The 162,489-nt window shown below is 65.0% G+C and carries 173 protein-coding genes, 2 tRNA genes and 2 pseudogenes; 104 read left to right on the top strand and 73 right to left on the bottom strand.

Annotated features, from left to right (window positions below; genetic code table 11):
- Positions 1–51: 51 nt before the first annotated feature.
- The 6 genes from JQC81_RS04675 to ygfZ form a co-directional block, all read right to left on the bottom strand.
- Positions 52–645, bottom strand: coding sequence for a YfbR-like 5'-deoxynucleotidase (locus JQC81_RS04675; RefSeq protein ID WP_203270552.1), 594 nt, complete (start codon positions 643–645; stop codon positions 52–54).
- Positions 645–1,253: a DNA-3-methyladenine glycosylase I gene (locus JQC81_RS04670; RefSeq protein ID WP_203270551.1), complete on the bottom strand. Its 609-nt coding sequence runs from the start codon at positions 1,251–1,253 to the stop codon at positions 645–647. Before JQC81_RS04670 ends, JQC81_RS04675 begins: the two co-directional genes overlap by 1 nt.
- Positions 1,254–1,310: 57 nt before the next feature.
- Positions 1,311–1,802, bottom strand: a complete 492-nt coding sequence (gene aac(6'), locus JQC81_RS04665) for an aminoglycoside 6'-N-acetyltransferase (RefSeq protein ID WP_203270550.1) — start codon at positions 1,800–1,802, stop codon at positions 1,311–1,313.
- Positions 1,765–2,421 carry an FMN-binding negative transcriptional regulator gene (locus JQC81_RS04660; RefSeq protein ID WP_203270549.1) on the bottom strand — a complete coding sequence of 219 codons (657 nt, stop codon included), beginning with the start codon at positions 2,419–2,421 and terminating at the stop codon, positions 1,765–1,767. Before JQC81_RS04660 ends, aac(6') begins: the two co-directional genes overlap by 38 nt.
- A 100-nt stretch (positions 2,422–2,521) precedes the next feature.
- Positions 2,522–4,462: a hybrid sensor histidine kinase/response regulator gene (locus JQC81_RS04655; RefSeq protein WP_203270548.1), complete on the bottom strand. Its 1,941-nt coding sequence runs from the start codon at positions 4,460–4,462 to the stop codon at positions 2,522–2,524.
- Positions 4,463–4,575: 113 nt separating this feature from the next.
- Positions 4,576–5,454, bottom strand: a complete 879-nt coding sequence (gene ygfZ / locus JQC81_RS04650; RefSeq protein ID WP_203270547.1) for a CAF17-like 4Fe-4S cluster assembly/insertion protein YgfZ — start codon at positions 5,452–5,454, stop codon at positions 4,576–4,578.
- Between the two features lie 188 nt (positions 5,455–5,642).
- On the opposite strand from ygfZ, the gene JQC81_RS04645 reads away from it, so the two are divergent.
- Positions 5,643–6,983 carry a dihydroorotase gene (locus tag JQC81_RS04645; protein ID WP_203270546.1) on the top strand — a complete coding sequence of 447 codons (1,341 nt, stop codon included), beginning with the start codon at positions 5,643–5,645 and terminating at the stop codon, positions 6,981–6,983.
- A 165-nt stretch (positions 6,984–7,148) separates the two neighbouring features.
- On the opposite strand, the gene JQC81_RS04640 is transcribed toward JQC81_RS04645, so the two are convergent.
- From JQC81_RS04640 to JQC81_RS04620, 5 genes are all read right to left on the bottom strand, one after another.
- Positions 7,149–7,472, bottom strand: coding sequence for a GIY-YIG nuclease family protein (locus JQC81_RS04640; RefSeq protein ID WP_203270545.1), 324 nt, complete (start codon positions 7,470–7,472; stop codon positions 7,149–7,151).
- 166 nt (positions 7,473–7,638) lie between these two features.
- Positions 7,639–7,902 carry a hypothetical protein gene (locus JQC81_RS04635; RefSeq protein WP_199046320.1) on the bottom strand — a complete coding sequence of 88 codons (264 nt, stop codon included), beginning with the start codon at positions 7,900–7,902 and terminating at the stop codon, positions 7,639–7,641.
- A gap of 173 nt (positions 7,903–8,075) precedes the next feature.
- Positions 8,076–8,669, bottom strand: coding sequence for a TIGR02301 family protein (locus tag JQC81_RS04630; protein ID WP_312887473.1), 594 nt, complete (start codon positions 8,667–8,669; stop codon positions 8,076–8,078).
- Positions 8,666–9,115 carry an NUDIX hydrolase gene (locus JQC81_RS04625; protein ID WP_203270544.1) on the bottom strand — a complete coding sequence of 150 codons (450 nt, stop codon included), beginning with the start codon at positions 9,113–9,115 and terminating at the stop codon, positions 8,666–8,668. The genes JQC81_RS04630 and JQC81_RS04625 overlap by 4 nt, the downstream gene beginning before the upstream one ends.
- A complete protein-coding gene (locus JQC81_RS04620; RefSeq protein ID WP_312887472.1) occupies positions 9,112–9,363 on the bottom strand; it encodes a citrate/2-methylcitrate synthase in 252 nt (83 codons plus the stop codon). Before JQC81_RS04620 ends, JQC81_RS04625 begins: the two co-directional genes overlap by 4 nt.
- Before the next feature lie 304 nt (positions 9,364–9,667).
- On the opposite strand from JQC81_RS04620, the gene JQC81_RS04615 reads away from it, so the two are divergent.
- On the top strand, positions 9,668–9,979 hold the full coding sequence (locus JQC81_RS04615) for a hypothetical protein (protein ID WP_203270542.1): 312 nt from the start codon (positions 9,668–9,670) through the stop codon (positions 9,977–9,979).
- Between the two features lie 20 nt (positions 9,980–9,999).
- Here the strand turns inward: JQC81_RS04615 and JQC81_RS04610 are convergent, their stop codons facing one another.
- Positions 10,000–10,470 (bottom strand): cupin domain-containing protein, encoded by a 471-nt coding sequence (locus tag JQC81_RS04610; RefSeq protein WP_210347064.1) that lies wholly within the window; start codon positions 10,468–10,470, stop codon positions 10,000–10,002.
- 1,037 nt (positions 10,471–11,507) lie between these two features.
- Here JQC81_RS04610 and JQC81_RS04605 point away from each other — a divergent pair.
- On the top strand, positions 11,508–12,515 hold the full coding sequence (locus tag JQC81_RS04605) for a GNAT family N-acetyltransferase (protein ID WP_203270540.1): 1,008 nt from the start codon (positions 11,508–11,510) through the stop codon (positions 12,513–12,515).
- Between the two features lie 90 nt (positions 12,516–12,605).
- Here the strand turns inward: JQC81_RS04605 and JQC81_RS04600 are convergent, their stop codons facing one another.
- The 3 genes from JQC81_RS04600 to pdxH form a co-directional block, all read right to left on the bottom strand.
- Positions 12,606–13,025, bottom strand: a complete 420-nt coding sequence (locus JQC81_RS04600) for a hypothetical protein (RefSeq protein ID WP_203270539.1) — start codon at positions 13,023–13,025, stop codon at positions 12,606–12,608.
- Positions 13,026–13,034: 9 nt separating this feature from the next.
- The gene (locus JQC81_RS04595; protein WP_203270564.1) at positions 13,035–13,757 is read right to left on the bottom strand and encodes an SDR family NAD(P)-dependent oxidoreductase; all 723 of its coding nucleotides are present in this window, start codon (positions 13,755–13,757) and stop codon (positions 13,035–13,037) included.
- Positions 13,758–13,851: 94 nt separating this feature from the next.
- The gene (gene pdxH / locus JQC81_RS04590; protein ID WP_312887471.1) at positions 13,852–14,460 is read right to left on the bottom strand and encodes a pyridoxamine 5'-phosphate oxidase; all 609 of its coding nucleotides are present in this window, start codon (positions 14,458–14,460) and stop codon (positions 13,852–13,854) included.
- Between the two features lie 99 nt (positions 14,461–14,559).
- Here pdxH and JQC81_RS04585 point away from each other — a divergent pair, with 99 nt between their 5' ends.
- From JQC81_RS04585 to ribB, 9 genes and pseudogenes are all read left to right on the top strand, one after another.
- Positions 14,560–14,985 carry an RT0821/Lpp0805 family surface protein gene (locus JQC81_RS04585; protein WP_203270537.1) on the top strand — a complete coding sequence of 142 codons (426 nt, stop codon included), beginning with the start codon at positions 14,560–14,562 and terminating at the stop codon, positions 14,983–14,985.
- A gap of 100 nt (positions 14,986–15,085) precedes the next feature.
- Positions 15,086–16,021 carry a DnaJ C-terminal domain-containing protein gene (locus JQC81_RS04580; RefSeq protein WP_203270536.1) on the top strand — a complete coding sequence of 312 codons (936 nt, stop codon included), beginning with the start codon at positions 15,086–15,088 and terminating at the stop codon, positions 16,019–16,021.
- Positions 16,022–16,377: 356 nt separating this feature from the next.
- On the top strand, positions 16,378–17,202 hold the full coding sequence (gene fabI, locus JQC81_RS04575) for an enoyl-ACP reductase FabI (protein ID WP_203270535.1): 825 nt from the start codon (positions 16,378–16,380) through the stop codon (positions 17,200–17,202).
- A 31-nt stretch (positions 17,203–17,233) separates the two neighbouring features.
- On the top strand, positions 17,234–17,827 hold the full coding sequence (locus JQC81_RS04570; RefSeq protein ID WP_203270534.1) for a histidine phosphatase family protein: 594 nt from the start codon (positions 17,234–17,236) through the stop codon (positions 17,825–17,827).
- A gap of 37 nt (positions 17,828–17,864) precedes the next feature.
- Positions 17,865–18,818: pseudogene (gene pip / locus JQC81_RS04565) on the top strand (prolyl aminopeptidase).
- Positions 18,819–18,879: 61 nt separating this feature from the next.
- On the top strand, positions 18,880–19,299 hold the full coding sequence (locus JQC81_RS04560; protein ID WP_203270563.1) for a hypothetical protein: 420 nt from the start codon (positions 18,880–18,882) through the stop codon (positions 19,297–19,299).
- A 123-nt stretch (positions 19,300–19,422) separates the two neighbouring features.
- Entirely contained in the window at positions 19,423–19,827 is a 405-nt protein-coding gene (locus tag JQC81_RS04555) for a VOC family protein (protein ID WP_203270533.1), read from the top strand.
- A 712-nt stretch (positions 19,828–20,539) separates the two neighbouring features.
- The gene (gene aroC / locus JQC81_RS04550; protein ID WP_203270532.1) at positions 20,540–21,655 is read left to right on the top strand and encodes a chorismate synthase; all 1,116 of its coding nucleotides are present in this window, start codon (positions 20,540–20,542) and stop codon (positions 21,653–21,655) included.
- 216 nt (positions 21,656–21,871) lie between these two features.
- Positions 21,872–23,161: a 3,4-dihydroxy-2-butanone-4-phosphate synthase gene (gene ribB / locus JQC81_RS04545; protein WP_203270531.1), complete on the top strand. Its 1,290-nt coding sequence runs from the start codon at positions 21,872–21,874 to the stop codon at positions 23,159–23,161.
- A gap of 173 nt (positions 23,162–23,334) precedes the next feature.
- Here ribB and JQC81_RS04540 read toward each other — a convergent pair whose 3' ends face one another.
- Entirely contained in the window at positions 23,335–24,276 is a 942-nt protein-coding gene (locus JQC81_RS04540) for a histone deacetylase family protein (RefSeq protein ID WP_203270530.1), read from the bottom strand.
- A gap of 195 nt (positions 24,277–24,471) precedes the next feature.
- On the opposite strand from JQC81_RS04540, the gene JQC81_RS04535 reads away from it, so the two are divergent.
- A complete protein-coding gene (locus tag JQC81_RS04535) occupies positions 24,472–25,059 on the top strand; it encodes a L,D-transpeptidase (protein ID WP_203270529.1) in 588 nt (195 codons plus the stop codon).
- Between the two features lie 75 nt (positions 25,060–25,134).
- On the opposite strand, the gene JQC81_RS04530 is transcribed toward JQC81_RS04535, so the two are convergent.
- The 3 genes from JQC81_RS04530 to JQC81_RS04520 all read right to left on the bottom strand — a co-directional run bounded on the left by JQC81_RS04530 (position 25,135) and on the right by JQC81_RS04520 (position 26,891).
- Entirely contained in the window at positions 25,135–25,326 is a 192-nt protein-coding gene (locus tag JQC81_RS04530) for a hypothetical protein (protein WP_203270528.1), read from the bottom strand.
- A 222-nt stretch (positions 25,327–25,548) separates the two neighbouring features.
- The gene (locus JQC81_RS04525; protein WP_203270527.1) at positions 25,549–26,394 is read right to left on the bottom strand and encodes a patatin-like phospholipase family protein; all 846 of its coding nucleotides are present in this window, start codon (positions 26,392–26,394) and stop codon (positions 25,549–25,551) included.
- Positions 26,395–26,402: 8 nt separating this feature from the next.
- Positions 26,403–26,891 (bottom strand): MarR family winged helix-turn-helix transcriptional regulator, encoded by a 489-nt coding sequence (locus JQC81_RS04520; RefSeq protein ID WP_246520227.1) that lies wholly within the window; start codon positions 26,889–26,891, stop codon positions 26,403–26,405.
- Between the two features lie 192 nt (positions 26,892–27,083).
- Here JQC81_RS04520 and JQC81_RS04515 point away from each other — a divergent pair, with 192 nt between their 5' ends.
- The 3 genes from JQC81_RS04515 to JQC81_RS04505 are packed head-to-tail and all read left to right on the top strand — an operon-like array spanning position 27,084 to position 30,168.
- A complete protein-coding gene (locus JQC81_RS04515; RefSeq protein WP_246520226.1) occupies positions 27,084–28,301 on the top strand; it encodes a YjgN family protein in 1,218 nt (405 codons plus the stop codon).
- Between the two features lie 8 nt (positions 28,302–28,309).
- The gene (locus tag JQC81_RS04510; protein ID WP_203270526.1) at positions 28,310–29,389 is read left to right on the top strand and encodes a M48 family metallopeptidase; all 1,080 of its coding nucleotides are present in this window, start codon (positions 28,310–28,312) and stop codon (positions 29,387–29,389) included.
- Entirely contained in the window at positions 29,389–30,168 is a 780-nt protein-coding gene (locus tag JQC81_RS04505) for a DUF1499 domain-containing protein (protein WP_203270525.1), read from the top strand. Before JQC81_RS04510 ends, JQC81_RS04505 begins: the two co-directional genes overlap by 1 nt.
- Positions 30,169–30,170: 2 nt before the next feature.
- Here JQC81_RS04505 and JQC81_RS04500 read toward each other — a convergent pair whose 3' ends face one another.
- Complete coding sequence (locus JQC81_RS04500) at positions 30,171–31,112, bottom strand: MBL fold metallo-hydrolase (RefSeq protein ID WP_376772366.1); 942 nt, start codon at positions 31,110–31,112, stop codon at positions 30,171–30,173.
- A gap of 182 nt (positions 31,113–31,294) precedes the next feature.
- Here JQC81_RS04500 and JQC81_RS04495 point away from each other — a divergent pair, with 182 nt between their 5' ends.
- Complete coding sequence (locus JQC81_RS04495; RefSeq protein WP_203270524.1) at positions 31,295–31,912, top strand: biotin transporter BioY; 618 nt, start codon at positions 31,295–31,297, stop codon at positions 31,910–31,912.
- Positions 31,913–31,998: 86 nt separating this feature from the next.
- On the opposite strand, the gene JQC81_RS04490 is transcribed toward JQC81_RS04495, so the two are convergent.
- Entirely contained in the window at positions 31,999–32,289 is a 291-nt protein-coding gene (locus tag JQC81_RS04490) for a hypothetical protein (protein ID WP_203270523.1), read from the bottom strand.
- A 148-nt stretch (positions 32,290–32,437) separates the two neighbouring features.
- Here JQC81_RS04490 and JQC81_RS04485 point away from each other — a divergent pair, with 148 nt between their 5' ends.
- On the top strand, positions 32,438–33,133 hold the full coding sequence (locus JQC81_RS04485) for a DUF1269 domain-containing protein (RefSeq protein ID WP_203270522.1): 696 nt from the start codon (positions 32,438–32,440) through the stop codon (positions 33,131–33,133).
- A gap of 37 nt (positions 33,134–33,170) precedes the next feature.
- Here JQC81_RS04485 and JQC81_RS04480 read toward each other — a convergent pair whose 3' ends face one another.
- Positions 33,171–33,569: a DoxX family protein gene (locus JQC81_RS04480; RefSeq protein ID WP_203270521.1), complete on the bottom strand. Its 399-nt coding sequence runs from the start codon at positions 33,567–33,569 to the stop codon at positions 33,171–33,173.
- A gap of 610 nt (positions 33,570–34,179) precedes the next feature.
- Between JQC81_RS04480 and JQC81_RS04475 the strand changes: the two genes are divergently transcribed.
- Complete coding sequence (locus JQC81_RS04475; protein WP_203270520.1) at positions 34,180–34,503, top strand: hypothetical protein; 324 nt, start codon at positions 34,180–34,182, stop codon at positions 34,501–34,503.
- 365 nt (positions 34,504–34,868) lie between these two features.
- On the opposite strand, the gene JQC81_RS04470 is transcribed toward JQC81_RS04475, so the two are convergent.
- Together JQC81_RS04470 and JQC81_RS04465 are read right to left on the bottom strand one after the other, a co-directional pair.
- Positions 34,869–35,777, bottom strand: coding sequence for a hypothetical protein (locus JQC81_RS04470; RefSeq protein ID WP_203270519.1), 909 nt, complete (start codon positions 35,775–35,777; stop codon positions 34,869–34,871).
- A 42-nt stretch (positions 35,778–35,819) separates the two neighbouring features.
- Positions 35,820–36,815, bottom strand: coding sequence for a DUF4268 domain-containing protein (locus JQC81_RS04465; RefSeq protein WP_203270518.1), 996 nt, complete (start codon positions 36,813–36,815; stop codon positions 35,820–35,822).
- A 278-nt stretch (positions 36,816–37,093) separates the two neighbouring features.
- Here JQC81_RS04465 and JQC81_RS04460 point away from each other — a divergent pair, with 278 nt between their 5' ends.
- The 7 genes from JQC81_RS04460 to JQC81_RS04430 all read left to right on the top strand — a co-directional run bounded on the left by JQC81_RS04460 (position 37,094) and on the right by JQC81_RS04430 (position 55,764).
- The gene (locus tag JQC81_RS04460; protein ID WP_203270517.1) at positions 37,094–40,027 is read left to right on the top strand and encodes a DEAD/DEAH box helicase; all 2,934 of its coding nucleotides are present in this window, start codon (positions 37,094–37,096) and stop codon (positions 40,025–40,027) included.
- Between the two features lie 561 nt (positions 40,028–40,588).
- Positions 40,589–44,854, top strand: a complete 4,266-nt coding sequence (locus JQC81_RS04455) for an N-6 DNA methylase (protein WP_203270516.1) — start codon at positions 40,589–40,591, stop codon at positions 44,852–44,854.
- A 2-nt stretch (positions 44,855–44,856) separates the two neighbouring features.
- Positions 44,857–51,216: a DEAD/DEAH box helicase family protein gene (locus JQC81_RS04450; RefSeq protein ID WP_203270515.1), complete on the top strand. Its 6,360-nt coding sequence runs from the start codon at positions 44,857–44,859 to the stop codon at positions 51,214–51,216.
- The gene (locus JQC81_RS04445) at positions 51,213–53,384 is read left to right on the top strand and encodes a UvrD-helicase domain-containing protein (protein ID WP_203270514.1); all 2,172 of its coding nucleotides are present in this window, start codon (positions 51,213–51,215) and stop codon (positions 53,382–53,384) included. The genes JQC81_RS04450 and JQC81_RS04445 overlap by 4 nt, the downstream gene beginning before the upstream one ends.
- Entirely contained in the window at positions 53,381–54,241 is an 861-nt protein-coding gene (locus JQC81_RS04440) for a hypothetical protein (RefSeq protein WP_203270513.1), read from the top strand. Before JQC81_RS04445 ends, JQC81_RS04440 begins: the two co-directional genes overlap by 4 nt.
- A 12-nt stretch (positions 54,242–54,253) precedes the next feature.
- Positions 54,254–54,646 (top strand): hypothetical protein, encoded by a 393-nt coding sequence (locus tag JQC81_RS04435; protein ID WP_203270512.1) that lies wholly within the window; start codon positions 54,254–54,256, stop codon positions 54,644–54,646.
- A gap of 2 nt (positions 54,647–54,648) precedes the next feature.
- On the top strand, positions 54,649–55,764 hold the full coding sequence (locus JQC81_RS04430) for an ImmA/IrrE family metallo-endopeptidase (RefSeq protein WP_203270511.1): 1,116 nt from the start codon (positions 54,649–54,651) through the stop codon (positions 55,762–55,764).
- A 110-nt stretch (positions 55,765–55,874) separates the two neighbouring features.
- Here the strand turns inward: JQC81_RS04430 and JQC81_RS04425 are convergent, their stop codons facing one another.
- From JQC81_RS04425 to mblB, 3 genes are read right to left on the bottom strand one after another with little or no spacing between them, the layout of a single operon-like run.
- On the bottom strand, positions 55,875–56,609 hold the full coding sequence (locus JQC81_RS04425) for a hypothetical protein (RefSeq protein WP_203270510.1): 735 nt from the start codon (positions 56,607–56,609) through the stop codon (positions 55,875–55,877).
- Complete coding sequence (cap2-3, locus tag JQC81_RS04420; protein ID WP_203270509.1) at positions 56,606–58,918, bottom strand: anti-phage 6A-MBL system cap2_3 protein; 2,313 nt, start codon at positions 58,916–58,918, stop codon at positions 56,606–56,608. The genes JQC81_RS04425 and cap2-3 overlap by 4 nt, the downstream gene beginning before the upstream one ends.
- Positions 58,919–58,928: 10 nt before the next feature.
- Entirely contained in the window at positions 58,929–60,080 is a 1,152-nt protein-coding gene (mblB, locus tag JQC81_RS04415) for an anti-phage 6A-MBL system MBL-fold protein (protein ID WP_203270508.1), read from the bottom strand.
- A 146-nt stretch (positions 60,081–60,226) separates the two neighbouring features.
- Between mblB and JQC81_RS04410 the strand changes: the two genes are divergently transcribed.
- From JQC81_RS04410 to JQC81_RS04400, 3 genes are all read left to right on the top strand, one after another.
- Complete coding sequence (locus tag JQC81_RS04410) at positions 60,227–60,535, top strand: helix-turn-helix domain-containing protein (RefSeq protein ID WP_203270507.1); 309 nt, start codon at positions 60,227–60,229, stop codon at positions 60,533–60,535.
- Positions 60,535–61,422: an ImmA/IrrE family metallo-endopeptidase gene (locus tag JQC81_RS04405; RefSeq protein WP_203270506.1), complete on the top strand. Its 888-nt coding sequence runs from the start codon at positions 60,535–60,537 to the stop codon at positions 61,420–61,422. Before JQC81_RS04410 ends, JQC81_RS04405 begins: the two co-directional genes overlap by 1 nt.
- A 171-nt stretch (positions 61,423–61,593) precedes the next feature.
- The gene (locus JQC81_RS04400) at positions 61,594–62,739 is read left to right on the top strand and encodes a hypothetical protein (protein ID WP_203270505.1); all 1,146 of its coding nucleotides are present in this window, start codon (positions 61,594–61,596) and stop codon (positions 62,737–62,739) included.
- A gap of 227 nt (positions 62,740–62,966) precedes the next feature.
- Here the strand turns inward: JQC81_RS04400 and JQC81_RS04395 are convergent, their stop codons facing one another.
- Both JQC81_RS04395 and JQC81_RS04390 read right to left on the bottom strand, forming a co-directional pair.
- Positions 62,967–63,554, bottom strand: a complete 588-nt coding sequence (locus tag JQC81_RS04395; protein ID WP_203270504.1) for an alpha-ketoglutarate-dependent dioxygenase AlkB — start codon at positions 63,552–63,554, stop codon at positions 62,967–62,969.
- A 423-nt stretch (positions 63,555–63,977) separates the two neighbouring features.
- Positions 63,978–64,253: a hypothetical protein gene (locus JQC81_RS04390; protein WP_203270503.1), complete on the bottom strand. Its 276-nt coding sequence runs from the start codon at positions 64,251–64,253 to the stop codon at positions 63,978–63,980.
- A gap of 456 nt (positions 64,254–64,709) precedes the next feature.
- Between JQC81_RS04390 and JQC81_RS04385 the strand changes: the two genes are divergently transcribed.
- The 14 genes and pseudogenes from JQC81_RS04385 to JQC81_RS32940 form a co-directional block, all read left to right on the top strand.
- A complete protein-coding gene (locus tag JQC81_RS04385) occupies positions 64,710–65,054 on the top strand; it encodes a hypothetical protein (protein ID WP_203270502.1) in 345 nt (114 codons plus the stop codon).
- A gap of 122 nt (positions 65,055–65,176) precedes the next feature.
- A complete protein-coding gene (locus tag JQC81_RS04380; RefSeq protein ID WP_203270501.1) occupies positions 65,177–65,788 on the top strand; it encodes a hypothetical protein in 612 nt (203 codons plus the stop codon).
- Positions 65,789–66,109: 321 nt separating this feature from the next.
- The gene (locus tag JQC81_RS04375; protein ID WP_203270500.1) at positions 66,110–66,961 is read left to right on the top strand and encodes a DNA adenine methylase; all 852 of its coding nucleotides are present in this window, start codon (positions 66,110–66,112) and stop codon (positions 66,959–66,961) included.
- Positions 66,962–67,023: 62 nt separating this feature from the next.
- Positions 67,024–67,392 carry a hypothetical protein gene (locus JQC81_RS04370; protein WP_203270499.1) on the top strand — a complete coding sequence of 123 codons (369 nt, stop codon included), beginning with the start codon at positions 67,024–67,026 and terminating at the stop codon, positions 67,390–67,392.
- A 95-nt stretch (positions 67,393–67,487) separates the two neighbouring features.
- Positions 67,488–69,149 carry an AAA family ATPase gene (locus JQC81_RS04365; RefSeq protein ID WP_203270498.1) on the top strand — a complete coding sequence of 554 codons (1,662 nt, stop codon included), beginning with the start codon at positions 67,488–67,490 and terminating at the stop codon, positions 69,147–69,149.
- A gap of 12 nt (positions 69,150–69,161) precedes the next feature.
- Positions 69,162–69,401: a hypothetical protein gene (locus JQC81_RS04360; protein ID WP_203270497.1), complete on the top strand. Its 240-nt coding sequence runs from the start codon at positions 69,162–69,164 to the stop codon at positions 69,399–69,401.
- On the top strand, positions 69,398–69,769 hold the full coding sequence (locus JQC81_RS04355; RefSeq protein ID WP_203270496.1) for a L5-gp82 domain-containing phage-derived protein: 372 nt from the start codon (positions 69,398–69,400) through the stop codon (positions 69,767–69,769). Before JQC81_RS04360 ends, JQC81_RS04355 begins: the two co-directional genes overlap by 4 nt.
- A gap of 50 nt (positions 69,770–69,819) precedes the next feature.
- Complete coding sequence (locus tag JQC81_RS04350) at positions 69,820–70,041, top strand: hypothetical protein (protein WP_203270495.1); 222 nt, start codon at positions 69,820–69,822, stop codon at positions 70,039–70,041.
- Complete coding sequence (locus tag JQC81_RS04345) at positions 70,038–70,463, top strand: DUF6634 family protein (protein ID WP_203270494.1); 426 nt, start codon at positions 70,038–70,040, stop codon at positions 70,461–70,463. Before JQC81_RS04350 ends, JQC81_RS04345 begins: the two co-directional genes overlap by 4 nt.
- A gap of 256 nt (positions 70,464–70,719) precedes the next feature.
- A complete protein-coding gene (locus JQC81_RS04340; protein ID WP_203270493.1) occupies positions 70,720–71,079 on the top strand; it encodes a hypothetical protein in 360 nt (119 codons plus the stop codon).
- Positions 71,080–71,733: 654 nt separating this feature from the next.
- Positions 71,734–72,147, top strand: a complete 414-nt coding sequence (locus tag JQC81_RS04335; RefSeq protein ID WP_203270492.1) for a hypothetical protein — start codon at positions 71,734–71,736, stop codon at positions 72,145–72,147.
- A 216-nt stretch (positions 72,148–72,363) separates the two neighbouring features.
- Positions 72,364–73,155, top strand: a complete 792-nt coding sequence (locus JQC81_RS04330) for a hypothetical protein (RefSeq protein ID WP_203270491.1) — start codon at positions 72,364–72,366, stop codon at positions 73,153–73,155.
- A 40-nt stretch (positions 73,156–73,195) separates the two neighbouring features.
- Complete coding sequence (locus JQC81_RS04325; RefSeq protein ID WP_203270490.1) at positions 73,196–73,471, top strand: hypothetical protein; 276 nt, start codon at positions 73,196–73,198, stop codon at positions 73,469–73,471.
- A 218-nt stretch (positions 73,472–73,689) separates the two neighbouring features.
- Positions 73,690–73,845, top strand: a pseudogene (locus tag JQC81_RS32940) (IS3 family transposase); the annotation flags it as partial.
- Between the two features lie 8 nt (positions 73,846–73,853).
- Here the strand turns inward: JQC81_RS32940 and JQC81_RS04320 are convergent.
- The gene (locus tag JQC81_RS04320) at positions 73,854–74,273 is read right to left on the bottom strand and encodes a MerR family transcriptional regulator (RefSeq protein WP_446685723.1); all 420 of its coding nucleotides are present in this window, start codon (positions 74,271–74,273) and stop codon (positions 73,854–73,856) included.
- Positions 74,274–74,346: 73 nt separating this feature from the next.
- Between JQC81_RS04320 and JQC81_RS04315 the strand changes: the two genes are divergently transcribed.
- The 8 genes from JQC81_RS04315 to JQC81_RS04280 all read left to right on the top strand — a co-directional run bounded on the left by JQC81_RS04315 (position 74,347) and on the right by JQC81_RS04280 (position 82,338).
- Positions 74,347–76,464: a heavy metal translocating P-type ATPase gene (locus tag JQC81_RS04315; RefSeq protein WP_203270488.1), complete on the top strand. Its 2,118-nt coding sequence runs from the start codon at positions 74,347–74,349 to the stop codon at positions 76,462–76,464.
- Between the two features lie 7 nt (positions 76,465–76,471).
- Positions 76,472–77,146, top strand: a complete 675-nt coding sequence (locus tag JQC81_RS04310) for a class I SAM-dependent methyltransferase (RefSeq protein WP_203270487.1) — start codon at positions 76,472–76,474, stop codon at positions 77,144–77,146.
- The gene (gene lspA, locus JQC81_RS04305; protein WP_203270486.1) at positions 77,143–77,655 is read left to right on the top strand and encodes a signal peptidase II; all 513 of its coding nucleotides are present in this window, start codon (positions 77,143–77,145) and stop codon (positions 77,653–77,655) included. The genes JQC81_RS04310 and lspA overlap by 4 nt, the downstream gene beginning before the upstream one ends.
- The gene (locus JQC81_RS04300) at positions 77,652–78,278 is read left to right on the top strand and encodes a cation diffusion facilitator family transporter (protein WP_203270485.1); all 627 of its coding nucleotides are present in this window, start codon (positions 77,652–77,654) and stop codon (positions 78,276–78,278) included. The genes lspA and JQC81_RS04300 overlap by 4 nt, the downstream gene beginning before the upstream one ends.
- A 235-nt stretch (positions 78,279–78,513) precedes the next feature.
- The gene (locus tag JQC81_RS04295; RefSeq protein WP_203270484.1) at positions 78,514–79,659 is read left to right on the top strand and encodes a L,D-transpeptidase family protein; all 1,146 of its coding nucleotides are present in this window, start codon (positions 78,514–78,516) and stop codon (positions 79,657–79,659) included.
- 592 nt (positions 79,660–80,251) lie between these two features.
- On the top strand, positions 80,252–81,016 hold the full coding sequence (locus JQC81_RS04290; protein WP_203270483.1) for a Crp/Fnr family transcriptional regulator: 765 nt from the start codon (positions 80,252–80,254) through the stop codon (positions 81,014–81,016).
- Positions 81,013–81,258 carry a hypothetical protein gene (locus JQC81_RS04285; RefSeq protein WP_203270482.1) on the top strand — a complete coding sequence of 82 codons (246 nt, stop codon included), beginning with the start codon at positions 81,013–81,015 and terminating at the stop codon, positions 81,256–81,258. Before JQC81_RS04290 ends, JQC81_RS04285 begins: the two co-directional genes overlap by 4 nt.
- A 273-nt stretch (positions 81,259–81,531) precedes the next feature.
- Positions 81,532–82,338, top strand: a complete 807-nt coding sequence (locus tag JQC81_RS04280; protein WP_203270481.1) for a DUF1194 domain-containing protein — start codon at positions 81,532–81,534, stop codon at positions 82,336–82,338.
- A 46-nt stretch (positions 82,339–82,384) separates the two neighbouring features.
- Here the strand turns inward: JQC81_RS04280 and JQC81_RS04275 are convergent, their stop codons facing one another.
- Together JQC81_RS04275 and JQC81_RS04270 are read right to left on the bottom strand one after the other, a co-directional pair.
- Complete coding sequence (locus JQC81_RS04275) at positions 82,385–83,053, bottom strand: transglutaminase-like cysteine peptidase (protein ID WP_203270480.1); 669 nt, start codon at positions 83,051–83,053, stop codon at positions 82,385–82,387.
- A 121-nt stretch (positions 83,054–83,174) separates the two neighbouring features.
- The gene (locus tag JQC81_RS04270) at positions 83,175–83,690 is read right to left on the bottom strand and encodes a hypothetical protein (protein WP_203270479.1); all 516 of its coding nucleotides are present in this window, start codon (positions 83,688–83,690) and stop codon (positions 83,175–83,177) included.
- Between the two features lie 223 nt (positions 83,691–83,913).
- Here JQC81_RS04270 and JQC81_RS04265 point away from each other — a divergent pair, with 223 nt between their 5' ends.
- From JQC81_RS04265 to JQC81_RS04240, 6 genes are all read left to right on the top strand, one after another.
- The gene (locus tag JQC81_RS04265; RefSeq protein ID WP_203270478.1) at positions 83,914–84,294 is read left to right on the top strand and encodes a hypothetical protein; all 381 of its coding nucleotides are present in this window, start codon (positions 83,914–83,916) and stop codon (positions 84,292–84,294) included.
- A gap of 217 nt (positions 84,295–84,511) precedes the next feature.
- Positions 84,512–85,015 (top strand): copper chaperone PCu(A)C, encoded by a 504-nt coding sequence (locus JQC81_RS04260; RefSeq protein ID WP_203270477.1) that lies wholly within the window; start codon positions 84,512–84,514, stop codon positions 85,013–85,015.
- 7 nt (positions 85,016–85,022) lie between these two features.
- Entirely contained in the window at positions 85,023–85,649 is a 627-nt protein-coding gene (locus JQC81_RS04255; RefSeq protein ID WP_203270476.1) for an SCO family protein, read from the top strand.
- A gap of 3 nt (positions 85,650–85,652) precedes the next feature.
- Entirely contained in the window at positions 85,653–86,129 is a 477-nt protein-coding gene (locus tag JQC81_RS04250) for a disulfide bond formation protein B (protein WP_246520225.1), read from the top strand.
- A complete protein-coding gene (locus tag JQC81_RS04245; RefSeq protein ID WP_203270475.1) occupies positions 86,122–86,784 on the top strand; it encodes a DsbA family protein in 663 nt (220 codons plus the stop codon). Before JQC81_RS04250 ends, JQC81_RS04245 begins: the two co-directional genes overlap by 8 nt.
- 78 nt (positions 86,785–86,862) lie before the next feature.
- Positions 86,863–87,588 (top strand): cytochrome c biogenesis CcdA family protein, encoded by a 726-nt coding sequence (locus JQC81_RS04240; RefSeq protein ID WP_203270474.1) that lies wholly within the window; start codon positions 86,863–86,865, stop codon positions 87,586–87,588.
- 67 nt (positions 87,589–87,655) lie between these two features.
- Here JQC81_RS04240 and JQC81_RS04235 read toward each other — a convergent pair whose 3' ends face one another.
- Both JQC81_RS04235 and JQC81_RS04230 read right to left on the bottom strand, forming a co-directional pair.
- Positions 87,656–88,027, bottom strand: coding sequence for a hypothetical protein (locus JQC81_RS04235; RefSeq protein ID WP_203270473.1), 372 nt, complete (start codon positions 88,025–88,027; stop codon positions 87,656–87,658).
- Between the two features lie 82 nt (positions 88,028–88,109).
- Positions 88,110–88,841: a DUF1223 domain-containing protein gene (locus tag JQC81_RS04230; RefSeq protein ID WP_203270472.1), complete on the bottom strand. Its 732-nt coding sequence runs from the start codon at positions 88,839–88,841 to the stop codon at positions 88,110–88,112.
- Between the two features lie 203 nt (positions 88,842–89,044).
- Here JQC81_RS04230 and JQC81_RS04225 point away from each other — a divergent pair, with 203 nt between their 5' ends.
- The gene (locus JQC81_RS04225) at positions 89,045–89,797 is read left to right on the top strand and encodes a DsbA family protein (RefSeq protein WP_203270471.1); all 753 of its coding nucleotides are present in this window, start codon (positions 89,045–89,047) and stop codon (positions 89,795–89,797) included.
- Between the two features lie 120 nt (positions 89,798–89,917).
- On the top strand, positions 89,918–90,391 hold the full coding sequence (locus JQC81_RS04220) for a c-type cytochrome (RefSeq protein WP_203270470.1): 474 nt from the start codon (positions 89,918–89,920) through the stop codon (positions 90,389–90,391).
- 88 nt (positions 90,392–90,479) lie between these two features.
- Here the strand turns inward: JQC81_RS04220 and JQC81_RS04215 are convergent, their stop codons facing one another.
- Genes JQC81_RS04215 through JQC81_RS04205 form a run of 3 tightly spaced genes read right to left on the bottom strand, consistent with a single transcriptional unit; the run spans position 90,480 to position 91,488 of the window.
- On the bottom strand, positions 90,480–90,719 hold the full coding sequence (locus tag JQC81_RS04215) for a hypothetical protein (protein ID WP_203270469.1): 240 nt from the start codon (positions 90,717–90,719) through the stop codon (positions 90,480–90,482).
- Between the two features lie 26 nt (positions 90,720–90,745).
- On the bottom strand, positions 90,746–91,219 hold the full coding sequence (locus JQC81_RS04210) for a DUF411 domain-containing protein (protein WP_203270468.1): 474 nt from the start codon (positions 91,217–91,219) through the stop codon (positions 90,746–90,748).
- 11 nt (positions 91,220–91,230) lie between these two features.
- A complete protein-coding gene (locus JQC81_RS04205) occupies positions 91,231–91,488 on the bottom strand; it encodes a heavy-metal-associated domain-containing protein (protein WP_203270467.1) in 258 nt (85 codons plus the stop codon).
- Between the two features lie 163 nt (positions 91,489–91,651).
- Between JQC81_RS04205 and JQC81_RS04200 the strand changes: the two genes are divergently transcribed.
- The 4 genes from JQC81_RS04200 (at position 91,652) to JQC81_RS04185 (ending at position 95,607) form a co-directional block, all read left to right on the top strand.
- On the top strand, positions 91,652–92,014 hold the full coding sequence (locus tag JQC81_RS04200) for a hypothetical protein (protein WP_203270466.1): 363 nt from the start codon (positions 91,652–91,654) through the stop codon (positions 92,012–92,014).
- A gap of 109 nt (positions 92,015–92,123) precedes the next feature.
- On the top strand, positions 92,124–92,456 hold the full coding sequence (locus JQC81_RS04195; RefSeq protein ID WP_203270465.1) for a four-helix bundle copper-binding protein: 333 nt from the start codon (positions 92,124–92,126) through the stop codon (positions 92,454–92,456).
- Between the two features lie 38 nt (positions 92,457–92,494).
- The gene (locus JQC81_RS04190) at positions 92,495–93,013 is read left to right on the top strand and encodes a DUF305 domain-containing protein (RefSeq protein WP_246520224.1); all 519 of its coding nucleotides are present in this window, start codon (positions 92,495–92,497) and stop codon (positions 93,011–93,013) included.
- A gap of 152 nt (positions 93,014–93,165) precedes the next feature.
- On the top strand, positions 93,166–95,607 hold the full coding sequence (locus JQC81_RS04185; RefSeq protein ID WP_203270464.1) for a heavy metal translocating P-type ATPase: 2,442 nt from the start codon (positions 93,166–93,168) through the stop codon (positions 95,605–95,607).
- 170 nt (positions 95,608–95,777) lie between these two features.
- On the opposite strand, the gene JQC81_RS04180 is transcribed toward JQC81_RS04185, so the two are convergent.
- Entirely contained in the window at positions 95,778–96,947 is a 1,170-nt protein-coding gene (locus tag JQC81_RS04180) for a sensor histidine kinase (protein WP_203270463.1), read from the bottom strand.
- Between the two features lie 185 nt (positions 96,948–97,132).
- On the opposite strand from JQC81_RS04180, the gene JQC81_RS04175 reads away from it, so the two are divergent.
- Positions 97,133–97,525, top strand: a complete 393-nt coding sequence (locus tag JQC81_RS04175) for a response regulator (RefSeq protein ID WP_203270462.1) — start codon at positions 97,133–97,135, stop codon at positions 97,523–97,525.
- Positions 97,526–97,823: 298 nt separating this feature from the next.
- On the opposite strand, the gene JQC81_RS04170 is transcribed toward JQC81_RS04175, so the two are convergent.
- The 14 genes from JQC81_RS04170 to JQC81_RS04105 form a co-directional block, all read right to left on the bottom strand.
- Entirely contained in the window at positions 97,824–98,261 is a 438-nt protein-coding gene (locus JQC81_RS04170; RefSeq protein ID WP_203270461.1) for a YqaA family protein, read from the bottom strand.
- On the bottom strand, positions 98,258–99,598 hold the full coding sequence (locus tag JQC81_RS04165; protein WP_203270460.1) for an adenylate/guanylate cyclase domain-containing protein: 1,341 nt from the start codon (positions 99,596–99,598) through the stop codon (positions 98,258–98,260). Before JQC81_RS04165 ends, JQC81_RS04170 begins: the two co-directional genes overlap by 4 nt.
- The gene (locus JQC81_RS04160; RefSeq protein WP_203270459.1) at positions 99,592–100,137 is read right to left on the bottom strand and encodes a hypothetical protein; all 546 of its coding nucleotides are present in this window, start codon (positions 100,135–100,137) and stop codon (positions 99,592–99,594) included. Before JQC81_RS04160 ends, JQC81_RS04165 begins: the two co-directional genes overlap by 7 nt.
- 117 nt (positions 100,138–100,254) lie before the next feature.
- The gene (locus JQC81_RS04155) at positions 100,255–101,229 is read right to left on the bottom strand and encodes a copper-binding protein (protein ID WP_246520222.1); all 975 of its coding nucleotides are present in this window, start codon (positions 101,227–101,229) and stop codon (positions 100,255–100,257) included.
- A gap of 79 nt (positions 101,230–101,308) precedes the next feature.
- Positions 101,309–101,599, bottom strand: a complete 291-nt coding sequence (locus JQC81_RS04150; protein WP_203270458.1) for a copper-binding protein — start codon at positions 101,597–101,599, stop codon at positions 101,309–101,311.
- 41 nt (positions 101,600–101,640) lie between these two features.
- The gene (locus JQC81_RS04145; RefSeq protein ID WP_203270457.1) at positions 101,641–102,132 is read right to left on the bottom strand and encodes a cupredoxin domain-containing protein; all 492 of its coding nucleotides are present in this window, start codon (positions 102,130–102,132) and stop codon (positions 101,641–101,643) included.
- Between the two features lie 33 nt (positions 102,133–102,165).
- Positions 102,166–103,581, bottom strand: coding sequence for a multicopper oxidase family protein (locus tag JQC81_RS04140; RefSeq protein WP_203270456.1), 1,416 nt, complete (start codon positions 103,579–103,581; stop codon positions 102,166–102,168).
- A 19-nt stretch (positions 103,582–103,600) separates the two neighbouring features.
- Positions 103,601–105,088, bottom strand: coding sequence for a TolC family protein (locus JQC81_RS04135; protein ID WP_203270455.1), 1,488 nt, complete (start codon positions 105,086–105,088; stop codon positions 103,601–103,603).
- Positions 105,089–105,162: 74 nt separating this feature from the next.
- On the bottom strand, positions 105,163–105,420 hold the full coding sequence (locus tag JQC81_RS04130; protein WP_203270454.1) for a hypothetical protein: 258 nt from the start codon (positions 105,418–105,420) through the stop codon (positions 105,163–105,165).
- A 202-nt stretch (positions 105,421–105,622) separates the two neighbouring features.
- Positions 105,623–106,030, bottom strand: coding sequence for a hypothetical protein (locus JQC81_RS04125; protein WP_203270453.1), 408 nt, complete (start codon positions 106,028–106,030; stop codon positions 105,623–105,625).
- A 552-nt stretch (positions 106,031–106,582) separates the two neighbouring features.
- Positions 106,583–106,846, bottom strand: coding sequence for a hypothetical protein (locus JQC81_RS04120; RefSeq protein ID WP_203270452.1), 264 nt, complete (start codon positions 106,844–106,846; stop codon positions 106,583–106,585).
- A 556-nt stretch (positions 106,847–107,402) separates the two neighbouring features.
- On the bottom strand, positions 107,403–108,674 hold the full coding sequence (locus JQC81_RS04115; protein WP_246520221.1) for a family 1 glycosylhydrolase: 1,272 nt from the start codon (positions 108,672–108,674) through the stop codon (positions 107,403–107,405).
- The gene (locus JQC81_RS04110) at positions 108,668–108,841 is read right to left on the bottom strand and encodes a hypothetical protein (protein ID WP_203270451.1); all 174 of its coding nucleotides are present in this window, start codon (positions 108,839–108,841) and stop codon (positions 108,668–108,670) included. Before JQC81_RS04110 ends, JQC81_RS04115 begins: the two co-directional genes overlap by 7 nt.
- 22 nt (positions 108,842–108,863) lie before the next feature.
- A complete protein-coding gene (locus JQC81_RS04105) occupies positions 108,864–111,473 on the bottom strand; it encodes an NAD-dependent epimerase/dehydratase family protein (protein WP_203270450.1) in 2,610 nt (869 codons plus the stop codon).
- 651 nt (positions 111,474–112,124) lie between these two features.
- Between JQC81_RS04105 and JQC81_RS04100 the strand changes: the two genes are divergently transcribed.
- From JQC81_RS04100 to JQC81_RS04090, 3 genes are all read left to right on the top strand, one after another.
- On the top strand, positions 112,125–112,289 hold the full coding sequence (locus JQC81_RS04100; protein WP_203270449.1) for a hypothetical protein: 165 nt from the start codon (positions 112,125–112,127) through the stop codon (positions 112,287–112,289).
- 139 nt (positions 112,290–112,428) lie between these two features.
- Positions 112,429–114,837 (top strand): heavy metal translocating P-type ATPase, encoded by a 2,409-nt coding sequence (locus JQC81_RS04095; RefSeq protein WP_203270448.1) that lies wholly within the window; start codon positions 112,429–112,431, stop codon positions 114,835–114,837.
- Positions 114,838–114,982: 145 nt separating this feature from the next.
- Positions 114,983–115,675 carry an SCO family protein gene (locus tag JQC81_RS04090; RefSeq protein ID WP_312887470.1) on the top strand — a complete coding sequence of 231 codons (693 nt, stop codon included), beginning with the start codon at positions 114,983–114,985 and terminating at the stop codon, positions 115,673–115,675.
- A 678-nt stretch (positions 115,676–116,353) separates the two neighbouring features.
- On the opposite strand, the gene JQC81_RS04085 is transcribed toward JQC81_RS04090, so the two are convergent.
- The 7 genes from JQC81_RS04085 to JQC81_RS04060 are packed head-to-tail and all read right to left on the bottom strand — an operon-like array spanning position 116,354 to position 124,114.
- Positions 116,354–116,935, bottom strand: a complete 582-nt coding sequence (locus JQC81_RS04085) for a copper-binding protein (protein WP_246520220.1) — start codon at positions 116,933–116,935, stop codon at positions 116,354–116,356.
- Positions 116,932–118,212, bottom strand: coding sequence for an adenylate/guanylate cyclase domain-containing protein (locus tag JQC81_RS04080; RefSeq protein WP_203270446.1), 1,281 nt, complete (start codon positions 118,210–118,212; stop codon positions 116,932–116,934). Before JQC81_RS04080 ends, JQC81_RS04085 begins: the two co-directional genes overlap by 4 nt.
- Positions 118,209–118,331, bottom strand: coding sequence for a hypothetical protein (locus JQC81_RS33760; protein WP_281400223.1), 123 nt, complete (start codon positions 118,329–118,331; stop codon positions 118,209–118,211). The genes JQC81_RS04080 and JQC81_RS33760 overlap by 4 nt, the downstream gene beginning before the upstream one ends.
- 5 nt (positions 118,332–118,336) lie before the next feature.
- Positions 118,337–121,534, bottom strand: coding sequence for an efflux RND transporter permease subunit (locus JQC81_RS04075; protein WP_203270445.1), 3,198 nt, complete (start codon positions 121,532–121,534; stop codon positions 118,337–118,339).
- Entirely contained in the window at positions 121,531–123,093 is a 1,563-nt protein-coding gene (locus JQC81_RS04070) for an efflux RND transporter periplasmic adaptor subunit (protein WP_203270444.1), read from the bottom strand. The genes JQC81_RS04075 and JQC81_RS04070 overlap by 4 nt, the downstream gene beginning before the upstream one ends.
- Positions 123,093–123,587, bottom strand: coding sequence for a FixH family protein (locus tag JQC81_RS04065; protein WP_203270443.1), 495 nt, complete (start codon positions 123,585–123,587; stop codon positions 123,093–123,095). The genes JQC81_RS04070 and JQC81_RS04065 overlap by 1 nt, the downstream gene beginning before the upstream one ends.
- 47 nt (positions 123,588–123,634) lie before the next feature.
- Positions 123,635–124,114 carry a FixH family protein gene (locus JQC81_RS04060; RefSeq protein ID WP_312887469.1) on the bottom strand — a complete coding sequence of 160 codons (480 nt, stop codon included), beginning with the start codon at positions 124,112–124,114 and terminating at the stop codon, positions 123,635–123,637.
- Positions 124,115–124,474: 360 nt separating this feature from the next.
- On the opposite strand from JQC81_RS04060, the gene JQC81_RS04055 reads away from it, so the two are divergent.
- The 17 genes from JQC81_RS04055 to JQC81_RS03980 all read left to right on the top strand — a co-directional run bounded on the left by JQC81_RS04055 (position 124,475) and on the right by JQC81_RS03980 (position 135,141).
- Complete coding sequence (locus JQC81_RS04055) at positions 124,475–125,260, top strand: Bax inhibitor-1/YccA family protein (RefSeq protein ID WP_203270442.1); 786 nt, start codon at positions 124,475–124,477, stop codon at positions 125,258–125,260.
- 175 nt (positions 125,261–125,435) lie between these two features.
- Positions 125,436–126,398: a c-type cytochrome gene (locus JQC81_RS04050; protein ID WP_203270441.1), complete on the top strand. Its 963-nt coding sequence runs from the start codon at positions 125,436–125,438 to the stop codon at positions 126,396–126,398.
- 19 nt (positions 126,399–126,417) lie between these two features.
- Positions 126,418–126,591: a hypothetical protein gene (locus JQC81_RS04045; protein WP_203270440.1), complete on the top strand. Its 174-nt coding sequence runs from the start codon at positions 126,418–126,420 to the stop codon at positions 126,589–126,591.
- Positions 126,592–127,135: 544 nt separating this feature from the next.
- The gene (locus JQC81_RS04040; RefSeq protein ID WP_203270439.1) at positions 127,136–127,477 is read left to right on the top strand and encodes a hypothetical protein; all 342 of its coding nucleotides are present in this window, start codon (positions 127,136–127,138) and stop codon (positions 127,475–127,477) included.
- A gap of 99 nt (positions 127,478–127,576) precedes the next feature.
- Positions 127,577–129,013 (top strand): multicopper oxidase family protein, encoded by a 1,437-nt coding sequence (locus tag JQC81_RS04035; protein ID WP_203270438.1) that lies wholly within the window; start codon positions 127,577–127,579, stop codon positions 129,011–129,013.
- Between the two features lie 26 nt (positions 129,014–129,039).
- Entirely contained in the window at positions 129,040–129,477 is a 438-nt protein-coding gene (locus JQC81_RS04030) for a DUF411 domain-containing protein (protein ID WP_203270437.1), read from the top strand.
- An 11-nt stretch (positions 129,478–129,488) separates the two neighbouring features.
- Complete coding sequence (locus JQC81_RS33755; protein ID WP_281400222.1) at positions 129,489–129,623, top strand: hypothetical protein; 135 nt, start codon at positions 129,489–129,491, stop codon at positions 129,621–129,623.
- Positions 129,620–130,156, top strand: a complete 537-nt coding sequence (locus JQC81_RS04025; RefSeq protein ID WP_203270436.1) for a TlpA family protein disulfide reductase — start codon at positions 129,620–129,622, stop codon at positions 130,154–130,156. Before JQC81_RS33755 ends, JQC81_RS04025 begins: the two co-directional genes overlap by 4 nt.
- A gap of 94 nt (positions 130,157–130,250) precedes the next feature.
- Positions 130,251–130,808, top strand: coding sequence for a sigma-70 family RNA polymerase sigma factor (locus JQC81_RS04020; protein WP_203270435.1), 558 nt, complete (start codon positions 130,251–130,253; stop codon positions 130,806–130,808).
- Positions 130,805–131,449, top strand: coding sequence for an NrsF family protein (locus JQC81_RS04015; RefSeq protein ID WP_203270434.1), 645 nt, complete (start codon positions 130,805–130,807; stop codon positions 131,447–131,449). Before JQC81_RS04020 ends, JQC81_RS04015 begins: the two co-directional genes overlap by 4 nt.
- 146 nt (positions 131,450–131,595) lie before the next feature.
- The gene (locus JQC81_RS04010; protein ID WP_203270433.1) at positions 131,596–131,919 is read left to right on the top strand and encodes a hypothetical protein; all 324 of its coding nucleotides are present in this window, start codon (positions 131,596–131,598) and stop codon (positions 131,917–131,919) included.
- 107 nt (positions 131,920–132,026) lie between these two features.
- Positions 132,027–132,338, top strand: a complete 312-nt coding sequence (locus JQC81_RS04005; protein WP_203270432.1) for a hypothetical protein — start codon at positions 132,027–132,029, stop codon at positions 132,336–132,338.
- Positions 132,339–132,391: 53 nt separating this feature from the next.
- A complete protein-coding gene (locus JQC81_RS04000) occupies positions 132,392–132,700 on the top strand; it encodes a hypothetical protein (protein ID WP_161725199.1) in 309 nt (102 codons plus the stop codon).
- A gap of 158 nt (positions 132,701–132,858) precedes the next feature.
- Entirely contained in the window at positions 132,859–133,077 is a 219-nt protein-coding gene (locus tag JQC81_RS03995; RefSeq protein ID WP_203270431.1) for a hypothetical protein, read from the top strand.
- 72 nt (positions 133,078–133,149) lie between these two features.
- Positions 133,150–134,034, top strand: a complete 885-nt coding sequence (locus tag JQC81_RS03990; protein ID WP_203270430.1) for a beta propeller repeat protein — start codon at positions 133,150–133,152, stop codon at positions 134,032–134,034.
- Between the two features lie 122 nt (positions 134,035–134,156).
- On the top strand, positions 134,157–134,678 hold the full coding sequence (locus JQC81_RS03985) for a hypothetical protein (RefSeq protein ID WP_203270429.1): 522 nt from the start codon (positions 134,157–134,159) through the stop codon (positions 134,676–134,678).
- Positions 134,641–135,141: a c-type cytochrome gene (locus JQC81_RS03980; protein ID WP_246520219.1), complete on the top strand. Its 501-nt coding sequence runs from the start codon at positions 134,641–134,643 to the stop codon at positions 135,139–135,141. Before JQC81_RS03985 ends, JQC81_RS03980 begins: the two co-directional genes overlap by 38 nt.
- A 47-nt stretch (positions 135,142–135,188) precedes the next feature.
- On the opposite strand, the gene JQC81_RS03975 is transcribed toward JQC81_RS03980, so the two are convergent.
- Positions 135,189–135,626, bottom strand: coding sequence for a MerR family transcriptional regulator (locus JQC81_RS03975; protein ID WP_203270428.1), 438 nt, complete (start codon positions 135,624–135,626; stop codon positions 135,189–135,191).
- 71 nt (positions 135,627–135,697) lie between these two features.
- Here JQC81_RS03975 and JQC81_RS03970 point away from each other — a divergent pair, with 71 nt between their 5' ends.
- The 7 genes from JQC81_RS03970 (at position 135,698) to JQC81_RS03940 (ending at position 140,944) form a co-directional block, all read left to right on the top strand.
- Positions 135,698–136,114, top strand: a complete 417-nt coding sequence (locus JQC81_RS03970; RefSeq protein WP_203270427.1) for a mercuric transporter MerT family protein — start codon at positions 135,698–135,700, stop codon at positions 136,112–136,114.
- Positions 136,115–136,125: 11 nt separating this feature from the next.
- Positions 136,126–136,422: a cation transporter gene (locus JQC81_RS03965; RefSeq protein ID WP_203270426.1), complete on the top strand. Its 297-nt coding sequence runs from the start codon at positions 136,126–136,128 to the stop codon at positions 136,420–136,422.
- 36 nt (positions 136,423–136,458) lie between these two features.
- Positions 136,459–137,892, top strand: coding sequence for a mercury(II) reductase (merA, locus tag JQC81_RS03960; protein ID WP_203270425.1), 1,434 nt, complete (start codon positions 136,459–136,461; stop codon positions 137,890–137,892).
- Between the two features lie 40 nt (positions 137,893–137,932).
- Positions 137,933–138,709 carry an alkylmercury lyase family protein gene (locus JQC81_RS03955; protein ID WP_203270424.1) on the top strand — a complete coding sequence of 259 codons (777 nt, stop codon included), beginning with the start codon at positions 137,933–137,935 and terminating at the stop codon, positions 138,707–138,709.
- Positions 138,706–139,050 carry a hypothetical protein gene (locus tag JQC81_RS03950; protein ID WP_203270423.1) on the top strand — a complete coding sequence of 115 codons (345 nt, stop codon included), beginning with the start codon at positions 138,706–138,708 and terminating at the stop codon, positions 139,048–139,050. The genes JQC81_RS03955 and JQC81_RS03950 overlap by 4 nt, the downstream gene beginning before the upstream one ends.
- Positions 139,031–139,411 carry a phosphoribosyl-AMP cyclohydrolase gene (gene hisI / locus JQC81_RS03945; protein WP_203270422.1) on the top strand — a complete coding sequence of 127 codons (381 nt, stop codon included), beginning with the start codon at positions 139,031–139,033 and terminating at the stop codon, positions 139,409–139,411. Before JQC81_RS03950 ends, hisI begins: the two co-directional genes overlap by 20 nt.
- 168 nt (positions 139,412–139,579) lie before the next feature.
- Positions 139,580–140,944 (top strand): dihydrolipoyl dehydrogenase family protein, encoded by a 1,365-nt coding sequence (locus tag JQC81_RS03940; RefSeq protein ID WP_203270421.1) that lies wholly within the window; start codon positions 139,580–139,582, stop codon positions 140,942–140,944.
- A 27-nt stretch (positions 140,945–140,971) separates the two neighbouring features.
- Here the strand turns inward: JQC81_RS03940 and arsH are convergent, their stop codons facing one another.
- The 4 genes from arsH to JQC81_RS03920 are packed head-to-tail and all read right to left on the bottom strand — an operon-like array spanning position 140,972 to position 143,668.
- The gene (gene arsH / locus JQC81_RS03935) at positions 140,972–141,706 is read right to left on the bottom strand and encodes an arsenical resistance protein ArsH (RefSeq protein WP_312887468.1); all 735 of its coding nucleotides are present in this window, start codon (positions 141,704–141,706) and stop codon (positions 140,972–140,974) included.
- The gene (arsB, locus tag JQC81_RS03930) at positions 141,699–142,766 is read right to left on the bottom strand and encodes an ACR3 family arsenite efflux transporter (RefSeq protein WP_203270420.1); all 1,068 of its coding nucleotides are present in this window, start codon (positions 142,764–142,766) and stop codon (positions 141,699–141,701) included. The genes arsH and arsB overlap by 8 nt, the downstream gene beginning before the upstream one ends.
- A gap of 10 nt (positions 142,767–142,776) precedes the next feature.
- Complete coding sequence (locus tag JQC81_RS03925; protein ID WP_203270419.1) at positions 142,777–143,319, bottom strand: arsenate reductase ArsC; 543 nt, start codon at positions 143,317–143,319, stop codon at positions 142,777–142,779.
- Positions 143,312–143,668 carry an ArsR/SmtB family transcription factor gene (locus JQC81_RS03920; protein ID WP_203270418.1) on the bottom strand — a complete coding sequence of 119 codons (357 nt, stop codon included), beginning with the start codon at positions 143,666–143,668 and terminating at the stop codon, positions 143,312–143,314. Before JQC81_RS03920 ends, JQC81_RS03925 begins: the two co-directional genes overlap by 8 nt.
- 832 nt (positions 143,669–144,500) lie before the next feature.
- Here JQC81_RS03920 and JQC81_RS03915 point away from each other — a divergent pair.
- From JQC81_RS03915 to JQC81_RS03900, 4 genes are all read left to right on the top strand, one after another.
- Positions 144,501–146,624 (top strand): hypothetical protein, encoded by a 2,124-nt coding sequence (locus JQC81_RS03915; protein WP_203270417.1) that lies wholly within the window; start codon positions 144,501–144,503, stop codon positions 146,622–146,624.
- Between the two features lie 703 nt (positions 146,625–147,327).
- Positions 147,328–147,726: a hypothetical protein gene (locus tag JQC81_RS03910; protein ID WP_203270416.1), complete on the top strand. Its 399-nt coding sequence runs from the start codon at positions 147,328–147,330 to the stop codon at positions 147,724–147,726.
- Between the two features lie 202 nt (positions 147,727–147,928).
- On the top strand, positions 147,929–148,345 hold the full coding sequence (locus JQC81_RS03905) for a hypothetical protein (protein ID WP_203270415.1): 417 nt from the start codon (positions 147,929–147,931) through the stop codon (positions 148,343–148,345).
- Positions 148,346–148,764: 419 nt separating this feature from the next.
- Entirely contained in the window at positions 148,765–149,028 is a 264-nt protein-coding gene (locus tag JQC81_RS03900) for a hypothetical protein (protein WP_203270414.1), read from the top strand.
- A 67-nt stretch (positions 149,029–149,095) separates the two neighbouring features.
- On the opposite strand, the gene JQC81_RS03895 is transcribed toward JQC81_RS03900, so the two are convergent.
- Positions 149,096–149,629 carry a hypothetical protein gene (locus JQC81_RS03895; RefSeq protein ID WP_203270413.1) on the bottom strand — a complete coding sequence of 178 codons (534 nt, stop codon included), beginning with the start codon at positions 149,627–149,629 and terminating at the stop codon, positions 149,096–149,098.
- A gap of 43 nt (positions 149,630–149,672) precedes the next feature.
- Complete coding sequence (locus tag JQC81_RS03890) at positions 149,673–150,185, bottom strand: hypothetical protein (RefSeq protein WP_203270412.1); 513 nt, start codon at positions 150,183–150,185, stop codon at positions 149,673–149,675.
- A 262-nt stretch (positions 150,186–150,447) separates the two neighbouring features.
- On the opposite strand from JQC81_RS03890, the gene JQC81_RS03885 reads away from it, so the two are divergent.
- The 5 genes from JQC81_RS03885 (at position 150,448) to JQC81_RS03865 (ending at position 153,993) form a co-directional block, all read left to right on the top strand.
- On the top strand, positions 150,448–150,918 hold the full coding sequence (locus JQC81_RS03885) for a hypothetical protein (protein ID WP_203270411.1): 471 nt from the start codon (positions 150,448–150,450) through the stop codon (positions 150,916–150,918).
- Positions 150,918–151,739, top strand: coding sequence for a hypothetical protein (locus JQC81_RS03880; protein WP_203270410.1), 822 nt, complete (start codon positions 150,918–150,920; stop codon positions 151,737–151,739). The genes JQC81_RS03885 and JQC81_RS03880 overlap by 1 nt, the downstream gene beginning before the upstream one ends.
- A gap of 67 nt (positions 151,740–151,806) precedes the next feature.
- Positions 151,807–152,577, top strand: a complete 771-nt coding sequence (locus JQC81_RS03875; RefSeq protein WP_203270409.1) for a hypothetical protein — start codon at positions 151,807–151,809, stop codon at positions 152,575–152,577.
- Position 152,578: 1 nt separating this feature from the next.
- A complete protein-coding gene (locus JQC81_RS03870; RefSeq protein WP_203270408.1) occupies positions 152,579–153,379 on the top strand; it encodes a hypothetical protein in 801 nt (266 codons plus the stop codon).
- Positions 153,380–153,420: 41 nt separating this feature from the next.
- The gene (locus tag JQC81_RS03865) at positions 153,421–153,993 is read left to right on the top strand and encodes a hypothetical protein (protein WP_203270407.1); all 573 of its coding nucleotides are present in this window, start codon (positions 153,421–153,423) and stop codon (positions 153,991–153,993) included.
- Between the two features lie 49 nt (positions 153,994–154,042).
- Here the strand turns inward: JQC81_RS03865 and JQC81_RS03860 are convergent, their stop codons facing one another.
- The 6 genes from JQC81_RS03860 to JQC81_RS03835 all read right to left on the bottom strand — a co-directional run bounded on the left by JQC81_RS03860 (position 154,043) and on the right by JQC81_RS03835 (position 158,372).
- Positions 154,043–155,188: a hypothetical protein gene (locus JQC81_RS03860; RefSeq protein WP_203270406.1), complete on the bottom strand. Its 1,146-nt coding sequence runs from the start codon at positions 155,186–155,188 to the stop codon at positions 154,043–154,045.
- A 143-nt stretch (positions 155,189–155,331) separates the two neighbouring features.
- Positions 155,332–156,003 (bottom strand): hypothetical protein, encoded by a 672-nt coding sequence (locus JQC81_RS03855; protein WP_203270405.1) that lies wholly within the window; start codon positions 156,001–156,003, stop codon positions 155,332–155,334.
- Positions 156,004–156,009: 6 nt separating this feature from the next.
- Positions 156,010–156,894 carry a hypothetical protein gene (locus JQC81_RS03850; protein WP_203270404.1) on the bottom strand — a complete coding sequence of 295 codons (885 nt, stop codon included), beginning with the start codon at positions 156,892–156,894 and terminating at the stop codon, positions 156,010–156,012.
- A gap of 12 nt (positions 156,895–156,906) precedes the next feature.
- Entirely contained in the window at positions 156,907–157,275 is a 369-nt protein-coding gene (locus JQC81_RS03845; protein WP_203270403.1) for a hypothetical protein, read from the bottom strand.
- A 156-nt stretch (positions 157,276–157,431) separates the two neighbouring features.
- Positions 157,432–157,989 (bottom strand): metallophosphoesterase family protein, encoded by a 558-nt coding sequence (locus JQC81_RS03840; RefSeq protein WP_203270402.1) that lies wholly within the window; start codon positions 157,987–157,989, stop codon positions 157,432–157,434.
- A 161-nt stretch (positions 157,990–158,150) separates the two neighbouring features.
- A complete protein-coding gene (locus tag JQC81_RS03835; protein ID WP_203270401.1) occupies positions 158,151–158,372 on the bottom strand; it encodes a hypothetical protein in 222 nt (73 codons plus the stop codon).
- Between the two features lie 50 nt (positions 158,373–158,422).
- Between JQC81_RS03835 and JQC81_RS03830 the strand changes: the two genes are divergently transcribed.
- On the top strand, positions 158,423–159,721 hold the full coding sequence (locus JQC81_RS03830; protein ID WP_203270400.1) for a site-specific integrase: 1,299 nt from the start codon (positions 158,423–158,425) through the stop codon (positions 159,719–159,721).
- A 103-nt stretch (positions 159,722–159,824) separates the two neighbouring features.
- Here the strand turns inward: JQC81_RS03830 and JQC81_RS03825 are convergent.
- Positions 159,825–159,901, bottom strand: a tRNA-Pro gene (locus JQC81_RS03825).
- A 149-nt stretch (positions 159,902–160,050) separates the two neighbouring features.
- Here JQC81_RS03825 and JQC81_RS03820 point away from each other — a divergent pair.
- From JQC81_RS03820 to JQC81_RS33750, 3 genes are all read left to right on the top strand, one after another.
- A tRNA-Gln gene (locus JQC81_RS03820) sits at positions 160,051–160,125 on the top strand.
- Positions 160,126–160,221: 96 nt separating this feature from the next.
- The gene (locus JQC81_RS03815) at positions 160,222–160,965 is read left to right on the top strand and encodes a DUF6538 domain-containing protein (protein WP_203270399.1); all 744 of its coding nucleotides are present in this window, start codon (positions 160,222–160,224) and stop codon (positions 160,963–160,965) included.
- 25 nt (positions 160,966–160,990) lie between these two features.
- Complete coding sequence (locus JQC81_RS33750; RefSeq protein WP_203270398.1) at positions 160,991–162,172, top strand: site-specific integrase; 1,182 nt, start codon at positions 160,991–160,993, stop codon at positions 162,170–162,172.
- Positions 162,173–162,489: the final 317 nt, after the last annotated feature.

Raw genomic sequence — 162,489 nt, 5'->3', positions numbered from 1 at the left:
CAGCCTGACGGCTGCTCCTCAGGATGAGGCCCGAGAGTTTGGGGGAGAGGCTCAGTCCGTCAGCGCCGCTGTCACCTTCTCGTGGTAGCGCTCCTCGGCCTGAGCCACGGGCCAGGGCTCCAGAAGGGCCAGCACCGGGCGGGGCAGGGGTTCGGGGCGTCCGAAGAACTTAATCGCCTCCTCGCGGGCAAAGCCGGCAAGATGCGTCGCCTCGAGGAATGCGGCCTGCCGGTCCGCCTGCTTGATGAACCGCTTGAGGGCCGCAGCGGGCTGGGCCGGCAGGCCGAAATGCAGGTGGATGGCCCCGAGCAGTCCGGCCTCGATGGCCTTGTAGGCATCGCCGATCACCGCCTTGAACGGCGAGATGATGTCGCCGATCACGTATTCCGGCGCATCGTGCAAGAGCACCGCCAGGCGCCACTCGCGGGACATGTCCGGATTGATATGAGCGGCAATCGCCTCAACAAGAAGCGAATGCTGCGCCACAGAAAAGATGTGACCGCCCACCGTCTGCCCGTTCCAGCGCGCGACACGGGCAAGCCCATGGGCGATGTCGTCGAGCTCCACATCGAGGGGCGAGGGGTCGAGCAGGTTGAGGCGGCGGCCGGAGAGCATCCGCTGCCAGACGCGGGGTTCCTTGGCCATCAGCGAGCCTTGGCCAGCGCCGCGCATTCCGCATGGCGGTAGCAGCCGGTGAGATGATCGTTCGTCATGCCCACGGCCTGCATGAAGGCATAGACGATGGTGGGGCCGACGAAATTGAAGCCCTCCTTCTTCAGGGCCTTCGAGATCCTGCGCGAGACCTCGGTCTCGGTGGGCACGTCCTTGCGGGTTTTGAGGTTCGGCTGAACCGGCCAGCCGTCGACGAAATCCCAGAGAAATTTCGAGAAGCTGCCGCGCTCCTGAATCACCAGCCAGGCGCGGGCGCCGGCAATGGTCGCCTCGATCTTGGCGCGATTGCGCACGATGCCGGGATCGAGCATCAGCGCCTCCACCTGCGCCTGATCGAATCGGGCGATCACAGCGGGATCAAAGCCCGCGAAGGCGCGGCGGAAGTTCTCGCGCTTGCGCAGGATCGTGATCCACGACAGGCCCGCCTGAAATCCATCGAGAATGAGCTTTTCGAACAGTGCCTGGTCGTCGAACTCGGGCACGCCCCATTCGGTGTCGTGGTATTCCACATAGAAGGGATCCGTGCCGGGCCACCAGCAGCGGGTCTTGTTGTCGGGATGAAGGATCAGTCCGTCGCTCATGCGACCTGTGTAGCGGGCCTCCCCGGAAACGGGAAGATCCGCTCCTGACGAAATGCGTCAGGACGACGACAGCACCTTCCGGAAATACACCACCCGCTCCGTCTCCTCGAAGCCGAGCGCCTTGTGCATGCTCTGGGACGCCGTGTTGTCGAGGAGGACGTCGGAGGCGAACTCGCTGCAGCCGAGGCTTCGCGCCCAGCGCTCGACCGCCCGGCACAGCAGCCGGGCGAGGCCCCTCCCGCGGTGCTCCGGCTGCACGTAGATGCCCTCGAGAAAGGCCACCGGGGAGGTGGCGCAGCCGTTCACATAGTCATGGCGCAAGGCCGCTTCGGCAAAGCCCGCGGGCGTGCCGTCGGGCAAGCGTACGAGAAGCGCGGTAGCTTCCTTCTGGTCCCAGAGGATGGCCTGCGCCTCGGAGCGGTGGTCCTCCTTCGGGCACTCGGGCCAAAGGGCATGCCGCAGGGCAACCCATTCCTCGAGCGTCTGCAGCATGCAGGGCTCGACGCGCGGTTCAAGATTGTCGGCCACCGGGCAAGGCTCCTCGCGCATCCACCAGATCCGCCATGTGCCGCGAGGCATCGTCCTCGGCAAGGCGCAGGCCCTCCGCCACGCCCTGGCGGTCGGCCTCCGACCGGTTCTGGCTCACCTTCCACTTGCCCTCGATCCGGGTGATCTCGATCTCGATGCCGACGATCCCCTTGAGCTGAGCCGCCACGAAAGGTGCCGGCGCATCGCCCACATTCCAGGGCTCGGGTCGAGCGACCTCCTGCACGTCGGTCATGGCGGTGATCTGCCGGAGGAGCCAATCGGGGTCGTCGACGACGCGCATGCGGCCATAGGCCTGCACGATGGCGTAGTTCCAGGTGGGTACCACCTTGCCGTGCTCGCGCTTGGCCGCATACCAGGATGGAGTGATGTAGGTCTCCGGCCCCTGGAACACGACGAGGGCCTCCAGGTCAGAGTCAAAATCCTGCCACTGGGTGTTCGCCCGCGAGAGATGGGCCTTGAGTGTCCCCAGAGGCGATGCGGAGGCGTCGAGCACGAACGGAATGGGATTGGCCACGAGCCCCGCGCTGCCCAGCGTCACCAGAAGCCCAAGCGGATGGGCTCTGATGAGGGCGTGCTGAACCTCGCGATTGTCCTCACGAAAGTGGGGCGGCTGATACATGGCATTCCCGATCCGATTTGGCCGGGATGCTAGCGGGAACCTTTTGCCGGCACCAATCAAAATTGCCGATGCCGTCCATCACGCGCGGCGATGGTCTTGCTCAGGAGCGCAGCATCCGCAGCTTGTCGGCGAGCTCGGTCCAGCGGTAGGGCTTGCTGATGAAGGAGACGCCCGCGCCGAGGCCCTCGGAGGGCAGGGCCGACATGGGGTAGCCCGAGGCCAGCAGGATCTTGAGGCCGGGGCGCATCTCGCGTGCCTTGCGGGAGAGCTCGACGCCGTTCATGCCGTTGGGCATGATCACGTCGCTGAACATCACGTCGATGGCGGCGTCGCTTTCCAGAACGACAATGGCCTTTTGAGCATCTGTCGCGGTCAAGACGTCGTAGCCGAGACTGTCGAAGATGTCGCTCGCCACCTCCAGCACGGCGGGCTCGTCCTCGACGATCAGCACGGTGCCCGCGCTGTCCTGGGCCGGACGCTCCGTTCCGTCCTCGTCTTCCGACGCTTCTTCGCCGTTCTCCTGGGCCGGCAGCAGCATGGTGATCTTGGTTCCCTCACCCAGAGTGCTGTCGACTTTGATATGACCGCCCGATTGCGTCACGAAGCCATAGACCTGGCTTAACCCTAAGCCCGTTCCCTTGCCAATCTCCTTGGTGGTGAAGAAGGGCTCGAAGACGCGGTCGAGAACCTCGGGCGCCATGCCCGAGCCGGTGTCCTCCACAGTGACAGAGACATAGGGGCCGGGCTTCAAATCGCCGAGAGCCGCATCGTTCTCGCTCACTGTCACATTGCCGGTCGTGATCGCCAGGGATCCTCCCTCCGGCATGGCATCGCGGGCGTTGACGATGAGGTTGAGGAGGGCGGCCTCGAATTGCGGCGCGTCGACCGAGATCGACCGGACGCGTGAGGCAAGGGCAAGCTGCAGCTTGATCAGTTCGCCGCACGCCCGGCGCAGGATCGCCTCGAAACCTCCGATCAGGGTGTTCGGATTGTGCAGGGCCGGCTGGAGAGGCTGGCGGCGGGAAAAGGCCAGCAACTGCTGGGTCAGCTTCGCGCCGCGCTCGGCCGCGCGCTGGGCGCTCTCGATCAGCCGCATGTCGCGCGCATCGCGGGCGTTGCGGGTGAGAAGATCCAGGCTGTTGACGATGATCGTCAGCAGGTTGTTGAAGTCATGCGCAACGCCGCCTGTGAGCTGCCCGACGGCCTCCATCTTTTGCGCCTGGAACAGGGCCGCCTGAGCTTGGGCCAAGGCCTCCTGCGCCTGCCGGCGCTCGGTGATGTCGCGGGTGATCTTGGCGAAGCCGATGATCTCGCCCATGTCGTTCCGGATCCGGTCGATGACGACGCTCGCCCAGAACCGCGTGCCATCCTTGCGCAGGCGCCAGCCCTCGGCCTCGAACTTGCCTTCGCGCGCCGCCGTCTCCAGCGCGCGCCGGGGGAGTTCGGTCGCCTTGTCTTCATCGGTGTAGAAGCGAGAGAAGTGCTCTCCGAGAATTTCGTCCGGCGTATAGCCCTTGATGCGCTGGGCACCGGAGTTCCAGTTGGTCACGCGGCCCTGCGGGTCGAGCATGTAGATGGCGTAGTCGGTGACACCCTGGACCAAGAGGCGAAAGCGCTCCTCGCTCTCCTTGAGAGCTTCCTGCGCCCTCTTCCGCTCGGTCAGGTCGCGGGTGATCTTGGCGAAGCCGATCAGATTTCCATGGGTGTCACGGATCGGGTCGATGACCACGTGCGCCCAGAAGCGGGTGCCATCCTTGCGCAGGCGCCAGCCCTCGGCCTCGAACTTGCCCTCGCGGGCGGCGGTCTCCAGGGCGCGCCGGGGCAGCTCGGTTGCCTTGTCCTCGTCCGTGTAGAAGCGTGAGAAATGCTCGCCAAGGATTTCGTCCTGGGTGTAGCCCTTGAAGCGTTGGGCGCCCGCGTTCCAGCTGGACACGATACCCTTCGGATCCAGCATGTAGATCGCGTAATCGGTGACCGCGTCGACCAGAAGCTGGAAGCGTCCCTCCTGGGAGGTTGAGCCGGTCCCTTGCATGGCGTTCATCAGATTTCCCCAGCAGACCCAGGCCGGCTCTTGCGTCAGTCCGTTCTCGGGTCGATTGGACGTAACGGTTTTGTGAGGATTTCGTTCCGCTTGAAGCTTGGCTTTTTCTCGGCTCAGGAAACGGAGCTTGCCTCACCGGGGAAGGCAAACCTCACCCAGGAGGGCTTTTCCAGCCGCACCGGAATGCCCCCGGCCCTGATGGTCTCCCCTGCTTTGAGGGCATCCTCCGCCCGGTCGAGGCGGATCATTACGAGGCCGCGGCCTTCCGCGCCGGTGCCTGTCTTGCCGAGAAGCTTGTCGCCAGCCGTCACTTCAACGCCGAGATCCGCCGCGAAGCCTCCCTCGTAGACGGCCGGCACGATCCGGGTGCGGGCCGTGCCCCGATGCTGCATGCGGGACACCACCTCCTGGCCCACATAGCAGCCCTTGTCGAAATCGACACCCTGAAGCTGATCCATCAGGGCCTCGTGCGGGAAGGCATCCCCGAACAGGAAGTCGCGCCCACCCTCGGGCACGCCGACCGCGATGCGATGGGCGTGATAGGCCTCGGCCGGATCCTTGGCGAATTCGCCTGAATCCTCGTGCGCCACGATGGCGCGCCAGCCGAGCGCCGGCAACCGGGGATCTTCCGCAACGAGCCCCGCCTCGTCGTCCGGTCGCGGCGCATCCCAGCCGGCAATGACGCCAAGCGAATCGGACAGGTCCTCGACAGCCACCTTCGCGCGCAGCTTGTAGAAGCCGAGGCGCTTGGCGAGATCGGGTGCGTAGACCTTCAGGACATCGAGATAATAGGCGCCGCCGATCTCCTCCGGCGCTTGGAACACCAGGAAGTCGAAGAGGATCTTGCCCTGGGGCGTGAGCAGGGCGCCGAAGCGCGCCATGTGCGGTGACACACGGTCAAGGTCACAGGTGATGAGGTTGTCGAGAAAAGTCTTGGCGTCCTCGCCCGAAACCCTTACCACGCCCCGGTCGGCCAGATGGACTGACGGCATATGCCCCGCTCCTTATCCTGCTGAGCATCGGACCCAAAAGTGGACTCGCACTTTTGGGATCCACCCGATGCTCAATCTATAGGTTGCGCATCGTTGAGGGCGGAAAACCGGTTCCCACTTTTCCGCACGATGCGCTAGAAGCAGTGACATATGCCCCTTCCGCAGCGGCCTCAAGGGATGAGATTGCCATGCCCCAGACCTTCGACCTGATCCTCAAAGGCGGCATCGTCGTCAATCACGACGGACGCGTGGAGCGCGACATCGGCGTGCGCGGCGGAAAGATCGCCGCCATCGGCGACCTGTCGCAAGCCTCCGCCGCGCGGGAGATCGAGTGCCGGGGGCTGCATATCCTGCCGGGTGTCATCGACACCCAGGTGCATTTCCGCGAGCCCGGCCTCGACCACAAGGAAGATCTGGAATCGGGCTCCCGCGCGGCCGTCATGGGCGGCGTCACGGCGGTGTTCGAGATGCCCAACACCGACCCGCAGACCACGACGCCGGAGGCTCTCGCCGACAAGGTGCGGCGCGGCCATCACCGCATGCATTGCGACTTCGCCTTCTGGGTTGGCGGCACCCATGAGAACGTGAACGATCTGCCCGAACTGGAGCGCCTGCCGGGCGCTGCCGGCATCAAGGTGTTCATGGGCTCGTCCACCGGTTCGCTGCTCGTCGAGGACGACGAGGGCATCGCCAACATTCTTCGCCGCACGCGCCGGCGCGCCGCGTTCCATTCCGAGGACGAGGCGATGCTGCGTGAGCGCAAAGGCCTGCGCGTCGAGGGTGATCCGCGCTCGCATCCCGTGTGGCGCTCGGCCGAGGTGGCGCTCGCCTGCACGCAGCGCCTCGTGCGCATCGCGCGCGACACCGGCGCACGCATCCACGTGCTCCACATCACCACCGCGGAGGAGATGGCGCTTCTGAAGGAGCACAAGGACCTCGTGTCGGTGGAGGTGACGCCGCATCACCTGACGCTGGCGGGGCCGGAGGATTACGAGCGGCTGGGCACCTACATCCAGATGAACCCGCCCGTGCGCGACGAACTGCACCGCGCGGCACTCTGGCAAGGGCTTGATGAAGGCATCGCCGACATCCTCGGCTCGGACCACGCGCCGCACACGCGCGAGGAGAAGGACAAGACCTATCCCAACACGCCCTCCGGCATGACCGGCGTGCAGACGCTTGTGCCGATCATGCTCGATCACGTGAATGCCAGCCGCCTCACGCTCGAGCGCTTCGTCGACATGACGAGCGCCGGCCCCAAGCGCCTGTTCGGCATCGCCGGCAAGGGTCGCATTGCGGTCGGCTACGATGCGGATTTCACCGTGGTCGATCTCAAGCGCACCGAGACCATCACCAACGATTGGATCGCCTCGAAGGCGCAGTGGACGCCCTACGACGGCAGACGAGTCACCGGCTGGCCCGTCGGCACGGTCGTGCGCGGCAACGTGGTGATGTGGGAGGGATCGCTGGAGACGCCGTCGCAGGGCGAGGTAGTGCGGTTCGAGGAGACGCTTGGGGCAAAGAGCTGATAGCTGTCTTCAGGGAATAACAGGCACTACACTAGCCTCATCCTGAGGAGGATTGTGGAGCAATCCGTCTCGAAGGACGAGGCGTTTCGAGAGACCTCTGGATCCTCCTTCGAGACGCCTGCTCCGCAGGCTCCTCAAAATGAGGTTGAGTATATTATTGAGCGATCAAATCTTGTCCGCTTCAACCGCCTTGAGACCTAGGCGGCGGCTTTTCGACAAACCTTGAAGAGCAACGAAATCTCCTCTTATCAAGGCTTCTTTCTTGGCTCTCGACCACCCTTTGACCTGTCTCTCATAAGCAATAGCGTCAAGGATGCTGTCGAACTGCGCCGAGTAGACAAGGGCAACAGGTCGTCGCTTCGCCGTGTAGCCGTCAAAGATGCCCTGGTTGTGCTGGCTAACGCGTGTTTCCAGATCCTCTGATCGGCTTGTGCCTGTGTAGTAGCTGCCGTCATCACAGTGCAGGATATAGAACCAGCAGCCATTCATTTGTGCACCTCAAAGACAAACGACGGAGCCTCATCCTGAGGAGCCGCGCAGCGGCGTCTCGAAGGAGGATCCAGAGTGTGCTGGAGACGCCTCGTCCTTCGAGACGGTGCTTACGCACCTCCTCAGGATGAGGCTACAGGGATGCAAGCTGATCGGCTGGATGTGCTCAATGCTTCAGCGACATGGCCATGGAGAACGCGCCCGTGCGGATCTTGTCCGGAAGTGTCGCGGCGTATTCCGCAACGGCATCCTCGCCATAGGTGGCGACGAGCTCGGTGAAGGCCGCGAAGAGGGCGGCCTGGGCCATGCAGTCGCCGTCGAGCCCGTCGAGCTCGGCCTCGGCGAAGGCCTCGGTCACATAGCTCAGGGCCGCCTGCTTGAGGGCGCTGAGGTCGGGCGATTCGTCGAGAAGGACGTCGTTGTCGTTCATGATCCAGGCCCCTTCGAGGGGCGGCGCGCGAGTTCGGTTGAATGAGTCTTAGACATCGCGCCGACCCGCCGCCAGCATCACCTTGCAAGGAGGTTAACGCGAGGGGGGATCGGCCGAAAAATGTGGATAAGAGGCGCGGCTGCAACACCTGCAGGCGGGGGCCGGCCTCCCGATCAGCCGCCGTAGCGCCCGGTGATGCTGCGGGCGAGCTGCTCGCCTTCGGCCAGGAAGCGCACCGAGGCCTCCTGGGCCGATGGCGTACAGATCCGGTAGGTGAGGGCATAGGCCTGGTAGCCCTTGTTGTAGGCGCCGGCGAGGCGCTCCTTGCGGCCCGGCGTCGAACCCTCGGCCTCGAGCAGGATCTGCATGCGCCGGCTCCATTCGGCGGCGTCGGGCGCGCTGCAGAGGGGGCGCAGCATGGCGAGCGACCCCATGATTTCGGCAAGCCGCAGCAGCTCCTTCTCGTAGGGCGCGGGCGGCGGCTCGACCGCGGGCGCGGGTTCCGCCTGCTGCTGCGGTGGCTGCTGTTGGGGTTGCTGAGGGGTTGGACGCTGCGATTGCGGCCTTCGCTGCTGCTGAGGGGCAGGCTGCTGGCGGTATTGCGGCGGTGGGCGGTACTGCGGCGGCTGCCGGTATTGCGGCGGAACGCCCGGCTGCTGGCCCGGCGGAGGGCCGAACAGGCGGTCGAAGAAGCCCTGGGCTGCCGCAGGATCCGGGATGGCGAGCAGCATTGCGGGAACGGCGAGGATGAGGCCCAGGCATTTCACGCCACGCCATCCTCGCGCGCGATCCTGAAGGCCTGCTCCAGAATTCCGGCCAGTCCTGCCGTCAGCGGCAGATCGGCGATGTCCCGTTCCGTGATCCAACGGATTTCCTTTGCTTCCGGACCTGTCTGGGGTTCGCCCGAAGCCCAGCGGGCCGCATGGGCGGCGATGACGACATGATGCCTTATATGGCCTTTCTCGTCCCTTTCAATGAATTCGACCGGGGCGATTAGGCCGATAAGCTTGGCCTCAACCCCCACTTCCTCGCGAAGTTCCCGCAAGGCGGCTTCGGCGAGCGTCTCGCCCACCTCCACCATGCCGCCGGGCAGCGAAAACAGCCCCTCGCTCGGCGGCTTGCCCCTCGCGGCGAGCAGGATGCGGCCGTCGCGGATCACCGCCACGGAGGCGGCGAGAACGGGTCGGGCAGGGTAGAAGCGGTCGCTGGTCATGAAGAATGCTTTTGCTCGGCCGCGACATAGCGGGCGCGGGGGCGGATGAGGGTGGCCTGGCTGCGCTGCTCGATGGCGTGGGCGAGCCACCCGGCCGTGCGCCCGATGGCGAAGAGCGTAAACGCGGCGCCCACGGGCAGTCCATAGGCCCGTTCCATCATGACGAGTGCCACGTCGATGCTGGGCGCGCCGCCGGAGGCGTTCGCGATGGCCCGCAGGGTCGTGGCGTCGGAGGCGAGCAGCGGCACGTTCTTGAGGAGCCCGGTCTTCAGTCGCGATCCGCCATTCCTAGGCCGAGTGCCGACGCTGGGTCTGGTTTGCTTAGGTGTACGAAACTCCATGTTCAGGAAGGCCGTCAAGACCACTTTGGCTTTGCGGCAGCGGACGCTTGCGTTCAACTAACGAGGATATGGCCAAGTTTTAAGCGGCCGTGCTAGATGCGTTACAACTTTCCTCCATGGTGAGGGGCAGCGTCAGGACCAGCGGGGGTGGTCCTGGTGAACATCTGTCGTTTGGATACCAAACCCAAATAATCCCGCCCGGGGCAACGCGATGTTCGAGGTACTCGCCCGATTCTTCCTTGATGAGCCGCCACGCGAAAAAGGCGTGCAGGTGGATCTCATCTACAGCGACCCGGATCTCCAAGCCTTCTTTCTGCTGCTCATGATCTTTGGATCGCTGCTTTTGGCTCCGTTCGTCCCATCCTTATGGCGGATGCAGAGACAAGGGGCAGCCTTCGTATTGGCCATTACGGTTTTCTGTGCAGTGAGCTTTGCTGCAACAGGCATCTTCGCCAGTGGCTTTGCCGGTGGCCGCTATCCGCACCTCCAATGGAGCGCGGGCCAACAGCAAGCCCTGAAGTAATCCTACAGACTGTCCCTGCCTCACGCGGGAGGCGGTCCGACGAACTCAACGCCGTAGCGACCTGCAATCTCCACAATCTGAGGCATGTCCCGCGACGGGTGGAGGCCGAGCCGCTCGACCTCGATGAAGAAGCCGTCTCCATCGCCGGGGGTCAAGGTGATCAGCAATTGCCCCTCGCTGGAGCCGATGTTCTTGAAGGTGTGCGGAGTACCCTTCGGGATCAGGACGGTGTCGCCGTCCGTCAGGTCCTGAGCCTCCCCCTTGCACCAGAAGCGGAATTGACCACTCAGGACGCGGAACAACTCCTGCTCCCTGTGATGCACATGCATCGGAGGACCAGCCCCGGCCGGGACCTTCTCAATCCAATGGGAAAAGGCCCCCTTGGATTCATCGGAGCGGACCAGGAAGGTGCGGGGCAGGTCGAAGGCTTGATTGCTGCTGCCCTCGCCAACCCGCCGGACGAGTGCGCTTTCTCCCGAACCCTGATCCATCATCCCGCCTTTTGGTTTTCATGGCAATTGAAGCCGCTCAAGCGACGCTAGCACGCGAGCTTTGCGATTGGAGAGGGAATTCCGGAGGATGGAAGGCCGTTGCACGCGGAAATCGCGGCGGAGTCGCGGGGCTAGGTCATACCTCCCGATGCTACGAACTGTATCAATCTACCGTTCGGGTGGCGGCTTATCGGCGGCTAGCGGCAGCTTGGGAGGATCGGAATGGATCCACATTGGTTGTTCGATCCTCGCTCATGTTTCTCTCCCCGGATGACCTTACGTAAACGAGGATTGCAACACAGAGGGCGAACAAGCTGCCGATGAAAGGCATGCTGATGAGGGCAATCACTGCTCCATAAGGCCAGAGCATCGCACAACCGGTAAGGCCGCCGATCAAAGCCGCCGCAAAATAAATGATCGCCATGCTGCATCTCGCCCTAGGGGGTACCCCCGTCGTACCGTACAACAATCTGCTGCGCATGGAAGTTCAATGACCTGGGCTCACGGAGCAGGTCATGGCGAGGGTTACAGCAAGAAGCGGTGAAGAGAGGGTTTAGAAGCCTATTGAAATGATTCGGGCGTGAGAGCCACGTGATTGCTCCGAAAAAGCGATGTACCTCACAACTCTGGGCGGCGATGGTGTTGCACGGGTTCGCTTCAGATCCGACGTGCCCTGGACTGGTGGAGCGGCGGAAGACGGATTTGGAGTCAAGCGGCAGTCAGTTGGTTAAGCTCCGGACTAATCTCACCAGCACCTTCAACTCTACTCTAACTAGGGTAACTCCCTTAAGATCGCCTATCCCCTAATATTGGCTATGAGGATTTGATGCATGCCTGGCTTTTTGGGCTGCAGCTGTCAAATGGAGAGGGGAGCGCGACAAATTTCGGCCTTAATCATTAGCATAGCTAAGGCATACTTTAGAAAACAACGTACTGATTACTGGATTTTTCTTACATCCTATTCGCATTGGCTTGCGTCTGGACCGGATACATTTAGCAGACTGGCTAAAGGCGTATATGCTATAGGGGTTCAGTTGATGAAAACTGACAACCTAAATAATACCCTGGATAGTACGCGTCCTCATTCCAAGCCCTTCGATCCTCTCACTCCTACCATCTTTCATGAGAGGTGGTGGCTTGAGGCGGCAACGAACGGCGCCTATGAGGAAGTGACAGTCAGCAGCGGCGGACGTCTCGTGGGGCGCTTGGCCTACGCGCGGAAGGAAAGCTTCGGCTTTCGTGCACTCACCTCCTCCGGCATGGCTCAATTCCAAGGTCCGGCCGTTGATGAAGGAACAGGCGGGGTAGTAAGCCGTAATATGCGTCGAGGTGAGATCACCCGGGATCTTCTTGCGAAGTTGCCGCGCTTCGATTTCTTCTACCAACAGTTACATCGGGATTTCTCTGACGGCCTGCCCATCGTTGAAAGCGGTTTTTCCGTGCAGGTTAGGTTCACCTACGAGGTCGCGCCCGCCAATGAAGAGGTGATCTGGCGCAACATGCGCGATAAGACGCGCAATGTGATCCGGCGCGCCGAGGAACAAACGGACCTTTCAGAGATCGAGCCAGCCCATTTCTGCACCCTCTACGACGTCAATCTCAAAAGGCGCGGCGCGTCATCCAACTACATGTTTCAGCCGAACACACGTGCGCTAATCGAGGCGGCGGTCAGCCGCGGACAGGGGCGTGTGCTTGCTGCGATCAACAAGCAGGGCGATCCGGCTGCCTCGATCTTCTACGCCTGGGATGACCGTGTCACCTACTACCTGCTGACAACCCGCGCGCCGGATTCCCATAATGGTGCTGTGAGCCGCCTCATCTGGGACGCAATGCGAGAGGGTGCCACTCAAGGGCGTATCTTTGACTTCGACTCGGTGGGTACTAACGGCAGCGTGCTGTTCTACACCGCTTTCGGCGGCGAGGTTCGTCCTCGATACGTAGCAAAGCGCGTGACACCGGTATACCGGGCCTTGCAGATCTCACTTGCACGCTCGCGAAATATCACCGCAAGGATCAAGACATTCAATCTTAGGGTATTTGCGTGATATTGGATGATCGAGGAAGTGCTGCCTGCTCATCTGGTGACCATGCCCTGGATCTTGCACGAAGTGAGTTGTCGTTGATGAGGATGCTTCCTATTGCGCCGGCTCATCCAGCCGCTGCGCGAGGCACGGATCGAGCACAATGAAATCCGGGTTCGGGCGGCTGTAGCCGCCGGCCACCGTCACCACGTCGCCGACCTTCATGTCGTTGGTCTGATAGGTGACGCAGAGCACCTTCGGGGCGGGCACGGTGCCGCACAGGCCGAGATAGGCCAGCGTCCCGTCGAAATGCACGAGGTCGAGGGGGCCCGTGACGCTGAAATCCACCCGGGTCTCGCCAGTCTCGCGATCCTTGGTCAGGTCCCGCACCTCATGGCATTGCGCCCGATAGGAGGGGTGCATGTCCGGGTCGGCAAAGGGGTTTTTGTCGGGGCCTTCCTGGCTCAACGCTCCCGTCACTGAGCCGATCATCAGCGACGCGATGACAAGGCTCTGCATCGGGCGTTGGGGCATGGGGTCACCTCAGACGTGCTGGCCGCCATTGATGTGCAACTCCGCGCCGTTCACGTAGGAGCTCGCATCCGTGCAGAGGAAGTAGATGGCCTTGGCCACCTCGTCCGGCGTGCCGAGACGGCGCATCGGCAATTGCTCGACGATCTTGTCCGTGCCCGGCGACAGGATCGCGGTGTCGATCTCGCCCGGCGAGATGGCGTTCACGCGCACGCCGAGCGGCCCGAAATCGGCTGCCATCTCGCGGGTCAGCGACGCGAGCGCCGCCTTGGACGTGGCGTACGCCGCGCCCGCGAAGGGGTGGACGCGTGAGCCCGCGATGGAGGTCACGTTCACCACCGAGCCCTTGGCCTTGGTGAGCTCGTCCTGCAGGCCGCGGGCCAGCATGATCGAGGCGAAGAAGTTGACCTGGAACACCCGCAGCCAGTCCTCGTAGCGGGTGTCGAGGGTGCCCATCCGCGAGCCGCCTTCGCCCTTGGGCGAGATGCCCGCGTTGTTGACGAGCGCGTGCAGGCAGCCGCCCTCGGCGGCGAGGCGCTCCTTCACCTCCGCGATGGCGCGGCGGGTGTCCTGCGCATCGGCAAGATCGACCTGCAGGTGGTCCTCCGGTCCCATCTCCCACGGGCAGTTCTCGGGAAAGCCATGACGCGAGCAGGTGATCACCCGCCACCCGGCCGCGGAGAAGCGCTTGACCGTGGCATGCCCGATGCCGCGGCTGGCGCCGGTGAGCAGCATGATGCGGCGGGAATTGCTGGGCGAAGAGGACATCGGGAGATCTCTCGTAAGCGGGGCAGACCTCTATCCCAGTTCAGGATCACGGTCCATGGGATCAGGGATAAAGCCGCACCTTCCGCCAGCCATCGCCCTCGCGGGTGAACACCACCCGGTCGTGCAGGCGGAACGGCTTGTCCTGCCAGAACTCGATGGACACGGGCGCGATCCGGAACCCCGTCCAGTGCGGCGGGCGCGGGATCTCGCCCACGGCGAATTTGGCAGTGTTGAAGGCCACGGCCTTCTCCAGCGCGAAGCGGCTCTCCAGCGGGCGCGACTGCTGGCTCGCCCAGGCGCCGATGCGGCTGTCGCGGGGGCGGCTCTGGAAATAGACGTCGGCCTCCTGGTCGCTCACCAGCGTCACAGGGCCGCGGGCGCGCACCTGCCGGCGCAGGCTTTTCCAATGCAGCACGATGGCGGCCTTCTGCTGCCCCAGGAGCTCGCGGCCCTTGTTGGATTCCGTGTTGGTGTAGAACACGAAGCCGTTCTCATCGAAGCCTTTCAGCAGCACCATGCGGACGTTCGGCAGCCCGGTCTCGTCCACGGTGGCGAGCGCCATGGCGTTGGGGTCGTTCGGCTCGGAGCCTTCCGCCTCCTTCATCCAGGCCTGGAAGAGGGCGAAGGGCTCGTCCGACTCCGTGAAGTCACCAGTTATTAACCCGCTCACTGTTTTATCTCGTTCTGTGGCTTTTGGTTCTGGGGGACCCAACGCGTGACGTGGATCAATCCGCGCCGTTATAGATCAGATGGCTTCACCAGCGAAGCCATGAAAATCCTGGCCGTCGGCCTGCTCGCCCTGTCGACGAGCGCCTGCGGCATGTCCCTTGGATTGTCGGCTCTCGATGAGGACGGACCCAAGGCGACGGGCGCCATCGGCCTCAAGAGCGACATCACCCTCTCGGCCGATCTGGACGAGGAGGACTGGCGGCGGGCCAAGGCAGCGCTGGCTGTCGCCCTCGACCCGCAGGGGCCCGGCACCCAGGTTTCCTGGGACAACCCGGCGACGAGCCGCAAGGGCACCTTCACTCCGGTTGGGGCTCCCTTCGTGAAGAACGACGAGATCTGCCGCAGCTTCTCGGCCCATCTCAGCGGCCCCTCCACCTCGTCCGTCCAAGGCACGGCCTGCCGGCCCTCAGGAAGCGAATGGACCCTCAAGGAGGTCAAGCCGCTGAAGGGCTCGGCCAAGGTCTAGCGTTCACTGCTCGGACGTTGCAAAGGGGCAACACTTTGCCCATATGACCGTCAAACCTTTGAGCCTCCAGGCTCGTATCCCGACGGTTCAGGATTCCACGATGCGAAACCCTTATGACGTTCTCGGCGTGTCCCGCTCTGCGAGCGAAGCGGACATCAAGAAGGCGTTCCGCAAGCTCGCCAAGACCTATCATCCCGACAGCAACACGAACGATCCGAAGGCCAAGGACAAGTTTGCCGAGGCGAACTCGGCTTACGAAATCTTGGGTGACGCCACCAAGCGTGCCCAGTTCGACCGGGGCGAGATCGACGCCGAGGGCAAGCCGCGCTTCACCGGCTTCGAGGGCTTTGGCGGCGGCCGGGGTGGGGCGGAGGGTTTCTCCGGGTTTGGGGGAGGCAACCCGTTCGGCGGTCGGCGCAGCAGGAGCGGTTTCGGCGCCGATCCGGGCGAGGATTTCTTCTCCCAGATCTTCGAGAACGCCTTTCGGGCCGGGGGCGAGAGCCCGCGCCAGGCCCGCAGCCATCCCAAGCAGAAGGGCGAGGACGTCGAGGCTACGTTGACGGTCACGCTTGAAGAGATTGCCGCCGAGGCGAAGAAGCGGGTCAGGCTCCCCACGGGCCGGGACGTGGACGTGGTCATCCCCAAGGGCGTCGCCGACGGCCAGGTGATCCGCTTGCGTGGCTTAGGGCAGGGCGCCCCCGGGATCGATCCGGGCGATGCGCTGCTCACCATCGCGTTCGCGCCCCATGAACGCTTCACGGTTGAAGGATCGGATCTTCGCTTGCGCCTGCCGGTCGAGATCGAGGAGGCTGTCCTCGGCGGGTCGGTGCGCGTGCCGACCCTGACCGGCACAGTGGAGATGAAGATCCCGCCGCTCACCAATTCCGGCCGCACCTTCCGCCTGCGCGGCAAGGGCCTGCCCGGCAAGACCGGCCCTGGCGATCTCCTCGTGACCACGGAGATCAGGCTGCCGGAGATCGTGGACGAGGACCTGATGGACTATGCCCGCAGGCGCCTCTCGGCCAAGGCGAAGTGAAGCAAAACTTCGGCTGGGCTGTTTCTGATCGCTTGCGTAACCCTCCACTGTCATTCCGGGGCGCCGGAGGCGAGCCCGACCCGCAGGGCCGCGCCGCAGGCGTGGAAATCCATAACCACGCCGCTCCCGGAAAGACGATCCGAGTTCCGCCTGTTTCGGCAACGGTAGCGTTTATGGATTCCGGGCTCCGCTGCGCGGCCCCGGAATGACAGTGGGGTATTGTTGCTCTAACCCAGATTGCTGGCCATCTACCGGCGATCCCGCGATGAGAATGCCAAGAGGGCTTCCCCGTGGCTGCCGGGTCGGTTAAAGAGGCCGTTCTTATTTGAACGATCCAGCGACGATCTAGGTGAATCATGGCGGAGACAAAGGCCACCGGCATTCTAGCCGGCAAGCGTGGCTTGGTGATGGGCGTGGCGAACAACCGTTCCATTGCCTGGGGCATTGCGCAGGCAGCCCGCCAGCACGGGGCGGAACTCGCCTTCACCTATCAGGGCGATGCCCTGAAGAAGCGCGTCGAGCCCCTGGCGAAGGAGCTGGATGCCCATGTGGTCGGCCATTGCGACGTGACGGACGGCGCCACCATCGATGCGGTGTTCGAGGAAGTGAAGCGCCTCTGGGGCTCCATCGATTTTGTCATCCACTGCATCGCCTTCTCCGATAAGGACGAGCTGACGGGCCGCTATGTGGAGACCTCCGAGGGCAACTTCACCAAGTCCCTGCTGATCTCCTGCTATTCCTTCACGGCCATCGCGCAGCGCGCCGAGAAGCTGATGAACGAGGGCGGCTCGCTCCTCACGCTCACCTATTACGGCGCCGAGAAGTGGATGCCGCACTACAACGTCATGGGCGTCGCCAAGGCAGCCCTCGAGGCGTCCGTGCGTTATCTGGCGGCCGATCTCGGCCCCAAGAACATCCGCGTCAACGCCATCTCGGCAGGCCCGATCAAGACGCTGGCCGCCTCCGGCATCGGCGACTTCCGCTATATCCTGAAGTGGAACGAGTACAACTCGCCGCTCCGCCGCACAGTCACCATCGAGGAGGTGGGCGAGACGGCCGCCTATCTCGTGTCCGACATGTCCCGCGGCATGACCGGCGAGATCCTGCACGTGGATGCGGGCTACCACGTGGTCGGCATGAAGAACCCGGAAGCCCCGGATCTCTCCCTCGACAAAGACTGACCCTTAAGTCAACGCGTAACCGGACCCTGCCGTGACCCCGTCCCGCCCCACGATCTACTTCATTCGCCATGGCGAGACGGACTGGAACCTTGAGGGACGTCTTCAGGGACAAAAGGACATTCCGCTCAACGATGTCGGCCGCGTCCAGGCCGAGGAGGCGGGCCGCAAGCTCCGGACGCTCGCGCCGCATATCGAAGACCTCGCCTATGTGGCGAGCCCCATGACCCGCACACGCGAAACCATGGAGATCCTGCGCGGGACCCTGGGGCTGCACCCGGAAACCTACAAGCTCGACGAGCGCCTCGTGGAGCTGACCTTCGGCTCCTGGGAGGGCATGACGTGGAAGGAAGTGCGCAAGGCCGAGCCGTCCTTGGCGGCCCTGCGCGAGCAGGACAAGTGGCACTACGCTCCGCCCGGCGGCGGCGAGAGCTACGCCATGCTGGTCGAGCGCATCCGCCCCGTCCTCGACGATCTCACCCGCGACACGGTGGTGGTGGCCCATGGCGGCGTCGCCCGCGCGTTCCTCGCCATCGCCTGCAACATCAACGCCCGCCAGGCCGCCAGCATGGACATCTGGCAGGGGCGGGTGCTCGTGATCGAGGGGCGCCAGCACCGCTGGGTGTAGTTGGCTTCCAACAATGGCCAACGTGACGGAGCATGCGATGGCCGATCTGTACCCACCTCTCGACCCTTATGAAACCGGCATGCTCGAGGCTGGGGATGGGCATCGCCTCTATTGGGAAGCGTGCGGCAATCCTCGCGGCAAGCCTGCGCTCGTCCTTCATGGCGGTCCTGGTTCCGGCTGCATAGCGAATGCGCGCCGATACTTCGATCCGAGGAAGTACCGCATCATCCTATTTGACTAGCGCGGGAGCGGTCGGAGCCAACCTCATGCGAGCACTCCGCGAGCCGACCTTTCCACGAACACAACCACGCACCTGCTCGCCGATACTGAGCGGCTGCGCGAGCATCTCGGGATCGCGCGTTGGCTGATCCTCGGTGGTTCCTGGGGTTCGACCCTGGCGCTTGCTTATGCCGAGCGGCACCCGGAACGCGTAACAGAGATGGTGCTGTTCAGCATCGCCACCACCACACCTCAGGAGATCGAGTGGATCACGCGCGGCGTCGGCGCATTCTTCCCCGAGGCCTGGAGCCGCTTCCGCGACGGCGTTCCTGAGGAGGAGCGGGACGGCAGCCTGGTCGAGGCCTATCACCGCCTGCTCATGCATCCGGATCCGGCCATCCACGGGAAGGCGGCGCGGGACTGGTGCGACTGGGAGATGGCGATCGTCGCGGTCCACCCCGGTCACAAGCCCCATCCGCGCTACCACGATCCGGCGTTCCGTCTGGGCTTCGCCCGTTTGGTGACTCATTACTGGCGCCATGCGGCATGGCTCGAGGACGGAGCGCTGCTGCGCAACGCGGACCGGCTGTCCGGCATTCGGGGTGTCCTGATCCACGGTCGTCTGGATATAGGCGGACCGCTCGTCACTCCTTGGAGGCTTCACCAGAATTGGCCGGGCAGCGAGCTGGTTATCATCAGCGAAGCCGGGCACGATGCGCGCGATCCCGGCATGACGGAAACCATCGTGGCCGCGACGGATCGCTTCGCCTGAGTTGCGGCATCACGGCTGGGTGTGACGCGACAACCTTCATAGCGCTCCCGCGTTGTCAGATATGCAATATATCTGCGACGCTCCGGGCTCGACGACTTGGTTTCTCATCGAAACCGAAGGGGAGGCCGCGCTCGAATCCGATGTCATGAAACATGCGGTCGAGAAGCATTTCCGTCTGGCCTGGGAGGCCGCCGCCCAGAGCTACCGGCCGACGTCGAGTTCCTTTGTCGAGACGAATATCGGCCTCAAGGCCCACATCCAACGCGCCATGCCGCTGTTCCTGACCCTGCGCGATGCGGAGGGGCAGGCGCTTGCCACTGCCATGCTGCCGCCGGGCGGGCGCCCTGATCCGACGTTCCGGATCATCATCGTCGGCCCCGAGAACCGCGATCCTTATCTCGACCACGGGGAAGCCATCCGGACGCTGGGCGAGCATTTCGGCCTCACCCTCGACCGAAGCTGTTGCTATCCTTATCGGTGAGCGGCCCTCAGGCTCATGACCTATACGGATTGGATCCGCGGGGGATAAGGTCGGACGATCATCGCCAAGGGATTGTCCCGAACGCGGGGATATCTGCCCCCTCCGACAACGCAGGAGACCCCCGTGAATCAAGGGATTGCGCATGTCGCCCTTGTGGTCCGGGACTACGATGAGGCCATCGACTTCTATGTGAACAAGCTGCGGTTCGAACTGGTCGAGGACACATACCAGCCGGAGCAGGACAAGCGCTGGGTTGTCGTCAAACCACAGGGCCAGGGGAGCGCATCGCTGCTGCTGGCACGCGCGTCCAATGCTCACCAGGAGAGCTTCATCGGCAACCAGGCCGGCGGCCGTGTGTTCCTGTTCCTGCGGACCGACGATTTCTGGCGTGACCATGCCGCCATGATCGAGGCCGGCATCACATTCGTCCGAGAGCCCAAGCAGGCGGATTACGGCATCGTTGCCGTGTTCAAGGATCTCTACGGCAATCTCTGGGACCTCGTTCAATTCACGGACGGCAGGCCGTGAGCGCCTCGTCATTCCGGACGTGTTCCGGGGATCTGCGTCTTTCGGCGCGTTCCGTTTTACAGACCTCAACCTGAGGAGCAGCCGTCAGGCTGCGTCTCGAAGGAGGGTCCAGTGCTCTCTGGATCCTCCTTCGAGACGGATTGCTCCCGCAATCCTCCTCAGGATGAGGGCAGAGGAATACGAAAGGTTGAAGACGTGGATGGCCGCAACAAGTGCGGCCATGACGAGCAGGGGGCGCGTGCATGTTCTCACTTTGTTCTTGACTGTTGCTGCAAGCTCGGCTATATCGTTGTGTAGACCTGCCTCTGTTGAGGGGCGCGCTCGCGAGGCGTCGCAGTGTGGAGGCAGGCACGGTCCTGTGCATGTGCCGCTACGCAGGTACATGTGACAGGAGGCCCAGGCTGTGGGCCGGTGGTCGGAATCGGTCTCAGGCCCCCGTCGAGGAGACGGATCACGCCTGAGGTGGTCACCGGGCTGGCCTCGCCTGAACGCCTAAAGAAGCCGTGCGCGAAGAGGCACCTCGGCTCTTCCATTCTCACCACCACACATCGAGCCGGGCTGCCCAACGCGCCACCCTCGATCCTACCCACAAGCTCGCAGCCCACCGGCTGCGGGCCACAAGGTGCTGGCTCTTTGACCTCGATCCATGTCATGGCCGGCGTGACACTCGCGCGCTTTGGTCTTATGACGCCGTGAACCCTGAAGAAGCGCCATGTCCCACAACACCTTCGGTCACCTGTTTCGCGTCACCACCTTCGGCGAGAGCCACGGGCCGGCCCTCGGCTGCGTGATCGATGGCTGCCCGCCCATGATCCCCCTGGAAGCCGCCGAGATTCAAGCGGAACTCGACCGGCGCCGGCCGGGCCAGTCGCGGTTCACGACGCAGCGCCAGGAGCCGGATCAGGTGAAGATCCTCTCGGGCGTCTTCACCGACGAGCGCACGGGCCGGCAGGTCACCACCGGCACGCCGATCTCCCTGATGATCGAGAATGTGGACCAGCGCTCCAAGGATTACTCCGAGATCAAGAACTCCTACCGTCCGGGCCATGCCGATTTCACCTATGACGTGAAGTACGGCATCCGCGACTATCGCGGCGGCGGCCGCTCCTCGGCCCGCGAGACGGCGGCCCGCGTGGCGGCTGGCGCCGTCGCCCGCAAGGTGTTGGCCGGCATCACCATCCGCGGTGCCCTTGTGCAGATGGGGCCGCACGCCATCGACCGGGGCAACTGGGACTGGGAGGAGGTCGCCCGCAACCCGTTCTTCTGCCCCGACGCAAAGGCGGCAGCCTTTTACGAGGAGTATCTCGACGGCCTGCGCAAGGCTGGCTCCTCCATCGGGGCCGTGATCGAGATCGTGGCCGAGGGCGTGCCGCCGGGGCTCGGCGCGCCGATTTACGGCAAGCTCGATTCCGACCTCGCCTCCGCGCTCATGTCCATCAATGCCGTCAAGGGCGTGGAGATCGGCGACGGCTTCGCGGCAGCCGCCCTGCGCGGCGAGGAGAACGCCGACGAGATGCGGCCCGGCAACGGTGGGGTGCCGACGTTTCTCTCGAACCATGCCGGCGGTGTGCTCGGCGGCATCTCTACGGGCCAGCCGGTGGTCTGCCGCTTCGCCGTGAAGCCCACCTCCTCGATCCTCACGCCCCGTGCGAGTGTCACCCGCTCCGGCGCCGAGGCCGAGGTAATGACCAAGGGCCGCCACGACCCCTGCGTCGGCATCCGGGCCGTGCCGGTGGGTGAGGCCATGGTCGCCTGCGTGCTCGCCGATCACGTGCTCCGCCACCGGGGGCAGGTGGGGCAGAACGCGGCTTGGCCGTTCGACGTGTGAGACCGCCCCGCGAGGGCGCACACTTGGACGTCCTGGCCGGACTCGTCCCGGCCATCTCGATTTGAGAAGCGCCGCGCCTCTCCAATTGGGATCACCGGCACAAGGCCGGTGATGACGACGGAACTGGTTCTGAAGCCCTCCGCCCATACATTTTTGCAAGGGCAGGCATGCAGATTTTAGTTTTACTAAAATCCCGTCATCCGCTAAGCCATCACCATGAAACTGGCTGAGTGGCTCACCCGCAATGGCGTCTCGCGCGTGGAATTCGCGCGGCGGATCGGCGTTACGCCCGGCGCCATCACCCAGATGTGCAACTCCGAACAGGCTTGGCTCTCGCGGGACACGGCGGATCTGATCGCCCGTGAAACCCGTGGCGCCGTCACGCCCAACGATTTCCTGCCCCCGGCCGCCAAGGAGGCCCTGATGCCCAATTCCGTCACCGATGCCATCGAGGCTTTCGCTCGCGGTGAAATCGTCATCGTCACGGATGATGACGACCGCGAGAACGAGGGCGACCTCATCGTCGCCGCCTCCCTCTGTACGCCGGAGAAGATGGCCTTCATCATCCGCAACACCTGCGGCATCGTCTGCGCGCCTCTGACCGCCGCGGAGGCCCGCCGCCTGCGCCTCGACCCGATGGTGGCCTCGAACGACGCGCCTCTCGGCACTGCCTTCACGGTGACCGTCGACGTGAAGCACGGGCTGACCACCGGCATCTCGGCCGAGCAGCGCTCGAACACGGTGCGGGCGCTCGCCAACAACAACATGGGCGCGGCCGATTTCGTCCGCCCCGGCCACGTCTTCCCGCTGATCGCCAAGGATGGCGGCGTGCTCATGCGCTCGGGCCACACGGAAGCCGCCGTCGACCTGTGCAAGCTCGCCAACCTGCCGCCGGTGGGTGTGATCTGCGAGCTCGCCAACGACGACGGCACGGTGATGAAGGGCCGGCAGATCGACGCCTTCGCCGAGACGCACAACCTGAAGCGCATCTCGGTTGCCGATCTCATCGCCTATCGCCAGGCACGGGAAAAGCTGGTGGAACGCATCGCCACCTTCCCGGTGGAGACCCAGTGGGGCTCGTTCACGGGCTATGCCTATTCGACGCCCTTCGACAGCGTGCAGCACATCGCCCTCGTGCATGGCCGCATCGGCGACGGCACCAACGTCCCCGTGCGCCTGCACCGGGCCAACGCGCTCACCGACGTGTTCGAGGGCGGCAAGGCGGTGAACGCCTCCCTGCAGCGTTTCGTGAAGGAGGGCAGGGGCGTTCTCGTCTACCTGCGCGACGGCACGGCGGGCGTACCGACCACATCCTTTGCCGAGACCGAAGAGACGGAATCGGAGGCCATGCGCTCGAGCCAGTGGCGCGAGATCGGTCTCGGCGCGCAGATCCTGAAAGATCTCGGTGTCGCGTCCATCCGCAACCTCGCCACCTCGAGCCGCTCCTATGTAGGCCTCTCCGGCTTCGGCATCGAGCTTCTGGGCCAGGAGCCGATCGAGGGGTGAGGCGCTCGTCCTCTGCTGTCATTCCGGGGCCGCGCAGCGGAGCCCGGAATCCATAAACGCTAACATTGCAGCAAGAAACGCTATGCTGATCAGTGCTTCCTGAAACGTCGTGTTTATGGATTCCGGGCTCTCGTTTCACTCGCCCCGGAATGACAGAGATTCATCCTTCAAAGTCAGGCACCGATCTCCCGCCCCATCAATGCATCGAGATGGAACGCAGTCGATTTCGCGAGGCCCTCAAGGTCGTAGCCGCCCTCGAGAACCGACACGATCCGCTGTCCGCAATGGCGGTCGGCGAGGTCCATCAGCTTCTGCGTCGCCCAGGCGAAATCCGACTCGGTCAAATTCAGGCTGGCGAGCGGATCGCGCCAATGGGCGTCGAAGCCCGCGGAGATGATGATGATGTCGGGCGCGAAGCTGTCGATGCGCGGCGCGATCACGGTGTCCACCGCCTCGCGGAAGGCTTCGCTCCCGTCGCCGGCGCTCAACGGCGCATTGACGATGGTGCCGTGATCGCCCGTCTCGGACAGCGCGCCTGTGCCAGGATAGAGCGGCGCCTCATGAGTGGAGCAATAGAGCACGGTCTCGTCTGACCAGAAGATGTCCTGGGTGCCGTTGCCGTGATGCACGTCCCAGTCGAAGATCGCCACGCGCTCGGCGCAATATTTCTTCTGCGCATGGCGGGCCGCGATCGCCGCGTTATTGAAGAAGCAGAAACCCATGGCCCTCACGCGCTCGGCATGATGCCCCGGCGGGCGCATGGCCACGAAGGCGTTCCTCACCTTGCCGCCCATCACCTCGTCGACGGCGAGCACCGCGCCGCCGGCGCCCCGCAGGGCGGCCTCGTAGGTACCGGGCGACATGGTGGTGTCCTCGTCGATCCGCACCAGCCCCTCCCGGGGGCTGATGTCGCGCAGGCGCAGGATATGGTCTTCCGGATGGGCCAGCGCGAGACTGTCCATTTCGGCCATCGGCGCCTGCTCCCGGATGAGCGACGTGAACCGCTCCTTCTCGAGGGCGCGCTCGATGGCGCGGATGCGGTCGGGGCGCTCGGGATGGCCGAAGGGTGTCTGATGGTCGAGGCAGGCCGGGTGGGCAATGTACAGCGTGGACATGGATTTTCTTAAGTACGGGAAGCCGCCGAATTTCGCAGCGTCACATGGGTCTGTCTATGTTGTTGCAATGCAACACCTTCTGGAGCGGAGCCGTGCCATGGTGTGTTTCGATTCGCGTTGACGACCGTCCGGTCTATAAACCCGCCCGAAACCACCCTTCGCCTCAGTTCCGCTGAGTCTTCAGAGCTTTGCACGATGCGTCTTTTGAGTCTGCCCCTTCTTTTGGCAATGATGATGGCCCTGGGGGGCTGCAATTACAAAGGCGTTCCCGACCCGCAGGTTTCATCGCGGGATGCCGAATGGATGGCGCAGATCCCGACCGCGGAGGAAGATCCGCGCTTCGGCCGCTATCTCATCGACGATCCGACCGGCGAGGCGCCGGGCACCATCGTGGTCGATACGAAGGAGCGCCAGCTCTATCTCGTTCAGCCTAACAGGAAGGCGATCCGATACGGCGTGGCGGTCGGCGACGAGGCCTATGGCTGGACCGGCACCTCCACCATTGCCCGCAAAGCCGAGTGGCCGGATTGGAACCCGCCGGCCGAAATGAAGGCGCGTTGGCCGCATGTCCAATACACCAAAGGCGGACCGAGCAACCCGCTCGGCGCGCGGGCGCTCTACCTCTATGAGGGCAACAAGGACACCCTCTACCGCATTCACGGCACCAACGAGCCGGAGAAGATCGGCTTTGCCGTCTCGTCTGGCTGCATCCGGATGCGCAATATCGATGTGATCGACCTCTACAACCGCGTGCCGGTGAACACGAAGGTCATCGTCCGCTGACAGCAGCCGGCATCCGACATGAAAAGAGCGCCCATCGGGCGCTCTTCTTGTTTGGGATCGGCTGTTTGCTGTGGATCACTTGCCCAGCACCGCTTCCTTGCGCAGGAAGGCGGGAAGCTCGGAGACCTTCGGGCGGTTCTGCTGCAGCTTGGCGGCCTGAACGGCGGCTGCCAGAGCCGGCAGGGCGACGTCCTTGAAGGCCGGAATGGACTGGGCGGCATTCTGCTGGCCTGAACGGGCGTCTCGGCTTGAAGCGTTCTGGGTCATGGATCCTCTCTGGAAATCACAGGCTGTTTCGACAACCTGCCTTTATGATCTCCAGGGCTGTGACCGCTTTGGGGCAGACCGGTGATCATGTGTTGGCTTGGCTGCAGATGCATGCCTCAAGGTGAATCAACACTTAACGGCGCAGTATTCCCGCGATCTGCGGCGTGAATACTTCCCGTCTTGTCGTTGCATCACCTCAGAGTGTTCTACAGAGGCGCTTCTTCAGAAGCTGTGCGCGGCCACACCTTTTGCAAAGCTCTCGCCGTCCCTCAGGCCCATCTCATAAGCTCTGCGAATCCCGGCCGGGTTGGTGATGTCGAACTGCCCAACCGGGACCGGCTGGGAGGGCTGGATGTAGGTGCGGCCCTTGACCGAAGGAACGGCCCGGTAGAGCCTGGAGAGGATCACCAGGGTCTTGCCGCCCTGCTCCTCGATGGGGATCAGAGGCTCCGCCGGCACGTTGTCCACGAGGCCGCCGTCGAGGGCCGCCATGCCGCCTATGCGGCCGACCGGCATGAAGGGCGGCACACTGGCGCTGGCCATCAGGGCTGCCGAGAGCTCCGCCGGGGAGGCCAGGTCCTGCACGCGCACAAATTCCGGGCGAAAGCCCAAGACGCGGCCGCCTCTCGGGTGAACAGGGGAGCGCCACTTCTTCTCGATCTGGTAGGTGGCGATGCCCAGCGGAACGGCGAGCGACAGGGGCAGGCGGCGCGGCTTGCGGGCAAGGCCGATGAGAACGGTGGGTCCCTGCTTCAGGCTCTCCAGGGCTGTCGCGTCGATGATGCTCTCGATCAGGCTGCGGTACATCAGCGAGACCGGCCAGGGCGAGCCCTCGCTGCGCCAGGCCCGCCACTCGAAATTGCGCCGCCCCAGGCTGCAGCCGTCGGCCACCATCTCGTTGACCTTCCGACCGAGGCCGAGAAGGCTGTAGCAGGCCGACCACGCGCCTGCGCTCACGCCGACCACCATCTCGGGCTTCAATCCGAGCAGCGGCGCCGCGGCCTCCCAGAAGCCTCCCTGCCAGTAGCAGCGGTTGCCGCCGCCCGCGAATGCCACCGCGTCGAACATCGGTGTCTCTACCGTTGTTTGGCGGGCGAAGAATCCTCGTCGGCGCGCGCCCTGTCGCGCCAGGCCAGAACGATCCGTTCCAGTTCGACGAGGTCCTGCCCGGGGAGCGTTCCGAGGGTCCGCATCACGTAGGAGCGCTGGGCCGCAATCCCCTGGTTGGCGAGATCGCGCCCCTTGGCTGTAAGATAAAGGGCATTGGAGCGCCGGTCGCCCGGGATTGCGCGCCGCTCCACGAGGCCGGCCTCGACCATGCGGTCGAGCAGGCCCGAGACGTTGCCCTTCGTCACATAGAGCCGTTCTGCCAGTTCCTGCTGACTCGAGCCCTCGCGCTCCGTGAGAGTGGACAATAGGTCGAACTGAGGGATCGACAGACCGAGTGCCTTCAGTTCCGCCGCCACTGCATTCGTCGCACGCCGGTTTAGGCGGATGATCCGGAACCAGATCCGCAGGGGATCGGCAGCAGCGATCTCGGCAGAGGCGGAAGAGGGGGACGTCAAGGTTTCAAACTCCAGGTACAAGAGGGATAGTTTACAGTGAAACCATTCCTCGCGTCACCCCTTGTGGCAGGTCTGACTGGGCCTCTCCAGCGTCTTTCCAGTGGAGCAAAGGGGTCAGTTCAACCGCATTGCATGTTCTAATATTTCAGATCTGTGGTAGATCTTGGGTGGCCATCAGCGAGCCTTGAAGTCATGACCGCCTCTCTCTCCCATGATCTGCCTCTTACACCGCCCACATCGCACAATGCGTCCATGTCCTTCTCAGGCAGGGGCGGGGACTTTCTCAGGCTTCTGATCACCGGCAGCCTGTTTCAGATCCCGACCTTCGGCTTCTATCGCTTCTGGCTGATCACGAAGCTGCGGCGGCATCTCTGGGCGAACACGCAGATCGACGGAGAGGCTTTCGAATATACCGCCACGGCCAAGGAACTGCTGATCGGTTTCCTAATCGCCCTGGCCGTTCTCGTCCCGCTCTACATTGTATATTTCATCCTCGGTATCATGGCCGAGGAGCAGTACGCCTTTGCCAGCGTGCCGCTCGTGGTCATCACGTATGTGCTGGCTCATTACGGCAGCTACCGGGCCCGGAAATACCGCGCGAGCCGGACGATCTTCCGGGGCGTTCGCTTCTGGATGAAGGGCTCCGGCTGGGCCTATGCCATGCGGGCTATCCTGTGGGATCTCGCAACCCTTTTGACTCTCGGTCTTGCGCTCCCCTGGGCCATGGCCTCCCTCGAGCGCTACCGGATGCGCCACACCTACTTCGGCAGCATCCAGGGTGATTTCGTCGGAACCGGCTGGTCCCTGTTCAAGCGCGGTTGGTGGGTCTGGGCGCTGGGGATTGTTCTTCTGGCCCTCACCTTTTTCCTCTTCGTCGCCTCCGACATTGCCACAGGCAGCGGTAAGCCTGCCTTGCAGGGCCTTGCGGGCGTCGTTGGTCTGCTCATCATGGCGCCTATCCCGCTGGCAATGGCAATCTTCACCCGCTGGCACATTGACGGTTTGCGCTTTGGCGACGTCACCGCAGCCAGCGATTTCCGAGCCGGCACGTATTATGGCCTGTTCTTCAAGCTGATCTTCTCTTCCCTTGGTTTCCTGATGGCGTTAGGCCTTCTGGCTGGCCTGATTGGTTTCCTCTTCGCCTCCTTCGAATTGGTCCCGGACATGGAGGAGCTTTCCTGGACAGCATTCAGCGTTGGTCTCCTGGTTGTCCTCGGATATTTGGTTGCCTTGCTCGGTCTCGGCGTCCTTCAGCGCTACTTCCTCGGACGAGGCTTGTGGGCTGCGATTGTGACCTCCACAACGGTGACCAACCTGCAGGCGGTGGATGCCGCAGTGGCCGCCGGGCAGCCGGCTGGCGTTCTCGGAGAGGGATTGGCTGACGCGCTCGATTTCAACGTCGGCATATGAGGTGAGCGATGGCGGATGCGGTGTTCTATGACGGCGAGAGTGCCCGTCGCAGAACGGTTTCGATCAAGGTCACCCCATCGTCCATCGATCTTCATGAAGGACCTGAATGGGTCGCCTCCTGGCCTTCTGGCGAAGTCAGAAGGCGCGATGCTCCCGAGGGCATCCTGCGGCTGACGCGCGAAGGAGCGCCCTCCCTTGTTCGTCTCGACATCGCCGATGCGGAAACACAGGCAGCGATCAGGCAGCATTGCAGTCATCTCAATGACACGGCCCATCGGGAGAGGACGGGTCGCATCCTGTTCTGGTCCGCCGCGGCGGCTGTCTCGATCCTGCTCTGCGTTTTCTTTCTGCTCCCCATCCTGGCCGACCGGCTGACGCCGCTCATTCCAGCATCGTACGAGCGCCGCCTCGGCACGGCGGTCGACAACCAGATCCGCACGATCTTCAGCGGCAAGATCTGCAAGAATCCGCAGGGGCTTGCGGCGCTCGAAAGGCTCGTCGCACAATTGCGCGGAGCGCAGGGTTCGCAGGTCGATGTCGATGTGCTGGTGCTGGAATCGAAGGTGCCAAATGCCGCTGCCCTGCCGGGAGGGCGGATCTATCTGTTCGAGGCGCTTCTCGACGAGGCGAAATCCGTCGACGAGATCGCCGGTGTGCTGGCCCATGAGATCGGCCATGTGGCCCGCCGGGACGGACTGCGAAAGCTGATCCAGGCAGGCGGCACATCCTATCTCCTCGGCCTGCTGCTGGGCGATGTCACCGGAGGCGGCGCCATCGTGGTCGTCAGCCGTTACCTGGTGGACAGCGCCTATTCCCGGGAGGCGGAGGTGGCCGCCGATGATTTTGCGGGACGCACCATGACGGCACTCGGGCGTCCTGCCCATCCTATGGCTTTGCTGCTCAAGCGCATCGAGGGTGAGGACGATGGAGACGGGAACGATTCCGGGATCCCGGCTTTTCTCTCCACCCACCCCGTCACCGATCAACGGCTGAAAGCTTTGGAAAAACAGGTGCCGTCCCGCCCCGGCGAACCATTGCTATCAGATGAGCAGTGGCGCGCGCTCAAAGAGATTTGTAAGACCACCTGATGCGCCGTCTCATTATCGAAGAACCTTACTCGCGGCCGGCGAAGTGGTCGCCCACGCTGGCCTTGTTCGCGCTCGCCGTGACCATTCTGGCGGTGCTGCTGATCCGCTTCGGCCGGATCGACTATCAATCCGGCTTCATCGCTCTTGGAGCAGGCATCGCGATCGCTCTCGTGGCGGTTCTGTGCGCCGTTGCCGGGTTCGTCCGCATCTGGCAGGAGGGGCGACGGGGACTGGGAAGCGCGATCAAGGGATTGATCGTAGCATTGCTTGTTCTCGCCTATCCCGGCTTCATGGCCCTCAAGGCCATCACCCTGCCGGCGATCACCGACGTGACCACCGACACGGACGACCCGCCGGGCTTCTCCCGCTCCCGGGCTGCGCTTGAGGCACGCGACGGGCGCGTTCCCGCCGACGTGGCGCCGGAGATGCGGGAGATGCAGCGGGCATCTTATGTTCAGATCGCGCCTCTCACCCTCGATATCGGGCCGGACGAGGCTTTTGCCCTTGTGCGCAAGGCAGCCGACAATCTCGGATGGCGCGTGATCGAAGCCGTGCCGCCGGGTGGACGCGCCGGCCTCGGGCGGTTGGAGGCGGTCGACCGATCACTGATTCTCAGGGTGCCCTACGACATCACGGTTCGGGTGCGCCCGCGTGTCGACGGCACACGCATCGATATTCGCTCCGCCTCCCGGTTCGGCAATCACGATCTCGGCGGCAACGCGGATCATATCCGCGATTTTCTCGAAGAAGCGTCCGATTTGGCGATTGCGGTTCGCTGAGCTCAGGCGAGGCGGTACTCGCTGTCGAGAGCGGGAAGCCCCTCAACGGTAGCCTGCCCCCTCGCGACCAGATCCTCCAAATGGGCAAAGACCGAGAGGCCGGCGGCGCCAACCAGCGCCGGGTTTAAACCCTGATAGATAGCGGCCACGATCTCGGGGATCGTCCGGTCGCCGGCCCTCAGCCGGTTGAGGATCGAGGCTTCGCGCTGGCGGCGGTGGTGGATCAGGGCACGCACGAAGCGCTGCGGTTCCTGCACCGGGCCGCCATGGCCGGGCCAGTAGAGGTTCTCCTCCCGTCCCCTGAGCTTGTCGAGGGAGGCCATGAACGCGCTCATGGAGCCGTCGGGCGGGGCAACCACCGTGGTGGACCAGGCCATCACATGATCGCCGGAGAACAGCGCCTTCTCCTCGGGCAGCACGAAGGCGAGGTGGTTGGCCATGTGTCCCGGGGTGGCGAGAGCCTCCAGGGTCCAACCGGGGCCTTCCACGGCATCACCCTCGCTCAACTCCCGGTCGGGCGCGTAATCCTTGTCGGAACTCGCCTCCAGCGTGTTGACCTCGCCGGTAGAGAGGGGGCGGGCGCTGCGATGAGGGGCGCAGCCGACGATGGCGGCGCCCGTGGCGGCCTTGATGGCGGCAGCGGCCGGCGAATGGTCCTTGTGGGTATGGGTGACGAGGATGTGGGTGACCGTCTCGCCCCGCACGGCGTGAAGGATCGCCTCCACATGGTCCGGCATGTCGGGCCCCGGATCGATGATGGCGACATTGCCGGTGCCGACGATGTAGCTGCAGGTGCCCGTGAAGGTGATAGGCCCCGGGTTATTGGCCACGATCCGGCGGACGAGCGGGCTCACGCGCACGCATTCCTCGGCCTTGGCCGGAGGCCGGGTGTCGAAGGTGAGGTCGTCGGCCATAGGAGATCCTTGCCGCTGCAATCGGGACATCTGCCGTTTCCTAGCGCATTGGGCGGAAAAGGGGACCCTGTTTTCCGCATCCCGCCTTGGACTAAAGGGTGTCCACAGCCGCGGCGAATGCTCAAGACGGCGGCTTGAGGCAGGGGCCGGACCCACCTATAAGGCTTCATGAGCCGCCGCGCGCATGGCGGAATGACCTGGAGATTGCCCGTATGACGACCAGCGCCTCTTCGCTGTCCTCTCCCTCGACCCTCGTCGGCCTCCTCTGGCCCTCACGAGATGATGCCCGCTTCGCTGCGCTCCGCGCCATCGTGCTGATGGTCGTCGGCACGGCGCTCCTTACCGTCTCGGCCAAGGTCCAGGTGCCGCTGCCTTACGTTCCGATGACGCTGCAGACCCTGGTGGTGCTGATGATCGGCGCAACCTATGGCTGGCGCCTTGGTGGCGCGACCGTTGCCCTCTACCTCGCCGAGGGCGCCATGGGCATGCCGGTTTTCGCCAACACCCCTCCCTTGGCAGCTGGGATCGGCTACTTCATGAGCCCCACGGGCGGCTTCCTGTTCGGCTTCGTGGCGGCCGCTCTCATGATGGGCTTCATGGCCGAGCGGGGCTGGGATCGTTCGCTCCTGCGCGTTATCGTGATGATGAGCATCGGCCATGCGGTGATCTTCGCCTTCGGCCTCGCTCAGCTGTCCCTGGTGATGCCGTTCGCGAAAGCCTGGACGGTGGGCGCCGCTCCGTTCGTGGCCGCCACCCTGGTCAAGACGGCCCTGGCCGTGGCCCTCATGCAGGCCGCCTGGTCCGTAACCCGTCGCGGCGGCAAGGCCTGACCGGCCCTTCACGCAAGAGACTTCAGAAGCCGCCTCCGGGCGGCTTCTTCGTTTCCAGAATGGAAGAAGCGGATTGCCGGCGGCATTCAGCCGGCCGAGTGCACCAGCTTGAGCTTGGGGCGGGCCTTGACGCTGCTATGCAGGAAGGTCACGTCCACCCATTCCTCGTCGCCGCTGCCTTCCTCGATGCGGTAGCCCATCTGCTTCGCGATGGCTTGAACCTGGCTGAGGTTGGAGCGGGCGATCCAGCGGGAGAACTCAGATGAGCCCTGGTCCATCAGAACGGCAATCATGCCGATCTCGACGCCCTGGTCGAAATCCTCGCTGCGGCCGGGAAAACGCAGCCGCAAGCCATCGTCGAGGTGGATATGTCTCATGACGGGAAGCCCCCAAATCACCCTTTTCGGGCACCTTTTGCTTGAACTTACCAGGGAGTTGAGCCGGCTGAAAGGTGGCATGGCCGCGCAGGGAACCGCTCCTCGGGCCGCTCATTAGCCTCGCAGAGAAAACCACTGGAGGGCTCCCATGGCCGAGCGCAGAATCACCGCCTTCTTCGACACTTATGAGGAGGCCGCACGGGCGGTGCAGCGGCTCGAGGCAGCCCGAATGCCGGATTTCGAGATCAGCCTCGTGTCCAACAACTTCAACGATGCCTACACGCATCATGCGTCCCGATCGTTCGAACCCGACGGGTCGGCGCATCCTTTCACCGGCGCCACGGCGGCAGCCGGAACGGTCGCGGGAGCCGGCGCGGGCCTTCTGGCGGGCCTCGGCACGGTGGCCATTCCGGGCTTCGGACCGGTGATTGCTGCCGGCTGGATCGTTTCGACCTTGGTGGGTGCCGGTGCCGGAGCAGCGGTGGGTGGTCTTGCAGGCGCGCTGGCGGATGCTGGCCTCAGCGATGAGGAGGCGCAAGCCTATGCGGACGGCGTGCGCCGCGGTGGGGCGCTCGTGACCGTGAAGGTCGAAGAAGCCGAGATGGACAGGGTGGTGAGCATTCTGGATGACGAAGGCGAGGTCGAGGCGGGTGAAGAGACGAGGCGCCGCGACGACGCGCCGGCTCCACCCATCGGCGCTGCAGCATCGACGGCGACCGGGCTCATCACGGATCTCATGCCGATCCCCCTCGACGACAGCAACGAGGATGGGAGCGACCATACGCTCCGTGTTGACGTGGAGGACGAGCGTCTGCGTCGCCCCACCGGCACGAAGTCGGAGTAGGTGAGAGGCTTTAGCCTCTCACCTGAACTTGGTGGCATCAAGCCTTGCGCAAAGTGCGATCCAGGCTCCACGCGCCACCTCCGGCGGCAGCGAGGAACAGGAACACGAAGCAGTAGAGGATCGCCGCATCGCCGCCGTTCAGAACAGGGTAGGGGCTGCGCGGCGCATGGGCGAGCCAATAGGCAAAGGCCATCAGGCCGGAGAGGACGAACGCAACGGGCCGCACAAAGAGGCCCGGGATCAGCAGCGCACCGCCGACAAGTTCGAGCACACCAGCGATCCAAGGCAGGGTGAGGGCCGCCGGGGCGGGATTGGGAGAAGCAGGAAAGCCGAGAAGCTTCTGCGTGCCATGCGCCATGAAGATGAGCGCTGCGACGATGCGCAGGATGCTTAGAAGGCGCGGCGCCCAAACGGTTTCGAGATGAGCTGTGTTCATCGGTCAGTCTCCGGATTGTGAGGAAGGGCGATCGGCGCTGCCGATCCGCCGAGGAGGGGATTTCCCGATACAAGCTCATATGGACCGTTCCCAGCCCTTAAGGCAAAGCTTGCAGTAACGAATTGCTTACCACGTTCTCAAAGCGGTTTGATCCGTTCGGGTCTTGCAGCGTTTCTCCTACGCCAACAGAACAGGAGGCCGGCATGACCATCCTCGATCCGAAAACCGGGCAGCTCGTCACCCTCGATCTCACGTCCAAGCCGCGCCGGGGCTGACAAGACCATTCGGAAATCATTCCGATTTCACGGGATCTTTTCAAAGAACCAACTGCTCCTCTTTTTCCCTAATTTTGATCATTCCATCTCCTGAATTCTTGCAAAGCTCAACTAATTACTTCCACAAGCAGCCGCCCGTGCCCTGACGCACATCGTTGATGCGACATTGATGGTTGATGGATGCCTGGGCCGGAACCCTTGGTTCGCAAAGGCATTGGCTAAAGGAATGGATTCAACCGAGCGCCGGAGCCGCGGATTGTCAGGCTTGAAAGCTTAAGCAGCCGCAGCTTTGGCGTTCAGATTTTGAAGTGACCGAAAGAGTTGAGGAGCGTGAAATGGCTCTGACAGGGCGTTTTAATCTACGCAAGACTTGGACCGGGCGCATTGTACTGCAGGTCGAGGAGGAGGTCGCAGGTTTCTGGGGCCGGATGACAGGCAAGGCCAAGCTGCACCGCCGCTGGCGGGATGCCAATGTGCTGGACCTCGCGGCCCCCGAGTTGCGAAGCCTCGTCGACCTGCGCTTCCGCCCCCGCTACATGCCCCAGACCAACGAGGTTCCGCAGGATTGGCCGAGGGCCCCGCGTCAGCTCGAGGCGATCCCGGCTCAGACCCTGCACTACGAGACCTACCAGGAAGACGGGCGCTTCTCGACGCATTGAGCGGTCGCAAGCGAGGCGCGGACGCGAAGGCTATAACAGCCCTCGGGTCGAACTCGCCCGATGCCATATGTTTCGATGGAAATCCCGGGAAGAATGGTCGGAGTGGCAGGATTTGAACCTGCGACCCCCACGTCCCGAACGGGGCATCCTACCAAATCATCCCACAGGGGGATTCTCCAGCACCCTTGTAAAGTAAGGGTTTCTGGTGATCTCTCGTCGCCGCTCGTCACTCCTGATGCGTGCTGATCATCGATCAATCTTTGGTCGATCTTTGGTCGGTGCGCGGTCTGTTCCAACTTGGATGCGTTCTCGTGCGTCCGAGCGCCGGCAGGGATGTGCAGGAGGCGCCATCTGCACCAGGGCGCTTAAGGAGCCGTGTCCGGCCACGCGAACCTAAAGGCTCCAACGTAGAATTTCTCGTAAAGGAAGCGGAGATCCTGCTCCCAATGCTGGATCGCCGTTTCCATCCGGGCGTCACGCCGCCGTTTCGCGTTGCGGGTGAGCGAGGCGATGGTCTCGGCCAGCTTTCGCAGGCGGAGCGCCGTTCCCGGTGCATCCCACTCGTCTAGGTAGCGGCTCGGGAACAACGGTGGAAGGTGGCCCTTGAATATCTCGGTCAGGATCAGTTTGCGCTGACTGGACGCCAGGCCTTCTGCCCTCCCGACCTTATAACCCATGGCTTGTAGCATGCCCTCGGGGAGCCATCCCTTCGTATCAATGCCATGGCGTCCGGCTTTCGCGTCTGTCGATGGCCAGACGAAGTAGGCGTCAGGGTTAATCGGGTCCAGGCGCCGGCGGAGCCACTCCTGTCCAATGGCGTCCAACAATCCCCTGGCGTCCGCGTGACGGAAGGCCCGGTCTGGATCACAAAGCGTGTCGAGGCAGTTGCGCCAGAGCTGGATCGTCTCGGCCAGATCCATTCGCGGCAGGCCGTCCAGCAATCTGGCAATAGTCCGGCTCACCACCGGTCGCGTGGTCTTATCAGTGGGAGGTGCTACGGCTTTCGGCGGAGCCGCGGCGGTGTTCATCTGGGTCCTTGCATTGGCTCGAAGATTGCGCTCGTGAGACCGCAGTTTCCGGAGTGACGCCTGACATTGAGGAGCGACGGGAAGTGCCTCGATCTGGGCGATGATTGCCCGCACACGTTCTGTGGAGGTGGCGTCCAGTCCTTCGATGACGAGCTTGCTGACGGTTTGAAGTGCTTGGTTGACCTCTTTGTTGGTCAGGGGCGCAGGGACCTTCTTGCCTTTCCATCGTGTGTAGGGAGGAGCCATGGACGTCTTACCCTGTTCGGAACCTGTTGCTGAAATCGACCGTCAGAGGTCAGCCTCGGAAGGTTCCGGCTTCCACTCGTCGGCCCGGAGCGCCCTGATCCGCGGTCCCAGGACCCGCCCGAAGGCTTCCGCCGTGTCGGCCAGCCACCGGTGATACTCGGGCCACCTGTCGGCCTGAGTGAAATCCGCCGGCTTGAGCCCCGTGTAGACGTGGCTCTCCTTTTTGCCGGGGAGTTCCTTCCACTGCAGCTCCATTCCGAGCTCGTCCTGGATCGTCGCCTTGTCCCGCGCCAGCAGGTGGAAGTACGCCTTCGCCCGCTCGTCGCCCATGACGAGGTTGACCGCGATGCCCTGATCGCGGACCAGAGCCATGGTGTCGAGGCGGAACCCGGACCGTCCGATGCTGAAGGACACCCAGTGCTGAGGCTGCGGCTTGATCGGTCGGAGCTTGCCGTTCCTGGTGGACAGGAATTTCATGAAGCCAGTCCAGAATTCGAGCTGGGTCTGCTTAGCCTCGGTCAGCTCCCCCGTCTCGATCCTGTGGGCCGCCTGCGAGACCTGACGGCTCCAGTCATTGGGTTTAGAGACGATGTTGAACTTTGGTGCGGGTTCGGACTGCCCGATCCGCCACAGCTCAACCTCCAGGCCGAAGAACTGGAATTCCTCATCGGTGATCGCGTTGAGCCAGTCGAGCGTGGCCCGGTGCTCTTCGGTGAAGCGCTGGGCGACCCAAATGATCGTCGCCGCCTTGAGCCCGGATGCATAGACGAGCAGTTGGCCGAGGTGGGTGTGGTCGGTGCGTTCAAGCTGGTTCTCGATCAGCACCCAGTTCCCGGTGCGCAGGTCCTTGCAAAGGATGTCGGCCCGGAATGGCCCGACGTCCTTCTCCTGCGCCTCCAGCTCAAGGTCCAGCCCGACGGCCTCACCCAAAACCTCCAGGTTCTCAGCCCTGGCGAGCCAGGGCGTGAAGTCGGCAGACTCCGATAACCATACGCTCCGCAGATCGACCTTCTGCAGCCGCCCCAGGCTGATATCCATTCTTGCGCACCCGCTTGCGGTCTTTGGCCGCTGTTAACCATCGCCCCCCGGCAGGCTCGTATCGGCCAGGGGATCAGGTAAAGAATCACTTCTAGGCTCATTCCCAAGTTGGATTCGCGCAAGTCGGCAGGTCAGGCAATGGCCTGAATCAATTGAACGAATCCGGGGATCGTGCAGAATTCGGTAACTTAAGAACGGTCAGGGGCAACCATGGACATGAAATCGACTGCTCAAGCCGCGCGGCTGCGTCGCTTCAACGGCGTAAAGGGGTAGGTCTCGTGTCCCGTGGTTCTCTCGTTGCGGGTGCCCGCATCCGTGTCCGTGACGCCGAGTGGGTTGTCGGCCATGTCGACCGCAACCCGGTGTCGGGCAACGTGATCCATGCCGTTGGCCTCTCCGGCGTGGTCCGTGACAAGGTCGCGATCTTCGTCGACACGGTCGAGAAGGCAAGGGGGCGTGGGATCGAGGTAGTCGATCCCGCCAACGTCACGCTCGTGGCGGATGGCTCGTCCGGCTATACCGACACCCTCCTCCACTTGGAGGCGGCCCTGCGCAAGTCCGCCCCCACGGGCGAGGCGATCCAGGTCGCCGGCAAGGCTGCCATTGATGACCTCGACTTCCAGCTCGACCCCGTCCGTTTGGCCCTGAAGGCGCCCCGCGCTCGTATCCTGATCGGCGACGACGTCGGTCTGGGTAAGACCCTAGAGGCTGGCCTTCTCACCTCCGAGCTGATCCTGCGCCGCCGGGCCAAGCGTGTCCTGGTCGTCGCCACCAAGGCGATGCTGTCCCAGTTCCAGCACGAATTCTGGACCCGGTTCTCGGTCCCGCTGGTACGCATCGACAGCGATAAGATCCGCCAGATCCGGGCGCGCATCCCGCTCAACCACAACCCCTTCGACCAGTTCGACAAGGCCATCATTTCGGTCGACACCCTCAAGAACGACCTCCAGTACCGGACCGCGCTGGAGAAGGCGTGGTGGGATCTGATCATCATCGACGAGGCCCACAACGTCGCGGAGCGCAAGGGCGCCGGCGGCGTGAGCCAGCGCAACCAACTGGCGGAGCGCCTGGCGTCCCGTTCCGACGCGCTGATCCTTATGTCGGCGACGCCGCATGACGGCTCCCGTCGCAGCTTCGCAAGCCTGATGCGGATGCTTGATCCGACCTCCATCGCCAACCCGGACGAGTACGGCCCGGATGACATCAAGGGCCTGTTCCTGCGCCGCTTCCGCACGACCCCGGCCGTCGCGGCCGCCCTCAAGAGCAAGGTCCAGAAGCGCGTCACTGACCGCATCAGCTTCCGGCCATCCCCCGCAGAGGAGGCCGCCTACGAGATCCTTGCCAACCTCGACCTGCAGCAGGACAAGGCCGCCCGGAACCGTGGCCAGCGCCTCTTCAAGACGCTGCTGGAGAAGGCACTGTTTTCCAGCCCGGCGGCCTGCGCCGAGACGTTGGAGAAGCGGATCAAGGCGCTCCTCAAGGACGGCAGCCCGGAGGCAGAATCGGACGCGGCAGCCCTCGGAAAACTGCGCGACGCGGTCAGGGCCATCGATGCCGACGGCTTCGCCAAGTACCAGCGCCTGCGCAAGCTGCTTGCGGACATCAAGTGGTCGCCCAAGAAGAAGAATGACCGCATCGTGGTCTTCTCCGAGCGCATCGCAACCCTGGAATGGCTCGCCGAGCGCCTGCGCGAGGATCTCGGGCTGAACGAGGAGCAGGTGAAGACCCTGCACGCGTCCGGAGGCGACGCCGACCGGAAGGCCCAGGAGATCGTCCGCGACTTCGGCCTGGAGCGCTCGCCCATCCGCATCCTGCTTGCGTCCGACATGGCGTCCGAGGGCCTGAACCTCCACTACCTGTCGCACAAGCTCGTCCACTTCGACATCCCGTGGGCCCTGCTCACGTTCCAGCAGCGCAACGGCCGCATCGACCGCTACGGGCAGGAGCGCCAGCCCCACATCTGGTATCTCGTGGCCGAGCCGGCCCAGCCAAAGATCCGGGGCGACCTGCGTGTCCTCGACCGTCTGATCGAAAAGGACGAGGCGGCGCAGGAAAGCATCCGTGATCCGTCCGCGTTCCTCGGCACCAACGACGAGCAGGAGCAGGAGGACGTCGTCGCGGACGCCATCGAGCAGGGCCTGTCCGCGGAGCAGTTCGAAGCTGAGATGGACGCGAGGGCCGATGGCTCGGACAATGCGGACGACGACGCCTACGCCGCTCTTGAGGCGTTCTTCGAGCAGGCCCAGCCGGAGGCGCCGGCCGTCCCGGACGAACGGGAGGCGGGACGTCCGTCCGTGTTCGAGACGACGTTCGACTTTACCCAGGCTGCCCTCGAACGGGTGCAGGTCTGGAAGCACGACCTAAAGTTCAAGGTCGACAAGGTCGACCGCGTGATCACGCTCGCCATCCCGGATGATTTCCGGGAGCGTTCGGATTTCGGCGGACGGGCCGTCCGCGCCGTCGACGCCCGCTTCATGCCGCCCGAGGCCGAGCCTCAGGACGGCCAGGTCAAGCTCACCGACAACCGCTCGCTCATGAACGACCGCATCATCGCCTCGCGCCAGGGCGCCGGTGGCGGCTGGCCGGAATTCCAGTACCTGTGGGACGTCCATCCGGCCGTCGATTGGCTCGCCGACAAGATCGCGGGCGTGTTCGGACGTCAGAACGCTCCGGTGGCCCGGCTGGTCAACATCCTGGAGCCGAACCAGACGGCGTTCGTGTTCAACGGGATCGTCCCAAACCTCAAAGGACAGCCCCTGGTCGACGAGTGGCCGGTCGTGCTGTTCACCGGCGGCGAGTTCACCAAGGTCGAGACGGTGCGCGAGTTCCTGGCCCGGACGGTCTTGGGCCGCCACGAAATCCCCAACACCGGTGCGACCCGGACCGACGATGTGCAGAAGCTCGTCGTGGAGGCGGTCAACCACGCGCAGACCTATGTGCATGAAGCACGGAAGCGCTTCCAGAACGAACTTGATGGCGAGCTCCTAGAGCTGGGCGAGCGGCTCGAAGATCTGCGGAAACGTCACGAAGAGAGGATCGCGGATCTGTTCGATGGGATGGAGGACAACGCCGTCCAGCGCAGCAAGAAGGCACGGCAGGAGGACAAGGTGAAGCAGATCTTCGCTGAGTGGTGGGACTGGATCAAAAAGACACGCGACACGCCGAATGATCCCAATCCCTACGTCCGCCTTGTAGCTGTGTTCCGGGGGTGAACCATGCCGATTGAACTTGCCGGTATCTCGAACGAGAACGAATTCTACTCTGAGCACTATCTCTCGACGATCTTCGAGGGCGACATCGAGGAGACCTTCCGCACGTGGAAGGATGCCGAGAAGGCCGGAGGGATCCCGCCGAACAAGCTCATGGACAAGGTCGGCGGCCTGTGGCGGCGCCTGTCGACCGCCTACGTCGAGGAGCGCGACGACCGCAAGCGTCTCCTGATCGGGCGGGAATTCGCCCATGAGATGTTGGCCGCCCTGGGCTTCGAGAGGAACTCGGAGCTTGTGCCCGACGCGGAAGGCAAGCTCATCCCCGTCCTGGCGCGCCGCTCGTTCCACGACGGCCGTGATGCCGTATGGGTGGTCGAGGTGCCGTCCCCGCACGGAGCCGACTTCGAGGTCGACCCGCTGCAGATCCGGTTCCGGTGCGAGCAGTTCGAGGGGATGGCGTCCGCCGCGGAGGTCGAGAGCCGCCGCAAGGACAACGCGGAGGCGGCCCTCGCCAAGGGTATCTTCGCACTTGAGGCGCCTCCGCGCTTCGTCGTGTTCCTGAGCATGTCCCAGGCGGTCCTGATCGACCGTAACAAGTGGTCCGACAGCCGCCTCCTGCGTTTCCGCTTTTCGGAGATCTTCGGACGCGGCGACAGCACGACCGTTGGGGTCACGGCGGCCATGCTGCATGCCGAATCTCTAGCCCCCGGAACCGGAACCTCCCTGATCGACCGCATCGACGAGGAGAGCCATCGCCACGCCTTCGGGGTTTCGCAGGACCTCAAATACGCCCTGCGGGAAGCCATCGAACGCTTGGGCAACGAGGCGGCCGATCTGATCGTCGCCAAGCGCCGGGCCAATAAGGAGGGGGTTTTCACAGGTGAAAACGCTCTCGATGCGGAGCAGCTCACAACCGAATGCCTGCGGTACATGTACCGTCTGCTGTTCCTGTTCTTCATCGAGGCTAGGCCGGAGCTCGGCTTCGCTCCCATGAAGGCGAAGGCCTACCGCATGGGCTACAGCCTAGAGAGCCTGCGCGAGCTCGAACTCGTGCCGTTGGAGACGGACGAGGATAGGAACGGGCACTACATCTCGGACACGCTCGACACGCTGTTCAACGTCGTCTTCGAGGGTACGCCCGCTGCCGGCAAGGCCGAAAACGACATGGGGGAGGAATTCACGTTCCATTCCGTCCGCGCCCGGCTGTTCTCCCCTGACGCCATCGGCACTTATCTGCGCGGCTTGCGCTTCCGCAACGAGACGATGCAGAGGATCATCGAGCTCCTGTCGCTGTCCAAGGGCGACCGCACCCGGGGCCGGGGGCGTATCTCGTATGCGCAGCTCGGTATCTCGCAGCTCGGCGCCGTTTATGAGTCGTTGCTGTCCTTCTCTGGCTTCTTCGCGACCGAGGACCTGATCGAGCTCAAGCCTGCCGGAAAGCCCGCACCGGGCCCGTTGGAGGCGGCGTACTTTGCGCCGCAGCGCCTTGCCAGCAACTTCAAGCGGAGTGACAAGCCCCTCGAAGGCGAGATTGTCTATGAGGGCAACAGCGCGAAGGTCTACCCGAAGGGCAGCTTCATCTACCGCCTCGCCGGGCGTAACCGCGAGAACTCGGCCTCCTTCTACACGCCTGAGCCCTTGGCCCGTGTGATGGTGAAGTACGCGCTGAAGGAACTCCTCGCTGGCAAGAAGGCGGACGACATCCTGAAGCTGCGCATTGTCGAACCTGCCATGGGGTCAGCGGCGTTCCTGGTCGAGGTCGTCAACCAACTCGCCGACAAGTATCTCGAACTGAAGCAGGCTGAACTCAAGCGTCGTATTCCGCACGAGCGCTATGCCCTGGAGCGTCAGAAAGTGCGCGCCTATCTGGCCGACCGGAACGTCTTCGGCGTCGACCTCAATCCGGTCGCCGTCGAGCTTGGGCAGGTGTCGTTGTGGCTCGACTGCCTCCACGAGGGCGGGTTCGCTCCCTGGTTTGAGGACCAGGTGCACGCCGGCAATTCGCTGGTCGGAGCCCGGCGGGCGGTTTTCCCGGTCTCCTCTCTCAATGCCCGCCGCGAGGAGGATCGCTGGCACAAGCGCAAGCCGCGCGAGATCGGCTGGTCCGGCGAAGCGCGCAAGAAGGACGAGGTCTGGCATTTCCTGCTGCCCGACCCTGGCATGAGTACCTATGACCAGAAGGTAGTCCGCCCCCTCGCGCCTGACGCCTGGTCCACCTTTGCGGAATGGCGGCGCGAGTTCATGCGTCCCCTGGATAAGGACGAGATCGCAACGGTTCAGCGCCTGTCCAGCGTTGTCGATGCCCTCTTCGAAGATGTCGCGGATCGCCTGCAGGAGGTTCGCAAGGAGGTGAACGATGACATCTCGATCTGGCCGGCCGAGCCCCGTCCCGACGAGCGGCACGTTGATTTCCAGGAAAAGATCCGCCGCCTCATGAGCTTCCAGGGGGAGGGCGTGAAGAATGCCGTCTCGTGGCGGCGCCTGCGCAGCGCCATGGATGCTTGGTGCGCGCTGTGGTTCTGGCCTATCGAGGAGGCTAACCGGCTGCCGTCACGGACCAAGTTCTTCCAGGATCTCGATCTGATCCTGACCCAAGGCATTGATAACCAGAAAGTCGTCACGGGCGTGTTCGCTACGGGGGCGCCTCAAGGACGGCTGTTCGAGACCGTAACCCTGCCGGGGGAGAAGGGATCCGGTTCGCTGTTCAGGACAGAGGAACGGATAGTCGAACTGCGCCGGAACGACCTTTTCGGGGATGTCGATGTCGGCAAGCTGATCGAGGCGTCGCCGTGGTTACCAACGGCAATGGAGGTAGCACGTCAGCACCGCTTCATGCATTTCGAGCTAGAGTTCGCAGACGTCATGCGGGAGAGAGGTGGTTTCGACCTCGTGATCGGCAATCCGCCATGGCTCAAGCCGGCTTGGGTTGATGCTCACATCCTCAGCGAGTACGAGCCAGCATTTGGCATCAGAGACGTGTCTGCAGCTGAGGTTGAACAGGCTAAGCCGCAGCTACTTGATGCGCATCCGGGGCTGAAGGCTTCATACCTAGAAGATTATGTCGGGATTGGAGGGCTGCAAGCCTTTCTATCTTCGCCAACATGCTACCCGTTCTTGGCTGGTGGGCAGATCAACCTCTACAAGTGCTTCATTGATCTGGCTTTCCGCATTACTGCTAAGCAGGGGTTTTCCGCCCTTATCCATCAGGATAGCCATCTATCTGATCCAGAAGGAGGTGCTTTCAGGCGCACATGGTATCGACGTGTGAAGCGTCATTACCATTTCCGAAATGCAATTACCCGGAAGATGTTCGCTGAGGTAAAGGACGGTAAGCGGTTTAGTCTCAACGTGTATTCTGGTCGGGAACATGAGATTGGATTTGAGCATGCTTCAATGCTTCTCCTCCCGAACATGATTGATGATAGCTACGAGCATGATGGTATCGGACCCGTTCCTGGGCTGAAGCGACCGGAGGGTGGTTGGGACACGCGTGGTCATCGTAAGCGTATCGTTCGTATTGATGCTGATGTCCTTCAGACTTTCGCATCGATCATTGAAGACGAAAACACGCCAGCGGATACGACACGTTTCCTTTTCCCGTACTCGACAGAAACGCTTGCCGTCTTCCGGTCGTTCGCAGCAGACCGAATGTCATTTACGGACGGAGTTGCGGCATTCCAGATGAAGCCGCTGTTGCACGAGAGCGCCGCCATCAAGCGCCATGGTCTTATCAAGAGTAGCGTGAGATTTCCAAGCAGTTCTGATGAAATGATCCTTACGGGATCATTGGTCTACATTGGTAACGCCTTCTTCAGATGTCCTGATCAATCCGGACGACGTGAGGCCGAAATTGATCTAGACCTAATTGGGGAACAGTACATCCCCCGTACGTACTATACCCGCGTCGCAGCACCGGAAGTATTTGAGCAATTCATTCCTCCGCTCCCATGGGATGACGAAAGGCGCCACACATCTGAATACAGAATTGCTTTTCGGAATATGCTGAGTCCACAATCGGAGAGAACTTTGATCGGAGCCCTTGTGCCTCCGGGATTCGGTCACGTTCATACGGTCGAAAGTTTGGCGTTCAGCGACGAGAGCAAACTTGTTGCTGCGCTGCCTCTGTGGCTGTCTCTGCCGTTTGACTTTCTAGTTAAAGCGACAGGTCGAACGCATTTCGGGGAGTCGAGCCTGCGCTTCTTCCCTTGGGCGCATGTCTCAGACACTGCAAAACATCGTGCGCTCCGACTTTCGTGCCTTACCAAGGGCTATGCTGGTCTATGGGACACCCATGCCAATAACCTAAGGCCTCTTTCTTGGTCGTCAGACGACGTCCGACTCAAAGTGGAGGCGGAACATACGGGTCAGCATATGCTGACCTGGGTTCGCGAGGTGGCGCTACGTTCGGATTATGCGCGTCGGTGGGCCTTGATTGAAATTGACGTGCTCGTCGCTCAAGCCCTTGGCCTTTCTCTTGATCAGCTTGTTGAAATGTATCGGACCCAATTTCCGGTTCTTGAAGAGAATGAGCGAGGTACGTGGTACGACACAAACGGCCGTATTGTTTGGACCTGCTCGAAAACTTTGACAGGGATCGGGTGGCGCAAACCTGACGGGAAGAAGCCCTCGGCACGCGAGTGGGAGGACACTTACTCCAAGCTGGAAGAAGGCGAACGGCTGGACTGCGAACTCGATGTCGAGTTCCTGCCCGAGGGGCCGACCAAGGTGCGTCGGAGCTATGAGGCACCGTTTATCACCTGCGACCGCGAGGCGGACTACCGTACCGCGTGGGCCTTCTTCGAAGCCCAAAACCAGAAGAAGGCGGCCTGACCATGCTTCCCTCCATCCTTGCGCGCCAGGTTCGGGCTGGCGTTGAAGACCAACTACGCGCCTCGTTTTCGCCGTCGACGAAGGCCTTCGAGAACATCATCGAAGGCTTCCTCAACGAACCGGAGGCTCTGATCAAGGGGCCATGGCTGTCGCTCGACATGCCGTTCAGGCGGAGCGAAAGGGCGGAGGAGTTCTTCCCGGACGTACCGCTAGGGTTCAAGCCGTACAGGCATCAGGAGCGCGCGTTCGAGCGACTCTCCGGTGCGCGCCCGAAGTCGACCCTCGTGGCGACCGGAACCGGTTCGGGCAAGACGGAGTGCTTCCTCCTGCCTGTGCTCGACAGCTGCGCCAAGGCCAGGGGCGAGCCGGGCATTAAGGCGATCATCATCTATCCGATGAACGCGTTGGCATCTGACCAGGCGCGCCGGATCGCGAAGCTCATTGCCAAGAACCCGAAGCTGAAGGGACTGCGGGCCGGCATCTACGCCGACCAGCGTCCCGAACATCCGTCGTCCGTCATGACGGACACCGGGATCATCGACTCCCGAGAGGCGCTGGTGAAGAACCCGCCGGACATTCTTCTGACCAACTACAAGATGCTCGACTACATGCTTGTCCGCCCGGACGAGCGCGAGATCTGGGAGAAGAACCGGCCCGACACCCTGCGCCACCTGATCGTGGACGAGCTCCACACGTTCGACGGCGCCCAGGGTACGGACTTGGCGAGCCTGATCCGGCGCCTGAAGGCCCGCCTGAACATGCGGCATGGCGACCTTTGCTGCGTTGGCACCTCCGCCACCCTCGGTGGGCCGGAGGCCATCGAGGATCTTGTGGCCTACGCGCGGGAGATCTTCGACGAGCCGTTCGATGCCTCCTCGGTGGTCCTGGAGGACCGCCAGTCGGTCAATGAGTATCTGGAGGACATCCAGATCACCGCCCTCGACGTGCCGGCGGAGGATCAATCGACGGCGCTCGTGCGCAAGACGGATGACCTCAGCCCCGAGGAGCTCGTGCGGGTCGCTTTCGCGTTCTGGTTCAAGGCCCAGCCGCCCAAGGACATCTCAACCATGGAATGGCGGGTGACCTTGGGGCAGATGCTGGACGGGCACGTGTTCTTCCAGACGCTGCTCAAGGTCCTCAAGGGCCGGCCAAAAGCCTATGGCGACATCAAGGAGGAGTTCCGCCGGAATAAGCTGTATCGGGGCCTCAACGACGACCACCTTGAAGCCCTGCTCGACACTCTGACCGCCCTGGTGGCGCATGCCAGGCGCATCTATCCAGACGTCGTCAACGACGCTGGACAGCCAATCCCTATGCCCTTCTTTAACGTGCGCCATCAGCTCTGGCTGCGGGAGTTGCGACGCATGGTGGCCAATGTCGACCAGACGCCACGTCTTCAGCATCACGACGACCTTGGCATGGACGAACAGCGGCGGGCCCTGCCGGTCATCCATTGCCGGTCCTGTGGCGGGGCAGGGTGGGCGACCGTCACCCCGAACGACGAGCGCCGCCCTCTCTCGGCGGAACTCCAAGAGGTCTACAGCGCCTACTTCGGTTACTCGGACCGACTCCGGTTCGTGTTCAGGGAGCCGCCGGTTCCGCGGATCAAGCGCAAGGTGGTCGGTCAGACGAGGACCGCCTGGCTGTGCACCGAATGCCTTGTCCCGAACTACGGTGAAAGCTGCCCGGAGGGAGGATGCGAATCCTGCCGCGCTGCGCCGGATAAACTGATCGAAGCCTACGTCCATAAGCCAGGGCGCCTCACCGACGAGAAGTTCCGGGTCGATCACGACTGCACCTTCTGCGGGTCCCCGAACGGTCTCGGCATCCTGGGCGCGCAATCAGTGACCCTGGTGACCGGTATGGTGGCGACCATGTTCGGGTCGGACCACAACGACGACCCCAAGCTCCTGACCTTCTCCGACTCCGTTCAAGACGCCGCCCACCGGGCGGGCGTTCTTCAGGCCCGGAATGCGTCGAATGTGTTCCGAGCCGGCTTGTCGCGCTTTGTCTGCGAGGCCGTGGATCCTGATATGGGCGTCGTGGAGGCGGAAGCCCCCAAAGCGATGCAGAAGGCATTGGGGGAGGAGACACCGGATAGCGAGTTCGTCGCCACGTATCTGCCTGCCGATATGGAATGGCGGAAGGACTACAAGGATCTCCTCGCGACCGACGAACTCCCCATCGAGAGCAAGCTGCCGGAATACCTCCAGCAACGACTGGCCTGGGAGAGCTTTGCGGAGCTGACCTTCCGGTCCCGCCTCGGAGCCACCATCGAGCGAACAGGCCTCGCTGCTCCTCATCCTGATCTATCCCTGATCGAGCCTATTTGCGAAGAGATCGCCGCTCGGATGCAGGACCAGCTTGGGATGGCTTCGGACGTGATTTCCCAGGACGGCCTGCTGCGGTTTCTGGTCGGCCTGCTCGACCACATGCGGGCCCGCGGTGCGGTGGCGACTGACATCACCAAGCTCTACGTCGCCCGCGAGGCGAACTGGTATGCCGTGGTGAAGGCTCACCCGAACGGACGGTCCCTCCCACAATATGCCCCGGCTGCCCCCAAGCCGACGTTTCCCTCCAACCGGATCCTGCGGGGCTTCGAGCCGCTGACCACGGACAGTGTCGGAGGCTGGTACGTCCCTTGGTTCCTCAAGTGGTTCGAGCACAAGCTCGTTCTCACGGGCGAGCTGTACCGCGACTTCTATGAGCTCGTGTTCAAGGTCCTGGAGAACCGCCGCATCGTGGAGCGGCTTCCCATCGGCACTGGGAAGGATCTGGCGGCGATCTGCGCCTGGGGCCTGCGTCCGGAAACGGTGCGGGTCTACGCCAAGACCGCTACGGTCCGCTGCGACACCTGCGGGAACCAGCATCACGTGCCCCAATCCTATACCAATGTTTGGACTGGGATGCGGTGCACCCGCGTCGGTTGTGACGGGGCCATGGAACTGGATGGGGATGCCCGCCGCAACGGGTACCGCACCCGGATCCTCACCAAGGGGCGGATCAAGCGCGTCATCGCGGCCGAGCACACCAGCCTCCTCGACCGTGAGAAGCGCCAGCAGGTCGAGCAGCGCTTCATGACCCAGGACCGCAAGGCCTGGTACCCCAATCTCCTGGCGGCGACACCGACGCTGGAGATGGGTATCAACATCGGCGACCTGTCGACCCTGGTGCTGTGCTCTGTCCCTCCCGAGCAGGCCAACTACGTCCAACGCATCGGGCGGACGGGGCGCCGGGACGGCAACTCCCTCAACGTGACGGTCGCGACCGCCCGTCCCCATGACATGTGGTACTGGACGGACCCCGAGGAGATGATCTCCGGAAAGGTTCGGACGCCAGGCGTCCATCTGAAAGCAGTCGCCATCCTGAAGCGCCAGTTCGCGGCCTACACGCTCGACCGCTGGGTGGCCGAGAAGGGGGCAGGGGTCAAGGGCTACGGAAAGGTCCGTGATGCGCTCAACGCCATCGCGACGAACAATCAGAATGCCTTCCCGCTGTTCTGGTTCGCGTTCGTCGAGGCGAATGCGACGCGCCTGTTCGAGGAGTTCTGCGCTCTGTTCCCGAGGCTCCGGGAGGATACCGAGGCCTTAGAGACACTCCACGCGTTCGCGCACGGCGGGGACAATGAGGGTTTGGCTCACGCCGTTGCGAATGAGTTCGCCGATGTCGCCAATGAGATCGCCGCGATCCAGCAGCGCATCGAGGCGGCGACGGCCATGGTCAAGAAGCTCAAGGCTCAGGAGCCGCCGCCGCTCGATCTGAACGAGCGTCTGACCGCGCTCGACCGTGAGAAGCGAGCCTTGGGGCCGATCAAGCGCGAGATCAACAACGGCGACATCGTCGGCTTCCTGACGGACCGGGGCATTCTCCCAAACTGCCTGTTCCCGGAGCAGGGCGTCACGCTGAAGTCGATCTTGTACCGCTCGGATGCGTCCACGGACGATGAAAAGGCTCCGACCATCACCGAATACACAAGGCCGGCAGCGGCCGCTCTAGGCGAGTTCGCTCCGAGCGCCTTGTTCTACGCCGACAGCCGGAAGCTCAAAATCGACCAGGTCGACCTGTCGGCCTCGCCCATCGAGCACTGGCGCGTCTGCCCGGACTGCACCCACATGGCCCTTGCGCCTGCGGAGACCACGTCGGATGGGTGCCCGTCCTGCGGATCCATGATGTGGGCCGACATGGGGTCACGCCGCCCTATGATCCGCTTGAAGCAGGTCTTTGCCGTCGGGAGCGACCGCAACACGCGGATCGGAGACGATGGGGACGAGCGCGAGACCCGCTACTTCGACCGCGACTATCTGCCTGCGTTCGACCGCAGTCAGATCGGAGACGCCTACGCCGTCGAGGACGGGGTCCTGCCGTTCGCGTTCGAGCACCTGCGGCGATGCACGTTCCGTGAAGTCAACTTCGGCGAGACCGGCGACACGCCGTCCGGCCAGAAGGTGGCCGGTGAGCGCCGCCTCGGGCACGGGTTCTCGCTCTGCCGCTCCTGCGGCCGCGTCCAGGATCCCGAGGAGATCCGCCGCCTACGCCGGGACGGCTCCAAAAAGGGCCTGCATCAGCCCCGGTGCCAGGAGGTGAACTCCGAGAGCGACGACACTTACGTGTCGGTCGTCTATCTTTACCGGGAGTTCACGTCAGAGGCGATCCGGTTCCTGCTGCCGCTCGCCTCCTCGAACGATCAGGACCACAACAAAGTGAAGTCCCTTCGCGCGGCCATGGACCTTGGGCTGCGCCTCCACTTCAAGGGCAAGGTCGACCATCTGCGCACGTCGTTGGTGGAAGCGGCCGACGGCCCGCTCACGCGCCGGTACCTCTATCTTTACGATACCGTCCCCGGTGGGACGGGCTATCTCAAGCAACTCGCCACCCGGCCGGACGAGATGCGAGACGTGTTCGCGCTCGCGCTGGCGCACATGCGCGACTGCGTCTGCAACATGGATCCCCGCAAGGATGGCTGCCCGCGCTGCATCCGTTCGCACGCCTCGACATTCGGGCGAGGGGAGGTGTCCCGCGACACCGCAAGCCGGATCATCGCCGAGATCCTGACTGACTGGGACAAGCTGCGTTCGGTCGACAACGTGGACGGCGTGAAGCTCAACAAGGCTCTGGAGAGTGAGCTTGAAGCGATGTTCCTGAGGCGCTTCAAGCACGACGTCATCGACAACGGGGGCAAGTTTATCAGCACGGTGGTCAACGGGCAGCCGGGCTATTTCGTCAAGCTGAGCGAGGGGGAGTGGCGCCTGGAGCCGCAGGTTGATCTCGACAAGCGGCTTCCCTCTCTGGGCATTCCAAGAACCCGGGCCGACTTCGTCCTGTGGCCCGCGGTGCCGACGCCAGACTCCAAACCCATGGCGATCTACCTCGACGGCTGGCAATGGCACCACGACCGGGTTCCCAAGGACCTGACGATTCGCCAGGAACTCCTCCGGTCAGGACATGCCCTGGTGTGGTCGCTGTCTTGGTCCGACGTCGAGGCGGCCTCGAGCGAGGCCAAGAAGCATCTCTGGGATCCTGTCCCACCGCTGCCGGAGGAGAGGCTCAAGCTCCTCACCGATGGAGCTCAAGTCCTGACCGACCTGAAGGCTGTCCTGGAGGCGGCACCGTTCGACCAGTTCCTGCGCTTCGTTCGGTGCCCGGATCTTGCTGTGTGGAAGAATCGGGCTCGCGCAATTTCGACAGGCGTGTTCCTGGCAGGGATGCAGGCTGGCAAGGATCCCAAGGCCGTCTTGGCGTCAACGGAGGTGTTCACCGGCGATCCCGGCCGGGCAACCTTGGAGGCCATTCCTAAGACGCCGCTGTACGGACAGAGGCTAGATAAGGGTATCGGTTGCTTCACTGTCGTAGTGGAACAGCCATGGAAGCCGCCTGCGTGGCCGGAGGCCCACGCGCTGACCACCGTCGTTGGCTTCGAGCACCGCCTGGAGGCTTCGCCGGAGGCCAAGAAGGCTTGGAACGGGGCGCTGCGCCTCCTCAACCTTCTTCAGTTCGGCGGTCCGCTGTACGTGGGGTGCACGGAGGAGATGGGTCTTTCTCCCGCTCCGCGTCCACTATCCGGGAAAGTCGATGCCAACAGTGAGGCTTGGACGGACGTCGAGCGGTTGGTCCTCTCCGACCTGCTATCACTCGTCCAGAACCTCAGGCAGCAAGTCCCTCCCGTCGCTCCTCCGGAGGTTCTCTACGAGGTGGCCGATGAGGAAGGAAATGCCCTCGGCACCTTGGAGCTGGCGTGGCCCGACAAGAAACGGGGGATTGTGCTTGATGCCAACCTCGCAGGCCTCTTCCCAGGCTGGACGATCATCGTCTACGCCGGGCAGGAAAACATATTCGATGACGATCCAGTAGGAGAGCCGGCATGACCGCGCGCAAGCCTGACGTTCATATCATGATCGACGCCCTGTTGTCGCAGAATCGGCTGCCGCGGGCGGTTCAGGACAAGGCGGCCAAACTCATCCTCAAGCTGAAGAACGACCCGGCTGCGAACGGGGTCAACTTCGAGAGCATCGAAGGGGCCCGCGACCGCCACATGAAGTCGGCCCGGATCGACCAGGGCCACCGCGCTATCGTGTACGACCGCGGCGGCGCCCTAGTCGTGCTGTGGATGGACAAGCACGACGATGCCTATCGTTGGGCGCGTGACCGCATCATTGACATCAACCCGTTGACCGCCTCGGTGCAGGTCACCGACATGAGCCTCGTCGAGGCGCCGCGTACGCCCGCAGTTGTGGCATCCACGTCGAGGGCACGTTTTGCGGATTACAGCGATGCCGATCTAATTGCGGTCGGTGTCCCTGAGGCGCTGCTGCCGGCGATCAGGGTAATCCAGACTGATGAAGAACTCGAAGCCAACAAGCCGGGTATCCCGGCTGACGCATACGACGCGTTAATCTGCTTGGCGGTGGGTTACTCGGTCGAGGAAACGTTGGAGGAGCTGGAGCGCACCTCCGGCCCGAGCATCTCGACGGATGACTTCGCTGCGGCGCTCAAGACGCCGGAAAGCCAGCGCTCCTTCTGGTTCGTGGAGGGCGACCAGGAGCTCCAGAAGGTGCTCGACGAGCCCTTGGAGTTTTGGCGCGTCTTCCTCCATCCATCCCAGCGCAAGCTCGTGAACCGCCAATGGAATGGGCCGGTCCTTGTCAGGGGCGGCGCCGGCACCGGCAAGACAGTAGTCGGGATGCACCGCGCCCGCTACCTGGCCGACCGCTTGATCGCGGCGAAGGATGCGCTCGGCAAGATCCTCTTCACGACCTTCACGTCGAACCTCGCGGCGGACGTGAAGGCGAACCTGGCCAATCTTTGCTCGCAGGAGGAGATGGACCGGATCGAGGTCATCCATCTTGATGGATGGGTGACGGATTTCCTCCGGCGCCAGGGCTACCAGCGGGAGATCCTGTATGGGGAGGCTCCGCGCTTGCAGGACGCATGGGACGCCGCCTTCCGGGCGCACGGCAAGGACATCGGCTTGACCCTGGAGTTTCTGCGCGATGAGTGGCGCCAGGTCGTGCAGGCGAACGGCATCTCGGATCTGCCAGGTTACCTTCGGGTGCAGCGGACCGGGCGTGGCACGTCCATCGACCGGAAGACCAAGGAGAAGGTCTGGGCCGTGTTCGCGGCCTACCGCGCCCGGCTCGACGAGGAGGAACTCTCCGAGGCCGAGGACGCCTACCGGCACGCCCGGGAGATCCTTCGCGCAAAGCCAGCCCTGCTGCCGTACCGTGCCATTGTGGTCGACGAGGCGCAGGACCTCGGTGCCGAGGCCTTCCGTCTGATCGCTGAGATCGCCCCCAAGGCTGATGGTGTGGCCGGCCCCCACAGCATGTTCATCGTCGGCGACGCGCACCAGCGCATCTACGGACGCAGGGCGTCCATGACCAAGTGCGGCATCAATGTTCGGGGTAGGAGCCGCAAGCTCCGCATCTGCTACCGGACCTCCGACGAGATCCGGCGCTTTGCCGAGGCTATCGTCCAGGGCGTCACCGTCGACGATCTTGACGAGTCTACGGATGACCTGACGGGCTATCGCAGCCTCTTCCACGGCCCAAAGCCGGACATCGCCATCTGCTCCTCCTCGGAGGAGGAAATGACGGCCCTGATCGAATGGATCGAGCGCTGCAAGGCCGATGGAATCGAGGAAAGCGAGATCTGTGTCCTCGCGCGCACGAACGATCTCGTCACGGCTGCAGCCAACGGACTGAAGGCGCGCGGCTTCAAGGTGAACCTGCTTGCGCGGAAAAAGGCTGACGACCGGGCCAAGCCTGGATTGCGTCTGGGCACGATGCACCGCGCGAAGGGGCTGGAGTTCGCGGCCATCGCCATCGTCGATGTCAACGACGGTGTGGTGCCACCGCGCCGGATCTTGGATGCCGCGCCCGATGCCGCGATCAGGCGGCAGGTCGTCGAGGCGGACAAGGCGCTTCTGCACGTTTCAGCTACGCGCGCCAAGACGCGTCTGTTCGTGGCGAGTTCGGGAGATCAAAGCGAACTGCTGCCAAAGGTGGCGGCTGGCCAGCAGGCGAAGGCGGCATGATGAGCGCAATTACTTCCGCTGCCTCTGCGGATCCGGCTGTTGATGAGGCTCTGCAGCGTTTCACGCTGCCGGCGTTCTGGTCCGGTTTCAAGGATCAAGCTCCCTTCGTCCATCCACAGGACCGCCCGGTCATCGCCAAGTCACCTCACGGAGGGTGGCTTGCGACCGCCGCCGCCGAGAACTTCGACACCTTCGTTCAGTCGGGAACACTCGGTGTCGGAGACGAACGGTTCTATTTCTCGCTTCTTCCCGTCCCGTATGCCGGCGATCTCGCCCAGGCTGACATCTTCATCCTCCTGTTGAACCCGGGTGGCGGCGGCGTTTTCGACTTTCATGTCGAATATCGCTGCCCCTCTTGGCGGGAACGAGTGCTGGGCAACCTCTCCCAGGCGGTCCACGGGATGGAGTTCCCCAACCTCAATCTGGATCCCGAGTTTTGCTGGACGGGTGGCTATCAGTGGTGGGAGCGCAAGCTGAGGGCCGTCGCCATGGAGCTTGTCCCTCTGTGTGGGAGCTATCGCAAGGCGCTGCGCGAATTGTCTCGACGCGTCGCATGCATCGAGCTCGTGCCCTACCACTCCACTTCGTTTAATGGTCATAAGCTCCTTGAGATCCTTCCCTCGACCCTCCAGGCCCGGCGCTACGTTCGCGATGTGCTCCTGCCGCGGGCGCAGAGGGACGAACTCAGCATCATCGTCACCCGACAGAGCAAGACCTGGGGCCTTCCTGCACAGGAAGGGGTGCCAAGCATAGTGCATTACACGGGCCAACAGGCACGCGGGGTGCATTTCGGGCCGAACACAACCGGCGGCCGGGAGATCCTGCGGCGGATCAGGAAAGCGGGCCCTCTCAGCTAGACCGGGAAAGTCATGACGCGCGAACCAAAGAAGCCCTCCCGCCTCGGGTTGGAAATCGAGGCGGCCGTGGAGCGCGATCCGCGCTTCGAGCGGCATCAGCCAAACCGGCTCTACCAGTGCACTTTCCGCACCGTGGCGGGGCGCAGGGTTTTCGCTTTCGAGCGGGTCACGCTGGATGCGATCAGGTTCTGGCTGCCGGTGACGGAGGTCGTGAAGAAGGCCGTGGCCGCAGAGGGCATCGTGGTGCCGGAGATCAGCATCTCTTATCCGGACAGGAATGATCCCGACCGCTACGGGCGCTTGTCCAATCTCTTGGGTGTTCCCGAACTTAGGAACCGGCCGCTACTGCCTGTGCCCGTCACATCGGCCGGACAGGCGCTCCGTGTTCTCTCGGCGTTGCGCTGACCATGTTGGGCTTCATCAAGGGCCTGCTGGGCATTAGCCGGCCGAACCGGCAGGAGCAGACGGCCATCGTAGCGGCGGTTCAGGCGTCGCTTGAAAGCGCGAAGGTACCCAATTCAAGGAGGCCGACCCATCAGGAGCAGGTCACCATTGTCGCTGCCGTGCGGACGTCCCTTGAACCGGAACCGCAGGATGCCGCCGACGCCCAGGGGCTGCAAGTCCGCCAGCTGATCAAAGAGGCTTTGGAGACAACGACCCCGGACTCTCTGGTCCAGTCGCTGGAATTCGTGACGCGGTTCCGGCGAATGTCCGTCTGGAATGCCAGAATGGTGTACATCCAGCGTCCAGGAGCCCGGGCTGTCGCTTCCGAGTACGAATGGGTGAAGATAGGCCGGCACGTGCTCCCGGATGCCGTCCCGATCATCATCCTCTGGCCATTCGGACCCATTCGATTCGTCTATGAGTTGGCTGATACCGGGCCTCCGCTGGAGCGCGACGATCCCAACGATCCTTTCGCGGTCGCAGGTGAATTTTCCCCTCAGATGCTCGCGACCTTGATCCGGGGGCTTGAAAAACAGAAGCTGTTCCGCGTGAAGACGGAATTCCGTCGGCATGGCTATGACAGCGCTGGAACGGCCGCATACCACGGTGTCGATGGTCGGACAGGGGCCGATGCGCCAGACGCGCTAGGGCCGTCCGCCGTCGACGTGCAGACCGCCGCGTCAGTCGTCGAAGGCATTCGGGTCTATGGGGTCGTGATCAATGATCGGATGACACCTCGTGAGCGTTTTGTCACCTTGGCTCATGAGCTTGGTCATATCTTCTGTGGCCACTTAGGAGGCTGCCAGTCGATCACGACCAAGGCGAATGAGAGCGGTTGGCCGGATCGAACCCATTTGAGCCTTAGCGAGCGCGAGATCGAGGCCGAGGCGGTCGCGTACCTCGTTGCTGCCCGGGCCGGCTTGAAGCCGGCCTCAGCCAACTACCTTCGTCCGCACGCCAAGTCGGCGAACTTGTCGAAAGTCGATATCGACGCCGTGGTCCGCGCGGCGGCCAGGATAGAACGGCTAGCCAATATTTCTTACGGTAAGGTTCTGTTCGAAAAACCGAGAGCAGGCTAGACCCGCACTCCGCATGCCATGGCGGGCGAGGAGTGCGATCTTCAACGGTCCAATTCGTTAAAGCCGCCAAACCCTCTGCGCCCTCACCATATGTGTCCGATTGGGCTTCGTCATGCCTCGGCCTTCGCAGTGGCCTTTGAACGAGAGGTCTTGATCGGGAGCATCATGTCAACCGCTTCAAAAAGACGACGGGTGTAGACATCGGATTGGCGCCTCAGGCTGGCGGTCGTGATCAACAACAAGTAGCCCCCAATCGCCAGCGAGCCTGCGACCGAGGCAAATGCAGGCTTTCCAAACCACAGCGCTAGGCCTGCAGAGATCAGGCCGATCACACTGGACAGCAGACCCCACGGACGGAGAGCGAGCAGGTTTCGCTGGAACCCATAGGATACGTTCTCGGCATAGATGAGATGAAACTTCTTGCTGTCCCGGGTCTGGTTCCGGAGCCAAGCCGCTGCCCGATCATAGCGCTGGTCGCAAGACACAGGATCGCGTGCTTCCTCTGCCGCAGTCGGAAGGTCCAGGTTTGGATTGAGGCGCTTGATCGCCTTGTGCAAGGCCTGTTTCTCACCCGAAGCCAATTGCGGATCACGGTGCCTCAGATAGATCGCCGACGGGCAGCCGCCCCACTCGTGCCACAGCTTCTCTTCCAGCTTCTTGCCGGCGTCGCGCGTCACCTGGGAGATGAAGTAAGCCATGACGGTCGTGACAAGACCGGCACCACCCCACTTCCACGGATCGAACGTCACTTCGATCCAGGGCAGCACGGCCAGGGCAAGTGGAACAAGGATGACAAGCGCCGGCAGGACGCGGGCTGTGATCGTGTAGCGGTCGATGTGGATCATGCGGCAGTTCCAAGTGTGTCGGAGGACGCGGATGCGGGAGGGAGCCCAACCGGATGGGTTGCTTCGACGACGAGGCTCTCGTAGCCGTCCGGCCTGAGGATCAACATGAGCACGGGAAAGGTTTGCTCGGCGGCAAGGTGCAAGGCGGTGCGGAGATCGGTTGCCGATGCTCCGCTCGGCACAAGGTGATTGTGCCAGGTCCCCAACGGATACAGGGCTCCACCCGAACCAGACACGATATCTTCCAGGGTGTCGCGAAGCCCTTCCTTGCCAAGGATGAATTCATCCCTGCTGAAGCGGCTGTCGGGCGGCGCCGGCAGAACATCGACCACATGGAAGGTGTTGCCCACGTCGGCGTACCGGCCGATGAGAACTCCGCCCGTCTCGACGCCCGCCCGGTCGGCCACCGCCTGACGGATGGCTGCATCGACGCGGGAGCTCAGGCGCACACAGGGTGCATCTGGATTGGATCCTTGGACCACAAGCCACGGCTCGATGGGGATCCGAGCCCAGGTTTGATTGAGGCCGTCTTCGGCCAGGCGCCCGAGCAGAAGTTCGCCACCCGCAGGCGGAGGGCCGTACCTGAGGGTGTTGGCCAAGGTCTCCGCCATCGGCGCGCACAGGGCGGACAGGCGCGCGTCGGAAAGCGGGAATGTGAGGGACGAGCAACTCTGCCCGATGGCGATGGCCTGTGCCTCGGTGCCGAAGGCCAGGTGCCGTGAGGACGGGTCCCGCTGAAGATGGCGATAGGCCTCGACAGCGAGGTCGGCCGTCGAAGGATTGGCCGCCGGTCCTTCCACAGTCATGTAGCCGAAGCTGCCTGCTCCCAGCAGGCACGTTTCGATGACGCGGGGACGGCTCGGGAGCGAGTTGGCGGCCAACGCTTCCCGAACGGCAACCGAACCGGTGGCATTGACCACCACACCCGCTCCTGGCGGGAACATTGCCGAGCCCCCGGCCTTGGCCTCCGTCAGTTCAGAGATGATGTCGATGTTCATCGCTGTTGCCGGCTGGCGAAAATCGTCAAGGGCCTGGGCAAGCAGCCCGGCCTTGCCGGCGAACATGCGCGAGCCATCGTCTTCTGGAAGAGTGGCATGACGGGCGAAGTTGTGGGGCAGCATGATGTCCCGGTCGATGACGACCGATGGACCGCGCCCGGTTCGCGCCATGTGCACGGCCATCTTAGACCCGACACTGCCGCAGCCCAGCAGTGTCCATGAGGGCCGTTCCTGGCTCTCGTCATCGCCGGAAGCACGCCGCAGCAGCGGGATCGAGAGCACATCGCAGTGAAGGGCCAGTCGGACCGGATGGTCGCTCTTCGGCGAGAGGTCATCGCCCCCACCGATTTCGATAAGGTAGGGACAGGCTTCGATGGGCGAGTTCGTCCCCGAGAGGTTGCAGGGACGGCGAGCCAGGAGGATGACTGCCAACGGGGCGGGAGCCTTGAACGACACGGCTCGGAGGCGCTGTTCCATCAACCTCATCCGCGCCGCGAACACCTCCCCGCAGCCGAGCTCCTGCGCGCGACGGTGCAGGGATGCCACGTCTGAAACCGTTTCTGGGGTGTACCGGTCGGCGACGAAAGGGGCGCCCGATGCGGCCTTGCCGGACCAAGCGACCAGGGCGAGGCCGGAGCCCCATCTTACGCCAGCCTGGCTTCCGAAGCGGAACGACCCGGCGAACTCGGCATCAAGGGGCCGGAGACGATTAGAGGTCTCAAGCCGGTAGATCCCATCCCCCATGCTTGCCCCTGAGGCGATGTATTCGGCATCGTAAACCGCCGAACCCGCCGAGCGGGTCGGCAGGCTCTGGAGCCATGCCGCATCGGCGATGATGATGTCGCTGAAATCGTCGCGGCGGGTCGGCTCCCACCCGTGCGTCGGGTCGATGAGCTGGACCAGCGCGGCGCGCTCCAGCCAGTCCGCGATCTGCCCAACGACGCCGAGAATGCCTCGCGAGCGCATCAACTCGCGCGTGGATCCCGCGAGGTAACATGGCTCTGGCGGCAAGCCCTTCTTGATGGGCAAGAGATGGGGATGCGACCGGTCGAAGTCCTCTCGCAGGAAAACCCTGGGCGGCGACAGCGGATAACGTGCCGTGAAGGCGAGCACCACAGGTTCCACCGCCAGCACGCCATTCGGACTGAGGCCTTCGGCCCGCCATGGCCCAGGGAGATTGGTGTCGATGTGCACCGTCGCGGTGGTGATCGAGGGATCCAGGTCGGGCCCCGCTGTGACCGAGGCCACGGCGGGATGTGTCGCGATCACGCGCAAGGCACGGGAAATCTGCAGGGCTGCTGGAGGGCTCAATCGACGCTCCTCAGCCATGCGGCCAGGGCTGGGCGCCGACGCCGCTGACCAGCGCAACGCTCGCGGCCACCATGGAACGCTTCGGCTTGGCCCCAGCCCAGGTGACCTCGATTTCGTACGGCTCCTGCCCCTTCTGATCGGCGATGCAGGTGAAGCTGCCGCTCTTCGGGCGCAGGATATCCTGGTACTCCCGCTTCGCGCGCGTGCAGGGTGGGTCACGGTCATCGTCGCAGATCGTCTTGCTGCTCGACAGGATCAGCGCTCCCGGGCGTGCCTGGCCAAGTGCCTTGCGCGCGGTCTCCGAGACGATGGCAGCCTCTCCCCAGATCGACCAGCTGAAGCGGGACAGGCTATGCCAGCTGCAATGATGCGGCGCCACGAGGACGTCGTATTCCAGGACCGAGGACTGGTGGGCATTACGGTCCCAGATACGCTCCCAGATCACGACCTCCGCATCGCCACCGAGCAGGTAGCGGGCTGCGGCAGCAGTCCCGTCGGCCTGAAGGTCGAGCCGCAGGACGACGGAGCTGTTGTTCTTCGACAGGGTCTCTTCCTCTTCCTCGTCCCCGGATGGGAGAATCGGAGCGAGCAGCCGCGCCTCGAACGTACCGTCCATTACGCCCCCGATGATCCTGAACGTCTCGTTGGCCTTGACGAGGATGGCGCGGAGATCATCGGTCTTGCCGTCGATATCCTCGCCCAGGATGAGGATGCGGTCGCCCTCTCCTGCGTAGCGCCATGTCCTGAAGAGGTTCACTCGGCGGCGCGCCTCCGTGTTCCAGGCCTTCGCATCGTCACACAGCGTGTGGTTCTTGCAGGCTCGGCGGAAAACCACGGGGCTCGACCACATCTCCCGGATCACGATCTTGTCGTCCTTGGCCGACCAGGAGCTGAGGGGGCCGAGGTGGAAGTGCTTCTGCAGCCCGCGGCAGTGGTCCTGGTCGGGGTGGGTGAGGAGAAAGGCGTCGACATACAACCGTCCCGCCGCATCCCGCTTGAGCCGCTTGCGGAGCTGGCCAGCCACATCCGGGATGTCTTTCTCCTCGGGATCGTCCGCGGCGGCGCGGATATTGATGTCGGTCAGGATGGTCCGGCCGCTCTCCAACTCGAAGAGAGCCATGTCACCGTTGCCTACTCGGAAGTGAATCGTCTTTGCCCCCATGGCAGATCTCCTTTCCCTCAGATGTGCCCTTTACGGGCTATTAAGTATGTCTACTCCGAACATGGCGACGCTTGTTTCCCTTGTCAAGGAGTTCTAGTATGCCTACTCCGAACAAAAACGAATAACGAGAACGAACGGAGAACCCAATGGCTGCCTTTGGCGAGAAAATTCGGAATTTGCGGAAAAAAGCTGGCCTGACGTTGGATCAGTTGGCCGAGCGCACCGAATCGAGCAAAAGTTACATCTGGGAGCTTGAGAACAAGAACCCGCCCCGTCCGTCGGCCGAGAAGATCGCCCGCATAGCCGCCGCCCTCGGCGTCACTGGCGACTACCTCATGTCCAACGACGGGGATCTGCAGTCGGCAGAGGATGAGGCTTTCTTCCGAAAGTATCAGGGGCTCGACCCGGCCGTGAAAGAGCGCATCCGCAAGATGACGGATATAATGGGGGACTGATGTCGCAGGGGAAGAAGCCGGGGCGCTGGGCCGCCGACCTGACGGTCCTGCTGAACGCGGCCTTCCCGACGAACAGGTTTCCCGTAGACGTCGAGGCCTTGGCGCTGGACTATTCGCGTCAATGCTGGCCGGATGATCCCATCCTGAAGGTGGTGGGGGAAAGCCTGCCAGGGTTTGAAGGAGCCCTCGTCCCGATGGGCCGACCTCGGAAGGGATGGGGCATCCTTTACAACAACGACGGTGTCAGCGACGGTCGCCGTCGCTTCACAGTCGCCCATGAACTCGCTCATTACCTGATGCATCGGCACCTCATGTCAGAGGACGGTGTCCGTTGCGACGAAACCTCCGTCTCCCGACGCGACGGCAAAGGCATTGAGAAAGAGGCTGACGAATTCGCGGCGGCACTTCTCATGCCACTTGATGACATGCGCCGCCAGATTGCTCCTAAAGACAAGCCGGATTTGACCGCGCTGAGCACCTGTGCGGATCGGTATGGCGTTTCCCTCCTTGCAGTGACGCTGCGGTGGCTTGAATACACGGAGCGTCGCTCGTTGCTGGTGGTCTCACGCGATGGGTATGCCCTGTGGGCTCGGTCGAGCGAACCGGCACTCAGGTCGGGGCGGTTTATCCGCACATCGGGCGAGCCCTTTGAAATCCCGGCCGCGTCATGCGCTGGCATGGAGGATTTCTCGGAGGAGGCGAGATACGGTGTCTTTCTTCCCGCGCATGTATGGTTCCCTGAGCCGGTCGAAGAGGTCTCATTCCATTCGGATCGTTACGATCAGGTTCTCACCATCCTTCATCTCGGCAAGGAGGTCCGAGGGTACAGGATGGATGAGCCCGACGTGGAAGACACGTTCGACCGTTTTCTGCGGGAGCGTCCATAAGGACGGACAGCCGGCTGAGCTCGGGAGGCAAGGATCAGCCTCTTCGTGACGATCTCCAGGACGCCCTAGTCCCTTCGAAGCAGCGAGGCCATCCGCAGGGGCCGGGCTTGTGCACGCTTACGCTTGTCCTTAGGTGCTGGCTGATGCTTCCAGGTAAAAGAGGTGTCAAGCATGACAATCTTCGACGGTGGTCCACATGACCTTGAGGGGGGTGCTCGCGCCGGGCAGCCGCGTTTCGATTATCTCAACCGATCTGCGCGTCGCGAAGCGGTCCTCATTCGAGCCACGCTGGAGGGGTTCATCGAGCGGTACCCGGCTCCTCTGCGGTCAGAGCTCGCTGCCCGCATTCGCGATGAGGCCGCACATGAGAGTGCCGTCTTTGAGCTCCTGCTGCATGAATGGTGCCTGCGCGCCGGCATGCGCGTCCTCGATGTGGAGCCGGCAGTGCCCGGCTCCCGTCGCCGGCCTGATTTCCTCGTCGAGGATGCGCAGGGGGTACGCTTTTACCTGGAGGCAGCTCTTGCTCGCGGCGAGTCGGATCAGGAGGTTGGCGCGCGGCGCCGGAAGGACGATGTGCTCGCCGCCTTGGATCGGCTCGATTCGCCCGAGTTCCTGCTCGACATCCGCACGCGAGGCGCGCCGGCGACCCCAGTGGCATTGCGCAACCTGACCAACCGCGTCACCCAATGGCTGGCCACCCTCGATCACACCACGGTTGCGCAGACTTGGGAGCGCGGGGCAGTCGACGATGTGTTCGCCGAGGACCTCCACAGCATGCGGCTTGAACTGAGACCAATCCCAAGACGGTCCACCCGGGGTGAGCGTGACCGTCGCGCGACCGGCGTTATTTTCGGTGGCGTTCGCCAAGCTTCGCCGCAGGCGGCAATCCGGACGGCCTTGATCAATAAGGCAACCCGCTACGGTGCTCTCGACCTGCCGCTGGTCGTGGCAGTCAACGCCCTCGACCAAGCCGCTGGCCGTGATGATGTCTTCACCGCCTTGCTCGGCACCGAAGCTTATTACGAGTCCATCGGTGATGAGGCCTCTGGATGGGGGCGGGTGCCGGATGGAGTTTGGAATGGGCCGAACGGACCCCAATGCCGTAGGCTGAGCGCCGTGCTGTCCACAGAGCGACTTGACGCGTGGTCGCTGGGGCAACGGTCTGCGTGCCTGATAGAGAACCCGTATGCTTTGCGCGTCGTCGAGGGTCTGGATTTCCGTGTTGATGCATGGCGCCCCCACAACAATGAGCTGCGCGCGACATCCGGCATTCCATTGCACGAAGTTTTCGGCTTGCCTCACAACTGGCCTGAGTAGCAGGCCCGAGTCCACGGTACCGCGTGTTGCAAACACTGACATGCGGATGCCGGATGATGCTGTCCCGGAAACCTGACCATGTGTTCAGTGCGACCGGCCATGGGCGAACGGTTGCCGAAACCAAGAATGCGGCCGGTGATCCTGCATATGCCTCTGCTGGAACAAGCAAGCACTCCTCAGGCTGGATACTCTGCAACCATACGACATTTGCAGCGCAGCTTTGGCTGCTAATCAGGATGGTCTGAGGAGCCAAAGCTCCTGAAGGTGATTGAATAGCGCAGGTGGTCCACTGCTGGGATGCTGTGCTCCCATTCCGTTCGGGACGGCCCCTGCAAAAGGTACACCGAGCGCGGTTCGGCGACGACGGAGGCGCGCTCCCACTTGCTGCCTGCCTTACGCCTGAAGCGGAACACGCACGGTGATCCGAGCGAGATGCCGACCACCTCAGCGAACATGGGCTTGTCCCTGTGCCAGCCGATCCCGGCTCCAGAGGCGTATTCCGACAAAAGCACGTGCTGCAGATCTGGGGGCTCCAGGCCGGCGAAGCGGGCTGCACGCTCCCGTAAGGGGAGCAGGAAGTCAGGAACGTCCTCTGTCTTTTGCAACTCCATCCGGTTGAAGTCGTACTGCCAGCCGAAGGAGATCACGCGTCGCTTGCCGCGGTAACCTTGGAATTCGAACCCCTTGAACGGTAGGTCCGCAAACCTCTCTACAAGGTCGCGTTCCTCGTCCTTCGACAGGAACTCTAGGCGATAGCGAAAACCTCCCGGCAGGGAAGGGGGTATTTTGAAAAGATCAAATTGGCCTTGGTTCATGAGCGTCTTTCACTGCACGTGAGACGCGCATCCAGCCACTCTGTTCCCTTGCAGAAATGAACGTTGCTGTGGGCGAGGCCGCTCTGACGCTTTCGGGGCCGGATTAGGATCCACAGTCTCTCGGCCGAGAGGGGTCCGTGTTCTCTCGCTGGGCAAGTTCACAGCGCCGCAACGCGCCTGCCGTCTCGGCCAGAAAGCGCCCAGTCGAGCTGACCCGATAGGGCTGCGCTGTGGGGCCGTGTTCGCATGGGAGCAGTGGAATGGCAACTGGCTGAACGAGGGGCCGTTGCCACTTCGTGTCAGAGATAAGTGGCTGGCTATCTCAATCAACAGTCGGGAGCGAGCCGCTGCCAGAAATGTCTCAATTCCATGTTCCGCTTTCCTATGCAGAAATAGGCCTGCTACGGGAAAGGCCGGCTCGGTTCAGAGCAGGTCGAGCTGTGTTTCGGCCTCGGCCTCTGCCCTTGCCGCACCCCGAATTCGCCCCTTCGGCCATCGCTTCGCGAAGTCGATCATGTCGCGACCCACGAGCTCGCCCTTGTCAATAACAGCCTGACGCGTGAGGCCATCAACAGTTATCTTTCCGATGCCCCCGGGCACAGTGACGTCGGCGCGCCAAGGCCCATCGTCAGGCGTGACCACGGCCCACTCGTAGACGGTGATGCAAATGCCACCCTCGCGCAGGATAGTCTCACCCATCTATGTTCCCTCCAAATTCGTCGGATAAACGTCAGTATGCTTGAGAGGAGGCGCTGGTCACGTGTTCAAGTGGTCGATGGTTAACGGCAACCCTCTAGACCAAGCCCTCGGCGGTGAGGCTTTGCTTGCGGTTCAATGAGGCCGCAACAGCCGCGGCGTTGCGAGTGGAGGCGGTGTTTCCTGGTCGTTGGGGGAGACCGCCCACATCGAGATCGTCGCTCGACCGAGGCGGCCTCGGCTGCCGGGAAGATCGTTGAGGAGATCATAGCGCAAGCAATGACATCAGACCGGTAGCAAGGGCGGCAACGCAAAGGTGAAATGAAGTCCTGGAGCGATCCAGACGCGCCAGTTGTCCACCAATTTACGGACAAGCTATTGACCTTGGTCAATCTGTCCGTACATTGGCGGACATGGGACGGCGACACGGACCGCCCATAACCGCAGGGGAACCTCGGTATGACCATGAACACCGCCACCAGCACCCGCTACGCCCTGATCGACAACTGCTCCGGCTACCTGTGGGGCGTGACCGAGGCCTGCGACCCGGTCGCCGCCTGCGCCCGCCTCGACAACATGATCGGCGGCGAGTCCCGCATGTACGAGGACCAGCCCGGGATGCACGCCTCGACTGCCTCTGAGGAGGGCTACCACGTCTACGAGATCCCGGCCGACTTCGTGGACGACGACAAGCTCCGCGACGGCCAGGACAACGAGGCCATCGCCCTCGTCGAGAGCTGGAAGAAGGTCGCCTATGTGGCCACCGCCCAGATGGACAGCTACTTCGAGCCCGAGCAGGAGTGAGCCTCCTAGGCCGGCCTCCGGGCCGGCCCTTCCCCGGGGTGCCACGGCGCTCCAGGCAAAGGGCTGCACGGCGCTTGACGACAGGGACGGCAGTGACTGCCCACAACCGAAGGGAAACCTCGATGATCAAAGCGACCAGCCCCAAGCTTGACAACTGGCTTGACCGTGAGAACGCCAATCCGGTCTTCGTGCGAATGCGCGACATCGCCGACGACCAGCACCCGCACCTGTTCGGCTTCGCCCCGGACTCCTCCGAGGTGATCGGTCTCTACGATCAGGCCTTGGAGAGCATTAAGGCGGAGAACCGCTCCGAAGGTGCCCAGAAAGCGGCCAAGACCCGCATCAAGAATGCGGAGCGCGGGATCTCCCAAGTCGGCCTGAAGGGAACCTCGAAGCAGAGGCAGTGGGCCGCCGAGCTGCGCATGAAGCTCACTGCCGGATTGTCGGACGAAGACCGCGATCTCCTGTACGACCGGGTGGCACACGCAACGTGGTGGATCGACCGGCGCGACCTGCTGAATGATTTCACCCGCGTCGACCGCATCTCCGCCCACGCCCGCAACTACCGCAAGAAGTTAGCGGGCATCGAGGCGGCCCGAGCTGGCCTCAAGGCCGCGGTGGAGGAGACGGGCTACCAGGACGGGCAGATGCTGCCTGGGCCTGTGAGTGAGGCGATCACTGCGTTCAACGCTGCCACAGCGGCTGCGCGCAAGTACTTTGAACCTAAGCGCTGAAAGAACCGACATGAACAATGAGCCTCTGGCCCGCGCGGGCCAACTGCTTCTTGGTCCCGAGTGGCAGCGGCCTCTAGCCCGTCTCCTGGGCCCCCGCCATCCGCTCGGCGAGCGCAATAGCCTGGACCCCCGTCTGGTTCAAAGGTGGGCCTCAGGCGAACGCACAGTCCCGTTATGGGTGTGGGGTGTGCTCGCGGAGATGCTGGAAAGGCAAGTGTCCGACTATCAGCTTCGCGCCAAAGAGTGCGAAGCGCTGTCGTTCACGCTTTACGCAATGTGCGCAGCTGCGCAGGACCGGCACTCTGGCACTGAGGAAAATTCATGACCGCACCCACCCGACCCCTACTTCGCTGGATGGGATCCAAGTGGCGGCTCGCTCCTTGGGTCATCTCACACCTACCGCCGCACGATCTCTACTGCGAGCCATTCGGCGGCTCGGCCAGCGTGCTCATGCGCAAGCCGCGCTCGAAGATCGAAATCCTCGGCGATCTGGATGACGAGCTCCTAAACCTATACGCGGTTGTTCGCGATCCGGCCCTGGCCGCGCAGCTGATGATGGTCTGTTCCCTGACCCCGTTTAGCGATGCCGAGTTCCGGTGCGCCTGCGAGCCCATGACCGAGGACCGCCCCGTTGAACGAGCCCGACGGCTGGTTGTCCGGCACGCGATGCAGGTCTCGCCGGACGTCCGGAAGGTGGGGACGGGGACCGGGTTCCGCCGCTACTCCGGCGAGGGTCGGAAAATCCCGGCCTTCGACTGGGCTACCTACCCCGAGGCCATTGCCGCCATGTCGAAGCGGCTGCAGCGTGTGCTCATCGAGAGAGACGATGCGGTCAAGACGATCCGGCGCCACGACCGCCCGAATGCGCTTTTTTACATTGATCCGCCCTACGTCCACAGCACCCGCAAGGCGCCGACCCGGGGCTACGCGCACGAGATGGATGATGCAGCCCACCGAGAGCTGCTCGACTGCATACTGTCCGTGAAAGGGATGGTCGTCCTCTCCGGCTATGGACATCATTTGTATGATGAGGCCTTGACCGGCTGGAGACGTCTGACCCGTGAGGCCCAGGACCATGCGCGAAACGCGCGCGAGGAGGTTCTTTGGATCTCGCCGCGCGGAGCCGAGGCCCTGGACCAAGGGCGAAGGCAGCTCAGCCTTCTCGACCTCTGAGAGAAGCCCTGACCCAAAGCCGGGGCTTTCTTTTTCTCACGTGCCGTCGCATTCCTGACAGCATGAGCGAACAGAAACCCCAACGCCCGCGCTACGCCGTCATCCCCGAAGAAGACGTCCAGGCTCTCCGCACCCTGGGCCGAGAGGCATTCGGGGAGGGCTGGATTTATAGGCTGGCGCAGCACGCCGGGGTCAGCACGAGGACAGCCCAGAGATGGGCGGCGGGGGAGGCGACCATTCCGGAAGGAGTCCTCAAAGACTTGATAACGGTGCGCTGCCGGGTGGACCGGAGTGGCTACGTCAAGACCTTGCGCGTCCTCGTCGACCAGGCACTGGCCGACGGTCTCTCGCCTCACGCCATCGCGGGTCATCTGCGGGATGAAGCGGCCCGGGTGAAGCCCGAGAAGGAATCCACAGGCTCAAAGGACTGAGTTAACGATCCTTAACGCGTTGTTAACTATTTCGACGTATAGTATGCGCATCGACATGACGAGGCGGGACTGCCCGCTCGATCAGAGGACTGCACATGACCGACGACACCAACACCCGGGACAACCGGGTCGCGCGCATGCGCGATGAAATCTTCCGCACGAAGCACGACCGCCTCACACTTGCCGGCTATCTCCTGTCGACGACGGAGCTCCTGCGCGGCGGCCCGCTCTATCGCCAGTCCCTGCTCGACGACGGCCACGAATGGCTGCGTGAATACCTGCCGCTCATGCAAGGGGTCGGCGAGGAGGCACGCGCGCTCGTCGATGCGCTCGAAGAATTCCACGATGAGTTCACCGCCAAGGCCGCCTATACCGCCGCCAACGCGGCCAAGGCCCTTATGCTGGGGCCGGCGCTAACCGGGCGAACGCCGAAGATCGTCCGACAGATCCTCGATGTGTATATGCGATGCATGTATTACGCTTGGCTCCTCGGCCACAGGGAAGCCGCCAAGTGCGTCGCGGCGCTGGCATTCGATCTCGCCATGGACAGCCCTGGCGAGGTCGCGCAGGTCGAATACCTCGGCACCGCAGTAGCCGCCGCCATGGTCCGGGGCACCGTGAATAGGGAGCGGGCGCACGCTGACGGCATCGCCCAGGCTGCGCGGCTGGGCGGTCTCGCTGCGGATTTCCTGACCGCCCGGGGGACGCCGACGGACGAGCAAAAGAGCCGGATCAGCGCGGCGGTCGGCACGGCTCTCAAGAAGCTCATGGACAATCCTGAGGGCTCGGTCCAGCTCGACGTCTTCCAGGCCCTGCCGGAGCCGGAGCTCGGCGACGGGGATATCCCATTCGAAGAGCCGGCGTCGAAGGGGAAGGTCGTCTTCCCGGCGTTCGAGGCGTACCAGACCGAAGCTGAATCCCGGCGTGTGTCCGCGATGGCGGCGCAGAAGGCGAAGGTCGGCCACCTCGCGGGCAGAGTCCTCCCGTTCGATCCGCCCAGGCCTGCCGACGAAGTCTACCAAGCTCTGGACGCCGAGTTCCCGTACGCTGAGGAAGCCAACGAGGCCTTTGCGCAGGACACCGTCGTGGCCAATCAGCGGGGATATGCTTGGATCCGGAACTCACTGCTCCTTGGCCACCCTGGCCTCGGGAAGACCCGGTACGCCAGGCGGCTCTGCGAGATTGTCGGACTGCGGTACCTGCTGCATTCGATGGCCGGTCAGGCCGATGGGGCTGTGTCAGGAACCAACGCCCAATGGAGCAGTGCTCGCATGTCAAGCGCAGCACAAGCCGCAGCGCATTTCGAGTGCCCGAACCCGTGCTTGATCTTTGACGAGGCAGACAAGGCTGGGACGTCCACGCACAATGGCAATGGTCAGGATGCTCTCGTTCCGTTCCTGGAGCGCGAGAGCGCAGCGCGGATCATCGACCCGTTTTTAGAGATGCCGCTCGACCTGAGCTGCATGCCGTTCCTCTTCACCGCAAACGAGTTGCACAGGGTCTCAGGCCCGCTGCTCGACCGCCTGCGCGTGCTGCGGATCCCGAAGCCGAGGCCTGAGCACCTGCCCACCATCGCAAAGACCATGGTCGCCGACATGAGGGCTGAGAATGACGTCGACGAGATCTGGATGCCCGACCTCTCGGGCGGCGATCTGGATCTCTTGGCCAAGCAGTGGAAGGGCGGCAGCATGCGGCGCCTCCGCCGGTTGGTCGAGGTCCTCGTCGCAAGCCGTGCGACTTTCGCTTCCCGTCACTGATGGGGGTCAGGGATGCACGATCTCTCGACCACAATCGTGGCCGCCTTGAACCTCGGGGCCGGTTTTCGGGAGCACGACGAGCGCCCGCAACAAGCCGCCCAGGCTTTCTTTGAGAGCCTCGGCCAGGACCGCTTGGACACCCTCGTCGAGACCTTGTGGGGCATCATCGAACACAAGGCCTCGACGGCGACCCAGGTGTTGGAGGCCTGGCACGTTATGCAATGTCTCAAGTCGCACAGGAGGCACTTGTGACACGGACGGATGTGTATTGGCACCAGCGCCGTCAGCGCTGGAGCCTGCGCGTGGACAAGCGGGTTGTCGACCACCTGCCGACGTTGGCCTTGGCCGGCTGCCGCATGGTTGTGCGCGAGGCCGAGCGCCAACGGTGCGTGGTCCGTCGCCAGCGCAACGTGCATGCCTGGATCCAGGGTCGTCTGATTGAGCCACCGCGCATTGACGAGGCCTTCCTGCAGATCGGCTACTCGCCCTGGCATGTGGGAGCCTTCACGATCCGCCCAGGGTTCCTACCGATCTTCGAGGCCAACCTCGTGTCGTTCCTGGCCGACGGGACGGCGTGGGCCTTTGTATCCGACCAGACGCAGATGGAGACTGCATCATGACGCGCCGATCAAGATACCCGCTGGCCCCCGGTTGGAGGCCGCCCGAACGCATGATGCAGAAGGCCCCGATCATTGAGGACTACGAGGTCCTCGTCGATGGCGAAGACTGGCACGTGCGCGGCGTTCTCCACGGCGGTGCCGACCCCCGCTTCAAGGACGGCGCGCGGATAACCACGGGCGTCATCCAGGCATACGACGAGGCCGAGGGCTGGGCGATTTCATACCACGGCGGCTACCGGCTCGGAGCGCCGCTCAACGGAGGCAACACATGACTGAAAATTCCCGTCTCTCCCCGGAGGAGTGGGACAAGTTCGTGGCGAGCCAGGAGCCCACGGACATCGACTTGTCCATCGCATCCACTATCGACCAGTGGTATCCAACGAGACGCCGGGGTGTCATATGCATCGTGGGTCGGGTGACCGCCGATCCACGTCACGGCAACGCGACGATCTGCACGAGCGAAGTTCTGCGGGTCGCCGACGATCTCTCGTGGATCCGGACGCGAAATCGCTACTACAGGCTCGGTCGCCGCTACGAGCACAGGAGCATCGAGCAGATCGTGGACGAGGTCCTCGGACCTGGCCCCGGCGTGAAGCCCCTTCCATGGACGGCGGACCTGGGCGACGGCAGGGCCGAATGCCCCGATCTCCCGGCTGCCGAGCCGACGCCAACCGACGACACGTCCCAGCCCTGACCTGCGGACACGTCCGCGTTGCCAGTGGACATGTCCGCTTCATGGTCCATGGCGCCCCGCTCGAAGGCCGCCATGTCCACTGAAAGAGAATCGACAATCCAAGTCTCGCCCGAGACGCCGCACTGGCGCTCGCCGTCCTCTCGCTCGCCATCACCGCAAGCGCCTTCGCTGCAACGGTTTTCTGGTGACCTAGCGGACGTCGGGCAGACGTGCGTCCCACGTCGGGCAGACATGGAAAGGCACAAAGGAAATCTGCATGCGTCTCGCTGTTCTCACGCTCTTGTTATCGACTGTGTCCGCTCAGGCATGGGACGGGCCAGGCTGGCCGGTTTGGAGCTTGAGTGTTCAGGAGGTCCGTGAAGGCTTGTCCTACAACGCGACGCTGACCTTCAAGCGGGCGGGCAAGGCCTGGACCGTCGAGGGATCATGCACGCTGCATGATCCCAGCACCGGCGCATGGTTGACGCAGAAGGCGAAGGGGAGGGCGAGCAAGTCCGAGAGCGGCATCCGGGGCAAGCTAGATCGCCTGGATGGTTTCTACGTCAATCAGTCAAGCATTGTGTTTGGCACCTTGGTGTGTCCGTCCGGTGAGTACCACCTCGGTACGGGAGATTAGGTCGAACAATCTTTCGTAGGCTCAAAGGATGGCTCAACACGTCGATGATCATGTCGGACGATTGATGCAAGCGCGCCATGGCATCGTCAGCTTACAGCCTGTTGTCTGTTGTGTTGCCTCGTCGCTTCCAATTGAGGCACAGGAGCCCAGTTCATGATCTACCTACTTGGTTCCCGACGCTGGAAACGCCGCTCCGCGTCACCTTGTGAAGCGGCAAGATATGGTACCTAAGATCTCTCGCCGTTGGATACCTCGGCTAAGCAGTGCTTCGTAGTAATCGAGCGTGCGGACACGTCCGCAGGTGAGGCCATCGTTGGTGCGTGGATGTGTCCACTCGGGAAAAAGTTACAAATAATAGGAGTAACGGGGGGACGAATTCTATTCGCTGAAAACATGACAATGGACATGTTACCTACGTAGCATGGTTGGATTGCGGCGTAGTTCGCCGCTTCCAGCGTGGTTCATGCATCAGCATGTCAGTAACTTGAGATATCCTGCGTCCCGAGTCGAAATATGCTCCGAGAAGGAAATACTTAACCATGGAGCTACGACTCCTTAAGAAAGCGCCTTTCCCATTAACTGTCGACCGCCGAATCCTTAGACAAAGTTAGTGCACTGCGGTTCTCCTAAGCCATGCAAAATGGAGATCCAAACATGTCAGACCCAGTCGACACGAAGCATTGCCGCACAATCATCGACAACTACTTCCGCTCCCAGATGGAGATGGAGAGCCTCATCGGAGCAAGTCGCTTCAATCTCGCTTTCAAGGACTTCCGTCACAAGCGGTGGACCATTGAAGAGGTCTATCCATATGAGTGGATCCTGCACGCCGAAGGTATTCATGGCTACCCGGATCCCGTGACCGATGGAGTGTCCACATGGGAGCAACTGATGATGCGCGAAGTCAAGGTGACGTCTTGCGATGGGTATTGCCTGGTCTTCTTCTGGCGTGATCAGCAGTGGTCATGCTGGCTCTTCTCCGATGAGAGGCGAGGGACGGTCGAAGTGGCGCAGGCCGAGTATGACGAGCACATGCGCATCATCGAAGAGGCCGAGAATTGCGGGTGACCGCCTCGGGATGCCGGCATCAAACAACAGCGGCGTAGCCCATTCTGGGGTCCAGCTCCGTGCCTGGTCGGCGTGGCGACGTTAATGTGTTAGCGCGCCATTGGTCGCTGTATTCGCATTCAATCAACATCGCCCTCGTTCTGAAACCTCCTTCCCAACCGGCAAAGCCCCTCTTCTCGGCGTGGGCTGACTTCAGGACATCACTGAGAATTCGCTATGGCTATGTACCGTAATTCCTCTGGAACCTACAGCTACTTCAGCGCTCCACCCGAGCACGTCCTTACCCGTGCCATTCAAGCTTGCGCGTTCGCTGCCGGGCGATGCTGGAAATGGTCCGTCAACCGGGATCTCATTGCGCTATTTGGAACTCTTGAGCACATAGCTCTCGATGAACTGGTTGAGCGATATGTCGACATGCTCGCCCAGACACGAGGAGGCTCTCCTGAGAAACCGAATGAGTTCAACCACCGCCGGGCCGGCAACCTGATAGGGTGGGGACTTCGCCTCAATCTCTTGGTGGAGGCAACCACCTGTCATGGCACCCGCGCCTGGCGCCTCGTCGACCGCGAAATGCGGTGGGACATTCATCGGGGACAAGCTCGACAGATCCGAGGTCTGCCTGACGGTGAGCAGGCAATCATGAACCGCAAGCTGCAAACCGAGCGCAAGCGGGCGGCAACATTCGCGAAGAAACACGCGGTGAAGATCGCGGGTGACATCAGGCGGTATATCGACAAGATCCTTCAGGAGGATCCCGAGACAGTGCTCGATGAGAGATTTGCGGATTTCATTGCCCCCTGGTTTACTCCACCCCAAGCGCTGCACGAAGCATCTGGCATCCTCGTGGTGGCACACCACGATTGGGATAAGGCGAAGCAGGAGCTATGGCAGACGCTCCTCGCCTGCGAGTGCCAGCGCGCGACATACCGCGGCTTGGTGCGACCCAGAGTGCCACCGCCGGAGGCTATGTCGGACGAAGATGCTGCCGCGCTCGATAGTCTAGTTTGAACACCTGAACTCATGCAGTCGAAAGAAGAGGGGTAATACGATGTGGGATACACCCAACGATGCCATCCGTGCAGCTCTCGCATTTCTCGATGAGGTCAAGACGCCCACGATGCCTAACGGTGACGCGCCTGTCACAAATAAGGACTGGCTCAAGTGGCATCGCAACATGGCGGCCCGGGCTGACGGAAATCGATCACGCCTGAGCAGCAATATTCTTCAGGGAAATGCTGAGGAAGTCACCCAAGCCCGTGCACTGCAGGAAGAGCTCTGGGCTGTAGCACAATACAACAGGGCGGAAGCAGAAAAGCGCCTCTAAGTGAGCCCGCAGTGCTTTCTGTCCCTCTCGCTGTAATCATGCGAACCCAGAAGCGCGCCATTTTGGCAGTAATCCGAACCGAGTTGCTTCTGTGTAGTGGAGAGCAACCTCGGCCTTAGCAAGTCTAGGTTTCCGGCCCCTTCAACACCTATGCGACAGATCGGGTGAGTTGAGGAAAGGAGAGGTTCTGATTCATCGTAACCTCTGAGAAAGAGAGGATGAGACAGAAACCAGGGTCGGCTAAGGAGCTGGCCAAAAAAGCAGTCAAGGAGATCCGCCGGGCCACCCGCAAGCACTACTCGGCGGAAGAGTAGATCCGGATCGTGCTTGAGGGCCTGCGGGGTGAGGACAGCATCGCCGAGCTGTACCGCCGTATGCGCGATCAATGGGTCTCATGCAGGCATTGGCCATGATCGGCCAGGACCTCAATGATCCGGCATTCGGCCACTTGCCCGTTGTCGCATGCGACCATGCTCTCGAGTTCGTCGCGCAGGGCCATGAGGCGGGCGATCTTATCCTTCACCTCATCAAGATGAGCCTTGGTGATCGCATGGGCGTCGCCGCAGGAGCGGTCCGGGTGGTTTGCGAGGCTCAGGAGTTGGCGGATGGCCTCAATCTCGAAGCCGAGCTCCCGGGCGTGGCGGATGAAATTAAGCCGGCGGACATCTCCGGGGGCGTAGCGGCGTTGCTGGCCCTCGGTACGAATGGCCTCAGCCAATAAACCGATCTGCTCGTAATAACGTATCGTAGGAATCTTCACCGCAGTTTGCCGAGAGAGCTCGCCAATCGTGAGGGACATCAAAAAACCTCTTGAACCTCTAACCGCTAGAGGTTGTAGCGTACCCGCCAGATAGGATCAAACTGGATTTCTGGCAATGACCGACCGCTTGCGTTACCGCGTCGAAGGCATGGATTGCGGCAGTTGCGCCCGCAAAATCGAGACCGCGCTCGCCCGCGTGCCCGGTGTCTCCGACATCAACATCACCACCACGACCGAGACCCTGCGCCTGCGGGTGGCGGAAGCCGGCACGGGCGAGCAGGTCGAGAGGGTGGTCCGCGACCTCGGCTATGGCATCTCGCCCATCAGCGAGGAGGCGCGGCATCATCATGACCATGAGGCCGAGGACGGGTCTTGGTGGCGCTCCGCCAAGGGACGGCTGACGATCCTCTCAGGCCTTGGCCTCGCGGCCGCATGGCTGCTGGCCATGGTCCTGCCTGGCTATGAGGCTTGGCTCTACACCGCCGCCATGGCCATTGGCCTGGTGCCGATTGCCCGCCGTGCGGTTTCCGCCGCCATGGCGGGTGCACCCTTCACCATCGAGACCCTGATGAGCATCGCCGCCATCGGCGCTGTGATCATCGGTGAGACCGAGGAAGCCGCCATCGTGGTGCTGCTATTCCTCGTGGGCGAGCTGTTGGAGGGCGTCGCCGCCGGCAGGGCGCGCGCCAGCATCCGGTCCCTGACCAGCCTGGTGCCCAAGACAGCGTTCATCGAGCGCAACGGAACCCTGGAGGAGGTCCAGGCCGAGACCCTCGCGGTGGGCGACGTGATCGCGGTCCGTCCCGGCGACCGGGTGCCGGCCGACGGCGTGATCGTCTCGGGCGAAAGCGCCATCGACGAGGCTCCGGTGACGGGCGAGAGCACGCCCAAGCGCAAGGGCGAGGGCGAGACCGTCTTCGCCGGCACCATCAACACGGATGGCAGCCTGAGCGTGCGGGTGACCGCGGAGGCGCAGGACAACACCATCGCCCGCGTGGTCCGTTTGGTCGAGGAGGCGCAGGAGGCCAAGGCCCCGACCGAGCGCTTTATCGACCGCTTCTCGCGCTACTACACCCCCGCCGTGCTTGTCGTCGGCGCCCTTGTGGCCATCCTGCCGCCGCTGGTGGGGGGCGAGCCCTGGGGCGAGTGGGTCTACAAGGGGCTGGCCGTGCTGCTGATCGGCTGCCCGTGCGCCCTCGTGATCTCGACCCCCGCCGCCATCGCGGCGGGCTTGGCGGCCGGTGCTCGCCGCGGGCTCCTGATCAAGGGTGGCGCGGTGCTGGAAATCCTCGGCAAGGTCACCGCGGTTGCCCTCGACAAGACCGGCACCCTCACCGAAGGTCGTCCCAAGGTGACCGACGTCATTGTGTTGCAGGGCCCCGAGCGCGATGTCCTGGAGGATGCGGCCGCCCTGGACGCGACGTCCTCCCACCCCATCGCGAAGGCCATCGTGGCGCGGGCGCAGGCCGAGGGCATCGAGGTCGCCCCCGCCGTCGGTGTCATGGCGCTCGGCGGTAAGGGCGTGAAGGGTCGGTTCCGCCGGCGCGGCCTGTATCTGGGCTCGCCCAAGGCGGCTGCCGACATCACACCTCTCCCGGCCGAGGCTGAGGCCCGCATCAGCGCCCTGCAGGAGGAGGGCAAGACCGTGTCCGTTCTCCTTGTGAACGACACGCCCGTCGGGCTGATCGCGGTGCGGGACGAGCCCCGCGAGGACGCCACCGCCGGCCTGCAGGCGCTCAAGGCGCGCGGGATCAAGCCGATCATGCTCACCGGTGACAACGCCAAGACGGCGGCGGCCATCGCCCATACCTTGGGCGTGGAGCCGCGGGCCGACCTGCTGCCGCAGGACAAGCTTCGCATCGTCAACGAGCTCAAGGCCCAGGGGCAGGTCGTCGCCAAGGTCGGCGACGGCATCAATGACGCTCCGGCTCTGGCCGCGGCAGATGTCGGCATCGCCATGGGCGGCGGCACCGACGTGGCGCTGGAGACGGCGGACGCCGCCGTGTTGCATGGACGCGTGCTCGACATCGCCCGCATGATCGCGCTCTCCAAGGCCACGATGGGCAACATCCGCCAGAACATCGTCGTGGCTCTCGGGCTCAAGGTGGTGTTCCTGGTCACCACCATCATCGGCATCACCGGGCTTTGGCCGGCGATCCTGGCCGACACCGGCGCGACGGTTCTGGTGACCGCGAACGCCATGCGTCTGCTCGGCTTCCGTGGCAATGCGTGAGGGTGTCATGAAGGCCACCCCACGCCCATTCGTGCCTGCGCTCGGCCTCCATAGCCTGACCGGGTTCTACGACGGCCTGATCGCCCGGTTCCTGGCCGAGGATGTCTGGAAGGCCCAGCTTGTCGCCACCATTGCGCCAAAGCCCGGCGACGTCATCGTCGATCTTGGATGCGGCACGGGCACGCTGGGGTTGCTGCTGAAGGCGGCTTCTCCCCAGACCACTGTTATCGGGATTGATCCGGACCCGGCGATGCTGGGCCGTGCCAGGGCCAAGGCCGCCGAAGGAAACCTCGACATCAGGTTCGTGCAGGCTTTCGCGGATGCCCTGCCGCTGGACAGCGGGTCCGCGACCGCGGTCGTATCAAGCCTCGTTCTCCACCACCTGGAGCAGCCCACCAAGCGGGCCGCGTTCACGGAGGCCTTCAGAGTCCTGCGCCCGGGAGGCCGCATCGTGATCGCGGACTGGGCCACCCCGGACAACCTCCTGATGCGGCTGGCCTATGTCTCCGTGCAGGTCTTCGACGGCTTCCCGAACACGCGCGACAACCTCCAGGGCCTCCTGCCCGTGCTGATGCGGCAGGCGGGGTTCGAGGACGTCCGCGAGGTGTATCGCCGCAGGACGATCTTCGGAAACCTGGCCTTCCTGCACGGCACGAAGCCATTTGGAGGCGACGCGCCATGAGTGCCCGACCGGTTGTCATCGTTCTTGGCCTGATCGCGCTCACGGCCGCCGTCGACCTTGGGACCAAGCTCCTCGCCTCCATGCATCTGGCCGACGCGGCAGAGCCCCTTGTCCCTTTCCTGAGCCTCTCGCTGGCATTCAACCGCGGCGTCAGCTTCAGCATGTTCTCGGCGGATACCGACACTGGGGTCACGATCCTGCTCATCGTGCAGGCGCTGGCGACCGCCTTCGTGACCTGGTTCGCGTTGCGGGCTCCGGATCCGGGCGAGCGCACCGGGTATGGCTTGATCGCCGGAGGCGCGCTGGGGAACCTGATCGACCGGGCGGCGGATGGGGCCGTGACCGATTTCCTCGACCTCCATCCCATGGCCTGGCGGCTTTTCACGTTCAACGTCGCCGACATCTTCATCTCCGCAGGCGTCGGCCTGCTCGTGATCGACGCCCTCCTGAAGTCCCGCGGACCGGCGGTCCGTCCCGAAACGGCCGTGCATGAAAGGCGCTCCGGATGAGTGACGACGATGACGACAAGATCCAGGATTACTCCCACGTCACCCCAGCCTACCGGCGGGCCCTGTGGACCGTCGTGGTGCTCAACGTCGGCTATGGGCTCGCCGAGATCGTGGCCGGGTTCGTCTCCGGATCACAGGCCCTGAAGGCGGACGCCCTCGACTTCCTCGGCGACGGAACGATCACGCTGCTCGGCCTGATCGCCATTGGGTGGAGCTTGGTCTGGCGGGCACGGTCCGCGCTTCTCCAAGGCGTCTTCCTCGGGCTCCTCGGCCTCGGCATCCTTGTCACCTCCGCGTACCGGGTTTTCGTGCTGCAGCAGCCCGAGGCCGAGATCATGGGCCTGTTCGGGGTGATCGCGCTCGTGGTCAACGTCGCCTCGGCCTGGGTCCTGCTGCCGCATCGGAGCGGGGACGCCAACGTCAGGGCGGTGTGGCTGTTCAGCCGGAACGATGCCATCGGCAACGTGGCGGTGATCATTGCCGCCGGCCTCGTCGCCTGGACCGCGACGCCGTGGCCTGACCTTGTTGTTGCCGTCGTCATCGCAGGGCTGTTCCTCCAGTCGTCCTGGGTCATCATCAAGGATGCCCGTCGCGACCTCAGAACCGCCCAAGCCTCGGCCTGACCGCTGCATCGTTCGGGCAAGGCGTCAGAGGAGGCCTCAGGCATCCTGTGGATCGCGGGTGAGCGGAAGCCGGACGCCTCAATCCTGCCGGACTTGAAGGCAACCTTTCATGCCGGTTGGCAGGCTTCCGCCGGTTCCTGTGCCTGCGGCAAGACAGCGTTAAAGCCAATCCCTTAGAAGAATGGGGAACCGTCCGGGATCAACCCTGGGCGCACAGAATGCGGGAATTCCCACGATGAAGCGTATTGCATTGGTTGCGGGCCTCGTGCTCGCGCTCGCCGCCTGCCAGGGCCAGGACATGTCCACGCGCCACCTGGCGCCGATCCCCGCCGCCACCATGGCGCTGATGGAAACGAAGGGCATGTCGAAGAACGACCCGATCCTGATGCGCTCCTACAAGAAGGAATCGGAGATCGAGGTCTGGAAGCGGGGCCGCGACGGCCGGTATGCGCTCCTCAAGACCTACCCGATGTGCCGCTGGTCGGGCCAGCTCGGGCCGAAGATCCGCGAGGGCGACCGCCAGGCCCCAGAAGGCTTCTACACGGTCACCCCGGCGCAGATGAACCCGAACTCGCAGCTCTACCTCTCGTTCAATCTCGGCTACCCGAATGAGTACGACCGCGCCCATGGCCGGACGGGGTCGCACCTGATGGTGCACGGCTCGTGCTCGTCGCAGGGGTGCTTCGCCATGACCGACGAGGCGATCTCGGAGGTCTATGCCCTCGCCCGCGAGGCCTTCGCAAGCGGTCAGCGTGGCTTCCAGTTCCAGTCCTATCCGTTCCGCATGACGGCGGAGAACTTGGCCAAGCACCGCCTGGACCCGAACATCGCCTTCTGGCGGAACCTCAAGGAGGGCTCCGACTACTTCGAGCTCGCCAAGCAGGAGCCGCAGGTTTCCGTGGCCAGCGGGCAGTATGCCTTCAGTGGGGACGCCTCGGTCATGGTGGCGGTCGCACAGAAGCGGCAGAGCGACGACCGGCAGGTGGGTGCGTTGGCGGCCAATGGCGTGCAGCCCGTCAAGCTGGTCTACGCCGACGGCGGGCAGCACGAGAGTTTCCGGCAGGCCTTGTACGGCGATCCAGGGCAGGGCGGCTCGCTTGCGGTCGACGCCAACGCCCGCAAGCGCCTCGGGGACGTCAGCCGTCCTGAGGCGCTGGCCGCCGGGCCACAGGAGGTCGTCCTCGCTGCCAACGGGAAGCCGCGGCAGGCCGCATCAACGACGCTCGCCTACTCCTCGCAAAGGCCACAAGGAGGCCGCATTCCCCCTGGCGCTCCCGTCACGCAGGCAGCCCCGGCAGCCGCCGCACCTACGCCGGCAGACCAGACGGGAAGCGGCGGAGGCTCCGTCCTTGAGCGTTTCCGGGGCCTGTTCGGCGGGTAGGGACTGCTGGGCGGTGACGGGAGCGCCCCACCTCAGCGCTAGGTTCGGCTTGCGCGTATGGTGGCCAAGAGGCACATCCGCCAAGAAGGACGCAGCCTACTTGAGTGCGGAGGGGTTCAATCGAATGCGCTGGCACGACACGCTATCCGGTTCCAAAAAGGGGCTGACGCGCAATTTTCGGACCGGTTTCCACGTGCGAGGCGTCAGGATAAGTCAGCTACGCTCAACCCATGTTAGGGCCGAGAAGGATCAACTCTGGTTTGAGTAGGGTTCCTCCCGGACCTTCTTTGCCCCTACGGTTCCGGCTCCTGAAGCGCTCGCCCCAGGTTGAGCGCTTCTTTTTTGTCCGAAGCTCGTTTCCTTGCACACGTCGAAATCGACCCGTGGCATCGCTCTTCTCAGGAAGAACAAAGATGAATTCAGCTTTGCTTACATGAACACAATATCAGCACAATGTTTTTTGGCGGTAATAACTTAGATTAAGAACGGATGTTAATTATTGTGCTATAAGAATATTATTATCAGCCACTGATCTTGGGCGCTGATGACTGAGAGAGACGTGCGCTCCCGCCTGCAACAGGAGGAGTGGCACATGCATGCTTCTTTCCATCCCCAAGCTTCCTTCGATCCCGATTACAATCCGATGATCCGCAAGCTGGAGAGCATTTTCACGCTCACCGATGACGAGCGGCGGGCGCTTGAGACCCTGCCGATGCAGCTTGCTGTTCTCAGGGACCATCAGGACATCGTGCGCGAGGGCGACCGTCCCTCCCGCTCCTGCCTGATCCTCGGTGGCTTTACCGCTACCTACAAGATCACCGCAGGCGGCAAGCGCCAGATCGTGGCTTTCGGCATCCCCGGTGACATTCCCGATTTGCAGAGCCTGCACCTGAAGGTTCTGGACGTCAGCATCGGCACCCTCACCCAGTGCCGGCTGGGATTCATCACCCATGACGACCTGCGTGATCTCTGCACCCGCTTCCCGCGCATTGCCGCCGCCTTCTGGCGTGAAACCCTGATTGAGGGGGCCATCTTCCGGGAGTGGGTGATCAACATCGGACGGCGCGAAGCCTACAGCCGCATGGCCCATGTGCTGTGCGAGTTCCTGGTGCGTCTCAGAGCTGTTGGCCTGGTCGAGGGTCATGCCTGCGACCTGCCGATCACCCAGGTCGAGTTCGCCGATGCGCTCGGCATCACGCCGGTTCACATCAACCGCGTTTTCCAGCAGATGCGGGCTGATGGTCTCATTGAACTGAAAGGCGAGCGGCTGAACATTCCTGACTGGGACCGGTTGAAGCACGTAGGAGAGTTCGACTCCACCTACCTGCACCTGGAGATCGACCAGGCCGTCGCATGAGCTTTACCCTTCAGCCGATCCGCGTCGCGACCGGCTTCGACGAGGAAGGCATGCTGGTCCTCGACGAGGAGCAGCGGCTTCTGGCGGTGTTGACCCACATCTCGGACGAGAACGAGGTTGCTCCGGGGCAGTGGTACCTGGAGGCAGGCTTTGGCCGGTTGGATGGGATCAACCAGCCGACCTTTGCCGATCTGGACGCAGCCCAGGCTTGGATCGGTCAGCGCCTCGCAAGCGGACAGTAGTGGCTTCCGCACGAGTATGATGCTTCAATTCTCAAAACGGCTTTCTGCGAAATTTTTGCCGTAAGTCATTGACGGGTATAGGACGCAGCGGTCTCGACACCAGGAAGGTCTCAAAATGGCACATCCCGGATGTAACCCGAATGTCGGCTCAAGCCGCGAACACCAGACGTTCGCGAAGGGCAGGTGATTTCGTGAGTTGAACCGTGGCCGACATTCATTGGCCCCATGTCCATGGCATGACAGCTCGAACGAGCATCCCACAGGGAGGCTGTCATGCCACGGCGACGTCTCGGTGCGTGCCTGGGTCTAACCTTGGCTTGCCTCTGGGGTGGCGCAGTCGCCGCCTCCGAGACGACACTCGACCTTGCCCTCGTGCTCGCCGTGGACGTGTCGTCCTCGATGGCGCCGGCCGAGCAGTCGCTTCAGCGCTCGGGTTTCATTGAGGCCTTCCGATCCCCGCCGGTCCACAAGGCCATCACAAGGGGAGCCCTCGGCCGCATCGCCGTCACTTACGTCGAATGGTCAGGAGCCGATGAGCAGACCGTTCTCGTGCCGTGGACCGTGATCGATGGGCCGGACGCGGCGCGGACCTTTGCGTCCGAGCTCAAGCGCCAGCCGATCCGGCAGGCGGGCCTGACCTCGATCTCCGGCGTGATCGGCTTCAGCATGAGGCTTTTCGCGGATCTCGCGGACAGGCCGGCGCGGCGGGTGATCGACATCTCGGGGGACGGCCCGAACAACGATGGTCCCAAGGTCAGACACGTGCGCGATCAGGCCGTGGCCGAGGGCATCACGATCAATGGACTGCCAATCCAGGTTCCGGGGTTGGTGAGCGCCTGGGAGTTCGGTGACCTGGACCGATACTACGCGGACTGCGTCATCGGAGGAGCCGGCGCGTTCATGATCCCGCTCCGCCAGGCCGATCAGTTCCCGTCCGTCATCAAGACAAAGGTCCTGCGCGAAATCGCCGGCCCTGGCCCGTCACCGCTGGTCCTTCACGCCGGAGCCCAGGCCGACTGCCTCACAGGCGAGAAGCGCCGCAAGGAAGAGGAGGCATGGGAAGGCGAGGGAAGCCCTTAGAGGCCATGTCGCCGGCTACGGGAATTCACCCGATCCACGTCTGGAGCTACTGGTTCGCCGTCATGGTCGGCGAGGTCCGGCCGCCGAGCGAGGCCCAGGCCGTGCCTTCGTCGCCTTCGCGCTTAATGTAGGTGTAGCCGGTCTTGTGCCACGGCAGGATGGCGTTGCGCTTGTTGTCGAGGATGAAGTCGCCGCGGTTCGTGCGCACCATCATGACCGCATGTCCCGCACCTTCCTCGTCGATGACGACGGTCATGCGCAGCGTCCGGCGCGGGAAGCCCGCCTCGACCAGCCGCTTGCGCTTGACCAGCTGGTAGTCCTCGCAGTCGCCGTAGCCGTCCTCGGCGAAGTCCCAGATGTCCTCGACGCCCCAGTGGTCCTTGTCGGTCTTCGCCTTGATGTCAGCGTTCACCTGCTGGTTGATCCGGTTGAGGGTCTGCCAGGCCTTGGCCGTGAGATCGACAGCGGCGGGCTCGGACGGATCGACCGCGCATTCCGCCGGGTTCTGCTCGCAGAAGCGGATCCAACCCAGGATCGGCTTGGCATTGCCGACCTTGGCAACCGGCTGGGACACGCCTGGCAGGATGCTTCCGGTCTGGGTCTGCGCCTGCGCTGCGGTTGCGACTGCGGTGAAGGCCAAGGCAGCGGCGCCGAGACGAATGAGGGTCCTCGTAAAAGGCCGAACGCTCAGAAGCCCGAAGAGAGGTTGCCGCATTGCCCCACCGATGTGCCGTTAATGATTTGTTCATCAAACCTGGCACGGCGGATCGGGCGATCTCAAGGCGAAAGTTAAACAAGGGTTAACAGGTCGCACCCGGGTTCGTTCCGTCCTTTCTTCAGCCGTGGCCTGCGCGCAATGTCGCGGCGGTGATCTCCAGACGGCCGCTGACGTCATCGAACCTCAGGGCGTAATGAACGTCAGCGCTGTCGAGATGCGCCTCGCCCACGCCAAGCGCGGCATCACCCAGCTCCAGCAACGCCTCACCCCGGCGCTCCACCGCCATCCCGGGATCGTAGGCGACCATGGTCGCCCCGAGCACGGTCAGGGTGTCGTCGATGAGCCTTGTCGCCGCCTCGTCGTCACCTTGGCGAAAGATCGCTGCGATCAGGATGCGCTCAGTGCCGGGACGGTCCGCCGGACCCGTGACGTCGACGTCGACCAGGCGCGCGGCGAAGCGGCAGCGCGTGCCGGCCTCACAGGAGGTCTGCCGGAGGCGGAGATCGGTGCCGGCCTGGTGCAGCGCCGCGTTGACGGCTTCCGCATACCGCTGCGGCGGAGCCTCGAACGGCCCGGCTGTTGCCTGGGAGGCAGAAGCGAACGCGGTGAGGAATAAGCCAAGGGCCAGTCGCATGGTCTCTCCGAAGGTTGCCGGCATCCAGCCCGAGCACCATGGCAGGCTCATGGCACGAGACCGAGGCCGTCCGGTCTGGTGCCTGTTCTCCCCATGCAATCGCAATCGATGCCGGCGGGCTGGCGAAGCCAAGGTCTGGGGCTTCGATTTGCCTCGCCATTTGTCACAGGCTCGTGAGAACGCCGTGCTTCCCAACCAGGGATTCGTGTGAGAGGTTCGCGCCATGAAGCCATGGCTCGCCATCACACGTCTGCTGCCGCTCCTCGCGGCCCTTGCACTCGTGCTTGCCCCGCTCGCCGCTCCCGCGGTGGCCGCCGGGATGATCGCGCCCATGGCGGCTGACGCCAGGATGGATCCGGCCTCCGCAGCCGATGGCATGGGGATGGCCGAGGTGCCGTGCTGCATGCCGACAGAGCCGTCGATGCCCGAAGGCTCGAAGGCCTGCCCGCTCGCGGCCTTCTGCCATGCGAAGATCGTCGAAGGTGTGTTGACCGCCAGCGCCGTGCTGCGTTGGTCCAGCCCTGCACAGACAGCGGCGCCCGGAAACGACGCCGCTCTGGAGACGCTGGCCCAAGCCCCGCCTGCGCGCCCTCCGCAAGCCTGAGAATCCCGCCGGCGCATGCGCCGGAAGCCGCGCGGCCATCGCCGCGCCGAGGCCGGCCCGCTGGGTCCTGGCCGCCGTTGACCTTGGGATCATCCGATAAAGCCGTCACTCCGCGCACACCCTCCTGTCCGTGCTCCTTTGCGGAACACCGGGATGGCTCGGAACCCCAACTGCAGATTTGATGATTGCACCCCGCCTGCGGGGGAAAGACACCCTGATGAAAAGACAATTCCTTCCCGCTCTTCTGTCCGCCCTGGCCATCGGCAGCCTGCCGTCGGCGCTGGCTCAGGCCCCTGAAACCTATCGCGCCGGCGCCATCGTGGTCGAGGCGCCATGGTCCCGCGCCACGCCCGGCGGGGCGAAGGTCGCCAGCGGCTACATGCGGATCACGAACAGCGGATCCGAGCCTGACCGCCTGGTCGGCGGCTCCACGGTCGTCGCCGAACGCTTCGAGGTGCACCGCTCCACGGTCGTCGACGGCGTCGCGCGCATGGAGCCCGTCACCGGGGGCCTGGAGATCGGCCCCGGCCAGACGGTCGAACTGAAGCCGGGCACCCTGCACGCCATGCTCGTCAACCTGCGGCAGGGACTGAAGCCGGGTGAGACGGTGAAGGGCATGCTCGTGTTCGAGAAGGCCGGCGTGCTCAAAATCGAATACCAGGTCGGCGGGATCGGCGCGCAGGCAGCCCCCGCCGCGGCCAACGCCCACCAGAACCACTGAGGACACCATGTCACCACTCAGGATCCTTCGCTGGGCCGCATGGGCGCTCGTCGCCGTCCTGCTGGTCCAGATGGGCGTCCTCGGCCTGCACTGGTATCGTGGGGAGAGGCTCATCCCCGGGCGCGAGCCCGTGGTCACGACGACCGGTGTGCCCGCCGTCGGCGGTCCGTTCTCGCTGGTCAACCACCGCGGCGAGCGCGTCACGCAGGACACCTTCAAGGGCAAGCCGACGGTGTACTTCTTCGGCTTTACCCACTGCCCGGAGGTGTGCCCGACCACGCTGTTCGAGATGAGCCAGCACCTCAAGCAGCTCGGCCCCGACGCCGACCGCCTCAACGTCGTCTTCGTCACGGTCGACCCGGAGCGGGACACGCCCGAGCTGCTGAAAACCTACATGGAAAGCTTCGACCCTCGGATCGTCGCGCTCACCGGCACGCCGGAGGAAGTGACCGCGGCGGCGAAGGCCTTCCGCGTCGCCTACCGCAAGGTCCCGACCGAGGGCGGCAGCTACACGATGGAACACTCGGCGTCGGTGATCGTGACCGATGCACAGGGTGGGTTCGTCAGCCTGATCGACTACCACGAAGACAAGGCAACGGCGCTCGCGAAACTCAAACGGGCGATCCGGGGATAGGACATGAGCCAAACCGCCACCACCCGTCACGTGACCATGCCCGATGGGCTGCTCACAACCTCAGGCCGTCACGCGTGGGCGTACCTGTTCGCCGCCTGGATCATCGCGCTCGCCGCGACCGCCGGAGCCCTGTTCATCGGGGAGGTCATGGGGCAGACGCCCTGTAACCTATGTTGGCACCAGCGGGTCTTTATGTTCCCGCTTGCCGTCATCCTGGCCGTGGCGACCTTCCGCGAGGATACCGGCATCTGGCGCTACGGCTTGCCTATCGCAGGGCTCGGGTGGCTCATCGCCGCCTTCCACTCGCTGCTCTACGCCGGGATCATCCCCGAGGCGATCAAGCCCTGCGGACAGGGGCCGTCCTGCTCCAGCGCCGACATGACCGTTCTTGGCCTGCCGCTCCCCTACCTGTCGCTCGCGGCCTTCACCGCCATCGCCGTTCTTCTCATTCCTGCCAGTCGAAAGAAATCCAATGTCTAAGCGCCTCCTTGTCATCCTGACCGCCCTGATCGTGGTCGCCGCCTTCGCCGGTGGTGCCTTCCTGTATGACCGCTCCGGCAAGGGCGCCGAGCCTGCTTCCGCGGCCACCGCCGCCAACGGCACCCTGGTCCGGCCGCACTCGCCGATCATCGGCCCACCGGAGGCCCCGGTCACCATCGTGGAGTTCTTCGATCCGATGTGCGAGGCCTGCCGGGCCTTCTATCCCATCGTCAAGCAGATCATGGCGGACTTCCCGAAGGACGTGCGCCTGGTCCTGCGGTACACCCCCTTTCACAAGGGGGCCGACACCGCGGTCCGGATCCTGGAGACGGCGCGCGCCCAGGGACGGTTCGAGCCGGTTCTCGAAGCTCTGATGGCCACCCAGCCGGAATGGGCCGCCCACGGCGCGCCCGATCTCGACAAGGCCTGGGGCTACGCCAAGGTCGCCGGCCTCCAGGTGCAGCGCGCCCAGGGCGAGGCCTCCTCGCCCGAGATCACCCGTGTCCTGGAGCAGGACATCGCGGACGTGAAGGCCAACAACGTGCAGCAGACGCCGACCTTCTTCGTCAACGGCAAGCCGCTGACCAGTTTCGGGCCGCAGCAGCTCCGCGACCTGGTCCAGCGCGAGGTCGACCAGGCACGGAAGGGGTCATGATCCCCCGTATGCCTACGTTCTCCGCAAGGAGGGCCGCCGCGGCTTTGTGCGGCGGCCCCACGATAGATTGAAGGTTCGATGCTCAGCGTCTCCGTCCCGGCCGCCATGCTCGGTGGTCTCATCAGCTTCCTGAGCCCCTGCGTGCTGCCGCTGGTGCCGCCCTACCTGTCGTTCCTGGCCGGCACGACCTTCGACCGGCTGAACGCGGGCGACAGCGCCGTCCGCTGGCGGGCGGTGCTGGCCGCACTCATGTTCGTCGCCGGCTTCTCCACCGTGTTCGTCCTGCTCGGCGCGACGGCCTCGGCGCTCGGACAGGTGATCCGCCAATACCTTGATGTCCTGAGCACGGTGGCCGGCATCGCCATCATCGTGATGGGTCTGCATTTCCTCGGCGTCTTCCGCATCGGGCTGTTCTACAGAGAGGCGCGCTTCAGCGTCGCCAAGCCAGTCGGCCTCTGGGGCGCCTATGCGATGGGGCTCGCCTTCGCCTTCGGCTGGACGCCCTGCATCGGCCCCGTGCTCGCGGCGATCCTGACGGTGGCCGGGTCGGAGCAGAGCGTCGCCCAAGGGGCCCTGCTGCTCGCCGCCTACTCCGCAGGCCTTGGCATCCCGTTCCTGCTCGCCGCGTTCGCCATGAGGCCCTTCATTGCCCTTCTCAAGGGCATGCGCTCACGCTTCCCGCTGGTGGAGAAGACGATGGGCGGCCTCCTCGTGCTGACCGGCATTGCCTTCCTGACGGGCTGGATCACCAACATGTCGTATTGGCTTCTGGAGACCTTCCCGGCTCTTGCCACGCTGGGCTGAGAGGTCGTCACGACCGCCCCGTCCGGCGAGCCGGCGGGCCTGTCCGGCATCACCAGTTTCCAAGCGGTCAATTGGGCCGGGGCGTCTCAGGCGGCGGGGAGGGTGCCATCGGACTTGTGGGAGCACCCTGCTGCATGTCGGGCATGTTCTGCATTCCCGGCATGTTCTGCATGCCGCCGGACTGTCCGGGCTGGGGCTGCATCATCGCCATGTTCCGGCAGCAGGGGCACATGCTGCCCACGGACTGGCCCGGCTGCGCGGGCTGGGTCATGCCTGGTTGCTGGGCCTGCGCGGTGGTCGTCGGCGTGCCGCACATCATGGGGCTGGCCATGGCGGTCGAGCCTGTGGTCTGGGCCGCCGCCTGATGCATCGGGCAAGCGAGGACCGGGGTGGCGGCGAACCCCGCCGCGGCGGCGATGACCAGGGTAAGCTTCCTCATGGTGCGTTCCTCCAGCTGTGCTCCGGGACAGGTTCGCGCCATTCACGAACTCCGGCAACTCGCAATGTGGTGAGCGGCAGCCCTAGAGGCCCGGCCCCTTGGCGGCGCCGAAGATCCGGCCCGGCTTTCCGTCCTGCGACTGCTGGAGCAGCACCACATAAGCGTCGGCCCCCTGCGATTTGGTCGCCTCCAAGGGCACCCGGAAGCTGGCGCGAGGCCCGGACCAGGGCCCAAGGGAGATCATCCCGCGCACCACGTTGACGTAGGTTTCGGTCCGCCCGGCGTTCTCCCCGCGATGGATCGGCACCTGGACGCTCCGCCGAATGGGCAGCAGCCAGACCGTCGCCTCCCCGGTGCCCGCGCCGACATCGACGGCGATCACGCCGTCGTCCTCCCTCACGCCGACGGCAACGGGAGCCTGGCCGTGGGTGGCGTGGTGGATCGCGTCCATAACCTGGTCCCGCGCGGAACCGACGGAGGACAGGACGCCGTTGACGACCAGTTCGGGCGTGTGGACACGGCGGACGCCCCGGGCGAGCGCATAGCCTTTCTGCCGTGCGGTGAACAGCGGATCGGCGAGGGTGTCCTTCCAGCCCATGTAGTCCCAGTAACTCACGGGGAGGCTCAGCACGATCAGGGCAGGGTCCTGCGCCAACTCGCCCAGGAGCTGCTTGGCGGGGCCGCAGGCGGAGCAGCCCTGGCTGACATAAAGTTCGAGGACCGCCTGCGGCCGGGGCGAGGCGACAGCCTGGCCCACGAGGAGGGCGCAGACGGCGGCGAGGAGGACGGTCCAGGATCTCGGAGGGTTTCGCATGTGGGCAGCTCACCACGGCCCGCGGCGCCTGGGACAATCACGTTTTCTCGACGGACGCCCTTTGGGGTGGACATCCGTCCGGTTCCGTCGGCCCACACGCTGGTAGGAGCGGCTCGAAGCGTTATTCATGGTGTGGATTACGATTGGTCAACGGCTGCCGCGTCGCCACGACGGGCGCGGCAGCCCCATGCAGGGATCTCAGGATGTCTTTCAGTGCCGCCATTGCCCGCCTCGTCTTCCTCGCCGCGCTCGTTCCGCCTTCCACGGCGCTGGCCCAGCCCGCTTCGTTCACGCCGGACCAGCGCGAGGCCATCGGCGGGATCGTCCGGGAGTATCTCCTCAAGAACCCCGAGGTGCTGCAGGAGGCCTTCACCGAGCTCCAGCGACGGCAGCAGGTGGCCGAGCAGGCGGGCCGGGCGGAGGTCCTGACCTCCGAGCGCGGCAAGCTGGAGAACTCGCCCAATGACTTCGTGCTCGGCAACCCGCAGGGTGACGTCACAATGGTCGAATTTCTCGACTACAACTGCGGCTACTGCAAGCGCGCCGTGGCCGACGTGAAGGCGCTCATCAAGGCCGATCCCAAGCTGCGGGTGGTGATCAAGGACTTCCCGGTGCTTGGGCCGGGGTCCGTCGAGGCCAGCCGCGTCGCGCTGGCGGCCAAATCGCAGCTCACCGGCGACAAGCTCTACGAGTTCCACACCCGGCTGATGGAGAAGCGCGGCCAGGCCAACGGCGACTCCGCCAAGGCCGTGGCCAAGGAGCTGGGTCTCGACATGTCCCGCCTGGAAAAGGATCTGCAAAGGGACGGGATCAACGCGACGCTGCAGGAGAACATGGAGCTGGGGGAAAGGCTGGGGATCAACGGCACGCCTGGCTTTGTCATCGGGAATGAGGTTATTGCGGGTGCCGTCGGGGTCGAGCCACTGAAGCAGGTCATCGCGAACACACGCAAGTAAAGGTGCGGACCAACGCCCTTATTGACCAACGAGGATGGAGCCAAGCCGGCATTGCAGGAACAACGGCTTGGCCCATGTGATCTCCTGCGTGTTCGTTCCCTACCGCACAGAGTTCCCCACATGGCCGTCACCCCTTCAACGTTTCGTATCAGGCTCGCGGCTCTCACGCTGCTCGTCGCTGGGACGGCGGTCGCCCACGAGAAGGCAACTGGGGTTGTGGCCGCGCGGATGAAGGCTATGGAGGACACGGCCGCCCAGGCCAAGGCCCTCGACCGCGCCCTCAAGGCGGCCTCGCTCAATGCCGCGGACGTCCGTGCGCGCGCAGAGAGCATCCATGCCAACGCCCATGACCTCCTGGCCATGTTCCCGCCCGGAAGTGATCAGGGTCACACCTACGCCGGACCGGAGATCTGGACGCAACGGGACGTCTTCGAACGACTGACCCGGGCTTACGATGTCGCTACCGAAAAGCTCGTCGAGGTCGCGCGCACGAAGGCGTTGCCTGAATTGCGCGAGCAGTTCGGGGTGGTCAGGCGCCAGTGCCTCGACTGTCATGAGAAGTTCCGAGCCCCGGGCGCTGAGCGGAGGCATTAGGCGGGCCCACCAAGCAACGGAGACCCTCGGCCGTCCTGGCCAGAAGGGACGCCATGACGCTGATTGCCAATGGCGCCACGGAAGTCCTCTATTTCACCTTGTCCTGCGAGACGTCCATGATCAACCGCGTGGCCAGGTATCCATTCAGCTCCGCCGGCAGCGCCAGGCCCATGCCGCGTCCGGCCTTGAGGTCGGCGATCTGCTCGTCGGACAGCGACTTGACCGAACGCGTCTCCAATCCGGCATAGGGCGCGGGGGAGGCATGCTGGGCCTGGGCGGCGCCAACGGCAGCGAGCGTTGCGGCAATCACGATCCAGGTGCGGGACATCGATTGATCTCCTGGCAAGAGACAGGTCAGAGCAGGCGTGCCCCCTCGTAGCGGGCGAAGGTCCTCTGGCCTGATGGCCCAAACAATATGACGTCGTAGGTGTCATTCTCAACACCTGTGACCTCCATGCCGGGCGATCCAACCGGCATGCCAGGGACGGCCAAGCCCTTTGCCTGGGGCTTCTCAACCAGCAGGCGCTTGACTGCGTCCGCCGGCACGTGTCCCTCGATGACATAGCCACCAACCTCTGCCGTGTGGCAGGAGGCGAGGTCGTCCGGGACGCCTAGGCGAACCTTGACCCGGTTGACCTGGGGCGTGGTGACGACCTCGACGGGGAAGCCGGCGGCCTTCATGTGCTCGACCCAACCGCCGCAGCAGCCGCAGTTCGGGTCCTTTGTGACCACGACCTTCGGCAGGGCGGCCTGGGCGAAGGAAGGCCCTGCCGTGAGGGCCGCACCGGCGGCACCGAGTACAGTCAGGAAGCGGCGGCGGTCGAGCATGGGGTTCTCCTTCAGGCTGCGGTCGGAGTGTAGCCGGCCTCCGACACAAGGGCCCTGATCGAGATCAGGTCGGTGCTGCCGCGGACGGATACAAGCTTGGAGGCCGGATCCGCCTCGACGCTCGTTCCGGGCAGGCCCGTCTCGATGGCCTTCTTGATGGTGCCGGCGCAGTGGCCGCAGGTCATGTCCTCGACCCGCAGGGTCAGGGCGTCCGGGTGATGGGACACGGTCTGATCGTTCTGGGACTGGTGGGTGCTGCATCCGCACATGGTGCTTACTCCGTTTCGTGATGACGATGCGGGCACCCTGCACCTTCCCATGATGGCAAGGTCAAGAGGCGACTTGAACCCTGCACTCCAAGGATCCCTGGCCGGGTTAGGGGAACCCGACGCCGAAGGTCGCCGTTGGGCCGATGATCATAGGGATGACGCCTTGCATGACCTGATCCGCCTGATGCTCAGCCGCCTGACGGTTGCGTTGCTGGCCTTCGGCCTCGCCAGCGCGCCGCTGTATGCGGCTGTCCAGGCGGGAACCTTTGATCATGGATCATCCGCCCATGCGGTGCAGACCACGCACACATCCCATGGCCAGTCCGATCACCACCACAGCGGTGCCTCCAAGCCCTATGCGGCCGGCCAATTCTGCTGCCATCCCGGCTGCATCATGGCTGTCTTCCCTGTGCCCGCGAACCTGGCGCAGGGCGTGCCGCTGTCCGAGGTGGTCCCGATCCCGCCGGACCTGACGCGCGTGCCGGCCATGCTGTTCAGCATCGACCGCCCACCGAAACACGCCTGATCCAGAGTGAAGCGGCCATGCCGCTTGCGATGAAAGCCGGCCCGTTGGCGCGTCAGGCGCCGCGTCCGCATGGGCTGAAGACTTCACCGCGCCTGATCAGGAGAACACCATGCACCAGATGTCGTCCGAGATGCAGTCCTGCATCGACGAGTGCCTGCGCTGCTACCAGACCTGCCTCGGCATGGCGATGAACCACTGCCTAGAGCAGGGCGGCAAGCACGTGGAGCCCGGCCACATGCGCATCATGATGGCCTGCGCCGAGATCTGCCGGACCTCGGCCCATTTCATGTTGATCGGAACGCCTCACCACAAGCACACCTGCCGCGAGTGCGCGGAGATCTGCGAGGAGTGCGCCCGGTCCTGCGAACAGGTCGGCGACATGCAGGAGTGCGTGGACCAGTGCCGTCGCTGCGCCGAGAGCTGCCGCAAGATGGCGGCCTGAACGTACTCATCCTCTAAACACAACGAAAGGATACAAACATGACCACCCGAATGATCGCTCTCGCGGCCGCCTTCGTTTCCGCCGGCACCTTTGGTGCGCTGGCCCAGCAGAACCAGCCACAGCAACAGATGCAGCACCCCTCGGGCGGCCAGATGGCCATGTCAACCGAAGGCCTGCCGGACGAATGCCGGACGGCGGTCCAGGCCAGCGGGCCGATGCCGAACATGCAGGGCATGGACATGTCAGGCATGATGCAGAACATGCAGGGCATGATGGCCAACATGAACGAGGCCCAGAAGGGCTACATGCAGTCCATGATGAAGATGCACGGCCCGATGATGGCCGCCCACATGATCAAGGACTCTGACATCGCCTTTGTCTGCGGGATGATCGCCCACCATCAGGGCGCCATCGACATGGCCGACGTGGTCCTCAGGACCGGCGACAACGCCGAGGCCAAGAAGATGGCCGAGAAGACCAAGAAAGAGCAGGGGCAGGAGATTGCCGAGATGAAGGAGTGGCTCTCCAAGAACGCAAAGAAGGAGGGAAGCAACTGACGTCCGGCACTTCCAGCCGGCAGTGAAAGGGTGGTGCCCGCTGACCAAGGGCGATCAGCGGGCACCACGAAGACCGGGGCTTGACCTTCCCATGATGGGAGGGTCTAGACCGCCTGTCGAACATCGAATCCGTAGTCTCAAGGAGACAAGCGATGGCCGACGACAAGCAGCACGTTCACCACGATGGGCACAGCGAACACACCCATGGGCACAACCGCGGGCATGGCGCTCACGTCCATGTGGCCGGTCCGGCGGGCCATGAGCACCACCATCACGGTCATCCTGAGCCGGCGGCCCATGGCCATAAGGTGAAGGATCCGGTCTGCGGGATGTGGGTCGATCCCCACAGCACCCCGCACAAGGCCGAGCACAACGGCCATCCCTACTATTTCTGCTCCTCGGGCTGTAAGTCGAAGTTCGTGGCCGAGCCCGCGCAGTACGTCGAGCCGGCAGCGGCCAGGAAGGCCGAGCCTGTTCCCGAGGGCACGATCTACACCTGCCCGATGCATCCCGAGATCCGTCAGGTCGGCCCCGGCTCCTGCCCGATCTGCGGCATGGCGCTCGAACCGGTCCTCGTGAGCGCGGAGGCGACGCCGAACGCCGAACTCATCGACATGACCCGCCGCTTCTGGATCGGCCTTGTGCTGACCGTGCCGGTGTTCGCACTGGAGATGGGAGCCCACCTCACCGGTCTCGATCATCTGATCGCGCGCGGCACGTCAAACTGGATCCAACTCGCATTCGCCACGCCGGTTGTGCTCTGGGCCGGCTGGCCGTTCTTCGTGCGCGGCTGGCAGTCGCTCGTGAACCGCAGCCTCAACATGTTCACCCTGATCGCCATGGGCACCGGGGTGGCCTGGGTCTACAGCGTCATCGCGACGCTGATGCCCGACATCTTCCCGGCCGCCTTCCGCGGCCATGACGGTTCGGTCGCCGTGTACTTCGAAGCCGCGGCGGTCATCACGGTCCTCGTCTTGCTGGGACAGGTGCTCGAACTCCGCGCCCGGGAGAACACAAGTGGCGCGATCCGGGCGCTCCTTGATCTGGCGCCCAAGACGGCCCGCCTGATCCGGGCCGACGGCTCCGAGGAGGAGGTCCAGCTCGACGCGGTCCATGTCGGCGACCGCCTGCGGGTCCGCCCGGGTGAGAAGGTTCCAGTCGACGGCGCCGTCGTCGATGGCCGCAGCTCCATCGACGAGTCGATGGTCACGGGCGAGTCCATGCCCGTGACGAAGTCCGTCGGTGACACGGTGATCGGCGGCACCATGAACCAGTCCGGTGGCCTGGTCATTGAGGCCCGGAAGGTCGGCCGTGACACGATGCTGTCGCAGATCGTCCAGCTTGTGGCCGAGGCTCAGCGCAGCCGGGCCCCAATCCAGCGCCTGGCCGACCAAGTCTCCGGCTACTTCGTGCCTGCGGTGATCGTGGTGGCTCTCCTGGCCTTTGCCGCCTGGGCAATCTGGGGACCCGATCCCCGTCTGGCGTTCGGCCTTGTGGCCGCCGTCTCTGTGCTCATCATCGCCTGCCCGTGTGCCCTTGGCCTCGCGACGCCGATGTCGATCATGGTGGGCGTCGGACGGGGCGCCCAAGCCGGCGTCCTGATCAAAAACGCCGAAGCGTTGGAGCACATGGAGAAGGTCGACACCTTGGTCGTCGACAAGACTGGCACGCTGACGGAGGGCAAGCCCGCCGTCACCGCCATCGTTCCCGGTGAAGGCTTTGGCGAAACCGAGATCCTGCGTCTGGCCGCCAGCGTCGAACGGGCGAGCGAGCACCCGCTGGCTCTTGCCATCGTGGCCGCTGCTGACACCAGGAAGGTCACCACCGCGCCAGTGGGCGAGTTCGACTCCCCCACTGGCAAGGGAGCCTTGGGAGCCGTCGAGGGACGTCGCGTCGTGCTCGGCAACGCCAAGTTCCTGGCTGAGCATGGTGTCGATGTCGCTCCGCTGACCAAGGCGGCCGATGATCTGAGGCGGGACGGCGCCACAGCGATCTTTGCCGGGGTTGATGGTCGGCCCGCCGGCATTCTGGCCATTGCCGATCCGGTGAAGGCCTCGACCCCCGAGGCTTTGGCGGCCTTGAAGCAGGAGGGCATCCGGGTCGTGATGCTCACGGGCGACAACCGCACGACGGCGGAGGCCGTGGCCCGCAAGCTCGGGATCTCTGAGGTCGAGGCGGAGGTCCTGCCGGAGCAGAAGAGCGCGGTGGTCGAGAAGTTCAAGCGCGAGGGTCGGGTCGTCGCCATGGCTGGCGACGGGGTCAACGACGCCCCGGCTCTGGCAGCGGCAGATGTCGGCATTGCCATGGGATCGGGAACGGACGTTGCGATTCAGAGCGCGAGCGTGACCCTGCTTAAGGGCGACCTGACCGGGATCGTCCGGGCACGGCGGCTGTCGCAGGCGGTAATGGGCAACATCCGCCAGAACCTGTTCTTCGCCTTCATCTACAACGCACTCGGCGTACCGGTGGCGGCGGGCGTGCTCTACCCGGTGTTCGGGATTCTGCTGTCACCGATCATCGCCGCGGCAGCGATGGCTCTCTCATCGGTGAGTGTCATCGCAAATGCCCTACGTCTCCGGGCCGCCAGGTTGTAAATTGGGAAGCGCGCTTGTTGGCCTGGAAGCCAGGCCGTTCAACTGCTCCAAGTTTCCAGGAGGGGCAGTTGAATGGGCCTCGGCTGGTAAGACTCTACAGGGGTCCTCGACTCGTTGCGTACCATTCAATGTCTTCGCACAGCGAACTCATTCATCAAGGCCGGACATCATCATAGCGGCAGGGGAAACCTGACGCTGGTACGGGTGCCCTTCTCGACCGGCTCCCGCTCCACCTGCCCATCGAGCTGGTTGGCAAAGGCGTCGATGAGCTGAAGGTCGAGCCCGCCCTTGCGGGGCGGTCCCATGCCGCGTCCATTGTCCTCAACCGCAAGGCTGGCCTCACCGAGTTCGAACCGTGTCGTGAAGCTAACCCGGATCGTGCCGCCGTCGTCATCGAAGGCGTACTTCAGCGAGTTGGTGACCAACTCGTTGACGATCAGCCCGGCCGCCACGGCTCGATCCAGCGGAAGCAGCGCTCCGCGCTCGGCCTCAACCTCGATGCTCACCGTCTCCCGCTGCGGGTCGATGTTGGCGCACAGGGCCCGCAGGTAATCGCCGAACTCCACGTTGCTGATGCCGGCCTCGAACGAGAGCTGATCCTGGGCCAGGGCAATCGCATGCACCCGGTCCATGACGCTGACGAAGCGGTCCCGGTCCTCCTGCGTCGAGGCGTGACGGCGTTGCAGGGCCAGAAACGAGATGATGGTTTGAAGGTTGTTCTTCACCCGGTGCTGGAACTCGCGCAGAAGCACCTCGGCAAAGGACTTCTCCCGGGCATGTCCTGCTGCCGCCTCCGCCGCCTTGGTCTCGGTTTCCAGCCGCAGCAGGGCTACGCCCAGGATGTTGGCCATCGTGGACAGGAAGGTCACGTCCCCTTCGTCAAAGGTGCGCGGCTCCTCTGCGTCTACCTCCAGCACGCCCCAGGTGCGCCCGTCGATCCGCACCGGCACGTTTACGAGCGAGACGATGCCATGCTCGCGCAGGCTCGGGTGCATGCGGAACTCAGGGTCGTTCGGCAGGTCCTCGACAATCACGGGAGCAGCCGTCTGCATGCATCGACCAGCGACGGAGCTGTTGTCGAGGGCAAAGGTCGTCTGGCCCGCCGCGCCAGGTTTCCAGCCCACTCCTGCCACCATCAGCAGGTCACCATGATCCGGGCGGTAGCACAGCACCTTCACGTGCCTGATGTGGGTGACACGGGAGACCTGGGCAGTGACGTAGTGCAGGAGCCTCTCACGCGGCAGAATCTCGGACGCCACACGGCCGAAGGCGGCGAGCGCCCGCTGGTACTCGTGCATGCGCTTCAGTTCAGGGCTGTGACCCTCGCTCCTCTTGGGCATCATGCCTCCTGTTCAGATGCCCATTGGGGCTGTCTTGCTGCAAGGCTGGAAAAGCTCGGCGGCTGGGTCTGGTTCCAGAAGGAAACGTTGGCCAGGTTGTCTCGGCCGATCCGCGCCTACTTAGGAGGCATTGTTTGAGATCTTAGCCTTAGGAACAAAGACCGTTGCTCCCTCTTTCATCGAGCATGCCTGGCCCGAACCCTCATCCACGTGCTCTTATTCTGGTCGTCGAAGACGAGGCACTCGTTCGGATGACCCTCGTGGATGTGCTGGAGGATGCCGGCTTCAAGGTGATCGAAGCCGCCCATGCGGACGAGGCGCTTCGGGTTCTGAGTGCCGTCACAGGCATCCATGCCGTCGTCACCGACGTGGAGATGCCGCGCGGCAGCATCAACGGCTTCGAGCTGGCCCGGCGGGTCCGTTCGGAGCGCGAGGACATCGGGATCCTGATCGCCTCAGGTCGTGCCGCGCCCAAGTCAGGCGACCTGCCGGAGGGAGCCCTGTTCCTCGGCAAGCCTGTCCATCCCGAGACGCTCGTGCGGCTCCTCAAGACGCTCCTGACCTCCGATCAGACATGACAGGACGATGACGGCCTGTTCCTTTGGTCATGAACAAATCGCTCATGCTTGCCGCTCAGCCCGAGCTTCTGCTCTGGGACCGGAGACGGACATCCGTCGCAAGCCCCACCAGGCCTTCTCTGCCATGTGGGCGACGCTCTTGATCTTAACCAGCCGATCATCGGACACATGTGCGTGACGAAAACATAACGAGCACACAACGCGCTATGACTACCTCTATCCGAGAGATGGTTGCTGCTCTTTCGCCGTACGCCGACAGACATTGCGGCAACAATTCCGGAAAGTCCGCGACAGAGACCTAGAACCATCCGAAGGTCAGGGCCGCCACCGCGAAATAACGGGCCATCTTGGCCACCGCCACAATGGCGATAAAGATCGGAAAAGGCTCGCGCAGGACGCCGGCGACGATGGTGAGCGGATCACCGATGAAAGGAAGCCAGCTCAGCAGCAGGGACCAGCGCCCGTAGCGATGATACCAAGTCTCGGCCCGCTCGATCTTGGCCCGCTTGACCGGGAACCAGGGCCGGTCCTCGAAGGTGGCGAGCAGGCGTCCCAGCAGCCAGTTCGCCGCAGAGCCCAGAGTGTTGCCGACGCTCGCCACGAGCACGAGCAGCCACCACGTGTAGTGCTCCGAGACGAGGAGCCCGAACAGCACCACCTCGGACTGGAATGGCAGGACCGTTGCGGACAGGAACGCCGCCGCGAACAAACCGCCGTACTCCAGGACATGGTTCAATGCACGGTTCCTTCCTGGACGGTGGCCCCGGCTTCAGTGAACCGGACGGACAGGATGTCCGGCACGTCCTCATCGCCAGGGCGCCGCTCGACCGGACGGGCATCGAGCCGGGCGCGTCGGGAGGGCGTCAGCAGCCGCAGGAACCGCTTTGAGGCAACGACGCCCAGGTTAGCCTGCTTGGATCGCCGCTCCATCCGCGGCAGGGCGTTCATCGCAGGTCCGAGCACCGTGAACTCGGCGCGGCGTCCGTCATCGAAGACGCCGGCGAGGACAGGACCGCAGTGGAGCGTGGCGATGACATGCGTGCCCGACGGCATCTCGTCGTGGCTGCGCCAAGTGTTCAGGGGGCGCAGGATCTCGTTGGCTGCGTCGAAAGCCCGGGCCGCCTGGTCCTCGGGCGAGCCGTCGAGGAACACGGCGAGCACACCATCTCCCAAGTACTTGTCAACGATGCCGCCGTGGCGTGAGACCGCGTCGTGGACGAAGCGCCGGAATGCCATCAAATCATTGATGACCTCGCGGCCCGGCCGTTCCCGGGTGAGCGCGGAGAAGCCGCGGATGTCGACGGCCAGCAGACAGGCATGGCGCTCGGCGACCTCCGCCGCCTCCTCACTGGCCACCACCTCGGCGGCGATCCCCTCGGGCAGGAAGCGCGACAGGAGCATCCGGTCCCATCGCGCCTTCAGCACGGCCGCCCAAGCCAGCCGTGTCCGATGCACCGCGTAGAGAACAAAACCCGCCGCCACCGCGAACGACAGAAACCCGAGCGTCTGCCGGAACGCGAAGGCGGGCGTGGGCCCAGTCGCGGGAAGTGACGCGGAATGCGTGAGCAGGGCAAGCGCCGCGAGCCAACCTCCGGCCACGATCCCGGCAAAGGCGGCGACAAGATCACGGCGCAGTCTCATCCCGGTCTGGATGAGGAGGAGAATGGCCGGAAGCAGGCTGACCGCGTCCGTCGCGAGGAAGAGATCGTGGGCATCGCGCGGCAAGTGGTCGGCAATGACATAGACCGCCAGCACCGCGTCGGTCACCGTGGCAGCCCACGGCAGCCATCGACCGCCGATGGAAAAGCGTGACACGAAAGCCAGCACGACAGTCGTCAGGCAGTAGACCACCAGCACGATCCAGTGACCTTCCCGGTGGCCATGGCCGTATTCGAGGAAGGCTCCGGCCCCGAGGATCGCCAGGACCAGAAGCCGCGGCACCAGGGCGCGACGGTCGAAGTCGTTCTCCAGGTACTCGGGCAGCCCGCCGGCCGGGTGCCGACCAGGGACGGGCCTGCCTGGGCCATCGCTCTCCGGCGGGCGCGGATCCCGGCGGCGGATCAGGTTCAGCATCCGGTGCCGTTGCGTGGCTGCCCCGGGCCCCCATCGGCGATCTTTGCGGTGTCCGGACCGGCACTCCGGGTCGAGCCGGTGGCGCCGGGACCGACATGGAGCGTCAACGGGCTCTCATAGGAGCCGAGAACCAGGCGCGCAGGAACTGTCGTGTCCGGCTCAAGGTCCCGAGCAAGGGGCCCGACCTCGATCCAGACCTTGCGGCCATCCAGGCTCTCGGTGGCGCCCGACCTGACCGGCAGCGTCCCAATCTCGCCGGTGTGTCCCTGGCCGAATGATCCCATGATCCGCGACGGCTCCCCATCCGGCAGGCGCAGCCCCGTGATCAGAACGCGGTCCTCTCCGGAGTTCTCGACCGAGAAGGTGACGATGGCCGTTTCACCGGCCCGGGCCGGGGTGGCGGCGACCTGCGTGATCGTGACATCGCCGAAGACGGCTCCCTCGTCGTCAGCCCTGGCGGAGCACGGCTGCAGGATGGAATAGGCTGCCATGGTCGCAACAGCCGCCCCGACGGCAACGAACCGCTTCATCGCATGCATAGAGGTTTCCTTGTTGTTGTTCTTGGATGCCGCCGGCCGCCGGCCGCCGCGGCGACTCCGAAAGCGCGGCGGCCGGCGACGGTCTGGCCGGGGTTGGGACCGGACGGGGTCTCGTGGCTACCTGCCCTTGCGGATGCTGACGACGGAGATCTGGCCGTTCACGCGGTCAGCCTGGAACTGAACCTTGTCCCCCGCCTTCACGCCCTTGAGCACCGCCGGGTCCTGCGCCCGGAACACCATGGTCATGGCATCCATGTTCAGATTCGGGATCGGCCCATGGTCGATGGTGACCTTGCCCTGGGCGGTGTCGACCTTCTCAACCGTGCCGGACACCGTGGGGAGGTTTGTCGCGGCGGCTGCCTGGGCCGCAGCCTGGGCCGGTGCCGGCTGCGCCCGTCCGGTCCCGATCCTCACGACCGAGATCTGGCCGTTCACACGGTCCGCCTGGAACTGCACCTTGTCACCGGCCTTCACGCCCTGGAGCAGGGTGGGGTCCTGGACGCGGAACACCATGGTCATGGCGTCCATGTTGAGGTTCGGGATCGGGCCGTGGTCGATGGTGATCTTGCCGGCTCCCGTATCGACTTTCTCGATGGTGCCGGACACGGTGGGCAGGTTCGCCGCGGCAGGTTGGGCAGCGGATTGCGCGGAGGCGGCCGCCTGAACCTGCGGGGCCGGCGTGCCCTTCTGGTCGAGCGGCCCGGACCCGTGCGGGGGCTGGTCCGCCTTGGCGCGGTAATCCGCCTGGCGGTTGCGGACCTGCCACTCCTTGAGTTCGGAAATCTGCTTCTGCTGCTCGTCGATGATCTTCTGCGCCACCTGGCGGAGTTTCTCGTCCGCGCCATGCTCCAACTGCGTGCGGGCGAGGAAGATCAGGTCCTCATGGTGGGCAATAAGAAGGGCAGCGAAATCCTTGTCGGGATCGCCGGCGAGCTTCATGTCCTTGAAGCGGTCGTCCATGACCTGGCGGACGCGCTCGTAGGCAGCCGGCGCCCCCGCGGCGGGCTGGGCCTGCGCAATCCGGTCCGGGCCGATGGCGATGGTAGCCAGGATGGCTCCAATGGCGGTGAGGGTGACGGTCAGGCGTTTCATGGCGGTCTCTTTCTTGAAACGGGAGGACCGCCCCGCGGACCTGTGGGTCTCGAACACAGTCCGCGGGGCGCTGAGGGCTTTACTTGCCCTTCTTGATCGACGTGACGGAGATCTGGCCGTTCACGCGGTCGGCGGTGAACTGCACCCTGTCGCCTTCCTTCACGTCCTTGAGCAGGGCCGGATCCTGAGCACGGAACACCATGGACATGGCATCCATGTTGAGGTTCGGGATCGGGCCGTGGTCGATGGTGATCTTGCCCTGGGCGGTGTCGACCTTCTCAACCGTGCCGGAGACTGTCGGCAGGCTCTGCCCAAGGGCGGCGCCGGAGAGGCTCAGGGCCGCAATCAGGCTGATGGCGATACGCTTCATAAGGAACTCCTGTTTGGGATGGTGGCGAGGAGATTGCGCCGTCATTTCACGACGACGGTGCCGTGCATGCCGGACTCGTAGTGGCCCGGGATCAGGCAGGCGAACTCGAAGGTGCCGGCCTTGGTGAAGCGCCAGACGATCTCGTTGGATGCGCTGGGCGAAAGCCGCTTGCCGTTCGGATCGTCGTGCTCCATGTCAGGGTTCTGCTGCATCGCGACCTTGTGCTTGGCGTTGTTCTGAAGACTGTCGAGCATGAACTCATGTTCGACCTGGCCGGCGTTCTTGAGCACGAACTTTACCTGCTCGCCGCGCTTGATCTCGACCTTGTTGGGCTCGAACAGCATCTTCGCGTCCTCGGTCTCCTTCATGGTGACCTCGATGGTACGGGCAACGGGCTTGGCTGGATCGCCCGGCTCGCCGGCCGCAAAGGTTCTGTGCGTGTGGCCGGCCTCGCCAGGACCGGCGAGAGCTATGGTGGCCGAGACAGCAAGCGCGCCAAGCGCGCCGGCGAGAGTGGAAAGACGAACAGTCATTGATTGCTCCTTGGGCAATGGTTCTGGTTGGGATCAGTGGTTTTCGTGGCCGGTGGCGTTCGCCGCGCGAACCGGACGCTTGCGCCGATCAATGGCGCGGAACTCCGTCGCCTTGACGCCGCTGTCGGGCGATGTCGCGCGGGCGGGCTCGGCGAGCTGCTCGCCTTTCCACTCGTACGCGACCGTTCCCTCCGGGTGCTTGTACCAACCCGGATCCTTGTAATCGTCATGCGCCAGCCCGGGACGGACCTTCACGACGGAGAACATGCCGCCCATCTCGACCGGGCCGAACTGGGCGAAGCCCGTCATCATCGGCAGCGTGTTGTCGGGCAGCGGCATCTCCATCGAGCCCATCTCACCCATGCCGCTTCCGCCCATCGGCATATAGCCCGGCGCGAGTTTCTTGATCGCGGGGGCGGTCTTGTTCATGTTCACGCCGATGTAGGTCTTCACGTCGTGTCCCATGGCGTTCATCGTGTGGTGCGACTTGTGGCAGTGGATCGCCCAGTCCCCGGGCGCATCCGCGACGAACTCGAACGCGCGCATCTGTCCGACAGCAACGTCGATGGAGACCTCCGGCCACGCCGCTCCCTCCGGCACCCAGCCGCCGTCCGTGCCCGTGACTTTGAAGTCGTAGCCGTGCATGTGGATCGGATGGTTGGTCATGGTCAGGTTGCCGAAGCGGACACGGACCTTATCGCCCTGGCGCACCACGAGCGGATCGATGCCGGGGAACACGCGCGAGTTCCAGCACCAGAGATTGAAGTCGAGCATCGTGTTGACCTTCGGCACGTAGCTTCCGGCCTCGATGTCGAACGCGTTGAGCAGGAACACGAAGTCGCGGTCGACGCGGCGCTCGGCCGGATCGCGCGGATGCACGACGAAGAAGCCCATCATGCCCATCGCCATCTGCACCATCTCGTCCGAGTGCGGGTGGTACATGAACGTGCCGGACTTTTGCAGGACGAACTCGTAAACGAACGTCTTGCCCGGCGGGATGTGCGGCTGGGTCAGTCCGCCCACGCCATCCATCCCATTCGGCAGGAGCTGGCCATGCCAGTGCACCGCCGTGTTCTCCGGCAGCCTGTTGGTGACGAAGATGCGCACCTTGTCGCCCTGCACCGCCTCGATGGTCGGTCCCGGGGACTGGCCGTTGTAGCCCCACAGGTGCGCCTTCATGCCGGGCGCGAGTTCGCGCACGACGGGCTCGGCGACGAGATGGAATTCCTTCCAGTCGCCGTTCTGGCGCCACGGCAGGGACCAGCCGTTGAGCGTCACGACGGGCTGGTAGTCCGGGCCGCTCTTCGGGTAGAGCGGCGGCTGCATGGTGGCTTCGGCCATGGTGGGCGCCTCAGGCAGGCTCGCGGCCTGTGTGCGTCCGCTGATCATGGAGGCGCCCGCGAGGGCCAGTCCCCCTGCGCCGAGAAAACCTCTTCGCGATACGGTCATGGATCTCTCCTCAAGGGTTTCAATGTGCAGCGCCGGCGCCACCGCCGGCGGCCGCTGTGGTGGTTTCTCCGCCGCCTTCGCTGCCGCCGACCCCGCCGCCGATCAGGGCGGCCTTGAGGTCGGTGTCGGCGATCCAGAAGTCGCGGCGGGCGTTGATGGCGTCGACGTTGCTGAGAATGCGGCCACGGGCGTCGAGGATGAGCTGGCTCACGTCGACGAGCATGCCGCTGTATTGCAGCAGGGCCTCGTCCTGGATCCGCTTCTGCAGCGGCAGGACACGGCCCTGGTAGTGGCGGGCAAGATCGTAGTTGCCGCGGTAGCGCAGATAGGCCTCACGGGCCTCGGAGCGGACGTTGACAGCCCGTTCCGCCAGGCGGTTGGCCGCTGCCATGTAGGTCTCCTGCGCGCCGCGCGTCGCCGTGGCTCCGAAGTCGAAGATCGGGATGGTGAACTCGATCTCTAGCCCGCGCCGGTTCACCTTCTCCTTCTCGACCTCAACCTCGCCGTGCTCCTCAGTAATGGACTTTGCGCGCTCGTAGCTGGAGAGGCCGGCGAGCTCGATGTCGGTCACGAAACGCGTGGCGTTGGTCAGCCCGAATTGACCCGCGACGCCGGTCAGATCGTTGCGCAGTGCCTGGAGGTCGACACGTTTCTCCAGGGCTCTGCGCTCGATGTCTTTGGCCGAGGCGATGCGGGCCGGCAGCGGCGGCAACGAGCTCGGCAGGCGGAATTCGATGTCCCGCCCCCACAGCCCGAGCTGCCGGATCAGGCGCTCGCGGGCGACCTTCTGCTCGATCCGGGCGCGGGCGAGCTGGGCCCCGAGTTCCTGATAGAAGGCATGCTCGCGGGCCTGCTCCAGCTTGTTGAGTGACCCCGTCTCGCCCAATTGCTTGGCGAGCTCCGAGGCTGACTCGGCGGTCGCGAGCGCCTGCTGCGTGAAGGCGACCTGCTGGTTGGCCGCGATGGCCCGATAGTATTCCCGGCGCGTCTCGGCGGCGAGCCGCAGCACGGCCTCCGCGGTGCGGAACTGGGCCGCCCGGAACTGCTGCTGAGCGATGGCCGCACGTGCCGGCAGGGTGGCGAGCTCGAACAGTCCGATGACGATCTGGCGTTCGATCTCCAGTTCCAGGCTGCCGCCGAGGCGCGACAGGGCCACCGTCGGGTTCGGAGGCAACGTCGCTTGGACGTACTCGGCCTCCGAGACGCCAAGCTCGTTGAAGTCCGCCTGGAGCCCGCGGTTCTTGAGCAGCGCGATCTGCACGGCGCTGTCCGCCGTGAGCGGACGGCGGAGCAACTCCTCGGCCCGCTGCTGGGCGGCAAGCGCTTCGGCCTCGTTCGTGACCTTGACCACATCCTTATTGAGTTCCGTGTAGGCCACGTTCTGCGCCACCGAGAGCCCCGCGTCGGGCGAGAACGAGACGCAGCCGCCCAGGAGAAGGGCAACGGCCACCCCTCCAAGCAGCTTCAGGCGCTGGCCGGATGTCCCCTTGCCATCATGTTTGTTCATTGTGTTGCCTTCCTTAGCGCGTGCGTGAACGCGCCGCCCCTGGCGGCGGATGTGCTTCTGGTTCCAGTCATGGGTCACCGCCCGCGCCGGGCGGCGTCGTCGGAGTCGCCCCGCTCCGGATCGCCCTCTGGCGCCACACGCCGGTTGAGCTCGCGCCAGTCGCCGGGCTCGACAACGTCATAACTGCGCACGCCCGCCGTTACGGAGGAGTAGCCCGGGCTGCGGGTGCCGACGGAAGGGTCGGCGGGTGCCGCCAGATAGGAGGGAGGCTGGGTAGCCACGCAGGCTCCCAGGCTGAGGCCGAGAATGGCCAATGGGATCATTTTTATCATGGGGTCCGTCTCCGGGCAGACCTCCACAGCGCGATTCTCAAGCAGGTCTGGGTGACGGTGGACGACGTGTCCAACCCTCACGGGAGCCCGGCATTCTGATCGCGTTCTGGGAAGGGTGACCGGTTCGAGCGTCAGGACGGCTGCCACCGGCTCTCAGGAGCGGGCGCGCCGGTTCGTGCGGGCCCAATGGCCCGCGCCTGGCTCAGACGGTTCGTGGGGGGCGGTCCAGGCCGCCTGTGGTGATGCCGCCGACCTGCTCATCTCCGGCCATGGCCATGGGAGCCTGCGACACAGCCGGGGAATAAAGGTTGGGGGGCGCACTGATCTGGAACACATGGCATGCGGTCATGCTGCAGCAGAACGTGCCGGTGCAGTCTTCGGAGTTTCCAGCATGCTCACTGGAGCCGCTCAGGGCAGTGTCTCCATGCGCGGCCACTATGTCCGCATGCTCATGGTTCTCCTCAGCGGCGGCATGCCCGTGTCCGGCATCGACCGCCATGGTGTGCCCATGCCCGGCCACAGCCGGCGCGGCCGCCTGCAACATGGAGATCGGGAGGATCGCCATGGTGAGTGCAAGCAGTGCCACGAAGATGGTGCCCATCAGCCGCAAGAGGAGGAGGCTCCTGTTTGTCGAAGTCGAATATCTGTCACGAAAGTTCGGATTCGACAAGGCAACGTCGAGCAACGAATTTGTTGATCCCGAGCGCGATGGGGTCGAACAGGTGAGCATAGCCTCGTCTGCTCTTCTTTGTTGAAGAAGCCCTAAGCCTTCCTACGGTGGTAAGGTCAACATGCTTTAATGGAGAATCTCGGACCCGTCCTGCGACAAACCATACCGGATCAGCCAAACCGAATGCGACATGCAATCGGGTAGCCAACGGCCTGCCACCCACCGGCTTTGTGTTCCCGCATTCGGTGAAAGCACGGCGCCCGAGAAGAGGCGCACCAAGCACCCCGGGCCACAGCCGACGAAATGGAGGAAGAATTCCTGTGAACCGCTGCGCGTCGGGCGCACAAGCGCGCCAGGGATGCCACCACCGCTCACAAGAACGGCGCAGCTTGGCAGCTAACCCTTGGTGATATGCGATGCGATCCTGAGGCGTTCCAGACCGCAGGATGGGTTGCCCTACGGTCAGCTACCTTAGTTTTGCATATAGGCCCGTTATCTGTTGCGCTTGAGCCAACTGGTGTAGAGCGTAGCGTCGACCGCCGCGGCTCCGTTCCGGGCCAACGTCTCTTGCAGCGGGGTCGGCTGATGTCCCGGGGGAAAGCTCCCCTCAGGGAACTGTGCGGTGAGACGACGATGCGGTCGTTGGATGCCCGGGTAGTCTTGTCCGGAGACTCCGTAGCCGGCTGCGGCGGGTTGGGCCTGGGCAGCACCTGAGATGATCGCCGCAACGGCGACCGCGAGGGAAAGGCGTTTCATGATAACGAGGCTCCGATCTTGATGTGAGCGCAAGCTTTGCGCTTCTGAACTCAAGTTCGGCGGGCCGAGCACTTCGGTTACAAGACCCTGCGGACGAAGTATCAGGCATTCCAGCCCATCCGGTGATCGCGACGCGGATCCCGGACGAGGCAGTCCGCGACATCGGGCTTCAGCCCCAACCGTACGGGTTCAACATGCGACGGCTCGTTCATCGCTGGGTGGTGGTTTAAGACGTCGCGGCGTGAGGATCCTCTTCTTTCATGCTCCTTTGCCGATCCGTCACGTGGGAGCAAGTCGCAGCCGGTTGTCGGCTCATTCGTTGCACGTTCCTGTGAGGGGCGAGCGAGGACGTCCTGGCTTGCTGGCCCCCGATGCCGGATGGGCGCCACATCCTTGGGTCGCAGCCACTTGGTTGTGGAAGCAGTCTGTCGGTTCCGATTGAGCAAGGCAGTGCGAGGCCAGTCGATCACGCCTTCAGGAGATGCAAGGTGAAGAAGTCTGCCGTGAAGCGTTTGCCGGAGGAGCCCTCAGGCACCGCCACTCGGACTTATCCGTCTCAACCGATCCCCAGGCAGAGGCTCTCCGCAGGCAGGATCTCGCGCCAATCCGCCACGAGCTGCCGGTAGGCCTCTCCCACAGGCCTGATCCTGCGGTCGAGGTCGAAAAGCCCGAGCGGGTTCACGCGTCCGTTGTCCTCGCGCAGCGCCGTATCCCAGTCGACCTGATCGATCAGGCTGTACCAGGTGAAGCCTATGATCGGCACCCCGTCCTGGCGCAGGCGAACCATGTTAGCCCACTCCTTCATCAGCCAGCCTGGCGCGCGCTCCGCGTCCGCCAGGTTCGTTTCGGTGTGCATCACCGGCAAGCGGTAGCGGTCATAATACTGCTTGGTGATGATGTAGTAGCCAAAGATCTCGCCGGATGCGGTGATCGGCCCATCCTGCGCCGGCACCAGGTGCTCGTTCGTGACGTAGTAGTCGTTGCCCATGATGCAGAACGGCTTCACCGCCCGTCCCGCACGCATGAACCAGTGGTACTCGCCCCGCGTCATCCCGTTGTCCTGGAGGTACTCGTACATGCAGGCACGCACGTCGACGCCGTAGCACAGGTCGAGGGACAGGAAGCGCTTCTGGTTGTGGAAGTCGGCGCGCTCCTCCGCCACCGGCTTCTCGGCATGGAAGTATTCCGTCGACTCGCTCTGGACGAAGTACGTGCCCTGTGCCCCCCGGGCGCGCAGGATTTCCTCCTCCGCCAGGAGGTTGGCCCGCACCAGGTGCTTGAGCGCCGTGACAAAGCCGCGGTCCGAGGCGAGGCGCTCGTTCCACCAGCCGATCTGGCCGGAAAAGGTCGCCGTGATGAAGATCTCGTTCACGGGCGTGTAGAACCGAACCCACGGGTAGCGGGCCGCGAAGGCCCCGGCGTAGGCCGCAAAGAGCTCCGGCCAGTCCGGGTTCTGGAAGTCCCCGATCCAGTCCGGCACGCCAAAATGACAAAGGTCGACGATGGGCACGATGCCGAGCCGCCGGAGCTCGGCGAGCGCCGCGTCGGCATAGGACCAGTCGTAGCGGTCCGGCCCCTTATGGACCCGGTAATAGGGTGGTCCCCAACGCAGGTACTCCAGGCCGAGGTCTCGCACCAGGGCGAAGTCTTCCCGCCAGCGCCCGTAATGGCTTGTCTTCTCCATCTCGTCGACGCGTTGCGTGGCGCCATCGCGCCCGAGGATTGTCGGGTAGCTGTTCTCGATGCCGGTCGCGAACATGAACCTGTGGGCGGCCCCAGGCAGCCAGCGGGCGGGCGAGACGGAAGCATGACGCTCTTGGATCAACATTCTGGTCCTCCCAACCGCCGGTTCAGGTGGCCGTTGGCCACCGTGAGAACGGCTCCGTTGAAGCAGGTCGCCCCCCTGGCAGCGACAGAGGGTCCGCCGGCCGGGCTCATCGCTCCGGCGGCCATGGGTGGGACGTTCACGATGGCCCCCTTGTTCGTCAGCCGCATCCGCGTCTCCCGCACCCTCGCCTCAGACCACATAGCGATCCCAACTCGCATAATGCTCCCCGCTGCGCCGCCCCCGCGGCAGGCTCAGGCCCATGAGCGCCAACCCGAGCCCAACGCTGACCCAAGCGGCGGTCGCATCGGCGCCGCCCAGCACCCATGGTGCCGCGACGAGCCACGCCCCGAACAGCAGGTTCACGAAACGCAGTGGGCGCGCGACCTCCGCCGTCGCGATGATGGCCACCGTGATCGTCAGAGCGCCGACGACGTGGTCGCTGTTCGCCATCGCGCCCGAGGTGCCGAGGACGAGGCGGGTCAGCATCAGGAACGCGCCGATGGCCATCGCGCCTGCCAGCGTCCATGGCAGCGTGATGCCACGGGTCGTGTCCGCCCAGAACTTGGCCGGGCTTGCGAGGGCGTCGGAGGTATCCTCTCGGCCGCCCTCCACGGCATCGCCTTGGAAAAACGTGCGCAGCAGCGGCTTGCCCCGGCGATGCGTCCAGGAGAGGAACTGTCCCATCGCGATCACCTCGTCGAGGGCGAATGGGATCATGATCAGCATCGCCAGCGCGGCGATGAGCGCCGGCGTGCTCCAGGTGCCGATCATGATGGGCTGGATGATGATGAAGTAGATGCTCACCACCCCGAGCGGGATCACGAGAATGCCGAAGAACGTCACCATCCAGGGCATGGTCCGCCAGCGGTCACGGGTCCCCATCACCGCCATCAGGATCTCCAGCATGTAGGCCACCGCGCCCAGGCCCGCGTCGGGGATCGGCCAGGCCTTCGACACGGCGGAGGTGATGATTTCCTCGGTTCCGTTCCTCGGGTCGGCCGGGTCGCCGGCAAAGAACGGCTCCCAGGCGTAGTCGACGTGCCCGAGTTGATAGGCGGTGAGCATGCGCGCGATCAGAAGTCCGACGAGCCCCATCGCGGCGATGGGCAGCCGCTGCGCCCCGGTCGACGGACCGAACGTCCAACCGGGTGGAACCGACTTCGGATCCATCATGCCGGCCATGCTCATCCCGGGCATCATCGGGACGATCACAGAGAACGCGATCACCAGCCCGCCGACGATGAGGTCATTCTGGTACTGTGCCGCGCTCGGGCTCCAGAACAGGAGCGGCGCAAACAGAAGCCAGAGGCCGACAAAGGTGTTGGCCCACGGCGCGAACCAAGCAGTCGGCCGGTGGAGCGACAGGGCGGCAAAGACGGCGATGAGCAGGCCGCTGACCATGTCGCTCGCCATCAGAACGCCGGCCCGCCACTCGACCGACGGCAGCCCGCGCTCGGCCGTGACAGCCTGCACTGCGGCGCCCACTGTTTCGCTCGTCACCGCGTCGTAGACGAGGGGGCTCGCCGCGAGCCACAGGCCCAATCCCATGTTGGCGAAATGCGCCCACCGTGTCCGGCGGGCGTCGTCCTCCATCATCGCCATGTGATCGTGATCGCCCATGCCGGGAATCGCGCAGGCGTCCGCCGCGGCACCGATCCCGTGGGCATGGCTCATCCCGCCATGGCTGGTTCCCTGGCTGCCGCCCGCGTCATGGCCCTGTGCCGGCGGCTGGCTCTGCCAGGCGACGAGCGCCGGGTTGAGCTTGTTCGTCTTGTACCATCCGACCGGGTCCTGTTTCAGCGCGGCCACGATGCGTGGAAGGGTGCCGCGGAGGGAGTGCTTCGGCTCCCAGTCGAGCAAGCGCCGGGCCTGTGAGATGTCGAGGATGTAGTGGTCGTTGGATTGCTCGACCATCCACGGCTTGATGAAGTCGTCGTCGCCCAGCACCTCGTTTTGGATCCAGGAGCCTGCCAGGGCGAGCGATTTGGGCATCCGGATAGTCGCCCAATCTTCCCCATGGAGGCTGCGGCCGACGATGTTCTGCACCTCGGCATAGCCGAGCGCGTCGGGCTCGCCCACGAGCAGCGGCAGTTCGGGCGGGAGCGCGCGCCCGCGGTCAACAACCCGGGCCACGGCCTCAGTGAGGTCGTCAATGTGGAGAAAGGACTGTCCGGCGCAGAGCATGCCCGGATACAGGTGCGCCGTCACCCTTTGCTCGTAGATGCGCGCCACCTGCTCGGCGATGAATGGCGAGTGGCCGATATCGTCGTAAACGCCCGCGATGCGCAGGAAGACGACCGGGATGCGGCCGTGGCGCTCGCGCAGCATCGCCTCCGTGCGGACCTTTGATTCCGGATAGGCCCAGGTGGGCTCGACGGGAGAGCGTTCGTTGATGGTCTCGTCGGGTCGCCCCGTGGGCTTGTGGACCAGCATGGTGCTGGCGAACACGAACTGCCCGACATCGAACGTCTGGAGAGCGTCGATCAGCCGGCGCGTGCCCTGGACCGTGATCTGGTCGTAGAGTGGGTTGGGCTCGCCCGAGACGTCGTAATAGGCGGCAAGATGGATGACTGACGCAATACGCGACCCGAACCGGCGGCGCACCTCGTCGAGCGCCGCCTTCACCTTGTCGTCCGAACCCAGGTCGAAGTCGACGGCGTGCGCCGGCGCGGGGGGATCCGGAGGGCCGGCGCGGTCGAGGCCGACAAGGGTGTAGCGGTCGGCCAGCCGCTTGATGAGCGCACGCCCGATGAACCCGCTGGCGCCCGTGATGAGTACAATGTCCCGTTCCGCGCCCAAGCTGTGCTCCTTCCCGACATTCAGTGCCTCGTCATCGGCCCGGGGTCGACCATCATGATTGGTCCAAGCGGGAGGAGGCGTCTCGTGCAAGTTCGACAGCGGGAGCCGATTGGTTACATCACCGTGCCCGGAAGTTTGGGGCTGGGAGGGACCGCCCGTTTGGCCAGGACGCTGGGCCCGGATCCATGGCGTTCAGTCGATTGCGCATGGGTGGCCGGTCGAACCCGTGACGGGCATCATGGCGTTTTGTACCGCTGCCGCTCGGCACAGCGACCACACTGCAAGCCGGAAAACCCAGGGTCCGGGCCGGCACCAGCCCTGCACCCGCGCGGGCTGTCGACCGTTCACAGACGCGTGAGGCGTGTAACCGTCGTCCCACCAATTCCGAATGATAGGGGGAATGCGCCGCCTCCCGCGGCGCTGAGGCAAGGCCATGTTCATCGTATCAGCACTGACAACCCTTCTGCTCCTCCTCGCGACCGTTGCGAGGTCCCGCGCCGCGAGCGGCGCACTGGTCTCCGTCCAGGCAAGGCGTCCGGAACCCCGGCAGGCGCCGCGGCCGGATGCCTGAGGCGGTGTCCAACTTCCGGAGGTTTCACCGCCGGCCACGTCCCTCCCACAAACCCTGACAGTTTGAACAAGGAACAGCACATGGGTTCGAGCTCCGATCATGATCCGAAAACCGCTGTCAGGATGGGTGGCAGGCCTGGCCACCACCAGCGGCCAGCGACGAGCGGCTTCCACTGGGCGATGGCCCTGTGCCTGGGGGCTGGCCTGCTGATCGTGCTGTTCGCCGTTGCCCGGCTTTTCGAGTGAGGCCGGGGCACCATCACCGCCGCCCGATTGTGCGTTTGCGCGACACAGGGGCTGCGCCATCAAAGGATCGATGCCCAGAACCGGGCGTTTGTTCACCGGGCGCGCGGGTTCGCGCCCTTGGCCGACAAGGAAACCGCCCATGACCCATGACCGAGCCAAGGCGGCCTCGTGCTGCAACCACGATGCCCCCGCCCGCGCCCTCCTGGGCGGCCCAGCCGACACAGGCATGCATCCGGCCGGTCCCGATGCGGAGCACCGCGTGAAGGACCCGGTCTGCGGCATGATGGTCGACCCGCACACCACGCCCCATCGGGCGCAGCACGGCGGGCGCCCGTTCTATTTCTGCTCGGGCGGATGCCGGGACAAGTTCGAAAAGGATCCAGCCCGCTATCTGTCCCCGCAGGCCGTCAAGGAGACCGACGAGCCCGTCCCGGAGGGCACGGTCTACACCTGCCCGATGCACCCCGAGGTCAGGCAGGTCGGGCCAGGATCCTGCCCCATCTGCGGCATGGCTCTCGAACCCGACATCGTCACCGCGGATGCAGGCCCGAACCCGGAGCTCGTCGACATGACGCGCCGGTTCTGGATCGGCACGGCCTTGACCGTTCCTGTCGTGCTCCTGGCCATGGGCGGCGATCTGACGGGGCTCACCCACGTAATCGGCCAGCAGGCCTCCAATTGGCTGCAACTCGCCCTCGCCACGCCGGTGGTGCTCTGGGCCGGCTGGCCGTTCTTCGTGCGCGGCTGGCAGTCAGTTCTGGCGCGCAGCCTCAACATGTTCACACTGATCGCGCTCGGCGTCGGCGCGGCCTGGGCCTACAGCACCGTCGCGACCCTCGCCCCCGGCCTGTTCCCGGCGGCCCTGCGGGGGCCCGACGGCGCCATCCCGGCCTACTTCGAGGCAGCGGCCGTGATCACCGTCCTGGTTCTCCTTGGGCAGGTGCTGGAGCTCAAGGCCCGTGACCAGACCTCCGGCGCCATCCGGGCCCTGCTCGACCTCACGCCCAAGACAGCGCGGCGCGTCGGCGCGGACGGGCTCGACGAGGAGATCGCCCTTGACGCGGTTGGCGTCGACGACCGGCTGCGGGTCCGCCCGGGCGAAAAGGTGCCGGTTGACGGCGAAGTCCTGGAAGGGCGCTGCTCGGTCGACGAATCTATGGTGACGGGCGAGTCGATGCCGGTCACCAAGGAGCCCGGATCCAAGGTGACCGCGGGCACCCTCAACCAGACCGGAAGCTTCGTCATGCGCGCCGAGCGGGTCGGACGCGACACCATGCTCGCCCGCATCGTGCAGATGGTCGCCGACGCCCAGCGTTCCCGCGCGCCGATCCAACGGCTCGTCGACCAGGTCGCCGGTTGGTTCGTGCCTGCGGTGATCGTGATCGCCGCGCTGGCCTTCCTCGCGTGGTACGTCTTCGGCCCGGAGCCGCGCCTCTCCTTCGCCCTCATCGCAGCGGTCGCGGTGCTCATCATCGCCTGTCCGTGTGCCCTCGGCCTCGCGACGCCCATGTCGATCATGGTCGGCGTCGGACGCGGCGCCCAAGGCGGCGTCCTCATCAAGAACGCCGAGGCGCTGGAGCGGATGGAGAAGGTCGACACCCTCGTCGTCGACAAGACCGGCACCCTCACCGAGGGCAAGCCCGCCGTGACCGCGGTGGTGCCGGCGCCAGGCTTCGGCGAGGACGAGATCCTGCGCCTCGCCGCAAGCGTCGAGCGCGCCAGCGAGCACCCGCTCGCCACGGCCATCGTCGCGGCGGCGACGCATCGGCGCCTTGCCCTGGGCGATCCGGTGGGGTTCGACTCCCCCACCGGCAAGGGAGCCCTCGGTAAGGTGGACGGCAAGGACGTGGTGCTGGGCAACACCCGCTTCCTCGCCGAGCGCGGCGTCGACGTCGCGCCGCTGTCGCAAGCCGCGGACGAGCTCCGGCGCGAGGGCGCCACAGCGATCTTCGTCGGCATCGACGGACGGGCCGCCGGCACCATCGCCATCGCGGACCCGGTGAAGGCCACGACCCCCGAGGCGCTGGCCGGGCTCAAGGCTGAAGGCATCCGCGTCGTGATGCTCACCGGCGACAACCGGACCACCGCGGAGGCCGTCGCCCGCCGGCTCGGCATCACCGAGGTCGAGGCGGAGGTGCTGCCGGAGGAGAAGAGTGCCGTGGTCAACCGCCACAAGGCCGCGGGCCGGGTGGTTGCCATGGCCGGCGACGGGGTCAACGACGCCCCGGCGCTTGCCGCCGCCGACGTCGGCATTGCCATGGGCACCGGCACCGACGTGGCCATTGAAAGCGCCGGCGTCACGCTGCTCAAGGGCGACCTCAACGGCATCGTGCGGGCACGGCGGCTGTCGCAGGCCACCATGCGCAACATCCGTCAGAACCTGTTCTGGGCCTTCATCTACAACGCCCTCGGGGTGCCCGTGGCGGCCGGCGTGCTCTTCCCGATCCTTGGTGTCCTGCTGTCGCCGATCATCGCCGCCGCGGCCATGGCGCTGTCGTCCGTCAGCGTGATCGCCAACGCGCTGCGGCTCCGCGTCGCCCGGATCTGATGGCCCGGGCGCGGGCGTCGGCAGGCGGGAGCCGGCCAGGTTTCACCCCGCTGCCGATGCCGCGGGTAGCGCAATGCCTCTGCCCGGGCCTCGGCGCCACCTCAAGCGCGCCGGCCCAGAAAACTTCAAAGTGGAGAACCTAATCGTGAACTTGCCTTCGCTCATCGCTGTCGCCGCCGTCGCGCTCGCCAGCCTGACAGCCAACCCTGCGTCGGCGCACTCGCTCGACAGCCTCCAGGGCGAGATGCACAAAAAGGAGAAGTACTTCGAGGTGAAGGACCGGCCCGCTCCGGAATTCACGCTGCGGGACGCCAAGGGAAACGATCATCGCCTCTCCGCGCTTCGCGGCAAGGTCGTCATCGTCAATTTCATTTACTTGGGCTGCACGGACGTGTGCCCGCTCCACACTGAGAAGATCGCCGAGATCCAGGGCATGGTGAACAGCACGCCGATGCGCGATCAGGTACAGTTCCTGACCATCACCACCGACCCGGACCGTGACAAGCCGGAGGTCTTGAGCGCCTTCGGTGCGGAGCGCGGGCTCGATTTGCGGAATTGGGCGTTCCTGACGACCACACCTGGGATGCCCGAGGATGCGACCCGCAAGCTGGCGGAACAGTTCGGACACAAGTTCACCAAGACTGCCGACGGCATGCAGATGCATGGCATCGTCACCCACGTCATCGACCGCGAGGGACGCTGGCGCGCGAACTTCCACGGCCTGCAGTTCGAACCCACGAACCTGGTCGTCTACATCAACGCCCTGGTGAACGACCGCGACCGCCACGACGTGGAGCGAAGCCCTTCGTTGTGGGAGCGCCTCCGGTCCTTTTTCTGACCGTGGCTGCCGTGCCCCGCCACACGTGCGGCTATTGCTGCCGCACGTGGAGGCGCGACAATGCAGGCATCCCCTTACACCGAGTGGGCGGTTGCCATCCTGCCCTACGGATGCTCAACTGGGTCCAAGTGCCGCTTTGCCCAGTCCTCGCGGGCGGGAAAGCCCAAGCCGCAGCACCGACAGGCCGCCGACGGCCGGGCCCAGCGAATAGGAAGCCTCGCTGCCCGACGCGCGGGCTTACGCCTCGTCGCCTTCGTAGACCGCGACAGTGAAGCGCGAGATCCCTGGCGCTCAAGGCACCCGAGGGCGCGAGCGACCGCGCCAACTCCCACCATGCTAACATTGCTGCCCTGGAGGTTGAGAGGGGTGGCAGCTCGAAGAGCGCCCATGTCGGTCATGCGCCGTCCATGAGGATGGCCTGCGCAGGGTGGCGCGGGTTTCCCGCGCGGTGGGCCCATGGGTCCGATCATGCGAACGCCGTTCACGGACCCCTGCCGTTCGCGTCCCGCATTCGGCAGGGGGTCGCCGCATCAGCACGCGCGCGGGAGCCTGCCAGCGTGAGCGTTGCACCGCGGCTGGGAGAAAGTCTCGCCCGGGGAGAACAAGGCCCCGGCCTTGGCCGCTGCCAGCCAGGCCGGGGAAGGGCCGGAGACGCCACTGCGCCTCCGGCGGGATGGCTTATTGCGCCGGGCTGAGCGACTGAACGGTGTAGCTGCCGTCCGCGCTCTTGTTCAGGGTGAACTTCACCTTGGCCCCGGGCTTCACCTGGGTGAGGTCGACCGACGGCGCGGCCGCCATCTCCATCGACATGGCCGGCCAGCCGAACGCCGGGATGGGCTCGTGGTTGAGCTTGATCTTGCGCTGCTGGGCGCTGACCGACTCGACGGTGCCGGTCGCCGAGGCGCTCGTCGCCGCCGTGGCCGCCGGCGCCTTGCCGCCGCCCATGCCGGGCATGTTCTGCATGTTGCCCATGTTGCCGCCGGAGTTGCCCTGGGCGTGCGCCGGCAGGGCCAGGGCCGCGGCGGCGAGGCCGCCCAGGACCAGGGTCTTCAGGGCCGGGCCGCGCAGGCGCGGTGCGAGGATGAGGTTCGACATCGGGATCTCCTGTTGTGGTCGAATGCGGTTCTTCACGTCGCGTGAAGGCTGTGTCGCGGGCGCGGAAAGGCTCGATGCCCAACGCAGCCGGCGCGCGCCCACGATGGCGCCGGCCCCGACCGTCGGGTCGGGTCGAAACGGGTTGAAGGAAGGCACGCCGCTCATGACGCCACCACGGCCGCGTCGGACCGGGCCTGGTGCGGCTCGGCGGGGGGCTTTTGCCGCAGCAAGCGCAAGGGTTGGCGCCGGCCGCGCAGGGCCTGGTCCGGCACGGGTTCCCACATGGCACCGTTCCCGAGCTGCCCTGCCGCCCGCAGCGCCGGCTCGGACACGAGAAGGCGAACGCCGAGCGCGCCGGCGAGCTCCTCGATCCGGTTGGCGGCGTTGACCGTGTCGCCGATCACCGTGAACTCCAGGCGCTGCTCGTCGCCGAGCGCTCCCGCGGTGACCTCGCCGTAGTGGATGCCGATCCCCACCTCGACAGGGCCGAGTCCCGCCGCGGCGCGCTCTTCGTTCCAGCGGTCTGCCGCGTCGAGGATGTCCAGGCCGCATTGGACGGCATTGCAGGCGTCCGCCTCGGTCGGATGCGGCACGCCGAACACGGCCATGATCCCGTCGCCGATGAACTTGTCGATGACGCCGCCCCGCCGCGTCACCGGCGCCGCCATCCGGCGGCGGTACTCGCTGAGGAACAAGGCGAGCTCGTCTGCGGTCATCCGCTCGGCCATCGGGGTGAAGCCGCGCACGTCGATGAACATCACGGCGGCCAGCTGCGGCCGGAAGGACGCGGTCACCGGCTCAAACCGCGCGAGCTGGTCGGCGATGCCAGCGCTGAAGAAGCGGGACAGGTTGGAGCGCAGCCGCGCCTCCCGGATGGCGTCCGCGAGCGCCCGGCGCGTCCGGCCCACGGCCACGAACAGCACGACGGCCGTGAGCGCCACGACGGAGAGGCGGGTGATCTCCCCTGGCAAGACGAAAGCGGCGTCCGGCGCCTGCGCCCCGACCGTGATCCACAGCAGCGCCCAGCCCGCCACGAACAGGCCGGCGGTGTAGAGGACCAGATAAGGCCGGTGGCGGACGGCGGCAATCGCCAGGAGGAGGAAGATGAGCGACGTGCCCGGGGCGGCCGAGATGCCGGACGCCGGCGATCCGAATGCCATGGCCAACGGGCCGACGCAGTGCAGGAGGAGGCCGACGTCGAGGGTCGCGAACACCCAGGGCAGCCAGGGCCGGAAAAAGCCGATCCAGGCCAGCGCCAGGCTTGCGGTCGCGAACGCGCCGAGGGCGACGAAGGAGAACATGGCCATATGCGCATGCTCAAGTGCGCCGCCCGCCCAGAACACGGCCGTGATGGCGGAGAACACCAGGAGGCGCAGGACAGCGAGGAGAGCCTCGGTGTCCTGTTCAGCGCGCGCCAGGCCCCGTTCGATGTGCGACCTCATCGCGGCGTCCGTGCGGCGGCGAAGGCGCCACGGGTGCCAACGCGGCACCCGCGGGAGACGAGGCCGTGGCGGCGGCTCTGATCCATGGCGGTCACCTGCTGCATGACGGGCACGTTCATGGCGCTCACTCAGCCGCCCGCGGCAGCGCGTTTCCAAGTCGTGCGGACAGGGGCTCGCGCGCACCGTCGCGGCTTGGGGCCACGTCCCCCCGCCTCGGGAGCCCGCGCCCCTTCACGAGGGCGTAGATCGCCGGGATGACCACGAGCGTCAGCACCGTGGAGGAGACCATGCCGCCGATCATCGGCACGGCGATGCGCTGCATGATCTCGGAGCCCGCGCCGGTGCTCCACAGGATCGGGATCAGGCCCGCCATGATGGCCACCACGGTCATCATCTTCGGGCGCACGCGTTCGACCGCGCCGACCATGATGGACTCGTAGAGGTCTTCGCGGCTGAAGGCCCGCCCCTGCGCCGCGCGCTCGGCCTGCACCTCCTTCATGGCGTGATCCAGGTAGATCAGCATGATGACGCCGGTCTCCGCCGCGACGCCCGCGAGCGCGATGAAGCCCACCGCCACCGCAACCGACATGTTGAAGCCCAGCCACCACATCAGCCACAGGCCGCCGACGAGCGCGAACGGCAGGGACAGCATGACGATGAGTGTCTCGGTGAGCGCCTTGAAGTTGAGGTAGAGCAGCAGGAAGATGATCATCAGCGTGACGGGGACGACGATCTTCAGGCGGGCCTCCGCACGCTCCAGGTACTCGAACTGCCCGCTCCATTGGACGTAGTAGCCCGGCGGGAACTTGACCTCGCTGGCGACCGCCTGGCGCGCGTCGGCGACGTAGCTGCCGAGGTCGCGTCCGGTGATGTCGACGAAAATGTAGACAGCGAGTTGGCCGTTCTCGGTGCGGATTGAGGTCGCGCCCCGGGTGAGCTTCACCTCCGCCACCTCGCCCAACGGAACTGCGCCGCCATTGGCCATCGGCACCTGCACCTCGGTCGCGATGGCCTGTGGGTTGGAACGCAGCTCGCGCGGGTAGCGCACATTGACGCTGTAGCGCTCGCGGCCCTCGACGGTGTCGGTGACGGTCTCACCGCCCAGCGCCATGGCGATCACGTCCTGCACGTCGCCCACGGTCAGGCCGTAACGTCCGAGTGCCGCCCGGTTCGGCGTGATGTCCAGATAGTAGCCGCCGATGACACGCTCCGCGTAGGCGCTGGACGTGCCGGGGACCGCCTTCACCACCGCCTCGACCTGACGCGAGATCTTTTCCATCTCGGCGAGGTCGGTGCCGAACACCTTGATGCCCACTGGTGTGCGGATGCCGGTCGAGAGCATGTCGATGCGGGCGCGGATCGGCATCGTCCAGGCATTGGCCACGCCCGGGAACTGGAGCGCCTTGTCCATCTCCTCCTTGAGGCTGTCGATGGTCATCCCGGAACGCCATTCAGACTTCGGCTTCAGGTTGATGATGGTTTCGAACATCTCCGTCGGCGCCGGGTCGGTCGCCGTCATGGCCCGCCCGGCCTTGCCGTAAACCGACGCCACCTCGGGGAAGGACTTGATGATCCGGTCCTGCGTGGCAAGGAGTTCCGCCGCCTTGGTCACCGACAGTCCCGGCAGGGTCGTCGGCATGTACATCAGCGTGCCCTCGTTCAGGGTCGGCATGAACTCGGACCCGATCTGGCGCGCGGGCCACACGCTGGCCCCCAGCGCCACCAGCGCAATCACGATTGTCAGGACCTTGGCTTTCAGAACCCCGCGGATCACCGGGCGATAGATCCAAATCAGGAAGCGATTGAGCGGGTTCTTGTGCTCGGGGATGATGCGGCCCCGCACGAAGATCACCATCAGTGCCGGAACGAGGGTCACCGACAGGAATGCGGCGGAGGCCATGGCGAAGGTCTTGGTGAAGGCAAGCGGACCGAACAGACGGCCTTCCTGCGCCTCCAACGTGAAGATCGGCAGGAACGAGACCGTGATGATCAGGAGGCTGAAGAACAGCGCCGGTCCGACCTCGCTTGCGGCCTCGATCAGGATCTCGACGCGTGGCTTGTCCTTGGGCGCGCGCTCCAGATGCTTGTGGGCGTTCTCGATCATCACGATGGCGGCGTCGATCATGGCGCCGACCGCAATGGCGATGCCACCCAGGCTCATGATGTTGGAGCCAAGCCCGATCAACTTCATGGCGACGAAGCTGATCAGGATCCCGACCGGCAGCATCAGGATGGCGACGAGCGCGCTGCGCAGATGCAGCAGGAAGACGATGCAGACGAGCGCAACGATGATGCTCTCCTCAAGCAGCGTGTGCTTGAGGGTCTCGATGGCCGCCTCGATGAGCTGCGAGCGGTCGTAGACCGGCACGATCTCGGTGCCGGCGGGCAGGCTCGACGCGACCTCCGTGAGGCGCTGCTTCACGCTTTCGATCACGTTCAGCGCGTTGGCGCCGAACCGTTGCAGGATGATGCCGCTCGCGACCTCGCCCTCGCCGTTGAGCTCGGTGATGCCGCGCCGCTCGTCCGGTCCGAGCTCGACGCGCGCCACGTCGCCGAGCCGCAGCGGCGTTCCCGCGTCGGTCTTGAGGACGATGCTTTCGATGTCCTGGATGTTCTTCAGGTAACCGCGCCCGCGGACCATGAACTCGAACTCGGAGAGTTCGACGGTGCGCCCGCCCACGTCCATGTTGCTGCCGCGGATGGCGTCGCGGATCATGGTCATCGAGACGCCCTGCGCCCGCAGGCGCCGCGGGTCGACCACGACGTTGTACTGCTTGACGAACCCGCCCACCGCGGCGACCTCGGCGACGCCCTCCGCCTTGGCGGCGGCGAAGCGCACCTTCCAGTCCTGCACCGTGCGCAGCTCGGCCAACGTCAGGTTCTTGGCCAGGATCGCGTACTGGTAGACCCAGCCCACGCCGGTTGCGTCAGGCCCCAGGCTGGGCGTCACCCCCGTCGGCAGGCGCCGCGACGCGGCATTCAGGTACTCCAGCACGCGTGAGCGCGCCCAGTAGGGATCGGTGCCGTCCTCGAAGATGATGTAGACGAAGGACACGCCGAAGAACGAGAAGCCGCGCACCACCTTCGACTTCGGCACGGTGAGCATCGCTGTCGTCAGAGGATAGGTGACCTGGTCCTCGACCACCTGCGGCGCCTGCCCGGAATACTCGGTGTAGACGATCACCTGCACGTCCGAGAGGTCGGGAATGGCGTCGAGCGGCAGGCTGCGCAGGGCGTAGACGCCCGCCGCCACGGCGAACAGTGTCCCGATCAACACGAGCATCAGGTTGCGGGACGACCAGGCGATGGTACGGGCGATCATTGCGGCTTCTCTTCAGCAGGTGCCGTCATGCCCTGCAGGGCGGCTTTCAGGTTGCTTTCGGCGTCGATCAGGAAATTGGCGGATGTCACCACCTGATCCCCCGCGGCGATGCCCTCGCGGATCTCGACGAAGCCGTTCCCGCGAGCGCCGACCTTGACCTCACGCGGCTCGAAGCGGCCCTCGCCCTTGTCGACGATCACGACCTGGCGCGTGCCGGTGTCGATGAGCGCGCTGTCGGGCACGGCCACGACGGGCTTGCCGGAGCCGGTGGCGAACTCCACGTCCGCGTACATGTCAGGCAGCAGCGCCCCGTCCCGATTGGGGATCTCGATCCGCACCCGGGCCGTGCGGGTTTCCGGGTTCACCTGCGGGTAGATCAGGTCGACGCGGCCCGAGAACGTCTGTCCCGGTAGGCTGCGCACCCTCAGGGTCACGGCCTGGTCCGGCTTGACCGCACCCAGGTCGTGTTCGGGCACGTCGGCGAGGATCCAGACAGTCGAGATGTCGGCCAGCCGGAACAGCACGTCACCGGGCATGGCCCGCATGCCCTCGATGGCGTTGCGCTCCAGGATGACGCCGTCCCGCGGGGCCGACCAGGTGACCGACAGCGGCACCTTGCGGGTGCGCTCGATCTCGGCGATCACCTCCGGGGGCACGTTGAGATTCTCAAGGCGGCGGCGGGCACCCTCCAGCACCAGCGGCCGTCCGGCACCGCCGTTGCCTTCGTTCAGGACGCTGAGGTACTGCGCGCTCGCCGCCGCGATGTCCGGAGAGTACAGGCGCAACAGAGGATCGCCCTTGCGGACCCGTTCCCCGGTGGTGACGTTCTCGACCTTGTCGATGAAGCCCTCGGACCGCAAGGTGATGACAGTCACGCGGCGTTCGTCCAGCTTCACCGTCCCGGGCGCGCGAACCGGACGGATCACCACGCGGCGCTCCACGGCCTCCGTGCGCACGCCGGTTCGCTGCAGCTTGCCCGGCGTGACCGTGACGGTCGAGCCGTCCTCCGCCTCGCCCTCGTAAACCGGGATGTAGTCCATCCCCATCGAGTCCTTCTTCGGCACCGGCGAGGTGTCGGGCAGGCCCATCGGGTTGCGGTAGTACAGGATCTTTTTCCCGCCGCCCTGGTCGGCCGCAGTCTGTCCGGCCGGCGCGTCGTTCGGCTTCTCATCAAAGCTCACGTCTGCGCTGGCCGGCACCGGCAGGTAATCGCGGCCGTCCTCGGTCTTCTTCGGCGAGGCCGAGTAGGCCAGCTGGCCGTCGGGGTGGCGGTAATAGGCGACCGGCCCCCCGGCGGTTGGCGCAGGGCCGTTCAGGATCGCCACGGCCGGAGCCGGGAGCCAGCCCGGCAACGGCCAGTTCGTCCGGCCGCCGTGGTACCCCGCCGCGATCCCGCCCGCCAACGCCGTGGCCGCCAGCACGGTGAGCGCGAGCCGCTTCAGGGTTCGCCCGCGGCGCGGCGGCGGGGGCTCCTCAGGGCCCATGCCCGGCTCGAAGGGATCGTGGCTCGCGAAGGGATCCTGGCGTTCCAGCGAGTGGAGGGGGGAGATTTGGTCCATTACTGCACCGCCTTGAGAATGAGTTTGCCTTGCACGGTGCCGGCCTCGCCGGGCACCTTCGCGGCGAGCGACACCTGCCAGCCGCCCTCCATCGCGAGATTGGTCTTGAACAGGTAGGTGCCGGGCTTGTCGGCGGGCTGCGGCTCCAGAGGCGCCGTCATCATCGCCATGTCCTCAGGGGCCATGTCGAGGCGGCGGGCGAAGATCACCGCATCAGGCACGGGCTTGTCGGTCGGCTTGTGGATGAGCTCGACCGCGACCAAAGCCTCGCCCGAGCGGGCCTGCGGGCTGACGAGCCGGAACTCGTAGTCGTTCAGAGCCTCGGTCGAGATCGAGGAGGCGGCAGGGGCAGGGAGGAGGCCGGCGAGCGCTGTCGTGACCTGCGGCGGCACCCAGGCCGGCAGGGTGAGCCCGCCCTTGCCGACACGGTAGCCGGTCGCGGTGGCCGCGCCGAGCGCGACGAGGAACAGGAGCGTGATGACAGCTTTCTTCATGGTTGCAGCCTTCGTAGGTTCTTGTGTGGGCTTTCCGGCGGGACGCATCATGGCACCGCCGTCACGATGAGCTTGCCGCGGACGTAGCCGTCCGCGCCGGGCACCTTCGCCACGAGCACGAGCGACCAGTCGCCGTCCATGACGAGGTCCGTCTCAAAACGGAAGTAACCTGGCAGCACGTCAGACACGGGCTCCAGCGGCGCCGTCATCTCGTCCATGCCGTCCGGCGACATGTCCAACCGGCTGATGAACACGACCGCGCCGGGCACCACCTTCCCGGTCGGCCGGTGCACCAACCGCACGGTCAGCTCGGCACCGTAGCCCTGCTTCAGCTCCCGCTCGACGAGCTCGAACTGGTAGTCAGATGCCTTGCCCCCCTGCGCCAGGCTCGGGCTGGCAAGGATGAAGACCGCCATCATGATCGCCGCCGCCATGCCCCGGACAGCCGTATGCACGGCCTGCCCCCCAGAGGAGCGGGCGGCGCTCCTGTGCGGCATACGGAACCATGCGACATTCAAGACATTCACGGAAAAGCCCCTTTTGCAGGTGAGTTCGCTGGCACCACCGAAACGGTTACAACCCTCACGGCATTTAATCGCCGCTGATCGGAACCGGCTCAGGCCCATCCCTCTGGCCGCATCCGGAGAGGGAGTTCGGTGAAAGGGCGGCGCTGGTTACACGGGCTGGCCTTCCGGCTGGGCGAATAAGCGGTGTTGCGGGCGCAGCGGGAACCGGCCTTGCCTCATCGCGCGGCGGCTGCCGCTCACAGGTATGGGATGTAACCAAACCCACAATCTCAGCGAACTGTCTCGAAGAACGGCGATTGGTCGCCCAGGAGCCTGCCGCGCTTGCGACGGGTCGAGCGGCCGAGACTGGAGAGGACTTCGATGCAACCGTATGAGCAAAACCAAACCGCCTATGGCACCGGCCTGGCCCGGACGGCCGCACAGGTCGACCAGGGCCTGCGCGCTTTCGTGCTTGGCGTGTACAACAACATGGTCGTGGGCCTTGGCATCTCGGCCCTCGTGGCTCTCGGTGTCAACATGGCGGCCACGACGAGCGATCCCGCATCCGCCGCCGGACAGGTCGGAGGCGTCACTCTCACGGCGTTCGGCCGCCTTCTGTACACCACGCCGCTGATGTGGCTGCTGGCGCTGGCGCCTCTGGCCTTCATCTTCTTCTTCTCGTTCCGCATGGACCGGATGTCGGCGGCGTCTGCCCGCGGCACCTTCTTCGCTTTTGCTGCGGTGATGGGTGCTTCGCTCTCGACGCTTCTCATCCGCTACACCGGCGCGAGCGTCGTGCAGGTGTTCTTCATCACGGCGGCGGCCTTCGGCTCGCTGTCGCTCTGGGGCTACACCACGAACCGCAGCCTGTCCGGCATGGGCTCGTTCCTGATGATGGGTCTCGTCGGCCTGATCCTGGCCTCGATTGTGAACATCTTCGTCGCGTCGAGCGCGCTGCAGTTCGGCATCTCGGTGATCGGCGTGCTGATCTTCGCCGGCCTCACGGCCTACGACACGCAGAAGCTGAAGGAGATGTACCTCATGGGCGGCCTTGACGCCGAAGGTGCGGCCAAGGTGTCGATCTTCGGCGCCCTGACGCTCTATCTCGACTTCATCAACATGTTCCAGTTCCTGTTGTCGCTCGTGGGCGTCAATCGCAGCGAGTAGCCTGCCATGCGTTCCGCGCCGGACGCCGTCACATTGGATGTAACCGAAGCCATGCGCCCTGCGAAGGGATCCTGCGAGCCTCCGGTGGCACCCGCCACCGGAGGCCCGGGATTGTGTGCGCCCCTCGGGCGCCTCTTGGCGGGCTCGACGCCCATGACATGAAAGAGCTGCGCCCATGGCTTTAACCGCACACGTCGTCATCGCATCGCTGCTTCTGATGATCGGCGTGAAACCGGCGGGCGCCCAGACTGCAGAGGCGGCGAGGCCCGACCCGGAGGCGGCCCGGCGCGGGGCGTATCTCGCCACGGCCGGCAACTGCGCCAACTGCCACACCAACGGCGCCGGCGGCGGGGCGGCCTTCGCCGGCGGGCGGGCTCTGCCGACCCCGTTCGGGGTCTTCTTCGCACCGAACATCACGCCCGATCCGACGCACGGCATCGGCGCGTGGAGTCTGGAGGATTTCAGCCGGGCCCTGCGCCGCGGCGTGTCCCCGCGCAACGAGCATTACTATCCTGTCTTTCCCTATACCTCGTATACCGGGATGACCGACGGCGACATCGCCGACCTGTGGGCCTTTCTGCGCCAGGTTCCGGGCGTTCCCCAGCCGGACCGGCCCCACGAGCTGGGATTCCCCTTCAACGTGCGGCTCGCGATGGCGCCGTGGAAGATCCTGTTCCTGGATCGCGGCCCGCTGGCGCCGGAGCCGGCCCGCAGCCCGGAATGGAACCGGGGCCGCTACCTCGTCAATGCGGTCGCTCACTGCACCGATTGCCACGCGCCCCGCAATCCCTTGGGCGCGGTCGACCGCGCCCGGCATATGTCGGGGACGCGCGAGCGGCTCGAAGGCTACGAGGTGCCCAACATCACCCCCGACATCGAGACCGGCATCGGGCGATGGACCGTGCAGGACCTCGCCGGCCTGCTGGCCGGGCGCGGAATGCGCGCGATGCATGTCGGCGGGCCCATGCGGGAGGTGGTCTCCAACACGGCGCGCCTCACCGAGGCCGACCGGCTCGCGATGGCGACCTACTTGAAGTCGCTGCCGCCCCGCTACGGCGAGGTCCGGCCCGGCGGCAGGATGTGTGGCGGCATGATGGGTGGGATGATGGGCGGCGGCATGATGGGCATGTGCCGATGATGGGCCGGGGAGGGTTGAGATGCTGAGGTTGGCGGCCATGATCGCGATGGCAGCCGTTGCGCTGGGACCGTTGGCGTTCACTGGGGTGATCAGGCGCGGCACGCGGCTGTTCAGGATCCTCTTCGCCCTGCTGCTTGCCGCTGCCGCGGCCGCGGCAGCGACCGGCCTTTTGGCCGGGGAAGCGTTGTTTTGAGAGCGGAGGGATCCGGGCCGGCAGTTGCGGCCCTGTCGGCGGTCGCCGTGCCGAGGTCGGTTGGCCGGGGTCCGTACGCAAAGCGCTCGCAGGGCTGTGCCAATCGACAAACAGGTCCGAACCCGCTCCCTTCCGAACAGCACCGGCCTGCCCATCGCCGGCGGGAGCTTGAACAGGGGATCGGGTCTTCCATGGGGATCGTCAGGTCATCGACTGTGCGCCGTGCCGGGCTCATGGCAGCGCCCGCGCTGCCTGTCGCGGGACTCGCGCAAACCGCGCCTTTCAGCCCCGACCTGCCCCACGCCATCGGGGAGGTCGTTCGCGAATGCTTCCTGCAAAGCCCGGCGCCGCTGCGGCCGGTGACGGTGACCATGCGCCAATGCGGCAAGGCCCGATGCCGAGCGCCCCGGTGGCCAACAGGCATTCCGGCGGAGCGAAGCTGGAAAACCGGGGTTTACCATGGCCGGTGCACGGATTCCCGCGCGGCCGGACATTCAGACACACCAGCCTTGCGCCCTCATCATGGGCTGCTATCTTGGATTCGATGACCTGGGCTTCCCTCCGCCGCCTGTGTGCGCTTGTGCTGGCCCTCACCCTGGCGGTGGGGCTGGCGACGCATGGGGTCAAGGCGGCGCAGATGAGCGCCCAAATGGCCGCCGCAGCAATGAGCGCGCCGATGCCCGACGGCTGTGACGGATGCGATCAGGACGGCGACACAATGCCGGCCTGCGCCGCCCTGTGCGCGGCCATGATCGCCGTCCTCCCGCTCCCGCCCGACCTCGTGTCGGTTGCGCGGGCGCCCGCGCATCCTGCCCTGGTCCTTCAGGCAACGGGGCTGCGCGGCCCGCCCGACCCCTTTCCGCCGAAACCAAGCATCCTGAGCTGAGGCGCGCCGCTCGCGGCCGCGCCTGAACCCGCGCGCCGGCGGTCGACGCCGCGCGCCCGTGTTCGCCCGGGCCGCCCCACACGTTTCAGGATGAAGACCATGTCAGATCGTTCAGGGCCGGCGCTCAGCCGCCGCGCCCTTTTGGCCGGCGGTGCGGGCCTCGCGCTTGCCGCCAGCCTTCCGCCCAGCGCCCGGGCCCATGAGGGCTCCCATGGCGCAGAGTTCCGGCTGCTCGCCGCACCTGGTGAGGCGGCGCTCGCCGGCGCCTCCCGTCCCGCAACCCCGGTTTGGGCCTATAACGGCGCGGTGCCCGGCCCCGGGATCCGGGTCCGCCAGGGCGAGCGCGTGCGCGTCGTCGTGGAAAACCGGCTGCCCGAGGAGACCACGGTGCACTGGCACGGGCTGCGGGTGCCGAACCCGATGGACGGCGTGCCCCATCTCACCCAGGCGCCCATCCGTCCGGGCGAGAGCTTTACCTATGAGTTCGCCTGCGAGGACGCGGGCACGTTCTGGTACCACCCGCACCAGAGGAGCCATGCCCAGGTCGGGCGGGGGCTCTCCGGCCCGTTCATCGTGGAGGAGCGCGAGCCCTATCCGGTCGACCGCGATGTCACCTGGATGCTGGGCGACTGGCGCCTTCTCAAGGACGGGTCGGTCAGCGACGACTTCGGCAACCTGCACGACGTCAGCCACGCCGGCCGCATCGGCAACACGGTGACGGTCAACGGGACCGTGGCCCAAGCCTTCGAGGTCCGCCGCGGCGAACGCATCCGGCTCCGTCTCGTCAACGCCGCCAACGCCCGCATCTTCGGCCTGGAGTTCGAAGGGCACGCCCCCTGGATCGTGGCCCTCGACGGCCATCCGGTCGAGCCGCACGTGCCCGAAGATGGGCGGGTGGTGATCGGGCCGGCCATGCGCGTCGACCTAGTGATCGACATGACGGGCCTGCCCGGCGGCCGGTCCAAGGTCACGGACGCCTTCTACAAGGGTCTCGAATACCGGCTGCTCGATCTTGCCTATGCCGGCGAGCGCCTGCGCGAGCCTCGGGAGACCGCTGTCCTGCCACTGCCCGCGAACCCCGTGCGGGAGCCGGACCTGTCATCCGCCCAGCGCCATGACGTGGTTCTCGCCGGCGGCATGATGGGGACGATGGCCGGGGCGATGGTGCACGGCGAGATGACCGACGTCCGCGCCATGCTGCGCCAGGGCCTGGTGTGGGCGATGAACGGCGTCGCCGCCACGGGGCACCTCCACGAGCCGATGGCCACGCTCGCCCACGGCAGCTCCCACATCCTCGCGATCAAAAACGAGACGGAGTGGTGGCACCCGATGCATCTGCATGGCCACACCTTCCGGGTGCTCGGTCGCGACGGCGTGCCCACCCGCCGTCGCGAATGGCAGGACACGGTGCTGGTCGCGCCGCGCGAGCGGGTCGAGATCGCCTTCCTGGCCGACAACCCCGGCGACTGGATGTTCCACTGCCACGTCCTGGAGCACCAGGCGGGCGGGATGATGGGCTCCATCCGTGTCGCCTGACACCACGATCTTCAAGGAGAAATCACATGCGCATCCTCAACACCGCCGCTCTCGCCCTTGCCCTGACGCTCGCCGGTCCCGTCCTCGCGCAGACCGCGAAGCAGGCCACCCTCTACAAGAACCCGCAATGCAGCTGCTGCGAGGAGTACGTGAAGTACCTTCGCGAGAACGGCTTCGAGGTGAAGGTCGTGACCACCCACGACCTGCCGCTGGTCAAGAAGGAGCACGGCGTCCCCCCCGACCTTGAGGGCTGCCACACCACCCTCGTCGACGACTACGTCGTCGAAGGGCACGTGCCGCTGAAAACCCTTAACAAGCTCCTCACGGAGCGCCCAGCGATCAAGGGCATCTCGCTCCCGGGCATGCCGATGGGCTCTCCTGGGATGGCCGGTCAGAAGATGGAGCCTTTCAAGATGTACGAGATCTCGGGCGACGCCACGCCCAAGATCTTCGCGGTCGAGTGAAGGAACGAACCATGATGCATGATATGATGAGCGGCCCGATGGGCTGGATGATGGGGGGCATGGGCCTCGTCGGGCTCCTGCTTGGCGTCGCGCTGGTCCTCGCGATCATCGCACTGGTCAAGGTCATGGTTGGGAGCGGGCGATGATACCGTTTTTCCTCGCCCTCCTCGTCCTCGCGGCGGCGCCTGCCGCCGCGACGGAGCGGCCCGCCTCCTTCGTTCTCCACCGCGAACCGCGCCCCGTGCCCAATTTGCGCTTCGTCGACGGCGAGGGGGGCACGCGGACCCTTGCGGACTTCCGCGGCAAGGTCGTGCTCCTGAACGTGTGGGCGACCTGGTGCCCGCCGTGCCGCCAGGAGATGCCGGCGCTGGACCGCCTGCAGGCGATGCATGGCGGCCCGGGCTTCGAGGTGGTCGCCCTGTCCATCGACCGTGCCGGCGCGGGGCCGGTGCGCCGGTTCTACGGCGAGACCGGGGTCGGCCGCATCGCGGTCTATCTCGACGCGTCAGGACGGGCCCTGCGCGACCTCAACGCGGTCGGCCTGCCGACCACGCTCCTGCTCGACCGGGAGGGGCGGGAGATCGGCCGGCTGATCGGACCGACGGTCTGGGATGCGCCCGAGATGGTCCAGATCCTGCGTGAACGCATCGGTCCCGCTTCGGATGGAGGCGCGCCATGAGAACGCCACCAATCTCGCACGCGCGCCGCGCATTGATGGATGCGCGGCGGTGTAACCGAACACCCATGTGGCACGAACTAACGGGTGAACGCTCATGATTGCGAACGAAGCCGAGCTGCGGGCGCTCATGACGGCCGGCCTGAACGGCGATGCGGCGGCCCACCGCGCGCTCCTGGACAGGCTCAGCCGCCACCTGCGGGCCTACTACAAGAATAAGCTCGCGCGGATCGGGCGGAGCGCGGACGAGGCGGAGGATCTGGTGCAGGACACGCTGATGGCGATCCATACCCGTCGGCACACCTACGACCCGGGCGAGCTCTTCACCCCGTGGGCGCATGCCATCGCGCGCTACAAGCTCATCGACCACCTGCGCCACACGAAGGCCTCCATGACGGATGTGCCCATCGAGGATGCCGCCGACTTCGAGGCGCAGGACGACCATGCCGGGGCGGAGAGCGCCCTCGACCTCAACCGCCTGCTCGCGCGGCTGCCCGAGAAGATGCGGCGCGCGATCCGGCACGTTAAGATCGATGGCCTGAGCGTCGCCGAGACCGCTGCCCGTTGCGGCATGTCGGAGTCGGCGGTCAAGGTGAGCGTGCATCGGGGCCTCAAGGCCATGGCGGCGGCAATTGCCCAAGGAAGGACCACATGAAGACCGACGACCTGATCAACATGCTCAGCACGAACGTCGAGCCGGTGGACCGCGGCCAGCTCAGGCGCAGCCTTGGCCTCGCGGTGGCGCTCGGGGCCGGTGGGGCGCTCGTTGCGGCCCTGCTGACGCTCGGGGTCCGTCCGGACCTGCACGAGCCCGGCGCCCTGGCCTTTCTCGGCCTGAAGCTCGCCTTCTCGGCAGGCGTCGTCCTGATGGCGTCGCTGCTGCTGACGCGCCTCGCCCGCCCGGGCGGAGAGCGCAGGACTCGTCCCGTCCTGGCGCTGCTGCCATTCGCCGCCATCGTGCTGCTCGCGGGCCTGAGCCTCGCCTATGCACCGAGCACCCATTGGGAGGCGATGATCGTGGGCGACATGTGGCTTGAGTGCCTCGTGTCGATCCCGATCATCGCCATCGTGCCCTTTGCGGTGATCGTCTGGACCGTGCGCCGGCTCGCGGCGCCCACGGACCTGGCCCGGACCGGAGCCTTCGCCGGCCTCGCGGCGGGCGGCGTGAGCGCGATGGGCTATGCGCTGCACTGCATGGACGACTCCCTGCCGTTCATCGCACTCTGGTACGGCGGCACCATCATCCTGTGCACCGTGGCCGGGGCGCTGCTCGGTCCGCGTCTGCTGCGTTGGTGACCGGAGACACCCGCGGCCAACTGCGTCGTCGGGCGGTCAGTAGACCTGTGACCGGCCGGACCAGTCTTGCGAAGTCCTGATGACGTATACGCAGCTTCCGGCTGGTCACGGGAGCCCTGATGCAAAGCGTTGGGCCGGAGGGCTCCATGGCACGACAATCCGAATTTCGGGCGCAACGGTCCGACATCACCTGGCACAAGGGCCGGCGTCCGAGGCGGCGTATCCGGTCGAGCCAAGCCAAGGCCGGCGTGCGTGCCTTGCGCAGGCTCGTCTGGCTGATGCTGGGGGGCATGGCCGTGTTCATGGTGCTGTCATTTCAAGGCATCGGCCCCGGCACGCGTCCGGACCCATCCTCGCGGGCTTTCCTGGACCGTGCGCGCTCGACTTCCGCGCTCTCAAGATCGCCTGCACCCGCAGGAGCATCACAAGACCGAAGCTTAGCCGATATATCCGGGGCGCAGATGCCTTGACGATATCGGGACCGGCCCTTCACGACCGCGTGAGCATGTAACCGATCCGCGGCTGCCTCCGAACTTATAGTCAGAAGTGCATGGAGCACATCAACGGAGGTCTCCACATGAACGCAAGCAACGGTTCCGTCATGACGAAGTCGAGCCGCGTGCCGCAGCCATTCAGCCGGCTCAGACGGGGCGGGCGGCGTACCTGGATCGCCCTGGCGGCGATCCTGTTGGTCGGCGGCGCCGCTCTGAACTGGGGCTGGCTCGTGGCCGCGGGTATTGCGCCGTTGCTGTTGGCCTTGGCGCCGTGCGCGGCCATGTGCGCGGTCGGCCTGTGCATGAAGGGCGGCAACGCCTGCAAGAGCGAGAGCAATGGCGCAGTCCCGGTGCGGGCGGCCAACGCTGGCCAAGGGGGCGCGGAACCGGCCTGACCGCAACCGAACCCATTCACGACATACACTACGACATCCAAGGAGATGCAGACATGAACACCTTCACGAAGACAACTCTCGCCCTCGCCGCGCTCGGTGCGACCGTGGCAATGGCTCCGGCGCTCCACGCCCAGGGTGCCCCCGCCCCAGGCGCATCGCAAGGCCAGGGCATGGGCAACATGGGTGGCATGGGGAACATGGGCGGCATGGGGAACATGGGCGGCAACATGAGCGGCGGTGACATGGGCGGCATGGCCGGCATGATGAAAATGATGGAGGACTGCAATCGCATGATGCAGTCGATGAACAATCAGAATCCGTCGCGCGAGACCCCGCCGGCCACCCCCGAACAGAAGGGGTAGGCGGCGCGACGGGCGGCCGCCGCGTCATGACCTCCCCTGCGGCGGCCGCATCCCCCATCACGGGCAGGGCCGGAGGCCGGCGAAGTCCGTCTTCCGTGGACGGAGAAGGATCGGTCGCCGCCCCCTGCGAGGCGGCCGCAAGCCAAAGGAGTACCATCATGCCCCGCAGTTTCGATGCACTTGAGCGCCAGGTGTTCCTGGCCTTCGAACAGGCTGTTGCGGACAAGCGCTTGGACGTGGCAGACCATCTGCTTTACGCCCTTGAGGCGCTCGATCCGGAGTTCGAGGGACCCGCGATCCATCGCGCCTGCCGTTCGATCCTGGAACCAGCCTCGGGGGCGGAGGACGCCGACACCGCTCCCCCGAGCCGGCACTGACCCCAGCCGATCACGAGCCCTGCGGAGCGGTGTCGCGCCGGCCGGGCCGATCAGAAATGAAAGAGCGCCGCGATGAGATCTTCCCGAGGACCCAGTTGGCTCGCCCTTGCGGTGATCGGCCCGTTGGTGGTCATCGGCGCGACTGCGTCGAAGGCATCGGAAACCGTGCGCGTGGCGGAGTTGCCGCGCCAGACGCATATCCACGGGCTTGCCGTGGACCGTCAGGACCCGTCGCGGCTCCTGATCGCGACCCATCACGGCCTTTTCCGGGCTGGCCCGGACGGACGCGCGGAGCGGATTTCGGAGGTTCAGGACTTCATGGGGTTCACCCCGCATCCGACAGACCCGAAGACGCTGTTCGCGAGCGGGCACCCCGCACGCGGAGGCAACCTGGGTTTCATCGCCTCCACTGACGGCGGTGCCACCTGGCGGCAGGTCTCGCCGGGCGTGAAGGGACCCGTCGATTTCCACCAGATGAGCGTGAGCAGCGCGGACCCCGCGACGATCTATGGCGCGTACGGCGGGCTCCAGGTGAGCCGGGACGCCGGCAGAACCTGGACGGTCGTGGGCCCCACCCCGAACAAGTTGATCGACCTCGCCGCTTCCGCCAAGGCATCAGACACGCTCTACGCCGCCACGGAGAATGGCCTCCTTGTGAGCAGTGACGGCGGCAAGGGCTGGACGACCGTCCTTGCCGGGGCGCCCGTGAGCCTCGTTGAGGTGACGCCCGATGGTTCGCTCTACGCATACGTCGTCGGGCGTGGCCTCCTGCGCTCCGACGCCGAGTCGCTGGCGTTCGCAACCGTCGGCGACGACTTTGGCGGGGGCGTTCCTCTGCATCTTACGGGAGATCCCGCCAATCCAGCCCGCCTCTTCGTCGCAACGGCGCGCGGCCGCGTGCTCACCAGCACGGACCGGGGACAGACATGGTCCGAGATGGGAGCCGGTGGCTCTTAGATGGCTCCGGGCGCAGACCATCCCCGGGCGCAACGCGCCCTCATCCCGAGGAGCCGGTGCTCCGGCGGGGCTGTCTTGGCACGGGCTTTGGAGGACGGGCACCAACAATCCGAGGAGGCGAATTGACGACCGGCGCAATCCACACGGCCACGGGCCGCCCTTCTGGCATCGCCCGATCCTGGCACGCGGCACTGCGCCGGTACTTGATCGCCATGGCCCTGGGCAATCTCGCTTGGGAATTCGCCCACATGCCGCTCTACACGCTCTGGACGACTGGATCCTGGGCTGAAATCGCGTTTGCGGCCGTCCATTGCACGGGCGGGGACATCCTCATTGCCCTTTCCAGCCTGACCATCGCCTTGCTGACCGTCGGCACCGGCGCCTGGCCGGCCGAGCGGTTTCGCACCGTGGCTGCGCTGACTGTTGCTTTTGGGCTTGGCTATACGACCTTCAGCGAGTGGCTCAACATCGTGGTCCGCGCGGCGTGGGCCTATTCCGACCTGATGCCCGTGTTCCCGGTGTTCGGCTTCCATGTCGGGCTGTCCCCGCTGCTGCAGTGGATCGTGGTCCCGCTCGCCGCCTTCGCATGGGCCGCCCGAACCGGGAATGAACGCCACCCTGTCGAGCCTCTCCGTGCGGTCTGACAGGACGGCCAGGCTGCGCCCCCACCGGCCCTGGCTCGCGGTGGGTGCCGTCACCGTCACAGGAGCCGCGACGGCCTGGTTTGGTCTTCGTCTCTGGGCCGCGGACCCGATGGTGGCCCATGGTCGGCAGCTCTACGACGTCCACTGCGCCTCCTGCCATGGCCTGAAGCTCGAAGGCCAGCCGGACTGGCAGACGCCGAAGGTGAACGGCCGCCTGCCGGCACCTCCCCACGACGAGAACGGGCACACCTGGCATCACAGCGACCGCGAGCTCTTCCTGATCACCAAGAAGGGCATGGGAGCGGTTGTGCCAGGACACGAAAGCGACATGCCGGCGTTCGAGGGAACGCTGGACGACCAGGAGATCGCGGCGGTGCTCGCCTACATCCGGAGTACATGGCCGGAGCGGGCTCGCCGCTACCAGGACGAACGCAGCCGGGCGGACGCCGCTCGCCAGAAGTAACGGCGGCATCGTGGAGGCCCGCCGCCACAACGGAGAAAGGCGAGGAACTATGCACGGCGCCTCGGCTCGGGCGAGAGGATGTCGAGCACCGGGCACTCGGGGGCGGTGCCACCTTCGCAGCGGTCAATCGTTTGCCCGAGCAACCGCTCAAGCTTCCTGAGGTCGGCGATCTTCGTGCGGATGTCATCCAGGTGCTTCGTGGCAATTTCGCTAACCTCGCCGCACGGGGCCCGCTCCGGGCCACCCAGCGCCAGGAGTGCCTTGATCTCGTCCAAAGTGAACCCGAGCTCGCGGCCACGCCGGATGAAGGCCAGTACGCGTGTATGGTGCTGATCATAGACCCTTCGGCCCCCCTCACTACGGGGTGGCGCGGGCAGCATCCCGATCCTCTCGTAATAGCGGATGGTCTCGATGTTCACTCCTGTGAGCCGTGACAGCTCGCCGATGGGGAACGTGTCAGCTCGCGAATGCGTGATCGCCTCCATCAAAAATCCTCTTGCTCCTGTAGTCACTACAGGATGCACGGTGGCTCCATCGACGTAAAGGAGATTGTTTGATGCGTTCATCGACCCGTGCAGAGGCACGTGACCTGGAGAGCCGGCCAGCGAGCGAGAGCGCTCCCCGTGACAGCCAAGGTCTGCTGGCGGTGGGAGGCCTTCTGGCCGCGCTCGGCGCCTCGTCCTGCTGCGTCCTGCCACTCGCGCTGTTCGGTTTCGGGGTGGGTGGAGCATGGATTAGCAACCTGACCGCGCTGGCACCCTACCAGCCCGCCTTCGTGGCCGTGGCGGTGGCCTTCCTGACGTTTGGCTTCTGGCGGGTCTATCGCCAACCCAAGGCGGCCTGCGCGTCGGGAAGCTCCTGTGCGCGCCCGGGATCGAGCCGCATCGCCAAAATCGGCCTCTGGACGGCTGCCGTGCTCGTCTTGGCGGCCGTCACCTTCCCCTACACCGCCCCGCTGTTGATCAGCCTGTGAGGAGACCTGAGATGAAGACCTTGTTTCGTATCGCCCTGACCGCCTCCGCCCTGATGCTCGCGGGCGGAGCCATGGCCGCGCCACGGACCGTCACGCTTGAGGTGGAGAACGTGAGCTGCGTGAGCTGCGCCCCGATTGTGAAGAAGGCGCTCTCCCGCGTTCCGGGCGTCAGCCAGGTCACAGTCATTGAAGCTGACGGCATGGCGACGGCGACCGTCACCTTCGACGATGAAAAGGTCACGCCCGAGGCGCTGACCAAGGCAACGACCAATGCCGGCTTTCCCTCGACCGTGAAGGGCTCTTCATAAACCACGTCCTGACCAGAACACACGAAAGTTGAGATCATGAGTGACTGCTGCGCCACGGGCGCGAAGAACGGCAACGACCTCTACGATCTGGTGGTGGTTGGGGCCGGGTCGGCCGGATTTTCCGCTGCCATCACGGCTGCCGAGCAGGGGGCGCAGGTCGCCCTTGTCGGCTACGGCACGCTGGGCGGCAGCTGCGTCAATGTCGGCTGCGTGCCCTCGAAGGCCCTGATCTGGGCCACCGAGGCGGTGCACCACGCCAACACAGCCTCGCGCTTTGCCGGGATTGAAGGCAGTGCGCAGGTCGCCGACTGGCAGGCCCTGGTCGCCCAGAAGGACGGCCTCGTCGCGAGCCTGCGCCAGGCCAAGTATGCCGACCTCCTGCCGGCCTACAACAACGTCGCCTACCATGAGGGCCAGGCCCGACTCGTCGACGGCGGCGTGGAGGCCGGCGGCAGGCGCCTTGCCTCCGACCGCATCATCATCGCGACCGGGACGCGGCCCGCTCTGCCTGCCATTCCGGGCATCGCGGACGTGTCCGCGCTCGACAGCACGGCGGCGCTGTCGCTGATCGAGCTGCCCCGCTCCATGATCGTGGTGGGTGGCGGCTACATCGGAGCCGAGCTTGCGCAGACCTTCGCCCGTGCCGGGGTCGAGGTGACGCTGGTCTTCCGCAGCCGCCTTCTGCCCGAGGCCGAGCCTGAGATCGGGACGGCCCTTGCCGGCTACCTGGCAAACGAGGGCATCACGGTCATGGGCGGTTTGGCTTACGACGCCGTTCGCAGGACGGAGGATGGGGTCGCGCTCACGGTCGTCAGGGATGGGCTTGCGCAGACCATCCGCGCCGAGCGCATTCTGGTCGCAACCGGACGCGCCCCCAACACGGAAAGCCTCGGCCTTGCGGAGGCGGGTGTCGCCCAGACCCCCGCCGGTGCCATTCTCGTCGACGACCGGATGCGCACCAGCAAGGCCGGCGTCTATGCGGCCGGTGACGTCACCGGCAAGGACCAGTTCGTCTACATGGCCGCCTACGGGGCGAAGCTCGCGGTGAAGAATGCCCTGAACGGCGACAGCCTGCGCTATGACAACTCGGCCATGCCGGCGGTGGTCTTCACCGACCCGCAGGTCGCGAGCGTCGGGTTGACGGAGGCGCAGGCCCGCGCCGCCGGACATGACGTGCGGACCTCGGTGCTGTCGCTGGACAACGTGCCCCGGGCGCTGGCCGCCCGCGACACGCGGGGCCTGATCAAGCTCGTGGCGGACCGGGGCTCCCGCAAGCTGCTCGGGGCCCACATCCTGGCGCCCGAAGGTGCGGACAGCATCCAGACGGCGGCCATGGCGATCCGCGGCGGGCTCACGATTGATGATCTCGCGGAGGCAATCTTCCCGTACCTGACCACCGTCGAGGGGCTCAAGCTCGCCGCCCAGGTCTTCGACAGGGACGTCAAGAAGCTGTCCTGCTGCGCAGGATAGCGGCAGACAGCTCCATGGAGGATGAGCCATGACCACCACCGTGAACCCCGCACGGGAGCGTGCGGCGGAGATCAGGCCGGGCGTGTTGCGCCCGGCCTGGTCGGCTGCGACGACGCCGGCCGCCCGACAGGCTCTTGCCGGACGCATGACGGCCCGTTCGGGCCTGCTCGTCAAGTGGTCGCACGCGCTCGAAACGAACGAGGACATCGTCTGGCGCACCGTCCTGCGGCTCTACGCGGCCAAGGGGCGGCCTCCAAGCATCGACGAGATCGCCGCCACGACGGGGATCGACGGAGGCCGCGTCGGCGCGCTCCTGCGCAAGCTCCAACTGCGCGATCTCGTTGGTCTCGATGCCGGGACGGAGACCATCTGGCTGGCCTATCCCTTCACCGAGCGGGCGACCGGACACCGGGTCGAGCTCGATGGCCATGTCCTGAATGCCCTGTGTGCCATCGACGCCCTCGGCGTCGCCGCGATGTACGGCACCGATGTCACCGTCGAGTCGCAATGCCGTTCCTGCGGCGAGACGATCCGCGTCACGACCGTCGATGTGGGCCGGGCGCTGCGGAGCGTGTCCCATCCCGAGGCGGTCGTCTGGTACGACTTTGCGTACACCGACAACGCGGCCTCATCGTGCTGTCCGGCCATCGCGTTCTTCTGCTCCGACGGGCACCTGCAACGCTGGCTCGGCAGCCAGGCAAGCCCGCGCGCGGGAGCCCGCCTGGACATGAACGAGGCCCTGGAGGTCGGCCGCGCGATATTCGGGCCTGTCCTCGCCGCCGCAAGGCAAGACGACGGGTCGGAGGATCTGCCGTGAATGACAAACTGGTCGCGATGCTTGTCACCTTCGTCGTCGTGCTTCCCCTCTACGCGATGTGCTGCCTCGGGCCGGCTGCAGTTGTCGGCTCGGTCGGAGGCCTGCTTGGGTGGCTCAGCGGATCCGTTAGCCTGGGCGTCGTCAGCGTTGCCGCAACCGCGGCTCTGCTGGTGTCCTGGCGGATGCACCAGAGAAAGGCTGCTTCCGCCGCCTCTCCGGGTACCTCGCGCGAATTGCCGGGCAGCCCATGTTGCACGACGGGATCCCGTGCCTTGCAGTTTCCCGACCGTGTTGTGGTGAAAGTCGGGATCAGGAGGCAGGATGTCGAAGCGAAACATTGAGGAGGGCTCCGTCCTGGCGGTGGCCTTCAACGGGGATGGCCTTGTCCCGGCAGTCGCTACGGACGTGGTGACGGGGGAGGTCCTGATGCTGGCGTGGATGAACGCGGAGGCGCTGAACCGGACCATCGCGACCGGCGAGGCCTGGTACTGGAGCCGGTCCCGCCGGGAGCTCTGGCACAAGGGCGCGACCAGCGGCCAGATCCAGCATGTCCAGGAGCTGCGGGTCGACTGCGACCAGGACACCGTTTGGCTCAAGGTCCGAGTCGGCGGCGATGGTGGCTGTTGCCACACCGGACGGACAGGCTGCTTTTACCGTGTGATCGAGGATGGACCTGAGGGGCCAACTCTCCGCCCGGCGTGAGCGCCGACCGTCGTTCGGTGCTCAGAAACTCCTTAACCCGGCGGGAACCTGTAGCAACTCCAGATCTGTTTCCCCATCGTTCGTGGAGCGATTGCCCCCGACGGCGTGGTGACCGCGGTTACGGACCGTCGCTCTTGAACGGAGCTGCCCGAAGCACAGGAGGCCAGCATGGCCAAGAGCTACGACCTGATTGTGATCGGATCGGGAACCGCCGCGATGGTGGCCAGCCACCGGATGGCCTCTGCCGGCCGGAAGGTCGCGGTGGCCGACTACCGCCCGTTCGGCGGCACCTGCGCCCTGCGCGGCTGCGACCCCAAGAAGATGCTGGTGACCGGGGCACAGGTCATCGACGACGTCCGGCGCATGACGGGACGCGGCGTGGCGGCCGACGACGCGCGGATTGTTTGGCGCGACCTCATCGCCTTCAAGCGGACGTTCACCGGGCCAGTCCCGGAGAAACAGGAGAAGCGCTATGCCGAGCACGGCATCGATGCGTACCACGCCCAGGCCCGCTTCATCGCCCCGAACGCGGTCGAGCTGGACGGCGGGGACCGGCTCGAAGCGCAGCATATCCTGATCGCCGCCGGAGCACGGCCGGCGCCGCTCGGCTTCCCGGGCGAGGAGTTCCTCATCACCAACGCGGAATTCCTCGAATTGGAGGAACTGCCGGAGCGCATTGTCCTGGTCGGCGGTGGCTACATCGCCGCCGAGTTTTCGCACATTGTGGCCCGCGCCGGCGCGAAGGTCACGATCCTCCAGCGTGGGGAGCGCATGCTGCCTCACTTCGATGCCGACCTCGTCGGCTGGCTGATGGAGAAGTTCCGAGAGATCGGCGTTGACGTGCGCACCCGGACTTCGGTCGAGGGCGTGGAGAAAACCGACCGCGGCTTCCTGGTCCGGGCCCGGGCGAATGCCGACGGCGGCCAACCCGTGACAGTCGAGGCCGACCTGGTGGTCCACGCCGCCGGGCGTATCCCCGATGTCGACTTTCTCGACCTTCAGGCCGCAGATGTCGAGCGGGATCAGCGTGGGCACCTGAAGCTCAACGAATTCCTCCAGAGCGTCTCCAATCCGGCCGCCTATGCCGCAGGCGATGCCGCCCGGATGGGGCCGCCACTGACACCTGTGTCGAGCCACGACGCCAAGGTCGTCGTGCGCAACATTTTGGACGGCGGCCGGCATCGGCCCGACTACCGTGGGATCCCGAGTGTCGCCTTCACGATCCCGCCCATCGCCAGCGTCGGCCTGAGCGAGCAGGAGGCGCGCGAGAAGGGCCTGAAGTTCCGGGTGCAGAGCCAGCTCGTACCAAATTGGTACACGGCACGCCGCCTCGCCGAAACCGTATACGGCTTCAAGGTGCTGGTCGATGAAGAGACGGATCTCGTCATTGGAGCCCATCTCGTCGGGCCTCACGTGGACGAGGTGATCAACCTCTTCGGTCTGGCGATCCGCCACGGGCTCACCGCCGAGGACCTGAAGACGACGATGTTCGCCTACCCGACCGGGGCATCAGATATCGGCTACATGCTGTAGATCTGTCTCCCAGGAAGCGACCGTCGGCTACTCGGCCACCTTGACTTCGTGGCTCATTGCCTCCGCGGCGAGACGCTTGGCTTCCTTCTCCGCCGCCTCCTTGCGCTCGCTGTAGCGGTCGGTGAGGTAGTCGGAGCGGTCACGCGTCAGCAGCGTGAACTTCACCAGTTCCTCCATCACGTCGACGACGCGGTCGTAGTAGGAGGAGGGCTTCATCCGCCCGGCCTCGTCGAACTCCTGGAATGCCTTGGCAACGGAAGACTGGTTCGGGATCGTCACCATCCGCATCCAGCGCCCGAGCACCCGTAGCTGGTTGACTGCGTTGAACGACTGCGAGCCGCCGGAGACCTGCATGACGGCGAGCGTGCGCCCTTGCGTCGGACGCACAGCACCCGTCGACAGCGGGATCCAGTCGATCTGGGCCTTCATCACCGCGCTCATGGCGCCATGCCGTTCCGGGCTGCACCAGACCTGCCCCTCGGACCAAAGCGACAGGTCGCGGAGTTCCTGCACCTTGGGATGGTTGCTGGCGGTGGCATCCGGCAGCGGTAGGCCATGCGGGTCAAATACGCGGGTCTCGGCGCCGAAGTGGCGGAGCAGGCGCTCCGCCTCCAAGGTGAGGAAGCGGCTGTAGGAGCGCTCTCGCAGCGAGCCGTAGAGCAGAAGGATGCGGGGAGGGTGCGTGGACACCCGCCGTGGCTCCAGCTTGCCGAGGTCCGGCACGTCGAGGACGGAGAAATCGATGTTGGGAAGGTCACTCACCGGCGGGCATCCTCCGTGCAGAAGGAGCCGCCTGCCGGGCCCCGCGCTCGTACCATCCCTGGCTGCGGTTCACGATCCACACCACCGAGAGCATCACGGGCACCTCGATCAGGACGCCGACCACGGTCGCCAATGCGGCTCCCGAGTTGAACCCGAACAGGCTTATGGCTGCGGCCACGGCCAATTCGAAGAAGTTGCTGGCGCCGATCAGGGCCGAGGGGCCGGCGACGCAGTGCTGCTCGCCCGCGATCCGGTTGAGCAGGTAGGCCAGCCCGGAGTTGAAGTAGACCTGGATCAGGATCGGGACCGCCAGCATGGCGATGATCAGCGGCTGCGCCAGGATCTGCTCGCCCTGGAAGCCGAACAGCAGCACGAGGGTGGCAAGCAGCGAAACTAGCGAGAGCGGCTGCAGGATCCGGAGCAGGCCGGCAAGGGCCGCTTCACCGCCCTGGGCAATCAGGCGCGAACGCAGAAACTGGGCCAGGATCACAGGGATGACGATGTAGAGCACAACCGAGAGCAGGAGCGTGTCCCACGGCACCGTGATCGCCGACAGCCCGAGCAGCAGGCCGACGATGGGTGCGAAGGCCACCACCATGATCACGTCGTTGAGCGCCACTTGGCTCAGCGTGAAGTGCGGCTCGCCCTTGGTCAGATGGCTCCACACGAACACCATCGCCGTGCAGGGCGCGGCCGCGAGGATGATCAAGCCAGCGATGTACGAGTTGATCTGGTCGGCGGGCAGGTAGGGCCTGAACACGTAGCCGATGAAAAGCCAGCCCAGGGCTGCCATCGAGAATGGCTTCACCGCCCAGTTGATGAACAGGGTCACGCTGATGCCGCGCCAATGCTCCCGCACCCGCCCCAGCGAGGCGAAGTCGATCTTGATCAGCATGGGGATGACCATGAGCCAGATCAGGGCGGCAACGGGCAGGTTGACCTTGGCGACCTCAAGCGCGCCGACGGCCTGGAAGAAGCCGGGGAAGGCATGGCCGAGGGCGATGCCCGCGACAATGCAGAGGGCGACCCAGAGGGTCAGGTAGCGTTCGAAAACGGACATGGATGAGGTCTCAGTCCGAGTGGCGGTCGAAGGGGAGAACGGTGCCGGAGGTTGCGCTCTCCAGCCGGCCGATCTCCTTCAGACGATGGGTGAGGGCGGCTTGGTCGAGGCTCGCCACTGGCAGGGCCAGGAAGGCGGAGATTCGGTTCTTGAGGAACTTGAAGGCTTGGACGAAGGCCCGCTCCTTGTCGATGTCCGAGCCCTCGGCGGCAGCGGGATCCTCGATGCCCCAGTGGGCCGTGGCCGGATGGCCGATCCAGACTGGGCAGGCTTCGCCGGCGGCGCTGTCGCAGACTGTGAAGATGAAGTCCATCTGCGGCGCGCTGGGACCAGAGAACTCGTCCCAACTCTTCGAGCGGAAACCATCGGCCGGGTAGCCGAAACTGTCGAGCACCTTGAGGGCGAACGGGTTGACCGTGCCCTTGGGCTGGCTCCCGGCCGAGAAGGCGTTGAAGCGTCCGGCGCCGTCCTTGCGCAGGATGCCTTCCGCCACGACCGAGCGGGCGGTGTTGCCCGTGCAGAGGAACAAGACGTCGAAGGGGCGGTCAGCCATCGGCGCTCTCCTTGGCAGGGCAGCAAGGCGTCATGACGTCGAGGAGGGGGGCGCACACGTCCGGGTGTCCGCCACAGCAGTCTCTCAGCAGGAAGGTCATCACCTCGCGGAGCCTGATGAGGTCGGCACGATAGATGATTGATCGGCTCCGGCGCTCGGAGCGGACGAGGCCTGCCCGGGACAAGATGCCAAGATGGCTCGACATCGTGTTGTGCGGGACGGCCAACTCGCGGGCGATGTCACCTGCGGGCATCCCATCAGGCTCATGCTTCACCAAGAGACGGAACACGTCGAGGCGGGTCGACTGGGCGAGCGCTGCAAGGGCCAAGATGACGTTCTCTGATTCCATGTGTCGAGACTTATCGACGTATCGAAGAATGTGCAAGCGCAACGTGTGTCGGAGGGATCCATCCGGGATGGAGGCCAACAAGGGCGCCAAGATCACGGCGGATCTTCGACAGGGTCGACGCCAACAAGGACGGCAAAGCCACGCCCGAGGAGATCCAGGCCTTCATGCGGGAGTAGTCCACGGCAGCGCATCGCCGCTCGGGCGGTGGGGTCGATTTTCGTGCCGTCCGACCTCGATGCCTAGGCTGGTGTGAACGCTGCGATCCGGCACCATTTCGCCCTCCATCCGCAGCGTCTTGGCCTGACCTTGCGGTGATCTGTCTGCCCATGGGCCCATGGCATGGGAATGGGCTTGGATGAGCAACGCCATGGGCGCGAGGATCTCGACAAGCGAATGAGCTAAGTCATTGAAAACACGCCATGCGCCCCATCTCGGCCCATGGGGCGGTGATGGGGCGAACGGGGCTTCCATGGGGTTCGCGGGCGCTGGATGACGATTTGCAAGGAACGGCCCCGTAACCGTCATCCACAGGCTGCGGCGAAACGGATGCCCAAAGATGACATAGCCCCGGAAGCCTCCTGGATAGCCCTTCCAGTCCTTTCCCGCGCCGGGACTATCCCAGTGTGTCCCGGCTCGCGCAAGCCCACGGCAGGGGCATCCAGGAGGCTCGCAGGCGGGTTCCGCCCGGACCTGCACCGCGCATCCTAAGTATTTGATATCATTAATTAACCCAGCAAACGGGTGTTGACCTAGGGTAACTGCGGAGGGATCCTGATGGTCGAGCGGCGGTGTAGAGGTGCCCCGTCGCTCGACAACAGAAGCGAGCAATCACATGTTCAGGTACACAGAAGAGCAGCGCGCCGAGGTGCGGCGTGGCATCGTGGAATTCGGCATCCCCGCGTTCATGTTCGAGTGGGGCGGGCAGCCCCATGAGCCGGCCTTCATCGCCAAGTGCGAAGCCGAGCGGAAGGAGCGCGTGGCCTCGGGCAAGATCAAGCCGCCCGCCAAGGCGCCCGCGAAGCAGGCCGACAAGCCCAAGTACCGCAGCGCCCTGCACCGCGCGGTCGCGACGTACATCACCGCCGGCCCCCCGCCCGAGAAGCCCGACGATTCGGACCAGCGTAACTCCGACGGCGAATACGGGGACTATCGGGATATTTTCGCCCTGCCGCTCGGCGAGGACCCGATCTGGGTAAAGCGCAAGGCGGCTGAGTTTCAGCGCCAGAAAGAGGCTGAGGAGGAGCGCAAGGCAGCCCGGCAGCAGCCCGAGCCCGAGTTTGTCCCGTCGCCAGAGGCGGAGGAGGCTCCAGCGGCCGAGCCCGTCGACGACGAGCCTGCGGTCGAGAGCGAGAGCGAGCCCGAGGCCGCCTGCGCCACCTACATCTACGTGTCCAATCTCGACATCGCCATCACCCTCGAAGAGGAGCGGCCCGAGGAACTGCCGCTTCCGCCCTCGGACGAGATCCTGCCGCCGCAGGAGATCCTGGACGTCGTGGAGGACGAAGAGGACCTCGACGGGATCGAGGTGGGGGACCCGCTCCCCGCCGGATCCCCGGACATGCCCATCCGCTTCGACCATGACCTGGACGAAAAGGCCGTAGAGGCCTCCGTCATCGCCGCCGGTCTCCCGCTGCCTGACGGAAAGCAGCCCCGCAAGGCCCAGATCAAGGCCTATGCGGCGGTGATCGCCTCCGCCCTGGTCGCCTTCGATGCGGGGCTCATCGTCTCCTACTCGCGCAACCGGGACCACTACGCGTCCCGCGCCTGGTACGACGGCCAAAGCTACACGTATGCCTGTGTGGTGAAGGGTGCCGTCGATCCGCTCCTCAAGGACGGATACCTCGGCGGCTGGACCGCCGGCGGCGGGGAGAACTGGACGAGGGGCGAGCAGTCGCGGATCTGGGCCATGGGCAAGCTCCTGCGGGCGTTCGACGGCGTCCAGATCCGGCGCAAGCCTGAGATCCGGTCGGTGATCCGGATGCGGGACAAGGATAAGGAGCTCGTTCCTTTCAAGCGCACCGGTGCCGTCATCGGGATGGAGAAGGAGATCCGGTCGATCAACGTGTTCCTGCGCGGGATCACGGTCGAGCTGCCCGGCATGGAGCCGACCAGGCACGGGCAGTGGGTCTTCGAGAAGCGGGTCTTCCGGAACTTGCGGTGGGAGACGATCACCTCCGTCGTGGCCCCGACCGAGTACCCGCAGCTCTACCGCAGCTTCTCCCGGAGCTCGTTCACCAAGGGCGGTCGCCTCTATGGGTACTGGCAGAACGTCCCGCGGACATGGAGGAAGAAGCTGCTCATCAACGGCGAGCCGACGGTGGAGTTGGACTTCGTCGCCCTGCACCCCGCGATTTTGTACGCCCAGCGGGGCGCCCCCATGCCCAAGGGGTTCGACCCGTACAGGGTGCCCGGCCTTGAGCGCCGGGACTGCAAGGCGGCCTTGAACACCGCCATCAACGCCGCGACGATCCCAGAGACCGTCGGCTCGCTCCTGAGCCGGTGGAAGAGCGACGACCCGAGGAAGTGGTGGCGGCACAGGAAGCCGGAGACGGAGGTGATCCTCCAGGCCGTGGTCGACCACAACCCCGTCATCGCCGACGCCATCGGATCGGATGCCGGGATCGATCTGATGTACCTCGACAGCCGGATCGCCATCCGGGTCCTGAAGGCCTGCATGAAGGCGAATATCCCGTGCCTGCCCGTCCACGACAGCTTCATCTGCCCGGTCCGTTTCGAGGCTGAATTGAAGGCGATAATGCAGGCCGCGTTCTGCGCCGAAATTCGGGTGGTAACTCCTTGCGAGATAAAGGGAAACGGCTCCAGCGACTTACAGGTGGGAGAGGGGGAGGGCTCCGGGGTCTCCGGGTCGGGGTCGCTGTGGTCTGTGGAGGAGATGCTCGCGCCGTTCGCATGGATGGACCGCTGGTCCTCCGAGGTCTCCGGGTCCTCTCCTTGACCTCCGGTACCTCGGCTCCGGGCCCTGTCTCCGCGTCGTCCTCCGCCTCCTCCGTGGCCTCCAGAATTTGGGTAGTAACTCACTGCGAGGCTTGGGAAAATCGCTCTAGCGACTTACAGGTGGGAGAGGGGGGAGTCGCCGGGTTCACTGGGTCTCTCTCTCCGGGTCCTTGGGCGTGGACTCCGTGGTCTCCCGGTGGACTCCGGTGCCTCCTGGTCTCCCTCCGCTTCTTCCGAGACCTCCTGCCTCGCGGCCTCCTCCGTGGTCTCTCGTCCCTCCCTTACCCGCCGGCCGTATGTCCTCGTCACCCATGGCCCCAGGGCCTCATATCATAGGCTCTCCCGAGCAGTCTCGGCCAGGAGCTCGTCACTCTCCCGCAGGTCCATCCGAGCAGCCTCCTGGAGCCTCGCACGCGGGTCGTTCAGGCCCATAGAGATCGAGAACTCCGAAGGATTGGCCAATCCGAACTTGGTCAGGAAAATCAACGACCTAAGCGGGAAAAACGCATAGGGACTCTTGTCCCGGGCTTGGTGGCGCGGTAGTATCCAGATGCTCGCTGATGCACCTCATCACAGCCAGGCCCGTCCACCCGCTCAAGCAGGTGGCGGGCCTACTCATTTCGGGCCTCCGGCGTGACGGCGTTGGCCCTCGACCCCGCTCAATCGCCCCTTGTCCTTTTCCCTGCCCGGGCCACAATCGGGCCATGAACAGCACGCCCGTCCCCGAGCCGATCCCCCAGCCATCCTTCCCGCCGCGCCGGTCCTCGAAGCGGAAGAGCGGTGCGGAGCGGGCCGCCACGTCGCGTCACAACCGCGAGGCCCAAGGCCGCCCCGACAAGAGGACCTTCGACGGGGCGCTGGGCGACGCCGTCATCGAGGCGATGCGCGAGGCGGGTGTGAACGCAGGCGCGGCAGGCTTCACGCACCAGGCGGTCCAGGCCCTGCGCGACCACCCCGACCTGCGCAGGGTCATGGTCCGCGCCCTGGCGATCCTGAAGGCCAATCCCAAGCTCAAGGAGGACGGCATCACCGAGGTCCTCATGGCGCGGCTCGGGGCGGACATCCCAGACGATACGACCTCGCGCGATACCGCCGGACCCTGAATGATCCCCCGACCGGACCCACGTCCTGCCGGGGATCTCATGGCAACACCTCCCGCTCCACCGCTAGCGCCGACGCTGTATCAGAACCGGCTCTCGATCCAGCTCATCAACATGACGTCGTGGCAGAACCTGTACGGGAGTTATGGCCGCGTGCTGCCCCGGGCGCTGGCGTTCGCCCTGAACGGCGTCGCGTTCGCCGCCCGTGACATCGCCCGCGACGAGGCCAAGAGGGTCTTCGACCGCCCGGCGCCGTTCTCGAAGGCCGTCCGCCGGCAGATCGTGGACGCCGTCTCGCGCGCGCCGCTCCAAGGGCGTACGCAGCGACCAGCTCGTCGAGGCTTACGACGGCGAGCTCGGCAAGCGCTCGGCCTCGGAGATCGCGAAGGCCACGGCCAAGCGGATTGCCGAGCACTTCGACGGCATCCAGCTCGACCCAGTCCACGCCGTCGAGCACGCCGTCCCCTCCGCCCGCCCGGCTAACATGCGCAAGCGCGGCATGAGGCACGACAAGGCCCGCACCAAGCTCAGGGCCGGCGACATCGAGGACTGGGGGCTGCAGCGGCTCCTGGCCGTCGCCGCCGTCGGCCTGCGCAACCCCCGCATCACTTTCGATGACTGAGATTTCGTGACGCCACGCGCCAGCGTGTGACGGCGTGCGCGCACGCCTGCGCGATGTCTGTCCGACATGCATCCGACGTCTGCTCCACGTCGGTCCCACAGGGAAAGGCACAACAGGAAAGTGCAAGGGCTGCGTGGATTTCATGCATTTTTCTTTATGGGGTGCCGCCGGCCTGTAGGCGAGGAGCCCAGGATCCTGCCGTCGGATCCCCGAGGACCCCACGGCGCGCGCTTGGAAAAGTGTTACTCTTAATAGGAGTAACGTAGGGACGCCAAAGACCCGGGGAAAAGTTGGCCCGCACGCCGTTGCGCGGCCTCCCCGCACAAAGGCCAGGGGAAACTTAACCCTGGGCTAAGTCTTTGTTTGCAGCTGAAGTTTTCTTATGTCAGGCTCCGGTCAAGCTAGACTTGGAGGTCCACATGCAAGCCGCTCCCGTCGCCTTCGGCATCGCCGCCGCCCTGCACTCGACCATCGAGAACACGAAGGCCGAGCGGGCGGCCTGGCGGGCCGACATTCTGCAAGGGATCTCCGAGCAGCGCGCGGCCGACGCCGTCTGCCGCCTCGGCCATGCGCTCGCCGAAGCGCACCGCCGGGAGGCCGCGCTGCGACAAGAGCTCAAGGCCATGAAGCTCCGGGCTCTGGCCGCCGAGGGCAAGCTCGCCCGGGTCGTCGGCCAGCACTGAGCCCGGGCATCCCGGCAAAAGAAAAGGCCCGCCAGATCGGCGGGCCTTTCGCATTTCAGGGAAAGGATCAGGCGAAGCGGGGAGTCCGATAAAGCGGCTCAACGATCTCGACCTCGCAGTCCTTGCGGGCCTCCTCCACGTTGCGGCTCAGCATCGCGACAGCCTGCTCCAGCGACTGCCCGTACGCCGGGACGCCCGGGAGGTTGCGCTCGCAGTTGAGGTGCGCCTCGATCTCGTCGGGGCGGAACCGCGCCACGGCCGCCTTCTCGCCCGGCGTGAGGGCCAGGGCCCACGCGGCCACGGGCTCGGGCACGTCGGCGAGGTGCTCATTGACGCCCCGGGCCGACATGGCCACGGCGTAGCCGAGCGGGAAGCGGCGGACCATTCCGTCGTGCCCGGGCTTGCGCTTTGCCTGCTCGTCCGCGGCGAGGATCGCCTCCGCGGCGGCTTCGGCGTGGGTGACGGGGGCGTCGGCCGGGTCTACGACGGGCGGGGCGCCCATCACGCCGCGGACGAACTCCCAGGCTCCGTTGACGAGCTTCCAGGCGCCGGCGGACATGGCGGCGAGGACGGCGGCGATGATCTTTTTGAGGGTGCGCATTCTTGGGTCTCCGGTTGGTGGAGACACCATCGTTAAGTGGGCGTTAGCAAGCCACAACAGGTCCCGGTGCAATCTGTTCGTACGCATCGATCTCGTCGAGCGTGGCGGGCCTGAGCCACGCCTGGCGCGCCGTGGCTTTCGTGACGACGGCCCGGGCCCCGTTCTCCAGGACGTGCATGTCGCCGACGCTGAGTCCGTGCGGCCTGTCGAACGCAAACCGCTTCGGCTCGCCCCGCGCATTCAGCCCGGCCATCCTGGCCTGCCATGCGGTGTCTCTCATGCGCTTGCCCGCGGGGTCGACGAGATCGGCGACCTCGGCGTCGGGGATGCGCACCAGGTCGCCGCCGCGCGCCAGGAAATACCGCGCCACCTGCAGGCCGAGACGGGCGCGGTAGACGATGCCGTCAGTGACGTCGAGCTCAAAGATCCGGCGGACAAAGTGCGAGCCGGGCACCTGGCGCCCCCGCATCGGCACCAGGTCCTCCTCTCCGTACGGGCCGTACACGGCGGCCACTCGGTAGACGTCGTCAGCCCCGAAATCGAATTCTCTCAGCATGTGATCCTCCTCGCCCGAGGATAGCTTGAACGGTCCGGTAATCAAAATGACCGCACAGTAAATATGTCTTTGTCCAATGTGCTGCCGTCAACTTTAAGGGCTAAGCGCGTGATTTAATTGGTAAGTTATAATGAACGGTGCTCAATATACTTGAGTTAGTCATTGGTGTATCACACCAATGCGGATCGTCGTCCACTAGGATCTGGAAATATAAAACGAATCGGGTAGTTTGTACTTAACTAACGAGGCAAGAGGTCTTTCGATGCGAAGAGAGTGCAGGCTCACCAAGCCCGACCTGGAGCGGCACCTAGCGCAGGGGCGGCAGGCGGCGGAGATCGCCGCCGAGACGGGCTACACCGTCTACCAGATCCGGGCCGCTTACAGGCGCCACGGCCTGAGGCCGCCGTACCAAGGCCCTAACCCGCGCTGCTCCCGCCAGGAGTTCATCGCGCTCGTCACCGGCACGACCCTCACCCTGACCGAGATCGCCGAGAAGATCGGCGTCACACTCCCCGCCGTCTCGGTCCGGGCCCGCCGCCTAGGCCTGAAGACGTCCTTGAGCGACCGCGGAGGGATCGCCCGCGTCGCGCGCAAGATCACCGCCGAGGAGCTGCAAGCGGCCCTCGATGCGGGCATGCGGAACGTCGACATCGCGCAGGTCTACGGCATGTCCGGCGCCGCCATTGCCAACCGCAAGCGTGCCCTGCGCGAGCAGTCCCAGGGAGCCCTCTGATGCTCGACCTCAACGCCATCATCGACGGTCTGGCCCAGGCGCCCGGCGAGAATGCCCGGGACTTCATCTCCCGCCTGCGTGGGAAGATCCGGGAGATCTCGTCCGCGCTGCAGGCCCACGATCCGCACGCCGTGATGTTCGCCGAGGCCAGGTCCACGTCCGACCAGATTTTGGAGCGGGCCGCGGTCGACGCGGTGAGCGTCCTCGTCAGCGCGCTCGCCGCGTACATCCATGCCGTCCACGACGCCCAGCAAGCCGCGGCCCAGGGCCTCGTGCTGGAGGAGAAGCCTTGGGTCGCTCCCGAGGACCAAGACACGGCCAACCGGATCCTCGAAGAGATCGCGGCGCCTGAGCCGGTGCCCGCAGAGGCCCCGGCGCCCACGCCGGCTCGGGCTCGGCCTGCGCTGCGCCCTAACGTCCCGAACCCGCATCTGAACAGGCCCGCCAATGCCAATGCCGCCGCCGCCCCCGCGCTGCCCGAACACGATGGACATCGAGGAGGTCCTGGCGCGCCTGCAGCCGCTGCAGCTCCAGCTGCCGCTGGGCCGGGAGTTCCTCGGCAACATGCCGGCGTCCCGGCCGCGCAAGCTCCGGCGGCAGCGCCAGCCCCGCGGCAGGGCGGAGGCCTCGGCCACCTGAGGGGCCGCCCGCAGCCGCAGCAGGCGCCCAGGCCGGCCCGTCCTCCGCCGCAGCCCGATGTCCGCTGCAGGGAGATGCCTGACGGCACGTACATCACGCCGCACACGGCACGGATGCCCGACGGGCGGGTGTTGATGAGGCCACCCAAGGCAGCGCCCGAGGACGACCTCATTCCCTGGTAGTCCCCAACGAGTAAGCCCCGGCGCCGGGCGAGTGGCGCACCGACCACAACGACAACCGGAGCATCCTGTGAAGACCCCCGAGACCATCATCTCCAGCGTGATCAGCGATACGTTCCCCGACGCCAAGCGCGCTCCTGCCAGCCTCGTCCGCCTCATCATGGAAGGCCTCTACAACAGCGGCTACGAGATTCACTCCAAGCCCGCCGCCGAGCCGCCCTACGCCGCGAACGATGATATCTGCTCGGCCGACGAGACGGCCGTGATCCAGGGCGTCGTGAGCAAGACCATGGCCCGCGCCCGCCAGTTCAACGACGCCGCCGAGATGCTCCTGGATGCCCTGGAGTGCCTCGCCAGCGCGCAGTCGCAGCACACGAAGATCGTGACATTCCCGCTGCCGGCTGGCGAGAAGGCCGCCACCAGCCCAGAGGAGGCGTTCGTGAACGGCGCGGCGGGCGCCATCAGGGAGGCCTTCGAGGATATCAGCCGCTGCTTCAAGCCGGGCAGCAACTACACGCCGACTGCGAAGGACAGCGAGGTCCTGTGCAACACGCCCATCGGGGCCAACGGCTTCCCGCATGGCACCGTCCCGGTCGCGTCCCGTGAGAGGATCGTCATCACCATCAGCTACTCCCGCAACGGCTGGGGCCACCGCCAAGACGCCTGCTCGTTTCGGACGAGATCTGCACGCCGTGCTTCAACGACGTCATGGACCTCGCCGGGCCTGTCGCCAAGCTCATCGAGGAGCGCCGTCGGGCAATGCGCGATGGCAAGCCCATCGTGCGCACGGCCGAGAAGGGCGCCGCCCGTCCCGCTATCACCTGCAATTCGTGAGGCCTGACATGGCACGCTTGCGCCGCGAGAAGCGAGACTACTCGCACCTCTACCAGACGCCCGCTCCGGAGGTCCTAGAGAAGGCCATCCAGAATTGCTCGTTCAAGGGCGGCCCGCGCTGGGAGCACTACGTCAACAAGGACCTGATCACGCTGTTCGGGGAGCTCCAGACCGTCTCACTCACCGACGTGGTCGAGCGCTATCTCGACATGCTCGCGGCGACGCGCAACACCATGCGCGAGAAGCCGACGGCGTTCAATCATTCGCGTGCCGGCAACCTGATCGGATGGGGCCTTCGCCTGAGCCTGTTGGAGGAGGTCCTCGACGAGACCGGCGTGCGCGCTTGGCGCTTGGTCGAGCGTGAACTGAGATGGGACGTCCACAACGGCCGGGCTCGCCAGATCCGCGGCCTTCCCGACGGCGAGCAGGCGGCCATGGACCGCAAGCTGGCGACCGGGCGCAAGCGCGCCGAGACCGCCGCCCGCAAGTACGCGGCGAAGATCGCGCCGGAGCTCAAGTCGGACATCGACTTGATCCTCCGCTACGACCCGGAGGCCGTGCTCGACGACAAATTCTCAGAGTTCCTGAAGCCCTGGTTCACGCCGCCGCTGGCCGTCCACGCGGCGTACGGCGCGCTGCTCGAACTCCATCACGGCTGGCCGAAAGAGAAGCAGCAGCACTGGAAACGGGCCATCGCCCGTGAGCTCACCCCGGCGTACTTCCGGGGCGAGCATCGCCGCAAGACCCAGCGCGCAGAGGCCGAGGCCATGTCGGACGACGACGCGGCCGCCCTCGGCGACCTCATTTAACGTAAGGACAGAACATTAAGAACCAACAGATCTACGGCAGCTTGGCCTTTCAGGGGACGCGTTGGTGCAAGCACATCTATGTCCCCAAGCACGTGGTCGACGCCATCGAGCGCCGCGGTAACAAGGGTCGCATCGGCCTCGACGAGGATGCCTGGGACTTCGTCGAATGGACGCCCGTGCCGGAAGGGTGCGAGATCCATGGCATGATCCTGTCCCTTGGCGACAGCGCGCTCCCGCCGGCCGACGGCTTCCCGCCGGTCGAGATCTCCGGCTCCATCATCCCGGACCGCTCCACACCGCTGTTCGCGATCATCCCGGCGCCGAACACCCCGAAGCATTTGCGGGCGGTCAAGATCACCCGCGACGAGGCCTTGGCGCAGCATATGGCCCGCCAGTTCCGGGGCGAGGTTTTGAACGTCATGGACGTCGACGCGATCATGGCGCGCCAGCGGATCGCGCTCGCCCACGACAATGCGGACAAGGTCTTCCTCGACCCGGAGGATGCCCGGCCGCCCAGCATCGAGGAGATCAACCCGGACTTCGACCCGGCATCGTTCCAGCGGGCGATGACCGGCACGCCGCAGACCTACGGGCCGGGCGACGAGCCATTCTGAGCACGTGCGGCCAGGGGAGGATGTCTTCCCTGGCCCACAGTATTCTCGACTAGGGCTCGTAGTCGAGAGCGAGCGCCTCTTTCAGTATCGTCAGCAGCGTGCGCGGCGCTGGCCGATACACCGTCGTGAGCGAGATCGTCTCCGTGTGCAGGCCCGCACGGTCCGTAATGGACTGGCCGTCTGTCGTGAAGCGTGCCGTGATATGCCCGGGCTTCTGGTTCGCCATGACGGCCGCAAGTCGGATCTCCTCGGCGGCCAGCTCATTCGTCCACTTCGCGATCCGGGCCAGGTTGTCGGCGCTGAACGCCTCGGCCAGGGCCTCCAGCCGGTCGAGCTCGAAAGCCAGGGCGTCGCGCAGTTCCGACAGCTTCCGGAAGCCGGTGCTGATCTGCTTGGACTGCAGATCTTCCTCAGCGAGAGTCTTCAGGACCTGTTGCACGGAGGCATGGATCTCGTCCAGGCGGGTGGCCACCGGGACGCCGTTGGTAAAGAAAAGGGCCCCGCGGAGGGACCCGAGATCCTCTTCGATTGTCCGGTAGATCTGCCATGTCTCGCCGGCAGCCTTCGCGCGCTGGCGCTCCGCGTCGAACCGGTCGCCGAGGCGCTGCTTCCGGAGCTTCTCCGCGGCTTCGTCGCGTTCCTTCCGGGAGATGGTCAGACGCTCGTCGCGCCGGGCGAGGTTGACCATCGCAAGGGCCAGGTCCCGGAAATCGGCGCGCCATCGCCGCATCGTCCGGTCGTGGGTTTCCACCGCCGGATCGGCCTTGAGTTCCGTGAAGTGTTGGTGGATATGGGCGCGGGCCGCCATCAGGGCGCGGCGGCGGCGGATGAGGCTCTGTCGCTCGATGGCGGCCTCGAAGTCGAGCAGGTCTTTTTCGAATGCCACGCCGTGATGGTTGAGGGCGCAGTTACGTCCGACGAGGCGTCGACCGGACATATATTTGACGACGATGCCTTTGAAGTGATTGGGGTGCTTGCAGTAGACGCACCTGACCATCTCGCCTCGCCCGGCCATGTCGTACCGAAATTCGATCTCGGGATCCTCGTCAGATGGCGGAGGATCTTCGGTAATGCCGTCGAGGCTTTCGGGGTCGGAGGCGGTGAACTGGAATGAGAGGAGGGCCTCCTCCGTCATGTCACGCCAAGAGCGCTCGGCGCTCTGCTCGAAGAGTTGGTCGACCGGGGATGTACTCAAATACTAACCTTTCTAATGATTTATCCTCCCTCTGGTAGGCTTCGGAATTCGTGGCCACCGTATAACATATGCCCGAATCACCTGCAAAATATTGCCGAATGAAACCTGTGGATAACAGGATCATAACGAGAACATCCCTGTTGCTATCGAAGCCGGGGATCTTCAGCGACAAGCTGACGGTGCATCGCGGGGGTCTTCCGGGCGAAGGCTTGGAGCTCCTTCGTGAGCTCGCGCAGGGTAGCGATGCGCTCCGTCGGCTGGATCCCGATCCGGTTCCCGATGAAGTCCTGCATCGGGGCGAGATCCTGCGGCGCTGCCGCCAGGTGCTGCGCGATGACCTCCGCCCTGATGACGTCTTGGATCGCGGCCTTCATCGCCTGATCCTTGTCGAGTTGCTCACCTGTCATCACGTTCCAGGCCTGGGCGTAGCGCTTGGCCAACTTCGTGCCGCTCTGTCCGCGGATCGCGCGATGCAGGGGATTGTCCAAGGCGTTCGGATCAAGTTCGAGGCGGGCCGCGGTGTCCATGATGTAGCCGGCCAGGAACCCGGTCTCGCGGACGTGGTCCGCCAACGGTAGGGTGTTGCCGTCCCTGTCGGCGACCTCGTCTTGCATCCCCTCGATGTCCATGACCTCGTTGAGATGGTCGAAGAGGAGATCCTCCATGACGGCGATGCCGGCGTTGTGGGGCTCGGCGCGCCGCTGGGTGGCGTGGAAATCCAGGAACTGCTCGGCGGGGAGGGGCTTCCGTGTTCCGCGGAGCCAGCCGAGCAACCGTCCGAAAAGGCCGGGGCCATCCTTCATCTTGGTGCTCACCGGGCCTTAGTCCTTGATGACTTTCATGGCTTCTTGCATGCGCTTTGAATAGTACGCCTGCGCGGCCTTAGTCTTGTCCCGATGCGCTTGAGAGGACGCCTCCCATCCGTCGACAAGGCGCGAGATACGGGGCTTCGCCAGTTTCGGTACGGGGATGACTTCGGCGCAGCCTGCATCCCGATTGCGGGTGATCATGTAGACTTCTTTGCTCTGCAAGTTTACGGAGATCGTGGATACCCGACAGCGCACGTCGTCTTCCATCAAAACCTCTGTCCGATCCCACTTGATAATCTTCAGGTCGCCGCCCTCGACGTTGAGGCTGGCGGAGCCGTTGCCGCCATGGACGTAGCCCTCCGAGGTGAAGCAGCGGCTCATCGAGCGGTAGCAGTTGTACTGGCTGAAATTCACCGGGAAGGCGTGTGTCTCGCCCTCGATAACCCAGGTTCCGCCAAAGGACAGGAAGTCATCCTGCGCGTAGAGGTCCCGCTTGAAGGGCGCATAAGTCGGCAGCGCGACCTCGTTGACCACGTTCACCCGGCGGGAGATCTCCTCGAACTCGCCAGCTTTGATCACTCCATCCTGCCGTGCGCCGATGTCGCCCTGGAACTCACGGGCGGCCGCGTCGACATAGGAGGCGAATGGGTGCAGCGGCTTGTCGAACGCGTAGTAGAGCTTGGACAGCGCCACGGCCAAGACGGCTTCGAGCTGGTCGCGCCGGGTCTTCGGGTCCGTCTTCTGCAGAAATTCGATGAACGGCAGGCCGGCGACCTGCTCCTTCGGCAGGGCATTCAACTGCTGCGGAGTCATGCTGCGCCAGTTTGTCGGCGGGGCGGTCTGGGCAAGAGCTGATGTAGAGGCGAGGAAGGCAAGGGAGAGGATGATCGTGCGCATGGCCAAGATTGCCTAGATTTCGCCATCTATGGCAAGGCTGTAGTCGCCCAGCTCGGGTTGCCGACCCCGCCAAGGGTTCGCAGCATAGAAGGCGCACATCTTCTGATACGTCTCCATCACCCGGCGCCCGGCCTCCTTCCGCGTCGGCTCACGCCCGGAGGTCGCGTAGGGGTACCGCGGCCCCGGGAAGGTGGCGGTCACCGACCACGACCACATGCCGGCCTGGGGCCCATCCGGTTCCTGGTGAACGCCCCCGATGTAAGTGTCCCAGGGCCCGTCGCCCTCGCGCCCAGGCTTGTCCTCGTCGAAGCAGGTGAAACTCGTCTCCAGCCACGAGGCGTCCGGCCAAGCCTCGCTCGTTCGCATCCAGAAGATCGCCATGCCCAGGCATATAGAACGGATAGGGAACGTCTCAAATCGCTTACGGGTGTCTCAATCCACTTATCCAAGGCGGCCCGTGTCTCTGATCGCTTACGGTGCAAAACGATTACGGGCGCCGCAATTCGATTATGCGGCGCCCGTGAATTGACGATTCGATTACGCGGCCTCGTCCTCGTCGTCCCGGCCCTCCTGGTACGCCGGTGGCAGGGTGGCCATGCGGGCCAGGATCTCGGCCAGGCCGACGGGCCGGAAACCCCAGGCGTCGACGCCGACGTCCAGGCTCTGGCGGCAACCGGGCAGGGCGCCGTGCGAATGGCCATACAAGTGAAGGGCGCCGCGGCGCTGCCTGGGCCACACGCGCATCCCATAATGGAACAGCACCAGGTGCCGGCCGTCGACGGCGACCTCCGCGAAGTCGTGCTGGCTCTCCCAACCCAGCCTGACCCCGAGCTTCTCGTGGTTGCCGCGCACCAACCTCTTGCGCCCGTTGAGCCGGTTGAACACCGACCTGGCGTGCTCATAGCTGGTCTTGTAGGCGAAGTCGCCGAGGTGCCAGACCTCGTCGTCCTCGCCGACGACCGCGTTCCAGTTGGCGACCAGGGCCTCGTCGTGCTCCTGGATCGTGCGGAAGTGAGCGCCGCGCTGGCAGTGCATGTGCGGCGACAGGATCCCGGCATGGCCTATGTGGGTGTCTGCCGTGAACCACGTGGCCATGGGGCCCTCCTTTCCGAATTGAACCACAAAGGATGCCACACAGGATTCGCAGCTGCAATCAACAGGTTAGACTTATCCCTGGGCTCCCTGGAAACTGCGCCCATGGTAAACAAAATCGGCCTGTTTTCTTTACCATCGGGCCTCGGGATTCTTGACGGGATTCATGCGACTGCGCGAGTCTCGTGCGCATGACATACCACCTCATCGTCGAAGAAATCGACCTCGCACCGCTCTACGGCGCGATCCACGAAGCTGAAGATGCCGGACCCGACGAGCCGCTGCCGTTGGAGATCGCGCAGCACCTGCCCGAGTTCGGCGGGCGCATGACCGTGCCCATGCTCCGGGCCGCCATCGCCCGCGGCGACCTGCGCCCCGAGCGGCATGGCCGTCTCATCTACGTCACGAAGAACCTGATCGCCGAATGGAGAGAGCGTTGCCGCCCGAACCCAAGCCCAAGCGCGCCAGCAAGCGCAAGAAGCCCCGCACCCTCGGAAGCACAGGACGGGGCACGCCATACATCTGGCTCCGGGGCGAGCGCATCGGCACCGACGGCATCGAGCGCGGGGGCGTCTGGATCGTCATGCACAAAGGGGAGCAGATCTCCAGCACTGGCTGCGGCCCTGATGAAAGCGACAGAGCTCTCGAAGCGCTAGCCGAGTACAGAGCCTCGCTCCACAAGCCGCAGACACTTAAGAACCAGCCCGCGCACAAGGTCGCCATCGCCGACGTGATCTCGCGCTACCTCGACGCGAAGAAGGGCAAGGTCGCGAGGTTCGAGGAGGTCGCGCAGCGGGCCGTCGTGCTGCTGGAATGGTGGGGCGACCGCACCCTGTCGGACATCGACAGCGTGACCTGCGCGCAATACGTCGCGAGCCGCGTCGGCACGCCGTGGAAGTCGCACGCCCGCCTGGGCTCGGGCAAGGACGGCAAGCCCGCCCGCCGCGGCCACTCGCGCCCGGTCAAGGCCAGGGTCGTGACCGAGGGCGGCGCCAGGCGGGAGCTGGAGGACCTCCGGGCGGCGGTGAACCTGGCGATCTCCGACGGGCTCACGCGCGAGATGGTCAAGGTCACGTTGCCCGAGAAGTCCCAGGGCCGGGAGCGCTGGCTCACCAAGGCCGAGGCCGCCCGGCTGGTGCTGCACGCCTGGCGGAAGGTCGAGGTCCAGAAGGGGCACGAGACCGACAAGCTCTGCGCGAGGCACGTCGCACGCTTCATCCTGGTCGGACTGCGCACGGGCACCCGGTCGGGGGCGATCTGCTCGGCGTCGTTCATCCCCGAGATCGGCAAGCCGTGGGTCGAGCTCAAGGAGGAGGGCGGCCAGCGGGTGGCGATCTTCCACCGCAAGGCCCTGGGGAAGACCGAGGCCCGGAACAAGAAGTACCCGACGGTGCGGCTGCCGGACCGGCTCGTGGCGCACCTGTGGCGCTGGCACCATGTGCTCGGGCAGAGGTACGTGGTCGAGTGGCGGGGCAAGCCGGTCGGGACCACCCAGCGGGCGTTCTCGAACCTGGTGCACGAGCTCGGCCTGGGGGACGACGTGGTGCGCCACACCCTCCGGCACACGGCCGCCACGTGGGGCATGCAGGAAGGCGTCGACGTCTGGGAGCTCGCCGGCTACCTCGGGATGTCGGTCGAGGTCCTGGAGCGGCGCTACGGCCACCACAGCCCGGCCCACATGGAAGGGGCGAGGGCGGCCATGGACGGGCGCGGGCGAAAGCGAAGGACGGGGTGATCAAACCTTCGATCTTTGAAGGATTGTTTGGTCGAATCTTTGGTCGGGAAAAACTTGGCCGGGGCGGGCGACCATTCAAACCGTTACGGATCAAGGGTTTGAATGGTCGGAGTGGCAGGATTTGAACCTGCGACCCCCACGTCCCGAACGTGGTGCGCTACCAGACTGCGCTACACTCCGACACCGAGAAATTCCCGGGAGGCCGGTCTTATAGCGGCGAGGGGGGAGCGCCGCAAGGGGAGATTTGCGCCTTTCCTGTCCGGATCGGGCTATCCGCAAAACGCTGTTGCCAGCCGCGTTTGGGCCGACTATGTACACGCCACACCTATTGGGGCGTCGCCAAGCGGTAAGGCAGCGGTTTTTGGTACCGCCATTCCCAGGTTCGAATCCTGGCGCCCCAGCCATCCCATGCTAAGTTCCTGAAACCGAAAGCTTTTCTCCCGATTTTGGGCGAGGCGCTCCGCACTGCTGCACATCCCTGTCACACATGGGTGTTACACATGCCGGTCGGTTCTCATCTTATGCGTCGCGGTGCGGTATATTGCTGGCGGCGCCGGCTTCCGGCTTGCGGCGCGAACGGACGGCGGGTCCTGCAGATCAGCCTGCAGTCGACCCGTTGGACCGAGGCGCGCCGGATCGGAGCAGAGCTGACCGCGATGAGCGAAGTCGTGTTCGACGAGATGCGGCGCGGCCGCCTGACCGCTGACGAGGCGAGGGCGATCCTCGTCGCTGTTGCCCGCCGCCATGCCGCGAAGCTCGAGCTCGTCGCCACGGCAGACCGGGCGCTCGATGCCCCTGAGCCGATGAGCGGAGAGCATGCGGACCGGATTAGCGGCGCGGTCTATCGCCTTCTCGCGGAGTGTGGACGGGTCGCTGATGGCCCCCTCGATGCCGACTGGCTGCGCTCCTGCGGCCTCGACCCTTCCGAGGCGGGTGAGGTCAAGACCATTCTGGATCTCTATCGCCGGCAGGGCGTCGTTCCCCCAAAGTCTGTGCGCCTGCAGGGTTTGATCGCGGAGCATGCTCCCAACGTCGACCCGACCGCCATGGCCCTCGCTCAGACCGAAAACGCGTTCTATCGTGGTATGGCGGCCGCCCTGTTCCATTCCGCCGCGAAATGGGGTGCGGGGTTTCCCGAGGATGTCGCAACGGCTTTCGGTACCGAGCCAGCAGCGCCGGCGCCACTCCCGACAGCCGTTCCCGATCAAGTCTCGCCGCTTCCGAAAGCGGCCTTCAGCCGCTAACGCCGAGCCGGAGCAGAAAGCTGCCGTGCAGGCCAGCATCGCTGACCTGGCCGACAAGTTGTGTGCGACCAAGCTCCAGCTCAGGGAGTGGACCGACAAAACCTGTCGCCAGATGCGCCAGACCGCCGGTCTGCTGGTGAAGGTCGTTGGGCACGACGACCTGACCCGGCTCAAGCAGGCCGATGTGGCAGCCTACGTGGATACCCTTCTGGCCATGCCGAAGAGCTACGGAAAGTCGTCCCGTGACGCGAGCCGCCCGCTCAAGGAGCTGCTCGCGGCGGCGAAGACGCTGCCCGAGGGGCAGCGCGGCCTTGAGGGCCCCACCATCAATCGGCACCTGACGCATCTGGGCAACCTGATCGACTTCGCATCCGGTCGGGGACTCCGGCCTGCGGAGGCGCTCAACCTGACGACCCTGCGGGCCCGAAAGAAGGGGCGAGACCGCGACGACCGGGCGGCGTTCACGGCGGCTGATCTGACGACAGTCTTTGACCTGCCGGTCTGGCGCGGCTGCCGCGGGGAGGGGGCAAGGCTTGAGCCGGGGACGGTGGTCGTGCACGATGGGCTCTACTGGGCTCCCCTGATCGCCACCTACTCGCTGATGCGCCGGGAGGAGATCTGCGGGCTCATGGTTGCGGACGTCCACTTCGAGGGTGCGATTCCGTATTTCGAGGTGCGTCCGAACAAGTACCGCCGCCTCAAGAACACCCAGTCGAAGCGCAAGCTCCCGATTCATCCCGAGCTCTTGCGCCTCGGCCTGCGCGACTACATCGAGGCCGTCCACCGGCTCGGTTACGACCTCCTGTTCCCGGACCTGCTCCCCGCGAGCGGAACCGCTCCTCTGGGAGACCAGCTCCACGACGATTGGGCGCCGGCGCTTGCAAGGGCTCTTCCTGATGCGAGCGGGCAGGGGAAGACGTTTCACTCGATCCGTCATTTCGGGAACGACGCCCTGATCGATGCGAAGGTTATGATCGAATGGCGTCAGGACATCATGGGCCATGGCGGCGTCAGTGAGACGGACGAGCGCTACCGGGACGAGACGCGGCTCGCGCGCAAACTAAATGCACTCCGTAAGCTTCCGATCATGACCGCGGCTCTTCAGCCGGGCCAGATCACACTACGGGAGATTGTTGCGAAGAAGATCGGCAGGCGATCCCGACGCCGGTACGCCGATGCGAACGTAGTAAGACGCTCTGACTTTTAATCAGAGGGTCCTGGGTTCGAGTCCCAGCGCGCTCACCACCTTAAACCCTTAACCGGCAAGGGTTTTAAAACTTTCCTGTATCTGCGGCTCCACGCCCCTATTTCCTTCGGGTAACGCCACGGGTAACAGCAGACGAACTTCGTACAATCCGCGGCAATCTCGCCTCAAGTCGCGATGGGCCGACGAACGTCTGCAATGTGGGGACGAGTTGACCTTCACACAGACATGCTTATGGGCCGGTTTTGACCCGAAGCAGCCCTTCAACGTCGAAAATTCGGCCGGCTCCTAGTGGCTGACGTGACTCAAAACCAAGGCCC

The organism is Microvirga arabica (genome assembly GCF_016811235.1).
GTDB classification, from domain to species: Bacteria; Pseudomonadota; Alphaproteobacteria; order Rhizobiales; family Beijerinckiaceae; genus Microvirga; species Microvirga arabica.
The sequence above is the reverse complement of the archived record's forward strand: the minus strand, read 5'-3'. Positions and strand labels throughout refer to the sequence as shown.

Bases quoted from the DNA above. Each gene is read 5' to 3' on its own strand.
- JQC81_RS04020 (WP_203270435.1), top strand. From the start codon at position 130,251: ATGATTGCGAACGAAGCCGAGCTGCGGGCGCTCATGACGGCCGGCCTG.
- JQC81_RS04610 (WP_210347064.1), bottom strand. From the start codon at position 10,470: ATGGATCAGGGTTCGGGAGAAAGCGCACTCGTCCGGCGGGTTGGCGAG.
- JQC81_RS04250 (WP_246520225.1), top strand. From the start codon at position 85,653: ATGAGCCAAACCGCCACCACCCGTCACGTGACCATGCCCGATGGGCTG.
- JQC81_RS04040 (WP_203270439.1), top strand. From the start codon at position 127,136: ATGACCTGGGCTTCCCTCCGCCGCCTGTGTGCGCTTGTGCTGGCCCTC.
- JQC81_RS04035 (WP_203270438.1), top strand. From the start codon at position 127,577: ATGTCAGATCGTTCAGGGCCGGCGCTCAGCCGCCGCGCCCTTTTGGCC.
- ygfZ (WP_203270547.1), bottom strand. From the start codon at position 5,454: ATGCCGTCAGTCCATCTGGCCGACCGGGGCGTGGTAAGGGTTTCGGGC.
- JQC81_RS04500 (WP_376772366.1), bottom strand. From the start codon at position 31,112: ATGTCCCGATTGCAGCGGCAAGGATCTCCTATGGCCGACGACCTCACC.
- JQC81_RS04080 (WP_203270446.1), bottom strand. From the start codon at position 118,212: ATGAGGTCGCACATCGAACGGGGCCTGGCGCGCGCTGAACAGGACACC.
- JQC81_RS33760 (WP_281400223.1), bottom strand. From the start codon at position 118,331: ATGAACGTGCCCGTCATGCAGCAGGTGACCGCCATGGATCAGAGCCGC.
- JQC81_RS03920 (WP_203270418.1), bottom strand. From the start codon at position 143,668: ATGGAATCAGAGAACGTCATCTTGGCCCTTGCAGCGCTCGCCCAGTCG.
- JQC81_RS04025 (WP_203270436.1), top strand. From the start codon at position 129,620: ATGATACCGTTTTTCCTCGCCCTCCTCGTCCTCGCGGCGGCGCCTGCC.
- JQC81_RS04325 (WP_203270490.1), top strand. From the start codon at position 73,196: ATGTGGGATACACCCAACGATGCCATCCGTGCAGCTCTCGCATTTCTC.
- JQC81_RS04380 (WP_203270501.1), top strand. From the start codon at position 65,177: ATGATCAAAGCGACCAGCCCCAAGCTTGACAACTGGCTTGACCGTGAG.
- JQC81_RS04515 (WP_246520226.1), top strand. From the start codon at position 27,084: ATGACCGCCTCTCTCTCCCATGATCTGCCTCTTACACCGCCCACATCG.
- hisI (WP_203270422.1), top strand. From the start codon at position 139,031: ATGTCGAAGCGAAACATTGAGGAGGGCTCCGTCCTGGCGGTGGCCTTC.
- JQC81_RS04430 (WP_203270511.1), top strand. From the start codon at position 54,649: ATGTTGGGCTTCATCAAGGGCCTGCTGGGCATTAGCCGGCCGAACCGG.
- JQC81_RS03880 (WP_203270410.1), top strand. From the start codon at position 150,918: ATGCTCGACCTCAACGCCATCATCGACGGTCTGGCCCAGGCGCCCGGC.
- JQC81_RS04340 (WP_203270493.1), top strand. From the start codon at position 70,720: ATGCGTCTCGCTGTTCTCACGCTCTTGTTATCGACTGTGTCCGCTCAG.
- JQC81_RS04265 (WP_203270478.1), top strand. From the start codon at position 83,914: ATGAAGCCATGGCTCGCCATCACACGTCTGCTGCCGCTCCTCGCGGCC.
- JQC81_RS04315 (WP_203270488.1), top strand. From the start codon at position 74,347: ATGACCGACCGCTTGCGTTACCGCGTCGAAGGCATGGATTGCGGCAGT.
- JQC81_RS04530 (WP_203270528.1), bottom strand. From the start codon at position 25,326: ATGACCCAGAACGCTTCAAGCCGAGACGCCCGTTCAGGCCAGCAGAAT.
- JQC81_RS04360 (WP_203270497.1), top strand. From the start codon at position 69,162: ATGCACGATCTCTCGACCACAATCGTGGCCGCCTTGAACCTCGGGGCC.
- JQC81_RS04410 (WP_203270507.1), top strand. From the start codon at position 60,227: ATGGCTGCCTTTGGCGAGAAAATTCGGAATTTGCGGAAAAAAGCTGGC.
- JQC81_RS04290 (WP_203270483.1), top strand. From the start codon at position 80,252: ATGCATGCTTCTTTCCATCCCCAAGCTTCCTTCGATCCCGATTACAAT.
- JQC81_RS04255 (WP_203270476.1), top strand. From the start codon at position 85,023: ATGTCACCACTCAGGATCCTTCGCTGGGCCGCATGGGCGCTCGTCGCC.
- JQC81_RS04625 (WP_203270544.1), bottom strand. From the start codon at position 9,115: ATGACCAGCGACCGCTTCTACCCTGCCCGACCCGTTCTCGCCGCCTCC.
- JQC81_RS04160 (WP_203270459.1), bottom strand. From the start codon at position 100,137: ATGCATGCGATGAAGCGGTTCGTTGCCGTCGGGGCGGCTGTTGCGACC.
- JQC81_RS03965 (WP_203270426.1), top strand. From the start codon at position 136,126: ATGAAGACCTTGTTTCGTATCGCCCTGACCGCCTCCGCCCTGATGCTC.
- JQC81_RS03890 (WP_203270412.1), bottom strand. From the start codon at position 150,185: ATGCTGAGAGAATTCGATTTCGGGGCTGACGACGTCTACCGAGTGGCC.
- JQC81_RS03835 (WP_203270401.1), bottom strand. From the start codon at position 158,372: ATGCCGCTCGGGGCGCAGGTCGCCGCGGGCGATGGCGGCCCGGAGCAT.
- JQC81_RS04480 (WP_203270521.1), bottom strand. From the start codon at position 33,569: ATGAACACAGCTCATCTCGAAACCGTTTGGGCGCCGCGCCTTCTAAGC.
- JQC81_RS04470 (WP_203270519.1), bottom strand. From the start codon at position 35,777: ATGGCTCCTCCCTACACACGATGGAAAGGCAAGAAGGTCCCTGCGCCC.
- JQC81_RS03910 (WP_203270416.1), top strand. From the start codon at position 147,328: ATGAACAGCACGCCCGTCCCCGAGCCGATCCCCCAGCCATCCTTCCCG.
- JQC81_RS04675 (WP_203270552.1), bottom strand. From the start codon at position 645: ATGGCCAAGGAACCCCGCGTCTGGCAGCGGATGCTCTCCGGCCGCCGC.
- JQC81_RS03995 (WP_203270431.1), top strand. From the start codon at position 132,859: ATGCCCCGCAGTTTCGATGCACTTGAGCGCCAGGTGTTCCTGGCCTTC.
- JQC81_RS04095 (WP_203270448.1), top strand. From the start codon at position 112,429: ATGACCCATGACCGAGCCAAGGCGGCCTCGTGCTGCAACCACGATGCC.
- JQC81_RS04505 (WP_203270525.1), top strand. From the start codon at position 29,389: ATGCGCCGTCTCATTATCGAAGAACCTTACTCGCGGCCGGCGAAGTGG.
- JQC81_RS04525 (WP_203270527.1), bottom strand. From the start codon at position 26,394: ATGTTCGACGCGGTGGCATTCGCGGGCGGCGGCAACCGCTGCTACTGG.
- JQC81_RS04435 (WP_203270512.1), top strand. From the start codon at position 54,254: ATGACGCGCGAACCAAAGAAGCCCTCCCGCCTCGGGTTGGAAATCGAG.
- JQC81_RS04190 (WP_246520224.1), top strand. From the start codon at position 92,495: ATGACCACCCGAATGATCGCTCTCGCGGCCGCCTTCGTTTCCGCCGGC.
- JQC81_RS04385 (WP_203270502.1), top strand. From the start codon at position 64,710: ATGACCATGAACACCGCCACCAGCACCCGCTACGCCCTGATCGACAAC.
- JQC81_RS04120 (WP_203270452.1), bottom strand. From the start codon at position 106,846: ATGAAACGCCTTTCCCTCGCGGTCGCCGTTGCGGCGATCATCTCAGGT.
- JQC81_RS04010 (WP_203270433.1), top strand. From the start codon at position 131,596: ATGGCACGACAATCCGAATTTCGGGCGCAACGGTCCGACATCACCTGG.
- JQC81_RS04645 (WP_203270546.1), top strand. From the start codon at position 5,643: ATGCCCCAGACCTTCGACCTGATCCTCAAAGGCGGCATCGTCGTCAAT.
- JQC81_RS04450 (WP_203270515.1), top strand. From the start codon at position 44,857: ATGCTTCCCTCCATCCTTGCGCGCCAGGTTCGGGCTGGCGTTGAAGAC.
- JQC81_RS03990 (WP_203270430.1), top strand. From the start codon at position 133,150: ATGAGATCTTCCCGAGGACCCAGTTGGCTCGCCCTTGCGGTGATCGGC.
- JQC81_RS04370 (WP_203270499.1), top strand. From the start codon at position 67,024: ATGAGCGAACAGAAACCCCAACGCCCGCGCTACGCCGTCATCCCCGAA.
- JQC81_RS04490 (WP_203270523.1), bottom strand. From the start codon at position 32,289: ATGAGACATATCCACCTCGACGATGGCTTGCGGCTGCGTTTTCCCGGC.
- JQC81_RS04075 (WP_203270445.1), bottom strand. From the start codon at position 121,534: ATGATCGCCCGTACCATCGCCTGGTCGTCCCGCAACCTGATGCTCGTG.
- JQC81_RS04585 (WP_203270537.1), top strand. From the start codon at position 14,560: ATGAAAATCCTGGCCGTCGGCCTGCTCGCCCTGTCGACGAGCGCCTGC.
- JQC81_RS03940 (WP_203270421.1), top strand. From the start codon at position 139,580: ATGGCCAAGAGCTACGACCTGATTGTGATCGGATCGGGAACCGCCGCG.
- JQC81_RS04135 (WP_203270455.1), bottom strand. From the start codon at position 105,088: ATGAACAAACATGATGGCAAGGGGACATCCGGCCAGCGCCTGAAGCTG.
- ribB (WP_203270531.1), top strand. From the start codon at position 21,872: ATGAAACTGGCTGAGTGGCTCACCCGCAATGGCGTCTCGCGCGTGGAA.
- JQC81_RS04145 (WP_203270457.1), bottom strand. From the start codon at position 102,132: ATGACTGTTCGTCTTTCCACTCTCGCCGGCGCGCTTGGCGCGCTTGCT.
- JQC81_RS04335 (WP_203270492.1), top strand. From the start codon at position 71,734: ATGTCAGACCCAGTCGACACGAAGCATTGCCGCACAATCATCGACAAC.
- JQC81_RS04235 (WP_203270473.1), bottom strand. From the start codon at position 88,027: ATGAGGAAGCTTACCCTGGTCATCGCCGCCGCGGCGGGGTTCGCCGCC.
- JQC81_RS04045 (WP_203270440.1), top strand. From the start codon at position 126,418: ATGCTGAGGTTGGCGGCCATGATCGCGATGGCAGCCGTTGCGCTGGGA.
- JQC81_RS03975 (WP_203270428.1), bottom strand. From the start codon at position 135,626: ATGGAGGCGATCACGCATTCGCGAGCTGACACGTTCCCCATCGGCGAG.
- JQC81_RS03895 (WP_203270413.1), bottom strand. From the start codon at position 149,629: ATGCGCACCCTCAAAAAGATCATCGCCGCCGTCCTCGCCGCCATGTCC.
- JQC81_RS04375 (WP_203270500.1), top strand. From the start codon at position 66,110: ATGACCGCACCCACCCGACCCCTACTTCGCTGGATGGGATCCAAGTGG.
- JQC81_RS33755 (WP_281400222.1), top strand. From the start codon at position 129,489: ATGATGCATGATATGATGAGCGGCCCGATGGGCTGGATGATGGGGGGC.
- lspA (WP_203270486.1), top strand. From the start codon at position 77,143: ATGAGTGCCCGACCGGTTGTCATCGTTCTTGGCCTGATCGCGCTCACG.
- JQC81_RS04270 (WP_203270479.1), bottom strand. From the start codon at position 83,690: ATGCGACTGGCCCTTGGCTTATTCCTCACCGCGTTCGCTTCTGCCTCC.
- aroC (WP_203270532.1), top strand. From the start codon at position 20,540: ATGTCCCACAACACCTTCGGTCACCTGTTTCGCGTCACCACCTTCGGC.
- JQC81_RS03815 (WP_203270399.1), top strand. From the start codon at position 160,222: ATGCCGGTCGGTTCTCATCTTATGCGTCGCGGTGCGGTATATTGCTGG.
- JQC81_RS04150 (WP_203270458.1), bottom strand. From the start codon at position 101,599: ATGAAGCGTATCGCCATCAGCCTGATTGCGGCCCTGAGCCTCTCCGGC.
- JQC81_RS04205 (WP_203270467.1), bottom strand. From the start codon at position 91,488: ATGTGCGGATGCAGCACCCACCAGTCCCAGAACGATCAGACCGTGTCC.
- arsB (WP_203270420.1), bottom strand. From the start codon at position 142,766: ATGTCCGTTTTCGAACGCTACCTGACCCTCTGGGTCGCCCTCTGCATT.
- JQC81_RS04390 (WP_203270503.1), bottom strand. From the start codon at position 64,253: ATGGGTGAGACTATCCTGCGCGAGGGTGGCATTTGCATCACCGTCTAC.
- JQC81_RS03980 (WP_246520219.1), top strand. From the start codon at position 134,641: ATGAACGCCACCCTGTCGAGCCTCTCCGTGCGGTCTGACAGGACGGCC.
- JQC81_RS04600 (WP_203270539.1), bottom strand. From the start codon at position 13,025: ATGCCCCAACGCCCGATGCAGAGCCTTGTCATCGCGTCGCTGATGATC.
- JQC81_RS04365 (WP_203270498.1), top strand. From the start codon at position 67,488: ATGACCGACGACACCAACACCCGGGACAACCGGGTCGCGCGCATGCGC.
- JQC81_RS03900 (WP_203270414.1), top strand. From the start codon at position 148,765: ATGCAAGCCGCTCCCGTCGCCTTCGGCATCGCCGCCGCCCTGCACTCG.
- JQC81_RS04535 (WP_203270529.1), top strand. From the start codon at position 24,472: ATGCGTCTTTTGAGTCTGCCCCTTCTTTTGGCAATGATGATGGCCCTG.
- JQC81_RS04330 (WP_203270491.1), top strand. From the start codon at position 72,364: ATGGCTATGTACCGTAATTCCTCTGGAACCTACAGCTACTTCAGCGCT.
- JQC81_RS03885 (WP_203270411.1), top strand. From the start codon at position 150,448: ATGCGAAGAGAGTGCAGGCTCACCAAGCCCGACCTGGAGCGGCACCTA.
- JQC81_RS04425 (WP_203270510.1), bottom strand. From the start codon at position 56,609: ATGATCCACATCGACCGCTACACGATCACAGCCCGCGTCCTGCCGGCG.
- JQC81_RS04445 (WP_203270514.1), top strand. From the start codon at position 51,213: ATGACCGCGCGCAAGCCTGACGTTCATATCATGATCGACGCCCTGTTG.
- JQC81_RS04495 (WP_203270524.1), top strand. From the start codon at position 31,295: ATGACGACCAGCGCCTCTTCGCTGTCCTCTCCCTCGACCCTCGTCGGC.
- JQC81_RS04210 (WP_203270468.1), bottom strand. From the start codon at position 91,219: ATGCTCGACCGCCGCCGCTTCCTGACTGTACTCGGTGCCGCCGGTGCG.
- JQC81_RS03870 (WP_203270408.1), top strand. From the start codon at position 152,579: ATGGCACGCTTGCGCCGCGAGAAGCGAGACTACTCGCACCTCTACCAG.
- JQC81_RS04275 (WP_203270480.1), bottom strand. From the start codon at position 83,053: ATGCGGCAACCTCTCTTCGGGCTTCTGAGCGTTCGGCCTTTTACGAGG.
- JQC81_RS04240 (WP_203270474.1), top strand. From the start codon at position 86,863: ATGCTCAGCGTCTCCGTCCCGGCCGCCATGCTCGGTGGTCTCATCAGC.
- JQC81_RS04345 (WP_203270494.1), top strand. From the start codon at position 70,038: ATGACTGAAAATTCCCGTCTCTCCCCGGAGGAGTGGGACAAGTTCGTG.
- JQC81_RS04005 (WP_203270432.1), top strand. From the start codon at position 132,027: ATGAACGCAAGCAACGGTTCCGTCATGACGAAGTCGAGCCGCGTGCCG.
- JQC81_RS03970 (WP_203270427.1), top strand. From the start codon at position 135,698: ATGCGTTCATCGACCCGTGCAGAGGCACGTGACCTGGAGAGCCGGCCA.
- JQC81_RS04185 (WP_203270464.1), top strand. From the start codon at position 93,166: ATGGCCGACGACAAGCAGCACGTTCACCACGATGGGCACAGCGAACAC.
- JQC81_RS04400 (WP_203270505.1), top strand. From the start codon at position 61,594: ATGACAATCTTCGACGGTGGTCCACATGACCTTGAGGGGGGTGCTCGC.
- JQC81_RS04310 (WP_203270487.1), top strand. From the start codon at position 76,472: ATGAAGGCCACCCCACGCCCATTCGTGCCTGCGCTCGGCCTCCATAGC.
- JQC81_RS03840 (WP_203270402.1), bottom strand. From the start codon at position 157,989: ATGGCCACGTGGTTCACGGCAGACACCCACATAGGCCATGCCGGGATC.
- JQC81_RS04635 (WP_199046320.1), bottom strand. From the start codon at position 7,902: ATGAACGACAACGACGTCCTTCTCGACGAATCGCCCGACCTCAGCGCC.
- JQC81_RS04100 (WP_203270449.1), top strand. From the start codon at position 112,125: ATGGGTTCGAGCTCCGATCATGATCCGAAAACCGCTGTCAGGATGGGT.
- JQC81_RS04110 (WP_203270451.1), bottom strand. From the start codon at position 108,841: ATGCGGCTGACGAACAAGGGGGCCATCGTGAACGTCCCACCCATGGCC.
- JQC81_RS04465 (WP_203270518.1), bottom strand. From the start codon at position 36,815: ATGGATATCAGCCTGGGGCGGCTGCAGAAGGTCGATCTGCGGAGCGTA.
- JQC81_RS04350 (WP_203270495.1), top strand. From the start codon at position 69,820: ATGATGCAGAAGGCCCCGATCATTGAGGACTACGAGGTCCTCGTCGAT.
- JQC81_RS04000 (WP_161725199.1), top strand. From the start codon at position 132,392: ATGAACACCTTCACGAAGACAACTCTCGCCCTCGCCGCGCTCGGTGCG.
- mblB (WP_203270508.1), bottom strand. From the start codon at position 60,080: ATGGGGGCAAAGACGATTCACTTCCGAGTAGGCAACGGTGACATGGCT.
- JQC81_RS04300 (WP_203270485.1), top strand. From the start codon at position 77,652: ATGAGTGACGACGATGACGACAAGATCCAGGATTACTCCCACGTCACC.
- JQC81_RS04615 (WP_203270542.1), top strand. From the start codon at position 9,668: ATGTTCGAGGTACTCGCCCGATTCTTCCTTGATGAGCCGCCACGCGAA.
- JQC81_RS03915 (WP_203270417.1), top strand. From the start codon at position 144,501: ATGTTCAGGTACACAGAAGAGCAGCGCGCCGAGGTGCGGCGTGGCATC.
- JQC81_RS04220 (WP_203270470.1), top strand. From the start codon at position 89,918: ATGGCCGTCACCCCTTCAACGTTTCGTATCAGGCTCGCGGCTCTCACG.
- JQC81_RS04475 (WP_203270520.1), top strand. From the start codon at position 34,180: ATGGCTCTGACAGGGCGTTTTAATCTACGCAAGACTTGGACCGGGCGC.
- JQC81_RS04285 (WP_203270482.1), top strand. From the start codon at position 81,013: ATGAGCTTTACCCTTCAGCCGATCCGCGTCGCGACCGGCTTCGACGAG.
- JQC81_RS04155 (WP_246520222.1), bottom strand. From the start codon at position 101,229: ATGAAACGCCTGACCGTCACCCTCACCGCCATTGGAGCCATCCTGGCT.
- JQC81_RS04540 (WP_203270530.1), bottom strand. From the start codon at position 24,276: ATGTCCACGCTGTACATTGCCCACCCGGCCTGCCTCGACCATCAGACA.
- JQC81_RS04605 (WP_203270540.1), top strand. From the start codon at position 11,508: ATGAAAACTGACAACCTAAATAATACCCTGGATAGTACGCGTCCTCAT.
- JQC81_RS04405 (WP_203270506.1), top strand. From the start codon at position 60,535: ATGTCGCAGGGGAAGAAGCCGGGGCGCTGGGCCGCCGACCTGACGGTC.
- merA (WP_203270425.1), top strand. From the start codon at position 136,459: ATGAGTGACTGCTGCGCCACGGGCGCGAAGAACGGCAACGACCTCTAC.
- fabI (WP_203270535.1), top strand. From the start codon at position 16,378: ATGGCGGAGACAAAGGCCACCGGCATTCTAGCCGGCAAGCGTGGCTTG.
- JQC81_RS04485 (WP_203270522.1), top strand. From the start codon at position 32,438: ATGGCCGAGCGCAGAATCACCGCCTTCTTCGACACTTATGAGGAGGCC.
- JQC81_RS04225 (WP_203270471.1), top strand. From the start codon at position 89,045: ATGTCTTTCAGTGCCGCCATTGCCCGCCTCGTCTTCCTCGCCGCGCTC.
- JQC81_RS04140 (WP_203270456.1), bottom strand. From the start codon at position 103,581: ATGACCGTATCGCGAAGAGGTTTTCTCGGCGCAGGGGGACTGGCCCTC.
- JQC81_RS04260 (WP_203270477.1), top strand. From the start codon at position 84,512: ATGAAAAGACAATTCCTTCCCGCTCTTCTGTCCGCCCTGGCCATCGGC.
- JQC81_RS04065 (WP_203270443.1), bottom strand. From the start codon at position 123,587: ATGAAGAAAGCTGTCATCACGCTCCTGTTCCTCGTCGCGCTCGGCGCG.
- JQC81_RS04230 (WP_203270472.1), bottom strand. From the start codon at position 88,841: ATGCGAAACCCTCCGAGATCCTGGACCGTCCTCCTCGCCGCCGTCTGC.
- JQC81_RS04295 (WP_203270484.1), top strand. From the start codon at position 78,514: ATGAAGCGTATTGCATTGGTTGCGGGCCTCGTGCTCGCGCTCGCCGCC.
- JQC81_RS03925 (WP_203270419.1), bottom strand. From the start codon at position 143,319: ATGGCTGACCGCCCCTTCGACGTCTTGTTCCTCTGCACGGGCAACACC.
- JQC81_RS04030 (WP_203270437.1), top strand. From the start codon at position 129,040: ATGCGCATCCTCAACACCGCCGCTCTCGCCCTTGCCCTGACGCTCGCC.
- JQC81_RS04245 (WP_203270475.1), top strand. From the start codon at position 86,122: ATGTCTAAGCGCCTCCTTGTCATCCTGACCGCCCTGATCGTGGTCGCC.
- JQC81_RS04050 (WP_203270441.1), top strand. From the start codon at position 125,436: ATGGCTTTAACCGCACACGTCGTCATCGCATCGCTGCTTCTGATGATC.
- JQC81_RS04175 (WP_203270462.1), top strand. From the start codon at position 97,133: ATGCCTGGCCCGAACCCTCATCCACGTGCTCTTATTCTGGTCGTCGAA.
- JQC81_RS04130 (WP_203270454.1), bottom strand. From the start codon at position 105,420: ATGATAAAAATGATCCCATTGGCCATTCTCGGCCTCAGCCTGGGAGCC.
- JQC81_RS04085 (WP_246520220.1), bottom strand. From the start codon at position 116,935: ATGAGCGGCGTGCCTTCCTTCAACCCGTTTCGACCCGACCCGACGGTC.
- JQC81_RS03845 (WP_203270403.1), bottom strand. From the start codon at position 157,275: ATGGCGATCTTCTGGATGCGAACGAGCGAGGCTTGGCCGGACGCCTCG.
- JQC81_RS04180 (WP_203270463.1), bottom strand. From the start codon at position 96,947: ATGCCCAAGAGGAGCGAGGGTCACAGCCCTGAACTGAAGCGCATGCAC.
- JQC81_RS04655 (WP_203270548.1), bottom strand. From the start codon at position 4,462: ATGAACGCCATGCAAGGGACCGGCTCAACCTCCCAGGAGGGACGCTTC.
- JQC81_RS04070 (WP_203270444.1), bottom strand. From the start codon at position 123,093: ATGGACCAAATCTCCCCCCTCCACTCGCTGGAACGCCAGGATCCCTTC.
- JQC81_RS04055 (WP_203270442.1), top strand. From the start codon at position 124,475: ATGCAACCGTATGAGCAAAACCAAACCGCCTATGGCACCGGCCTGGCC.
- JQC81_RS04640 (WP_203270545.1), bottom strand. From the start codon at position 7,472: ATGAATGGCTGCTGGTTCTATATCCTGCACTGTGATGACGGCAGCTAC.
- JQC81_RS04440 (WP_203270513.1), top strand. From the start codon at position 53,381: ATGATGAGCGCAATTACTTCCGCTGCCTCTGCGGATCCGGCTGTTGAT.
- JQC81_RS04670 (WP_203270551.1), bottom strand. From the start codon at position 1,253: ATGAGCGACGGACTGATCCTTCATCCCGACAACAAGACCCGCTGCTGG.
- JQC81_RS04280 (WP_203270481.1), top strand. From the start codon at position 81,532: ATGCCACGGCGACGTCTCGGTGCGTGCCTGGGTCTAACCTTGGCTTGC.
- JQC81_RS04115 (WP_246520221.1), bottom strand. From the start codon at position 108,674: ATGTTGATCCAAGAGCGTCATGCTTCCGTCTCGCCCGCCCGCTGGCTG.
- JQC81_RS04395 (WP_203270504.1), bottom strand. From the start codon at position 63,554: ATGAACCAAGGCCAATTTGATCTTTTCAAAATACCCCCTTCCCTGCCG.
- JQC81_RS03850 (WP_203270404.1), bottom strand. From the start codon at position 156,894: ATGCGCACGATCATCCTCTCCCTTGCCTTCCTCGCCTCTACATCAGCT.
- JQC81_RS04215 (WP_203270469.1), bottom strand. From the start codon at position 90,719: ATGTCCCGCACCTGGATCGTGATTGCCGCAACGCTCGCTGCCGTTGGC.
- JQC81_RS04660 (WP_203270549.1), bottom strand. From the start codon at position 2,421: ATGTATCAGCCGCCCCACTTTCGTGAGGACAATCGCGAGGTTCAGCAC.
- JQC81_RS04580 (WP_203270536.1), top strand. From the start codon at position 15,086: ATGCGAAACCCTTATGACGTTCTCGGCGTGTCCCGCTCTGCGAGCGAA.
- JQC81_RS04455 (WP_203270516.1), top strand. From the start codon at position 40,589: ATGTCCCAGGCGGTCCTGATCGACCGTAACAAGTGGTCCGACAGCCGC.
- JQC81_RS04595 (WP_203270564.1), bottom strand. From the start codon at position 13,757: ATGCTGCTCACCGGCGCCAGCCGCGGCATCGGGCATGCCACGGTCAAG.
- JQC81_RS04195 (WP_203270465.1), top strand. From the start codon at position 92,124: ATGCACCAGATGTCGTCCGAGATGCAGTCCTGCATCGACGAGTGCCTG.
- JQC81_RS04015 (WP_203270434.1), top strand. From the start codon at position 130,805: ATGAAGACCGACGACCTGATCAACATGCTCAGCACGAACGTCGAGCCG.
- JQC81_RS04165 (WP_203270460.1), bottom strand. From the start codon at position 99,598: ATGCTGAACCTGATCCGCCGCCGGGATCCGCGCCCGCCGGAGAGCGAT.
- JQC81_RS04560 (WP_203270563.1), top strand. From the start codon at position 18,880: ATGCAATATATCTGCGACGCTCCGGGCTCGACGACTTGGTTTCTCATC.
- JQC81_RS04510 (WP_203270526.1), top strand. From the start codon at position 28,310: ATGGCGGATGCGGTGTTCTATGACGGCGAGAGTGCCCGTCGCAGAACG.